A 161705-nucleotide genomic window follows, 5' to 3' on the forward strand; every position below is an offset into this window, starting at 1 on the left:
GCCACTTGACAGCTAACAGTAAACGATAAAAGGCAGCTAGAAAATTCTCGCCATCGTTTTTTGGTCACAATTTGATGTTGGTATCAAGTCATTCTCAATCAACTTTACAAGTTGTGGTAAATCAGTTAAGCCGGGTTTGCGAGTGAAACGACAGAAACTAATATTTTTAATAAGCTCGCCACACAAACGCATATGAGAATTCATAAATTCTGCATCTGTCATGACTTTCATGGCGCGAGTATGACGTACTAACTCAATAAAAGCTTCCTGAGGTTGTAGCTTGACGATTTCGTGAGATGTTCCTTTAGCAAGTACATAAATTCGCTCAAGCGGTAAGGGAGATGAGTAGAAACCACGAGCAAACTTATAAGATAATTTGGATGCATTTTGGAAAACCGGATGCAACCCCTTAGTATCGTGTCCTAAAGAAGTAAGTGCCTCGGGAAAAAGTTTGAACTGAGGATAAGCAGGAATAACAATCGGGTTGCCTGCCGCAAATTGAATAGCCATGGCATCATCTGTTAATATGTCGTACCCTTTACTATGAAATGCTGCTGCTAAAGTTGACTTACCCCACCCGGAACCACCCATAAACGCCACTGCTTTTTTGTCCATACGAATACAACTTGCATGTAGAACTAGTAGTCCCCTTTGACGCAGCAGTACGCATAATACAGGACCTAAAATTACAGTGCTTAGAAGAGTTTCGTCCACATGCGGTACGGGATTCATAACAATTTCCTGTCCGTCACGAATCAAAAACTCACCTACTTCTGGTATTCCTCCCACAACATTTTTGCTACCTTCTTGTTCCCTTGCAGTTGCACGATCTACTTTACCAAATCGTACAATTATATCAGGCTCATCCTCAGTTTCAATTAATTGAGCAAGTGGCAATTCTGACGCAATGCATAAGTTGTATGCTTTGTAGATTTTCATAATAAATCCGAGGTTAGATAAGTATTGCCTACCAAAAGTTTCGTAAGGTGGGCAATGCCCACCCTACTTTATCTTTCAAAAGTCCAATAGGATTCCTACATTTGCGCCTTTGCGTCTAACTTTATTCCAACTTTCCGCAATTAGCGTTAGATGGAGCAGGTCCTATACAAAGATCGCTTGAACCCGCGTCGGGGGAAGCCGCAGCACTGGAGTTAACATTGCCGTTGAAGAACAAAAAGTCATTGTTTGATGAGCTGCCAAGAATTTGGGTAATCTCAGCAACATTACCGTAAACAGTCAGCTTGGGAGCTGTGTATCTACTTTTCATGAATCTATCTCCTGATTTTGAGTATATAGTTAACGGAGTTATTTGTTGCAGATAGCACCAACCTGGACTTACAGCGTAGCTTTTTGATTAAAACCACAACCTGCCAAGCTCTCAGTCTGTGGTGATGCACCAGCTTAACTGGACTTACGGCGATCGCACTGTTATCTATACAGATTCACCACCTGCCAAGTTTACGTAATTAGGGTACTAATCCTTTAAATTCCAGCGATAATGCCAAAATCACTGCTTGCCAAACTGCTATACAATCACTGTCAGCGATTTGACTCCCTGGTGATAAGATTCGTTGATAAGCTGCTTGCAAAAAATCCAAATCAATATATTTTGCCATGCTTTCTATTTTGTGAGACATGACCTCATCTAGAAGTTGACGATCGCGGTTTAAAAACCCGTCATTGAAATTGGGTGTCAGATCCGCTTTTCCCCCACGCCATTGAACTTTCTCTGGCAAAATACCTGCCAAACCACGGCGCATAATCATCCGGCTCCAACCTTGGTACAACTTTTGCTCGGAAGGTAGTGCCAGACAGAATTCAACCAGTCTTTTATCCATAAATGGATGACGAGCTTCCAAGGAAAACATTGCCGCACACCGATCCATCTGCTCTAGGGTGTATGCTAATATACCCTGAGTTAGATTACGCCAATGCTCTTCTCTTACACTTAGGGGTTGGTTGGTGGAACTAACTAACTGCTGGATACGTTTATCCAAATCAATACTTTCTGCAAAGTCACGATTGACTAGAGAAGTTTGGGAAGTTGCTGAAGCTAGTGACCTCTTCTGCTTTCTCCGCCACTGGAAAAACTTCTGTAGTACTCTTGGAAGTAGAGGTTTAAGCCCGTGATGCAAAATTAACTGTTTGCGCGAACTACCAAAATGCTTGTGAATTAACTGCACGGCATTGGCAAATTCTATCCAACGCCACTGTTTTGCTAAATTCTTGAGGTAAGGCAGACCGTAACCCCGAAACATAGCACTAGGAGAGAAATTAAAGTGTTGCGAAACTTTTGTTACTTCCTGTATAAAGGTTTTCCACTTTCCTTGATATGCAAGTTCTGTAAGCCTGCTCATACCGTGACAAACTGTCGTGTCACCGTCAAAACCATCAAGGCAAATTCGCATCCCTAAATTCTTGATAGTGCGGTTCAAGTTCCAAGGATAAAAATAACTGGAACCAAGCAGGGCTTCATCTTCGTACTGAAAAATGCAATCGAGGTTAGATAGCGGACTCAGCTGGTCTCCATAAACATAATGAGGAATGCATCCTCCTTGGTCTAATACTGCATTAATATACGGACGTTCGTCACACTCGGTAATCTTATCAAAAATAGTTGAGATTGTATATAATTGATATTTTTCTGATTCAGTTAATAAGTTTCGAGCTACACAAGTTACAGCAGAAGAATCTAATCCACCACTCAAGTGGCTGATTATGGGAAAAGCGCTACGCAGACGGCAACGCACTGCTTCTGTAAAAATTTTTTTAAATTCCTCGGCGTAATCTTCATCAGACTCTAACTTAATTTCACGGTTAGGGTCGAGAGACCAGTAAGACCACAGGCGTAGTTCTGATTCATTGACAACCATACTGTGCGCTGGTGGAAGCCGTAGGATGTCTTTGTAGGTTGTGATGCCTTTGTCTTCCATCATCAAGGTCAAAAAGTCAGCAATTCTAACTTCATCAAGGCAATGAGGTACTTCTGCTAAACACAGCAATGCCTTGATCTCAGAGGCAAATAAAAAGCCTTGACGCGGTTGACAATAGTAATAAAAAGGCTTGACTCCAAAATGATCTCGCGCACAGAATAAACATTTCTTGTGCCTATCCCAAATCGCAAAGGCAAAGTCTCCCAAAAGATGCTCCGGACAAGATTCACCCCACTTCTTATAAGCAGCAAGGATAAATTCACTATCTGTAATTTTTTCTATTGGGCGATCGCAGAAATCTAGCTTAGAGATCAACTCCTCTCGATTATCAATACGAGCATCTGCGGTAATAGCTAAATCGCCTGTTTCATTAACGAGTGGTAGTTTCTCGAATATAGATTCTGGCGTCGTCCACAGCATTCGGTGTCCCAAACCTACAGACCCGCTAACCCAAATGTCTGCACCATCGGGTCCCCGGTGTACCAAGGTATCAGTCATTGACAGTAGCTCTTGATGCTCTACATAACGATTATCAAGGTAATATATCCCTACAATACCGCTCATAATTTGACTCCTTGTAAAGATGGCAGTGGAGTAAATCGAGAGAGGTCTATCAAATTACCAATCGCAACTCGTCCTTCATACTCAATCCAAGCATGAGCCTCTAACCTTCCTGCTGTGTCTTTGGCAACACCTATCCGTAGTTCGGACGAATACCCGTAACGGCTCATTAGCACCCAAGCAGTCAAAGCACGCGCCAAACACTTTACCCCATATGGCATATAACGGCTAGCTACGTTTACAGCCCAAATAATTTTGCTCACAGAAACAGAACTGCTAGGAGAAGTAAAAATCAGGAAATTCGATTGACCGATCTTGTTCAGAAGTTTAAGTAATACGCGAAACTCCAACAGCCATAACCCCATCCTGATAGTTCCCAACAGAATCACAGTTATTGCTAACAGAGAGCGATCGCTCCCTGAAAGTTTGAACAAGCTATGTAGCTGTCTCATCCCTTACCTCAACTAGCCCTGTAGTTTTTAAATTATTTAGCAGTTCTAATAAGTCACTCATGCAAACTTCTGCTTCAACTTCGTACTCTTGTAGAAGCACTTGTTTAATCTTCTCTACATGCTGAGGTTGCTGAATTAAATTCCAAATTTGTGTACCAACCTGATTCAATCCGTGATAAACCCCTGTCTTGAGATTCAAAATTACTGCTTCTCCACCCAGATCTGAAGAAATTTGCTCTCCAACAGCTACCACTACAGATGACTCTAACACTTTCCCATCTAGTGATTTTTGTGCCATAAGCTTGAGATTTTCCCTTTTTGATTCAATACTTTTTTTCAAAATTTTTACAAAAAACTCTGTTGCTATAAATTTTTAGCCAAAAATTATTTAGTAACAGATGATTCTCGAACCTTCCCATCTTTCATTGCAAAGGTTTTTTCATCCAGATATAGCAATCCTATTTGAAATCTAAACCAGGGAGACAAGGAGGACAAGGAAGACAAGGAAGAGGTGTTTGTAAATCATTTATGATTGCTATAGACTATTATTAATTCTGTTGCACGACCAACCTAACAATTTTATTGGCAGTGATTCTTGCAGCATAATAGCCTGACAACGAAACTTTATTGAAAAAAATTACGTTGTAACAATTTTTACATTCACATCTTTTTGAAGCAGCGTTTCCCCGATACCATAGTTTTCAAAGATTCAAGGCTTTACTACATTTCACTGTGTATAGTGGTAGATTCTCAACCCAAACACAAAACCCTATATTCCCAATTTGGAGATGCTTTTCAATTTCGTTCTCATTCTAGTATACGCTCAATGAGGTTTCTAAAACGATAAGTAAATTTATAAAAAAAACATATTAATTTTAAGAAATTGTAAATGAATATTTGATAATCCTAGTGAAATCTATTTTTTTGTCAAGAAAGGTTTCAATTCTCTTTTAAAATATGTTCCTCAATTGATATTGCTTAATTAACCAAACTTGGATAGAAACATTCTTGTAACTGAGTTTTACTGTGAATCAACCGTCACCTTTTGGAGTAAAGCCATCCACATATCTGGTGGCTCGGCATAATAATCAATTTCTGCAACCTGATATCGACATAAAATAGAACCATCCCGCAAAATTATGTAATCTCCTGGTTTGATACCTTTACCTTGTCCCGTCATATAACCTGTCGTTCCACCCTCTGCTACCTCAAATACATAATCGCAACCGCAAATATACTGAGTGTAATCATAAGTTTTGTTCTTCTGGCGTTTTAATTTATTCAGTAGAAAGTTCAGTATTAACAAACAAACGATATTGAAGTTGATGCCTGACCTGATAAAAAACATAAGTTTTTTGAAAATTTACAGAGAATTGGCATGAGAGATGCCCTGATGAGGGCTAGAAATCAAAACCTAAAATGAAAATGAATACCAAGTAAAAGCTAAACCTATAGATTGTTATTTTAAGTTATGTCAGCCTTAGATGGCGAATGTAAGCTAAAAAAGCTACTACCTAAAGGTAGAAGTTAAGAAAGCATCGGGTCGAAGAACATGACAAATCCGGTTGCCTAAAATTAATTGTCAAAGTACTTGACACTTCCCCTGGAGTTACTGCTATATTAATTAACGTGAATGTGATGGGGCGTAGCCAAGTGGTAAGGCAGCGGGTTTTGGTCCCGCCATCCCTAGGTTCGAATCCTAGCGCCCCAGTATTTAACAGGGTAGACATGAAAGAGTCTACCCTGTAATTTTATGCGATAATCCTCGCAATTGTTACTGAGTTGACAGGTAACTGGCAAATTTATGTTGCATAATGATACTGTATCTATAATTGTGCATCGCCTCAGTGTAACTTCTACTCTTCAAAACTTCAAACAGGGTGAATAAGTCGATCTCTCGTTTCTGATAAAGTTTGCATCTCCTGAAGATTGTCAGGAACACGCAATTAGCGCTTGAATTCATTGATCGAGTGTGTCAAACCACTTAGCAGTTCGACATACGTAAGTGTGTATCCACAATAGAGCTGCACTGTGCAACTACGTAAAACCACAAATTAGAAAATTTATACAAGGCTATGCTGAAGTCAGAACAATATCAACACCCGTCATCGCAAGCCTATGCCACTCAGTCAAATGAAGATGAAGGGGGGCTAAATTTAGGTCAAGTGGGAGCATCTCTCCGTCGCCGTGCATTGTTAATCGCTGGTGTAACAGGTGTAGTGGCTACAGCAGCAGTTTTAAAGGCAGAAACAGATCCTCCAGTCTATGAAGGAAAGTTTGAAATTTTAACCAAACCAGTGACTGGAGAAAGTCGCGCAGTCGCTAACGTTCCTCAAACCTTGGAGTCCCAAGGCAAAGGAATAGCACCTCCCGAACAAGCAGAACCCGTTGCCACAACAATTCAAGTTCTCAAAAGCCGTGGGATGCTAGATCCAGTCGTTAAAAGACTCCAAGTTAAATACCAAACTAAATATCCAAAATTGGATTACCAGAAAATTACAAAACTTTTAGAAATAGAATCACAACAACAAAATATTTTAGAAGTTAAATTTACTAGCCCAGACGAGGAGCTAGTCCGAGATACTTTAACTTTGCTGAAAGATGCTTACATTGCCTATAGTTTAAAAGAACGTCGAGGCGAAGTTCAGCAGGCAATTAATTTTGTGAGAGAACAAAAAACTCCTTTAGAGGCAAAAGTTAGAGCTTGGCAAAGAAAACTGCAAAAAATTCGACAAGAGCATAATTTGGTAGAGCCAGCACAGAAAGCTCAAGAAGTATCCGCTCAAATTGCTACTTTGACGCAACAGCAGGCAGAAAATCGCGTACAGCTAGAACAGATGATAGCGAGTTACCAGGACTTGCAAAGGGAGTTGGCGCAACAACCAGGGGATAGGGCTGGTAACTCAGTGCTGAGTGAAAATGTTCGCTATCAAAAGATATTAGATCAGCTGCAAACAGTGGAAATTGAAGTGAAAAAAGATGCAGCTAAATTCACAGATACAAATCCAAGTCTGCAATTCTTGCAGGAACAGCGAGCAAATTTACTCCCAATGCTAACGGCTGAAGAAAATCGCGTCAAAAGAGATTATCAAAGCCGCATCCGAGCACTCCAAGCTCGCGATCGCGCTTTGGGTGAAAAAATTAGCTACTTTAACACCTACCTGAGAAATTTAGCCAGTGTTATTCGTCAATACGATGATACTCAGAGGGACTTAAAGATTGTTACGGATGGTCTGGTTCAATTTACAGCCAAAGAACAAGCACTGAAAATCGAACAAGCTCAATCATTGCCATCATGGAAGTTACTTGACCCCCGGCTGGCAGAAGTGACAGAGCCTGAGGCTGTTAAAGACAGTACTAAACGGAATTTGGCTTTGGGAACGTTGTTAGGTTTACTACTTGGTACAGGCGCAGCTTTGGTGATAGATAAGCTGAGCAACGTTTTTTACACATCTAAAGACCTAAAAGAAGCGACTCGATTACCACTGTTGGGAGTCGTTCCTCTAAGAAAAGAGCTTGGCGCAATGGCTTGGCAAGAAGCAGCAAGTGAGGAGCAACAAGCAGCCCGTGCTTCCTTCTTTGAAGTTTTTCGCTCTCTGTACACTAACATTCTTCTTCTAAGTTCAGATGCTCCGATTCGTTCGCTAGTTATTAGTTCCCCAGGACAAGAAGATGGCAAGACAACCGTTGCAATACACTTAGCACTTGCAGCCGCAGCGATGGGGCATCGAGTTTTGCTAGTAGATGCCAATTTACGCAACCCTACCATACACAGTCGTGTTGGTCTAATGAACATTCAGGGACTAACCGATATTATTGCCCAAGACTTAGACTGGAATAATGTTATTGAGCGATCGCCCTTAGAGGATAACTTGTTTGTGTTGAGTGCTGGTCCAACGCCACCGGACTCCATTCGATTGCTTGCATCTCGTAAAATGCAGGATTTGATGAATGACTTACAATCCACGTTTGATTTAGTCATTTATGACACATCCCCTCTAGTTGGTTTTGCAGATGCTAACTTGCTAGCAGTTAACACAAATGGTCTTGTACTCGTTGCTGGGTTGGGCAAGCTCAAACGGACTATGTTCCAGCAAGCACTAGAAGAACTCCAGGTCTCGGGTACGCCAATTTTAGGAGTCATAGCCAACAAATCAAAGGATGCCACTACAACCTCTTACAGCTACTATCAGCAATATTACAAGAGTATGAGCGCTGAAAGAGTTGGACACAACGAAGTTTTAGACTCCATTAATTCTTAGTCTACTTCTTGTAGGAGAAAGAATGGAGAAAAACGTTAATGGGTAATAGTTTATGGTTGCGCTATGGCGCAACTATAAACTCAGTATTTTTCTAAATACAAGCACCCATTGACTCGTCACTTTTCAGGAGATTTCAAAGCCCGATCTAGAATTTGGCGAGCTTCTTCTGCTTTTGTTCTTGCTTCGTGATAGCGTAGATTAGCTTGAGCATAATTTTTGAGAACTTTAAAACCTTCTTTAAGACGAGCGATCTCCTCTTCTGTCACCGATTTATCTAAGAACAAAACATCAACTGCCTTGCGAATTTCCAGAGCTTCCGTGCGTGACTCTTGCACTTTTAGTTTGAGCGTAGCAAGATTGCTTAAAACTTGGACAGCTTGAGAAATAGCATCTTCATCACTATTTGTCTCAACTGGGGCTTCTTTCAGTTCAATCAGTTGTTGAGGACCAAAGCCATCTTCTAATTCTGTAGGAAGTTTACCTTCATCCATCAGTTTCATCAACTGATCCATTGCTTTCTCACGGGCTTTTGTGGAATCTTTTCCAGGAACGGTAAGAACAATTTCTGGGCTTTGAGCAAGAGTGTATTGAACCATGGTAGGGCAAAAATTTTGCTATTTATCAAGCCGGGGATAATAATTTTAACGCAAAACAAGCTAAAAAATCAGCAGCAGCAAAACCAGATAAAGTCACTAAACGATTTATTTTGGCATATGCAAATGATTTTTTAGCTTACCTAAATATAATCTAACCTGCGTTGGTTTGCGATCGCCTGTTGTCGTTTGCGAGCCTACTCCTGCTTCATACCTATTCTGGCTTTATTTGTAATATTTTGTCACACAAAACCGTTTTTGTGTTACATTTCCGGCAACGAGAGGTTTGTAAAATTCCTATAAATCGTCTCTAAAGTTTACTCTAGCAAGCATTTAGGTAATTAGCAGTTGATATGAGAAGGTAATTTTCTACTGAGCACAAAGTAAATTTTTTACCTTAACTGCCAAAACACTACCGAAAAAATAAAGATATGATATACTGCTGCAAGATGGAAACATAAGTGTAGTTGTTGTCAAGGTTAATACTAGTAATGACGCACAACCATCGAAAGAGTGACTTCGGGGGCTCTACCAGCTAATGTTACCCGAGGAATGACTCATGGCTATTATCAGCGTTACCAGTGCCGCAGACAGTGGAGCTGGTTCTTTAAGAGAGGCAGTCGCAAATGCTCAACCAGGAGACACGATTAAATTTGCCTCCAATCTTGCTAACGACAAGATAATTCTCACTAGTGGTGAAATTGGTATTCTCAAGCCTTTAACTTTTGATGGCTCAGATGCATCAAATTTAGCAATTAGTGGCAATCAACAGAGCCGTATTTTCAATATCGGCAACCAAGAGAACCGTATTAACGTGACTATCAAGGACTTGGCGTTCGTAGATGGTAGGGCAGTTGCTGGTACTACGAGTGACCAGGATTTTGCAGCAGGAGGTGCTATCCGGATTCATGACTTCAGCGATGTCGTGGTTGAAAATAGTCTCTTTAAGAATAATGTTGGTGAGCGGAGTGGAGCCATTCGCGTTGGCTTTGGTGGCTCCCTCACTGTTCGTAACAGTACGTTTGACGGCAATGATGGTTCGATCGCCAATGATGACCACAGTGCGGGAGCAATTTCCACCTATGGCTCCGGAGGTATACCTGACTTCGATCCGGGTAATGGCTTCGTCAAGATTGAAGGCAGTACTTTTACCAATAACAAGGGTAGTGAAGGTGGAGCTGTCTACAGCCTACTTGGTCCTCTGACTATTGAAGATTCCACTTTCAAGAATAATGAAAGTACTAGAGATGGGGGTGCTGTCTTCACTGATGGAGCTGACAAATCGGAAAAAGATGACCTAGGTGGTGAAATTACTATCCGTAGGAGTGTTTTTGAAAGCAACAAAGCTAAGGGTCTTGGCGGTGGGTTATCCCTATGGACGTATAACCCCGATAAAATTCTGATTGAGGACAGTTCAATCGTTGGCAATTCAGTAACCTATGGAGGAGGAGCTGAAAATAACTCCAAGGGTGGCGGTCTACGTGTTAACAGCGGTTACTTGACTATTCGCAATACAACCATTGCCAATAACACATCAGAGCACCAAGGTGGAGGAGCTTGGATCGATGGCACTTTAACAGTTAACATTGAAAACTCTACTTTCTCTGGTAACTCGGCGAGGGACGATATGGGTGGAGCTCTTACCTTAAATACGCCGGATAACACACCCGTAAATATTACAAATAATACTTTTGTCAACAACTCAGCAGGACGATACAGCGGAGCTATTTGGTCAAACGATCGCAACAGTGATGACATTACCCTGACCAATACTATCTTCGCTGGTAACACTGCATCTCCACAACAGATGCATACGAATTACCAGTTGAAAGATGGTGGCGGTAATTTCGTAGAAAAAACTGTAGGCGACCTAGGACCAAAAGTCACAGCAACTGCTACATACGTAGATGACCTTAAGCTTAGCGACACTCTCCAATTGGTGGGAAACCGTTTGATGTACGTGCTTGAGAGCGGTAGTCCAGCTATCAGTGGTGGAACTACAAATGGGGCTACTACAAAAGACCAACGTGGTGTTCTCCGAGACAGTCAACCTGACGCCGGTGCATTTGAATTTGTTCCCAACGGACAGATTCCAGTACCGAGCAGTGCGAGTAGCAACAAAGGCAACAACAAAACGGATGACTATCAAGTTATGACTCCTGTCGATAGCTTTATTGACTCCCAAAAGCTACTTATTGACCTGCGTTCGGTTGACCTCGATCGAGACGGTAAGGTCGATAGCAAAGTCTCCGTCACCCTCGACGACATTAAGAGTGACGCTTTCTACAATAACTCTGCAGGCTTTTATAAAATCGCTAGTGCAGATGGAGCAGTTCTCGATTCCATGACTAACAAACTGATTTATCCGGAAGATCCTGGCTATGCCCAAGCAGCACTGAAACAACGGGTATCTGGGGGAGAGATAAATCGGAATACAGGCAAGCTTATCAGCCAATTTGATGGTGGAGCTTTGTACGCACCTTATCTGATCGCTAATGGTACAGTAGAGCAGTTTCTCAACAATCCATTTGGTAATCTCCAAGCATTCTTTAGCCAAGGAGCGGCAAATCTTGACAAGACAAATCATGTTAAGCTGTTAGACAACAACCAGTTTGGGTTTGAAGACCTACTCAATGCACAAGATCCAGATTTCAATGACTTGACTTTTAAAGTGAAGATACAAAGTTCTTGACAAACAGCAGCGCTCGGAAAAAGCAATTCGCAAATATTTAAGTGTCATTGCAATTGCAAGCTTGTTATTAGCTAGCTGCTCGCAAATTCCTGTAAATGGGAACCTCCTATAACGTACCTACACCGTACTGAGTACCAGTCGGTGTAGGTACTTCATTGCTGCATACGTCAGAACTAACGCCATCGGCACTCAATGAAAACTCAAATTCTATACTAGAAACAGTAAGCTTATTTTTCATTGCGAGGGAAGAGCGATGGCTCCAAATCCCACCATAATGCGAACTGTAGAACAATTGGGTTATCGCGTCACCGTTGGAGACGTGGCAACTCAAGCTGGTTTAAATGTTGCAGAGGCAAATCAGGGTTTACTAGCCCTAGCTTCTGATGCTGGCGGACATCTACAAGTTTCAGAGACTGGTGATATTGTTTACCTATTTCCTAAAAACTTTCGAGATATTTTACGTAATAAATACTTTCAATTAAGATTGCAGGAATGGTGGCAAAAAATTTGGGGAATTATTTTTTACCTAATTCGTATTTCCTTTGGAATTTTCCTCATTGCTTCCATTGCTCTGATAACGCTCTCAATTATCTTAATTATCTCTGCCGCCAACTCGGACCGGGATGGGGATGACAGGGGTAGCAGTTTTAGTTTCTTTTATTTCCCCGATATCTTTTGGTATCTCAGCCCTGACTACGATACCCACCAACGACAAAGACGGCGAGAAAAAAGCCATCTCAATTTCTTTGAAGCCGTGTTTTCGTTTTTATTTGGTGATGGTAACCCCAATGCCAATTTAGAAGAACGCCGATGGCAAGAAATTGCTAGCGTCATTCGCAAGAATCGAGGTGCGATCGTTGCCGAACAGATTGCGCCTTATCTTGATGACATAGGAGAAGGTTCTGCAAAAGAGTACGAAGATTATATGTTGCCCGTTCTGACTCGTTTTAACGGACAACCTGCAGTCAGCCCCGAAGGAGAAATTGTCTATTATTTTCCAGAATTGCAAGTGAGTGCAGTACTACAGGGCGGTATCCCGTCGCAGGGATCTGCCAAATCCGTAAGGAGAAGTGATGCTCAACAGCATTATGACCCCCTATCAGACCATCTCATGGAATTTTCTTGGCGATTCAGTGCAGCAACATCAGGGCAAATTATGTTAAGTGCTGGGCTCGGAGTCGCAAATTTCGTCGGTGCGTTAGTGTTGGGAAGTTTGTTAAGAGATGGCGTAGTAGCAGCACAGCTAGGGGGATTGGTTGCCTTTGTTCAAGGAATTTACTGGCTGTTATTAGCTTATGGAACGGGTTTTCTTGCGATCCCCTTAATCCGATACTTTTGGATTCAATGGCGCAACAGCAAAATTAGCAGCCGCAACCGCGTTCGACAGGAGCGTGCTAGATTGTTAGCAGATCCAAATACGCAACTGGAGCAAAAAATTTCTTATGCCCGTCAATTTGCCACAGCAAAAGTCATCGGTACTGACGATTTAGCTTACTCTACTGAAACGGATTTGCTAGAACAAGAATTTAAGAAGAATGATGAATTATAAATTATGAATTATGAATTATGAATTATGAAATTTTTAATTCAGCATTCATAATTCATAATTCAATTTACCTTTGAACTGACTCATAAATAAGTCATAGTAGAATCCTTGTTTTTGCATCAGTTCGTCATGAGTACCAGTTTCAATAATTTCACCTGCCTTAAGCACCAGAATCCGATCCGCATTGCGAATTGTACTCAAACGGTGGGCAATCACAAAGCTAGTACGTCCTTGCATTAATCGATCTAAGGCTTGTTGAATCTTCTGTTCGGTTCTGGTGTCTATATTGCTAGTCGCTTCATCCAGAATAACCATGCGGGGATTTTGAACCATCATGCGGGCAATGGTTAGTAATTGCCGTTGTCCTTGGCTTAAATTACTGCCTCGTTCCGTCAGCATTGTATTGTAACCATCTGGCAGATGCAAAATGAATTCATGAGCATTGGCTTGTTTGGTCGCCTCAATACAGTCCTGCTCGGTGGCATCTAAACGGGCATAGCGCAGATTGTTCATAACTGTGTCAGAGAACAAAAATGCCTCCTGTAACACAATGCCAATTTGCCGCCGCAGACTGTCCTGTTGGAAGGTGGCAATGTTATGCCCATCAATCAAAATTTCGCCCCCATCGAGGTCGTAGTACCGAGTAATCAGGTTGATAATGGTGCTCTTCCCTGCTCCAGTCGGTCCGCACAAGCCAATTTTTTCGCCCGGTCTGGCTTCAAAGCTGTTGTGCTTCAGGATAGGTCTACCTTGAATATAGCTAAAGTTTACATCGCGAGCCAGTACGTGGCCCTGAATTGGTGGCATTTCTGGAGCATTGGGCTGGTCTACAATGGCTGGTCGTTCATCCAAAATGCTAAAAATGCGCTCGGCGGCGGCGCTTGCAGCTAGCAAAGTATCTAGGTTATTACCAAGACTCGCAATTGGAATCGAGAACTGACGAGTGTATTGTAAGAAAGTAGCAACAACCCCGATATTAGCCTCTCCTCGCAAGGTCAGTAGTCCCCCCACTAGTGCTACTAAAGCCACATCCAGGTTCGTCAAAACGAGGGTAACCGGACCGCTTACTAATGCTAGCAAGCGTGCCTTGACACCTGCTAAGCGAGCTAAATGACTGATATCCTCAAAGGTTGCGATCGCCTCTTCCTGCTGACCGTAAGCAATTACCACCTTCTGCCCGCTGACAGTTTCTTCCAATAAGCTGTTGAGTTCGCCAATCTGTGCTTGAAGATTGGCAAACACAGGTCCCGCAATCTGACTGATGAAGCCTAAAAACAGCACAATCAGTGGGGCAATTGTCAAAGCTGCGATCGCCAGTTTCCAGTTCAGCAGGAACATGGCTAAAACAAGGAAGACCAATTGCAACGTTTCGCTAACAACTAAATTCAAGCTGTTACGAAAAAATTGGGCAACTGCATCCGTATCATTGGTAACACGGCTCATTAAGTCACCAATCGGTTGGCGATCGAAGAAGTTCAGCGACAGGGTTTGCATCTGCTCAAACAAATCCTGCCGCAAACGATAAAGTGCCCGTTGTATTACGCGATTCAGCATCAGAGTTTGCCAGAGCATGACACCGGAACTGCAAATAGCTGCGATCGCTATCCCGATAGCCACTTGGGTAATGACCCTTAGATCGGGAGTGCTGCTTAGATTGTTCAGCCCTACCCCCAGCCAATAGGGAATAAGCAGGTTTAACACTGTACTCAACAACAATAACGCAATAACTCCGACAACCTCTAAGGCATACCGAGTGATGTAACCGAGCAATCGTCCCAACACCTTCAAACGTGGCTGGGTTGGGGGCGGGTCTCCTGCTTTAAACTTTACCTTTCGATGCAGCAAGGGCTTGTTCATGCGGTGACACCTCCCAATTGTGAACGGTAGATTTCCTGATACAGAGAACTGCTGTGAAGGAGTTGCTCGTGGTTTCCCCGGTCAACAATTTTTCCACCTTCTAGCAGGAAAATAGTGTCCGCAGTGATGACTGTACTGATTCGTTGAGCGACAAATAACATGGTGGTGTCTGCCATTAGGCGTTTCAACGCATCTTGCACCCGCGCCTCTGTAGCCATGTCCAGAGCACTGGTGCTATCATCTAGGATGAGAATTCTAGGTTTGACGGTTACCGCACGAGCGATCGAGAGGCGTTGCCGCTGTCCGCCTGAAAAGTTGGCTCCTCGCCGTGCCACTGTGGCATCATAGCCTTCGGGAATGGCTGACACAAACCCATCGGCATTTGCGGCCCTTGCTGCCTCAATCATTTCGTCTTCAGTCGCATTTGGTTTGCCGTAGCAAATGTTGTCCCGTACTTTGCCACTAAACAGTACCGACTCTTGGAGGGATACACCTACAATTTGGTGCAGGGTTTCCAGAGGAATGTCCCGCACGTCGATGCCATCAATGGTAATTCGTCCCCTTGTCACATCGTAAAAACGAGGAATCAGGTTCACCAAGGTGGATTTGCCGGAACCTGTCGTCCCCAAGAATGCCACCGTCTGTCCCGGTTCAATTGTCAAATTGATGTTTTGTAAAACGGGTTGCCCCACCCGCTCATTGTAACTGGGGTAACTGAAACTAACATCCTCAAATACAATCCGTCCTTTAACAGTCTCTGGGGTTAATTTGGTGGGAGTGGTAGGTTCGGGGATGGTGGGGATGGTATCGAGAACTTCAAACATCCGTTGGGCAGAGGCTTCTGCTGCTGTCAACTGAGGCGCGATCGCTGCCAGTATCACTAGAGGCACTAGAATAGTAGCGAGGTATTGGGTAAAGGCTAGCATTTCACCCACAGTCACAGTGCCCCGATCGAAACTATACCCTCCAACCCAAAGGACGGTTGCTGATGCTAAGTTGATGACCAAATACAAGCCCGGAGGCAGAAATGCCACATATTGCATCGGACGCAGGGTGGCTCGGCGTAAGTCTCGGTTGACGCGATCGTACCGACGATTCTCGAAGTCACTTTGCACAAAAGCTTTAACCACTCGCACCCCTGCCAGGTTTTCCTGCAACATATTGTTAAGAGCATCTAACTTCTGTTGCTGAATTTGAAAAAGTGGTCCTATTTTCACCACTAAGACAAAAAGGATCGCCACGATCGCGGGGATAACAACGAACAAAATCCACATCAAACTGGGACTGTTTAGATAAATCAGTGCCAATGCGCCGACAAACATGACTGGAACTTGGGCTACAGATAGGATTATCAGTTGAATAGTCGTTTTGATTGCATTGACATCGTTGGTCATTCGCACCATGAGATCGCTGGTGGGGAAACGATCTAGGTTGCCAAAGGAAAAAGTTTGAATTTTGCGGTACAGAAACATCCGCACAGCATGGGCTGTATTTTCGGCAAACGTAACGGCATAAAAAGAATTGGCGAGGGTAAAAACCGCCGCTAGCACGGCAAATAGAACCATCCAAAGCACGCTTTGCACTGTGGCTTCCCGATCGCCCTGGGATAAGCCCCGATCGATCAAGCTCTGAGTCATCAGGGGAATGAGCAGGGTAAAAATCGTTGCGATCGCCTGCAAAATTTGTGACAGCCAAAAAGACCACTCATAGCCCTTATAAATCGTGATAAATCGGCGGACATTTGGCAACATAAAGCATCCTCAATTGATAAAATGAGAGCCTCGTTCCGTACTTTGTTGAGATATGCTGCTGCAAGTGCGATCGTCAATTACCAATTGCCAATCCTATTTCACCTGAATTGGAGCGAGAGCGACACCCCGGTAATAGTAGTTTAAAATTTGCAAGTGATTGTATCCCCGTAGTGCTAGATTATACGCACCCCACTGACTCATGCCTATAGCATGACCGAAACCAAGCCCTCTTAACGTAAAGCTACCATTACCATTACTGACGGTAAAACGAGTGCTCTTGAGCTTGAGTGCTGTACGTACATCCTCACCTCTGAGCACTTTTTCACCTCGATCGCCTACAATTTTTAGAGCTTTCACACTGCCATAAGGTGAAGTGCTTTCGGGTACAATTTGCTTAACGTTGCCAACCTCAGGAATTTGAGCGCTAATTTCCGCCGGTGAAAAGGTTTTGACCCAATTGCATTCTCTGATATTTTGGTCAAAGTCAGGAACAGCACGCAGGTAGGGCTCATGGCTTCCCCAAACATTTTCAACATCCTCAGTATGACCGCCAGAACAAGCGTGAAACACGGAGAGAATAATTCTATTTTTGTGAGTCAGTACCTTACCTGATGTGGAATCTACAGCCGCGTAAGTAGTAGGCGATTCACTCACAACGCCTTTGTAAATTTGCCAGCGATCTGGTGTATCGCCGAGATCGTAAATGGGGTTGTTGCGCTGTCTTTCTCGTTCGTAAAGTGCATAAGTCCGGGCTGCGATCGCTTGTGCTTTCAGTGCTTCTATAGGCCATCGGGAGTCCATCTCCCCACCCAGAACGCTGTAAAGATATTCCTCCATATCCACCCAGTTAACCGCAGTTAAACCTTTTTGTGAAGGAACAACTAGAGTTCTACCCCGATACCAACGATCTCCGATATAGACATACCCTTTACCTATAGGCTCAATCCAGAATAAACTAGATTGCCATCTATCTAAAGCAACTCCCCCAGGAACAGCTTGAGCATAGTAAGAACTCAATTGAGGGAGTTGACCTAAAGTACGACCACTACCATCTTTTACAACAGCCGCCGTAGAACTACCGACTTTAACTTGATTAACATCCCTCTCAATGGCGACACGTAAAATCACTGATGCTTGAGCCGGAGCAACCATCGCTATCCATATCAGGATACCAAGCCACCAATGACGTACTTTCATCTGGGAAAATAAAAAAACTGGGAACAGTTGGAATTTCATGCTAACAACGGAATTTGCTTGAGTACGTTAGAGGACGCTTGATAAGTGCTTCAGTTTTCTCCCATAGGGATTCACTCAATCAAATATAGATGAACCGTTTAATACTAGCAACTGGGAAGGGGCTTTTTTTGGTTACGGGTCACTGGCTACTGTTAGCGGCTGTGTCACGAACTGACTTAAACCAATACTACTTAGCAAATCCTTCCAATCTTCTGCAAGCGTTGCATCGTTGGGATTTTTCTGCCGCAATAGTGCTAGGGTCGTTAGCGCGTCATGCCATATTCCATTATTGGCATAGATAGCAATTTGCTGTATTGGTTCTGCTTTTTGCAATTGCTCTTGTATGGCTTGCTTCAAATTGACGCGTTGCACCACACCCTCAACAAAAATGGGAGTTTCTTGCTGTTGGCGATCGCAGTAAACATTGAGGAACCAGCGATATTGTTTGCCAGCTGTCAAGGGAGGTAGAGGAACGCCAATGACTCCGGCTACATTTGGAAGGGAAATCTCTGTTTTATAAATTGGAGTTGACTGGTCATCAAGCAGCTCAAAATCAGCCGGATAGTTAGAACTTTTATTATAAGGCGTGTAGAACCACAGGATAGGGCGTTCTGCTGACGTCAAACCCCAAATATTTGTAACAGTCCCTTGTGACTCAGTGGCTGGAACTAAGGCAGTGAGTTGCAATGGTACGTCTTTTGGACACCCAGTTCGTCTAGCTCCACCATAACGACGACCACCAGGAGAGGATATGTCTTTAGGAAGTGGAGGTAAAATCAGTCGTATAGGTTGTCTGCGAGTTCTCGATTTAGACTCAGGCGGAGTGGGGTTAGGGCGTTCTGTCGCACCCGAGCGAGCAGGCTGGGCGGTCACCCAAGTTGAACTCCCCAGTAAACTGAAGCAGCCGAAGGCAACTGCCAAAATTAGTTTTATCAAACCTGATGTTCTTATCATAACTAATTACTTAAAATTTAATAAATCTAACTTTTACTCTTTAACCCCTACCCCCGACTTCTGAACCGACGTAGCAAGAACAGTCACAACTAAAGCCAAAGCAGAAGGCACAAATGGCACCCAGTATCCTTGTATTAACATACCAAAGCAAAGTATGTAGAGAGAGCCAGAAAAAACACCAATGACAAGCACCAATTTAGGAAACGAGCGAACTCGCCAAGCAAACACTCCTCCTAGGACAGACCACCCCAAAATCCATACGACTTCAACTAATGGAGATAAAACTTGCAGTTGATTTCGCTTATCCAAAACCGCACTGATAATTTGACTTACCATATGCGCTTGTACAAATACTCCTGGCATTTGCTCGTCTAACTTACTTCCATAAGGAGTCGCCCAATAATCTGGGTAATCACCTTTAGCAGCTACCCCAATTAAAACAATTTTGTCCTTAACTGCACTTGGATTAATAGGAGAAGACAGAATTTGTGTCAGTGTGACCTGCTTGGCAATATTTTTGGATGAACGATAATTCAGTAAAATTTGACCGCCATTGGTATCAATACTTTGATAACCGCCGGTGCGAGGTCGCAAACCGGGAAAAACTGTTTTGCCAAGTTGTAAATCTCCAGTTGGTGTAAACTTTGGTTGAATGCCGTAAGCCAGTAAATAGCGGAATGCTAGTTGTGTACTGAATGCAAAGGAAGCCGGACACAAGGATATAGCCTCAGGGTCCATGTAAAGCAAATGTCGGCGCACAACTCCATCAGGATCGTGAACAAAGTCACTAAATCCCAAGCGTTCTTCTGGAATTTCAGGTGGTGGTTCAATACCGTTTACAGATGAAACTCCATCACTCCCCTTACAAACCCCAACTAAATTTTCAGTTTGCTCGAAACGGGTAATCAAATTGGGGTCTTGAGCTTTAAAATCTCTGTAGAGATCCAAACCAATAGCACGGGGTTGATATTGCTCGAGTTTTTCCAATAGTTTGTTAAGAGAGGTATCTGAAAGAGATTTTCCATCTAAACGTTCGCCATTGCGCCGTTGTTCTGCAATATCAGCATCCTCAATAGTCACTACGAGCAAGCGATCGTCAGGTTTCTCATTCACAATAGCCGAACGTAAAGCGATCGTATTGTCAAAAGCATGCAGTTCAGCTCCTTGCAGCAATCCTAGAAACCTCAACCCGCACACTAAGGCAGTCACGACTACAGAAGATAAAAATGCTACAGTAATTTTAGGTGAAGGTGGCGGTGGCGGCAAAGGAAGTGGTTCTAAAGGCAGTAATTCCACGTTGCCAGTAATCTGTTCCCAAGAAGGAGGAGCTTCTGCTAAATTTTGACAAATTGCGGGTAGCCAGGTAGCACAAGGAAATTTATCTTCAAGACCTTGTAACCGTTCTCTTGCTTCCCGCACCGCCAGGTAGAACGGCTCGCCACTCGCAAACCCTTTTAAAAAATACTTTAAAAATTCCTGTGCTACCAAATCTGGAACAGGTTCGCGCATTACAATCATTTGGGGAATTTGCAAATCAGCTAAATCTCGCGCCAATCCCAATCCATCACAGGAGTTAAAAATTGCCAGTTGTAAACCACGTTCCACAGCTTTTCTCAAAGCATATCGGAGTTCGCCGATCGTGAGGCTATCAGTGGGATTTAAATATATCCGTCCGGTACAATCTTTCCCTTGACTGGAACTGTGACCTGCAAAGAAAAGAATATCCCAACTGTTACCCCAAAGTTGGTCAGTTAATTCTTTGCGCTGGGGTTCCACCAAAAAAGTGACATTTGCATCGTTAAGCTGTTGCAGGACATTCAGGTCAGCTTCAGTATCAATTCCCTGACTGTTCCCAACAATGGCTAAAATATTTACTCGATCGTTACGTGTTTTTTTGGAAGTGACTCGCTCGTAAGTTGGCGATGCTATAGCTAACTCAGCCTTTGGATAGCGCTCCAATACATCCCACAGATGCCAGGGCAAACGCTTTAATTGATAATCTTCTGTTTGTAAAATAACTCGTAGCTCATCCGTAGGCTGGAGTTTTTCCAACCATTTCTCCCGGACAGGACGAAACTCCTCAGATTTTAGCCAGGTGTTAAAACGCGATCGCAAAATATGTGCCGTGTTTTGACAATCCTGAGTCACAGACACATTTGTCACCTGTACTTTGTCAGCAGAGAGACGATAGCGACTGCCTAACTGTCGGTAACTAACCTGCCAGTGATTGTAATACAATGGCATTTCTGCCGCTGCAGGCAATCTTCCGGTAATTTCAGTTGAAGGACGCTCACCTTCTTCACCAATTTGAAGGGTAACGGAAAATCCTTGCTCAAAACTACCGTCAGCAAATTTTAATACGACTAATTTACACATAACACACAAGTATGAAGTATGAAGTATGAAGTAGAAGTATGAAGTCTTAAAACAAAAATCGGCTGAAAAAGATTTTCATCCTTTATCCTTCATCCTTTATCTTTTATCCTTCGTCCTTCACTCACTAAATCACAAAGTGTTCTGTGACACTAGCATCATTTAAGCCTAACTTAACGCTAAATTGTTCTCCCGGTTCACCCTGAAACTGTAACTGAATGTAATTATCTGCACTTCTAGCTTGAGATTCCAAAAAAACCGCTCCCGACCCATCAAGCACTGTCAATTGCAAACCGGGAATTAGGTAACTACTGTTACCAGTAGGATGCACTTGAAGGCGAACACTCGTTTGTGAGTTTATATCTGGTCGAATTTCCACTATTAACATGACGGGTTGATTGGCAATTTGGATTCCCAAATCGATCAATTTTCCACGTTTGGTAAGTGAATCGCTTTCTGGCATGCGGTCAACAATTTCACTGCTGCGAAAAGCATAACCCGGTCTCAATTCTGGCTGGTTCCATAACGATTCGAGAGTCTGCCAACCTGCATCAAAGACACCAGTTAACCATTGACTCAAATTTACCAGAGTCTTCGCTGGGGTTTTCTGCAATTCTCCCAAATGTTCGATCAAATTTTCCAAAGGTTGAAGCTGGTTTAATGGCAATCGTTCTGTAGAGATGCTGGGGACAAAGCCAAGTAAATTGGCGTCCTGAGAAGATTCATTGATTTGAACAACAATATATCCTATCCGTTCTTCCCAAGTTTCTGGAGGAATGTAACAAAATTGCTCAAAACGTTGTATGGGACGGCACTCCAAACGACCGATTCCAGGCATTTCCAAATCCGCAACGTCAGCACACAAACGTATCACTGGGTTCCAACTGTCACTTTTCTTTAAGTTAGTAGGAATACCCAAAAATTCCAAGTACTGATGCACCACCCATACACAAAGAGTATTCAGCCGGACTTGTGCAGCTTTTTCAGGAGTGGGTTGCTCGTTCGCAAACTTCTCCGCAGTTCTGCGAGCTGCTAACGTGATGGGCAAAGTCAATGGAATATCGTCTAGTTCATAGATGGTGCGCTTCATAGTGAAATCCCCAGTAAGAGTGCTGCTAAATACTTATCGCTCCAAGTTAAAGATTTTATGCAACGAAGTTGCTATTAGCCCTTCGGGTTCGCCCTTCGGGTTCGCCCTTCGGGTTCGCCCTTCGGGTTCGCCAGTCCCCTACGGCGGGAAACCCGCCTGCAGGGCTGGTCTCACCAGTCCCCTACGGCGGGAAACCCGCCTGCAGGGCTGGTCTCACCAGTCCCCTACGGCGGGAAACCCGCCTGCAGGGCTGGTCTCACCAGTCCCCTACGGCCGGAAACCCGCCTACAGGGCTGGTCTCACCATTAGCTATTACAGCCAATTCCCAATTAAAACATAAGCTGACCAAAAGCTGGGTGTGTTAAAGTTGGGATGCTTCAACATTTGCAGCTGGGCGCGGCGGAGAGCTTCGGCTTTTGAGATGTTGGGATTTTTGAGTTCCCGGTAAAAAGCACCAACAAATTGGGCTGTTGATTCATCATCTATTTGCCATAAAGAAGCGACTGTACTGCGTGCGCCTGCTTTGATAGCAGCCCCAGCAAGACCGAGTGCTGCTCGGTTGTCTCCGGCGGCTGTTTTACAAGCACTTAAAACTAGTAGTTGTACTGCTTCTGGTCTGATATCATCCCGACTGCGAAGGATACTACCAAAATGAGCAACGTCAATTGGTCCATCGGAAGCCAAAATAAAGGTTTTATCAGCCCGCGAACTAAACTCACCATGGGTAGCTAGATGCACGATATTGAATGGAACATTACTGACCTTTTTTTCTAAAGCTTTGCTAGTAAATTCTCGATCTAGCAAGCTAGTGGTTGATACACCAGCTTGGGTAATTAAGCTTAATTCTGTTTTGATAGCTGGCAAACGTGAAAACCGACCGGAATATTCTGGCGGTGGTTCGGTTAGTCCCGCTGTCAGAGCGTTTAGATGCTGTCGCACAAGTGGTTTGGGTTCAAAAAGTTGTAAACCCACGCTGAGGGCAACGGCGTACTTTTCAACTAAGTACTGCTTACCATCATAAAGAACTGTTGGTGGTATGTTTCGCAAAGCTCCGTCTAATACAAAGACTAGGGTATTGACTCCACTTGCTTGTAATTCTGACTCTATAGGTTTGATTAACCAATTATAAACCTGTTGTGACTTTGTTTTGAATGCTTTAATCGCAGATGGTTTGACCAGATTTTGCCGCAACTCACTTAATGTTTTTTCCACTTCTGGTTGGGAAATTTGCTGACCGTAGACTCGCAAGGGTTGTTTGGGAATTTTTACGATGACTTGGAGTTTGTTTTCCAAAATAATTGGATAGAGAATAGCTGCGGTTGGATTATCTTGGTCTACAACTTTATCAATAGGTACTCTCTGTCCTTGCAAACAAGCTTCCCGAAAGAAGTTATCTAGTTCTGCCAACTGTAGTGCTTCTATGCGCTGACGTGCTTTCTCTAGAATTTTTCCATCGGGTTGTCCTTGCTGAGATTGCAGGAGCAATTCTACTGATTGCCTGTAGACAGGTTCTACACTGTCTCGAAAAGTAAATTGCACGTTTTGGTTAACGGCTACAAGATCGCTGCGGAGTGACTGAAGAGTGTCTACCGCAGCATCATAAGCAGCGATCGCTCCTTTAGTATCTCCTTGTGCTTTGAGCAATCTTCCCAACTGCCATTGCCATCGGTAAGTAATCTCTGGTGCATTGCTTGTTTGTGCTAGGAACAATGCTTGCTGGGTCAGCTTTTGCGACTCCGACCACTGCTTGGTTTGTTCGTATAAACTACCCAAACTGCCCAAAGCATAGGCTTCTGCACGTTTGTCCCCTAAATCGCGGGCTTGTTGGACGGCGGTGGCGAGATTCTCGCCAATTTTGGATTTTGGATTTTGGGTTTTGGATTGAGACTCTTGATTAATTTTGGATTGAGACTGTTGGGAATTCAAACTTGAAAATCTAAAATCTAAAATCGAAAGGCTTTGAGCAAAGTTAATTCGGGCGTAGATGGCAGCACGGCTCGGAGGAAGTTGGTCGAGTTGCGATTGAATTGAAGGTATTAAATTTTGGGCATTTGCAATTTGTTTGTCTTCTACAAATAGGTCTAAAAGATTGAGTTGTGCTTGAATTTTTGTGAGTGGTGAAGGGGCGACTTCAACTGTTTTTTGGTAATAAGCGATTGCTTGTGGTTTTTGCGGCAAAGCACGGGCATTGTTTCCCAAACTAAAAAGACTTGCACTAATTTCTTTTGCAGATTTAATGCGTTGGGCAACTTCCAAGCTTTGTTGTAAGGCAACATTGGATTTATCTAAATCGCCAACCAGTTGGAGAACATCACCAAGCGATCGCAAACCGACTGCTTTTTCTAAGGAATCTGGTTGCGATCGCAATGTTTCGTTAACTTGCACGAGTAAAGCCTCTGCACGACGATAAAATCCTTGGGTTCTGAGTGCTTGAGCTTGATTAATGCGCGATCGCACAACGCCATTTTTATCATTGGCTTGGTGGTAAACTTTTTCTGCATTTTGCCAAGTTACCAAAGCTTCCTCTAGTTGTCCCATCCCCAACTGCATGCGTCCTTCAATATCCAAGGTTTGTGCAAGAATTGGTAAATTTTGGATTTGAGATTTTGGATTTTGGCTGATTTTGTTTTCCGAATCTTGCTGCGTGTAACCAAGGATATCTAAACTACTTGCGATCGCTTGTTTTGCCTCATTCCATGCACCAAGTTGTTGGTAAGCAAGGGAAAGATTGCTTAAAGTAGCCGCACGACTGATTGCATCCCCTTGCTGCTGGTATTGTTGTGCTGCTTGCTGCAAAACTTGCACTGCTTCAGAATAGCGTCCGCCATCGTATAGTACTTTCCCCTGTTGCAGTAAAGCAATCGGGGAGGCAAGAGAGTGGGGAAGTGGAGGGGATGGGGGGAGTTTTGCGAAGACTGGTGAACTAAAAATACATAATATAGCTGTCACAACAGCTAGAAGAGAATAACGAGTTAAATTTAATTTTTTCATATAAAACTCCTATTTGATTTTTGAAACACAAGTAGGGTGGGTATTGCCAACCCAAAAATTTATACGATTGCCTGCCCACTCTATGAGAAGAGAATAACGAGTTAAATTCAATTTTTTCATTATATTTTGTTTAAGAGGAAGAAAATCTTGGAGGCGGAACCAGTCATATTATGTCTGGTTAAAGACTTATGATTAGGGCACATGGGGGACTGGGGAACGGGTTTTGCACGGAACCTTTAATCATCACTAATCAACCGGGCTTAATAGGATTCATTAAAAGGGATTAGCAATAATGGAAAAATATAAACCGTTTTCTTGCCAAGTGTCCTTATTTCCAGAAATTGAAATTAACGGAATACCCCACTCTATGCGTGCTGTCAGCCAGTTTTCTAATTGCAAGCGCAGCCCAAATCCAACAGAGGCGAGTGTATTTTCTTCTAGTTCGGCATCTGGGCTGGGTCTACCGGAACGGTTCCAAACAGTACCTACATCAAAGAAAGGCGTCACTTGTAAAACGCTACCACGCCGCGAAAACCGTACAATGGGAATGCGGACTTCAGCAGAAGCAAAGAAGCCATTATCTGTAAGCAGCGCATCTTGGCGGTAACCTCTAACACTTTCCAAGCCACCCAAGCCAAATTGCTCAAATGGAACTAGGGGTCGATCTGCAAATTGCAAATCTCCTCGTAAGAGAAAGAGAGTATCGGGTGCTAGCAGCCGCACCCACTGTGCTTGTCCTCTCCAAGCAAAGAAACTATTGGAATCGAAAGCATCAAGTCCCAAACTGAACTGAGAACGCACGGCAAATACCTGTTGGCTGCTGCGTTGAGTCCATTCTTGGAAAAAACGTAAGGCGGTTACTCGAGTTTCGCCCTCTTCATTTGCACCAAACGCTGGAAAGGGGATTTCCCCTTGATTGTCCGGGTTTAAGGTAGCTTCACTTTCCCGGCGAGTTGCTGTTAAACCTACAGCAAGTTCGCGAGTTGGAGTTTGGATTACGGGTTGTCGTAGGGTTAATTCGTAATAACGGGAATTGGATTGAATGTCAAGGATATTAAAAGGTTCTTCTATGACGTTGCTATCAGAAATACCAAAATTGAACGAAATAGTTCCATTCCGAGCATTGATAGGAAAAGTATAACCAAAGTCAAAGGCATTACTGCCATCAGTATTGGTATAGATAGCGCTAATGCTATCACCAAATCCCAAAAGATTGGCTTCGCTGACTTGAATTTGACGGCGAAAACTACCAACAGCCGGAGAGCGTCCGTTATCTAAAACTAACTGAACGTTAAAGGTGTCTGCTTCCTTCACCCGTACTTCTAACAAACTCACTCCCGGACGCGAACCTGCTGATAATTCTGCTGACAAATTATCAATGAGAGGATTGAGTTGTAACAATTGTAGTGCTTGAAGCAAGCGATCGCGATTGAGGGGTTTTTTTGTAGCAATAGCAAGTCGGCTTCGCACGTAGCCCGGTCTCAATCTGCGGGTACCCGTTACTTTGATGTCTTCTAAGGAACCTTCTACGACCCGTATTTCTACGACCCCATCTTGAAGCTTTTGAGTGGGAATGTAAGCTCCTGATGTTATATAACCTTTTTTAACATAAAGTTCAGTAATCGCCGCACGTGCTTGGAAGAGTTCTGCTAGGGTTATGGGTCTATTTATATAGTCTTTGAGAACTTCTGCAAATTCTTTTTGACTAAAGACTGTGCTACCTGTTACTTTAAATTCTTTAACACTAATGGTTTGGGGAACATCTCCTGGAGTGGTGTCGGGAGTTCTCGGTGTGGTTTCCGGTGGGAGTAACTGTTCAGGGGGCGGTAGGCGGAAAGGTGGTTCTGGTGCTGGTTCTGGAGGTGGGGGTTCTGGTATAGGTTGAGTGGAAGGGGGTTCGATGTCTCGTGGGTCGATTGGTTGTACATTAATGGGTCTTTGAGGTTCTCGTGGAAGGGGAACTTGGGCAGAAACACTGGGAGTGAGATTTTGGGTTTGTGCTGAATTAGCAACCTGCGCTTGTACAGATTTTATTAACAAAGTGCAAGAAATTGCCACTGAACTTAAGCAACAGCAATACTGATAGATGCTTAATCTTTGGCGGAAGTTACGGGGCATGACACAATAGTGATAGGGGAACAGAAGATTCACGCGGTGGTGCTTGAGCAACAAGGATAACATTGCCGTTTTTATCGACAATCCACCCCTGTGCTTCGACAATTTTATGGGAATCAGAGTTTTTAAGAAAGGAATTGTGACGATTGTTGCTTGTTTGTAAAGATTCCTTTGAACTTAAGGGATTTCCCATAGCTGGGTCGAGAGCGATCCAGTTTGCGATCGTTGCTTCTTGTGTCAGTGGTTCTGTGGGGCTCGGCGCTACCCCTCCGCGTCCGATGGTAGTAAAAGAACTGCGTGCTTGTCTGTTTCCTGGGGTGCAACCTGTAGCAACTTTTTGAGATGCATCAACTAAGTTAACAGGTAGGGGAACTAACTCAAGGGGTTCTGTATCGGGTGTGTTAACACTTGTGTCACCGTTGAAATTTGGGTTTGTTTGGGAAATGGCGGTGATATCGTTTGTTGAAAGCAAATTGGGGTTAATTTCACTTGCGTTTTTGGGATTGAGTAGCTTAACCAAATCTTGGCGATTGCGCTGCACCATACCATACATACCCGCAGCGGTTATGTTGATTTTTCCCCCACTCCCGCTATAGGCATTGGCGGTGATGTCGCTATTTTCGCCAGGGACAGCTACAATAAAGCCATCTTTTGCATTGATATTAATATTGCCACCATCACCACCTTGTTCAGCAGTACCCGCACTTGTAGAGATTTGACTGCCATTACGCAGGAGTAGCAATTTTTGCACTTGCAGAACGATATCGCCACCATCACCGGATGCTGTTTCGGCGTTGAATTTACCTTGATTATCTAGAAAGATATTATTAGCTTGAATTTGGAGATTGCCCGCACCTTTAGCGTTGCTGGTAGGATTAAGACTGCTGACTGCCACTTGCGCCCCATCCCGAACCGTCAAATTGCCAGTTTGAATACTCACATTCCCTCCCTTACCAGTGGCTTCAGGAAATCCGACAAAGCCCGATCCGGTTACGCCTCCGGAAGCAGCAAGTATACTCGTAGGAAACAGTCCTCCCTTTGCAGTGCCAGTAACTTCTATGGAATCGGAAGCAAGAATAATCAGATTTCCTGCGTCACCTCTGCCTAAGGTAGAAGTTTGCACAATAGCACCATCTCGCAGGCTTAAACGCTGGGTTTCAATGGTTAAGTTTGCTGCATTGCCAGTTGAGTTGCGATCGGCACTAGCGAATAAACCACTGGGAATGACAGGATTTGTGTCAGTTGCAATGACTTGACCATCTCGAGTGAGGGCAATACCAGCCAATTCCACAGTGGAAGCTTTTGCCAACAGGTTTCCTGCCGAGCCACTATTAAATGAAATAGTGCTAATTTGGGCACCATTAAGGACACGCAATTGACCTGTCTCAAGCTTTAACTGTCCAGCAGTTCCGCCCCCATCTGTTTGAGTAAGTAATCCACTGCTCCTACCGCTGTTTTTGTTAATTCTAGAGGTACCTATTGCAGTTATAGAATCTGAAGCATTTATTGTTAAGTTACCTCCTTGACCAGACCCAGCAGTGGAGGAAAAGATTTGTCCTCCCTGTTGAAGAAGCAATTGCTGAGTGTTTATTATTACGCTGCCAGCATGACCAAGTCCCTGAGTTGCAGCCGATATACTACTAACAGCATCACGACGAGTACTGACAAAGCCGCTCACTTCTATGGTAGTGGCATTGACAGTTACGTTTCCACCTTGTCCCTGACCAAATGTGCTGGAAGATATCCGCGCGCCATCCCGAATAATTAACTGCTTGCTAGTAAGTGCCAAATTATTTCCAAATCCTCCAGAGTCTTCTGCAACCTCACTAAACAAGGCACTGGAAAAAGTACCGTCATCTGAAGTACCTATTAACTCTACAGCTTCTGTTGCAGTTACACTCAACATCCCTCCTTTGCCCTCGGCAAAAGCAACAGATACAATTTGCGACCCACCTTGAACCCTTAAGTTCTTAGACATGACTGCAACATCACCACCTTCATTACCACTCACATCTACTGTTGCCTCTTGAGCAAGACTGATATCTCCAAAGTTTTGTATTTTTTCATAACCCAAAGCAAAACTTGTAGCTGTTGGAGTGAAGCTAACTAAGCCAGAACTGGCAACACTCCCTAATTCGATACGACCATCAGGTGCTGTTAAGTAACCTCCTGGCAACTCTACCTCCCCACCCACAAGTGCTAATGTTTTCCCTGTCTGTACGACGAGACCAACAGGGACACCATTAGCATCCTCAGCCTGTGACTGATTGACAATAGAAGCTGGATTATTACCAAACTGTAAGCCAAAAGGCACGCTGACTGTTAGCAAAGGTAGAGCGTTTTCTGGGTTAACTGCACTGAACTCACTGCCATCTGTAAATTTGATGCTATTGGCTGTACTACTGACAAACGATCCACCAAGATTGAGCGACGCTTTGGGGCCAAAAATAATGCCATTGGGATTGAGAAGAAACAGGTTAGCAGAACTAGGATTACCATCCGTTTGTAAGACTTCAATTAAACCGTTGATGTTAGATACAGACGAGCCAGTTACACGAGAAATAATATTGGCAATCCCCGGAGCGTGACGAAAAGAAGCAGTGTTACCAGTAAGGATAGAAAACTGTTTAAAGCTGTGAAATAAATTGCTTCCTGCCTGTGTACCGCCCGTAATAATCTCGACTGTACCATTTTGTGTAACAACAGAGGAATTGGGCAGAGTTACATCCTCAACAACTTGTGCTTGTGTTCGGGATGTTGCTGCTAAGTAGAAGATACACAGACTGCTAGAAACGCAAAACACAAAACGAAAAAATATCATGGTTTTAGCTTGATACTTTGCCTTTGGGCAAGGGCGATGTCACGAATCTGTAGATTTACGGTGATGGTGAGCTAATGCATTTTTCAATTGCATAACATGGGCAGGGTACTCACCCCACAAGAGCTACATCTCAATGCAATATGCCAGTTCAATGAAGGGCAGCACAGTAGTCGATCGAGAGCCTGCTTTTAAAAGATAATGTCACTACTAGCAATGAAACTAGTCCCTGGTTTGAGAGAAGCAAACTGAATGGCCGCCACGCTATCAAAAGGAGAAGCATCAAAAGATAATGCTCCAGTGCTACTGTTGTAAATAAATTGATTAGTAGAGATAGCGCCGAAACCAGAGAAAATTTGTATTTTATCGCCCTCACTCCTATTGAAATCTTGAATGATATCAATACCTTCAAACTTGGAATTGAAGACGAACTTATCTGCACCAATTCCACCTGTTAGGGTGTTATTTCCTGCTCCTCCAATTAACGTATCATTACCACTTCCACCGTTCAGGGTATCGTTTCCTTCTAACCCTGTTAAGATGTTATCGCCTCCATTACCAGTAATAGTGTTATTCAGATTGTTGCCAGTACCATTGAGGTTGCTCTTGTCACTATCTGCAAAGCCATCAGCATATTGATTAAGATTTAGGTTATCTAGTCCCGACCCCAGTGTCCAAGAAATCTTTGCTTTGACAGTCTCTATTCCAGTACCTGGTGAGTCAATAATTTTGTCGTTCAGGTCGTCAACAATGTAGATATCATTACCTGTACCGCCCTCTAAGGTATCAGCACCCCATCCACCATCTAGTATGTCGTTACCGTCTCCTCCAACTAAAGTGTCATCACCACTACTGCCATCTAATTTGTCGTCTCCTTCTGCCCCATTCAAGTAATTGTTTTTATCATTCCCCTCAATTTTGTTATTGAGATTGTTACCAATCCCCTTGATAGCAGAGCCAATAAGATTTAGATTATCCAGCCCTGAACTTAGTGTCCAGTCAACAGAAGCTTGAACTGTCTCTATTCCAGTACCTGGTGAATCAATAATTTTGTCGCCTGTATTATCAACCACGTAAATATCATTACCTGTACCTCCCTGTAAGGTATCAGCGCCGAACCCGCCATCTAAATAATCATTTCCATCTCCACCAATTAGGTAATCGTTACCGGATTCGCCATATATTTTATCGTTGTCAGCTCCACCATCTAGAGTATCATTGCCATCACCGCCAAACAGCGCATCTTTGCCTTCCTGTCCTCGGATTATATCGTTGCCCTGTTGACCAAGGACGATATCGTCCCCTTGACCCGCATCTACAGTATCGTCTCCAGCTCCAGCATAAACCGTGTCATCACTGGTGTCGTTATTATTTACACCTTTTAAATTAATTGTGTTATTCTGACTATCTCCTTGTGTCTTCCGGCTTGGCTTCTCATCATCTAGAATGACAACGTAAGCGGTCTGAATTGAAGATTTTGTTGTTAGTCCTATCCCAAAACCTTTGTCATTGGATAATTGTGCCGATCCATCAGCAGATAAAGGAATTCCATCCGCTTCTTTAAATTCGTAGATTTCTTGGCTAAAACCAGAAGCAGGATTGGTTGGTTCATTAATTGTCAATAAAAAGATATTGTCCCCATCATTTTTTTGGTCGTTGTATATCTTGATAGGAACATTCGCGTTACCACTGCTATCGAGCTCAATATTGTCGGAATCAAAAGGAATTTCAAAATCTGCGGGAGCACCTGGTCCTGGATTCCCTTCCTTACCCCATATTTCATCCCTGTTTATTCTTGGCATAACTTCTCACTCCTTGAAGTATGTAAAAGAGATGTGTTTATGTATTCAATGTGAATTGACTTCTTTATTTACCGACAGTTGTTACAGACCTTTACTTACTAACAACACGGAAGTTGATTTCCAACCCACTATCATGATTTACATTAATATGTTTCTGCTCTTGCACAGCCTCTAAGAGGTTGTTTGAAAAGTGGTTCGCTGTGTTTTTAAGCACCTATCGCTCCCCCCCAGATCCCCTTTTAAAGGATATCCATTACCCGGATCTTTCTCAACATTTACCAGAGTAATCACTCTCGTTTTTTCTAACCCTGATTCGTTCGTTGTTCATTCTCAATAAAAATGTAATTTTTGCGAGAAGAATAAGTGCCATTTTGGCAAGCCCGGTGAAAATCTCAGCGTCCAGAATGGATTGTAGGCAGGGTTTTCAGGATTGTAAAGAAAGATGTGACTAATGCATAGCTTTTAAGGGAGGGGGAAAAGACCTCTTGAAGCCCCCAATTTATGGGGAGATTTAGGGGGATATAAACATTTTGCTACCAACAAGAGGCCTTTTAAAACATCCTCTAAGAGAGTTGGTATCCTTGCTTAATAGGTAGATACCATACATATAGAGAGTTTTGCTTTCAGAAGTGTAGTAGATGGCCATTTTGATTACCCTTAAAACTTTATCTGGCGTTAGGCTGAGGTTCAGTGTGAATGATGCAGTATGTTATTCTGCGCTCGACTATAGAGTTATCTGCGAGAGGTGAGGAAGTTACGCAAATTTTTACACTTCTTTACAAGAAAATTTGCTTACGATCGCAACAATTGACTTACGACTACTTACGATCGCACTCTGCGATCGCACTCTCTTATGACTCTGAGAAGATAAAAATACTATTCGTCGAAATCATTACCACAGGCGAGCGCACCAATTCAATGAAAAGGAAAATACTGCTCCTTGGGGAGAAACGCTATCATCAACTAACATGAAAGAATATCTTGCTGTTACCAGGCTTCGCAAGCAAATTTATTGCCGTTGGCGCAAGCGAAGCTATAGCGCTTGCTTAACGCTGGTTGATAGAAGCTTTGCATTTCTACTACACTTTGATAACACGGGAAGCGAGTAGCCCCGAAGTATGAGTATCAAGAAATTAATTTCTTGATACTCATACGGCATTCATGTCGGGGAGAGGCTCAAGTAGCCCACTATGGAATGAAACTGATAAAAAAACAGGTGGAAGATAATGCCCATCGCAGCTTAATCTTTCCACCTTATGATTACCGAACACAACTAAGCAGTTAAAATTAACGCTTCTCAGTTCCCTGATTGCCAGCACCTTCAGTAATTTGGTCGCTGTCTCCAGATTCAGGAACCGCAGAGGGCTTACCTTTGCTTTGCACATCCATACCAGTGTGGCGTGCTTCTTCATCAATAGGAGTTTGGTATCCACCAGAAGCTTCTGGTACTTGAGCGTCGTTTTTTACTTTTTCATTCTCTGGATTAGCCATAACGTGACTCCGATTTATTTAACGTTGGCACTATTCTATGAAGCTTGGCAGTGCAAATTCTTCTGTCTCAGATGTCATTTTTGTCGGTTATTTTATCTGTCTATGGGATTAATTTTAACTTGGCTGCGAGATTTTTCTCTAAAGCTTAGGCTGTCAACCGTATTTATACTAATGTGAAAAGTTAAATTATTAACATTATTGTAATTGCGATCGCAATCACCAGTGATTTATAGATACATATAAAAACATATATAGCAGTCCTAAATGAAATATAAGAATAAGAGTGAAGACTGCTAATAGCTCATAGCTAATAGCTAATAGCTAATTGCTTTTTGACCATTAGCAATTAGCTATTAGCAATCCAAATTTTTTACAAATGATTTAGGATTGCTATATATATAAAGTAAGTATTTTAAGAAAGACAGTTTTAGCAATGCGAATTTTACTAGTTGAAGATGATGAAGTTTTAGTAAATATTTTATTGCAGTGTCTAACAAAACAACTTTATGTAGTAGATACAGCAAAAGATGGAAGAATTGGTTGGGAGTACGCAGTCGGCGCAAATTATGACCTCATCTTAATGGATGTAGAATTACCAAAGCTAGACGGTATCTCTTTATGTCAGAAACTGCGTTCTCAAGGTTGTTTGACACCAATTTTGTTAATGACAGCGAGAGAAGCAAGCAGCGATCGCATTCGCGGATTAGACGCAGGTGCGGATGATTATCTCATCAAACCCTTAAATTTAGAGGAACTCCAAGCAAGAGTCAGAGCGCTATTACGTCGGGGAGAAGTTCCTCATACCCCAGTACTAGAAGTAGGAGTCTTACAGCTCAATCCAAGTAGTTGTCAGGTAACCTATGCTGGAAAAGAACTCGTACTCACACCTAAAGAATACAGCTTGCTAGAGCTATTTATGCGAAATCCTTCGCGAGTCTTCAGTCGGGGAAACATTATCGAACATCTCTGGACTTTTGACGATCCTCCACAAGAAGAAACCGTCAAATCCCATATCAAAGGTTTGCGACAAAAACTAAAAGTAGCTGGAGCAGTTGATTGGATTGAAAACGTTTACGGCTTGGGCTATCGCATCAATCCAAAGGTTGTGGGGGGGGTAGAGGGGATAGGGGAGATGGGGGAGACAAGGGAGACAGGGGAGACAGAGATTGCGGTTCCTTGCTCCTTATCTCCTTCCGTCGAACAGCAATTTAACGAAGCAATGGGCGGTTTGTGGAAGCAGTATGAAGGGCTGATGGTGGAAAGGATGGAAGTTTTGCAGAAAGCCGCAGTTGCTGTTGCAGGTGGAACGCTTACAGTTGAGTTACACCAGTCAGCACAACAACAAGCCCACAAGCTTGCAGGTGTTCTGGGAATGTTTGAGCTAGAAACTGGTACTCAAATCGCAAGGCAAATTGAGGAATTGTTGGCGGAAAATAGTGAGTTGCTTTCACCCCAAAAACATCAACTGCGATCGCTCATCCAGCAGTTAACAGACTTATTAAATCTCAACCAACAACCCATCTCTCCTGTCTCTTCAATCCCCAATTCCCAATCTCCAAATCGCCTTCTACTCATCGACCCCAATACAAAATTTGGTTTGGAGTTACAACAACTAGCACAATCTGTAGGGATGGGATGGCAACAAGTAACAACTCTTAAGGAAGCGAAAACTTGGTTGCAGACAACATCACCAGACTTAGTAGTTCTCAGTATTGAGGAAGTAGGATGGCGGGATGAGAGTTTGGCATTGTTGCTAGACTTGGCAAAGCGAACTCCTCCCATACCATTTGTTGTACTTGCGACAGTAGATGCTTTAGTGGATAGAGTGACAGCAGCGCGTTCTGGAGCGCGAGGATTTTTAGTAAAACCAGTGACAGCAGAGCGAGTTTGGGATATCTCGTATCAAATATTACAACAGCATCAGTCTCAGGGGACAAATCTACTGGTTGTTGATGACGATCCAGTCATTCTAGCAACACTGCGTTCCATGCTGGAACCTTGGGGTATTTGGATGACCGGGTTAGAGAACCCACTTGATTTTTGGGAAGTGTTGCAAGCAACAAACCCCGATCTCCTGATATTAGATGTAGAGATGCCACATTTAAATGGTATAGAACTTTGCCAAGCTGTTCGCACTGACCTGAATTGGCAAGGATTACCAATTTTATTTTTAACGGCTCATCGAGATTTAGAAACGGTGCAACAAGTGTTTGCGGCTGGAGCAGATGATTATGTGGTTAAACCTGTTGTGGGTGCAGAACTTATGGCTAGAATTACCAATCGCCTGGAACGCGCTCGCCTGCTTCAGTCTTTTTCAAGCAAAGATCCGCTGACCGGGCTGGCAAATCAATTTCAGTCTAGCCGCGATCTCAATAACCTGATCGATCGCGCAAGAGTTAATTGCCATCTTGTTTGTCTGGTGTTACTGAGTGTAACAGAATTACATCAAATTAATATCCAGTACGGTCATGAAGCCGGAAACCAGGTAATACAACGGTGGAGCCGCTATTTACAATCTGCATTTCGAGGTGGCGAAGCGATCGGTTATTGGGGTCATGGAGAATTTGTAGTGGGGATATCTGGAATGACAAAAGAAGAAGCTAGCGATCGCCTCTGTGACATTTTGACAGATCTTCGCCAGCAAATATTTATAACACCAGAGGGAATTCGCTACCAAGCTATCTGCCATTTTGCGGTTGTTGAGTATCCTAATGATGGATTGACAGTGCGATCGCTTTATCAAGTTGCTAGTTTGAAAATAGGGGTTAGGAGCTAGGAAAGACTTGGAAGTTGATGCTGAAAAATTAATTCAATTCATTGAGAAAATTCCTCACACCCATCTTGCTTTAAAAAAAGAATTAACACGGTTGTGCATAACTTCTATTTTGACAAAATTCTGAAACTAGCGGCAGAGGTCAATCAAAAATACTGTTTTACCACCAACTGCATTGTGTTGTAGTATACGGCAGAACCGTATTGGGAACTACATTTTTTTGACCTTTAAATTCCCTTCCGTAATAACCGTCATCAAAACCGCGTGCAAATTCACCCCCAGCAGTACGAGATTTATACGCATTGCCTTTTCTAGAACTTTGTTGTCCTTGGCGGTATCCATCAGCATAAGCTTGAGGATGATAAGCGGGATCTTCGTCTACTTGCCATTGAGTGACAGGGTAGCAGTAGCTGATTGATTCTCTGTACCTGGGATAGCGATGATAACGGTAATAGCGTCCGTGGTCTGCTTCAGCCGCTTCATTGTTCAGTAAAAATCCAGTTGTAGTGGCTAAAGTTAATAGACTGGCAATAATAATTTTTTTCATTCTGACCTCCGTTGGAAGCCCTACGAGCACCAAACACAAAGTAAAGGGAGGAGTTTACAACTTTAAAGAACTCTCCTTATTTTTAAGATAGCGCTTATAGTTGTTCTGTAACATCACCTAAAAGTGTGGCTGGTTGGGTTTTATAGTAGTGAAATCCCCCTAAAGTTAAGGGAAGGATTTGAGAGAGTTTAAGACTTGTGACAGTGTATTCCGCATAATAAGTAAGTTTAGGCTGATGGTATATTTATAAGACTGAGGAAACAACTATGCCTGGTGGTCATGCCAATCACAAAGGAAGTGCTGATAAACCTAACGTTAATGCAAACGGTCAAATTAACTTATCAGCAGCCGATAAATCATCAGATCCTGAAGATATTTTGCAAGAAGGCGTTTTAACAACTGAGACAATCAGAACTGACGAATTTGTTGATTATCCTCCTGCTCTTGAGCGCCCCGATCGGAAACCTCAAAAAGACGAAGAGTAAACGCGATCGTGTACTGGAACTGCAAGAGCCCCGGCTTCTTTTAGGAGAAGTCGGGGATTTGAGCAACCGGAACATCATAATTTGGAAAAAATATCGGGCGATTGGAAATCACGGCTATACAAACTAAGCCCATGTAGGTGAACTTAGTTTGTATAGCTTTAGAATAGAATTCTGGAGGCAAATTACTGCACCAAAGTTAACTTTATCTGATGGAAAAGTATCCTAACAGCAATTTTAAGCTACTTTATTACTGAGAATCCTTAGTTTGAGTAGGTCATTGGCTGTCATGCTGCCATAAACATAAAATGTGTCCATCAGGTGCTACAAATCAAGAAAAAAAGCAAGACCTTTTCCTAGTATGCGGGCTCAAAGGTTTAGGGCAACATTGTGTCGCAGTCCTCAAAAAGTATGATGTTAAAGTCAGCGCCATTGACGATATAGAGCCCGAACATTGGGAAGTCTCAGAACTATCCAGCTTGCTGGAAAACTTGATCGTAGGAGACTGTCGCCAGCCAAGTGTTTTAGAGCAGGCAGGTATACGTCAGTGCCGTTCTATACTTTTAGTAACAAGAGATGAGCGGATGAATATAGAAGCTGCGTTTGCAGCACGGCGTATCAATCCGCAAGTTCGCCTGATTGTACGTTCTGACAAACAAAATTTTAACGAGCTCTTGTATGAAAATTTAGGAAATTTTGTTGCCTTTGAGCCTACCCATCTTTCGGCTCATGCCTTCGCTCTGACAGCCCTTGGATCTGAAGCTATTGGATATTTTACGGTTGAAGGGCAACTGTTGCGAGTTATAGAACATCAAGTAAAACCACAGGATAGCTGGTGCAAGGGCAAACCAGTCTATAGACTTAATTTAACAACTCGCTGTATCTTGAGTCACACACCCGTTTCATCTCACCCACCGAAACAATTTTATGACTGGAATCCAGAAGCAGAAGTACAGGTAGGAGACACACTGGTTTATATTGATGTTGCAAGCGAACTGACTTTATTTGAGCAACATACAACAAGATCTCGCAACCTTTGGTGGCAGTGGCAACATTTTCTCCAAGGCATCACGGCGAAGAATCTCAGGCAGAAAATCGTGCGATTTTGGCAATCTTACTACCAAAGTCAAAATCAAATCCGGCGAATTGCGACAATCTATGCAATTACCGTATTAGTCTTGTGGCTTGTTGGCATAATTCTTTACTGCTTGTATTATCCTCACATCACCCTCCAAGAAGCGTTTTATGCAACAGCCGTCTTACTTTTAGGAGGATACGGAGATTTATTTGGCAGTGTTAAGTTTGTATCTCAATTACAGGAATCAGATTCTATACCTTGGTGGTTGCGGTTGTTCAGTTTGGGATTGACGCTAACAGGTCAAGCTTTCGTAGGAGTCCTGTATGCACTGCTGACTGATGCTCTTGTGACTTCAAGATTCCAGTTTTTTAATTCCGCTCCTCCCATCCCACAACGCAACCATGTAGTGCTCATTGGCTTAAATTGTCTGGGACAGAGAGTGGCTGCTCTTTTGCAAGAACTCAACCAGCCGCTAGTGGGGATTCATCCCATCGCCCACGACAAACATATTTTACCAAAAAACTGGGTTTAAAGCCCCGTCCTTCAAGGACGGCTTTACATTATTTTATCTAGCAATATAGCAGATAAAATATGTTATAATCAGGACATGATAGTAAGAGAAGCCAAGCTAAAAAACGGAACCAAAGAGCAATACTTAGCCCTTGATGAGGCTATCAGAACAACGCAGTTTATTAGAAATAAAGCTGTACGGTTTTGGATGGACAATAAAGGAGTTAGTAAAGCTATTTTGTACAACTTATGCAAAGATTTGGCAGCAGAGTTTCCTTTCGCAAAGAAGTTAAACTCTGCTGCTAGACAAGCTAGTGCTGAACGGGCTTGGGCTGCTATCTCTACGTTTTATTCACGATGCAAAAAAGGTTCGGGGAAGAAAGGCTATCCAAAATTCAAAAAACATTGCCGCTCGGTAGAGTACAAAGTTTCGGGATGGAAGTTATCAAGTGATTGTAAATCAATCACCTTCACTGACGGCTTTGAGGCTGGAACTTTTTCTATATTTTGCAACAATGAAACTCAAGAAGACTTGCACAGATTAAAGATTAATCGGGTGCGAGTAATTAGAAAAGCAGACGGTTATTATGCTCAGTTTTGCTTTGATGCTGACCGCAAGGAAACAGGAAAATATACGGGTAACGTTGTTGGGTTAGATTTGGGGTTAAAGTTTTTCACCAAAGATCAACACGATAATGCCGTGATATATCCACAATTCTTGCGTTCGTCAGAAAAGCGATTAAAGAAAGCCCAACGCCGTCTGAGTAAGAAATTCGTCAAGGGTGCTAAACCCCAATCAAAAAACTATCACAGACAAAGGAAAAGACTGGGTAAAATCCATCTAAAAATTCAGAGGCAGCGTCAAGACTGGGCAATTAAGCAAGCTCGGTGCGTAGTCCACTCTAACGATGTGGTTGTCTATGAAGATTTAAAGATTGCCAATATGGTAAAAAATCATCAATTGGCTAAGTCCATTTCTGATGCTGGTTGGTATCAATTCACTCAATGGCTAGACTATTATGGCAAGATTTGGGACAAAGCAGTTGTGGCGGTGTCACCTAACTACACATCACAAGATTGTTCTAATTGCGGTCATAGAGTGAAAAAATCTCTCAGTACCAGAACGCATTCCTGTCCTAAGTGCAAAATTGAACTATGCCGAGATACCAATGCGGCTCTGAACATTTTGCAAAAAGGAATGAAGATACTCGGTACTGAGTGGCAACTAAACGGTACTTCTGGGCAAGAAGAATCCGCCTCTTGCGAGGGAAAGCATGGGGAGAAGACCGCCTCTACTATTGAAGGGAAACTCGATATAGCAAGTGGACTTCTGTGAACCATGAACTAGAATCACCGTGGCTTCAGCCCGGTGAGTATGTCAACTGATATGCCTCTGGTTGTTGGTAATATTACCGAAGCACTGGCTAAGGTGAATCTCCCTCATGCCAAAAGCATCGTTTTAGTGGGGGACGATAATATGGAAAATCTGGAAATTGCTCTGGTGGCTCATGCAATGAACCCCACCAGTCGCTTGATTATCCGCACTCAAGATCGCCAATTTTGTGACAATATAGCTCCTCTATTTCCCTATGCCCAAGTTCTGTGTGGTGCGGTGTTCTCTGCGGAAGTCTTTGCTTGTGCTGCTTTTGGAGAAAACGTTCTCAGTTTCTTTCACTTGAATGCTCAAATAGTTATGGTGACAGAATACAACATCGAAGAAGGCGATACCCTCAATGGGTTGCTTCTTTCTGAAATAGCTCACGGCTACGGTGTTGTTCCAATTCTCTACCAAAAGTATCGGCAAGAAAATTACTCGTTAATGCCTTGGGATGACGTGACGCTTTATGCAGGCGATCGCTTGATTGTTTTAGCGACAAGCAGTGGTTTGCAGCGAATTGAATGGGGTGAAATGCTTCCTCGCCTTTGGCAAGTGCAGGTTGAACAAGCTCTGACTCAAAATGCTATTGCTAGGGGTGCAGAGAAAATCAGTTTGATTGCGGGATGCAGTTCTACTCATGCTAGGCAATGGATCGATAATTTGCCCGGAGTGTTGCCAACACCACTTTATAAATATCAAGCTCAACGTCTTGTACGCGAGCTTAGAAAAGTGCAGGTTGTGGCAAGTGCAATCTTCAATGAGCAGCCATGAAATCGCTAACTTTAGTATCGATCGCAACCTTTATGCTATTTAGAGTATGCGTTTTCACTTAGTTTAGTAAGAGCTAGCCTTGAGCAGAACACTTTAGACTGACAAAATCTGAAAATCTATTGCTAGTAAACTTTGCAGACGTTGGAACTGAGAGCTAGCTAAGTAAAGCAAATCCCCCTTCCCAAGTAAGCGAGCAGCATCCGTTTGTTTGCCACCCAAAATAATTGCTGAATCCGCCTCACTTGCTGTTCGGAGTGCAACCCGTCCCGGTAAATTAGAACGGATAATGGGAGTAACTACTCCAGCTTCTGGGCGTTGAGTAGCAATAATCAGATGAATTCCAGCAGCCCGCGCCATTGCACCCAACCTTTTAATGCTTTGTTCTAATGCTGCACGAGATTCTTTTTCTGCCATAAAGTCAGCGTATTCATCGAAAATGCAGACGATACGAGGTAAAAACTGACGAGAACGTTGATTGTAAGTTTTTAGATTGGCACACCCAGCTTTTTCAAATCGCTGGTAACGCGATTCCATTTCTGCCACCAATTCATTCATAAGTTCGATCGCACGTTCGCTATCTTTAACAATCGGTGAATGCAACCACCGCATCTCCTCAAACTCTGGGAAGGTGACTCTTTTAGGATCGACAAGGGCAATCTGTAGGTATTCTGGGGAATGACGAACAATAAGACTGAGAAGGAGCGATCGCAAAAACTCACTCTTACCACTTCCTGTGGTACCACCAACTAAGAAATGACAGGTATTTGGATCGGACAAATCTGCTTCTACGAGTTGTCCATCTAAATTAACTCCGATCGCAATTTTCACAGGTGCTGAGAGCGTCGGTACAGTAGTCACAACAGGAGCAAAAAACACGTTTTCTCTCTGCTGTAAAAGTCTCTGCTGTAAAAGTTGATATTTCGTTAATGTAGAGACTAGCATGGCTAGTCTTCACCAAAAAACTGACTACTATATGTTGGTGTAAGTATTTTTACTATCTTACCCCCTAGTTTTGACCATAATTTCAAGTTTTCAAGAATGGGATTTCTCTTGACGCTATGCGGTACTACTTTATTAAGTATAAAATTATACTTAATAATATTAGTGAAACTTGGGAGTTTAAAAAATATACTTATGCCATAATGAAACAAGTATTAAAGTTTTGATAATTATTCTATTTTATACGAGGTAAAATAGATTGGCTTTTAATCCTGAACTTTGCCGTAATGAAAGTGAAGTCGAAAGCAAACTTATAGTCCAGTACTTGCTACCACAGCTAGGATATACTCCTGATACCTGGCATCAAGAAGTTACTGTAGGCAGTATCCGGCTGGATTTTTTAGCATTTGCTGTACAAGTAATCCCCTTTGTACTAGATGCTAACTCTCCATTAAGTGTTGTGATGGAGGCAAAACACCCTCAGCAAAACCTGAATAATCATGTCCCTCGGCTCAAGCATTATTTAATAACGCTAAACGTTGCATATGGATTATTAACTAATGGTAAGGATGTGAGAATATATCAAAATCATCAAAATAATATTCAACTAGTATTTCAATGTACGGGTAAAGAAGTTGAAAAAAATCTAGATAAAATTTCCAATTTAATAGGCAGAGATAACTTGAAACTAAGACAGACTCTAAATAGGGACGTAAAAATAACTGAATATAATTATATTTCTGAAACTAAGAGGCAAAAAATCATGAAAACTATTGCAGTTTATCATAACAAAGGTGGAGTAGGCAAAACAACTATTGCAGTCAATTTAGCAGCAACATTTAGAAAAAAAGGCAAAAAAGTTCTTCTAATAGATATAGATTCTCAAGCCAATTCTACTTTTGCTACAGGTTTAATTAAATTTCAGTTTGAAGAAGATGACGATTTAAGAGATAAAAACGTATACCATTTAATAGAATCAGGTGATTTTAACTTTATTCCCGATATTGTGCGTCAGTCTCAGTATTTTAATAATCCAGAATTAGATGTAATTCCATCTCATATAACATTAATTGAAGCTCAGGAAACACTTAATAAAATACTTGCCAGTAGAAAAAGACTAATTGCTAAACTAAAACGGGTAGAGCAAAATTATGATATTGTAATCATTGATACACCACCCTCTAGAGATTTGTATGCTGAAGTCGCCTTAATTACTGCTGATTATTTGATAATTCCTTCAGATCTAAAACCATTTGCTAATCAGGGGTTACCAACAGTAAAGAATTTTGTTAATCAAATAAATGAAAATAGAGAAGTTATAGGAAAGCCACCTATTCAGATATTGGGAGTATTAGCCTCTAAAATATCAACTAATTCAAAATACTTACAATATACTTTTCCCAGACAACGGAGTGTAATTACAGAAAGATATCAACTACCTCTTATGGAAGCTGTCATATATGATAGAACAGTACTATCAGAATGTTTAAATCAAAGTATAACAGTTGGAGATTTAGAGTATCCCGACCCAAAATCTGTTATTAAATATGGAGAAGAAGTTAAAACAGAAGCTCAAAAATCTGCCATGGAATTTGAGGTTTTAGCGAAAGAAGTTCTCCAAAAAATGGGAGTTAAATAATGATTAATTTTTCACTTGTAGATGTAAAAAGTATATCTTCTGATGTACCTAGATCGAATTTCTCGGAGGCTAATTTAGATACTCTAGCAGACATTATTATCGAAAGCGGAGGATTGATTAGACCTTTAATTATTAAAGCAACGGGAGCAGAAAGTTATAGTGTAGTTGATGGACATCTTGAATATCACGCTGCTGTCAGAGCAAAAGAAAAAAATCCTCGTAAAGGGGAAATGGTGAATGCATTTGTAATTTCTCCAAAAATAGAGGATACAGTTGTCAAGCAAGCTGAAGTTCTCAGAGATGACGAATCATCTGGAAAAATAGTGAAACCACCTATAGAAGCAACAAACTTAGAACAACGTTTTTCAAATCTAGAATTACGGGTTGAAAAACAGATGAATGAGTTAAAGTCAGAACTAGCTAAAGAACGACAAAGCGTAGACGATAAGTTAAAAGAAATTCAAAATTTGATTCCTCTACGACTCGACCCGCTCAACTTATTAAACACTTTAAGTCAGGAAGAGTTATCTATGAAATTACAACGTTCTAGAATTCCCAGTGCTGAAAAACTTGCCAAAGCTATCTTTGATGCTCGAAATAGTAAAAAGGCAAAGCATGAATTTGAAGATTACCGTGATGTGGTAAAATCTGTTAAAGGATTGGGTGATAAAACAATCGTGACTATCATTGATGAGTGGTCAAGAAGTTAGTTACTAGTAAAATGAAAAGAGGGCAATGTCCACCGTTCAAGGTTTGTGAGCAATGTTCACCCTACACTCATAGGTAATCTTCTAGGGGAAGAAATTAAGTTTTCTTGCCCAACGTCATGAAGTATTACTGCAGCTAGTCGTGCAAGTTCTGAATCTGCCATAAAGATGGGGATCGCGTTGCTGTTCCCATTGTTCGTGCTTGTAAGAGCAGTTGGGATTGTTCAAGTGTAAGCCGTTTGTCTCTACTCATGACTTTCTTCTGCAAAAACAGCTCTTAAACAAGGTTAGACATTAAGGATTGCCAATAATAGAAGTGCCCCATAACTTTCTCCTGTAAAAACAGCGCTTAACCAAGGTTATACGTCAGGGATTCGAGTAAAGATTCAGTATGCATTAGAGCAGGACTCAGTTTAGCGATCGCTCTTGAAAAACCAACTCCACAGCTTCTTTTGCTGTTTTCGACTCGTTCAAAATAAATTCATTAGGTCGTTCATACTCATGGAATATGGTTCTTCCGCCATTTTTACGGCATTAATAATTTTCGATTACGCAGTCTATTAAACTGTGTGTAAGGATTTTAGCTTTTCCGTGCCTGTTGACCTTCATCACTCAACTACCGAAATATGTATAAAAAAATATATACTAATAAAGAATCAGAACAGCAACAAAATGTAGAATCTGCGACTTCTTCAGTAAAATCAGATATTAAGAAGTCTGACGCTTGGAAAGCTTACCAGGCTTCTAAGAAGGAGCGTTTTGAGGTTTATCGTCGTCTTGTAGAGCTAGCCTTGAGCAGAACACTTTAGATTGACAAAATCTGAAAATCTATTGCTAGTAAACTTTGCAGACGTTGGAACTGAGAGCTAGCTAAGTAAAGCAAATCCCCTTTCCCAAGTAAGCGAGCAGCATCCGTTTGTTTGCCGCCCAAAATAATTGCTGAATCCGCCTCACTCGCGCTTCGGAGTGCAACTCGTTCCGGTAAATTAGAACGGATAATGGGAGTAACATTATCTTATTGCAAAGTGCTTTGTCCAAAGCGCGTTACCAATTCCTCACGGGAAGAGGTGAGCAAAAGGTTGGCGACTTCATCATCCGGCAATTGTGTCAGTGGCTCAACGATTAATGAAAGCTCCTCGTTAAGAACACCAAACCGACTCTTGAGCAAGCTTTGAATTAAATTCTTTGCCTTTTCGTGTTGTCCTTCTTGTCGTCCTTCTTGTCGTCCTTCTTGTCGTCCAATGCGCTCGATGCTGCTAATGTAGGGCATTTGATTTTCCTCCTCGAATTGTCTCAGTTCGTCCCGAAAGGTAACTTCCAATGGTTCCGGCAGGCGCATCATGCTATCCAGTACCAGGAATATATTGATAATATCTTGTCGGCTATACCCGCGTCTGTAAAGACCTTTGATCAAGCGTAGTTTCCATTGCAACCGCTCTGGGGCGGCTTGGATCGTAGCTTGGGTTTTGCGATGCGCCATCACTACCACAGCGAACGGGTTACTGCTCGCCTCCAGCGTTTCCCAGGTATAGTCTAACAATTTAATGATGGGAAACCGCAGTTGCATAGAGCAGCCCCAGCGCCCGTAACCATATTCCTGGGGTCGCCAGTTGGGTTGTTCGTCGCCCAGCACGGCTAAACTTACCACTTCTCGACCATAGCGGTCAAAAATTTTATAGTTATAGGTAAAGATTCGTTTTGCAAAACCGCTGTCCGTTTGACTTTGTATTTCGATATGCAGGAGAAGCCACGCTTCAGAGCCGTCTCTGAGCCAGACCTTAAGAAGCTTATCAACGAAGCGCGTGCCAATTTCAGCATCCCGAACAATCTGGGTAAACTCTTTGTCGAGGAATTCGTATCCCCGCTCCCATGCGATTTCCCGATGTGCTTCTGGGAAGAAGAAGGCAACAAATGCCTCAAAATACTGTTCAATCGCTACTTTCCACGATTCGTCGTAATTTGCAGGAATGTTGGTTTCTGGTTCCGTCATGCCGTTAGAGTCAATACAGTCCTAAATGTTACTAGGACGTTTTACCACAAGACTTCGCCACCTTCAACAAATCCACGCTATATTGCGTAAGGAAACTTTTCTAAAGCACGGTTAAAACGTATCTATCGATAGATGGCAAGAAAATCAATGATGTAACTGCTTGCAATCAGCTTAACACCATCAATAATGTCAATGTCACAGCCACAAGGGGCGGAAATACATTTTTGAGATGAATTGCTATAGATGATGTGTTACCTGAAAACACGTAGCGATCGCGGAAAGGTCAAAGACGAGCACATTCGCGTTAAGTTAACCTACACTCAGTACTGGTTTTAGACTAGCTAACAATATGCCTATCAATAAACCTCCCGCACCTGAAAACAGAGAAATAATTCCTTTAGATATACTCACAGTTTAACTATATTTTTTGACTTTACGCCTCTGAATTCATAACACAAGTCCGGATTTATACCAATTTTCTATGAAGATGCATACAATTAGCCTGCGAAGGCAGGCTTTGTTTGTATAGCCCCACATTTCCAATGTGAGGGCAATAATGTGCAACTTCACATAGAATTGGTATTAGACATTAGGTATCTATTATTTGGTTATCCAAAGTAAAATCGTGAGGATTCTTGAGAGTAAAGGTATTATTTTCTTTAATTAAATCACCCCTGCAAAGAATAGGTAATCGATCTTGATAGGCTTTAAGAGCCAAAATATAACTATGGTCGTTTAATTTCGTTTTTATTTTTCTTAGTTTATTAATTACAACACCAAGAAGTATAATTTCACCGCTTAATTTGTCTACTAATGGCTGTTCAATTTGCATGATAATTCCCTGAATAAGGGTATTTGGCACAGTGGTGATAAGTTCATTAATAATCTCTAGCTGAGAGCGATTTTCTACTAACGCTAAAGTTTCTGTTGCTTCGCTAATTCTAGTTGCGTAGTCTCCCAAATTTTTTCTACTGGGTAGCAATATTTCAAATTCACCTCGTTCTAGTTCTTGTTTCAGCCAAATCGTGGCATTATTCATAAACGACCCATCTTCATGCCATCCATGCGTTTGTAGATAATTTCTGAGTTCTTCGGGTTCTATATTTTGAAAAATTTCAATATCCCGCACAGTAACTTTCATGGTTGTACTCCTTGACTAAGCCCTTGCATAATTAATTGAAGGGTGCTGACTGTGAATTGGTTACTTCTGGGTCAGGTAATGGTGAGTAGAGAATTTTCATTCTAGAAATATGCAATTCCTTGTCAGGTTAATGATTGGAGCATAATAAGACACAAGCTCTATATATCCGCGTAATTGTGAACAAGTAATGCTTATTTAAGTTTCATGTCTATAGTATGGCTTGTAACTCATTGTATATTGAATTTTTTTAAACTACTGAGAAAAGTGTATATAAAATAGTACAATTAGATGACTCATGGTGCTAGTATGACTGTTGATTCCGGTTCAACTCTGCAAGATATTTTTAAAGCGATCGCATTTGACAGTAGCGAATCCTATGTACAACAAAAGGTGGTAGTACCTCTTTTGCATAGCCTCCTTTTTTAAGAGGGTTGGGAGATCTGCAACGCGTGAAAAACCCAAAATACTCTTGAGATTGCGTAAGAATCTTGTAGACTCAACTTAAAGAAACCTGGTTGTTGGGATTACTTTATCGGCGTTATAGGTTGGGAACCCCGCCTGCTTTATTTGAACTCACTACTACACAAACGAAGTCCGCAAGACAAGGAGTAACGAAAAATCAAGGTTCTGAAACCCACGTAGGTGGGTTTTGCCTTTATAGCCGCGATTTTAATCGCTAAGGCAAGTATTAAAATAAGACTTCTTAGACATCCTCGAATTTCACTAAAATACATAACACTTTTTGTCATTCAGTTGATTGAACACACCAACTTATACTGAGTTTAGTAAAAACTTTATAAACTTTATGCGGAAAATAACTATATTTAAATGAATCACGATATATCAAATCATCAATATATCCAGTATTTTCCGTGGGGAAGGCTGTTATGGGGCAACAAGTTTCGTCATTGGCTCAAAAGTTAGTTGTCGGCATTTTGCTAGCGCTATGTTGGACAACAACCGTGCTGGCTGAAAAGAACCCCGAGCTAACCCGTGCGGAAATTGACAAGCTGTTGCGTATGGGGATTGCAGAGTTGTTACTGAAAAACCAGTCTCCACGACGAGCCGCATTGAAAGATGTCATCGTTCCTCAAGATGCAATCAAGACAGGAACAAATTCTGAAGCCCAACTTCTTTTCAATGAAAAGACTGTGGCTAGGGTCGATGAAAGTACCACCTTCCGGTTTGAACCTGGGTTGCGTCGCTTTCAGGTTCCAAATCGCATCGCCTTAAATGAAATGATCTTTAAGCTTGAGAATGGCACGGCATTAATTTTGAGTCCACCAGGTAGTGTTGGTACTGAAGTTGCAACACCTCAAAGCCAAATCAGCATCCTAGCAGCACGCCCCGCAACCACATCTTCCTCAACTTCAAATCTGCCAGTACCAGCACAGATTCTCAGTCTCGCCGCTAACAAAAGCATCAAATTAAGTCAAAATAACAACGACACTGTTAAACCGCCATCACCCACGCCCAATCTCTTTCTACCAGCACAGAAGGGGAGCGCAGTTATGGTCGTACACAACGCTACAGATAACACCACACAAGTTTTTGCTCTTACGGACGGGGACATCAAAATATCCGATCGCCAGTTGAAAAAAACCGTTTCTCTCCTTGGCGGTCAAACAGTCGCAGTCAAAAATGGATTGGTGGGAAATGTTCAGGAATTCGACTTGCAGGGGTTTTATAAAATCATTGCACTAACTGCCGGTCTTGGAGCAGGGCAAGAAAACCTTGTAGCACAAGAATCTCCTCCCGTGCAGCAGACACTGCAAGCAGTTCGGATTGAAACGTTGGCAGCACTCAAGAATCAAGCTAAAAGAATAAAGGGATTTACTAGCACATTCTTAAGAGATGCACTTGGTGGAACAGAAGGTGACTTAAATCCCCGCCAACCAGCAACAGTTAGGATTAGAAACCCACAAGTTATTACTGGTATTTTTAGAAGAACTGGCAACAATACTGCTGAATTTATACCTGATAATAATCCCAACTCTCCAATTCCCATTGGAGTCGATTTTGACAAGCAAACCATCAACATCAATGGTAGTACAGGTATATCAAATTCTGCTGGTTTAAGTGGAAACAACGCGAGTGGTACAGTGATTGAGCGTAACGGTCAAGCTAGGCGCATAGAAGTTTTTGGTGTCAACGGTGAAGAACCAGCTGTGGGCGCTCCTTTTCGTGGAAGTTTAACTACTGGAGCAATTCGCGATCGCTAATTTCTAATTTTTCCTAATTATATAAATATAAGGTGTGGGGGTACGATTGTGGTCAGAAAAGATTTATTACTCCTATCAGGAGTTTCTCTATTTTTTTTATCTACACCAGTTCTAGCAGCCAATACAACTGAAGACGTAGAAAACAATAACAAATTCATTCAGGAAAATTTGCCAAAGCCTGATTCTTTTTCACCACAGCAAAATATTGTTCAAAGCACTGAGCCAGAACAATTTGAACCGAATTTTTCATTTCCCATAACTTCCGAGGATAAGATAAAGAATTTCACTGAAGTCGCTCAAAGTGGAGAAGAATCTAAAGTTCCAGACACAAGTAGCATGGAACGATTAACATCAGTATCGCAATTGTCAGATGTACAACCTAACGACTGGGCTTTTGCTGCTTTGCAATCCTTAGTAGAACGATATGGTGTCATTGCTGGTTATTCTGATGGCACTTTCAAAGGTAACCGTACCTTAACTCGTTATGAGTTTGCTGCTGGATTGAATGCAGTATTGGATAAAGTCAATGAATTACTTGCTGCTGGGTTAACAGAAAAAGTCAACAAAGAAGATTTAGAAAAGATACAACAGTTGCAAGCAGAATTTGCACCAGAACTAGTCACTTTACGAAGTCGTATAGATACTCTTGAAGCTCATACTGCAAACATACAAGCACAACAATTTTCAACTACAGCCCGCTTGGGAGGACAAGTTATCTTTGGACTAGCAACGGGGTCTGGAGGTGACCCACCAGGGAAAGGAGAAGCAAATACAATTCTCAGTCACTTGACACAATTACAACTTGTTTCTTCTTTCACCGGAAAAGACCTATTTCGTGTGGGGTTGGTTGCAGGTAATACGGCTAATGATGGTTTTGGGAATCCTGATGCATTTAACACCAACATGGCTAGGCTATCTTGGCAAGCAGATTATAACAACGATGTATCCTTGGATTCTCTAGAATACCGATTTGCGGGACTGGGCGATCGCGTCGTTTTCACCTTCAAGCCTGTTGGCTTTAGTTTAAGTAGTGTTCTCACCCCCAACTCTTCACCTTACGCAGATGCTGGTTTGGGAGCGCTTTCCCTGTTTGCTAGTTCAACTCCCGTTTTTAAAATTGGGAGTCTTGATGCTGGTTTGGGCTTTGACTGGTTAGTTTCCGATCGAATGCGCCTGCAATTGGCTTACGGTACTAGAAATAGCAACAGTAGTAGAGACGGTGTGTTTGGTGCAGACCACAGTGCTTTAGGAGTACAACTTTTGTACAAACCAACAAGCTCATTCGTTGCTGGTTTAGCTTATGTGAACGCTTATTCTAGTGACGGTCAATTAGACACCGGTACGGGTAGCAGCAATGCTGATACCTCTGGGGGAATCAACGAACCCTCTCAGATTCACGCTATCAACACAAGCATAAGATGGCAATTAACAGATCGACTTATTCTTGGTGCTTGGGGCGGTTTAATGGTAACAAACTCTTTAAAGTCAGATGCTGTTGTATTAAGTAGTACTTATTTGCTGTCTTTAGGGCTGTACGACCCCTTTGGTAGAAGAGGCGATTTGTTTGGATTTTTAGTCGGTCTACCCCCAAAGTTAAATGCTGGTTATTTAATTGAACAAGCTGATACTGGAAATTCCACTCACTATGAAGTGTTCTACCGCTTTCTTGTCAGCGAAAACATCGCAATTACTCCTGGCTTTTTTATCGTCACCGATCCCGGACATATTTCTGGAAACAACGACATTTTTGTAGGAGCTATTCGTACAACTTTTAACTTCTAAGATCCCTGCAAGGGAAACGCTACTGAAAAATGTGTGAGAGGGATGGAGCGGGATACCTTCAGAAGGCGATCGCTTTCTTCAACTTGCTTGTCTTGTCTGCTTCTTCTATCTGCCCAATAGTCCACAAATGTTTTAGGTGCGTGCTACAAAACTCAGAACGATAAATTCCACAATTGTCCCGAGAAGTTACCACACCCAGCCATCCTAGGTTGATTGTTTATCCCATCATTAACGATATCCAAACATTTGTTATTGCCTGTAAATTGTGTTTTTAGACGATAAAAACCTGGAGTCGCTGTAGCTTCTATGTTCCACAATTGTCCTGAGAAATTCCCACAGTCAGCCATCCTAGGCTGGTTGTTTATCCCATCATTAACGATATCCAAACATTTGTTATTGCCTGTAAATTGTGTTTTCAAACGAAAATAACCGGAATACTCTGTCGGTTCTACACTCCACAATTGCCCGGAGAAATTCCCACAGTCAGCCATAATAGGTTGATTGTTGACACCATCGTTAATGATATCCAAACATTTGTTACTTCCCGTAAATTGCGTTTTTAAACGATAAGTTGATTGAGCGGTTACCTTTTGTACTAAGGGTAAAGTTACAGTCACAGAAGTTACTGTAGCCAACAAAGCAATTTTAGCCAAGTGGTTGCCGATCGTTGTGTTCATTGATTTTCGTTCGCCAATTAGTGTTGACACAAAAAGTTTCTGTATAACAGCAAGGGATATACAGAAAGCTCATATAACGTGCAGATTTAGGTATTATACAGAGTTTTATCCTATAAATAACAAAAAATTAATTTATTTTTAGCTTTATTAGCCCATTTTGAACGATTCCGGTCAATCGGGCTTATAATTAAAAATCCAATCTTGAAATTCTTCACGACTCATCTGTGACTGCTCCTGCATTTGCCGATCCGCAGTCTCTGTGTCGGTTGCATAGTACCGCATTTCACCCAATGCGCTACGGGTTTGGATGAGATGCATGCGGGGGATACGGCGTTGTTCGTAGGTAGCCAAAGCTTCTTGAATGCTAGATGCTTGTCCCAAGCACGACGCTAATTCATAAGCGTCTTCAAACGTGCAATTTGCCCCCTGTCCCAAAGCAGGTGCCATTGGATGAGCAGCATCACCTAACAAAACCACTCTTCCTTGACTCCACGAATTAAGTGGTAAGCGATCGCAAATTGGTGCTTCCAAAATTTGCTCGGCTGGAGTTGCTTCCACGAGAGCTCGCAGCGATTCTCCCCAATCCGCTAATCGAGCGAGAACCCTAGATTTGACCTCAGCTACATTTTGGGAAAGAGTAAAATCTGGTAATAGCCTGCGATACAGCCACGAAATATACCCATTACCAACATTCAGCAGATACATAAATTCTTGATTACCTTGAACAAATCCGAGTTCACCTGGATTAAGGGCTTCTTGTTTGTAATTGATAACAGTACGCCAAGACATACTTCCTAAATAGCGGGGTTTGCCGTCTCCAATTAAAGATTCTCTAATCGCTGAGTTGATACCATCGGCTCCAATGAGTAAATCTGCACTCACCCGTTTCCCATTCTCAAAATATATTGACACGCAGCGATCGTCTTGTTCAAAACCGATGCAGCGATGGTCAAGATGAATGCTCTCAGATGGCAGTTTAGATGCAAGAATTTGCTGCAAATGCCACCACCAAACGGTAATAAATGGCCGACCGTATTTATCCTGATATCTACTTGCTGGATTAGTACGGATTGTTTCACCTTGAGTATTCTTTAAAAGGGTTTTGCTAACCTCACAACCAGAATTTTTGATAGTTTCTACTATCCCTGGTTCAATAGCATCTAGAAAATTTAAACCATTTGGTAGCAATCCCAAGCCACCACCAATAGGACGAAAATCTTGTGCTTTTTCATACACTTGAACATCACACCCCAACTTTCGGAGTGCGACAGCAACAGCCAAACCTCCAAGTCCAGCACCAATAACAGCTACTTTTTCTATCAATGGTTTAGACAACTTCTTAAATTTGAGTTTTTTCCTATGCGATCGCATGATACTCCATAATTCACTTCATGCGATCGCTTTCACTTCCACACGACATGAAGTGCGATACGGATGGTGCTGTTCAGCCAATTGCATAAATCTCCAACCCACAACATATAAATTCATAACTCAATCAACTTCGCCCCACATTAGGTAACGGAGCAAAAGATAACTTTATGAAAAATACAACTTGGTTTTTAGCTTTAGCAGTCTTTGCGATCGGTTTTTTTACAGCATCCGGTTCGGCCAACTCATCTTTAGTTGTTAGGGAATGGTTCTTTGGATTTTGGGATTGCAATATCGACGGGCGTCCCGCCAAAATGCAGTGGTATACGGTTAACGATCCGCAAACCACCTGCGACGGTGATATCTGCTCGAGTACGAGCGGTGTAAAAGTTGTAGGGCGTTTTAGCGATAATGGCACTCCTTGGGTTCCTCTGGCAAAGAGATGGTCCAGAAATTCAGAGCTTGCTATTCGCTATTTGGGCAACGAACAAGACAATTGGTATCTCAACTACAACAGCAGTACGCGCTCTGCTAATGGCTGGACGACCTGGCGGGGTAAACGCTACTCCCTACAATGCCGGAAGATTAACCAGTAGTAGCCAAACAACCGAACGCAGACGCCTTCCCATACTTCGTTGTCACCGAATAGCGATGCGGCAAAGCCGCCGATAAAGCGATCGCTCTTCACGCACCGTCTGTCAAATCTGATATACAAAATACCCCCACGACTTACGTGAGGGTTATGAGACTTGTTCTCTAACAACTACAGCATTTTGACGAACTCGGGGTAAAAAGTCCGCAAGTTGCGATCGTTTAGGCTGCGGAACAAAGACAGGTTGTAAAGAACTTTATTAATTTCCGCCTTCTTGGGTGCAAAGACATCATTTAAAAACCTTACCGTTCCCTTCAAACACAAAGTTTTCATCAAGATAGTACTTGTACCAGAAGTGATAACCTTGATTCGATGACTGAATTCTTGAAGTGCATCTTGCACCCGGTCTGATAAACCCCGATACTGCCTGGTTTAATCTTACATAGAGCGAGAATATGAGTGATAGTACCCCAATGGGTGCTTGTTACTCTTAAAAAAGACGATTCGATCGCAACACCAAACGATAAGCGCTTCGATTGCGGAGGAAAGCCGTATAGATTCCTACAATTGTAGGAGCAGTCTCAAATACGTGACAAAAACGATCGGTAAGCTTTGATAGTGCGATAGCATAAGCGCTAACGGCTGAAGCCGTATCGCTTAGGGGGAAACTGAGCGAGCGTGCTTATTGCTGAAGCACTGGTAGAGATAGAGGAAACTAGCATGAATATTGAAATCATTGAAGCCCGTCCACAAGATCGGTCGATTTTGAGTCATTTGATAGAACTTTACTTTTATGATTTTAGTGAGTTCATGGGGTGGGATGTTGGGAATGATGGTCGGTTCGGGGACAACGCTCTTAAAGGTTGTTGGACTGAGCCGTGGCGGCATCCGTTTCTTGTCAAGGTAGATGGCTCGATCGCAGGGTTTGTAATTGCCGACGGGCGCAGCCATTTTTCAGGAGACGAACACACGATGGACATGGGTGAATTCTTCATCCTACGCAAATACCGCCGACAAGGTATTGGCTATCGGGTAGCGACCGACATTTTCGATTTGTTTCCCAGTCAGTGGGAGGTACGACAGCTAGACTTGAATGTAGATGCACAAACATTTTGGCGCAAGGTTATCAACCGATACACCAATAACCAATTCTATGAGATTTCTTGGAATGATGAGCGTTATTGTGGTGTGGCTCAATTATTTAACAACACCATTAAAACCCCCAAGCAACTCATGAGCGTTTAGATATTATCCCTTAATGCCTACAGCATTTTGACGAACTCGGGGTAAAAAGTCCGTAAGTTGCGATCGTTTGGGCTGCGGAACAAAGACAAGTTGTAAAGAACTTTATTAATTTCCGCCTTCTTGGGTGCAAAGACATCATTTAAAAACCTTACCGTTCCCATTGCCATGAGTCCTTCAGCACTAGGACCGACCCAAAATCCACCAATGGGTTTGGTCAGGGGACGAAATTTCTTGGCCTCGTAATCAAACGCACGCCACCTGTAAGATAGCGTCACAACATCCGGTGTTTCATCGCCCTCTTTACCTTGCCAGCTCAAGAAGTCGATAGAGTCTGACATCTTGCCTTCAAACACAAAGTTTTCATCAAGATAGTACTTGTACCAAGAGAACATACACTGTTACTCCAACCCCTTCCACTTCCATTGGGTCTTTTACTTTGATTCGATGACTGAGTTTTTGAAGTGCATCTCGCACCTGGTATGATAAACCCTGATACTGCCTGGTTTAATGCTACACAATGGAGAAATGCGAGTGATAGTACCCCGATGGGTGCCTGTTACTGTTACAAAAGACAATTCGAGCGGTAGCGAACGATGAAGGAGTTCTCAGCAAGCTATTTGTAATTCTCACTACACTAGTCTACTGGTAAGAGTTATGCGATCGCTCGCACTTTAATCAATTAACAAACGTTTTTTAAATCAAGTCACAATCAGCCAACTTTTGAGTGCAGGTTGTGCGATTCTCAATTTCTGCATCATCTCAAGTAAGTGAGACTGCATATTCCTCAGAAAGACACATATAAATCGATATTGGTTTAGTGCAATAAGTTTTTCTGAGGAAACATGAGATATAAATACTTAATTGCTTCAATAGTAGCTATAGGAATAATGGCTATATCTGCTTATCCTTCAAACAAATACAATTCATTTTCATATATACAAAACATAGATAAAACACCTAAAATTGTGAACTTGAAACAAATGCAAGCTCGAAGACCTCTAAATTGTGATTGTGGAATTCCAACACGTCGAGAAAGCGGCGCTACCCGTATGAGACAATCTATATTAGTTAATTATTATAGCTAAGCTTTGCAAATATATAGCGATCGATTCAAATTATTCAATACCTACAAAATTTTATTTTAATTTTTATAAAGCAAAAAATCCTAATTCCTACTCCCATGGTTTAAAGATAATGAAACCGTGGGATTCTTATTTTGCCTGAAGTTTGTGGTTGGCGATCGCTTCGTTACAGCATAAGTAAATCGAGAAAAAATCAAACCATGTAACGAAACTTAAATATTCTAGATCTGTAGCAAGCCTAGCGGCGAAGGTATGCACCGCCACTACATTATTATTTCCACTGACTTACTTAGCAACAAAGCACTACTTGTTAAGCTGTCGTGCATATAATTTGGAGATTCTTAGATTGGGGAAAAATGAGTCAAACTCTCCCCCATTCTCCCTTTCCCCTCCTCTCCCTCTCGGTCAACATGAGAAAATGAAAGGCAGCACAGCTTATCCTGCAACGGGACTAACAGTTCCCATACGCGTCTTGCAACTGGATTGAGAAAAAGACCAGCGGGCGAAAAGCTGGGTATGTCCCCAAATGGCACCAATGTCGAAAAAATTTCAAAAGTGCCTTGTCCGGGATGCATAAACAATAGGAACCAGACATAGAAACAAATGAAGGGGTTAAACCAAACCCAAACAAACTGTACTACAACAAATCCAGATAGAGTTTTATGATAAACCGCATTCGCACAGCAATTGTAGGTATGAGCATCCTTGCAACTGCGCTAGTCTCCACAACAGCAACAGCGATACAACCCCAAGCGGAAGTTGTATCTCAAAACTGTACTGATGCCGTTCGCTTCGCAAAATATACCTTAGCCAGTTCACGCCCAGCGCAGCCCAGTTCCAACTTACCTATTGCAGCGCCACAAGAGGGTCCAACAGAAAAGAAAACTTGTGAAACCACTAATTCTCCTGGCACCAATAAACAGGGAGAAAATGGTACTAACCGTTGTACAACTTGCACTTACTCTTCTAATGGTCATGTCACGGTCAATTGTATTTTTATCAAAACTAAAAATCCAGGTTCACCTCAAAACTAAAGATCCTGTAAGTCTGCGTAAATAAACATAACTTCTGTTAGGGCTGTTAGTGATTGGTAGTAAGTAGTTACTGGGCTTTAAGGCTCTTAACAGAAGTTAATATATAGCAGTCTTAAATGAAATATAAAAATAAGAGTGAAGACTGCTAATAGCTAATTGCTTTTTGACCATTAGCTATTAGCCCTTCGGGTTCGCCCTTCGGGTTCGCCAGTCCCCTACGGCGGGAAACCCGCCTGCAGGGCTGGTCTCACCAGTCCCCTACGGCGGGAAACCCGCCTACAGGGCTGGTCTCACCATTAGCTATTAGCCATGAGCCATTCAATTTTTTAATAAATATTTTCTGATTGATATATCAATTAAATTCAAACAGCAAAAACAATGAATAAAAATATAAAAAAAGCTTTGTTGCTGATTGTTTTTACATTTTTAATTAATTATTCTTTGATAATTTTTTATTTAGCAATAGGTGGCAAATGGGTTATACCTGGTTCATTTATTGTGACAGGAGTTTATATGTTCGTACCCATGCTTGTTGCTATTATTATTCAAAAATTATTTTACAAGCAATCTTTAAAATCATTAGGGTTATCTTGGAATTTAAATACGTGGTTTTTAGTAGCTTGGTTACTACCTTTAATTATTGTATTTGCAACATTAGGCATCAGCTTACTATTTCCCGGCGTTAAATACTCTCCCAACCCGATCGCAGCATTAGAGCAATTCAAATCTGTAATACCTTCAGAAGAATTGCAACAAATCGAAAGTGATTTAGCTGCCGTGCCAGACAATGCTTTGATCTTCACAAGCATAGTACAAGGTTTAATTGCAGGTGTAACAATTAATGCAGTTTTTGCTTTTGGTGAAGAATTAGGTTGGCGAGGACTTTTACAAACAGAGCTAAATTTTATAGGTTTCTGGAAGTCATCTGCAATTATTGGTCTCACTTGGGGGGTATGGCACGCTCCACTCATTCTACAAGGACATAATTATCCCCAGCATCCTCAAATTGGTGTTTTTATGATGGTCGTCTTGACTTTATTGTTATCCCCTATATTCAGTTACATTACAATGAAATCGAAATCAGTAATTGCTGCTGCTATTATGCATGGCACTTTAAATGCAATTGCTGGGCTCCCCGTCTTATTGACTGAGGGAGGAAATGATTTGACAGTTGGTATGAGTGGTTTTGCGGGATTTATTGCGATCGCCATCGTCGTCATATGTCTTTTTACCTATGATTATTTCTTAGCTAAAGAGCCTTTAATGTCAAAGTGAAGATCTGTAAGCTGTTCTTGCATATAATTTGCACATTCTAAGATTGTGGGAAAATCAGTCAAACCCTCCCCTCTCAGTCAGCATGAGAAAATTAAAAATGGTAGTGCAAAATTCTAACTACTTGTACTGTTAGCCATGCGAGAAGGTAAAAAGCCAGAATAGCTTTCCTCTCGATGTTTATTGCGCTGTTCGATCTGTTTTTCTACAACTTTCAGACGGTCTTGCAAACCTTTAAGAACCGCAATCGCTCGCGGATCGTAAAAACTATTGACACCGAAATCTGTAAATGCTTTTACATCAAGCTTGACACCAGTTCCCTCTATGACGCTAATTTGTGCGAAGGTTGGTTCTATGCCAGGAAGAAAACTGGTTAAATTTTTCTCCAATTCTATCGTCCCTTTAACCGTAGGAATAGGCTGATAAATCGCTCCAGGCATATTAGGAACAAAAGACATATACTGATATTGAATCCACGCAATGGCTGAGTGTTGCGGACCTGCTGTGAAAATAATTTGTGTCAGCAAGTTAATCAACTGGTCGCGATCGCTCAACTGCTGAGGTAAGGAAGCTACACCAAAGCCTCTATCACTTACGGGTTTCCGTAAAGCTGTTAACCAATTTTGCAACTCGAAATCCTCTTGAATATCTTGAGAAGATTTGTAGTAAATGTCTATATACCGATTGACATACTCAAACAGAGCATCCCAAACGAGCAAACCGTCATCTCGATAGGGAAAATTTTTTAATATAGAGCGATCGCCTACACCACGCAGACGTAAATTGTTTGGGAGTGCATAGTTGCTAAAGTTGTCAAACATCTCGGAGACACCAAGATTAGCCAGATGAAGCGAGCTTTCAAGAGTACTTCCTAAAAGGATATCTACGTATCCTCCTGGATTAATCAACACTCGATCCCCAAAGGCATTGATTGCCATTGTAAACTCAAAATGCGGTTTCAATAGCACGTGTACTGGATGAAGATCGGGGAGTTCGCGTACAGTTGCTAGTGCAATTGGTTCCAGAGCAAGATGGGTTTGACCTAAGTGACGTACCAATGCATGAACGGAAAAGTCAGCCATTTGAGCGATTAGCTTGGCTAAAGTCCAGTCCACTCCATCCATAGGAGTACAAAGCAAACTTTTTTGGGGTATTTGTCCCAGTTGAATGGCAATGGGGATTAAACGCCAACCAGCCCGGTTGCGATCGGCGTAATAGAGAGCGATGGGAGCGCACAGATATTGGTTTTCTTTTGCCGTAACGCCATTGGCATTAAGTATTGCATAGTCGGTTACAAACAAACTGCCATTTGTGGTAGCACTTTCGAGGGTTTCACTGGCGTATCCCGTTCCTCTAGCAGCACTGAGAACGGTTTGAAAAATATCATTCGTTATCCCAAGTTTTTCTTGGAGATTATACTTGAGTGCCAAAACGTTGGTAATTTCCATGGGATTGGGACCCCAAAGTCTTTGTCCTGCAAATGTAGCATCGCTGCGAAAGGTTTTGGCAATATCTGGTAGGGGTAAGACTTTAAAAACATTTGTGTAGTCTTCTAGTGTTAGAAAGGGTTTGGGGTTTTGTAAAAATGCTTGTTGATTCTCTGTAATTTTCTGGCTTATGCTTGCTTGATTCTTGCTATATTCATCATCAAAAACCTCCTGGGTTGGTAAAGTTGCTACGCGAATAGAGTTTGGTAGTCGAGATGTTAATTTATATTCAGAGCGTGCAATCTCAAGCTGCTGTTGGCGTTCTTTTTGGGCTGCTAACGAATTTTTTTGAGGTAAAGTTGGGATTTGAGAATTCTTGGGAAGTTTGGGTTGAGTTTTGCTTGCTAGGAAACGTTCCAAGCCAAGCGCACACGTGAAACCTAGGATCGCTAACACGGTTCGACGCGGGAGAACGTACTGCTTGATTAATTGTTGGAGTTGTTGTTGTCGGTTAGGCGATCCCATGATAGTGTTTCTCCCAAAAATTTGACTCCTTACATCTGGCACCAAAGTATGAATACTGAATTTTTATGTATTCAATAGACATATATTTTTATCAATAACACGAAAAATCGGAGTTTATAGCCTGCGTAGGCAGGCTTTGTTTGTATAGCCTCATCCTTTTAGGGTGTAGGTGCAAGATATAAGACTCCAGACTAACACCAATAAAACGTGGTTGGCGAGGCTAAATACGGGGACTGTAAACTTTGTAGATTTTTACCATCAATCAAAGCCCCCCGTCCTAAACAGAGGGCTTTTATTTTAGCTAGCTAGAATAACCAAAACTTTGATTTTAAGGAACGGGAGGTAAAGGGAAGTTAGTATCGGTATAAGTCACTGGAAGAGTGACAACAATGGTTTGCTTTTGTTGAGTATTTTGTCCGGAACATTGCCCCCAAACATCAATAGAATCAGTAAGAGTTGTCTGTACAGTTTTTGTTTTATTATTATGAGAGTTAGGTTGAGCCCAAGTACCACCTAGAGCTTTATTTCCAGCATCTTCCAATTCTTCTAGAGAAAAAGGTTGTATAACAACATTTTGCGAGTAGGAGATAGCGTTAGTTGGTTTGTCAATTAAAACCGTTAATTGCTGAGCTTTTGGTTGAAAGGAAAGATGAGCTACCTTTTGTCCGGGAGGACAACTCATCTTTACACTAAACTTCATATCTAAATTCCCTGACTTATTCGCTAGCACGTGTTGACCGCAGTCTAAACCACAGCTACCATGCTTCATAGGAACATTGGCTTTGGCATTACCAATCTGCACTATAGTTGGCTGATAACTGGACTGAGGTGCTTTGAAATCTTTTAAATCTTTTGCCTGGGGAATTAAAGAAAGTGCAGATGCATGAGTAGAAATTGAGGCTATAGTTAAAGCTGTTAGTGTTAGGGAAGCGATTGTCGATCTCATATTTATCTATCCTAATGAATCTTGTTAGAGAAGAAAGTTTTTCTTTCCCCTTCACTTTCCCCATATGTTCGCCTCTATTGTTTTATGCATGTCAACTTTAGAGCATTGGTAAATGACTTCCTTGGTACTCGAAAAGCTTAAGCGATCGCTGTAATACCCATCACCCAGAGCGATCGCTCAATCTAAACTAGCTCAATGCTTTACAAATCTTGCGATCGCTCTCACTCACGTTTGGATTATTTTCAAGGTAATTCTTGAGCTTTTTGCATCCCTGCTGCACGAGATCGTCTAAGTCTAAATTCCAAAGCATCATGCCAGCATTCCCACCACTGACCAACAGTTTACCATCCGGACTGAAGCTGATGCTATTCACTTCACCTCTGTATCCCGATAGTGTTTTTAGCAACGTACCATTCATGGTGTTCCATAGCTTGATAGTACCATCAGCGCTACCAGAAGCAAGTATCTGACCGTTTGAACTGAAACTCAAACTTTTTACACCGTTTGTATGTCCTGTTAGCGTACTTATTAACCCACCATCTGTAACTTTCCACAGTTTGATGGTGTTGTCCCAACTTGCTGAAGCTAAGATTTTGCCATCTGGACTGAAACTCAGGTGTGCGATCGCTAAACTATGACCTTTCAAAGTTTTCACCAAAGTGCCATCTACACGCCAAAGTTTCACAGTATTATCATAGCTACCAGAGGCTAACATCTTACCATCCGGGCTAAAATCCACACTAGTTACCTCATCATTATGCCCTAACAGTGTTTTTAATAACTTGCCATCAGCAAGACGCCACAGCTTAATTGTTTTATCTGCACTTCCAGAAGCGATGATTTGATTATCTGGGCTGAAACTGATACTATTGACTCTTTTTTCATGCCCCGTTAATCTTTGAATGAACTGGTTATTTATTAAATTCCAAATCTTAATACTTTTATTGTCACCTGCTGTTGCTAAAGTTTTGCCATCAGGACTAAAGACCGCATCATAAATAATATCTTGTTTGGTCTTAAAAACTTTAACTAAAGATGCATTTACAATTTGCTTTTGCTGCCATAATTTGACTTCTCCATTCCATCCAGCAGAGGCAAAAACTTTTCCATCCGGGCTAAAACTTACACTATAAATACCTTCTTCTTGCGATATTATACTATTGTTTAAGTTCCAAAATCGAATTGTTTTATCATCACTGGCAGAAGCAAGAATTTTACCATCAGGGCTAAAATTCACATCTCTAACTTGTTCATCATGCCCTTTAATAGTTGCTAACAAAGTACCATCTATACTCCAAAGCTTAATAGTACCGTCAGCAGCAGCAGAAGCAACAATCCGACCATCTGGGCTAAAACTAATACCGTTGACTGGCTGAGTATGACCCTTTTGACCCCCCAGAGTTTGCCATAATTGACCGTCGAGCTTCCATAGATTTATAGTTCGATCGCCACTAGCAGAGGCGATGGTTTTACCATCAGGGCTAAATTTGACACGGGTAACTCGGTCTGTATGTCCGGAAAAAGTTCTCATTAACTGACCATCTGCTACATTCCACAGTTTGACAATGTTATCTTCCCCACCAGAAACAAGAAACTTTCCATCCGGACTAAAGCTAACACTATTCACCCAACCGTTATGGGCATTCCATGTCTTAATTAGCTTGCCATTCATGCGCCAGAGTTTCACAGTTTTATCTCGGCTTGCAGATGCAATTATAAAATCTCCTCTTTGTTTTACCTTTTGAGATTGAGACACCAGAGAAGTCGTGACATTAGGGCTAAAACTAACACTTGTAACGATATCGCTGTGTCCTGTCAAAATTTCAACTAACTTGCCATCAATAGAGTATATTTTGATAGTTCGATCGGTACTTGCAGAGGCGAGAAACTTCCCATCCGGACTAAAAGCGATACTCGTCACTCTATCTTGCTGCGCTGGGAAAGTAGAGATTAATTTGCCCTCAGCACTCCATATCTTTATAGTAGAGTCATCGCTAGCAGAGGCGAGAAGTTTACCCCCCGGACTAAAACTTACGGCGTTCACTTGTTGGGCGTGACTTTGCAAGCGGTTAATCTCTTGAGTTTGGTAAACTGCTTGCTGGAGAGTCGCCACAGTTGCTAGCTCGACATCTCGTGCAGGTGCAAAAACTTGCTTAAACTGTTCCCCAGCTTTCACGCTTGCGATTAATGCTTCCATCTGGCGATTGGATAACAGTAGCGCTTCAGACGATGCATTCAAAGCAGCAACTTCCCCAACCTGGGCTGCTTGTTGTTTGAAGTAAGCCAATCCACCAAAACCCGTTGCAGTCACTCCAAGTACGCCGATCGCAGCAACAGCCCTTTGAGCTTGTCGCAATCGCTTTTTCTGCTCGAGTTGTTGTCGCTGTCTTTCTTCCAGACAAGCCGCAATATACTGTTGGACATCGTGAGACAATTCATCCGTGTATTTGACATAGATATCTTCCGCCTCAGCCAGACGCACGCCCCGCAATAAAAAATCAGATTGTTCGTTATTGTGCTTCCACAAAACAGCCGCTTGCTCGATTTGACGTTGCAACCGCAATTTACTGCGATTTTCCTCCAGCCACCAACGCAATGTTGACCAGTGACGAATGAGAATTTCATGAGCAACTTCTACAGTCACTGCATTTGTAGGTAGAGACAAACCAGGTAATATTTCCCCCTCATCCCCCTTGTCTCCCTTGTCCCCCCTATCCCCCCTATCCCCCTCTTCCAAATCCATCACTACTAACTTCGCCGCAGTTAAAGCTTGCAATGTTCTGTCTACCAAAGGAGCGGGATATTTTTTTACAACCAAATCCGATTTCAACACCCTTCGCTTGGTATCTTCCGTACCCTCTCCTAATTGAGTCAGCGACAGAAAAATCCAGCGAGCGCAATCCCGTGCAAGGCGATCTAAACCATCGTAAACTGCTTGTGCTTTGTGTTCTAGCGCACCTTTAATCCCCCCAAGATGCTGCTGATACGCTGCTAAAGTTAGCTCACCCTCCTGGCGGTATTCCCACAACTGTTGCAGTACAAATTCTAAAAGCGGTAAATTTCCTACAGAATCGTTTAACTCTTGTAAAAGAATTTCTACAAGTCCAGATTCGACTTTTAGACCCACTTGTTCGGCGGGGTTGACAATAACACGGTGGTAGTCATCGCGATCCAATCGGGGAGGAACCAGTACACTTGAGTGTTGCAAAAGCAAAGCCAGTTCTGGTACTTCCAAACAGGGGGCGATGAAGTCTGCTCGCAAAGTAATCACTAATTTAAACCTGTCAGAAGCATATGCGATCGCACCCAACACAAGTTCTAGAAATCGCTTTCTCTCTTCATAAGAAGCCAGAGTGAAAAGTTCCTCAAACTGATCTATCACCAAAACTACCATTGGTTCCGGTCGGCTGCGTACCCAGTAAACAAAACCCTCTATCCCCTGGTACAGCAATCCTTCTAATATAAGCTTGGGAGACGAAGAGGTCATTTCTCCCGCGATTTCCCCTCGTCCCCCTATCCCCTTGTCCTCTTGTCCCGAAGCAGCCAATCGGCGCGATAAAGCCTCTAGAGGTTGTGCGCCCGGTCTCAAACTTTTGATCCACCAATTTTCGCTACCCGGTAATTGTTTACCCGAACGCAATTGAGTCATCAATCCCGCTTGTACGACAGAAGATTTCCCACTCCCAGAAGCTCCTACCACAGCTAGGAATGAATTGCGTGCTAAGTCATTAATTAACTGTTGGGTTAAGGTTTCTCTACCGTAAAAATACTGAACATCTTCTTCCCCAAACGCTTCTAAACCTTTGTAAGGGCAAATTCCTAAGTCCAATGCTACAGCTTTGCGATCGCTGCGCGTATCGGTAAAAGCTGGTATAATTTCGATAATACCTTGCGTACCTGACAGCCAAATGTGGAGTGGAAAAGCTCCTGCTAGGTAGACTTGCAATTGAGTAATCCAACCCGCTATTGATAAGCCACTTGGTTTAGAAGCTGTTGTTAAAGTATTGACCAGAGCATCTGCAAATTGTTCTAAATTGTAACGGGGCGAATTGGCTGCAATAATACATTGCGCTTTTTCAGAACCGACTTGTAAATCTTCAATCCATTCGTGTGGGGTAAAGCGATCGCTCTCCCCCGCCAAAAAGTCTAAAATGATAATCTGTTGGGCTGCTTGAGAGCGACGCAACTGCTGTCTCAACCAAGCACGGCTCAACCAAACATCTTCAGACAGTACTAAAGCCACTTCTCCTGTCGGAGTCTCCTCCAGTCGTCCGCGCAAATATAACAATACTGTTGCTGGTTTTTCAGCTTTCTGTTGTTTTTGGTTTGGTAAATACAAAAATTCTTGAATTGCTTCTCGAACCTCTTTGGCAGTTGCTTTCCCCTGTCGGGGTAAATACTCCAACTCAAAGCCACCAGCACTACGCAAAACTTTACAAAAAGCCAGTGTTATTTGACTACCGCTCAATCCTTCAACGACAAGTGCTTGCCTTATGGGACGCGGTTCTTCAATCGCCCCAATGGAACCAATAATCAGTTCTCCAACGCCTTCTACAATTCGTTTGGGAGTTTGTAAGGGATATTCCCGAAACAACTGCGTGTCCCCTTTGCCGCGTTTTTGCTGATTGATCAGGCGCAGTTGTTGGTTCGTTTTATCTATATATTGTAGGGTTTGGTGATAAACATAGCGATAAAGACCATCAGCAGAAATTGCTCCTTGTAAATCTGCTGCTTCACCTTGCAATCCGCGCATCAAATAATAAGTAAATACTCCATGCCCTAGTTCTGGAAACTCCCAAGATTGCTGATCGGTATCGCAAGAAAGCAGGGCATAAAATCCCTTACTCATGGCAGCGACTTTCTGCAAAACTTCCACCAGTTGACGCGTAGCATTCAGTAAAGGTTCTGCTACAGTTGCGCCCCTAAGTGTCATACCGCCACTATGACATGCATCGAGCCATACAAGCTGATTTTGTGCATTACATTTCCCCAATAATTGCAAAAGTTCCTGTATGGCTAAACCCGTATTGAGTATGTCATCTTTTTGAGTATTTGCCAAACATAGGAATGTTTGATGAGTGTTTGGCACGAATATCCCATGACCGGAGAAATAAAAGAGAATTGTGTCTTGTGGGCGAGCCGCAGTAGAGATTTCTTGAAGGCTAGCACGGACAGTTTCTAAGTAAGGTAATTGTGGGGCAAAATCATGGTAAATTTTTATTTCTTTTTGCGGAAAATGCTCGGTTGCTCCCACCAAAGCTTTCGCTAACCCCTGACAATCCACTGCTGAGTAATTCAAATTTGGGAGTCGCTCATCTTGGTAGTGGTTGACTCCCACCAATAGCAGCCAAAGTTTGGCAGCACTTGTTTGTTGAGTGTAAGTTGAGCGACTCGTACCAACTGCACGCGGACACATTTTATTCTATAGGTCTCCTATTCTATACGTAGCTAAAACGACTAAAAGGGGCAAGACTCCGAGCTACAAGACAATTCTTAATGTATTGCAGCTTAACTGAGAACCGCTATATTTCGGAACAAATTATAAGCTCTTTGTAGTAAAGTTTTGGGGAAGCGTCTTTGCTCGACCCATTTGTTCTTTAGGTCAGCTTGCGTATTTTTATGCACCCTCGAAATAACCTTGTTGAAATCTTTTCGACTTTTTTAGTATTTGCCGACGATCGCTTCTGTCGTTGGGTAACGGATGCTAAGCTCCGTCGTAGTATAGCAAATGCACTACAGCAAACTCCACAAGAAACGGACGAAGACGTTTGGATTGGCTTTTTTTACGATCGATTACACAAATCTTCATCAGCAAGACTTGCCAAAGAACATACTATCGCTTACTTACAAGAACCCTGCTACTGGACATCTCAAAAAATAGTTGCTAGCTTTGCCACAACCCAGTACAAGCTATCGGACTGTTTTCAAATAGCAATTACCCAAGTTGATAAAATCCTCAAAGGTTTTAACCCCAATAGCGGTTCTAGGTTAAAAAACTATGCCAGTACAGTCTTTGGGGCTGCTATTCGTGAAACTTTCAGACAGCGTCATGAAATAGATATTTGTACGGATTGGGGACTCTTAAGAAAAATTAGTAAAAAGCGTTTGGAAGAATCATTGCAAGCCGAGAGCTTACCTAAAGACAAGATTGTTGCTTACATGAGTGTCTGGAACTGTTTCAAGTTGCTTTACGTACCGAGTCAAGCTCATAGCAGCCGTCAATTATCGAAACCAGATAATCAAACTTGGGAAGCGATCGCTAAAGCTTACAACTCACAAACCCATCAGCAAGTTAATCCCCAAATGTTAGAAGCTTGGCTGCTTGCTTGCGCCAAAGCTGTACGTAGGTACCTTTATCCCAATGTTGCTTCTTTCAATGCTCCCATTAATTCAGAAGATTCTGGTGAGTGGTTAGATAATATACCAGCCGATGAACTAGACTCGCCCCTCGCTTATACGATCGCCCAAGAAGAACAACAGTTAAGAGTCTCCCAACAATCTGAGATTCATAACGTATTGAGAGAAGCGCTGACCCAATTAGATCCGCAAGCTAGAGAAATTTTGCAACTCTACTACGCTCAAGGATTGACTCAACAACAGATTGCCAAACAACTCCAAGTTCAGCAATATACTGTTTCGCGCCGATTGACCAAAACTAGAGAAACCTTGCTGAAGTCTTTAGCGAATTGGAGCCAAGAACACCTGCATATTTCTATTACACCAGACATACTTAAAACTACGAGCGCTGTAATGGAGGAATGGCTGCAATTTTACTACACCCAAAATAAAAATCAAAAAGCTGTTTAACCTTTTCTTGCTCTGTAAAAACACTTAATCCCTAAAATAATCGCCATGACTGGAAACCCCACTGTTTTTACCTTTACTTCACCGACTCACCTGATTTTGGAAGTACCAGAAAACGTTCAGAATCAGATTTGGCAAGAAAACACGTCTTTTTCCAATCAAACTTCTCGCTATCAAGCGTATATCAATCAAATTTGCCTTTTTGCTGTCTTAGCCTGGTTGCAAGAAGACTTAGCACCGCACGCAAAGCCTTGGCTGGGTAGTGCTGCTTTACCCAGTTTCTGGGAATTTGTCAGTGGAACTGCGATCGCCATCAATGAAACTCGGTTGATTTTGGTTCCCAGTGAAGAAATGGATATGAGTGAATTGCGAATCGCACAAGAATGGGTAGATATACCAAGTTGGGCTGGGGATTATTATCTAGCAGTACAAGTCGAACCAGAGGATGAATACGTAAAAGTTTGGGGCTACTGTACTCACGAACAACTCAAAAGAAAGGGGAGTTATGACGCCAGCGATCGCACTTATTCTTTAGAAGCAACAGAGATTGTTGAGGACATCAGTACTTTAGCAGTCGCATATCAACTTTGCCCGCAAGAAGTGACACGGAGTACCATCCAACCATTACCGACTTTATCACAAGAGCAAGCACAGAACCTCATTTCTCGTTTGGCAACAAGCGAGATTGTTTCACCAAGGATGGAAATCCCTTTTCAACTTTGGGGTGGATTAATGGAGCATGGGGGATGGCGCAAAAGCTTATACCACCGACGCTTGGGACTGCAAGAAGAGTGGTCGCTTCTCGCTTGGCTGGAAAACGGTATTTCTCAAGTGGGGGAAGCCCTTGGATGGGAAAGGTTCAATTTACAACACAGTGCAGCCGGAGCCAGAAGTACGGAAGAAGAAAGACAATTAGATACCTTCTTCTCTCGTCAGTTGTCCATCGCAGGTCAATCTTACGAACTGAGGATATCACCAAAACAACAAGAAGAGGCGATTGTTTGGCGCTTTGAGTTGCGTAATGCTGTGGAAGAATTGGCTATTCCTGGTGGTTTTACACTCAGACTTTTGACCGAAGATTTGCAGCCATTTCCCAATAATGAAGATGTAGCGACAACTACGGTCAAACAACTGTTTGTGGAAGTCGCTCTAGAACCACAAGAAGGTATAGTTTGGGAAATAACACCTTTTCCTGAAAACTATGAGCGAGAAATTCTGAGATTTTAAAAATTTTTTGATTCCTAGTATTGAAAATTGCTTTCTATTGCTATTCTGTTTGGATTTTTTATGCAAAAGTTTAGTAAGATTTAGTGTATCATTGCAGATTTTTGAGAAAATTAAGAATTTTTAGAAAAATTCAGGTCAGAATTGGTCATCTTTAAGCGTGGGATGGGTGCGCTTGCGGTTGCAGCCGAAGAGCGATGGCATACACAGCGCCTAAAATGAAAAAAATGTGCGTCTTTCATACATTACTAGCGGCGATTTTTGCGGCTAGTCGGAGGCTCACATCTTGCACCAAAGTATTAATACTAGATTTTTGCATTTTTAATAAACATATATTTTTATCAATAACACGAAAAATTGGAATTTCTAGCCTGCGTAGGCAGGCTTCGTTTGTATAGCCTCACCCTTATAGGGTGTAGGTGCAAGATATCGGTTAGGGGGGAGCGAACATTTATTGGTGCGTCTATATAATTATTATGCCAGTCATCTTCACACCATTGCCACACATTCCCGTGCATATCGTACAAACCAAAAGCGTTAGGGGGAAAAGAACTTACATCTGTGGTTTGATCTCGCAACTTTCCCTTTGGTGCAGCACCTAATATATAGTGTGTTTGAACTCGCACATCTAGCAGCACTTCGCGATCGCGATCGCCAAACAACAACAATGATGTTCTTGACCGACTTAGCACATCGTTGTTTAGTTTTCCGTATATTCAAACAGGAGTTCCTGAGAATGCTTGATATATTAGGATTGAAAAAAGATTATACCTAAACTTTCCGTATAATAAATAGCTAGGCAGCGAGAAAAAGCCGAACATCTCGATCGCGGTTAAGCGTTCATGGACGGCACGACAACTGTTTCACAATCTGCTGGGGTGTTAGTACACTTGTCTTGCAAGGGAGCAGTAAGCACATGGAAAAGATCGTTATCGTGAAATGGAGAATTAAGGAGTCGGAAACGTCTCGGGTCCTGAAATTGCTACCGGAACTGGCCGAGAAGACCAGATCGGAGGAAGGCAACATTGCCTACACAATTTATCAGTCGGAAAACGATCCTTGCGAACTCATTCTTTGCGAACACTACACCGACACCGCTGCCGCAGAATCTCACAGGCAATCGGAACACTATAAAAGAATCGTTGCAGAAGAGATAATCCCCTATCTTGAAGACCGCGAGGTGATATCGGTGAAGAAGCTTGTTTAAAGCTCTGTCCTAAACCGAACCAAACAATAAGGAGAAACTATGTCAAAGAAGATTCTTATTATCGTATCGAACGCATACACCATCGGTCCGAACAACCGAAGGACGGGAAATTTCCTGCCGGAGGTCGCACATCCTTATGCTGAATTCGACAGAGCAAAATACCAAATTGATTTCGCAAGTCTCACCGGAGATACACCGTTTTTGGATGCGCTCAATCTTGCTGACGATCCTGACAACCTAGCCTTTTTGGTAGGAAAAGGGTGGGCCGCAATGCAGAAAGCGAAGAAGCTCTCAAACGTGGACGTTAGCCAGTACGATGCCATCTTTATACCTGGCGGTTTGGCACCGATGGTCGATATGCCTGAGCATCCGCTCCTCAAAAAGGTTGTGAAAGAGACATACGAGCGGGGTGCTGTTGTTGGGGCCGTTTGTCATGGTCCAGTTTCGTTGCTGAACGTCAAGTTGAGCAACGGCACTCTCCTGCTCGCTGGGAAGAATATCAGTTCATTTACAAACGACGAAGAAGAAAACTACGCAAAAGATGATGTGCCTTTCGAGTTGGAAACGGCGCTCACCAAACAAGGCGCACTTTTCCACAAGACGGCACCCTGGCAAGCATTCAGCATTGCCGATGGAAATCTCGTTACCGGACAGAATCCTGCTTCTGCCAAAGGTGTCGCAGAGAAGATGATCGCGCTCTTGGAGTCTGCTTGAGGCAGCATCGTTAAGACGGTGCTCGGTCGCTGCATAAGGGTGACCGCCGAGAGGTAGAGTTGAGGGGAGAAAGAAATATTTGATTGTTATCTAATGTGCGTTCATCGCACCTATTCCTAATAAGAACGTTAACTGTAGGTATCTTCAAACGCACAAAGCGCCCTCCTTTTAGGAGAGCGCCTTTTATCTAGTCTTGATGCTTTTTAGTCGCGTACTGCTATGATTAGCCGTTGATAGCAGGAGCGCTTTGAGCAACAGGTGCAGCTTCAGTTGCAGCTAAGTCGAGAGGGAAGTTGTGAGCGTTGCGCTCGTGCATCACTTCCATACCGAGGTTAGCGCGGTTGAGGATGTCTGCCCAGGTGCCGATGGCGCGACCTTGAGAGTCAATCACGGATTGGTTGAAGTTGAAGCCGTTGAGGTTGAACGCCATGGTGCTGATGCCCAGTGCGGTGAACCAGATGCCTACTACTGGCCATGCTGCCAAGAAGAAGTGCAAACTGCGGCTGTTGTTGAATGATGCGTATTGGAAGATCAAGCGACCGAAGTAGCCGTGTGCTGCGACGATGTTGTAGGTCTCTTCTTCTTGTCCGAACTTGTAACCGTAGTTCTGTGACTCGGTTTCGGTTGTTTCACGTACCAAGGAAGAGGTGACCAGAGAACCGTGCATTGCACTGAACAGAGAACCACCGAATACACCTGCTACACCTAACTGGTGGAAGGGGTGCATGAGGATGTTGTGCTCTGCTTGGAACACCAACATGAAGTTGAAGGTTCCAGAGATTCCTAAAGGCATACCGTCAGAGAAAGAACCTTGACCGATGGGGTAGATCAAGAACACTGCGGTAGCTGCTGCTACAGGTGCGCTGAACGCTACGCAGATCCAAGGACGCATACCCAAGCGGTAGGACAATTCCCACTCACGACCCAAGTAGCAGAATACACCAATCAGGAAGTGGAAAATCACTAACTGGTATGGACCACCATTGTAGAGCCACTCATCTAAGGAAGCGGCTTCCCAGATGGGGTAGAAGTGAAGACCAATTGCGTTAGAAGAAGGAACAACTGCACCTGAGATGATGTTGTTGCCGTAGAGCAAAGAACCTGCAACAGGTTCGCGGATACCATCGATATCTACAGGAGGTGCTGCGATGAAGGCGATGATGAAGCAGATTGCCGCCGAGAGCAGTGTAGGGATCATCAGTACGCCGAACCAGCCGACATAAAGGCGGTTTTCGGTGGAGGTGATCCAGTTACAGAACTGCTCCCATACGTTGGCGCTTTGGCGCTGCTGTAAGGTTGCTGTCATGGTTTTATGATTGCGGTTGTTTTATATGAATGAATCAGGCTTTTTGTGCGCCTGTATCTTTAATTTACATCTGTTTACACAACTTTACAATACTCTTCTCTTTATTAGAAGTGATATAAAGTATTAGCTTGAGTTATGATTCGCGATCGGGCGATACCCACGCTCGCGTGGATAGCCATCTTTAAGATGGCATCAACCTCCTTATAATGTTCAAATCCCAAGCGAACAGTAAAGCTATGCAAGCAAAACTTTTGGAGCAATTTTCCTCCTCTGATGCTGAAGTCATCTTGGAACGCTTACCCGAACGAATTCGAGCTGCCCTAATTGCCCGTGCTACTGAAATTGAGTATCCAGTTGAAGCAGTCATTGAGATGGCGATCGCCAGCTTCCTCGATACGGAGGCATTAGGTTTTGCAGATTGTAAAGTAAGCCCAACTTATGAGAGTGCCTAGAACGATCGCTAAAACCGCCAGCCGAACCAGGGCGGCTCGTGAGAGTAGTTGAATTGCAAACAGATGGTTTCTCTTTACCTTAGCCATCACACAATACCTTAGCCAAAAAAGGAGTATGAAGAGAGAGGGCTGTCATGCGATCGCACTTTCTCAGTAAGTAGCATACAGTGATGAATCATAACTCAAGCTAATACTTTATATCACTTCTTACTTTTAAAAACCAATACAAAATGAATGTTGTGGGTCATCACGTCATTTTTTACCAAACATTTAAAGTAACGTGAGTTTGAATAAGAACCCAAGGGTAAAAGTGGCGGGCGTGACACGAGCCGCGCCATAATCTTTGAAAGCCTTTTTACTGTAGGGTTATAAAAAAATTGCTTTAGTACCCGAAAATCGCATAAAAACCTTATTGTTACCATTTGTCACAAGTTGAGCCTGTAATAGCATTTCACCAAATAATTGCTGTATACGAGCCCCCCAAACCCTTATTAGTAGAGGGGTTGGGGGGCTCGCATTTGTCTCAAAGATTTCGGGAATGGGTATAAGTAATCGCCAAGAATAGTAAAAATGAAAAATTTCCAAACATCCTCTTACAAGCAACTTTCCAACCCTTAAGAAGAAAGGGTAAATTTTCACTCTTGGATGCTCAGAATTTTCTGCTCCAAATAATGCTGAAGCAAACGATCGCTCTTAATAAATTTCCGTATTTCACTTACTTGCTCGCTGCTAATTTCAGTCGCTCCAGGGACAAAACATATTCCCAAAATACATATTTGCGGTGGGAGATATTTCCCGGTTAGTTTATAATTTAGTGTTGCCATAAGTTCACCATTTCTGTTCAAATAATAGAAAGCTACTCGTCTTCGTCTTTTGGCAGTCGCTCATTTGACAGAACCGTATTCTGCAAACACAGTATTCAGACTTTTTTCTGTCACTTTATAAAAAAGATTGCCTATATAAACTGACATACAAGGTCTCCGAAATTATAAATGTGTGGAGACTTAAGTTTCGGAGAAAAGTTTGCCAATACCAAAAACAACAAAGCCTGTTAATACTAAAAACAAAAGCTGTTAACCGAATTAACTCTCATCTACTATCATGGCATAGTGAATAACTTTACACACAGGTAACGAGAAAAACGTTATATAAAATAATATAAACAATTAAGAGCTAAGTATACATCCAGATAGAAACTTTGATGCGGTACGACGATAACCGCTCGCGTGTACGGGGAGAAGATATGTTGGACACAATGCTTTAAAGAGGAGTGTCTGAGCCAATAGATAGCAGAGTTCATCCAGATTAAAGTGATGTGTCTGGTGCAAACTCCCTGGTTTGGTAATGGTGTTGGCATAAATTTCACATGGCGGTTGAGGACATAGGAGCAATTCAAGGACGCAAGCCCAAGATGAGGTGAGCTTCTGTAAAGTTGGGAGCCCACCGCTCCTTGTGGGGTCGTTCACGAACGCAATCCAACTAGTACGGGAAATATTGAAAAACTCGTTTGCGATCGCTCTTGCAAAACCAACTCTACCCCTTCTTTTGCTGTCTTCGACTCGTTCAAAATAAATTCACTGGGTCTTTGATATTCATGGAATATTTTTTCAATGACACAAATATCTATTGGCTCCATAAAATTCAACATCCTGTGTAGGGGTAACATTTCTGTTTTATCAATATAGTTTTTTATTTTAGAGGTTTTAGAAACATACTCATCAATACCTATATTGGGTATTCCAAGAAGATCGGCAAGCATGACAGAGTGAAGCCTATTTCCAAAGTGAAAATCCATTTGGCTGAGAAGTTCCACAAAATCTTGTGGCTGGCTCCATGAGTGGATCTTGCAATTTCTATCAGGTAAGTAGTTCTTCAGTAATTTATGAAATTTATTATCGTTTTTTTCCACACCCACTTGAGCAGGTAATAAATGAATCACTGCATTAAACTTTTCAATCAATGGAAGTAGCTGTTGTGAATAGAACTCAGCCCTTCCTTCACCCCACCAGAAATTGCCTGTAAATGAAATATTTTGTATTTGATTTGCGCGATCGCTTTTAATCCACTTTTCATATCTGTCCGGATTTAAAAATGCTAAATAACCTCCTAAATAGGCTTTAATAGAATCCATTTTAGAAACAGCCAAGTTATAGGAATTTTTATCTCTTAAATACAAGATATCTGCATTTTTCAAAACCTTTGCTTTCGTTGTCAATTCTTCGATACTAAAAGATTCTAAACCTACACCCAAATAACAGAAGCGCTTACCTACCAATTTAGCAAATTGTTGCATCATCAGCAATTTATTAGAACTGTCTTTTAAGTTATAAGTACTACCGCCCCAAATTAAATAATCGCTTTGAAAAAGTATAAAAATTTTTTGAAGGATTGATAATTTACGAGTATTGCAAAAGACAACTTTAGTGTTTGTGCTTTCATAAGATGTATCTTCACAAAACACAAATATATTTTTAATAATTTCTTGACTGGCGAAAATTTCAATCAGTTCTTGGATAGATAAATCGTCCCCAATATTCTTAAATCCATAATAACCCAATAAAAGAATATTCATATGTTTTCTATAGAGAATAAAGAACGGGAATTTTCCGTTCCTCGTTCCCTATTCCCTGTCTCCTTTCTGTGTAATTTCTTCCTTTTTAATTGATATTTAAAGTTAGTAACATCGGGAGGAGTACGGAAGTATATTGCAAAGATTGGCTCGTTGATGACAACTTAAAAACGAGTAGATTTTGTCAAGACTCAGCTTGGAAAAATTTACGTACACTTAAGTAATAATATTTAGATTGATGTCAGGATTCTCCCAAACCTTGGTCTTTTTGACTTTTTTTGTAAGGACACTGTTGGCGATCGCGCAACCCTAGCCCCTAACCCGTCTTAACAAACCAAATGCTTGAGGACGTAACTTGACAGGTAAAACTGACAAAGTTAATCCAATCCATGCTTTAGCTGTAGAAAAAGATTGACCAGCCAACACTAACTTGCGTCCTTTTTGTGTTTCCCCCTTTTCAATTAACCGCAAACCTAATAACAATTGGGTTTCTGCAAGACGCTGTTGCCTAATTTTTTCTAATTTTTCAGTCTCAAATTTATAACTCTGCAAATACCGGATTTTATCGCTGAGATATGGAATTGCGCGATCGATACCTTGCTGTTGTGGGTGGAAACGATATTCCATTAATAACTCTGGTAGATAATAACCCTTTTTTCCTGCCAAAGCCAGCCTGACAAACAAATCGTTATCCTCGCAATTCTGCCAATTGGGTTGCATAAATCCCAACTCCTGTAAGGTAGCACGTCGAAATAAAGTGGCTCCTATTTGAAAACTTTGGTTAACAAACACAACTTCTAATAAATTATCGATCGCACCCTCTGACAAACTCGCCCTACCCCAAGAGCGAGAATTTTCTTGAGTTCTGGTTTCATCCCGCAAATTATTAATATCAATAATCCAATGATCTGTACCAACAAAATCTATACTCAAATCTTTATCGAGAATAGCAGCAGTCCGTGACAGAAATTCTGGAGTTAAGCGATCGTCATCATCAAATTTAATAAAATAGTCACCCGTTGCTGCATCAAAGCCAGAACGCATATTATTGCTTTTACCAATATTTTGCGAATGACGAATATACTTGATACGGCTGTCTGTGTACTGGGACATGAGGTTAGGTGTACCGTCTTGAGAACCGTCATCACACACAATTAATTCAAAGTCTTGGTAAGTTTGCTTGAGTACACTTTCAATAGCATGTGGTAATAGATTCATTCGATTAAAGGTTGGTATACAAACACTAATTTTAGACATATATTATATTCCGATAAAAAATTAGATAATTGATCTTTTTACTTTACTGACAGCTTTTTTGATATACCAATAAGTTTTTGACCAAACGCCAGGAAGTTTTAATTTTAATGGTTTGAGTTCTGGCTGTTTGAGAAAGCGGTAATGCAAAAACTCATCTTTATAACAAATCTCAACATCTTCTCCTTTACACAATCTAGAAAAATCATTGGAGGAGTAACTCATATAGTGAAGGCGATGAATTGCTTTTAACTCCTCTTGATTGTAAAGAACATTATTAATATTGACAAACTCATCTGCATTAGCACAGTTACCGGTTCTATCTTGACTGTTAGCACTGAGGGTATAGTTAAACATGGAGTATTTACAATCAATAGTCATGTAATTAAATAAAGCCGAACTCGACCACCAAAACTTGCTTTTAATCCATTCAATTTCCCGTTTTTCAATCAGACGTTCTTTGAAATCATTTAATTGTGTACTATCAAAGAGCTTTTGATGGGAACCAAAAAAACTATTGCAGTGAATTCTAGATCGTAATTGGTCTTCTGTAAAATGAGTGACACTAGAAATATCCTCTAATTTGATATCTATAACTTTTTTTGGCTTAGCATGTTCCCAATCATCAAAGACTAAGTCGTAGCTGTTTAATTTGGCAAACACATCATTTAAATGTTTCATTGCTAAACTATCAGCATCATAAAAAACAAATTTTTCAAATTTTCCATCAAATGCAGCCAACTTTCTATGAACAAATCCTTTATACCAGCCCGGACGGTTTAATTTAGATTCTTTAGCTCTTGGATGAGCATCCCACACTTGGTTGACAAAATCGTCCCATCGCTGAAGGGCTTCAGGATCGTCAAAAATGGTTACATTTTTTCTAGATTGAATTTCTTGCTTGACAAGCTCTAGTTTGTCATCATAAGGAATAATACAAATAGGTATATCCGGGCTAACATTGACTTCAATACTATTAAGTAATGCTACAAGTTGGTCGTAAGTTTTGTCATTAGCTAGAGTATAAATACCGATATTATTCATAATAAGACTTCATATAAATATAATAGTGTTGTAACAAGATAAAGTCTCTACATAAAAACATTTGCATTATCATTTTAATTTATCCAAAAACTAGGGTGCTTTAATAACTGACTTGTCAATATTAACAAAACTGATTTAAAAATAGGGTGTGTTGTCCTCTTACTAGCGACCTTTATACAACCTAACACTCTATGAAAATTGTAATGGTATCTTCTACTTTTCCCTATCCGCCAACACGTGGTGGAACTCAAGTAAGAACATATAATTTACTGAAATACCTCTGTCAACAGCATAATATCACCCTAGTCACTCAAAGAGAACCTGACGTTACAGAGACGGAAATAAAAGAATTGCGAGAGAGTGTTTCTCATCTTGTTCTTTTTAATCGCCCGCAAGACGTAAGTACATCCGGAGGAATACTGAAGAAAGCTCAACGTTTTGCTACTTTCCTCTCTAAAGGTACGCCACCTAGTGTTTTAAACCGTTACTCTCCTGAAATGAGCAATTGGATTGAAAGTTTTGTACAAACAGGAAAATGTGATGTCGTAACGTGCGAACACAGCGTGAATGAAATTTATGTGCGTCCCTATTTTCAAAAACAGATTAAAACAGTAGTTAACATTCACAGCTCTGTCTATGGGACTTGTCGCAACCAACTAGAAACTGGTATCTCAGAAAATAAACTAAGAGATAAACTCTATCTACCTCTTTTACGTCGCTACGAGCAAGGCTACTGCTCTAAATTCTCAGACATTGTGGTTACGACGGAAGAAGATAGGGTGCAAATGCAGGAGTTCAAGCCGAATTGCGATATTGCAGTGATTCCCAATGGAGTTGATTTAGATTCATTTCCTCAACGGACTACCGATCCGGGCGGACATCGCTTAATTTTCATAGGGGCGATGGATAATCTAGCAAATATTGATGCTGTTTGTTTCTTCAGCAATGAAGTTTTGCCAGAACTGCGAAAGATTTACTCAGATACAACTTTCGATATCGTTGGTTCTCGTCCCGCACCAGAAGTTTTAGCACTTAGAGATAAACCCGGAGTTACCGTTACCGGACGCGTACCTTCAATGGTAGATTATTTACATCAAGCAACTGTCTGCGTTATTCCCATGCGGACGGGATTTGGTATCAAAAATAAAACCTTAGAAGCAATGGCTGCAGGTACACCGATTGTTGCAGGCGATCGCGGTTTAGAAGGACTTGCTGTGGATCGAGTCGGTGTACCACTCAGAGCATTACGAGCCAATCAACCAGCTGAGTATATTAATGCCATCAGCCAACTCTTTGAAAACCCGCAGTTACGCTCGGAATTATCACAGAACGGCAGACAGCTCGTAGAAACAGATTTTACTTGGGATACTGCTGGTAAAAGATACGAACAAGTTCTGTTGACAGTGACCGCGAAGAGTTGACCGCTTAATGCTTTTGCCTTCGTAGTTCTGGCTTTTTAATTTGCGAAGGCAACATTAGCTATCAAATAAACGTCTCATGATGCACATAAGTGTCTACCAGGCAGAAACCTATATGCTAACTCATGATTTTCTAATTGATTTTATTCAGTCACGAGAGTTTTTATATCATTGAGTCTATAAGAATCAGTGTAACTTTTTTTAGGGAAAGATCTTGCTATTTGGAGACAAATAGTATACTCTTTTCGCCTATAATCTACGTAAAACTCCCGTGTTGTGAGAAATACCACTACTATGTCTGCCAAGAAAACAGACCCTTTAAAAATTTGGTTGATAGCGCTCGCCGCGACGTTTAGTTTATCACCAATCCTCATTTGCTTAGCATTTACCAAAATGGAGGGCTTGTCAACAGAACAAAAAATAGAAACTAGAACACAAGCAATATCAACAACTGCCACTTTCTTTCTGGGATTGGTAGTGATGATGAATGCTTACTTTGCCGCAAAACGTGTAGAAGCAAGCAGAGCAGGAGCGATCGCAGCAGAAAAAAGCAATGAAATTGAGATACAAAACACTCAACTAGCCAAAGAAAAGCTGATTGCAGAAAAATTTATGACTGCAATTACTCAACTCGGTCATGAAAGTGTTGCCACAAGAACAGGTGCGATTTATACCTTAGAAAGAGTGGCTCAAGATTGTCCCAAAGAATATTGGACAATTATGGAAATACTCACTGCTTTTGTGCGAGAGAATTCCGTCGAGCAATATCAACATGCAAGTTTTGAGAAAAGATTAAACATTCGTACAGATATTCAAGCAGCGCTTACTGTTATTGGCAGGCGCGAAGCAGAGAGAGATTTACCCAACCAAAGAATTGATTTGCGGAATGCTGACATAAAGAGGGCTGACCTGCACAAAGCTAACTTGCAACAAGCAAACCTGCGGGGAGCCGATTTAAGTGAAGCAGACTTGCGCGGTGCGGATTTGTCCGAAGCAGATTTGGAGAATGCAAAACTCTGCGGATCTGTGTTGTACGAAGCCAACCTGCAATCAACAAATTTGGAGGAAGCCAATCTTTCCGGGGCAAATTTAAATCGTGCTTGGGTATGTGGGGCAAACCTACGCTCAGCCTGTCTTTCAGGAACCAGTTTGCGTGGAGCAAACCTACAAGGAGCAAATTTATATAAAGCGAATTTGTGCGGCTCCAATTTAAAAGTTGCGAATTTACAAGGAGCAAAGCTATTTCTTGCGAATTTACAAGGGGCAAAACTTGGAAAAGCCAACTTACAGGGAACGGGATTGATTGGTGCGAACCTGCAACAAGCAAACTTGAATGGAGCGAACCTGCAACAAGCAAATTTGAATGCAGCCAAACTACAGCACGCAGAAGTCTTTTTTGCCAACCTCTCGGAAGCTAGTCTTCGCGAAGTTGACCTCTATGGCGCGAACCTTATGGGGACAAACTTACAAATGGCAATTCTGGATGAAGCAAATCTTTGCGGGGCAAACCTTCTAGGAGCCAATCTCAGTATGACAAACTTAAGTGATGTCAAACTTGAAGGAGCCATCCTTACAGGCGTTAAAAATTTAGAACCGCATCAGATTACAGTCGCTTCCGGTGATGTGACAACCCGCTTACCAGAAAATGTCGATCTACCAAATCATTGGACGCAAATCAGCTAATTCACAGCAGGTTAATACTTAACAAGCTGTGTCAAAATTTATTTGCACGGTATGTGCAACAGGGTGCGTCCCTCATTTCATGAATTCAAGGTATTGAAATTTATCATTTACATAATCTCACGTTAAGGCAGAAATCAAACAAGTTAACTATTGGTTTAGATTCAAAGGTACACTGCCAAACAGAGCATTCATAAAACTCCACTGGCTAAAGAGAACTTGCAAGACAAGAGTGCAGAAAATGCCGATAACGATCGCAGGAGAATTTTGAATTGATATTGCCTGACTTTTGAGTTTGGCAGTAATAGTACTCCCTAAGTTACTGATACTTAATAAATGTATAATTCTACTAGCCATGAACATCTGGATTGCAATTGTCCGAGCTAGTGCAACTTGTCCTGTCTTCTGAAATATCCATTCATACATTCCAAAAAGCAGTATGCCGTTGAACGCAGACACAATCAAAATCTGCCAGAAAATCTGCTGGGATTGCAAAGGTTTGTGACAACGGCGTGCATCTGGAAACATCATCTGACGGGATTTAGGTTCAAACGCCAAAGGGATAGCCAAAGCGGTTGAGTTAACTATGTTCAGCCACAGGATTTGTAGAGGTAAGAGTGCGATTTCTCGTAACATGAGAGCGCTGAGTAAAACTGCTATTAACTCTCCACCATTCATAGGTAGGATAAATGCGATCGCACGACGCAGATTCTGGTAGATTGTTCGTCCTTCCTCAATGGCTGCTTCAATAGAGGCAAAATTGTCATCTCCTAGCAGTACATCAGCCGTTTCTTTAGCAAGATCCGTTCCCGCATCACCCATTGCAATGCCAATGTTCGCCTGTCTTAAGGACGCAGCATCATTCACCTTATCTCCTGCAATTGCCACAATCTCACCCTCAGACTGCAACGCTTCCACAAGACGTAGCTTTTGAACGGGAGTTACCCGAGCAAAAACGACTCCCGCTCGTGCAGCTTGTGCGAGTTCCCTTGCATTCATACGTGCTAGCTGTTGTCCCTCAAATGCTAACAATTGATTTTTGTTTTGCAGCCCCAGTTTTTTGGCAATTGCTACCGCCGTAACGATATGGTCTTTGGTAATCATCTTTACCTGAATTCCCGCAGAATGGAAAGATCGGACGGCGGTAAACACTTCCTTTCGCAGTGGGTCAAATATGCCTTGCAATCCTATAAAAATGAGATCTGATTCTAGATGTTCGCGAGCTAGGGAGTTACAGTTATCTCCCATCAACTTTTTGGCAAATCCCAGCACCCGCAATCCCTGCTTTGCGAGCGTTTCGACTTCAAGCTCCACAGATACGCGGTTGAAGGGAATGAGATTTCCGTCAGAATCCAACATTTGCCGACATCTGTTGAGAATGACTTCCACCGAACCTTTTACATAAATCCTTTTTTCTGAAGAATCGGAAATAAAGGATGATATGTTTTTACGCTTGTCATTGATTTTTGTTCCATGTAAAGTTGCCATAGATTGGAAGTTAGATTCAAAAGGAATCACATCCAGCTTGGGCATGACTTCTGTAAGGCTAGATTGACTTAAACCAGCTTTGCGGGCAACAATAATTAACGCGCCTTCAGTGCGATCGCCGACCACAACCCATTGATTTTGTTTGGGTTCTAGGTGAGAGTTATTGCACAGCAAACCAGCCATCAAGCATTCGCGTAGGGCAATGTTGATTTTAGGATTGTGCTGTTTGAAGTTAAGGTCGTTCCCTGACTCACTTGTTTTTCCCAAGCCAAAATTCAAAAATCGTCCGCCAAAATGAACGGGTTGACGATTTCCAGTTTCCCAGATTGTCCCATTTGAGCTGTAACCCAAACCATCTACTACATACCTTTGCTCACCAGCCCAAATAAGTTGTACAGTCATCTGGTTTTCTGTCAGCGTTTCCGTGTCAGAACAGATGACAGTAGTACCGCTCAGTTTTTCCACCACAGGAAGTTTGCAAATAAGGACATGACGACGCGCCATTCGCGCCACCCCAATGGCTAGAGTGATGGTTAGTACTGCAGATAATCCTTGAGGAATAGCACTCACTACCAGCGCCACGACCACTTCAAACATCTCACTCCAAGAGCGTCCTTGTCCCAACCCCAATACAAAGGTTAAGCTTGCCAGTACCAGCACCATATAGAGCAAAATTTGGCTGTAGTAGTTAAACTTCCACATGAAAGGTGTACTCAAGCGAGTTTGTTGCTTTACGCAACGAGATACTTTCCCCAATTCGGTACTGTTCCCTGTGGCTACAACAATCCCCTTTCCTTGTCCGGAAATGACAAAGCTTCCCGCATAAGCCATGTTACAGCACTTAGCCAAAGGCGTATTTTCATTGAGAGAAATAGTGCTTTTTTGAACGGGCTCTAATTCACCAGTGAGAGAAAACTCATTTATTTGCAAGTTGTGCGTACTCGCAAGCCGCAGGTCAGCCGGAACCAGATCGCCTGCGTTCAAGAGTACTAAGTCACCCGGTATTAATTCTTGAGCGGGGATGCGAACTTTTTTGCCATCACGTATTACATTTGCTTTTTTTGCTACTGCTTCTACAACAGCAGCAATTGACCTTTCCGCACTCGATTCCTGTAGATCCAAAATCACAGCATTGAGGATTGCCATACCCCAAAATGCGATCGCATATGTCCGGAAACCAAGTATAGCTTCGATGGCTCCCAAGAGTACTAAAATATACAAATTAGGCTGAGAAAATTGCATTTTTAAGCGCAACCAAATGCTTTTACCTTGTTTGTTGGTAAATTCATTCAGCCCAACTTCAGTTTGTCGGCGTTCAACTTCAGCAGACGCCAAACCCGTTTCTATATTTGTATCAAGCAAAAAAGCAACTTCTCTAAAATGAACGTGATGCCATTGAGTGCGAGAAGATTGATAAGTATTTATAACTGATTTGTCTAGAGATATTGCCATACTCACCTCTTTAACAGTAACCAGTAACTGGTAACAAAAATAAAAAAAGATTCTTGCATTAACACAAGAATCGAGTGTGATGTTAGAGGAGTTAATTCTATGTTGTTAGGTTATTCAAAAAAAGTTGAAAATGTAGGGAGAAATCGGGTAAAAATCGGGTAGAATCAAAGCTGCTTGAGACGGTAACCCAGCCCGTGAACTGTCTCAATAAAATCATCTGGCGCACCAACTTCCCTAAGTTTTTGCCGCAAACTTTTGATGTGGGACTTTACCGTTTCCTCACTGGGTGGATCTTCTAGCGACCAGACTCGTTCAATAATTCCCGGTCTACTTAAGACTCGACGACCGCTAGAAACCAGTAGCTCCAGAATCGCATACTCCTTTGGAGTCAAATTGACAAACCGATCTTCATAGGTAACTTCGTAGGTACTCGGACTGATGCACAAATTCCCCCAAAAAAGTTTGGCTCCGACTCTAGAACTTCCTCGACGCAAGAGCGCCCGCACGCGAGCCATAAGTTCCCCGAGGTCAAAGGGCTTGACCATGTAGTCATCTGCTCCAGCATCCAGCCCTGCAATTTTATCTGCTACGGTATCGCGAGCGGTAAGCATGAGGATGGGAATGGAAAAGTTACACCCATCATCTGCGATCGCTCTAGCACCATGACGCACTTGTTGACAGAACCCAATTCCATCTAGTTTCGGTAAAGTTATATCTAGCAGAATTAAGTCATAATTTAGAGTTTGAACATAGTTCAATGCTGTTTCGCCATCCTGTACCACGTCCACCACATACTGACGGTTGGTTAGAGCCTCCGCTAGCATATCAGCAATTTGGGCATCATCTTCAACTACCAAAATACGCATTATTGAGAATTTAAGATTTTGGATTTCGGATTTTAAATTTTAGCAGGCATAAAACATGATGAAGTGGTCTTTTGAGGGAAAGTGGATTGCAGGTGGGTTTGGTCTCGCAATGGCAGTTATGGCTGTCATAAGTGGTATTTCTTACCAAAATGCAACTAGTTTAGAAAAAAGCACAGACAAAGTCAAACAAAGTCATGAAGTGCTAGAAACTCTAATTGGCATTACTGCCACCTTAAATGATGCTGACTCAGGGCGACGCGGTTATATTCTTTTGGGAGATAAGTCAGAGTTAAAGCGTTACTATCAGGCAACTCAAACAATCGAACTAAAACTTAAAAAATTGCAAAAATTGTTAGAAAACAATATCAAAAGTGACGAACAGATAACAAAGCTAGAAGCCCTTCTACAACAAAGAATTGCTATTGCCCAAAAGTCTATTGAACTTTACCAAAAAGGTAATTATTTTACACCAGATCAGACCACTCTCGCCGCTTCTAGCAAGCGCAATTTAACCGAACTGCAACAAATTATTGACCAAATGCAGCTTGAGGAAAAACAGGCACTAGAAGTGTGGGTGCAAGAATTTCAGTTCATCATTCAGTCTAGAATGCTAATTGAAATATTAGGAACTTTTTTCACTTTTGCTATTCTATTTGGGGTTTACAGCCAACTCTATCGACAAATGAATAAGCGCCAGCAAGCAGAAAATCTTAAAAACAAGCTAGCTCAAGAAAAAGAACTAGGTGAACTCAAGCTTCAGTTTTTCTCCATGGCTTCTCATGAATTTCGTACTCCTTTAAGCGTGATTTTAGGTTCGGCACAACTTTTGGAAGAAAGCCTTCAGTTAATCGTTGAAAAGCAGAAACTCAAAAATCTTTATCGCATTCAATCTTCAGCTAAATTAATGACTCAACTGCTCTCAGATATTCTAACTTTAGCAAGAGCAGAAGCGGGAAAGGTGGAGTACAAACCCGAACTCGTGGAAATGCAAACTTTTTGTCTTAATTTAATTGAGGATATGCAAATTATGAGTCCCTCTCAGTCTGTTATTAGGTTTGACAAACAAGGAAACTGCACTCACGCTAGAGTCGATGAAAAGTTACTTTACTCTATTCTGAGTAACCTACTTTCCAACGCTATTAAGTATTCTCCTCAAAGTAAAGATGTTTATTTTACTTTGAAATGCGAACCTGAAGCAGTGACATTTCAAGTGAGAGACTTTGGCATTGGTATTCCAAAAGAAATTCAACAAGAATTATACGAGCCTTTCAAGCGAGGCAGTAATGTGAAAGGAATTCTCGGTACGGGATTGGGGTTAGCCCTGGTGAAAAAATGTCTGGATTTGCACCAGGGAGAAATTTTTGTTGAGAGTGAGGTGGGAGTGGGAACTCAATTTACTGTCGTCATTCCACAAAATCAAATCAAAGTGTAAGGTCTAATTTTCAAGCGAGTTTGCTCAGGACAAAAGCAGCCAGAAATCCAAAGACGACGATGAGTCCAGCAAAATCATGTGCTTGCTCGAAAGCTTCTGGAATCATAGTGTCTGTAATCATTGCCAAAATAGCACCTGCAGCTATAGCAGTCGTTGCAGCAATAACTTCTGCCGAAAAGTGACTGAACAAAGCATAACCCAGAAGCGCTGCTATACCAGAGATCATGGCGATACCTCCCCACACGCCAAAGATGTAAGCCGTTGAACGTCCTGCTTTTTTCATACCGGCGGCACTCGAAAGTCCTTCAGGAACATTAGACAGAAACACAGCCGCCACCGTAACCCAACTGACAACTCCTCCGCCAATCATGCTCACACCAATTACGATAGATTCAGGAATGCCATCTAGTAATGCGCCTACGGCGATCGCCAGTCCGCTGCCACTGTTTTCCTCTTCCGATGGCTGTTGTTTGCCCGATCTCTTGCGATGCTTCGCACCTTGATGGGATAGAAACCATGTGGCAGCCGTATACACAACTGCACCACTTACAAATCCGAACGCTGTTGAGTCAAAGCCACCACGCTTATAAGCTTCATCCATCAGTTCAAACGCCAGTGCCGAAATAAGCACGCCAGCACCAAAAGCCATAACTGCGGCGATCGCCCGTTGAGGAATTTTGGCATAGTAACCTATCGCAGAACCCAAAAGCAGCGCTGAACCACCAACCAAACCCCAAAACCCTGCTTGCAACCAAAGTGGAAACATGAGATATACTAATTCACTGCCCTCAATTATTGACCTTGACATTGTTAATTATTTCAAAGGTGCCATAGCACAATGAAACTAGCGTCAACCGAAAGCAGTAATATTTTTACTCTTGAAAAAAAATAGAAATATTATCTAAAAATCAATCTCAAAACTTGTAGTTAAATCCCCTCAAAAGGCATATTCCTTCATAGAGTGAGCTACCGCTAAAATTCTCTAAGAGGCGATCTCAATATTTTCCAGTCGCCAGATGAATAATGTCATTTACAGATCGACATCCTCTCAATTGGTTGTTGCAGCAGTTTCAACTCAAGCCAGGTAAGCCCAATATTTCTTCTGGATTGCGTAGTCTTTTTATACTGAGTGTCCCTGTTGCAGTTGGAATCATAACTAGTCATGCTGCTGCAAGTGCGATCGCCACCATGGCAGCTTGGTTCGTTGGTATGGTAAATGTTGATGGAACCTACCGCCAAAGAGCAACTGCAATGATAGCAGCTACGATTGGGACCACTGTAGTGTTTCTCATAGCGAGTCTGGTAAGCAGTCATCTTTGGTTAGCTGTCCCAACGACATTCCTTGTAATCTTTGTAACGGGCTTAGCGGGTTTGTATGGTAGCGTAGCTGCATCCGTAGGTTCGATCGTTTCGATCGCGTTTGTCGTCTCGCTTGCTCGATTCGCTTCATTTTCCAACTGGTCTACTCTCATTCAACACTGTGCTCTGTGTCTGGCTGGTGGAACATGGACAACCGTATTGTCATTAGGACTGTGGGCGGTGCTTCCTGATGTATCTCCAATGCAGAAAGTCGCTGACTGCTATCTCTCGTTAAGTAAATTTGCAGGCTTGGCAAGCGAGAGAGCATTGAACCCAAAGGATCTTCAGGAATGGGCACAGCGATTTTTGCAAGCTCAAGATACCGTCATTCAAGATATGACATCTGCTCGTAGCATTTGGACAACGATGTGGACTGTACAAAAAGGAGCGAACCTACGGGAAAATCACCTACTCTTGTTGATTGAGGATGTCAATAAAATTGTCAATTCTGTTGCAGCACTAAGCGAACTGTTAGCAATTGCATCTGAAGGTCAATTATTTTCTCAATTACAGAAGGAAATTCAGCAAGGAATAGAACAGTTGGCACTTGCTCTGCAAATGCTATCAAAAGCGATCGCCAAAGGAAAAAACTTCGTTGACTTGGGGGATTTGGATCGGACGATTGAAGCGCTGGAATACCAGTGGCAAGTTCTCCGCACTCAAATCCGCAATCAAATCATAAAAGTTCAAACGGAAGAATATTCCGAGGTCGTCAATTTGAGGAAGATAACCGTCAGTCTGACAAACCTAGCACAGCAAATTCACACTGATGCAGAGCTTGTGACAGATTTAAGACAGGGAAAACCACTCAGCATTGCTCAAGGGGATATTTCTCCCCCAGCCCAATCAGAACGGACTTCAATTATTGACATCCTGCGAAATAACTTTACTTTTGATTCAGTTCTGTTTCGTCATGCGTTGCGCTTGGCATTGATAACAACATTTGCCGAATTACTTGCCTCTCTCTTGCAACTACCTAGAGGTTATTGGATAACGCTCACAGCGTTAGTTGCACTTAAGCCTAACTTTGGTGGAACGTCTGAGACAACAGTACAAAGAGTCATTGGTACTATTTTGGGTGGCATTATTGGGATGGCTCTCGTTTTACTCATTAAGAATCCATTGGCAATCGCAGTCTGTTTCTTGGTGCTCGTATTTGCTGCTATGTCTGTGCGAGCATTGAGCTACAGCTTATTTATCACACTGCTCACTCCTGCGATCGTAGTGCTACTTAACGTTATTAGTGCAGGTGGCTGGAAGGTTGGAGTACTGCGAATCTTTGATAGCCTAGTTGGAGGTGTCTTAGCACTGCTTGGAAGCTATTTACTTTTCCCAAGTTGGGAACGACAGCAACTTCCCGTACAACTAGAGAAAACAATTCGAGCCAATCTTGCCTACTTTCAACAGGTCATTGCTAACTATCTTCATCTGGAACGGAATGGATCTGCTAACTCTATCAATACGCTACGCTATCAAGCAGCACTAGAGAACATCAACGCGACCGCCGCTGCTGAACGATTGTTTAGCGAACCCCGTCACGTTCGGGGAGAAATTGAGCCTGTCATGACACTGATGATATACATTCGTGGCTTTTTCAGTTCAGTGACAACTCTGGCAGAACATCTGCGGGAATTTAGCGGTGAATACCAATTTACCGAACTCAAACGACTTGCTGATACTATTGTTCGAGTTTTGGAAAACTTAGCAGATGCCCTTGTGCAGAGACAACGACCCCAAGAGTTACCCGCACTGGATATCTATCTTGAAGCAATTCACGACCAAATTGCACAGCTACATGCAGCTCGTTTATCAGAAATCGCCAAAAATTCCAACACTTTAACTCCTACATTACAAGCCGTTCGAGAACAAACTCCTCTATCCATAGAACTGGATCGAATTGTTAATGAAATCAAGGTTATGCATTGTGTCATTACCCGTCTGCAACAATAATTGGGAAGTCCTCTTTGTCTTCCTTGTCTCCCTTGTCCCCCTTATCTGATACCGTTGGCGAAATATTGCTTAACATAAAAACGGCAGATTTTCCGTGTAATACATGGAAATGACAGATCTATCTTCTATACCTAGCGATAGAAAGAAAAAGGTTATATCACATGGTATATCTAATAAGGCTGCATTCGACCGTTCGTGCGTTATGCCTGTAATCGACCAATCAGAGCTAGCAGATCTTGTGCGTGAAACCCGAAAACGCCTGGGACTCTCGCAGGTCAAGTTTGCTGCAACGTTAGGAGTTTCTTTTCAAAGCGTGAACCGCTGGGAAAACGGACGGACAAAGCCCTTACCGCTCGCGTTGAAGCAGATTGAGCACTTGCTGTATGAGATGGGTGATTCTGGCAAGGATCTCTTAGTCAAGTACTTTTCAGAGTGAAGACGGAGACTGTATGACAGACCGTTTCCAAAATCACTCTGTTTTTTCCGAAGAGGAGCTATCTCAAAATAGCAGTGGGGCGATCGCCGAAGCCGATGTTCTGATGACTGCGGTGCTGATGGAGCGTCCAACAAGACAACCCGATTTAGTGGCAGAAAACCAAGCTTTGCGGACGCTGTCTCAACAACTGATGGAAGAGCCGCAGTCCCTGCTCAGAACGCTAGTGCAGATTGCCAAGGATCTGTGCCAAGCCGATACAGCCGGAGTTAGTCTTCTAGAGACTGTACCGGGTGGTACTTCTGTCTTTCGCTGGGTGGCGATCGCTGGGTCATTGAAATCCTTAGAGCAAACGACCACACCAGCCAACTTTAGTCCTTGTGGCACAACGATCCGTTGCGGTTGTCCGCAGCTCTACGCGTATCCCGAACGCTATTTTACCTATTTGTATCATCCCCAATTACCCATCGTTGAGGGATTGCTGTTTCCACTGTACGTGAACAATCAACCGCTCGGCACCATCTGGATTGTTTCTCATCACGAGCAGCGACAGTTCGATCGTGAAGACCAACGGTTAATGACCAGTCTTACGGGATTTACTGCCGCTGCGTTGCAGAGTATTCATCTGCGGCAGACGGCACAGGAAGCATTGCGGCGAGAGCAGGAAATCCGCACGCAGCAAGAACAAGCAGAAACGTCGTTGCGCCAAAGTGAGGCATTCAATCAGCAGATCCTAAACAGCAGCGATGACTGCATCAAAATATTGGATTTGTCAGGGCGGCTCTTATATATGAATCAAAGGGGGCAAGCGTCGATCGGCATTCAGGAGATGGACCCGTTCCTGAACACTGCTTGGGTTGAGTTCTGGCAAAAGGCTGACGACAGACAAGCAGCGTTAGATGCTCTTGATATGGCAAAAGCAGGTGGAGTGGGCAATTTCCAGGGCTATTGCCCCACTCTGGCTGGCGAACCAAAGTGGTGGGATGTCAAGCTGACTCCGATTCGGGGGGCAGAGGGGCAAGTTGAACGGTTGTTGTGCGTCTCACGGGACATCACTGAACGCAGGCGAATTGAAGAGGAAGGTCACAAAAATCAGGAGCGCTTATCCGCAATTTTTTCACAAGCCGCAGTAGGACTGTGTGAAATCTCACTTGAGGGTTATTTCCAGCGGGTCAACGACGAGCTTTGTAAGATGCTGGGGCGCTCGCGTGAGGAGATGCTGAGTGCAAGCGTACCTGATGTTACCCACCCAGATGATGTACTCAAAAGCCTCCAGGCTCTTGAACAACTGATTGAAACGGGCCAGCCAGTCTCGTTCGACAAGCGCTACCTGCGTCCAGATGGAACGATTGTCTGGGCAAACAGCAGCCTCAAGAGCCTCGACAACGAGCAGGGTCGTCCACGCAGTGTACTGGCAGTCACCGTCGATCTAAGCGGTCGTAAACGGACAGAAGAAATTTTGCGACGAACTGCCGAATTGGATGCCTTCCGTATCTCTCTGGCTGATGCCCTCCGCCCGCTCACCGATGCTTCAGAAATTCAAGCGATCGCCGCTCGCATTTTGGGTGAATCTTTGCAGGCAACTCGTGTCATTTACACTGAGATAGTGTCAGATGGTGAGGAGGTCATCGTTCATCGCAACTACACCAATGGTGTAGCTCAGTTGAGTGGACGATACCGTTTGGAAGACTACCGACGTAACCTAACCGTCGATCATCAGGCTGGACACCCCCTGGTTGTAACCGACATCCCCAATAATCCGAGATATACGGATGCCCAGAAGGCGAGATACCGCGAACTTGATATTGCCGCGCACATTGATGTGCCACTGATTAAAAACGATCGATTCGTCGCTCTGCTTGCAGTTCATCAATCCACGCCGCGTCAGTGGACCGAAACCGAGGTCAAACTAGTTGAAGAAACCGCAGAGCGAACCTGGGCAGCCGTTGAACGTGCTCATGCCGAAGCCGCCTTGCGCGATAGCGAAAACCGCTTCCGGATGGCGATTGAATCTGCCCAATTAGGTACCTGGGACTGGAATCTCGTCACCAATCAACTAATTTGGGATGAAGGGTGCAAAGCTATGTTTGGTTTACCCCCCGAAGCTAAAAGCAGCATTGAGGTCTTTTTTGCTGGGCTGCATCCTGACGATCGCGATCGACTAGAACAAGTGGTGCAATGGACTTTGAACCCAGCCAGCAGCGGTAAATATGACGTAGAGTATCGCACGCTCGGGATTCAGGATGGAGTTGAACGGTGGATTGCGGCAAGAGGGCAGGCTTACTTTGATGTGACTGGTAAACCACAGCGCTTCGTCGGCACAGTCCTCAATATCACTGAGCAAAAACGTATTGAGGCAGAACGAGAACAACTCCTTGCCCGCGAGCAAGCCGCACGCGCAGAAGCCGATCGCGTCAACCGGATCAAAGATGAATTTCTGGCGGTGTTGTCCCATGAATTGCGATCGCCCCTCAATCCGATTCTGGGTTGGTCTACTTTACTCCTGGGTAAAAAACTAGATGAAGCCAAGACTGCCCAAGCGCTAGCAACGATTCAACGCAACGCCAAGCTGCAATCTGAACTGATTGAAGACCTTTTGGATGTATCCCGGATTCTGCGCGGTAAACTTAGCCTGAATGTGGCTGTAGTTAATCTTGTTTCCATTATTGAGGCGGCAATGGAAACAGTACGGCTAGCAGCCCAAGCCAAATTAATTCAAGTAGAAGCAAGCTTTGCACCGGATGTGGGTCTGGTTTTGGGTGATTCCACTCGGTTGCAACAAGTGATTTGGAATCTCCTCTCAAATGCGGTGAAGTTCACGCCCAACGGGGGTCGGGTAAACATTCGATTAGAAAGTCTTGACTCCTATGCCCAGATTACAGTGAGTGATAACGGGCAGGGAATTGAGCCTGACTTTCTGCCCTATGTGTTTGACCACTTCCGTCAAGCGAATGCTGCAACCACGCGTCAGTTCGGTGGACTGGGGTTAGGGCTGGCTATCGTGCGGCACTTAGTTGAATTGCACGGGGGCACAGTTGGGGTTGAAAGTTTAGGGGTGGGAATGGGTGCAACCTTTACCGTCAGGCTTCCACTCATGCCGACACAGGCAACCGCCAATCAGAACAGTCGCTCGTCAGAGTCATCTTTTGATTTGAACGGTATTCAAGTTTTGGTTGTGGACGATGAATCGGATTCACGGGAATTTGTTGCCTTTGTGTTAGAGCAAGCTGGAGCAGACGTGATAACAGCAACGACTGCCGATGAAGCATTGAAAATGTTAATGCAATCGCAGCCGGATGTACTGCTCAGTGACATTGGGATGCCAGACACCGATGGCTATATGCTGATACAACAAGTGAGAGCGTTGCCAAAAGAGCAGGGCGGACAAGTAACAGCGATCGCCCTTACTGCCTACGCTGGGGATTTTAACCAACAACAGGCACTCTCTGCTGGGTTTCAACAGCATGTGTCAAAACCAGTGGAACCAGAGGTGTTAGTCAGGGCGATCGCCAGTTTGCTCAGTCATACTAAGTGTTGAGCAGAAAGCTTTCCATTGTATGAGTGAGGCAAGCAATCTACTCTCAGATATTTAATACCACAAGCGCAAAACAGCCTGTTGGTTTGCCACCGACTTCAGAACTTGAAATTTTACGCGCTCGCGTTTTGTCCCAACTGAAATTAGGTTATCTTGCATCTGGGTATAAAACTGCTCAGAAGGTTCTCAATCATTTCATGACTAAACTAATCGGTTCAGTTTAGCTGTTTGGGGAATTCGCCAACGGTATCCTTATCTCCCTTGTCCCCCTTATCCCCCTTATCCCCCCTGTTCGGCTCTCAAATAGGATTGCTATATTAAATCTTAATCTCCTCGTCTTCTTGTCCTCTTCGATCTTCGTCGCCCAACATTTTTAATAATTTTCGAGCAGCTAAAACGCCCACAACTCCAGCACCAATGAATTCTACTGCTTGTACCACTTTTTTCCCTACATCATGAGGGTCAAGGTGACGGTGAAAAATCTCTTCATCGAGCCATTCAGTCGTGGCTTTGAAATCATGGATTGGCGTTGGTAGTAATGTTAAATAAGTGCCTTGACGGATTAAGTGCGCGGGTTCACCTGCCACTTCAAAAACATTAAACAAGTTAGCTGCTGCATCATTTATTCCTAATTTTAAGAGAGTTCCGCGAATATTAACCTTAGCAGGTTTAAGTTCTTCTCCTAATGCTAAAGCTTTCAAATTACTAGCAATATTAGCTCCTTGTTGATAAGCGACTTGCGCTGTAGGCGGTAATGAATTATCCCCAACTCCTACACAATCACCACCTGCAAAAACTTCTGGAAAGTCTAGCAGTTGCATAGTGGAAGTCACTAGGGGACGTCCGTGACGATCCTGATGTTCTTTAGGAATTGGTAAGTTTTGAATCAAGGGATGAATGGAAGTGCCGGCTGTCCAGATTGTAGTGCTTGCTGGCAGTGTCTTAACTTGATTGTTGCTTTTATATTCAATTGCGTTAGGTTGAACAGCAGTAGCTTCTGCTCCGGTAAGGATTTCAATTGATAAGCTACGGTTTTGTAATTCTTTCTCGGCAATTACGCGCAGGGGATCGTTAATATCGCCTCCAAGGATTTTTTCACCGTGATTGAGTAAGAGCACCCGGATTTCATCAGGATTTCCTCCTAAAGCGCTATACCAGTGCGGGAGAAAATCAGCTAAGGTAGCTGCCATTTCCACGCCGGAAGCACCACCACCAACCACGACTGTTGTTAACAATGTCCGACGTTGTTCGGGATCGTCAGTTTGAACTGCTGTTTGCAAACAATCGCGTAAATGACGCTCGAGAGCGATCGCATCAGCTTGTGTCCAGAAAGGAAATGCGTACTCTTTCGCACCTTCAACTCCGTGGTATCCAGTCACGCTACCTAAAGCTAACACCAAGTTGCTGTAGTTGTAGGTGTTTCCTGAAGCTAATTTGACTTCCTGTTGATGCAAATCTATTGATTGAACTGTATCTTGTACAAAAATGATGCCACTCCCTTTCAGTAATTCTGAAAAACGCGGTACCACTTGAAAAGTATCCATTTCACCATCGAAATACTCATAAAGTAATGGTTTAAAACAAAAGCGTTCGTTTTTATCGATCAGAATAACAGAGCGAGGATAATGTTCGCGAGCGAGGTGTAAAGCTGTAAATAACCCTGTAAAACCACCGCCGACTATCACAGTTTGATACACTGGGCTGTTCATAAAATCATCTCCAAGAGATCAATTCTCTTTTATTGAAATTCATATTTGTCTTTCTCTCCCAAAGAAGCAGAGAAAGACTTTATAGAAACTCTACAGCAACAAAAAGAAAGCAATTAAAATGATGCTGAGAAAAAAAGCAAATCCAATAGCGTATTCAACTCTGCGGCTAAAAAATCCGACAGCAGCAACAACAGTAATGACCAACCCGATAATAGCAACGTACTGCGTTTTTTGTAACCCGTGTGCAATGAGTGGATCTTTGTTAACATCGGGCGGTGGAGTTTCTTGAATTGCTTTTTGAGATTCTAATTTTTGTGCTAATACGTACATAAATTCACCTTGGTAAATAATTTGAAGCTCTGAATATTTTATGCCTGCCACAGGTAGAGAAGTGAAAATAAAAAGACCCAAATAATATCAACAAAGTGCCAAAATAAAGTGGTGGCGCTTACACCAAAGTGACCTTTATTGTAATTACCGCGTCTAAAGGAGCGAACAAGCATAGTTATCTGTAGAAGAACACCAGTAAGAACGTGCAGACTGTGGAAACCTGTCAGCAAGTAAAATGTTGAACCTACCAGCCCCGTACTTAAACCAAAGTCAAGGTTGCTCCATTCAATTCCTTGAGCAATTAAGAAATAGGTTCCCATGGCGATTGTTATTAGCCACAGCCAGCGAAATTTGTTTAGTTTCCGACGCTTGAGAGCATTTTCTGCTGGTTGGATAACGAAACTGCTAGAAAGTAACACTACCGTATTAGCGATGGCAAAGGTAGACAATTCCGGACCAGAAACCCCAGATGGGAGCCAACTGTTTGAGTGTGTCAATCGCAGGGTAACGTATGTGAAAATCAAACTCAAAAAAACGATGCTTTCTGACAACAAGAACACGGTAAACCCAAACATTCCTTTGCCGTGATGGTCTTCAGCATTTCCACCACCACTTGGTAAAAAACGCTTCAGCCAATTTGGTAGATATTGTCGCCACCGCTCAAAACGGATAGGACTTTCATCTATATGAATAACGCGACGGTTCATTGTTCTTTTTTTCCACTCAATTCCAACTGCCCAATCTTTAAGGTTCTGACTCAAGAACATCAGTGGGTTCCACGACAGAATATTTTGGATCGCCATAGTCGTAAGGAGGTCTTTTCACAACAGGAATCTCTTCAAAATTATCTGGTGGTGGTGGCGAGGTTGTTGTCCATTCCAAGCCCGTAGCGTGCCAGGGATTATTCGTTGCCTTCTGTCCGTAGAGCCAGGAACCAACCATATTGGCAATAAAGGGCAGTATGGAGACTCCCAGCAAGAATCCTCCAAGACTGGCAATCTCGTTCCATCCTTGATACTGGGGGTCATAAGAAGAAATGCGCCGCCGCATTCCCTGTAAACCCAGTGGAAGCATGGGGAAGAAAGTCAGGTTAGCACCAATGAACGTCAACAAAAAGTGCAGCTTACCCCAGCCTTCAGCATACATCCGTCCAGTCATCTTAGGAAACCAAAAGTAAATGGCAGCAAATATTGCCATCGTGATGGTGTTAAAGACAATGTAGTGGAAGTGCCCCACGACAAAGTAGGTATTGTGGACGTGAATATCAAATGGCGCAGCTGCAAGCATAACACCAGTGACACCGCCAAGAAGAAACATAGCTGCACCTCCCATCGCAAATAGCATGGGTGTCTCTAAGTGCAGCTTACTCTTCCAAACTGTAGCCGTCCAGCCAAATGCCTTTACACCAGTGGGCACAGCAACCAACATTGAAGTGACCATGAAGAACATTCTCATCCAGCTAGGGGTCGCACTTGTAAACATATGATGCACCCAAACAAAAATACTGACTCCAGCAATTCCCAGCGTGGCGATCGCCAACGAGCGGTAGCCAAATAAAGGGTTGCGGGAAAAGGCAGGCAAAACCTCTGCAAAAATACCGAAGGCTGGTAGTGCCATGATATAAACTGCTGGGTGGGAGTAGAACCAGAATAAATGTTGGTAAATAATAGGATCGCCGTTTTCTAAAGGCTTGAAAAAAAGCGTTCCGAAAGATAGGTCAAATAATAGTAGTATTAATGCACCCGTCAGGGCAGGCAAATTAACCAGCTGCAACAACTGGGCACTCAGAGCTGACCAAACAAAGACAGGCATCCGGAAAAAGGTCATCCCTGGCGCACGCATCCAAAAAATGGTTGTCACAAAGTTAACAGCTCCCATAATCGAAGAGATGCCAATAAGTACTAAGCTCACAATCCAAATAAATTCACCGTTGATTGGCTGACCGGGAGGAATTTGCAGACTCACTGGTGGATAGGACCACCAGCCGGATTGTGCGGTGCCATTAGGCAGTAAGAAACTAGATAGTAATAAAATACCCCCTGGTGGAATCATCCAAAAAGAGATGGCATTGAGCAACGGAAATGCCATATCCCGCGCTCCAATCATGAGAGGTACCAAGTAGTTAGAAATACCCGCATTAAATGGGATAATCCATAAAAAAATCATGATTGTCCCGTGCAAGGTGAACAAGCCGTTGAACAGGGGGCGATCGACTACATTTGATTCAGGCGTAATCAGTTCGGCACGGATAACCATCGCCAACAGTCCGCCCACTAAGAAAAAAATGAAACTGGTTACTACATACTGAATTCCGATTACCTTATGATCGGTGCTGAAACTGAAGTATCGTCGCCAGTTATTAAGTGACTCATCTTGAGATATTTCAGACTCTCTATCCTCAGTCATATTTCCAGTAGAATTATGTGTCATTCATTACTTTCCTTTCAGTTGCAATAGGAGGTTGAGTCGGTGCAACAGTGTACCAGCCGCTCCTAAAGAATGTTTTTGGTGGTTGGGTATGCTCGGCGATCGCCTGCTCGTTGATGGTTGTTGGTTCGTGTTCTGCTCGGGCAAGCCATCGGTTATATTGCTCGAGGGATTCAACGTGTACGTTAGTCTTCATCAAAGCAAAATAAGTACCGCTGAATAGAGAATCTTTTAAATGGTACGTGCCCGTGCGAGTAGGTGTTAGCACGATCTCAATGTTGCGTCCGGGGACAATATACTGCTGCAAGCGGAACTCAGGGACGTAAAAACTGTGGAGCACTTCTCGGGCATGCAAGTTTAGACGGGTGCGGCGATTAACCGGGAGGTGCAATTCATGACTGGTCACATTGTTAGGGTAGCGGAAAGACCAATCCCACTGCTTTGCGAAAACATCAATAGTTTCCACATTGGGTTTGGGTTTATCATCGCTAGAGATGGCATAAGCTGGTTCAGATTCTAGAGGCACATGCAAATGTACAATTTGCTCTAAACCCAGAATATTTAATTGCTGATAAATATTGAACCCTTGAAAAGCGATCCACAACACCAGCACAGTTGGAGTTGCCGTCCACAGAATCTCCAGCCTGATATCACCTCTAGATGGGTGTCCTTCGCTGTAGTCATGCTTGGATGCTCGGAAGAAAAGTACCGAGTACACCATCATCCCCACAAGCCCAAGAATAATAAATGCGCCAATTGAGACTAAGAAGCTAAATAGACTATCGACCTTTTGGGCTTCTACTGTTGCCTCAAGTGGCATCCACGAATATGCTTGCTGCCCAATCCAATGGCTGACGCCGAGCAACACTGCAATATAAACAACTATTAATAGATATTCCAGAAACCTAACCATAATACTTACAGTGTTTCTCGTTTAACTATTTAAGCACCAAGTTTGGGTTGATACCCTGTTGAAGTAACTTAGCAGCGGTCACGTGAATGCCAAATTCCTCTCCCAATTGTGCCCCTAAAGTTCCATGGACATATAAAATACCCAGTATCGCGATACCTACCACCAAGTAACTCCACTGCACTTGCCTCGAAGTTTCCTTCCGCCAGTAGTAGCGTTGCAAACCTCTCCATACAGCCATTCCCACGATGATTCCCAACAGTAAGACACCACCCAAACCATGCAAAAGCATCGTCCAAGAAGCACTTAATCCCCAAGCACTCTCTCGATCGATAGTTGGGTTGGCTAGCAGCAACTCAAAAAAACCTGCAGCAACAGTGAAAAATGTGATAGTGGCTGCTCCTGCAAGATTGTACCAGCCAACATCAAAGAAACCAGAACGGATGGCAGCCAGACCTAAAAATTTGAAGATTGGTCGTTCTATGGCAAAAAGCGCTCCTGCTATATCAAATAATATCGCAATAATAAATAAACCTAAGGTCAGATGCACTAGTTTTGGATGCATGGGAATTTCGTAAGGCAACCCGTTAGCACCCAACTTCAACCCCAAAGTATCTATAAGTTGTGAGTTCATGTCGAAATTCCCCGCTTCATGGCTTCAACGACAGGCTCTACGTGCAACCCATACACCCAAAATAGCTTGCTCCCCAAATAGACTTGCAAGAAAACAAGGCAAATTAAAAAGGTTGCAACACCAAGGTAAGCAGGCGGTACCTTCAAGGGATTGCGATTGCGAATCACAAAACGCCAAGCTGCAATAGCGGCAACAATCGCCCCAAGCGCCCAACCCATAAGCGTGTGAAAATTGAGTGTTGGCTGAACTGCTTCATAGACTTGTGCCAGACCCGCTTCAAACTGTCCAAAAATTATTGCTACAAAAATCGCGATCGCCGCGACAAACATATTCCAGAACCCTACCTCAAACAAACGCACGTTGTGGCTAAAATAACCTGCCACATCGCACAAGAAGGAAAACAACACCATTGCAATTACGAAATGGACAATGATGGGGTGTAGGGGATCGGGGTACGGGAGATTTTGGCTATTAAGTGGTAGAGCGGGCATCGCTTTCTCCTTAAGATATCCAGATTCTGCGATCGCTTAATTTTGCTAAAAAAACAAAATTAATTATGAGATTTTTCTTATATATTTGCTTTTAAAAGTGCTCTCCAAAAAACTCTCTCATTTAGAAAGATTGCCTAACTAATAGAACAAAAACACTATCTTAAGGTTGATTTAGAAGAAAAATTAAAATTTATTTTTTGTTGCTTGCATTACATAATTATTGGATTTTATAAAAATTCATCAATGGAACAGCGATCGTGAGATCGATTTTTTATTTGGAAAACAAGTGCTGCTAGCTTCATGTTTTTAAGATTTCATACAATTATGAAAATAACATGAAATTTTTCTAACCCTTTGGACAGAAGTTGCTATTCAAGCTGCTGATGGCATCATTAGGAATTGCCACACAGCAACACTGGTTAGTAGTCGCGGCTCTATTGATTGGCTGTGTCTGCCTCGTTGAAATTGTAAATATTTGTGCTCTCCGTCCCGATCGTGCATGAACCATGCATCAGTTTGTTCCAATGGGAACCAAGGTAAGCTTTGGTTCATTTACAGGTCCGGTGGAGTGGCAGATCGATACTCTAACTCATATACTGACCTGTCACATCACCCTCCGTGTTGGGGAACGATCGCTTTTACCCTAGCAACTCAAGATGAGTCAGCCGAATCTTATCCTGACCCCAACGAAGCATTGACATCCACAATCGCCGGAGCGATCGCTAAACCTAAACCCGAACCACCCTTCTTACGGGAGCGATCGACTCGATAAAAGCGAGCGAAAATTTGCTGTTGATTTTCTAGTGCAATACCAACTCCTGTATCTTGAACTTTGATAAGGGCGTAAAACTCATTTTCTTCCAAAAAAACAATAACTTTTCCTCCACTAGGTGTGGATTGAATTGCATTAACAATTCAGTTAGAAATTAAGAGAATTAAGCTGACATTAACTTTACCTTTGCAAGAAATTAATATTTAAATAGTAAGCTGAATTCGGCAAAGTGATAGGGAACACCTTGAAGCGGTAGGAAAGTCCGGAGGTTTTCGTGCTTGGCTCTGAATCATAGCTGAATCTTAGATGTTACCTAATCCTAATAACGTCTCAATTCTGGTATTGAATCGCTAAGTTATATACGATCCTCGGCTTTTTGAAGAAGTTAGAAATCTGAAGAGTGTCCACCAAGTTTTAAGGCGGTGGGCATTGCCCGCCCTAATACCACACTGTTTCCCTGCTTTCACGTTATAGTTGTTAGGAGCATGAGAGTGTTAAATCACAGAACTTTTGAGCGGTTTCTTAATAGTAAAGTCAACAGACGTAATTTAATCCTAGGGGCGGGAGCATTAACTGGGTTCGCGATCGCCAATCAATTCCAACAAAGAGTACTTGCCCAAGTCAAATTTTCGAGTTACCCTTTTACACTTGGCGTAGCGTCTGGAGAACCCTATCCAACCAGCGTGATTCTGTGGACGCGTCTAGCGCCCGAACCCTTAAATGGGGGTGGAATGCCACAAGTTAACGTCCCAATTCACTGGGAAGTGGCAACCGACTCCAATATGAGAAATATAGTAGCAAAAGGTACCGAAATTGCTATTCCAGAACTGGCTCACTCAGTGCGAGTTGAGGTTAATCAACTCAAACCAGAAACCTGGTACTGGTATCGGTTCACATCTGGCACTGAGGAAAGCCCTATCGGTCGTACTCGCACAGCCCCAAGAAGAGAAAGCAATGTCAGTAAATTAGCCTTTGCTCTTGCCAATTGTCAGCAGTATCAAACAGGATACTACACGGCATATAAATACATGGCGCAAGAAGACTTGGACTTGGTAGTGCATGTAGGTGACTACATTTATGAAGGAGCGATCGCACCAAATGCAATCAGAAATTATACTAGTACTGAGATTTTCACTCTAGAAGATTATCGCAATCGTCATGCTCTGTATAAGACTGATGAAAATTTGCAAGCAGCTCATGCCGCGTTTCCTTGGATTGTCACTTGGGATGACCACGAAGTAGAAAATAACTACGCCAACGATATCTCCGAAATCGACAACGAACCAGACCAAGATCCGGCTGTCTTCCTACAACGACGAGCGTTTGCTTATCAAGCATACTACGAGCATATGCCGCTACGACCCTTCTCAAGACCATCGGGACCAGATATGCAACTTTACCGTCGGCTTGAGTTTGGTAAGCTAGCAACCTTCCACGTGCTAGATACCCGTCAGTACCGCACAGATCAGCCTTGTGGAGATGGTACCAAAGAACGTTGTCCAGAGGTTTTTGACTCCAACGCCACAATTACCGGTCAGCGTCAAGAAAATTGGCTCTACCGTGGTTTAGACCGCTCCCAGGCTCAATGGAACGTAATTGCTCAGCAGGTTATGGTAGCTCAGAGAGACTTGACACCCGGACCCGGTCAAACGTTCAGCATGGATAAGTGGGATGGGTACTACGCTTCTCAAAGACGACTGATGAATTTCTTGGAACAGCGCAAACCCTCCAATCCCATCGTGTTGACAGGAGATGTGCATAACAACTGGGCGATCGATCTAAAAGCTGACTTTGATAACCCAGAATCAGCAACAGTCGGAAGCGAATTCGTTGGTACCTCGATTACCTCTGGTGGCGATGGCGCAGACTCAAACCCAACAGTTGAAGCTTACTTACCCGACAATCCCCACATTAAGTTCTTCAACAACCAAAGGGGTTATGTTCGTTTTACAATCACTCCTGAACTTTGGACATCAGATTATAAAGTCTTGTCAAACGTGACAACCCCATTTGGCACACTCAGCAACCGTGCAACCTTTGTAGTTGAAAACGGTCGTCCTGGTATACAGTCAGCTTGACACTCCCCCGCTAATTGCTAACGCAATGTAGCGGGAGATTCTTGTTTCTCGGAAACACGCACGGCAGTTGCTCCACTTGGGGAAACCCCAAGACCGCACTGCCTCTTTTTGGCACAAGTACCAAAGAGTCTTACTGCTTCTCCACAAGCTTGAATTTCGGTATGTCCTACCGTATTTGTTGACAATATTCTTATCCCCTCTGTTCTCAAGTTCCGTGAGGCATTTTCATCCCTATCATGGGTTGTTTGGCAACTTGGACAAATCCACTCACGGATACTTAAAGGGAGCAAATCATTTTTGTGACCACAACATGAACAAAGCTTTGTACTGGGAAAGAATCTGTCAACTTGGATGAAGTTACCTTCTGCTCTCTCTAGTTTGTAGCTTATGAAATTAAGCAGCATTCCAAAACCAGCATCATGTATTGACTTGGCTAATTTGGTACGCGCTAATCCTTTAATACAAAGGTTCTCAGCTACTATGACTTGGTTGTCGTCAACTAACTTTCGTGAGAGTTTATGGAGAAAATCTTGTCTTGTGTTTGATATTTTTTCGTGAACTTTAGCGACTACTTTGATTGCCTTACGCCTATTGTTAGACCCCTTTACCTTACGAGATAAAGCTTTCTGCCTAATTCGCAGTCGCTTGGAGTATTTTCTCGTGGGTTTGATTGGGTCAACTTTGTAACAGGTTTCACCATCAAAGACAGTTACTAGACTATTTAGCCCAAGGTCGATTCCTGATATCTTCCCCTGCTTTGCAGTAGCTAACCTATCAGTCTCGAACAGTATCGCCGCAAAATATTTATCTGTACTTGTCTTAGAAACAGTTACGGATTTGATTTTGCCATTGACGCTTTTAGAGAAACTGGCTTTTACTAATCCAAGTTTGGGGAGCTTTAAATTACCACTTTTAATTGAGCAACTTTCAGGAAATCGAATTGACTGTTTAGAATGTTTGCTCTTGAATCTTGGAAATCCAGTGCGTTTTGCAAAAAAGTTTTTAAACGCAGATTCTAAATTCTTGAGTGACTGTTGTAGGACGGCAGCAGTTGGTTCTTGCAACCATTCATGATTAGCCAGTTTCTTCAACTGGGTAAGATCTTTAGCCATCTGACAGTAAGTCATGCCCTTACCCGTTTCTTCATATTGAGTATTAGTTTTATTGAGGTAGAAATTCCAAACAAAGCGGGAACATCCAAAGCTTTTAGCCAAAGATATTTCTTGCTCTTTGTTTGGGTAAATTCTGACCTTCAGTACGTCTAACATCAATAGATTTTTGAGAAACTTCTGGGAATATACTACTTAGCGCTATCTCCTGTCAATAGATGTACAATCATGGTTTTAGGTCTGTTTACAGACTTAACGCTCATATCGTTTTAGTTGTGAAGTACCGCAGAAAAGCTATTAACGCAGAAATCCTAAACAGGTTGAAAGAAATAATTACGGATACCCTCCAAAAGTGGGACTGTACTTTGCTGGAGTTTAATGGCGAGGCAGATCATGTACACTTATTAATTGATTACAAACCTGACAAACCACTCTCAACCCTGATTGGCAACATCAAAACAGTGAGCAGTAGATTAATTCCCAAAGAGTTTCCTTGGTTGGCTAAAAAATACTTTGACAACAAGCCTTACTTCTGGACTGGTGCGTATTTTGTAGCTAGTTGTGGAGGTGTCACGGTTGAGCAATTAAAGAATTACGTTGAGAACCTTTGAACTTCCAAAACAATGATTCGCACGGCGAACATTTTATATTGGTCGCAATTCATCTCCCGTTACAGTCGCAGACTTAACGGGAGATGAATTGCTCCATTAAGATAGCAATATGTTAGTAGGGGCGTTAATGCGATGCTTATACTTCGGGGCTACCAGGCATCCCGCGTATTCTAGGTGTGCCGACGGAGGAGGCATACGGCCGCCCTTACAATTAGGTCTACCTCACAGTTCTCACCCAATAAAACTTGTTTTGCTCCTGCTTGCTCGTTTGCCTTGATGGCGGTTATTGGTTGTTATCAACCTCATAGAGAAACGGTGAAAGTTCTCGATTTAACCAACCCGAACGGACAAATTCAGCATAAGTGTTTGCTTCAACTGCCAGAATTTCCGTTTTTAATTGCTCGTTAGTGAAGCTTTGCAAATTGGGGTATTCATTGTGTAAAGAGTCAATTTCTGCTTCCAATCGCTTGATTTCTTCTTTAACTAAAGTTTCTTGATAGCGGTAAAACTCCGGTTCAATTCCCGGTCGGTTATTAACTTGAGCTAGATACTGGAGTACGCGATTTAGAGCAGTCTGACGGGATATTAACTCTATATAATGCTGACGCAAAGGTAAATCTCCCAAAAGATGTAATTTTTGCAACAAAGGTTTAGTCGTTAACCCTTGGAATAGCAGAGTAAACAACACAACCCCAAAGACCGTAGCAATAATTTTTTCCCGCTCTTGAATGATTGTGGGTACGCTCAATGCCAAAGCGATGGATACAGAACCGCGCAAGCCACCCCACCAAAGAACAGTCTGGTCTGGTAAGGGAATTTTTGGTGCTTGTAAAAGATTACTTAACTTGCTAAGCAACAAGATTGCAATTGCCCGCATCAAAATCATTGCTCCCAATGTCACGGCAATAATAGTTATGTTCTCCTTCAGACTTGCAAACCGCACCTGATCCCCAATTAAGAGAAAGACAATCGAGTTGACAAAAAACGCTATAAACTCCCAAAACTCTGAAACAATCAACCGTGTACGTGGATTCATGCCAATGCGAGAGCCAAAGTTACCCAAAATTAAGCCTGCGGTCACAACTCCAATCACCCCAGATCCACCCAAATCTTCAGTCATTAGGTAAGTACCGTAGGCAGCAACTAAAGTTAAGGACTGTTCCACGAGTGGTAAATCAAAGCGTTGAGTTGCATAGGAAATACCAAAACCAATTAATCCTCCCACTGCCACACCAATACCCACAACTGCAAACATCTGTACCAAAATAGGTTGGAGTCCCAATTCCGCATTTCCCAGAGAGAGCCCTACCAAAAAAGTAAAAGCTACAACCGCCATCCCATCATTGAACAAGCTTTCACCTTCCATGAGTGTTGTCAGACGGTTGGGAACACCCAATTCTCGAAATAAAGCAGTCACTGAGACTGGATCGGTCGCAGAGAGACTAGCACCGATGAGTAGAGCAGTACTTAATGATAACCCAGCAAATTGATTTAAACCTATTGCCACGCCTGCAATCGCAATGACTACCCCAACGACTGCGTACAGACAAATTGGTAGCAAATCCCGCTTTAAGTCTGACCATTTTAAATTCCATGCTGCTTCAAACAATAAAGGCGGTAGAAAAATCAACAAAATCAATTCAGGAGAAAGATTCACCAACCGGATATCGGCAAAAGCCAATCCCAACCCTACAATCACTAGCAGTAAGGTGTAAGGTATTTGACGAAACCAACTAAAGATTTGCGGTAACGTTGCTACGCTTAAAGAAACCGCAAGCACTAAAAGAAACTGTGTCAGATTTGCTCTTAACACTTCTTCGCTCATTGCAGACTCAGCTATCATAGGAACATTTGAGGAAAAACTACTGTTTGCGATCGCGATACTTAAATTTCGATAATATTAACTACAGGTCAGGCTGCAATCAACCAAATTATATGTTCTAGAGGTGAATTATCTGAATTTATCTATGTTTCCTGGTAGTTTTACACTTTAAAAACAAACTTTTACAGCAAGTCACAAGAATGACCTGACAGCAAATTCTGCATTCTGGAGAAAAACGCCTTGGCAAATAACATTCGGGATCGTTTCAGAGATTGGAAACAGAAAGAAGTTAAGGCTGTCCAACTCGAAGAGCTACAAAAGTCATTGTTAGACGAATCAACTTTAGATTTGTCTTTCCTGACTTTGATAGTGAGTTCCTGTGCCATTGCCACCTTTGGTCTACTCTCTAACAGTGTCGCTGTCATCATTGGAGCTATGATTATTGCACCTCTAATGCTACCAATCCGGGGGCTAGCCTTTGGTGCTTTGCAAGGTAACGTTATCCTCTTCCGCAAAGGAACGATCGCTGTTGTGGTAGGAACACTCATAGCAATGGTGATTGCCTGTTGTTTGGGTTTGATTGTGCGGATGCCTAGTTACGGTAGCGAGATACTAGCACGTTCTGAACCAACACTGCTAGATTTAGGTGTAGCTGTGGCAGCTGGCAGTATTAGTGGCTACGCAAAGATTCAACCAAAAATTTCTGGGAGTTTGGCGGGAACAGCTATTGCCGTTGCACTGATGCCACCAGTGTGCGTCATTGGCTTGGGAATAGCACAGGCTGACTGGTCCCTCAGTTGGGGAGCTACTTTGCTTTACCTTACCAACCTCTTGGGCATAGCTTTATCTTGCATGGTGACCTTTCTAGTAGCAGGTTATACCTCATTAGTACAGGCAAGAAAACCCCTTATGTGGACTTTAGCTTTGACTGCAATCCTACTGGTTCCCCTAGGTGTGAGCTTTGCCCGTCTTGTGCGACAAGGGCAATTAGAAAATAGCGTTCGGCGAGCGCTGTTGAATAAAACTGTTACATTTCAGCGCTTGCAGTTGCTTGGCAGTAATACTAACTGGCTAACCAATCCCCCCCAAGTACGTCTGAGCGTGCGAGCTAAGAACCCGGTTACGCCTCGACAAGTACAGTTGTTAGAAGAATTTATTGAGCGCGAAATGGGACAACCTTTTACCTTAATATTTGAAGTTGGTCAGGTGGAAGAAGTGCGACGAGAGTCTCAGACAGATTAATTATGTCATATTTAACACCCCTTAATGGCAACAAACCCGCTCAAATTCCAATACAGCGCATCTTAATAGTGGAAGACGATCCAGTGATGCAATTGGGCTTGACACAGTTTTTTGAAGAATATCCTCAATTTCAAATTGTAGGAATAGCAGCTGATGGTTACACAGGAGTTGAAGTTGCAATCAAACTCCAACCTCATTTGGCAATCGTGGATATTGGTCTTCCTCAGTTAGATGGAATTGCCGCGACAAAGCAAATCAAAGCTAATCTACCGAATGTACGGGTAGTTATCCTGACTTCCCATAGTGATGAAACAGAAATGATTGCTGCTTTAGCCAGTGGTGCTGATGCATGCTGTATCAAGGGTACGAGCTTAGAGCAACTTTCGGTAGCCATAAGTGCTGCTCAAACAGGGGCTACTTATCTAGACCCTTTGATTGCTCGCAGAGTCATTGAACATCTCAAACCCCCAGCTGCTGTCAGTAAGATTGGTCAACTTTCATCGCGGGAATTAGAAGTCTTACAACTCATAGTTGATGGTCGAAGTAACCCGGAAATTGCCGCTGAACTTTATATGAGCATGAGTACCGTCAAAACTCATATCCGAAGTATCATGAACAAACTTGCTGTGAATGACCGAGTTCAGGCAGCTGTAGTAGCATTACGAAATGGACTGGTATAAAAAAACAATATTTACGCCTCCCTATTGTCTATTCTTCTTTGCAAGGTAGCGTGAACCAAAAAGTTGACCCAGCCCCCAATTTGCTGGTAACGCCAATCTGTCCGCCATGAGCTGTAATAATTTGCTGACACACGTACAGCCCAATACCCAGACCGGGCATGAAACGGGCTCTCTCACCGCGTGTATACAGTTCAAACACTCTAGTACACTGCTTTTGGCTCATTCCCACACCGTTATCCTGTACGCAACACAGTATTTTCTTACCTTGAATGCTTGCGTTTACAGTCAGAGTAATCGAGTGGGGATTGTGTTTAAGTGCATTGGAAATCAGGTTGCAAAATACCCGCTCTAGTTGTGTAGCATCAGCATTCACTAATGGTAAATCAGCTTGTACCAGATTGTTCACAATCACACGATTTTCCTGCAATAAAGGTTCTATATCATCTAGAACCGACGCCACTACAGTAGAGAGTTGCACTGGCATGGTATGAAGTGTCACTCCACGCACTTCCAAAGTGTAGGCTTCTTGTAATGAGTTAAGTAGATTAATTTGACGCGAGTTTCCTTCCAACAGACACTCTAGTGCTCTTGCCACACTGATATTTACCTGTGCGTCCGACTTCTTCAACAAGTTTTGCAAGACGATCGCATTGCCCATGAGTGGCGTGCGTAAATCATGAGAAATAGCATATAAAAAAACTTGCAATTCCCGGCGTGATTCAAATTCAGCTTGTTGCAAACGTTCATACATATATACACCTAGGTTACAGATGAAACAGAACCAAAATATCATCAATAGCCATCCCGCACTTACAAGCCCGGTGACAAGCCGAGGGTTTTCGGTGTAAGGAGTCAAGCCAAGTGCTGAGTTGACACCCACATAGTAAGCCAGCACCCCTAACTGTGACACCAAATGCAGCTGAGGACGTACTGGTATAATAACTGCCTGAGCCATAAACACCAGACGCCACATATCATCATTTCCCAAAGCAAAACCGTTCAGGGTTGCAATGACTTCTTGTAAAACTGTAGCGAACCAGGAGAGGCACAGAAAAATCATGCCGGGATAGCGATGTCCCCACTTAGTTCTATGGAGTGCAAACAAGGTGAGTAATAACGGTGCTACAGCCAAATCATGCATTATTGAGGAATCAAGCTGCTTCGCGATTAAAGAGATGAGTTCCTTGGAAAAATTTGCTGGTGCTTGAAAGTAGAACTTAAAATAAAGCTCTAAAAGCACACTACAGCACCAGATGGGGATTGCCACCCATAACAACAAGCCAACACGCCGCCACAGAAACTGGTTTCGCCAGACTTTGTATTCAGCCGACTCTTTGGGAGTCAACAAAAGCTTCAATCTCTTCCTAATTAAGTGAATTAGCGAATTCAGAGTTGCTTTGCCTGTTAATAGTAATTTGTTGGCTTGAGATGCCATAAACGACAATCGATGGTAATTTTTCTTCAGTTTATTATTCACACACCACTGTAGATATGAATCTTAAAAGATGAGTTAGTAATAGCCTCAAAATTACCATCTATTGAAATCTGACACTATCGTCCGAACGGTCATTTTATGTTGTCCCCTAGGTTTAACCAACCGACCGATGTGTAGTGTCATGGCCCAGTTTTACATTGAAGCCAGTCTATTAGCCGCGAATGTGACATGTACCTAATTATGCAAACGCCTGAACCCCGCTCTTTTTTTGGCGATAAATCTCATACATTATTTCAGATTGGCAAATTCCTGTTTATTAGTACGGTTAGTGCGGGTTTAGTTTGGCTTCCTCAACCATCTGCAGCCAGAAATCCGGGCTGTAATGTTTTTGGTTGTTGGGAAAAAGGTGGGGGTTGCAATGTTAGTGGTTGTTGGGAAAAAGGTGGGGGTTGCAACGTTAGTGGTTGTTGGGAAAAAGGTGGGGGTTGCAATGTTAGTGGCTGTTGGGAAAAAGGTGGGGGTTGCAATGTTAGTGGTTGTTGGGATTCAGCCGATGGCTACCGTCGCAGCGACAATGACTACTGGGACAATCGGCGTCACCGATATCATCGACGTCATTGGCGTTATCGGCGTTATCGGCGTTATCGCCACTACGACGATCGCTAAATCACATGAAGGATGGTAGCCTCAAAGTTCAAACAAGCATTGATGGACAGCGATCGCTATCGTTTGAACGGTCAATTTATTTTGTCCTCTTGGTTGAACTGACCAACCGATGTGTAGTGTCACGGCTGAGTTGTACATTAATGCCAGTCCTAAAACACCAATTCAATATTCAGAACTTTGACAATAAAACCCAATTTCTTCTAGTTTAGCCAACAAAACATTAGCCTTTCTAAGGGCTATTTCGGGTTTTTGGCATGAGTGAATTGGTGTGCTAAAAACTTCTTACAGTTTGCAAGTTGTGTAAGTGACATTCGTCTGACTTAAATTTCAACAACTTATAGAAAATATGAAACTTCTGCAAACAACGACTACATCAGTCGCTTTGGCAACCGCTTTTATTATTGGGATAGTAGGGAGGGTAGATGGAGCAACACTAGCTGGAAACAGTAGTTCTACGCTATCCCCAAGTGCAATGGTAAGTAGTGCATATACAAACACTGTTTCATCCGACTTAGCCACTCAATTGCAAGCGATACTAGACAAGACTGTACGAGAAACTGGTATCCCTGGCGCAGTTGTAGGAATAGTCAGTCCTCAAGGGACATGGTATGGCGCGAGTGGTGTCTCTAACCGGGAAACTGGAAAGGCAATGCAGCTAAATAACCTTTTCCACACTGGCAGCATTAGAAAGGCATTCATAGCAGCAACTGTACTCAAAGTACAAGAACAGGGCAAGCTCAGCCTAGACGATACTCTTGACAAATGGGTGCCTGAGATTGCAAAAGAAATTCCTGATGGCAACACCATCACGATTCGCCAACTTCTCAATGGGACTTCTGGCATTAAACCTGTGGAAGAAGACTTCGAGCAAGATATCATCAAAGACCCGTCGATACTTTTAACCAAAGATTGGCAACCAGAAGATACGCTAACTTACGTTTATGGCAAACCGCGCTTCACAGGTCAAAAATGCACGTCCGTATGGTGCTACCCGACCACTGGCGTTACCATTGCCCAGCAGATTGTGGAAAAAGCGACGGGTTCAACATTTAGCAGCGTTTTTCGCGACCGGGTTGTTGAACCCTTGGGATTGAACCATACTTTTTTAGGTGGAGTAGACGAAATTCCCGCTCAATTGGTTCGAGGTTACACGGATCTTAACGGGGATGGCAATCTCACTGATGTCACCGATTATGATTTAGCGTTTTCCAAAGCCCTTGGTGGGGTTGTCACCACCAATGCACAGGACCTCATGCGGTTTACTCAAGGATTGTTTGGCGGCGAATTGCTCAAAGGCGAATCCCTCAGTGAGATGCTCACCTTTGTTGATACTGGTCTTACCTTTAATCCTTATGGAGAAGAATTTAGATATCAATTTGGATTGGGTGTAGATAACTTTCCCAGTCCTTGGGGAGCAACGCTAGGTAAAGGTGGCACTAATGTTGGGAATGAAGCTGAGATGAGGTACTTCGCCGATAGGGGTATTGCTGCTGTAGCTTTAATAAACGGAACAAATATCAAAGGAGTGTCTATAAGCGACATCTTATACACTCACGTCAATACTTTGCTTGCGAACTCACAGGGAAACAATTCACAGTCGGTACCAGAGTCTAGTGCTACAGGGGGATTAATAGCGCTAGGTGCTGTGGGACTGTTGTTCGTGCGGCAGCGGCGATGAAGCATACGAACAGTCAAATGTTCTTCAAAGCGAGCTTATTTTTATACAGCAACACCTTGTTGTAACTAATGCAATATTGCATGTTAGGAATTTTTCACCATGAACGATCGCTCTCCATGGCGCAAACGCTGGTCTTTTGCTGCCATCTTTACCCTGGCTTTAGTACTGACAATTGCATTTTCTTTCAGTACTTACACTTACCAGCAGACTTTAGCACAAAACCCAACCAGTTACCCCAGGAACCAGGCACTGTATGTCACCGCCTCTGACGGAACAAAAATCGCGCTTGATGTATGGCTGCCACAAGATTTATCTGTCGGCTCCACAATTCCCACCCTCATACGAAGCACGCCTTACTACCGTGCGATGGAATTAGTGGATAAAAGTAAACAAAACGACCCAAACGCCACTGAAATAGACCCGTATTATCTTAACCCAGGATATACAGACTACTTCAACAATGCTGGTTACGCAGTCGTGCTAGTTGATGTCCGGGGGACGGGTGCCTCCTTTGGTAAGTTTGTCCCCAATCCATCCACATCGAAGAATGAAATTCAAGATTACAACGCAGTTGTTAACTGGATAGTAGCACAACCTTGGTCAAATCAAAAAGTTGGTGCTTTTGGTACCTCAGCTGAGGGTAGCACTGCTGAATTTTTGACGGTCACTAACAACCCAGCTGTGAAAGCGATCGCTCCCCGGTCGATGGACTTCGATTTCTATGCCCAGCAATACTTTCCTGGAGGCGTTTTGGTGGAAAAAAAAGCAAAGGAAGTCGCTGATGCAGGCAAACCTAGAATCGGTGTTTGCAGTTTGCCAGAAAACGAGCAAGAACCAACTTGCCAAGAATTTTTCAAGCTAGGCTTCAAGGGACCAAAACCTGTAGACGAAGACAAAGACAAACAATTGCTCAGATCTGCACTGCAAGAACGAGCTAATAGTATTGACTTTTTCCAAGCATTTCAAAAAATCACCTATCGTGATGACAAAATTGACGGATTAGACGGAACTGTAGAAGACTTCAGCATCTACAAATTTAAGGAAGACATTGAACGCTCTGACGTAGCAATTTATCATGGGGCCAGTTGGTTCGATGGGGGAACAGCAGAAGGTGTGTTAAACCATTTCATGGCGTACAAAAATCCCCAAAAAGCAATTCTTGGTCCCTGGACTCACGGAGCCTATGGTAACGCCAATCCTTTCGTCCCCTCCGATACGCCTGTCAACCCATCACGTGAAGAACAACTTGCGGATATGGTTAACTTCTTCGACGCCTATCTTAAGGACGATAACAATAAACCGAAGTTGAAACGAGAAATTAAGTACTACACAATGGGCGAGGAAAAATGGAAAACTACGACCGTTTGGCCTCCCAGAGGTGTCACTCGCCAACGCTTGTTCTTTGCAGAAAACAACGGTTTAACCAACAAACCGCCAGCAAGTAAGAGTGGCGAAGATAAGTATACCGTCAGCTTTGAAGCAACCACTGGTCCGGATAGCCGCTGGAACCAGAGTTTTGAGAAAATGGTTTTTCCCAACCGTACAGAAGAAGACAAAAAACTGCTGACTTACACCAGCGAACCACTCAAAAATGATGTGGAAATCACCGGTCATCCAGTCGTAACCCTTTACGCGACTTCTACTGCTAGCGATGGAGCTTTCTTCGTTTACCTGGAAGACGTAGACGAAAACGGCAATGTTACGTATATTACAGAAGGGCAATTGCGACCCATCCACCGCAAGGTGTCCACAGAACATCCTCCCTATGCCGTCTTTGGTCCTTACCATTCTTTCAAACGTCAAGATAGCTTGCCTTTTGAAGCAGGACAGTTAACTGAACTTCAGTTTCATCTCTTACCAACCTCGGTGCTATTCAAACAAGGACATCAAATTCGGGTGGCGATCGCCGGACACGATAAAGACTTATTCGCCCGCTATCCCGCAGTTGGGACCCCAGAAATCAGCTTACAACGAAATGCTGTCAGTGCTTCCTACATTGATTTACCAGTGATGCGAGGTAGACGAAGCTAGTGGTCTGTCCCAAAAGTTTTGACTGGTAATGCATTTCCAGTAGGGTGGGCAGTGCCCACCCTATATATTTAGGTAATATAGCTGGGGTTCGGGAGTAATCAACTATATTTTGTGGGGTAGACGTCCTCGTCCGCTGCCACACAAATGGACGCTGTCAATTTACCATTGCTTATGGCGAACTAAAGAATTTTTCCACACAACGGACAAAAATTTCCACTCCCATTGCTAATGCAGTTTCATCAAAATCAAACCGAGGATGGTGATGGGGATATGCCAAACCCTTATCAGGATTTGCAGAACCCAAGAAGAAATAGCACCCAGGAACCTCCCTCAAGAAGAAAGACATATCTTCTCCGCCCATGGTTTGGCATTCTGGAACGATACCTGCAGGAGTTTCTATGACTTGTTCCGCAACCGATCGCACAAATTCTGCCATCCCAGCATCATTAATAGTTGGGGGATAGTGCGAGTAGTATTCCAAATCATAACTTGCCCCATGACTTTGACAAATACCTGCAATAATCTGCTCGATACGTTGTTTAAAGAAACCCTCAAATGCAGGATTAAAATACCTAACAGTACCGCTCATTTTTGCCGTATCAGCTATCACATTCCACCTGGTACCGGCATGAAGCTCACCCACAGTCACCACTGCAGAATCAATAGGATTGACATTGCGAGCCACTATAGTTTGTAAGGCATTGACAATCTGGGCAGCAACGACAACTGAATCCACAGTTTGATGGGGCATAGCACCATGTCCGCCCTTACCCAAAATGGTACATTGAAAAATTTCTGTTGCTGCCATCAACGCACCAGCCCGGACACCTACAGTTCCCAAAGGCAAGTTATTCCATAAGTGTAGACCGATAATCGCATCCACATCGGGGTTTTTCAAAACCCCTGCGTCTATCATCGGCTTTGCACCTCCGGGTGATTCTTCTGCAGGCTGGAATATCATTTTGACAGTACCAGCAAAAGAGTCTCGGTTTTTGTGGAGATAATAAGCTGTACCCAAGGCAATGGTTGTATGTCCATCATGTCCGCAGGCATGCATAACTCCATCGTGCTGGGAACGGTACGGCACTTCATTCAGTTCTTGAATGGGTAAGGCATCCATATCCGCTCGAATAGCCAGAACTTTAGGGCTTGAGGATTGGGAAGATTCGTTCCCAACAACCAGTCCCTTATCCTCAGTTCCTTGTCCCTCTATAATCGCAACAATGCCAGTTTGAGCAATACCAGTTTGATGCTCGATACCCCATTCCTGCAACTTTTGGGAGATAAACTCATTCGTCAGTTTTTCTTGAAAACCTAGTTCTGGTTTTTGGTGTAAATACCGCCGCCACTCAACCAGTTGGGGTTGCAGGGAACGAATTGACAAGCGAACGCGGGATAAATCAACAGAGGTGGAGTTTGGGAGTGTAGAAATCATTGTTTACATTTTCTGAGTTGAAATGAATGATGAATGCTGAAACCTTCCATTCATACTTCATACTTCATAATTCATCATTCTTTCTAAATCTAAATCTGATGCTAGCTGTGCAAGCTTGTCCAGATCCGCTAAGTTCTCTACATATGGCAAACAACCTAAAACAGGTATGTTTGTCAGCGCTTGAATCAATTCTACAGGCGTTAGGTCAGTAATTTCTGTTTCTGTTTGGGGTTGAATGCAGTTGAGAATAATTCCTTTAAGATTGATGTGTGAAAGTTTTGCCAATGCCACGTTTGCAACAGCTTGCGCGATCGCACCCAATCTCACTGGTACTACCAATACTGTAGGTAGTCGCCAGTCACCTGCTATATCCGCTACCGTCAGTTCATCAGTAACGGGTGTACCCAATCCTCCAACACCCTCAACCAAAAGGAACTCACGACGCTGTTGCAAAGCTGTAAAAGCTTGCCATACAGTTGCTAAATCTACTGTTCGATTTTCTTTAACTGCAGCAATGGGAGGAGCAAGAGGTGCTTTAAAGTACAAAGGTGTAATCACTTCAAGAGATTGCTCCAAAGAAAATATTTTTTCATACCACTCGCGATCTCCCTCTCCCGACTGCATCAGTTTCATAATTCCCAAACTGCGGTGCGAGCAATATTTTTGCCAGTAAGCTGCTAAAGCTGTTGTCACAATAGTTTTACCGGCGTTTGTGTCAGTTCCTGCAATCAGTAGTGCTTTTAACGGCTGATTAGTCATTGGTCTACTATAAGGATTGAGTATGAAGGATGAAGCCACTTATAAATTAATTTATCTCGCCCACCGACTTAACCGATTTTGACTTATTTTGCTATCCTTCATCCTTAATCTCTATCACCGCTCGGGTAAAGTGGGCGGATTTTCTGTAGGTACGGGATTGGGTGTAATTTCCGGGGGTATGGGAGTGGGTGGATTTTCTGTAGGTACGGGATTGGGTGGGTTTTCTGTAGGTACGGGATTGGGTGGGTTTTCTGTGGGTAATGGTGCTGGAGTGGATGATGGATCTACAGGCAAAGGAGTTGGGGTTGGTTGTACGGAACTTTCTAATGTTACATTTAAATTGTAATCACTTTGGTCAAGCCCTGGAACAGGGATAACACGTATAGTATATCTACCACTAATAGGTACTTTTCCTTGATAAAATGAGACATCCTTAGCAGAATTATCAATTGGTTGGCGATTGGGACCTAAGATTGTCAGTAACACACCACCTTCTTTCGCAAGGGTTACACTCAACTGTTGACCTTCTTTAGCCCGAAAAGCATAAAAGGCTGTTTCCTGGGCTGCAAGAATCCCCTCCACGTTTGCGGTATTGGATGCATCAAAACTTAACTGTCTCCTGTAAACACCGGGTGCTTCGGTTTGGATTGGTGTTGGTGTTAGTGTTGGTGTTAGTGTTGGTATTGTTGTTGGTGTTGGTGTTGGTGTTGGTGTTGGTGTTGGTGTTCCCCCAGGAATGACTGGTGAGGGAAAAGTTTGTGGGGCTGTGGTTTGCTCTGGTGATGGTTCGGGTCGATCGCGGAGAGACCGCACAAATGCCCAAGAACCAAATCCTGCCAAAACAATAACGATAATAGTCATTCCTGCTATTGCTACAGGATTATCTAGAAGTGAATTGTGAGCAGGTGGTGGCGGAATAACGGGATCGGGTTTGTCTGGTGCTGGGGAAGATGGAGCGGGACGTTGGACAACGGCTACTGTTTGAACATTAGATAGGTCTGGCGTAGGAGGACTTGGATTGCCAACAACTCGCAACGCTTGCATCACATCCGCAGCACTTTGATAGCGATCGCTGGGTTTTCGGCTCAACATCCGATTCAGCACTTGCGCCAACTGAGGATTCACCTTCACCCAGCGTTCCCAAGTCCAACTGAGTTGGTTATCATCAAAAAGTTCTTGAGGTTCTTTTCCTGTCAGCAAAACAAGTGCTGTCACGGCGAGCGCATAGAGATCGCTGCTAGGGTACGCTCTACCCGTTTGCATTTGTTCGCTAGGGGCGTAACCAAATTTACCTACGCTCGTTGCTCTTATTGTGTTATCTGGAGAATTTAATCGAGTGGCTAGTTCTTTGACGACTCCAAAATCAATTAAAACAGGTAAGCGATCGCTATCCCTTAAAATAATATTATCTGGAGCAATATCCCTGTGAATAATGCCCTGTCTGTGAATGTGATCTAAAACAGGCAGTAAAGATTGTATAAGTTGCAACGCTTCTTGCTCTGTAAAGACTTTACCAGTTTTTTTGCGTTCATCAAGCAAAGTGCTATACGTTTTTCCTGCAACATAGTCTTGCACTAAGAACAGGCGCTGGTCTTGTTCAAATCTCTCCCGAAATTGTGGTACTTGAGGGTGCTGAATTTGATACAAGATTGCTGCTTCTCGCTGAAACAGTTCTTTGGCTTTCTCCCATGCATATCCCCCCGTTACGACCGGAATCAATTCCTTAATTGCACAAAGTTCGTTAAAACGTCTTTGGTCTTCTGCTAGATAAGTTCTACCGAATCCCCCTTGACCTAGAGTTTTTATTATCCGGTAACGGTTTTGCAGGATAGTGCCAGATGTAATCGGTGGTTGCATCGTCTAAATTGTGTGTAATAGCAATCCAAGGAGGAGCAGCCAGTAAAACAGACTCGCTAAACTCTATTTTCACACCTGCTCTGTGTACATCAGCGTGAAAAAGCAAAGGATTGAATGAGTTAGTGCTATCGTTTTACAAAGCTGTATAGATTGTATCTATTCTTGACAAGCAAGATGAGTCCGTTTTCCTTTTGCCCTCTGCCCCAGGCACTTTTTTTTAACAGTTTCACTAATAATGGCTAAAGGTAGTATCATTGTATATCTAGTCAGACCACAAATGACTAATGTTAAGTATTTTTGCTTGTTAATGTAGAATTGAGTAAAAAGTTGAACTGTAAACATTGGGTTACAACCAAAAATAAGGATGTTAGAGGCAAGAATTGTGTGTGTATTGGGCTTTCGTGTTTTGGGTCTTGCTAGTCAATATACAAAACTAAACTCTAGGTATGGTTTACATGCTTGATGTCAGTTAAGCTATCAATTGTTTGTCTATAAAAAAGCTGGAGAAATAGAGATATGTAGTTTTACTGAGGTATGTTGAAAATTTTTATGAAAGCTTCCAAAAAGCACGCATATGATTTTTTCCGGCTATTTGCGGTTAAATTTTTCAAATCTCTGATGATAGGATTGCCATGAATGCACATCGAGGATCTGCTGTGCTGAGTTCTACTGCCTTAAAAGTACAGCCGACTGCTACAGGCGTGACTGAAAATAATCGCTTGCGGCTGTTCTCTGGCTCTGCCAATGTAGCACTGTCTCAAGAAGTTGCCCGTTACCTGGGAATGGATTTGGGACCAATGATTCGCAAACGATTTGCGGATGGAGAAATTTATATCCAAATTCAAGAATCCATTCGAGGCTGTGATGTTTATCTCATCCAGCCCAGTTGTCATCCCGTCAATGACAATTTGATGGAACTGTTAATTATGATCGATGCTTGTCGTCGCGCATCCGCCAGACAAGTGACTGCGGTTATTCCCTACTATGGCTATGCCCGTGCTGACAGGAAAACTGCAGGAAGAGAGTCAATTACTGCCAAGCTAGTTGCCAATCTCATAACAGAGGCAGGTGCTAACCGAATTTTAGCAATGGATTTGCACTCCGCTCAGATTCAAGGCTACTTCGATATTCCACTGGATCACGTTTACGGTTCACCAGTACTGCTGGATTATTTAGCAAGCAAGCAACTGCCAGACCTTGTTGTTGTTTCCCCAGACGTTGGTGGTGTAGCACGAGCCAGGGCATTCGCTAAAAAGCTAAATGATGCTCCATTGGCAATTATAGACAAACGCCGTCAGGCTCATAACGTAGCCGAAGTTTTAAACGTGATCGGCGACGTTAAAGGTAAAACAGCAGTTTTAGTGGATGACATGATTGATACTGGTGGGACTATCTCTGAAGGAGCAAAACTCCTGCGTCAGGAAGGAGCTCGTCAAGTTTATGCATGTGCAACTCACGCCGTCTTCTCTCCACCTGCAGTTGAGCGCTTGTCAAGTGGTTTGTTTGAGGAAGTGATTATCACGAACACCATTCCCGTACCAGAGAGCAATCGATTTCCTCAGTTAGTCATGCTGTCAGTAGCTAACCTGCTGGGAGAAACTATCTGGCGCATTCATGAAGATAGTTCTGTCAGTAGTATGTTCCGCTAGTTAAGAAAAATCTGTCTTCACCATTACAATTAGAAGATTTACCAGTTTTTAAGGATGAAGTTTGACAAATTTCAAACCTCATCCTTTATTTATTGTCACCCAGTAAACCATAACCTGTTACCGTCACAGCCATCTGAAAATGATTGCGTGCTGTTTGCAGACCCTTACTAGCAAAAGCTTTGAAATCGGGGTCTTTTCCAACTGTTCTTTCTCGCTGGAATGTAGCTATAGCATCAAGGTGACGGTTTACTCCCATCTCGTTGATGTATGGTTCGTCGAAACTAGTCCCAGAAAGCTGCTGTAAATGGGCGGCGATTGTTTCATACTTGAAACCCAGTGTTGTGGGAGGTGCAATTGCCCTGCTATTTAATAATTGCAAGAGTTTCTCATGCGTCTTTGTATGCTCTTCAATCATCTGTTGCGCGAACTCTTTTACTTTGGGATTTGTAGACTTCTGTAAAGCCTGTTTCCCAAGTTCTATTTCTGCTGTTCCTCCCTGAAAAGCGTCGATAACAAACAGCCAATCTAAATTGTCAATCTTACTGCTCGATTGTTGAGAAAATTGACTCTGTGTAGCGACTGGTTCATTTGACGGGGGGGTAGGTTTATTGACTTGAGTTACACTGCAAGCCTCAAGAAATATAATAATTACAATTACAATACAGCCAGCGATCGTTTGATATGCTTTGCGTCTGAATGAGGTACACCCCGAACTAACCCTTACCTTACCAAGGGGAGCGACTGTGTTACGGAGAGCAGCGCGTTGCAAAGAGCAGTGTGTCCCGGTGGTTCCCCTCTTTGAAGTAAGTGGTATGAGGGTACGCAATAGCGCAGGTAGGGTATTTCTGCACTTCACCACGCCGCCATGTACCATAAATTTAAAAATTTTTTTAAAATTTAACATAAATATTAAGTCAGTAAAGTTATCCAACCATAACTCTTGCAGAAGAGACAGTATCATTTAAGACAAGATTTAGCTTTTTAACATCAGAATAATTTCCGGCTTGCAATAAAATGCCTAAACCACCAAAATCTCGATCCGTACAAAATTCCCATATACCACTATGGACTTGAATTGACGAAACTCTGTTATGCCAGCCATCGTCTATCTGTGACAGTCGAGGTGTATCACTTTCAATAGATATTGAAGCGCCACCAAAATTGACATCCTCAAACAATGTGACTGCAGCCATGACTTTTCCCCTTTTAAGTTACAGGTTCAACAATTTTGTGTGTGGTAAGTTCTTCGCTTCACGGCTTTGGACTGATGGAACCATAATACTTTTGCGATCGCCCCTCCAGCCTACGTTGTTTTAGGAAAAGTTTTTTCCAATTTTGGAATACTCCCCGTGCAAAGTACATAGGACTTATGCATTGACAAAATCTGATTATGTGGTCGGACTTATCAACTGCCCTTCTTTCTTTAATTAGGTGCAAGCAAGATCGACTTATGCATAAGTGAGATAGAAATGGGAAATTCTTGCTCGATTTGAACTATTGCAGAACTGCACATTTGCCTTTTCCAGGAGTAGGTCATACCCGTGCAGAAAATTAGGGTTATGCTTCGGTAAAATTTCTACTCCCACAATCGCCGACCGGAAGCTCCATTTAATTTACTATGAGTATCTTTTAACAAAGCAGGAATATCTAAATTTTCCGGACACCTAGGCAAACACTCACCACATTCCGTACAGCGACTAGCTTTCATCCCAGGAAACCAATGACCGGCATTTTCAAACATTCGATAGCGGTATTGCCCGAAATCTTTCATATCATATGCTACGGCGAGATTGCGTAACCGAAGCACTTCTGGTATGTTAATGTTCTCAGGACAAGGCAAACATTTATAGCATTGGCTGCATCTATCTGTTCCTAAAGCAGATTTTTGGTACTCTTCTAAGCGTTGAAAAGTCTCTATTTCTTCTAGTGTTAGCGGTTCATCGCGATCGCTAACGAGCAACGGTTCCTCTAACTCCTTTGAGTTTGAAGGTCCCACGGTGAGGGTGGTAATTCGGGTGTCGCTTAGCAAAAATCTGTAGTTTAACTCCATCGGTGAAAAGGGATGACACAAATCTTTCAACAGTTGAGGTGGCGTATACAGGCGTCCTCCCTTATCTGTAGGGGAAATAATAAATATCCCCATGTCTTTTTTATAAGCCTTCTCAATGGCTAAAGCATTGCGTTGGAAAAAATAGTAGTAATGCAGATTGACAAATTCAAAAAAATCTGTATCTATTGTGTTTAAAATAATTTCTACGGGTGCGTGAGTAGAAAAGCCAATATGCCGTACTCTACCATCATCCTTGGCTTCCCGTATTGCCTCCATGCAGCCCCCCTTGGTTTTTATCCAGTCGAGATGTTCCCAAGTGTTCAAGCCGTGAATTCCAAGGCAATCAAGATAGTCGAGATTCAACTTTTTGAGGGATTCATCAATATACCGACGCATTGTCTCAGCATCTGGTGTAGGTGGTATTTTTGTAGTAATATACACCTGAGAACGAGGAACTGGCAAACCAAGAGCGATTGCACCACCAAGATATTCCTCACTCTTACCGTAACCTCTAGCCGTCTCTAAATGATTTATCCCCAAGGTTATAGCTTTTTGGATAGTTTGCCATGCATTTTCAGGCGCAGACAGATAGCGCATTGTCCCCAAAGAAAAGACAGACAAGCACAGATTTGTTTTTCCAAAGCGTCGGTACTTCATGTTAATCATTTGGATTTTAGATTTCAGATAGGATACTCAGGACTAGTAAGTAATTGTGCTCAATAGGCTAACACCTAATCCAAAATCCAAAATCGAAAATCTCAAATCGCTAGGTTTCGCTACTACCAAAACGTTTAATCAAATCCTCCGGTCTAAGATTGGAGACAAATTCTCGAAATGCTTGTTGCTCGGCTTCATCAGCATCTCTATCTACAGGGATGGAAGCATCAGCTATGACTTCTTCCATAACCCAAATCGGAGTATTTGTACGTAAAGCGATCGCGATCGCATCACTTGGGCGTGCGTCAATTTCTTTTTTCACCTCACCTTGTTTGATGATGAGAGCTGCATAGAATGTGTCTTTCTGCAACGAATGAATAATAACGCGATCTAAAGTCATATTCCATGTCTCTAAAATGTTCACAATTAGGTCATGGGTTAAGGGTCTTGGAGGCTTTTGATTCTCCAGTGCGCCCATAATTGCTCTTGCCTGCTCCTGACCGATATAAATTGGTAGTGCGCGGCGATCTGAAGAATCCTTCAGAAGTACAATTGGGCTGCGGGTTATGGCATCTAATGCTATGCCAGCGACTTTCATCTCAATCATTGGCTAAGCCTCTAAAATCCTTTGCGTGTGAGAGAGGTATGTAACAAATCGTACTTTTCTTTGGGCAATAATGGGACAAATTTAAACATAACAGTTTATTCTCTATAATTGCTTCTATTAAACTCCTAAATGAGTGTGAATACCAGAGTAAGACGACTGGATCTAGATCGACTATAATCTACTTTCCCAAGTATGCCTTGTGATGAATATGAATGTATTAATAACTTGATACATTTTTTTGTTTGAATTTATACACATATGTTCTCAATTTGTGTGAGAATTACCAGATGATTTCATGCAAAAACTTCGCTTAAATAGAGTTAATTTAGCAAAACAGCCGTGTTTACAGGATTAATCCAGTCGTTAGGAACAATAAAACCTCAGGGGGGGCATTCTTGGCAGATTACTTCTGTCAAGCAGTTATCTAATGCCATTATGCAAGATTTAGCGCTTGGTGACAGTATTGCAGTAGACGGCATCTGCCTAACGGTAGAAGAAATTCTGAAAGATGGATTTATTGCTACTGCTTCACCAGAAACCCTGCGCCGCACTACCTTAGGACAAGAGCAAACACAACAGAGGTACGTTAACTTAGAAGCGTCATTACGCGTGGGAAGTAAGGTAGGCGGTCATTTTGTGATGGGACACGTGGACGGAATGGGTCAATTGTTAGCTGCCGAACAAACAGGCACCTCTTGGGAAATGACGTTAACAGCACCACAAGCGATCGCCCGCTATATCGTTCCCAAAGGTAGTATAGCAGTCAATGGCATTAGCCTCACCGTTGCCGATTATCAGCCAGACACAACGCAATTCACAGTCGCCGTCATTCCCGTAACTTATGCCGAAACCAATCTCCGATACTTAAACCCAGGCAGTTGGGTAAATTTAGAAGGGGATATTTTAGGTAAATACGTCGAAAAATTTCTTTCTCTTGGCAATCAAGACGCGCAACCAACCACCGACAATAAACTTGATGGCATTACGCCCTCCTTCTTAGCAGAACACGGGTATATGTAATTATGAATTATGAATTATGAATTATGAATTGAAAATTCAAACATTCATAATTCAGCATTCATAATTCATAATTTTTAGCTCCCTGGTTGCTGTGTAGCTTGAGCCGTTTGTAAAGATTGAACCAATAGACCCAGGGCGTACTCTAATTGGGCACCTGGGTTAGTCGCAACCCATCCTTGTGGTGTTAGCTGACGCACCTCAAAATGCAAGTGAGGACCCGTAGAGTTACCAGTACTACCAACTCGTCCAATCACAGTTCCCTGTTCCACCTGTTGACCGGGTCGAACAAGAATTTGTGACATGTGACCGTACAAAGTTTGTTGGGCGTTGTCGTGATTGAGTACAACTGTTAAACCATAACCACCCATGTAGTCAGCAATCTCCACCAAGCCAGATTGTGCTGCTACAACAGGTGTTCCCATCGCTGCACCCAAGTCTGTACCCGCATGAAAACGACGATCTCCTGTAATTGGGTGAGTTCGCCAACCAAACAGAGAAGTAATTGGGGCGGGGATAGAAAGAGGGAACATCAAACCCGAACCGTTATAGGGAACCCGACCTGCAGCATACACGCCACTGTAAGCAATTTGTGGCAACGTTGTTGCTAGTGGAATGTCATAAACCACAGTGCTTTCCCGAGGGGAAACATTTTCTGCAGTCACGGGTGGAAGCAAGGTACCACCATTTGGAGTAACAGGCGTAGAACTAACCGTCGTGCTAGGAGTGAAATCATTAGGGATAAAACGATTGCGCCTAACGGTGCTTTGCGGCACACTAGCCGAAGCCATTCTAGAAGAATTACGTAAGAAGTGGTTGCTTACCACGCCAGAGGTTACTCTTGGAGCGTTACGTACAAAAGAGCGGTTTGCCCTAGTTGTACTCCGCTCAAGAGAAGGTACGGTTGCTAAAGTGGCTCTTTGACTTCTACTGAGCCAACTTGGTGTCCCAGTGCGCCCGTGTAAAGCATTGGCAACAGAGGCTTTATCAGCAGAACGTTCGGTTATCACCACAGAATCTGGTGCTTCATATCTTTCTGTAGCACCAGCACTGTAATCGGTAGGGTCAATATAAGTATTGTTGTAATCTTTATCAGTAGATTGAACTCTAGCCGCAGAAGAATAACTTTGCCGGGAAACCTCTGGTTGGGATTTTGCGTCTCCTGCAACAGATACCCGCGATCGGGAAGTTTCTACTTGAGGCTTTTCTTCTCTGGTAATAGCAGGAGCAATCCGTGGAGTTTTTAACCTTGTTCTGAGTTGTCTGGCTGTTTCTGAAGGTACAGAAATCTCGACCTCAGGTCTTGACCTTCTTACAGAGACTACAGGTTCGGAAACATTTTGAGGTTTGGATTGTCTGATAACAACTGCGGGGTTAGAAGATTTTGACCGAGATAATCTTTGTCTGAGTCTAGCTCTGCGTTGAGAAAATTCCGGTTGCTCTCGAGATGCTTCTGGTGCGGGCGCACTTGAATTTTCTCCAGATCTACTTCTTCGGACTGGATTTGGTGCTGCTTGCGGTGTTTCAATAGTGGGAACAAGATTATCCACTGCAGATTCAGTTTGGGCAAAAACCAAACCGCCACTGCTTAGCAAACTCAGGCTACCCAGCAAACTAATACTTTGTGCGGGGAGTGTGGACGCAAAACGTTTTTTCGACAAGGGTCGTTGTTCCGATTTATCCCAACGGTCAAGGGCAGAGTTATTGCGCTGCGTCATGTGTTCTTTGGAATTGTGTGGTTGAGCTTAAGGAAAATTATGTCAATTGCTAAATGCTAATAGCTATTAGCTAATTGTTAATAGTGCCATTAGTCATTAGCCCTATCTCAGGAGCGGAGATGCTAAGCGCAAAGCGCACGCTCCGCGTTGCGAAGCTATGCCCGTAAGGGCTATACGCTATCAGGGCTGGACTCACCATTAGCCATTAGTCATCAGCCATTAGCCATCAGCCATTAGCCATCAGCCATTAGCCATTAGCCCTTAAAATTGTCATAACCCAAACTGATTGTACCGGGCTGGAAGTAAATTTCTCGTGATTTTACTGTTACAAATTCACTTTCTTCCATGCATACCCGAAGAGCACCCTCATGTGTCACGCCTACTATAGTGCCTGCAATATCATTATGATGTACCCGATCGCCCATATTGGTCAGTAACTCTAGATAGCGAGATATTAATATATTGGCTCCTTCTGCCAACAAACAATGTATCCCAGATTCTATTCCAATGAGAACAGTAGCAGCGAGAATTTCAAGAGTTGGAATTGATTGGGAATCATTCAACCTCTGCCAAGTTTTTAAATTAATTCCAGTTTCCGGGACTGGGTTTGCCCAATTTATGCCAACTCCAATGACAGCTTGCTCGATTTGTCCTTGCTGTACTTTCGTTTCCGTTAAAATACCACCTAGTTTGCGACTGTTTAAAACTAAATCGTTAGGCCATTTGATTTGGGTGGGAATACCGCTCTGTTGCAATTGTTTGGCAATTCCCCAAGCCGTAGCCAGAGTAAGTTGGTAACCATTTGTAACATTCAGCTTGGGTGCGAGCGCAATTGAAAGATACAATCCTCCATCATCAGAGATCCACTGGCGACCCCATTGACCCCTACCTGCTGTCTGTTGGGTAGCAATGACCGTGCATCCCGGTTTAGCCCCTTGATTCAGCAAATTCCACAAGATTTGATTGGTTGAAGACACTGTTTCAACAAGGTGTAGCGAAAACGGTAGGTTTGTGCCTTTTCGCCCTGCTTGTAGAGCAATTTCTAGCTTATGTTTATCTAGTTTCATATATTTTTGTCATTTATCATTGGTCTCCCTTGTCTCCGTTATCCCCAATCCCCAGTTCCGAGTTTGCGTTAGTATGGATTGAGTGATTTCTAATTTGTTTCTAGGTATAGTTAACAATGCACGCTTGGAACTGGCACACATGGGAAGGGCTACCATACCTAACCTGTAGTTTATTAGAACCTTGGTATCACGGCTTTTTTACCAAGCAGTTTTCACCTAGTTCTCCTTTTGAAATCACAAAGGCATTGCATCCAGAAGCATCAGTTTACCGCTTAAAACAGGTACACGGTAACGTTATTTTTTCGCCGCCAGAAATCGAAGATTGGTTGGCAAAATCCATAATAAATGACGGTGAAGACGATTCTACTTTTGCATCGGGAGACGGTTTAATTAGTACCGAGCCTTCACAAGCTGTATGGGTAGCTACGGCGGACTGTACGCCTGTACTGATTGCTGATGAGAAAACAGGACAGGTTGCTGCGGTTCATGCTGGTTGGCGTGGGACTGCGCTCAAGATAGTACCCCAAGCCATTAGTCGGTTGCAAGCACAAGGTAGTAAATTAGAAAATTTACGAATTGCCATGGGACCTGCGATCGCGGGAGAGGTTTACCAAGTTTCCGAACAAGTGGCAGCAGAAGTAGGAGCTAGTATTATACCATATAATGACGAAAAAGCAATTCTAGATGCACTGCAAGAGATACCGCTATCTCCCGTACTTCCAGATTTAGAACCAGGGCGAGTGCGATTGGATGTACGGCGAGTCAATACTTTACAGATGGAAACGTTAGGCATTAGTTTGGAACAAATAGCGATCGCACCTTATTGCACTTACCAAACTCCAGAGTATTTCTTTTCATATCGGCGAGAACACCAGAAAAAAGTGCAGTGGTCGGGGATTGTTAGTAAAAAGTCGTGAATAATCTGATACTTTTAACCCTGACATTTTTGGACATTAGAGACATCATACTTAACAGGAAAGTGAGCAAACCATCTACCTTTGTTGTCGGTAAGTTCTGTAGCCCCGTCAGTAAGAACACAAAACTTTTGTCCTTTCAATTCAGGTTTAGGAAGATGTTTAGTTGTTGACACCATCCAACGTCCATTTTTGTAAGCCGTTGGGTCAAATTGAATCGTTATCTTTTGGTCCCGAACACTACGAAACTTAGCTATCTTTAACCCAGCTTGTGGATGTGGTTTCTTATTTTTCCCTTTGCCTATTGTTTTAGGATTCTTTGCCGTTTCAGACCACGCTTTATATGCTTCCATTGATGCGTTGTCCAATATCTTGGACACGTTCAAACCCAAACACCATTGCGGTATTAATCCAGAAGCTTTAAGCATAGTCCTGAAACCTTGCTGACCACCTTTATTCCCAATCTTTTCATAACCTTGGTGTTGATTTAGATAAGCAATTAAAATGTTATAAACTTTGCGGACAGATGCGACCAACTTCTTCCAACTTCCCGCAAGTTCTTTATTTGGATATACCCGGTAACTCACTGTCTTCAGTAATTTGTTTTTTGTATTTTCCCAATCCATACAATCTACAACTGAAGACTTGGACGATGGCAAGGATATCCTCAACCATCTCTCATTCTGGGCTAAAGATCTCTAGTATGTCTGGATATTTATTGTCCTAGTGAAAACTCCTCTCAATGCTTCTGATAATCTTTAGGAGTCATCCCTGTTATTTTGCGAAAGTGTTTGGTCAAGTGGCTTTGATTGGCGAAACCACACATGAGAGCAATATCACAGATTGCTATTTGTCCGTTCCGTAACAACTGCTTTGCTTGTTCCACTCTTTGCTGAAGTACATATTGGTAAGGAGTTATACCCAAAGAATTTTTAAACAGCTGACAAAAGTAATACTGGCTGATACCTGCTAAGCTTGCTAATTCAGCTAATTTGATCTCTGAATTCAAATGGCTGTGAATGTGCTCAAGAACTTGACGCAACTTATATTTTGGCAATCCATCCGAATATTTAACTATTTGAGTATTTTTAACACAATACTTTTTGAGAAGATGAATAACTAGCATTGTTTTTAATTGCTCCACATACAAACTATCTCCAGTTATTTTTGACTCTAGCTCGTCTTTCAGAGAAAATAGTATACCGAGAATAAGTGGATCTTGCTGAGTAGCAAAGTGAGGAATTAATTCAATATTTTCCAAGCTAGAGATTTCCATCCCCAATCTTTTAACAAGCAAGGGGTCAACTGACACAAACATAAATTCAATGTTTTCTTCCCACAAACAGCGGTGAATTATATCAACTGGAATAATGGCAATAGTTCCTTGCGTTTGTTTTTCGCTTTTTCTCTTTCCATCGAGCCATCTTTCTGATGATATATTATCTAAAGCAACACTGATAGTATGCATTGTCAGACAATGCTCGCAGGTATCGTTATTAGGTTGTTGATGATGCTCAAAATATATCCCATCCCAACCTGAATGGTAACTGGCAATTAGAGGCGGGTTAGAAAAGATTTGTTCGGTAGCTCTTTCCTGTTTAAAGTCAACAAGCAAAGGCTTTTCTTGTTGTAATTGCTGGCTGTTGCTCATGGTTAAGCTAATCAAAACGATCGTCTGAAATGCGAGAGATAGAGGACAGCGATGTGGTAGAAGAAGCTAACTAAAGTCTAAAGTTATGAAGTGTAGGGCTTCTATCTGATTTTGAAATATACCTAGAGCGGTAATGCCCATCAAAATCCTTCTAGGGTAAGCATTACCAACCCTACAGTACTATTATGTGCTAGAAAAAGCCTACTAAAGTATGAAATATGTAGTAATACCATAAGTAAATTGAAAGGTTGGAAATTCAGGATGCTTTTGTTTTATTGATTTGTACAAATAAATCTTGTTATACATTTATGGATTGTAAGCTATAGAGACTTCTCTATGATTTTTTGCACAAATAAATTTTGTTGCGTGTATCCATTGATGTTAAAGAGAACAATATATCTCTTCATCCTTTATCTTTCATACTTCATCCTTCTTTCAAACCAATGGGCATATTAAAGGGTTTGGTATAACAAGTGCAATGATTTAAATCAAGCCGCTGACGATTGCTGAAGTGTAATTTGCAGGCGGGTACGTGCGATTTTACCTTCCCGTTCCAATCGAGCCAATGCTCGTGATAGAGTTTCGGGTGTTAGACCCAAATCAGCAGCAATTTCTTTAAGGGGGCGGTCAAAGCTGACAATGCTTTGCTCCTCGGACGCTGCTAAATAACGAAGATAACGTAACAATCTCTTGTGAGCGGCTCGAATGTCTCGCAATTCTATACGCAATTTCAAATCTTGGATTTTCTGTACTAGCATTGCTATGAAATCTTCAGCTAACTCAGGATTGGCGCGGATTGCTGATAATATAAGCTCTTTGGGATATGCGATCGCTCGAGAAGCCACTTCTGCAACTGCACTACAGGGGTAGGTCTGAGAAAACAAAGCAATTTCACCCAAACTATTACCAGGTTCCGCAACTTGGAAAGTCACAACTTTATCGTCGCTTGTATAGCGAACAAGTTGGATACGCCCTGTTTCTACAGTAAAGAAAAACGATGCTGGCTCTCCTTGTCGGAATAGGGTTTCTCCTTTTGATAAGTCATAATGCATTACAGCATTGCGTAAATCTTCTGGCAAACTCTTCAATTTCAACAGATCCATACAAACTCCTCTATTATTTGCAATTCGTTATTTAATAAGTAAAACGCTCTGTCAAAAAATATTTAGCCAGCTAAATAAAGTTTCAAAAAAAAGAACTTTTAGCTGAGGTTGTTGTGAACCTGTAAAAGCAACCGTCGCAGCAGCAGTTGCTCCTCTAGCGTTAAATTAGCCAAAATGCGCTCTTCTAAAAGATTCCAAGCAGTTTGGACTGGTTTTTGGAGCGCTCTTCCTGCGTCCGTCAAGTAAATCCGGCAAATTCGTGCATCTTCTTCATCCCTACGTCGTTGTAATAAACCAACTATTTCCATACGATTGAGCATTTTCGTGAGAGTTGGAGCTTCTACTTGCATCTTAAAAGCCAAATCGGATTGAATTAATCCGTCGTTTTCCCACAAATGGATCAGCAAAATTTCTTGCCCAATATGCAGCCCCATGTCACTCAAAACTTTACAAGCTTCGTTGCGGTGAGCTTTGCAAACTTGTACTATCAGGTAGCAAAGGGTTTCCTGCGTTGGTTTTTCAGCCATAGCAAAGAGTAAATTTAGCCAGCTAAGTAAAATTTAAAGTTTTTTGCTTTAGAATTGCAAGTTATGGTTGGTGTTGAAAACCGCACAAAAGTTTGCAAAATAAGAAGATTTTGAGCGATAACAGACAAGAGTTGCAGATTAAAGTACTGTCCTGTGTATTGCCCGTGCTGTGAGAAACCACATTTTTACGGCGAGTGAGTGGAAGATGATATGGGTGATGTAGCAGCCTTCTTGGTGAATGAAGCGTCCCGGTGGATGACCAGACTACGTAATTGTTGCTAATGGTGGGGCCAGAATGTCACTAATTTATCATTTTCCTACATTACAAACTGCGTTTTTATTTTAAGGAAAAATAAAAAAAGACAGAAAAAGTCTGAAAAGGTGTGTTTGTTTGAGCATGTTCTCAAAAAAGCTTTACATGGTACAAGCTTAAGCGTTAATTTTCTTGTAATTGTTTTTTTCGGTAAATTTTCAGATCTCTGACTTCTTTAAGTTGGGGCTCTAGCAGCTCCTCACAATTGATGAAAAAGACTGCTAGCTACTATAAAACGGTTCATAATATGAGAAAGCTTGTCAAAAATGTTACGGGAGCGCTCGCTTGCTCTTACCTCATACTTTCCCAGAATGCCGGACTAGCCGAAACAATTCCAACCCAAAACGGTTTTGAATCAAAACGAGTTCGCAACACGACCAAACCGACAGCAAAACCCATTACTCAGATAAAGCCAGTTGTCAGCCAATTACCTCAACGGGGAGAACCCCCACGTTCTGGCGCTTCTAATCCAGCCGACCGAGTGAACTCAGTTAGCCAACTCAGGGACGTACAACCCACTGATTGGGCTTTTCAAGCACTCCAATCTTTAGTGGAGCGTTATGGAGTCATAGCAGGCTACCCCAATGGTACATTTCGGGGAAACCGTGCCATGACACGCTATGAATTTGCAGCTGGGTTAAATGCTGCCTTGGCAAGGATTGACGAACTAATTGCAGCAAGTACAGCAGATTTAGTTTCCCGTGATGACCTAGCAACTTTGCAAAGACTCCAACAAGAGTTTTCTGCGGAATTAGCAACATTGCGGGGACGAGTCGATGCGTTGGAAGCAAAGACGGCGGAAATAGAGGCTAATCAATTCTCCACAACCACAAAATTAACCGGTCAAATCGTCGTAGGAGTGAACGCAGGTGGATTTGATGGAGACCGCATTATCGATGCCACAGGCCAAGTCCTTGCTACTGAAAATCCAAACCCCACAATATCATATCGAGCCGGTATAGATTTCAGTACAAGTTTTTTTGGTAATGACTTGTTACTTGTTCGTATTGACACGGGTAGTGGCACAACTATCAACACGGGTAGCGGTCCAGTTAGAGGCATTGACGATGCTGCAGGGTTTTTAGAGCCAACCTTTGGTAGCGTCCTTGACTTTTCTGTTGAACCACCCACTGACGCTGACATTGGAATCGCAAGAGTATCTTACACTTTTCAACCGTTCAAAGACCTTAGAGTTTCTATCGGACCCGATATTCGCACAACTGACTATGTCGATCGCAACAGCTACGCTTACCTGAGTTTCCGCGACTTTAGCACTCAAGCATTCACAAATAATTATCTTCTCTTCCCTATTAGCGGTCCCTCATCGGGTGCAGCAATTGATTGGAAACCCGGTGGCGGAGCAATCTCAGTCAGAGCATTGTACGCAGCTGCTGGTGCATCCCAACCAGGCAATTTGAACATACAGAACGTTGGTGATGTTCTCAGAGGGACAGCATCCTTTATTCCCCTACTGTATCCGGTTAATCCCAATCGTAACTTTGGGGATGCTGGCATATTTGGTGACACATATCAAGGTACAGTTGAACTAGAATATGCTCCTTCCAGAAAATTTGCTTTACGCCTTCAGTACAGTGGTGGTGAAGTCTTAGATAACCGCTACGACGTGTTCGGAGCTAATTTTGAGTTAGCACTTTCATCAAAATTTGCCATATTTGGTCGTTATGGCTATGGAAACTACGACGACACCTTCGTTGGCGATATCAAACCCAACTACTGGATGGCTGGAGTTGCTTTTCCAGACTTATTTACTAGGGGTGCTTTAGCTGGTATCGCTGCAGGACAACCGTTCATTGCTAATGAGATTGGCGATTCCACTCAAACCAACTTTGAAGCGTTTTATAACTTTCCCATCAGTTACAACATCCAAGTGACGCCTTTGATTCAAGTGATTACCAATCCTTCAAACCAAGAGTCAAACGGTACGATCGTCACGGGGACGTTGCGAACGGTTCTTTCTTTTTAGAAATGCGATCGAGAGCGTACTGCTTGTTCAAAGTGCATAAACAGAACAAACTTGCTCCTATATATAACTAAGCCCTCGGGCCACAACCATATAATACCGTTATACCCCCAAGCCTGGGGGTTTTATTTTGACCTTCCACAGAAGCATAAAGTGCAAAGCACCACCTATTTTCTATTTCTCGAGCATTGGGCGAGAGTTATTCTCCCTTATCCCCCTTGTCTGTCTACCCTCTAAATTTTTAAGTCACTCCCCAAGCATAAAAACATCTTGAAAAACTTGCTTATTCATACTCGTAATGACTACAATTAGATTAAACGTATTCGTTATGAGTACGAGTTATCAAAATTGCCCCGACTGCGGCAGTCCGTAAGTTAATAATTAAGAGAAGAGAAACAATGGACTTATCCAACTCTAACACCGCAAAGAATTTAGCCGACGCTTTTGCTGGAGAATCAATGGCGAATCGGAAATATCTCTTTTTTGCAGAAGTGACCCGTCAGTTAGGAATGACGGAATTGTCAAAACTGTTTCGAGAAACAGCAAATCAAGAGACAGAACACGCTTTTGCTCATTTCAGGTTAATGCATCCAGAACTAGTGGTGAATGATATCGCTTCCTTAACTGAAGAGGAGAAAAAAGCAATCGCCGCCCGTTGTTTGGAACTAGCGATCGAAGGTGAAACCTACGAATATACAATTATGTATCCGGGCTTCACAGAAGCAGCACGTGCAGATCGAGACACGAAAGCTGCAGTCGAATTTGAAGCGCAGCAGGTAGAGTCTCGCGAACACGCTCAAATATTCCGTAAAGCAGCACACAACTTTGGATTGCTGACACCCATTGAACAGCATCATGCCCGTCAGTATACAGAAGCATTGCAATCTTTAGATGGAGTTGCACCCGCACAGAAAGCAACCAGTGGCGAGCCAGCTACCCAGAAATGGATTTGCCGTCAGTGTTCAATGATTTACGATCCTGTAGTCGGCGATCCTGATTCAGGAATTGCACCCGGTACACCTTTTGAGGCAATTGCTGAAGATTGGGTTTGTCCAATTTGTGGCGCTACAAAGAAAACCTTCGTTCCCTATGAAGAAGTTGTTGCAGCTTAAATTCCCTGAAGAAAGGCACAGGGCATAGGGGAATTAGTAAAATGAAAAACCGGGGAACAACTTCACAATAAGTTGTTCCCTTCTGATTGAACGCACCCCAACCAAATTTTACGATTATGGTTGAGGAATCTTGCGCTGTGCAATTCTCGAATTACATAACTTTACCAGAAAAGCTGGCGTCCTCAGCCTGTCGTGGGAACTTTTGCCATCTACAAGGCTGCCTTCTTCACAGTATTTGTAGGTGGGGACTGCGCGAAACCTTTTTGTTCAAACGCCGTTATTCCACAAGCAGAGGAAACAAGCTATACCATGAAGAAGAAGTATTAACTTCTTAACTTCTACTGCTGATATAGCCGTACATGGACTGGAAAGAAATATCTGGTAACTGGGTTCTCATTCCGCGAAATCCTATTGGCATCGTTCACTTCCTTGGCGGTGCATTTGTCGCGACAGCACCTCACATTACCTATCGCTGGTTACTAGAACAACTGGCCACTAAAGGCTATGCTGTTATTGCTACGCCGTTTGTTAACACTTTGGATCATTATGCGATCGCAAAGTCTGTACTGCTAAATTTTGAACGCGCCTTAGAACGCTTACAAGATTCGTCAGCGATTCGCAAGCGCTACCTTCCCATTTATGGGATAGGACATAGCATGGGGTGTAAACTCCACTTGCTAATTGGCAGCCTCTTTGCTGTAGAACGTGCTGGTAATATCCTAATATCCTATAACAACTATGCCGCTAGAGATGCCATTCCCCTAGTCGAACAGTTCAACGCCATTCCCCTAGTCGAACAGTTCAACTTAGCTGCTGCTGTCGAGTTTACTCCTTCGCCTTTAGAAACAAATCAACTCGTACAAGAGCGATATGCAGTCCGTCGAAACCTGCTGGTAAAATTTAGCAACGATACCCTCGACCAATCGGCGGCTTTAACTGAACTCCTAAAACAGCGCTTTTCAGATATGGTGACAGTACAAACACTTACAGGAACTCACACGACCCCATTAGGGCAAGATATTAAATGGCAAACAGGTGAATCATTTTCGCCTTTTGATGCATTGGGACAGTGGTTTAGGCAAGAAGTATACCGTGACCTTCAAGCGTTGCAACGTACTGTCCTTTTGTGGCTAAATCCCCTATCACCTCCATAAACAGCAAATGGCGATCCGTAACCAGCGACCAATGACCAATGACTAATGTGTTTCAAATCTTAGTAGTTGATGATGACCCTGCAGTACAAATACTTCTGAAAAGAATGCTAGAAAGACAGGGTTACAGGGTGATAGTAGCCAACGACGGAGAGGAAGGAATTGTCAAGGCAGTTTCTTGCTGTCCTGCGCTTATTATTTGTGATTGGATAATGCCCGGTTTAAATGGAATTGAGGTTTGCAAACAAGTTAAGGCAAATCCCAAATTATCCACCACCTTTTTTATCTTACTAACTTCTTTAGATTCAGTGGCTGACCGTGTTAAGGGGTTAGATGCAGGTGCGGATGACTTTATCACAAAACCTATAGAACAAAATGAATTACAAGCCCGAGTTAGAGCAGGGTTGCGCTTGCATCAAGTCAGCCGGGATTTACAAATTCAAAAGCAAATTCTGGAGTCAGAATTGTCAGAGGCGGCAGAATACGTAAAATCTCTTCTGCCGCCTCCAATGATGCAACCCTTAAAAATAAATTTTCGGTTTATTCCCTCACGACAACTTGGAGGGGATTGCCTCGATTATTATTGGTTGGACCCTGATTATCTGGCAATTTATCTATTAGACACTGCAGGACATGGATTGCGAGCAGCTCTTCCCTCAATTTCCGTACTCAATTTATTGCGATCGCACGCCCTAAAAGGACTGAATTATTACCAACCTAGCGATGTATTGAGGGCATTGAATGACACCTTTCAAATGAACTATCAAAATGACAAGTACTTTACCATTTGGTATGGAGTTTACAACCGCGTTAAGCGACAGTTAACCTATGCTAGTGCCGGTCATCCACCTGCTGTTTTGATATCCAAAGACTCTTCAAAAACTAATGCAGTTAAAAGATTGAGAACTCCCGGTATGCCCGTTGGCATGTTTCCTCACGTAAAGTACGTTGATGGCATCTGTCAGATAGAAGAATCTAGTTGCCTTTACATTTTTAGTGATGGTGCTTATGAAATTACTCAATCTGATGGTACTGTTTGGACTTTAGATGCTTTTATTCAATTTCTTATCGACTTAGAGCACCGCTTTGATAATAACCTTGATTCTATACTCAATTACATCAATACTTTAAACTCCAAAGACGCTATTGATGATGACTTATCTATAATCCAAATTCAGTTTGATTAACTTCTAGACATAACAGCTTTATTAAATTCCTCTTCATTGGGGAATATTTCAAACACCTTATCCATACCAGTCAATTCAAATAAGATTCTAACTTGTTCGTTAATGGCACAGATAATCAATTTTTTATCGGCTGCACGCAGCGCTTTAAAGGCTAACACCAAAGCACCCAAACCAGAGCTATCCATAAATGTTACATTTTGGAAATCAAGCAATACGATTCTTGTGTTATTGTCTTGTTCCAAAACTTCGTTAATTACTTGTCTAAACTCTTGCCCTTGAGTAGAATCTAAAATTCCATTGGGTCGAATCACTTTCACAACTGGATTTGCCATAATATCTTGGATTTTGTAGTTATACTAATGATGTTTTGAGTTGGTCAGCACATTTCAATAGTAATTCATTTGAAAAATGACTGCCATAGAGAAAATGTAAGATATAAGTTATAAATGTAAATTAATCATGAATTGTTCGTTTTAATTTTTTATTCATATCCGGGTAAACTCTTGTTTTACCATACAAAGGAATTTTCAAATTAAAAAATATCTAACTTTTTCTTATCGGATGTTGCTCGCAGCCCGTTCTATCAATAGCGGGCGAAGATGCTCCCGATTTGCTTCAATGGAGGGCGTTGGAGCCCTCTCTAGGTATTAGCGAGATCCCCGCAATACAATCCCATCTATCCCACACGATGGATAATTTATATTTCTTGAAAATTCCTAATGACTCTATTATTGACCAAGCCGAAGCATAAGGGTACGCAGGAGTAGTACCCCTTAGTAAGGAAAAATACTCCATAACAACACCCTGTTTGTGCGTAAAAATCTGGTAGCTCATAGAAAGCTCCATAGCAGTAACTTTGCCAATTCCCTTAGCTGTAAACAAAGCATCGAAAAGTCGCTGTTGTATGTCTTTTGAAATTACCGAGTTATTATCAATAATCAAAATTTTTACATAATTTTCCTGAAAAAGTTCAGTAAAAATACGAATTTTGGGTATTGAGCATTGAAAATGAGGAATTGAGAGGGAAATCATTTTCCCGTACTCGATCGATCATCGATCGCTATTAAGCGGGCTAACCTTTGCTCTGTAAAACAGCTTCTCACCTTGACGATAACCTGTATATCGTACTTTGACTATTTCACCTGGTTGTGCGCTGCCTTCCATTAACTGATGCAATTGCGGATCGTAAGGTAATTCTACTCCCACAGGCGCGATCGCCTCCACACCCCATTGCTGTAAAAGTCTTTCCAAAGGCTTCTGTATCAGTGGCAATATATTAACCGCAGGTAATTGAGTATTTTCTCTAGCTTTGTGTGCAGCCGTAGGAAATTGCACTAATAAAGATTCGAGCAGTTGCAAACTCGACTGCTGGAATTCTTGTATCAAAACTTGCCGTTGCTGTTGAAGTTGCTCTTGTAGGCGCTCGTACTCTTTTCTTATCTCTGTGATTTGTTTTAATAATTCTTGACTTGGTGGATCTGCATCTTTCACCAAATCCACTTGAGAAAAAATTCTAATAAACTCATTTAAAGAAACTTTTAGCGCTTGTGACAACTTGAGCAACACATCCACCCGCATCTGCTCAACTCCCAACTGTCGCAAGCGCAAAATTTGCCGCTCTGAGACACCAGCAGTGCGACTCAGAGCTTTAAAGCTAGAAATGTCCACCCGTTGCATTAAGTCTTGCAACTTTTTAGTGCGATCGTTATCAGGCATTTTGGCTAATGGCTAATGGCTAATTGCTAATAGTTAATATCACCATTAGCTCTGTGTCTTTTATGCTTTGCCAATGGGTCGATCCTACTCTCCTAGGGAGATACTACGCATTGCCGCAGGCTTGTACCCTTTGGACTATACGCTAATTGCTATAAGTTCGGGCTAACCCTCCTATAACAATGAGCTTACCACGCACGCGGTTCAGTGGATTCACCAGTCTTCCATTAGCCATTAGCAATTAGCCATTAGCCATTAGCCATTAGCTATTAGCAATTAGCCATTAGCCATTAGCTATTAGCAATTAGCAATTAGCCATTAGCCATTAGCCATTAGCCATTAGCTAAGCCAAATGCATCTTGAGAACGCTTTTTGGGGCTTTGCGAACTCTGGCGATGATAGTTTCTTTACCCAAACGCTGGCATGCTTCATAGCGATGGCATCCAGAAAATCCGTAATATTTTCCCTCAACTTCTAAAACGTCTATCGGTTCTTGCTGTCCAATCTCTGCGATCGATTCCATCAAAGCTAAAACTTTCTCTGGATCGTTCTTTCTGGGTAGGGGTCGCTGTATTTGATTTAACGGAATTTCTTGAACTCTGACCATAATAAGTTTTGTTAGTAAATTTTCTTGCTTTTAAATAAATCATAGTCGTTATGACTTTAATTTGCAATGAATTGTTTCGATGAGAGCGGTAGTAGTATCATCAAAAAATTTGTGGTACAAACACGACTTTGTTGAAGAAATCTTATGGTATTGCAGAAGTGACATGAGGAACACTGGTGGTGAAATAGCAGTCTCCATGTAGAAAATACTAATTTTTCATCTTGACCTACGGATTTTGTAGGTACAGAATTAAGTATTTATTCTTATAATAAATGCAGCAAATAAGCCAATCGTTTGGGTAACAAAATCTATGGTATTGCCACAGTTTGGTACCAATGAAGTGTATTCTTTGTTTATCCGGAATAATCTTGCACGTTATTGTAAGATGTGCAAAGGAGGTGATAAATGTGGCAACCGGAATACCCAAGTGGTAATAACCTTTTTCCCAACTAATAATAGTTGCCAAGCAATCGCCCTTATCTGTTGTTTAACTACATAGTAGGTTCTTTAACAAACCTACCCCCTACCTGAAAAAATAGGGTAGTGACCGAACAAAATAAAACTTCCCAATTTTAAACGACGTAAGCTGACCAGCAACAATCCATCATTCATACTCAAACACAAATACCTCTAGATAGATCTGGCGGCAATACTAAAATTCATGAAAATTATCTTGCGTATTTCTTATACCGTACTTCCCTTGTTTTGTTTGCTGGGTTTAACAGGTGCATCAGGACCTGCGGGCAAAACAAAGGATGTAGAACTCAGGATAGGTATAGTGCAGCGCTTTGGTGATGAACCCACAGAAAAGCTGCTACTCGAACCTACCAAAGGCGATAGTCTGAAGCTAAAATTTCAGGACGGCAACAAACAGCAAATCGTTGTCACTAACAAACCGGTAAACCTAGAAGTCAAAATGCAACTCTTACCGGAAGCAGCAGTAGAGGAAAGAGTTGTGTTGGGAGTATACCGTACTTATGAGACTGCTGAAGATAGTGCTAGAAAGTGGCGAGAACGAGGCATAGAAGTGGAAATTGCCCAGCCGGATCGCTGGCAAGTTTGGGCAAAACGGTCTGTATACAACACGCCTTTACTCAGACGCTTGCTCCTACAAAATATACTGGCTGATGGTTATAAGACGGCATTTGTCGATACCCAAATTTTGCGGCAAATGCCTCTGTTAAGCTTGCAAGCAAATGGCAAAAGCTACACTCAGAAGAATATACAGATTACCAGCAACCAGAATTTAATTCGAGTTCGTGAAAGCCAAAAACCGGAGAATGCAAGGCTGTATGCTGGCAGGATGGAAGTTCAGTCTAATGCATACGGAAGTTATACGTTGGTTAACGAAGTGCCTTTAGAAACTTACTTGCGGGGAGTGGTACCCTACGAAATCGGTGCTTCATCACCAACCGCCGCTTTAGAAGCACAAGCAGTTATTGCGCGGACTTATGCCTTAAGAAACGTACACAGATTTGCAATAGATGGATATCAATTGTGCGCGGATACTCACTGTCAAGTTTATTATGGTTTGGATGGAGTCACAGCAAATACAGATCGAGCGATCGCAACAACACGAGGTATGGTACTTACCTATCAAAATCAGCTGGTCGATGCCCTCTATTCTTCCACAACTGGTGGCGTAACAGCATCTTTTAGTGATGTTTGGAATGGTGATGACCGTCCTTACCTGCAACCCGTGGTAGATGCTCCTAAGAGCAACCTATGGAATTTATCGGGGCAGAGTTTAGCTAATGAAAATAATTTCCAACAGTTTATCAATCTCAAGCAAGGATTTAACGAGAGTCAGAGGGACTTATTCCGATGGCAAAGGGAAACTAAACTAGAAGATATTGCCAAAGATTTGCAGAAATTTTTAAAAGTAAAGAAAAGCCCCTATGCAAAATTTAAAACTATTAAAGAGATGCAAGTCACAGAAAGAAGCAAGAGTGGGCGCATTCTTAAATTAGAAGTTGATACAAATATAGGCGCTTTTACACTACATAAAGACGAAGTGCGAAGTGCTTTTGCTGCGCCAGTCAGTACGTTTTTCTATCTCAAACCTCTTAACAAAGGACAACCGGGTCTTTGGGGATATGCTTTTATTGGTGGTGGGTTGGGACACGGAGTAGGGTTAAGCCAAACGGGGGCTCAAAATTTAGCCCGCCTCGGCTGGTCAAGCCCAAAAATTCTCCAGTTTTATTATCCTGGAACCAAAATGGAAGTTTTCAGCAATGCGATCGCACAAAACAACAAACCACCAGGATGATTGTACCAGGAAGGAGAACTTATTCCCAATCCCAATCTCCACGCCTCAAGTACTATGTGTCACACTAGTATTAGGTCAATAAAGCAGGAAGACAGTTAGCGCTGCGTTCCTGCTATGCAACGTAAATTTAGACTGATTGCCAAAGTAGGTGTATAAAGCAGACACAGCAAAGACAAAAAATTTTGTCTTTGCTGCTTTTTTCTTATGCTGCCTTTATAACACTCATCTAAAATTCACTCATTCAAAATGGTATGAAGAGGAGTCATCTCTAATAAATTTCTTCTTCTTGGTGAGTTAGGATTGTGACATCAGAGGTTGGGTAAGCAACACAAGTCAGTACGTATCCTGCTTCAATTTGGTCATCATCCAAGAATGATTGGTCAGACTGGTCAACAGTACCGGAAACAACTTTACCTGCACAAGTAGAGCAAGCACCAGCACGACAAGAGTAGGGCAAATCAAGACCTTTCTCTTCAGCCGCGTCGAGAATGTACTCGTCATCTGGTACATCAATAGTTGTGTTTAAACCTTCGGCTTCGTTGATAAGTGTCACTTTGTAAGTAGGCATTTGGTAATCCTCTCTTTTGTCAATGGCAGTATAAGTTATCCTAAAGCAAACAGCACGGCTAATCTTTACAGTTACCCACTATTACAAATTTGCTTCACTTTTGATACTAAGAGAAAACTAAGAGGATACAACTGGAATTTCAGCCCGATTAGTAATGAAATTTAGTTACCCGATTGCGATTAGTTTTACTTATATTTAATGGCAGTAGCTTACTAGCTAATTGGATGTGGGGAGAGCCAATGCCCAATGCCCACGCCCTAATTGTTATATGTCACACTAGTATTAGGTCAATAAAGCAGGAAGACAGTTAGCGCTGCGTTCCTGCTGTGCGACCTAAATTCAGATTGATTGCCAAAGTAGGTGTATGAAGCAGACACAGCAAAGACAAAAATCTTTTGTCTGTGCTGCTTTTTTATTATGCTGTCTTGACGACACTCATATAAAATCCACTCCTCCAAAACTGTATGAAGAGGAGTGACTTCTAGTAAAGTTCTTCTTCTTGATGAGTTTGGATGGTGACATCCGAGGTTGGGTAAGCAACGCAGGTGAGTACGTATCCTGCTTCAATCTGGTCATCATCTAAGAATGATTGGTCAGACTGGTCAACAGTACCGGTAACAAGTTTACCTGCACAAGTAGAGCAAGCACCAGCACGACAGGAGTAAGGCAGTTCAATACCTTGCTCTTCAGCAGCGTCGAGAATGTACTCGTCATCTTTTACATCAATAGTTGTGTTTATACCTTCGCCTTCGTTGACAAGTGTGACTTTGTAGGTAGGCATTTGGTAATCCTCTCTTTTGTAACGGCAGTATAAGTTATCTTAAAGCAAATAGAACGGCTTATCTTTACAGAGCAGCCGCTGTTACAAATTTGCTTCACTTTTGATACTACGAGAAAACTAAGAGGATGCAACTGGAATTTTAGCCCGATTAGTAATGAAATTTAGTTACCCGATCGTGATTAGTTTTACTTATATTAAGGAGCAGCAAATTGCTAGATAATTAGATAATTTTATGACTGCAAAAAAAATTGTAAATCCAAGTAAATTTCAGATTTGCGATCGCATTGTATTATACAATTACCTAGTTAAGGAAAAAATCTACAATGACAAATCAATTATTTCCTTAATTATACTGAGAAGGAAGATGAGTTAGTCATGTAAGTAAAATTAGAGCAAACCTCAGGATACTTTAGGTAGCCTCTAGCCATACCTAAGTATATTTTGGAAATAAACTGGAATTCTTCACAGCCAATTTATAAGAAAAATGGCTCAAAAGCTTGTGACTAAAGCTCGGTAAGTATCAATTAAGTAAAGTTATAATTTTTAGACAAAACTGGGAGTAGAAAAACGTACTTTGGGGAAAAATATAGGTGTAAGTACGATAGGGTAGATAGATTGGTGACTCCAATGTACAGTAACTCAGCATTTTTACAAGACAGTCCTGTACGAGTAGGTTTAGTTGGGACTGGGGCTGCGGCAAAGCTCAGGGCTGAGGCATTTTTACAAGATGAGCGTTCCCATTTAGTTGCCGTAGCTGGCAATACACCAGAAAAGACAGAAGCCTTTGCCAGAAACTATCAAGCACAAATGGTCAATTCTTGGCAACATCTCGTGCAGCAAGAAGATATAGACTTGGTGGTTATTTGTAGTGTTAATCGGGATCACGGAGCAGTTGTACGAGAAGCGTTAAAGAATGGCAAACACGTGGTAGTAGAATATCCACTGTCTTTTGATGTGGTAGAAGCTGAAGAATTAATTGCACTCTCAAAAACACAAAACAGGCTTTTACACGTCGAACACATTGAAATGTTAGGTGGGATACATCAAGCAGTAAAGCAATACTTACCAAAAATTGGTCAAGTATTTTTTGTCCGTTACAACACTATCAAACCCGAACATCCCGCACCTCGGAAATGGACGTACAATCACAACCTTTTTGGGTTTCCGTTGATAGGTGCTTTGTCCCGATTGCACCGTCTTATAGATTTATTTGGTGAAGTGGTGTCAGTCAATTGCCACAACCGATTTTGGGCAGTGGAAACAGATTATTATCAAAGCTGTTTCTGTGAAGCTCAACTTTCCTTTACAAGTGGATTGTTGGCTCACGTTATTTATGGTAAGGGTGAAACGCTATGGCAACCGGAACGCAAGTTTGAAGTTCATGGCGAAAATGGAGGACTTTTGTTTAATGAAGATACGGGCGTTCTGGTACAAGTAGGGGAAAGAAAACCTATAGAGGTTGGAACTCGACGGGGTTTGTTTGCTAAAGATACAACAATGGTTTTGGATCGTTTAATCAACGGTACTCCCTTGTATCTCACGCCAGAAGAAAGTTTATACACTCTCAAAGTTGCAGATGCAGCAAGGCGTTCTACCGAACAAGGAGTAACACAAATAATTCGTAATTAAAAAATTCCTAATTCGTAATTAAGAAATTCTTAATTACGAGTTAATAATGAATTACAACAGTTTTCATATAAATGAACCATACCCTCTGTAAAGGCGCAAGACTATCGCGCCCCTACTCTCTTTCTTGCTAGGATTTCCTATCTAAAACAATAGCCTGCTTCAGAGCCAATTTTTCTCTAGCTCGACGAGCTAATGGTTGTAGTTTAGTCAAGTTCCAGCCTGTAATTAAACTCATATCTTCTAAATTCATTCCCTTCATCAACATATCCACACACCACGTTTGTTGAGCTTGCTCAATAACGGGTTGTTGCCCTTCAGGGGTCAATAAACCTGCGGTTAAAATTTCCCAGCGATCGTGTATTTCTCTCTCGGAGATCGGTGCATTGCGATCGCTAAGAAATAATGCCAAGCAATCGTCTTTGCGGCTCTTAAGCCATAAAGTTAATGGATTGCGCGTGTAAGAACCATATCGCTTGCCTAAAATCCATTGATTAATTGGCACTTGTCGAATGGAGCCTTGAGTTATTTGTAAAAAGTGCTGCTTGACATCCGTGATTTGGTGGGAACGCTCTAAGTTGACAATTTCGACTGGAGATAAACCAGCCCCAAATAAAACGTACATGAGAGCATAATCTCGAAGACCGGATTTCTTTGCCTTTTGCAAAATACTGTGAACTAAATGAGTCGGTAAATCTACAACCTTCTCTGTTGGTAAAGAATCACAATTGGTTGAACTTGTAGAATTTGTAATTTGGTTTAAAAACAGCGTTACTAAATTTTCTAAAAATTCATCTCTATTATGCCAAAGTTGGTGAGATTCACTTGTAAATTCAACTACGGCATATCCTATTAACATACTGTTCAGTAAACTGGCTAGCTTTTCAGCAGGTAGGTGAGTGGACAACTTTTCCCGTTCCATTACTGTAGCTAAGTATTCAGCAACGTGGTGGTTGGCTTGAGTTAAGCCTTTTCCAATCGCCTCACGGTTTTCAACTGAGTAATGTCCAGCCTCACCAACTACAGAACGCACTAATTGTGGGACTTTGTCCAGAGTCTGCAACCGCTCTTCACAATAATCTCTCAGAGCTTGATAAACACTCGTCGTTTGGTTGGCTTGTATTTTTAACGATTCACCTAGCTGTTGAAACACTGGCGATTCGGTTAGGACTGCTAAAAGCAACCCATATTTGTTACCAAAATGCCGAAATAGTGTCACTTCGTTGACTTCCGCTAATTCTGCAACTGCTTTTGTTGTCGTTTCTGTGATTCCTTGAGTTGCAAACAAGAATCTAGCTGCATCGATCAGTCGCTGTCGGGTTGAAATAATTTGACCACTCATAGATGAAGAATGCAAGTGCTACTTGCATTTAAATTTTTTCTTTGCTAAGCTTGGAGATGTAAGTGGCACTTGCATCCTCTACTCCTACTTTAGCTCTCTCCCCTAGTTTTTACTGTACTTATATCAAAGGAACAATTCATGACTACAAACTCAGATGTGGCTGTCGATAAGCAGTCACTGGCTCTGAGCTGGACTAACGTGGCATTTTTCGGTACGATTCATGCCCTGGCAATGCTCGCTCCCTGGTATTTTTCTTGGTCTGCTTTAGCAATCACAATATTCTTGCACTGGTTATTTGGCAGTATTGGAATTTGCCTGGGCTATCACCGACTTTTGAGCCACCGCAGTTTTTCTGTACCAAAATGGTTGGAATATGCGATCGCCACATTGGGAGCTCTTGCCATGCAAGGAGGACCAACCTTTTGGATAGCAGGACATCGGCTGCACCACGCCCATACAGAGAACACAGACAAAGATCCTTACTCTTCCCGACGTGGTTTTTGGTGGAGCCACATGCTCTGGATATTGTATCCGCGATCCGAGTTTTTTGACCCCGAACATTACAAAAGATTCGCCCCAGAAATACAGCGCGATCCATATTATCGTTGGTTAGATCGTTACTTCTTACTGCTGCAAATACCTCTTGGTATCTTACTGTACGCTTTAGGAGGTTGGAGTTTTATTATTTTCGGAGTTTTTCTCAGAGCTGTTGTGCTTTGGCACACCACCTGGCTCATTAATTCTGCAACCCACATCAGAGGTTACCGCAATTTCCAATTAGATGACAATTCTCGAAATCTTTGGTGGGCAGCAATTTTAACTTATGGAGAAGGTTGGCATAACAATCATCACGCTCACCCAAATGTTGCAAAAGCTGGCTTGCATTGGTGGGAAATAGATATGACTTGGTGGGCAATTAAAGTTCTGCAAAATTTGGGATTAGCTACGAAAGTCAACCTATTTCCAAGATCCAAAGCAGGAATTTAGTCATTTAAGTTCCGATAATACAACCTCTACTCTTCTCTTCGTGCTCTTTGCGTCTTCTTGGTTAAAAAATGTTTTTGAACCGCAAAGACGCGAAGAAAGCAAAGGTTAGATGTCGAAGCTCGGGCAGAATTTTCCTAATTTTTGAGCCACCTTGACAGAGCTAGTACACGAAGGCAGAAGTACGATGGCAGAGGGCAGAAGGCGCAAAAGCTTTAACTGTAAGCTTTTTCTGTGTCACTAATGGTTGCTTTATTTACGCCGTGCTGTACTAGGTAGGGCTAAAGCCTACCATCTCACTTTAAACGTAGCCCATTATTCTAATGTTGGTGAGTAAGATTAGAAACGACGGTAAGGCGATCGCCATCTGTAATAGTGTGGATATGATGGGCGATCGTTAACAATTACAGGATTAATCACCGTTGAGTTTCTAATTTGAGGATTGACTAAAACAGGGTTAACAATCGTGGAGTCAATAATCTTGTGTCCTCCATAAGAGTATGGGTAATAACCCTGTGGGTATACGTTACTGTTGTATTTCGGTGGTAAACCTGTGGCGGGATTTACAGGTATAGGAGTTGAAATAGGGCTACCGTAAATATAATTACCAACAGTGGGGGCTTGAGGAACTACGTAAGTGTTACCACCATTGATGTCTACCCAATTTGCTGAAGCAGGAGCCGTTGTGAGTGCTACTACGGCTGCGATCGAGCCCAACCCAAGTAAACTTCGTTGCCAATACATAATTCTTAAGTGTTTTTTCTTAAATAAGAATATTTAATTAAGTATATCATTTTTTGACAATATTGATAATGATACGTAGTTTGTCAGTCCTGAATGCGTTCTTCTCGTATTTCATCAATGAAGGTTCTGCTGAACACTCAAGTCTGGTCTGCCAATAGCGATCGCCATATCGCCGCTCACCTTGTATACCCATTTGTCCGTGACTACCCGATATTTTGGTAACAATTTGGGAATCAAGTCTTTAGCTAGCGCCGCTATCAAGTGGTTGTGGAAATCTGACCAGTAATCTGATTGTTCGAGATAAGGGTTCATCCCAGGAAATGGGTTAGGCATATTTCAACTCACCGATCGCTGGTCACTATTTAAGATGCTAGCAAAACCTACATTGATATAGCTGATATAGCTATTGGCTGAAGAGCATCCCAGTCAGTAAAAAAATATGACTCCCAATGGTCGCCACTGTTGGCAAAATAAAGACAGTGCCGATTTTTTGTGTGCAAAGTGAGTTCTGAAAGTTTAGAAATAGCTAAAATTAGGTATCAAGCTGGGAGAATTGCTTTTGAAAAAGGGCAATATCGGGAAGCTGTCGAACAACTCTCAAAAGCAAGCGACCTTCTAGCCCCCAATTCTCGTCTTGCTGGGGAGGTGAAACTTTGGCTTGTCACGGCTTATGAAGCAGCTGGGCGCTCCGAAGAAGCACTTGACCTTTGCGAACAACTCAAGCGCCATCCCCACCTGGAAACCAGCAAGCAAGCGAAAGAATTACACTACATTCTCAAAGCGCCTAGGTTACAACGTCCGAAAGAATGGATGACTGAAATTCCCGATCTGGGTGCAATCGCTGATAATGAAACCAACACTCGATTCGCTGTCAAGCCTAGTTCTTCCCAAAGACAGATGCGTCCCGAGCCAGAATTTGTAGATCTCAGTCAGGTAAATACTAAAGACAATCGATTTATTTGGGTAGCTTTAATTGCGATCGGTTTAATCTTAGGTGGGCTGCTTTGGATGGGTTTGTCAGGTTAACTCGCAGGCAATTGAACGCTTCATCTCTGGGTAATATGCAGATTCTAGTGGCTTATATCACCGCTTCAGCTATGCCCCCATATATAGCTAAGGAGCGATGTATATACTATCAATCTTAAAGTTTGCTCGAGATTTGAGAGTAGAAAAGAGAAAGATTTTAAAATGGTCTTATGCCTTACAATTAAGTAAGGCGCATTTGTAAGGCTTATTCCTATGTCCATTGCGACAGTCACAATTAAAGGACAAGTTACTATTCCCAAGGAAATCCGAGATTACCTGAAACTAGATACTGGCAGCAAAATTGAATTTGTAGTCGATGAAAATGGTGATGTCAAGATTGTGCCACTGAATGTCCCAATTGAAGCGTTGTCTGGATTTTTGCATCGTCCTGGTATGACGGCTGCAACAATAGAGGACATGGAAGCAGCGATCGCGGAGGGTGCGCGTGATTGGACTTGATACGAATGTTCTAGTTCGCTATCTTACCAAAGATGACGTTAACCAATGGGAACAAGCGTCTCAAATCATTCAGGAAAATCAACCTTGTTTTATTGGCAATGTTGTCTTAAGCGAACTCGTGTGGGTTTTAAGAGGACGACCTTATCAATTTGGTAAAGATGAAATCATTACTACGTTAGAGATGATATTGCAAAGCTCGGGCTTTGAATTTGAAAACCGTTCCATAGTGTATCAAGCATTACAACGAACCAAACAGGGACGAGCTGATTTTTCGGACTATCTAATTGGAGCGATCGCTCAACATATGAGTTGTACTGAAACGGTAACTTTCGATCGAAAATTGCGAGGAGATAAAGGATTTCGTTGCCTAACCTAACTTATTGATTTTTGGAGAGCTTTATATTATGAGATGGTCTATATTTCAAAATTATAACCGCAGATGCACGGCAAAGCACGCAGGAAAAGGAGACAATTATCGGCGTTCATCAACGTTTACCGTCGGTTCAAAATCATTCATTGTATGGGCTGTGCTGTTGATATCCTTATTTCTCTCAGGGTGTGTGAAGTACGATCTAGGTGTTAACTTTGACAATTCAAATCATGGCGAATTGGTGCAGCACATAAAATTAGAAGAACGGCTGCTCAGTTTCAGTGGCGATTCTGTCTACGAATGGTTAAATAGCATAGAACGTCGCGCTCGGAAATTAGAAGGTAAAATACGACGGCTTTCCAAAGAGGAAATTTTTGTTTCCATCCCTTTCAGTAACGGTCAAGAATTACAAACCAAATTTAACGAATTTTTCCACCCTAATGGAACTCAAAAACCCGAAACAGGAACCAATGAGGCTAACGCAGAACTGCCAAAAATTGAATCAAATATACTTCTGTTTCAAAACAATTTCTTACTCTTAGTAAGGAATCGGTTGATTTACGATTTGGATTTGCGATCGCTAGGTTTAATTTCCAGCAAAGGAGCTGTGCTATCTAATCCCGGTTCCATTCTCGACTTAGAATTTGGCTTAAACACTCCTTGGGGTGCAAGGACTGTAGAAAAGACAGAGAATGCGATCGTTCCAGAAAAGAACGGCAATCAACTTGTGTGGAGACTTAAGCCTGGAGAATTAAACCATATAGAAGTCGTGTTTTGGCTTCCAAGCCCTCTTGGTTTTGGGACACTATTCATTATTGTATTCGTACTGGCAGGGGTTTACCTGAGATACAGTTTTATGCCCGACCCTAGAGTTCAGTTTGCTTCAAAAGGTTAATGGCTAATGGCTAATGGCTAATTGCTAATTGCTAATGGTGAGTTTAGTCCTGTAGGCGGTGAGACCATTGCTGTAGGCGGGTTTCCCGCCGCGCCCTGGCAACTGGCGTATAGCCCTTGCGGGCATAGCCTTCGGCATCGCGTAGCGTCTCCGTAAGGAGATACCCGGAGGGGTTTCCCGCGACCACCGGGACTGGCGTATAGCCCTTACGGGCATAGCCTGCGGCAACGCGGAGCATGCGCTTTGCGCTTAGCGTCTGTGCTCCTGAGATAGGGCTATCAGCTAATAGCTATTAGCTATTAGCTATTAGCTGATAGCACTCTATGGCGACAACCGTTCGATCTTCCAACTGCTATCATCTAAACGGGTATAGCGCAGGCGATCGTGCAGTCGATTGGGGCGTCCCTGCCAAAATTCAATTTCTACGGGGATTGCTCGAAAGCCACCCCAATGTTGGGGGCGGGGAACTTCTTGGTTTTGATATTTGGTTTGAAGTTCCTCTATTCGTTGTTCGAGGACTGCTCGATTTTCTATCACCTCACTTTGATTGGAAGCCCATGCACCCAAGCGACTGTTGAGAGGACGGCTGTAAAAATATTCATCTGACTCTTTGTCTGAAATTTTTTCCACACTTCCAGATATGCGGACTTGGCGTTCTAGTTCTGCCCACCAAAAAACAAGAGACGCTTGGGGATTTTCTGCTAGTTCCTGCCCTTTTTGGCTGTTGTAGTTTGTAAAGAATACAAAACCCCGATCGTCAAAACCTTTGAGCAATACCATTCTTGCAGATGGCTTCCCCTCTTGTGTCGTAGTTGCAAGAGTGACGGCATTTGGTTCTACAAGTTGGGCTGCTAATGTCTGGTCGAACCATCGTTTAAATTGTATAAAAGGATTGGGGTCAACTTCAGTCTCGCTCAAACCTTGCAAGGTATAATCCTTCCTAAGGTCAGCAATATTTCTATCCATTGTCATCTTCCTGTATTAAACGGTCGGGAATGGGAGTTAACAGTGAGAAGCGATCCGTTAACCAAAGTAAAAATAAGATGCGCCGTTCAGCCTCACTTCAACGTCTTTTAATATATGGTCTGAGCGGTCCAATTATCGCTCTCAATCTCTGGTTGTTGTATTTAATTTTTCGTTTATTTCAGCATCCCATCACTATTGTGAGCGTTGCAGCAATTTTGGCTTTTCTCCTGAACTATGCAGTCAAGTTCTTTGAACGTGCTGTCAACCGTCCTCAAGCGGTGACGATTGTGTTGCTGCTGACACTCACGCTTTTGATTGTTTTAGGTGTTACGCTCGTGCCAATAGTGATAGATCAAACTATTCAACTTTTAGATAGAATTCCAAATTGGTTGGCGACGAGTCAAGCCAATTTAGAGTCTTTTGAAGCTATAGCCAAAAAGCGACGTTTACCTTTAGATCTGAGAGTTGTTAGCAATCAAATCAATGCCAATATTCAAAGTATGGTTCAACAGCTTGCTTCTGCTGCTGTGGGATTCGCCGGGACAGTCTTGTCAGGATTGCTCGATGTGATATTGGTGGTTGTCTTGGCGTTCTATATGCTTCTGTATGGGGAACGCGTGTGGTTTGGCTTATTTAACCTTTTACCGGCTAATGTTCGAGTTCCATTAAGAACCTCTTTACAGCGTAACTTTCACTACTTTTTCCTCAGCCAACTTTTACTGGCAGTTTTTATGGGGGTCATTATGACTCCAATTTTCCTCATTCTCAAGGTTCCTTTTGCGCTGTTATTCGCTATAGTGATTGGCATATCGCAACTCATACCTTTTATTGGGGCAACATTGGGTATTGGTTTGGTCACGTTTTTAGTTTTGTTACAAAACTGGTGGTTGGCAGTGCAAGTGGCTGTTGCTGCGATCGTTGTACAGCAAATCAAAGATAATTTACTCAGTCCCAAGCTACTTGGTGATTTTATCGGAGTCAATCCTATATGGATTTTTGTTGCTATTTTAATGGGTTTTGAAATTGCTGGTTTGTTAGGAACACTTGTTGCAGTCCCCATTGCCGGAACTATCAAAGGAACTTTTGATGCCATTGTCAACAGTACACCAGTGACCGATAACCAGTGACAACAAGTCGTTTATTTTGGGCTCGTAAGGGGTATAAAAAAATAGTAGTATACTGGATTCCCAAAATGTTCTAACTATTAAACTCAAATCTAAACGAAGTATTCTCACAGCGTTTTACTCTCTATGTACGGCACTAACCTTTTTGACATCGTTTAGATGATAATTTATACGGTAACTCAACTGCCAAAATGGTATGTGTAATAATTTTCAGGGAAGCATCAAGCGATCGCAAAGGTAAAATTTGTTAATAATTTAGTGGTTAGTCGTTAGTAGTTGTAACCACTAACCGCTAACCCCCAACCACCAACCACCAATCATTCAATGGACGCTGCTGAGCTATTAGAAACAATTACGTTGCTCATTTACCAAGCTGAACAAGGGGAAATAGACCCTTGGGATGTCAAGGTGATTGAAGTGATCGATAGTTACTTAGAGCTCATGGCACCGGAAACTGCAACAAGAGGGTATGAAACTGATTTATCACAATCGGGTCAAGCTTTTTTGTCGGCATCAAAACTGGTCTTGTTCAAGGCAAATACTTTGATGCAGTTGCAAGCAGCAGTAGAGGAACAAGAAGCGACTGAAGAAGCTCTCTTGGAAAGCGAAGATGGAGCCACTTCTCACCACCAACGCTTGCCATTGGAACGTCATTTACGCCGTCGCCCTGCAGCTATGCCTCCACCGAAACGCCGTGTGACCTTGCAAGAACTTATAGAACAGTTGCAAGTTATGGCAAAACAGTTGCAGCTAGTGGAAAAAGCGAACAAGCCTGCTCGTACTCGACGCCAACCCAGCCTTCAATCCATGAAAGCTGCTTTAGAATTGGCTCACCAGGAAAATCTGACAGAAGTGGCTTCGGAACTCGAGCAAGTTTTACGCCTGAGGACTCCAGAATTAAATTTAGAGAAAAATTGGTTGAATTTAGAACAACTTGTGGAGTTATGGACCCTAGCAAAGCAACCGCAACAGAAGAATATCACAGAGCATTCCCACGAAAACCATATGGTTAGTGTTTTTTGGGCATTACTACTGCTTTGTGCTCAGTCTAAAGTGGAGCTTGTTCAGGAAGAATTTTACCAAGACCTGAAAATCAGGTTGCTCACTGATTCATCAAGCACTATGGATATACCTTTAAATTAAGGACATACAACATTGTCATATGAGGGTTCGCTATGATGTCTTCAGCAAACCTTAAAATCCAATTAAATTGGAAAAGTGACCAATGCAAATTATAAAGGATGAAGGATAAGGTCTGAAAGATGAAAAAATGTATAAAGTATCGAAGGTCTTAGCCGAGGTATAAAATTTTCATACTTGGCACCTTGGATTTTATGCTTTTTTTATACTTCATACTTTACACTTCATATTTGTTTCCCATGTCTATAATGCTCTGAGGTACTGCAGTTGCACTCAGTGCTTTTAGGAATGACAAAAAAGCGGAAATACACTGATGATGAAGTATCAAATGATAACAGTAAATCGGCTTGTGGTTGAGGAATAAGATATATGAAAGCGATGATTCTCGCAGCAGGTAAAGGTACTCGTGTCCGTCCGATTACCTACACAATTCCCAAACCAATGATTCCTATCTTGCAAAAGCCAGTGATGGAATTCTTGCTGGAACTTTTACGCCAGCATGGGTTTGACCAAATTATGGTTAATGTCAGCCATTTAGCAGATGAAATAGAAAGTTATTTCCGCGATGGTCAACGGTTTGGCGTACAAATTGCCTATTCTTTTGAAGGTCGCATTGTTGACGGTACTCTTGTAGGAGAAGCCGTTGGATCTGCTGGAGGAATGCGGAAAATTCAGGATTTCTACCCATTTTTCGACGATACCTTTGTCGTATTATGCGGTGATGCTTTGATTGACCTAGACTTAACAGCAGCCGTAAAGTGGCACAGAGAAAAGGGATCTATCGCCACCATCATTATGAAATCGGTTCCACAAGAAGAAGTTTCTAGCTATGGTGTCGTAGTTACAGATGAAGAAGGTCGGGTCAAGGCTTTCCAAGAAAAACCTAAGGTAGAAGAAGCTCTAAGCACGAATATTAACACGGGTATCTACATTTTTGAGCCAGAGATCTTTAATTATATTCCCTCGGGAGTAGAATATGACATTGGTAGCCAGCTCTTCCCAAAATTAGTTGAAGTGGGAGCTCCTTTCTACGCTATTCCAATGAACTTTGAATGGGTAGATATTGGTAAAGTTCCAGATTACTGGCGAGCCGTTCGCGGTGTACTGTCTGGAGAAATCAAAAATGTCCAAATTCCGGGGCATCAAGTCGCTCCTGGCATTTACACTGGCATGAATGTTGCTGTCAACTGGGATAAAGTGGATATCACGGGTCCAGTCTATATTGGCGGTATGACTCGAATTGAAGATGGTGCAAAAATCGTTGGTCCTACAATGATAGGTCCTAATTGCTGGGTGTGCAGTGGCGCAACAGTGGAAAATAGCGTCATCTTTGACTGGTCTCGATTGGGTCCGGGAGTCAGACTCGTTGATAAATTGGTATACGGTCGTTACTGTGTGGACAAGACTGGAGCTACGATAGACGTGCAAGCAGCAGCTTTAGATTGGCTGATTACTGATGCGCGTCAAGAGCCACCATCCCATACTCCAGCAGAACGACAAGCGATCGCTGAATTGTTAGGAACGAACGCTCCTGTAACTTGAATTGTTAGTGGTTAGTGGTCAGTGGTTAGTTATGTGTAAACCACTAACCACTAACCACTAATTCGCCAAGTAAGTATATCTTCGTAAACTCTGTTCGTAAGTTTGTAACAATTTTTGAGACTCTGCGAGAGTAATCCGATTTTCTATCAAAGCGTGCTCGCATCTCTGACGGATATTTTCCAGCATATCCTCAGAGTCATACTGTACGTAACTTACAACCTCGCTCATGGTGTCGCCTTTTACAACATGTTGGATTTGGTATCCCTTGGGTGTCAATTGAATGTGAACTGCGTTGGTATCACCAAAGAGGTTGTGTAAATTCCCCATAATTTCTTGGTAGGCTCCATTCAGGAACATACCCAAGTAGTATGAGTCTCCAGCCTTGAACTTGTGCAACTCCAAAACCGATTTGACATCTCGCAAGTCAATAAAACGATCTATTTTGCCATCGCTATCGCAGGTAAGGTCTGCGAGGATACCCCTTTGCGTTGGTTCTTCACCCAAGCGATGTATGGGCATAATTGGGAATAATTGGTCGATTGCCCAGCAATCTGGTGCGGATTGAAACACGGAAAGATTGACGTAGTAAATGGAAGCCATAATTTTTTCGAGGTCTTCCAACTCGTCGGGTACGTATTCCTGCTTGCGGGTGATCCCCAGAATTTTTTGACAGCAAGCCCAGTAGAGACGTTCTGCTTTGGCACGTTCTCTAAGACTTAAAATACCTAATTTAAAGCGGCTGATTGCTTCTTCTTTAAATTGGGTGGCATCGTGGTAAAACTCTTGATAGTTCTCTTCGTTTAACGATTGATAGGTTTCCCACATGTAGCTGATGATAGGCGACTCTCCTTCTTGGGGAGGCTCTGGTAGGTCACCGGGGACTTCGCTGGTACTGAGAACGTCAAAAATCAAAACAGATTGATGAGATGCGATCGCACGTCCGCTTTCACTAATCAGTGTTGGTACGGAAAGATTTTTCTCCGCACAGGTATCTTTTAATTCAGCAACTATGTCATTTGCATAATTCTGCATGTTATAGTTTTTTGAGGCGTAGAAGTTGGTTTGAGAACCGTCATAATCTACGCCCAAACCACCACCGACATCCAGGTATTTCATGTTTGCCCCTTGAGTAGCCAACTCTACGTAGATACGGCTGGCTTCTTGGATGGCATCTTTAATCACATGAATAGCAGAAATTTGCGAACCAATATGGAAATGAAGTAACTGCAAGGATTGCAACAAGTTAGCATCGCGTAACTTATCAACAGCTTGCATGATTTCTGGAATGGTCAGACCAAATTTAGCGCGATCTCCAGTGGAAGTTCCCCACCGTCCCATTCCTTGGGTGCTCAGTTTAGCTCTCACACCAACAATAGGTTCGATCCCCAACTGCTGGCTGACCTCAATAACGAGATCCACCTCTTCAACTTGTTCTAAAACGATGATCGGCGTTTGTCCGAGCCTTTGAGCCAGCATTGCCGTTTCGATGTATTCTCGGTCTTTGTAGCCATTGCAAACCAACAGTGCGCCTGGGGTATCCAATAGAGCCAAAGCAATCATTAACTCTGGCTTGGAACCGGCTTCTAAACCAAACTGATGGGGTTTACCAAACCGCACTAAATCTTCAATTAAATGCCGTTGCTGGTTGCACTTGACAGGAAATACACCACGGTAAACTCCAGGATAGTTATAACGAGCAATAGCTTTGGCGAAACAAGCGTTTAACCGTTCGATCCTGTCTTCCAAAATATCGGAAAACCGGATCAACAGGGGAAGCCCTAAATTACGCTGCTTGAGAGCATTAACCAGTTCGTATAAGTCCAGAGAACCACCGCGATCGCCCTTGGGGGAAACAGTGATGTGACCTGCAGCATTGATGGAAAAGTAGGGTTCACCCCAACCTTCTATCCGATAAAGTGCTTCGCTATCCTCTATTTTCCAGATGCGGGTTCCATCGGGATTGGTAGCCGTAGGTAGCAGTTTTTGTTGTTTTTGTGCTTTTATTTCGGCTTTGGTTGCATTAGAGGGAGGTTTCACCACCTCGTCTGATGTAGTCGTTAAATCACCACGCATTTCTTTCCTGACCTTTTTGTTTCACCCACGAGAATACAATGTATCGCATTCATCTCGAAGCGCACATGCATTTGGAGATACTTTCTGCGATAATTTCAGATTGTCCTTTGTCATTGGTCGAGTGTCATTTATTCTTGACTCAGTAAGAAGGTCAAATGACACTTGACTCATGACCCATAACCAATTTACTTAATTTGAGGAGATAGCTTTGGAACGCACATTCTTAGCAATTAAGCCCGATGGCGTGCAGCGCGGACTCATTGGTGAAATCATCCGTCGCTTTGAGACTAAAGGCTTTACCCTCGTTGGTTTAAAGTTTGTAAAACCTTCCCGAGAATTAGCCGAACAACATTACGACGTTCACAAAGAAAGACCTTTCTTTGGCAGCCTGGTGGAGTTTATCACTTCAGGCCCGGTTGTGGCGATGGTTTGGGAAGGAGAGGGCGTTGTCGCCGCAGCTAGAAAGGTGATTGGTGCAACAAATCCCTTAACAGCAGAACCAGGAACAATCCGAGGTGACTTCGGCATTAATATTGGTCGCAACCTCATCCACGGTTCCGATGCTATTGAAACAGCACAACGGGAAATTTCCCTGTGGTTTAAGGAAGAAGAATTGGTTGCTTGGCAACCTCATTTGACACCTTGGTTGCACGAGTAACCCTCGTTCCCAGGCTCCGCCTGGGAATGCATTCTACGAGGCTCCGCCTCACGTAAGCCATCACCCCCAACTCCTATAGGGATAGGGGGCTTGTTGAGCTTACAAGACAGATAATTGATTTTTTGGAAATCTCTTGTTTGTACAACTCAATAAACTGTCAGCCAATCCTTGAGTTTCATAGATAACGTAAAGTTTTCTACTCGTGCAGAATTTACCATTCTCTATGGTTATTGTTGCACTTCAGTCTTTTCTGGTTCCTTGACTGTAGTTTCAGTTTCAGCATCTAAAACTTTACGTTTGGAAAATCCCCAAGCCAAAATCAGGGCAATAGAAGTAATCATCACCCATTGTGGGGGTACAAAGGAGTCGTTCACAACTTTCAAAAACAAGCGCAAGCCCACCAAGGCTACTGTGATGTAACCAGCATCTTCCAAGTAGACGTATTCATTCAACCAACGAATAAACAGACCTGCCATAAAGCGTAGAGTCACAACACCGATGGTAGTTCCTGTGAGCACCAACCAAGTTTCATTAGATACAGCGATCGCGGTGGTTACGCTATCAAGAGAAAATGCCAAATCTGTCAGGGCAATAACGGGGATCGCTTGCCATAAGGAATTGAACCGAGGACCGTGGTGTTGGTTATCTTCGCCTTCTTCAGAAGTAAAATGTTGGAATACCAGCCACAGTAGATAGGCTGCTCCCAACAATTCAAACTGCCAGAACTGTTGTACCCAGGTAGCAGTTAGCAATAACGTAATTCGCAAAACATAAGCAACAACTAAGCCAATGTTCAGCGCCTGACGTTCGAGTTTCTGGTTCCCCAGTCCTTGAGCGATCGCTGCAAGAGCGATCGCGTTGTCTGCAGAGAGTACTGCCTCTAAAAAGATGAGGAGCAGCAACACTATAGATGCTTCTAAGCTAGGATGAAAGTTGAGATAGTCAAATATTTGGTCTAGCATTCCTGTTTTCTCAAGCAGCAAAAATTAAAAGTTAACAGCAAAAGAGGACTTAATATACAAAACGTAACAAAAAGCTACTCTCTCCAGCTTAACCTGTAGTTGGTGAATTCCGGTCAACTTGTACCGACATTATTCTATACTTTGAGTTGGATGGCAACTCAGTTCAAGTATTATTTAATACAGACTTTGCTCCAATTGCCCTCAGAATGGAATTCTGGGGCTACACAAACGAAGCCCGCCTGCGCGGGCTATTCTGTTTCTGCTGTCAATTATGATAGCGATCGCATTGCTGAATGTCTCTTTGCTACAAAGTAGATAGGCAGAAATAAACACGTTATATTACAAAATGTAAAGACACTTGAAACTTTAACCAATGACAAATGACAACCCTAACTAGTTAACTTTAATTGTAACGACCTACTTAGTTCAAGCTTATATTTAGGCACAACATTACTTAAAAATAACCAATGAAAGCAATTAAAATAATGGCAACTATTGATGAACACGGACAACTTACTTTAGATCGCCCCTTAGTAAGTGATAAAAACAGTCGCGTTGAAGTTATTGTCCTGATTCCAGAAGAAGTAGAAATCGAGGAAAATGATAAATCTAAGGAAGAGATTTTAGAAGATTTCCGTCAAGCTTGGCATGAGGCAATGACTGGACAAATAATTCCTGTTGCTCAACTTTGGGAAGGACTCGAGGATGTCTGAGCAATCCTTTATTCAAGTTGAAGCTGCGCCAATCTTCAACCGAAATCTACGTTCTCTCGCTAAGAAATATCGCAGCAGATGAAATTAGAAATATCATTACTGAGTACGAACAACGTACAATGGCAGAAGATAAAGAACCATAAACAACTGTTGAAAATTGCCAAACCAAGAGAAAAAGAACCTGGAGCCTGCTTTTTTTGAATCGCGATCGCTTTCTCTAAAGATTGACGCAACGCCAGTTTCTCAAACCCACGTAGGTGGGTTTCGCCTGTACAGCCGCGAATTCTATTCGCTAGCGAGATCTATTACTCTCTCAACTTTTTCAACTCTTCTGTTGTAAAGGGATTTTTACCTGCAATTAAGGTATTAATCCAACGTTGACGCTGTGATTTGTACTTGGAATTATCAGTCCACTTGATAAAGGCTTGGAAATCTGCAACAGATCCTTTGCTATTACCAGTGAGCGCTCTAGCTAGCCCTCGGCTATCAAGAATACCTCCATCTTTTGGTGAAAGGGCAACTGCTTTTTCACAAGCAAACATGACATCTTTAGCAAACCCCCGCAAGCTACCATCCCAACAAAGAGAATTCCATTCCTTGGCAGAAATAGTTAAAGCAGGATCGAGTGTTTGAGCATCTTTGTAAAAAGCGAGCGCTTCTTTGAATTTATCCTGCTTTACCAGCGCTTCTCCTCGTATAAGAAAAATCACTGCTTTTGGATTCTTTTCTATAGCTTTTGTTTTTGGATTCAGATCGAGATTAGGAGACAGTTTCTGTGCTTTTGTTAACTGAACTAATGCTGCCTCAATGTCACCTTCTTGGGCAAGTTCTCTGCCCTGAGAAACCATAATAATTGGTACCGCTTTTTCCTCTGAATCAAACGTTAATTTGGAATTCCACGCTTTAGCTTTATTAAACTTAGCCACTGCATCCTCAAAATTTCCCTCAGTTGCTAATGCCTCACCTTGTTCTACTAAAGTCGATGCGGCGGCAATCCGGAGAGGCTTTGTTTGACATACATGGAGTTCTGCCAATGTCTCAGGATACCGAGGTAAATAATATTTGAGCCAATCGCACCCCAACACAAGTAAATTTTCCAGATCCAAGTTCCACAATTTCACCGTCTTGTCCCAACTTGCAGAAGCAATCGTCTTGCCGTCGGGGCTGAAGCTGACGCTCACAACTGGAGCGGAATGCCCTTTGAAGGTTGTGAGTTCTCTGCCTGTGGTCTCCCAGAGTTTAACGGTGTTGTCCTTGCTTGCAGAAGCAATCGTCTTGCCGTCCGGGCTGAAGTTAACGCTTGAAATCCAACCTGAATGTCCTTTGAGGGTTTTGAGTTCTCTACCTGTGATATCCCAAAGTTTGATGGTGTTGTCCCAACTTGCAGAAGCAATCGTCTTGCCGTCGGGGCTGAAACTGACGCTATAAACTGGAGCGGAATGCCCTTTGAGGGTTTTGAGTTCTTTGCCTGTGGTATCCCACAATTTCACCGTCTTGTCCAAACTTGCAGAAGCAATCGTCTTGCCATCGGGGCTGAAACTGACGCTATAAACTGGAGCGGAATGCCCTTTGAGGGTTTTGAGTTCTTTGCCTGTGGTATCCCAGAGTTTGATGGTGTTGTCCTCACTTGCAGAAGCGATGGTCTTGCCATCGGGGCTGAAGCTGACGCTCACAATTGGAGCGGAATGCCCTTTGAGGGTCTTGAGTTCTCTACCTGTGGTATCCCAGAGTTTGACGGTGTTGTCCCTACTTGCAGAAGCAATCGTCTTGCCATCGGGGCTGAAGCTGACGCTATAAACTGGAGCGGAATGCCCTTTGAGGGTTTTGAGTTCTCTGCCTGCGGTATCCCAGAGTTTGACGGTATTGTCCCTACTTGTAGAAGCAATCGTCTTGCCATCGGGGCTGAAGCTGACGCTATAAACTGGAGCGGAA

131 protein-coding genes, 1 tRNA gene and 5 pseudogenes are annotated in these 161705 nt (G+C 42.6%); 59 read left to right on the forward strand and 78 right to left on the reverse strand.

Annotated features, from left to right (window positions below):
• Positions 1 to 36: 36 nt before the first annotated feature.
• The 6 genes from AB0756_RS32250 to AB0756_RS32275 all read right to left on the reverse strand — a co-directional run bounded on the left by AB0756_RS32250 (position 37) and on the right by AB0756_RS32275 (position 5294).
• Positions 37 to 939: a hypothetical protein gene (locus AB0756_RS32250; protein ID WP_038092574.1), complete on the reverse strand. Its 903-nt coding sequence runs from the start codon at positions 937 to 939 to the stop codon at positions 37 to 39.
• A 121-nt stretch (positions 940 to 1060) separates the two neighbouring features.
• Positions 1061 to 1267, reverse strand: coding sequence for a lasso peptide (locus AB0756_RS32255; protein WP_038092572.1), 207 nt, complete (start codon positions 1265 to 1267; stop codon positions 1061 to 1063).
• A 199-nt stretch (positions 1268 to 1466) separates the two neighbouring features.
• Entirely contained in the window at positions 1467 to 3497 is a 2031-nt protein-coding gene (locus tag AB0756_RS32260) for a lasso peptide isopeptide bond-forming cyclase (protein ID WP_038092570.1), read from the reverse strand.
• Complete coding sequence (locus AB0756_RS32265) at positions 3494 to 3946, reverse strand: lasso peptide biosynthesis B2 protein (protein WP_050045875.1); 453 nt, start codon at positions 3944 to 3946, stop codon at positions 3494 to 3496. The genes AB0756_RS32260 and AB0756_RS32265 overlap by 4 nt, the downstream gene beginning before the upstream one ends.
• Positions 3930 to 4244: a PqqD family peptide modification chaperone gene (locus AB0756_RS32270; RefSeq protein WP_038092567.1), complete on the reverse strand. Its 315-nt coding sequence runs from the start codon at positions 4242 to 4244 to the stop codon at positions 3930 to 3932. Before AB0756_RS32270 ends, AB0756_RS32265 begins: the two co-directional genes overlap by 17 nt.
• 723 nt (positions 4245 to 4967) lie before the next feature.
• Positions 4968 to 5294, reverse strand: a complete 327-nt coding sequence (locus AB0756_RS32275) for a hypothetical protein (protein ID WP_038092564.1) — start codon at positions 5292 to 5294, stop codon at positions 4968 to 4970.
• 291 nt (positions 5295 to 5585) lie between these two features.
• Between AB0756_RS32275 and AB0756_RS32280 the strand changes: the two genes are divergently transcribed.
• A tRNA-Gln gene (locus tag AB0756_RS32280) sits at positions 5586 to 5657 on the forward strand.
• Between the two features lie 364 nt (positions 5658 to 6021).
• A complete protein-coding gene (locus AB0756_RS32285) occupies positions 6022 to 8208 on the forward strand; it encodes a GumC family protein (protein WP_038092561.1) in 2187 nt (728 codons plus the stop codon).
• A 116-nt stretch (positions 8209 to 8324) separates the two neighbouring features.
• Here AB0756_RS32285 and AB0756_RS32290 read toward each other — a convergent pair whose 3' ends face one another.
• Positions 8325 to 8804 (reverse strand): hypothetical protein, encoded by a 480-nt coding sequence (locus AB0756_RS32290; RefSeq protein ID WP_038092557.1) that lies wholly within the window; start codon positions 8802 to 8804, stop codon positions 8325 to 8327.
• Between the two features lie 556 nt (positions 8805 to 9360).
• Between AB0756_RS32290 and AB0756_RS32295 the strand changes: the two genes are divergently transcribed.
• Positions 9361 to 11493: a DUF4114 domain-containing protein gene (locus tag AB0756_RS32295; protein WP_050045876.1), complete on the forward strand. Its 2133-nt coding sequence runs from the start codon at positions 9361 to 9363 to the stop codon at positions 11491 to 11493.
• A 106-nt stretch (positions 11494 to 11599) separates the two neighbouring features.
• On the opposite strand, the gene AB0756_RS32300 is transcribed toward AB0756_RS32295, so the two are convergent.
• Entirely contained in the window at positions 11600 to 11731 is a 132-nt protein-coding gene (locus AB0756_RS32300) for a hypothetical protein (protein WP_272899747.1), read from the reverse strand.
• Between the two features lie 15 nt (positions 11732 to 11746).
• Here AB0756_RS32300 and AB0756_RS32305 point away from each other — a divergent pair, with 15 nt between their 5' ends.
• Positions 11747 to 13042 carry a hypothetical protein gene (locus AB0756_RS32305; RefSeq protein ID WP_038092554.1) on the forward strand — a complete coding sequence of 432 codons (1296 nt, stop codon included), beginning with the start codon at positions 11747 to 11749 and terminating at the stop codon, positions 13040 to 13042.
• 45 nt (positions 13043 to 13087) lie between these two features.
• Here the strand turns inward: AB0756_RS32305 and AB0756_RS32310 are convergent, their stop codons facing one another.
• The 10 genes from AB0756_RS32310 to AB0756_RS32355 all read right to left on the reverse strand — a co-directional run bounded on the left by AB0756_RS32310 (position 13088) and on the right by AB0756_RS32355 (position 32026).
• Complete coding sequence (locus AB0756_RS32310; protein ID WP_050045877.1) at positions 13088 to 14896, reverse strand: ABC transporter ATP-binding protein; 1809 nt, start codon at positions 14894 to 14896, stop codon at positions 13088 to 13090.
• Positions 14893 to 16647 (reverse strand): ABC transporter ATP-binding protein, encoded by a 1755-nt coding sequence (locus tag AB0756_RS32315; protein WP_038092551.1) that lies wholly within the window; start codon positions 16645 to 16647, stop codon positions 14893 to 14895. The genes AB0756_RS32310 and AB0756_RS32315 overlap by 4 nt, the downstream gene beginning before the upstream one ends.
• A gap of 93 nt (positions 16648 to 16740) precedes the next feature.
• Positions 16741 to 17883, reverse strand: coding sequence for a SpoIID/LytB domain-containing protein (locus tag AB0756_RS32320; protein WP_038092548.1), 1143 nt, complete (start codon positions 17881 to 17883; stop codon positions 16741 to 16743).
• A gap of 132 nt (positions 17884 to 18015) precedes the next feature.
• Complete coding sequence (locus AB0756_RS32325; protein ID WP_038092545.1) at positions 18016 to 18837, reverse strand: DUF928 domain-containing protein; 822 nt, start codon at positions 18835 to 18837, stop codon at positions 18016 to 18018.
• Between the two features lie 33 nt (positions 18838 to 18870).
• Complete coding sequence (locus AB0756_RS32330; protein ID WP_038092540.1) at positions 18871 to 21213, reverse strand: CHASE2 domain-containing protein; 2343 nt, start codon at positions 21211 to 21213, stop codon at positions 18871 to 18873.
• A gap of 124 nt (positions 21214 to 21337) precedes the next feature.
• Positions 21338 to 22300, reverse strand: a complete 963-nt coding sequence (locus tag AB0756_RS32335; RefSeq protein WP_038092537.1) for a DUF1822 family protein — start codon at positions 22298 to 22300, stop codon at positions 21338 to 21340.
• A gap of 312 nt (positions 22301 to 22612) precedes the next feature.
• Entirely contained in the window at positions 22613 to 25291 is a 2679-nt protein-coding gene (locus AB0756_RS32340; protein ID WP_202048625.1) for a CHAT domain-containing protein, read from the reverse strand.
• 273 nt (positions 25292 to 25564) lie between these two features.
• Entirely contained in the window at positions 25565 to 27409 is a 1845-nt protein-coding gene (locus AB0756_RS32345; RefSeq protein WP_038092534.1) for a ShlB/FhaC/HecB family hemolysin secretion/activation protein, read from the reverse strand.
• Entirely contained in the window at positions 27399 to 30227 is a 2829-nt protein-coding gene (locus tag AB0756_RS32350) for a two-partner secretion domain-containing protein (RefSeq protein WP_038092531.1), read from the reverse strand. Before AB0756_RS32350 ends, AB0756_RS32345 begins: the two co-directional genes overlap by 11 nt.
• A gap of 188 nt (positions 30228 to 30415) precedes the next feature.
• Positions 30416 to 32026, reverse strand: a complete 1611-nt coding sequence (locus tag AB0756_RS32355; RefSeq protein WP_050045879.1) for a calcium-binding protein — start codon at positions 32024 to 32026, stop codon at positions 30416 to 30418.
• 696 nt (positions 32027 to 32722) lie between these two features.
• Here AB0756_RS32355 and AB0756_RS32360 point away from each other — a divergent pair.
• On the forward strand, positions 32723 to 32998 hold the full coding sequence (locus AB0756_RS32360) for a hypothetical protein (RefSeq protein WP_038092527.1): 276 nt from the start codon (positions 32723 to 32725) through the stop codon (positions 32996 to 32998).
• A gap of 315 nt (positions 32999 to 33313) precedes the next feature.
• On the opposite strand, the gene AB0756_RS32365 is transcribed toward AB0756_RS32360, so the two are convergent.
• A complete protein-coding gene (locus tag AB0756_RS32365; RefSeq protein ID WP_038092524.1) occupies positions 33314 to 33517 on the reverse strand; it encodes a hypothetical protein in 204 nt (67 codons plus the stop codon).
• Positions 33518 to 33950: 433 nt separating this feature from the next.
• On the opposite strand from AB0756_RS32365, the gene AB0756_RS32370 reads away from it, so the two are divergent.
• A complete protein-coding gene (locus tag AB0756_RS32370; protein ID WP_038092521.1) occupies positions 33951 to 36293 on the forward strand; it encodes a response regulator in 2343 nt (780 codons plus the stop codon).
• Between the two features lie 157 nt (positions 36294 to 36450).
• Here the strand turns inward: AB0756_RS32370 and AB0756_RS32375 are convergent, their stop codons facing one another.
• Positions 36451 to 36837, reverse strand: a complete 387-nt coding sequence (locus AB0756_RS32375) for a hypothetical protein (RefSeq protein WP_038092517.1) — start codon at positions 36835 to 36837, stop codon at positions 36451 to 36453.
• Between the two features lie 266 nt (positions 36838 to 37103).
• On the opposite strand from AB0756_RS32375, the gene AB0756_RS32380 reads away from it, so the two are divergent.
• The 4 genes from AB0756_RS32380 to AB0756_RS32395 all read left to right on the forward strand — a co-directional run bounded on the left by AB0756_RS32380 (position 37104) and on the right by AB0756_RS32395 (position 41056).
• On the forward strand, positions 37104 to 37322 hold the full coding sequence (locus AB0756_RS32380) for a hypothetical protein (protein WP_038092512.1): 219 nt from the start codon (positions 37104 to 37106) through the stop codon (positions 37320 to 37322).
• A 305-nt stretch (positions 37323 to 37627) separates the two neighbouring features.
• Positions 37628 to 38929: an NAD(P)-binding protein gene (locus tag AB0756_RS32385; RefSeq protein WP_237265894.1), complete on the forward strand. Its 1302-nt coding sequence runs from the start codon at positions 37628 to 37630 to the stop codon at positions 38927 to 38929.
• A 75-nt stretch (positions 38930 to 39004) separates the two neighbouring features.
• Positions 39005 to 40243, forward strand: a complete 1239-nt coding sequence (locus AB0756_RS32390) for an RNA-guided endonuclease InsQ/TnpB family protein (RefSeq protein ID WP_050045131.1) — start codon at positions 39005 to 39007, stop codon at positions 40241 to 40243.
• Positions 40244 to 40282: 39 nt separating this feature from the next.
• On the forward strand, positions 40283 to 41056 hold the full coding sequence (locus AB0756_RS32395) for a TrkA C-terminal domain-containing protein (RefSeq protein WP_237265895.1): 774 nt from the start codon (positions 40283 to 40285) through the stop codon (positions 41054 to 41056).
• Positions 41057 to 41149: 93 nt separating this feature from the next.
• Here AB0756_RS32395 and AB0756_RS32400 read toward each other — a convergent pair.
• Positions 41150 to 41893 (reverse strand): annotated as a pseudogene (locus AB0756_RS32400) (FtsK/SpoIIIE domain-containing protein); the annotation flags it as partial.
• 361 nt (positions 41894 to 42254) lie between these two features.
• Between AB0756_RS32400 and AB0756_RS32405 the strand changes: the two are divergent.
• The 3 genes from AB0756_RS32405 to AB0756_RS32415 all read left to right on the forward strand — a co-directional run bounded on the left by AB0756_RS32405 (position 42255) and on the right by AB0756_RS32415 (position 45150).
• On the forward strand, positions 42255 to 43634 hold the full coding sequence (locus AB0756_RS32405) for an AAA family ATPase (protein WP_038072745.1): 1380 nt from the start codon (positions 42255 to 42257) through the stop codon (positions 43632 to 43634).
• The gene (locus AB0756_RS32410; RefSeq protein ID WP_038072747.1) at positions 43634 to 44344 is read left to right on the forward strand and encodes a ParB/Srx family N-terminal domain-containing protein; all 711 of its coding nucleotides are present in this window, start codon (positions 43634 to 43636) and stop codon (positions 44342 to 44344) included. The genes AB0756_RS32405 and AB0756_RS32410 overlap by 1 nt, the downstream gene beginning before the upstream one ends.
• Before the next feature lie 623 nt (positions 44345 to 44967).
• Positions 44968 to 45150: a hypothetical protein gene (locus tag AB0756_RS32415; protein WP_050045880.1), complete on the forward strand. Its 183-nt coding sequence runs from the start codon at positions 44968 to 44970 to the stop codon at positions 45148 to 45150.
• Here AB0756_RS32415 and AB0756_RS32420 read toward each other — a convergent pair.
• The 3 genes and pseudogenes from AB0756_RS32420 to AB0756_RS32430 form a co-directional block, all read right to left on the reverse strand.
• Positions 45147 to 45350 (reverse strand): annotated as a pseudogene (locus tag AB0756_RS32420) (hypothetical protein); the annotation flags it as partial. The gene AB0756_RS32415 and the pseudogene AB0756_RS32420 sit on opposite strands and share 4 nt — an antisense overlap.
• Positions 45351 to 45356: 6 nt before the next feature.
• On the reverse strand, positions 45357 to 46331 hold the full coding sequence (locus AB0756_RS32425; RefSeq protein WP_050045881.1) for an RpnC/YadD family protein: 975 nt from the start codon (positions 46329 to 46331) through the stop codon (positions 45357 to 45359).
• Between the two features lie 589 nt (positions 46332 to 46920).
• Entirely contained in the window at positions 46921 to 47472 is a 552-nt protein-coding gene (locus tag AB0756_RS32430) for a hypothetical protein (RefSeq protein ID WP_038072749.1), read from the reverse strand.
• An 887-nt stretch (positions 47473 to 48359) separates the two neighbouring features.
• Here AB0756_RS32430 and AB0756_RS32435 point away from each other — a divergent pair.
• Positions 48360 to 49694, forward strand: a complete 1335-nt coding sequence (locus AB0756_RS32435) for a hypothetical protein (RefSeq protein ID WP_038072754.1) — start codon at positions 48360 to 48362, stop codon at positions 49692 to 49694.
• Between the two features lie 48 nt (positions 49695 to 49742).
• Positions 49743 to 51476 carry an iron uptake porin gene (locus AB0756_RS32440; RefSeq protein ID WP_336604373.1) on the forward strand — a complete coding sequence of 578 codons (1734 nt, stop codon included), beginning with the start codon at positions 49743 to 49745 and terminating at the stop codon, positions 51474 to 51476.
• Positions 51477 to 51628: 152 nt separating this feature from the next.
• On the opposite strand, the gene AB0756_RS32445 is transcribed toward AB0756_RS32440, so the two are convergent.
• Together AB0756_RS32445 and AB0756_RS32450 are read right to left on the reverse strand one after the other, a co-directional pair.
• A complete protein-coding gene (locus tag AB0756_RS32445; protein WP_237265896.1) occupies positions 51629 to 52183 on the reverse strand; it encodes an RICIN domain-containing protein in 555 nt (184 codons plus the stop codon).
• Positions 52184 to 52324: 141 nt separating this feature from the next.
• Positions 52325 to 53488 (reverse strand): FAD-dependent oxidoreductase, encoded by a 1164-nt coding sequence (locus AB0756_RS32450; protein ID WP_336604374.1) that lies wholly within the window; start codon positions 53486 to 53488, stop codon positions 52325 to 52327.
• 203 nt (positions 53489 to 53691) lie between these two features.
• Between AB0756_RS32450 and AB0756_RS32455 the strand changes: the two genes are divergently transcribed.
• Complete coding sequence (locus tag AB0756_RS32455) at positions 53692 to 54117, forward strand: DUF6006 family protein (RefSeq protein ID WP_038072759.1); 426 nt, start codon at positions 53692 to 53694, stop codon at positions 54115 to 54117.
• A 167-nt stretch (positions 54118 to 54284) separates the two neighbouring features.
• Here the strand turns inward: AB0756_RS32455 and AB0756_RS32460 are convergent, their stop codons facing one another.
• Positions 54285 to 54515, reverse strand: coding sequence for a hypothetical protein (locus tag AB0756_RS32460; RefSeq protein WP_038072760.1), 231 nt, complete (start codon positions 54513 to 54515; stop codon positions 54285 to 54287).
• 318 nt (positions 54516 to 54833) lie between these two features.
• Between AB0756_RS32460 and AB0756_RS32465 the strand changes: the two genes are divergently transcribed.
• Positions 54834 to 55358: a GNAT family N-acetyltransferase gene (locus AB0756_RS32465; protein ID WP_038072770.1), complete on the forward strand. Its 525-nt coding sequence runs from the start codon at positions 54834 to 54836 to the stop codon at positions 55356 to 55358.
• A 17-nt stretch (positions 55359 to 55375) separates the two neighbouring features.
• Here AB0756_RS32465 and AB0756_RS32470 read toward each other — a convergent pair whose 3' ends face one another.
• Positions 55376 to 55750: a hypothetical protein gene (locus AB0756_RS32470; RefSeq protein WP_038072761.1), complete on the reverse strand. Its 375-nt coding sequence runs from the start codon at positions 55748 to 55750 to the stop codon at positions 55376 to 55378.
• A 1352-nt stretch (positions 55751 to 57102) separates the two neighbouring features.
• Here AB0756_RS32470 and AB0756_RS32475 point away from each other — a divergent pair.
• Together AB0756_RS32475 and AB0756_RS32480 are read left to right on the forward strand one after the other, a co-directional pair.
• Positions 57103 to 57474 (forward strand): hypothetical protein, encoded by a 372-nt coding sequence (locus AB0756_RS32475; RefSeq protein WP_038124525.1) that lies wholly within the window; start codon positions 57103 to 57105, stop codon positions 57472 to 57474.
• A gap of 378 nt (positions 57475 to 57852) precedes the next feature.
• Positions 57853 to 58749, forward strand: a complete 897-nt coding sequence (locus tag AB0756_RS32480) for a CPBP family intramembrane glutamic endopeptidase (protein WP_038106226.1) — start codon at positions 57853 to 57855, stop codon at positions 58747 to 58749.
• Between the two features lie 113 nt (positions 58750 to 58862).
• Here AB0756_RS32480 and AB0756_RS32485 read toward each other — a convergent pair whose 3' ends face one another.
• The 3 genes from AB0756_RS32485 to AB0756_RS32495 form a co-directional block, all read right to left on the reverse strand.
• Positions 58863 to 60698, reverse strand: coding sequence for a lipoxygenase family protein (locus AB0756_RS32485; protein WP_038106225.1), 1836 nt, complete (start codon positions 60696 to 60698; stop codon positions 58863 to 58865).
• 328 nt (positions 60699 to 61026) lie between these two features.
• Positions 61027 to 61644 carry a hypothetical protein gene (locus tag AB0756_RS32490; RefSeq protein WP_038106224.1) on the reverse strand — a complete coding sequence of 206 codons (618 nt, stop codon included), beginning with the start codon at positions 61642 to 61644 and terminating at the stop codon, positions 61027 to 61029.
• 187 nt (positions 61645 to 61831) lie between these two features.
• On the reverse strand, positions 61832 to 67060 hold the full coding sequence (locus tag AB0756_RS32495) for an nSTAND1 domain-containing NTPase (protein WP_167844701.1): 5229 nt from the start codon (positions 67058 to 67060) through the stop codon (positions 61832 to 61834).
• 203 nt (positions 67061 to 67263) lie between these two features.
• Between AB0756_RS32495 and AB0756_RS32500 the strand changes: the two genes are divergently transcribed.
• The gene (locus AB0756_RS32500) at positions 67264 to 68451 is read left to right on the forward strand and encodes a sigma-70 family RNA polymerase sigma factor (RefSeq protein ID WP_038082854.1); all 1188 of its coding nucleotides are present in this window, start codon (positions 67264 to 67266) and stop codon (positions 68449 to 68451) included.
• Between the two features lie 45 nt (positions 68452 to 68496).
• Complete coding sequence (locus AB0756_RS32505) at positions 68497 to 69675, forward strand: DUF1822 family protein (RefSeq protein ID WP_038082852.1); 1179 nt, start codon at positions 68497 to 68499, stop codon at positions 69673 to 69675.
• A 446-nt stretch (positions 69676 to 70121) separates the two neighbouring features.
• Here the strand turns inward: AB0756_RS32505 and AB0756_RS40065 are convergent.
• Positions 70122 to 70280, reverse strand: a pseudogene (locus tag AB0756_RS40065) (formylglycine-generating enzyme family protein); the annotation flags it as partial.
• 308 nt (positions 70281 to 70588) lie between these two features.
• Between AB0756_RS40065 and AB0756_RS32515 the strand changes: the two are divergent.
• Together AB0756_RS32515 and AB0756_RS32520 are read left to right on the forward strand one after the other, a co-directional pair.
• Positions 70589 to 70879: a putative quinol monooxygenase gene (locus tag AB0756_RS32515; RefSeq protein ID WP_038082848.1), complete on the forward strand. Its 291-nt coding sequence runs from the start codon at positions 70589 to 70591 to the stop codon at positions 70877 to 70879.
• Positions 70880 to 70918: 39 nt separating this feature from the next.
• Complete coding sequence (locus AB0756_RS32520; RefSeq protein ID WP_038082846.1) at positions 70919 to 71593, forward strand: type 1 glutamine amidotransferase domain-containing protein; 675 nt, start codon at positions 70919 to 70921, stop codon at positions 71591 to 71593.
• Between the two features lie 223 nt (positions 71594 to 71816).
• Here the strand turns inward: AB0756_RS32520 and psbA are convergent, their stop codons facing one another.
• Entirely contained in the window at positions 71817 to 72899 is a 1083-nt protein-coding gene (gene psbA / locus AB0756_RS32525; RefSeq protein WP_038082844.1) for a photosystem II q(b) protein, read from the reverse strand.
• Between the two features lie 236 nt (positions 72900 to 73135).
• Here psbA and AB0756_RS32530 point away from each other — a divergent pair, with 236 nt between their 5' ends.
• On the forward strand, positions 73136 to 73351 hold the full coding sequence (locus AB0756_RS32530; protein ID WP_038082867.1) for a hypothetical protein: 216 nt from the start codon (positions 73136 to 73138) through the stop codon (positions 73349 to 73351).
• A gap of 635 nt (positions 73352 to 73986) precedes the next feature.
• Here the strand turns inward: AB0756_RS32530 and AB0756_RS32535 are convergent.
• The 5 genes and pseudogenes from AB0756_RS32535 to AB0756_RS32555 form a co-directional block, all read right to left on the reverse strand.
• Complete coding sequence (locus tag AB0756_RS32535) at positions 73987 to 74175, reverse strand: hypothetical protein (protein WP_038082865.1); 189 nt, start codon at positions 74173 to 74175, stop codon at positions 73987 to 73989.
• A gap of 63 nt (positions 74176 to 74238) precedes the next feature.
• Positions 74239 to 74322, reverse strand: a pseudogene (locus AB0756_RS32540) (RNA-binding protein); the annotation flags it as partial.
• A 491-nt stretch (positions 74323 to 74813) separates the two neighbouring features.
• Positions 74814 to 75923 carry a polysaccharide pyruvyl transferase family protein gene (locus tag AB0756_RS32545; protein ID WP_038082839.1) on the reverse strand — a complete coding sequence of 370 codons (1110 nt, stop codon included), beginning with the start codon at positions 75921 to 75923 and terminating at the stop codon, positions 74814 to 74816.
• Between the two features lie 306 nt (positions 75924 to 76229).
• Positions 76230 to 77177 carry a glycosyltransferase family 2 protein gene (locus AB0756_RS32550; RefSeq protein ID WP_038082837.1) on the reverse strand — a complete coding sequence of 316 codons (948 nt, stop codon included), beginning with the start codon at positions 77175 to 77177 and terminating at the stop codon, positions 76230 to 76232.
• Between the two features lie 21 nt (positions 77178 to 77198).
• Complete coding sequence (locus tag AB0756_RS32555; protein WP_038082835.1) at positions 77199 to 78218, reverse strand: Npun_R2821/Npun_R2822 family protein; 1020 nt, start codon at positions 78216 to 78218, stop codon at positions 77199 to 77201.
• Between the two features lie 191 nt (positions 78219 to 78409).
• Between AB0756_RS32555 and AB0756_RS32560 the strand changes: the two genes are divergently transcribed.
• Positions 78410 to 79639, forward strand: coding sequence for a glycosyltransferase family 4 protein (locus tag AB0756_RS32560; RefSeq protein ID WP_038082833.1), 1230 nt, complete (start codon positions 78410 to 78412; stop codon positions 79637 to 79639).
• A gap of 291 nt (positions 79640 to 79930) precedes the next feature.
• The gene (locus AB0756_RS32565) at positions 79931 to 81319 is read left to right on the forward strand and encodes a pentapeptide repeat-containing protein (protein ID WP_038082831.1); all 1389 of its coding nucleotides are present in this window, start codon (positions 79931 to 79933) and stop codon (positions 81317 to 81319) included.
• A 147-nt stretch (positions 81320 to 81466) separates the two neighbouring features.
• Here AB0756_RS32565 and AB0756_RS32570 read toward each other — a convergent pair whose 3' ends face one another.
• Both AB0756_RS32570 and AB0756_RS32575 read right to left on the reverse strand, forming a co-directional pair.
• Positions 81467 to 84256, reverse strand: a complete 2790-nt coding sequence (locus AB0756_RS32570) for a cation-translocating P-type ATPase (protein ID WP_082051717.1) — start codon at positions 84254 to 84256, stop codon at positions 81467 to 81469.
• A 164-nt stretch (positions 84257 to 84420) separates the two neighbouring features.
• Positions 84421 to 85122 (reverse strand): response regulator transcription factor, encoded by a 702-nt coding sequence (locus AB0756_RS32575; protein WP_038082829.1) that lies wholly within the window; start codon positions 85120 to 85122, stop codon positions 84421 to 84423.
• Between the two features lie 55 nt (positions 85123 to 85177).
• On the opposite strand from AB0756_RS32575, the gene AB0756_RS32580 reads away from it, so the two are divergent.
• On the forward strand, positions 85178 to 86554 hold the full coding sequence (locus AB0756_RS32580) for a sensor histidine kinase (protein ID WP_336604375.1): 1377 nt from the start codon (positions 85178 to 85180) through the stop codon (positions 86552 to 86554).
• A 10-nt stretch (positions 86555 to 86564) separates the two neighbouring features.
• Here AB0756_RS32580 and AB0756_RS32585 read toward each other — a convergent pair whose 3' ends face one another.
• Complete coding sequence (locus tag AB0756_RS32585; protein WP_237265897.1) at positions 86565 to 87362, reverse strand: ZIP family metal transporter; 798 nt, start codon at positions 87360 to 87362, stop codon at positions 86565 to 86567.
• Positions 87363 to 87577: 215 nt separating this feature from the next.
• Between AB0756_RS32585 and AB0756_RS32590 the strand changes: the two genes are divergently transcribed.
• From AB0756_RS32590 to AB0756_RS32600, 3 genes are all read left to right on the forward strand, one after another.
• On the forward strand, positions 87578 to 89863 hold the full coding sequence (locus AB0756_RS32590; RefSeq protein WP_038082826.1) for an FUSC family protein: 2286 nt from the start codon (positions 87578 to 87580) through the stop codon (positions 89861 to 89863).
• A gap of 202 nt (positions 89864 to 90065) precedes the next feature.
• Positions 90066 to 90299 (forward strand): helix-turn-helix domain-containing protein, encoded by a 234-nt coding sequence (locus AB0756_RS32595; RefSeq protein ID WP_038082860.1) that lies wholly within the window; start codon positions 90066 to 90068, stop codon positions 90297 to 90299.
• 13 nt (positions 90300 to 90312) lie between these two features.
• The gene (locus tag AB0756_RS32600; protein ID WP_050045889.1) at positions 90313 to 93834 is read left to right on the forward strand and encodes a PAS domain S-box protein; all 3522 of its coding nucleotides are present in this window, start codon (positions 90313 to 90315) and stop codon (positions 93832 to 93834) included.
• Between the two features lie 314 nt (positions 93835 to 94148).
• On the opposite strand, the gene AB0756_RS32605 is transcribed toward AB0756_RS32600, so the two are convergent.
• The 7 genes from AB0756_RS32605 to AB0756_RS32635 all read right to left on the reverse strand — a co-directional run bounded on the left by AB0756_RS32605 (position 94149) and on the right by AB0756_RS32635 (position 100332).
• Positions 94149 to 95540, reverse strand: coding sequence for an NAD(P)/FAD-dependent oxidoreductase (locus tag AB0756_RS32605; protein WP_038082824.1), 1392 nt, complete (start codon positions 95538 to 95540; stop codon positions 94149 to 94151).
• Between the two features lie 90 nt (positions 95541 to 95630).
• Positions 95631 to 95870 carry a hypothetical protein gene (locus AB0756_RS32610; RefSeq protein WP_038082822.1) on the reverse strand — a complete coding sequence of 80 codons (240 nt, stop codon included), beginning with the start codon at positions 95868 to 95870 and terminating at the stop codon, positions 95631 to 95633.
• Positions 95871 to 95908: 38 nt separating this feature from the next.
• Positions 95909 to 96577: a cytochrome c oxidase subunit 3 gene (locus tag AB0756_RS32615; RefSeq protein WP_038082856.1), complete on the reverse strand. Its 669-nt coding sequence runs from the start codon at positions 96575 to 96577 to the stop codon at positions 95909 to 95911.
• Positions 96578 to 96614: 37 nt separating this feature from the next.
• Positions 96615 to 98276 carry a cytochrome c oxidase subunit I gene (locus AB0756_RS32620; protein ID WP_408019833.1) on the reverse strand — a complete coding sequence of 554 codons (1662 nt, stop codon included), beginning with the start codon at positions 98274 to 98276 and terminating at the stop codon, positions 96615 to 96617.
• Between the two features lie 13 nt (positions 98277 to 98289).
• Positions 98290 to 99210 carry a cytochrome c oxidase subunit II gene (locus AB0756_RS32625; protein WP_050045891.1) on the reverse strand — a complete coding sequence of 307 codons (921 nt, stop codon included), beginning with the start codon at positions 99208 to 99210 and terminating at the stop codon, positions 98290 to 98292.
• Between the two features lie 25 nt (positions 99211 to 99235).
• Positions 99236 to 99841 (reverse strand): DUF2231 domain-containing protein, encoded by a 606-nt coding sequence (locus AB0756_RS32630; protein WP_038083943.1) that lies wholly within the window; start codon positions 99839 to 99841, stop codon positions 99236 to 99238.
• A complete protein-coding gene (locus AB0756_RS32635; protein ID WP_038083941.1) occupies positions 99838 to 100332 on the reverse strand; it encodes a DUF2231 domain-containing protein in 495 nt (164 codons plus the stop codon). Before AB0756_RS32635 ends, AB0756_RS32630 begins: the two co-directional genes overlap by 4 nt.
• Before the next feature lie 506 nt (positions 100333 to 100838).
• Between AB0756_RS32635 and AB0756_RS32640 the strand changes: the two genes are divergently transcribed.
• A complete protein-coding gene (locus AB0756_RS32640; protein ID WP_153021470.1) occupies positions 100839 to 100979 on the forward strand; it encodes a hypothetical protein in 141 nt (46 codons plus the stop codon).
• A 25-nt stretch (positions 100980 to 101004) separates the two neighbouring features.
• On the opposite strand, the gene AB0756_RS32645 is transcribed toward AB0756_RS32640, so the two are convergent.
• A complete protein-coding gene (locus AB0756_RS32645) occupies positions 101005 to 101247 on the reverse strand; it encodes an ATP-binding protein (RefSeq protein WP_408019834.1) in 243 nt (80 codons plus the stop codon).
• Between the two features lie 342 nt (positions 101248 to 101589).
• On the opposite strand from AB0756_RS32645, the gene AB0756_RS32650 reads away from it, so the two are divergent.
• A complete protein-coding gene (locus AB0756_RS32650) occupies positions 101590 to 103182 on the forward strand; it encodes an alkaline phosphatase D family protein (RefSeq protein WP_038083991.1) in 1593 nt (530 codons plus the stop codon).
• Between the two features lie 17 nt (positions 103183 to 103199).
• Here AB0756_RS32650 and AB0756_RS32655 read toward each other — a convergent pair whose 3' ends face one another.
• Positions 103200 to 104450, reverse strand: coding sequence for an RNA-guided endonuclease InsQ/TnpB family protein (locus AB0756_RS32655; protein WP_038083939.1), 1251 nt, complete (start codon positions 104448 to 104450; stop codon positions 103200 to 103202).
• Positions 104451 to 104509: 59 nt separating this feature from the next.
• Here AB0756_RS32655 and tnpA point away from each other — a divergent pair, with 59 nt between their 5' ends.
• Positions 104510 to 104902, forward strand: coding sequence for an IS200/IS605 family transposase (tnpA, locus tag AB0756_RS32660; RefSeq protein WP_038083937.1), 393 nt, complete (start codon positions 104510 to 104512; stop codon positions 104900 to 104902).
• Positions 104903 to 105185: 283 nt separating this feature from the next.
• Here the strand turns inward: tnpA and AB0756_RS32665 are convergent, their stop codons facing one another.
• Positions 105186 to 106745 carry a cation:proton antiporter gene (locus AB0756_RS32665; protein WP_038083934.1) on the reverse strand — a complete coding sequence of 520 codons (1560 nt, stop codon included), beginning with the start codon at positions 106743 to 106745 and terminating at the stop codon, positions 105186 to 105188.
• Between the two features lie 219 nt (positions 106746 to 106964).
• Between AB0756_RS32665 and AB0756_RS32670 the strand changes: the two genes are divergently transcribed.
• Together AB0756_RS32670 and AB0756_RS32675 are read left to right on the forward strand one after the other, a co-directional pair.
• On the forward strand, positions 106965 to 107966 hold the full coding sequence (locus AB0756_RS32670) for a DUF389 domain-containing protein (protein ID WP_038083932.1): 1002 nt from the start codon (positions 106965 to 106967) through the stop codon (positions 107964 to 107966).
• A 2-nt stretch (positions 107967 to 107968) separates the two neighbouring features.
• Positions 107969 to 108646 (forward strand): response regulator, encoded by a 678-nt coding sequence (locus tag AB0756_RS32675; protein WP_038083929.1) that lies wholly within the window; start codon positions 107969 to 107971, stop codon positions 108644 to 108646.
• Between the two features lie 28 nt (positions 108647 to 108674).
• Here the strand turns inward: AB0756_RS32675 and AB0756_RS32680 are convergent, their stop codons facing one another.
• Positions 108675 to 110123 (reverse strand): sensor histidine kinase, encoded by a 1449-nt coding sequence (locus AB0756_RS32680; protein WP_137986310.1) that lies wholly within the window; start codon positions 110121 to 110123, stop codon positions 108675 to 108677.
• Positions 110124 to 110321: 198 nt separating this feature from the next.
• Between AB0756_RS32680 and AB0756_RS32685 the strand changes: the two genes are divergently transcribed.
• The 3 genes from AB0756_RS32685 (at position 110322) to AB0756_RS32695 (ending at position 114456) form a co-directional block, all read left to right on the forward strand.
• Positions 110322 to 110747 (forward strand): hypothetical protein, encoded by a 426-nt coding sequence (locus AB0756_RS32685; protein WP_137986311.1) that lies wholly within the window; start codon positions 110322 to 110324, stop codon positions 110745 to 110747.
• 346 nt (positions 110748 to 111093) lie between these two features.
• Positions 111094 to 112425, forward strand: coding sequence for a serine hydrolase domain-containing protein (locus tag AB0756_RS32690; protein ID WP_050045894.1), 1332 nt, complete (start codon positions 111094 to 111096; stop codon positions 112423 to 112425).
• Between the two features lie 99 nt (positions 112426 to 112524).
• Positions 112525 to 114456 (forward strand): CocE/NonD family hydrolase, encoded by a 1932-nt coding sequence (locus tag AB0756_RS32695; protein WP_038083921.1) that lies wholly within the window; start codon positions 112525 to 112527, stop codon positions 114454 to 114456.
• A gap of 169 nt (positions 114457 to 114625) precedes the next feature.
• Here AB0756_RS32695 and AB0756_RS32700 read toward each other — a convergent pair whose 3' ends face one another.
• The 3 genes from AB0756_RS32700 to AB0756_RS32710 form a co-directional block, all read right to left on the reverse strand.
• Positions 114626 to 115891, reverse strand: a complete 1266-nt coding sequence (locus tag AB0756_RS32700) for a M20 family metallopeptidase (protein ID WP_038083919.1) — start codon at positions 115889 to 115891, stop codon at positions 114626 to 114628.
• Between the two features lie 57 nt (positions 115892 to 115948).
• On the reverse strand, positions 115949 to 116650 hold the full coding sequence (gene bioD, locus AB0756_RS32705; protein ID WP_038083916.1) for a dethiobiotin synthase: 702 nt from the start codon (positions 116648 to 116650) through the stop codon (positions 115949 to 115951).
• A gap of 114 nt (positions 116651 to 116764) precedes the next feature.
• Positions 116765 to 118507: a serine/threonine-protein kinase gene (locus AB0756_RS32710; protein WP_038083913.1), complete on the reverse strand. Its 1743-nt coding sequence runs from the start codon at positions 118505 to 118507 to the stop codon at positions 116765 to 116767.
• Positions 118508 to 119139: 632 nt separating this feature from the next.
• Here AB0756_RS32710 and AB0756_RS32715 point away from each other — a divergent pair.
• The gene (locus AB0756_RS32715; protein WP_038083909.1) at positions 119140 to 120156 is read left to right on the forward strand and encodes a ribose-phosphate pyrophosphokinase; all 1017 of its coding nucleotides are present in this window, start codon (positions 119140 to 119142) and stop codon (positions 120154 to 120156) included.
• An 85-nt stretch (positions 120157 to 120241) separates the two neighbouring features.
• Here AB0756_RS32715 and AB0756_RS32720 read toward each other — a convergent pair whose 3' ends face one another.
• The 4 genes from AB0756_RS32720 to AB0756_RS32735 form a co-directional block, all read right to left on the reverse strand.
• Positions 120242 to 121060 carry a DUF4142 domain-containing protein gene (locus AB0756_RS32720; protein ID WP_050045896.1) on the reverse strand — a complete coding sequence of 273 codons (819 nt, stop codon included), beginning with the start codon at positions 121058 to 121060 and terminating at the stop codon, positions 120242 to 120244.
• A gap of 19 nt (positions 121061 to 121079) precedes the next feature.
• Positions 121080 to 121349 carry a beta/gamma crystallin-related protein gene (locus AB0756_RS32725; protein ID WP_050045897.1) on the reverse strand — a complete coding sequence of 90 codons (270 nt, stop codon included), beginning with the start codon at positions 121347 to 121349 and terminating at the stop codon, positions 121080 to 121082.
• A gap of 383 nt (positions 121350 to 121732) precedes the next feature.
• Positions 121733 to 122863: an aldo/keto reductase gene (locus AB0756_RS32730; protein WP_038083985.1), complete on the reverse strand. Its 1131-nt coding sequence runs from the start codon at positions 122861 to 122863 to the stop codon at positions 121733 to 121735.
• 109 nt (positions 122864 to 122972) lie between these two features.
• Positions 122973 to 123470, reverse strand: coding sequence for a bifunctional nuclease family protein (locus AB0756_RS32735; RefSeq protein ID WP_038083907.1), 498 nt, complete (start codon positions 123468 to 123470; stop codon positions 122973 to 122975).
• Between the two features lie 339 nt (positions 123471 to 123809).
• On the opposite strand from AB0756_RS32735, the gene AB0756_RS32740 reads away from it, so the two are divergent.
• Positions 123810 to 124490, forward strand: coding sequence for a riboflavin synthase (locus AB0756_RS32740; protein WP_038083904.1), 681 nt, complete (start codon positions 123810 to 123812; stop codon positions 124488 to 124490).
• Between the two features lie 74 nt (positions 124491 to 124564).
• Here AB0756_RS32740 and AB0756_RS32745 read toward each other — a convergent pair whose 3' ends face one another.
• Together AB0756_RS32745 and AB0756_RS32750 are read right to left on the reverse strand one after the other, a co-directional pair.
• Positions 124565 to 126205: a M23 family metallopeptidase gene (locus AB0756_RS32745; RefSeq protein ID WP_038083901.1), complete on the reverse strand. Its 1641-nt coding sequence runs from the start codon at positions 126203 to 126205 to the stop codon at positions 124565 to 124567.
• Positions 126206 to 126459: 254 nt separating this feature from the next.
• Positions 126460 to 127272: a biotin--[acetyl-CoA-carboxylase] ligase gene (locus AB0756_RS32750; RefSeq protein WP_038083899.1), complete on the reverse strand. Its 813-nt coding sequence runs from the start codon at positions 127270 to 127272 to the stop codon at positions 126460 to 126462.
• A gap of 116 nt (positions 127273 to 127388) precedes the next feature.
• Between AB0756_RS32750 and pgeF the strand changes: the two genes are divergently transcribed.
• Positions 127389 to 128189: a peptidoglycan editing factor PgeF gene (gene pgeF / locus AB0756_RS32755; RefSeq protein ID WP_038083897.1), complete on the forward strand. Its 801-nt coding sequence runs from the start codon at positions 127389 to 127391 to the stop codon at positions 128187 to 128189.
• A gap of 558 nt (positions 128190 to 128747) precedes the next feature.
• Here pgeF and AB0756_RS32760 read toward each other — a convergent pair.
• The 4 genes and pseudogenes from AB0756_RS32760 to AB0756_RS32775 all read right to left on the reverse strand — a co-directional run.
• Positions 128748 to 128864 (reverse strand): annotated as a pseudogene (locus tag AB0756_RS32760) (IS607 family transposase); the annotation flags it as partial.
• Between the two features lie 61 nt (positions 128865 to 128925).
• On the reverse strand, positions 128926 to 129837 hold the full coding sequence (locus AB0756_RS32765) for a helix-turn-helix transcriptional regulator (protein ID WP_038083894.1): 912 nt from the start codon (positions 129835 to 129837) through the stop codon (positions 128926 to 128928).
• A 488-nt stretch (positions 129838 to 130325) separates the two neighbouring features.
• Entirely contained in the window at positions 130326 to 130940 is a 615-nt protein-coding gene (locus AB0756_RS32770; RefSeq protein WP_038083892.1) for a Crp/Fnr family transcriptional regulator, read from the reverse strand.
• A 98-nt stretch (positions 130941 to 131038) separates the two neighbouring features.
• Positions 131039 to 131467, reverse strand: coding sequence for a MarR family winged helix-turn-helix transcriptional regulator (locus tag AB0756_RS32775; protein ID WP_038083889.1), 429 nt, complete (start codon positions 131465 to 131467; stop codon positions 131039 to 131041).
• Positions 131468 to 132027: 560 nt separating this feature from the next.
• Between AB0756_RS32775 and AB0756_RS32780 the strand changes: the two genes are divergently transcribed.
• The 4 genes from AB0756_RS32780 to AB0756_RS32795 all read left to right on the forward strand — a co-directional run bounded on the left by AB0756_RS32780 (position 132028) and on the right by AB0756_RS32795 (position 137211).
• Positions 132028 to 133764, forward strand: a complete 1737-nt coding sequence (locus AB0756_RS32780) for an iron uptake porin (RefSeq protein WP_038083887.1) — start codon at positions 132028 to 132030, stop codon at positions 133762 to 133764.
• Between the two features lie 395 nt (positions 133765 to 134159).
• On the forward strand, positions 134160 to 134873 hold the full coding sequence (locus AB0756_RS32785; protein WP_038083884.1) for a rubrerythrin family protein: 714 nt from the start codon (positions 134160 to 134162) through the stop codon (positions 134871 to 134873).
• Positions 134874 to 135232: 359 nt separating this feature from the next.
• Positions 135233 to 136027, forward strand: coding sequence for a DUF1350 family protein (locus AB0756_RS32790; protein WP_038083882.1), 795 nt, complete (start codon positions 135233 to 135235; stop codon positions 136025 to 136027).
• 47 nt (positions 136028 to 136074) lie between these two features.
• Positions 136075 to 137211, forward strand: a complete 1137-nt coding sequence (locus AB0756_RS32795; RefSeq protein WP_038083980.1) for a SpoIIE family protein phosphatase — start codon at positions 136075 to 136077, stop codon at positions 137209 to 137211.
• Here the strand turns inward: AB0756_RS32795 and AB0756_RS32800 are convergent.
• From AB0756_RS32800 to AB0756_RS32815, 4 genes are all read right to left on the reverse strand, one after another.
• A complete protein-coding gene (locus tag AB0756_RS32800; RefSeq protein ID WP_038083879.1) occupies positions 137208 to 137543 on the reverse strand; it encodes an STAS domain-containing protein in 336 nt (111 codons plus the stop codon). The two genes, AB0756_RS32795 and AB0756_RS32800, sit on opposite strands and share 4 nt — an antisense overlap.
• A 283-nt stretch (positions 137544 to 137826) precedes the next feature.
• Entirely contained in the window at positions 137827 to 138243 is a 417-nt protein-coding gene (locus AB0756_RS32805; RefSeq protein ID WP_038083877.1) for a hypothetical protein, read from the reverse strand.
• Positions 138244 to 138261: 18 nt separating this feature from the next.
• Positions 138262 to 138927 carry a nucleotide exchange factor GrpE gene (gene grpE / locus AB0756_RS32810; protein WP_038083875.1) on the reverse strand — a complete coding sequence of 222 codons (666 nt, stop codon included), beginning with the start codon at positions 138925 to 138927 and terminating at the stop codon, positions 138262 to 138264.
• 340 nt (positions 138928 to 139267) lie between these two features.
• Entirely contained in the window at positions 139268 to 139531 is a 264-nt protein-coding gene (locus tag AB0756_RS32815; protein ID WP_017747164.1) for a ParB N-terminal domain-containing protein, read from the reverse strand.
• Between the two features lie 661 nt (positions 139532 to 140192).
• Between AB0756_RS32815 and AB0756_RS32820 the strand changes: the two genes are divergently transcribed.
• Complete coding sequence (locus tag AB0756_RS32820) at positions 140193 to 141800, forward strand: SpoIID/LytB domain-containing protein (protein ID WP_038083873.1); 1608 nt, start codon at positions 140193 to 140195, stop codon at positions 141798 to 141800.
• A 268-nt stretch (positions 141801 to 142068) separates the two neighbouring features.
• Here the strand turns inward: AB0756_RS32820 and AB0756_RS32825 are convergent, their stop codons facing one another.
• Together AB0756_RS32825 and AB0756_RS32830 are read right to left on the reverse strand one after the other, a co-directional pair.
• A complete protein-coding gene (locus AB0756_RS32825; protein WP_038083871.1) occupies positions 142069 to 142368 on the reverse strand; it encodes a ferredoxin in 300 nt (99 codons plus the stop codon).
• 481 nt (positions 142369 to 142849) lie between these two features.
• A complete protein-coding gene (locus AB0756_RS32830) occupies positions 142850 to 143149 on the reverse strand; it encodes a ferredoxin (protein ID WP_038083869.1) in 300 nt (99 codons plus the stop codon).
• Between the two features lie 627 nt (positions 143150 to 143776).
• Between AB0756_RS32830 and AB0756_RS32835 the strand changes: the two genes are divergently transcribed.
• Positions 143777 to 144778 carry a Gfo/Idh/MocA family protein gene (locus tag AB0756_RS32835; RefSeq protein ID WP_038083978.1) on the forward strand — a complete coding sequence of 334 codons (1002 nt, stop codon included), beginning with the start codon at positions 143777 to 143779 and terminating at the stop codon, positions 144776 to 144778.
• Positions 144779 to 144905: 127 nt separating this feature from the next.
• Here AB0756_RS32835 and AB0756_RS32840 read toward each other — a convergent pair whose 3' ends face one another.
• Positions 144906 to 146117 carry a TetR family transcriptional regulator gene (locus AB0756_RS32840; RefSeq protein WP_038083866.1) on the reverse strand — a complete coding sequence of 404 codons (1212 nt, stop codon included), beginning with the start codon at positions 146115 to 146117 and terminating at the stop codon, positions 144906 to 144908.
• Positions 146118 to 146255: 138 nt separating this feature from the next.
• Between AB0756_RS32840 and AB0756_RS32845 the strand changes: the two genes are divergently transcribed.
• Complete coding sequence (locus tag AB0756_RS32845; protein ID WP_038083863.1) at positions 146256 to 147104, forward strand: acyl-CoA desaturase; 849 nt, start codon at positions 146256 to 146258, stop codon at positions 147102 to 147104.
• Positions 147105 to 147440: 336 nt separating this feature from the next.
• Here AB0756_RS32845 and AB0756_RS32850 read toward each other — a convergent pair whose 3' ends face one another.
• Positions 147441 to 147845 carry a hypothetical protein gene (locus tag AB0756_RS32850; protein ID WP_050045898.1) on the reverse strand — a complete coding sequence of 135 codons (405 nt, stop codon included), beginning with the start codon at positions 147843 to 147845 and terminating at the stop codon, positions 147441 to 147443.
• Positions 147846 to 147959: 114 nt separating this feature from the next.
• Entirely contained in the window at positions 147960 to 148178 is a 219-nt protein-coding gene (locus AB0756_RS32855) for a DUF4058 family protein (RefSeq protein WP_050045899.1), read from the reverse strand.
• A 168-nt stretch (positions 148179 to 148346) separates the two neighbouring features.
• Between AB0756_RS32855 and AB0756_RS32860 the strand changes: the two genes are divergently transcribed.
• The 4 genes from AB0756_RS32860 to AB0756_RS32875 all read left to right on the forward strand — a co-directional run bounded on the left by AB0756_RS32860 (position 148347) and on the right by AB0756_RS32875 (position 150595).
• On the forward strand, positions 148347 to 148871 hold the full coding sequence (locus AB0756_RS32860) for an outer membrane protein assembly factor BamD (RefSeq protein ID WP_038083856.1): 525 nt from the start codon (positions 148347 to 148349) through the stop codon (positions 148869 to 148871).
• A gap of 213 nt (positions 148872 to 149084) precedes the next feature.
• Positions 149085 to 149330 (forward strand): AbrB/MazE/SpoVT family DNA-binding domain-containing protein, encoded by a 246-nt coding sequence (locus tag AB0756_RS32865; protein ID WP_038083852.1) that lies wholly within the window; start codon positions 149085 to 149087, stop codon positions 149328 to 149330.
• The gene (locus tag AB0756_RS32870; RefSeq protein WP_202048626.1) at positions 149317 to 149706 is read left to right on the forward strand and encodes a PIN domain-containing protein; all 390 of its coding nucleotides are present in this window, start codon (positions 149317 to 149319) and stop codon (positions 149704 to 149706) included. The genes AB0756_RS32865 and AB0756_RS32870 overlap by 14 nt, the downstream gene beginning before the upstream one ends.
• Before the next feature lie 28 nt (positions 149707 to 149734).
• Positions 149735 to 150595 carry a DUF3153 domain-containing protein gene (locus AB0756_RS32875; protein WP_082051719.1) on the forward strand — a complete coding sequence of 287 codons (861 nt, stop codon included), beginning with the start codon at positions 149735 to 149737 and terminating at the stop codon, positions 150593 to 150595.
• A gap of 321 nt (positions 150596 to 150916) precedes the next feature.
• On the opposite strand, the gene pdxH is transcribed toward AB0756_RS32875, so the two are convergent.
• Positions 150917 to 151561 carry a pyridoxamine 5'-phosphate oxidase gene (gene pdxH, locus AB0756_RS32880; protein ID WP_038083843.1) on the reverse strand — a complete coding sequence of 215 codons (645 nt, stop codon included), beginning with the start codon at positions 151559 to 151561 and terminating at the stop codon, positions 150917 to 150919.
• 77 nt (positions 151562 to 151638) lie between these two features.
• On the opposite strand from pdxH, the gene AB0756_RS32885 reads away from it, so the two are divergent.
• The 3 genes from AB0756_RS32885 to AB0756_RS32895 all read left to right on the forward strand — a co-directional run bounded on the left by AB0756_RS32885 (position 151639) and on the right by AB0756_RS32895 (position 155367).
• Positions 151639 to 152688, forward strand: a complete 1050-nt coding sequence (locus AB0756_RS32885; RefSeq protein ID WP_038083970.1) for an AI-2E family transporter — start codon at positions 151639 to 151641, stop codon at positions 152686 to 152688.
• 321 nt (positions 152689 to 153009) lie between these two features.
• Complete coding sequence (locus AB0756_RS32890; protein WP_038083839.1) at positions 153010 to 153828, forward strand: segregation/condensation protein A; 819 nt, start codon at positions 153010 to 153012, stop codon at positions 153826 to 153828.
• Between the two features lie 366 nt (positions 153829 to 154194).
• Positions 154195 to 155367: a sugar phosphate nucleotidyltransferase gene (locus tag AB0756_RS32895; protein ID WP_038083836.1), complete on the forward strand. Its 1173-nt coding sequence runs from the start codon at positions 154195 to 154197 to the stop codon at positions 155365 to 155367.
• Positions 155368 to 155424: 57 nt separating this feature from the next.
• Here the strand turns inward: AB0756_RS32895 and speA are convergent, their stop codons facing one another.
• Positions 155425 to 157440 carry a biosynthetic arginine decarboxylase gene (gene speA / locus AB0756_RS32900; protein WP_038083834.1) on the reverse strand — a complete coding sequence of 672 codons (2016 nt, stop codon included), beginning with the start codon at positions 157438 to 157440 and terminating at the stop codon, positions 155425 to 155427.
• 208 nt (positions 157441 to 157648) lie between these two features.
• Here speA and ndk point away from each other — a divergent pair, with 208 nt between their 5' ends.
• Positions 157649 to 158098, forward strand: a complete 450-nt coding sequence (gene ndk / locus AB0756_RS32905; protein ID WP_038083832.1) for a nucleoside-diphosphate kinase — start codon at positions 157649 to 157651, stop codon at positions 158096 to 158098.
• Positions 158099 to 158325: 227 nt separating this feature from the next.
• Here ndk and AB0756_RS32910 read toward each other — a convergent pair whose 3' ends face one another.
• Entirely contained in the window at positions 158326 to 159060 is a 735-nt protein-coding gene (locus tag AB0756_RS32910; protein WP_038083829.1) for a TerC family protein, read from the reverse strand.
• 102 nt (positions 159061 to 159162) lie between these two features.
• On the opposite strand from AB0756_RS32910, the gene AB0756_RS32915 reads away from it, so the two are divergent.
• From AB0756_RS32915 to AB0756_RS32925, 3 genes are all read left to right on the forward strand, one after another.
• On the forward strand, positions 159163 to 159375 hold the full coding sequence (locus tag AB0756_RS32915) for a hypothetical protein (RefSeq protein WP_050045900.1): 213 nt from the start codon (positions 159163 to 159165) through the stop codon (positions 159373 to 159375).
• 152 nt (positions 159376 to 159527) lie between these two features.
• The gene (locus tag AB0756_RS32920) at positions 159528 to 159773 is read left to right on the forward strand and encodes a type II toxin-antitoxin system RelN family antitoxin (protein WP_038083828.1); all 246 of its coding nucleotides are present in this window, start codon (positions 159528 to 159530) and stop codon (positions 159771 to 159773) included.
• A 17-nt stretch (positions 159774 to 159790) separates the two neighbouring features.
• Positions 159791 to 159916, forward strand: coding sequence for a hypothetical protein (locus AB0756_RS32925; RefSeq protein WP_272899748.1), 126 nt, complete (start codon positions 159791 to 159793; stop codon positions 159914 to 159916).
• A 162-nt stretch (positions 159917 to 160078) separates the two neighbouring features.
• On the opposite strand, the gene AB0756_RS32930 is transcribed toward AB0756_RS32925, so the two are convergent.
• The coding region (locus tag AB0756_RS32930; protein WP_408019823.1) for a WD40 repeat domain-containing protein at positions 160079 to 161705 on the reverse strand (1627 nt) is incomplete at its 5' end.

The organism is Tolypothrix campylonemoides VB511288_2 (genome assembly GCF_045999855.1).
In the GTDB taxonomy this organism is placed as follows: Bacteria; Cyanobacteriota; Cyanobacteriia; order Cyanobacteriales; family Nostocaceae; genus Scytonema; species Scytonema bouteillei_A.

Bases quoted from the DNA above. Each gene is read 5' to 3' on its own strand.
- AB0756_RS32250 (WP_038092574.1), bottom strand. From the start codon at position 939: ATGAAAATCTACAAAGCATACAACTTATGCATTGCGTCAGAATTGCCA.
- AB0756_RS32255 (WP_038092572.1), bottom strand. From the start codon at position 1,267: ATGAAAAGTAGATACACAGCTCCCAAGCTGACTGTTTACGGTAATGTT.
- AB0756_RS32260 (WP_038092570.1), bottom strand. From the start codon at position 3,497: ATGAGCGGTATTGTAGGGATATATTACCTTGATAATCGTTATGTAGAG.
- AB0756_RS32265 (WP_050045875.1), bottom strand. From the start codon at position 3,946: ATGAGACAGCTACATAGCTTGTTCAAACTTTCAGGGAGCGATCGCTCT.
- AB0756_RS32270 (WP_038092567.1), bottom strand. From the start codon at position 4,244: ATGGCACAAAAATCACTAGATGGGAAAGTGTTAGAGTCATCTGTAGTG.
- AB0756_RS32275 (WP_038092564.1), bottom strand. From the start codon at position 5,294: ATGTTTTTTATCAGGTCAGGCATCAACTTCAATATCGTTTGTTTGTTA.
- AB0756_RS32285 (WP_038092561.1), top strand. From the start codon at position 6,022: ATGCTGAAGTCAGAACAATATCAACACCCGTCATCGCAAGCCTATGCC.
- AB0756_RS32290 (WP_038092557.1), bottom strand. From the start codon at position 8,804: ATGGTTCAATACACTCTTGCTCAAAGCCCAGAAATTGTTCTTACCGTT.
- AB0756_RS32295 (WP_050045876.1), top strand. From the start codon at position 9,361: ATGGCTATTATCAGCGTTACCAGTGCCGCAGACAGTGGAGCTGGTTCT.
- AB0756_RS32300 (WP_272899747.1), bottom strand. From the start codon at position 11,731: ATGAAAAATAAGCTTACTGTTTCTAGTATAGAATTTGAGTTTTCATTG.
- AB0756_RS32305 (WP_038092554.1), top strand. From the start codon at position 11,747: ATGGCTCCAAATCCCACCATAATGCGAACTGTAGAACAATTGGGTTAT.
- AB0756_RS32310 (WP_050045877.1), bottom strand. From the start codon at position 14,896: ATGAACAAGCCCTTGCTGCATCGAAAGGTAAAGTTTAAAGCAGGAGAC.
- AB0756_RS32315 (WP_038092551.1), bottom strand. From the start codon at position 16,647: ATGTTGCCAAATGTCCGCCGATTTATCACGATTTATAAGGGCTATGAG.
- AB0756_RS32320 (WP_038092548.1), bottom strand. From the start codon at position 17,883: ATGAAATTCCAACTGTTCCCAGTTTTTTTATTTTCCCAGATGAAAGTA.
- AB0756_RS32325 (WP_038092545.1), bottom strand. From the start codon at position 18,837: ATGATAAGAACATCAGGTTTGATAAAACTAATTTTGGCAGTTGCCTTC.
- AB0756_RS32330 (WP_038092540.1), bottom strand. From the start codon at position 21,213: ATGTGTAAATTAGTCGTATTAAAATTTGCTGACGGTAGTTTTGAGCAA.
- AB0756_RS32335 (WP_038092537.1), bottom strand. From the start codon at position 22,300: ATGAAGCGCACCATCTATGAACTAGACGATATTCCATTGACTTTGCCC.
- AB0756_RS32340 (WP_202048625.1), bottom strand. From the start codon at position 25,291: ATGAAAAAATTAAATTTAACTCGTTATTCTCTTCTAGCTGTTGTGACA.
- AB0756_RS32345 (WP_038092534.1), bottom strand. From the start codon at position 27,409: ATGCCCCGTAACTTCCGCCAAAGATTAAGCATCTATCAGTATTGCTGT.
- AB0756_RS32350 (WP_038092531.1), bottom strand. From the start codon at position 30,227: ATGATATTTTTTCGTTTTGTGTTTTGCGTTTCTAGCAGTCTGTGTATC.
- AB0756_RS32355 (WP_050045879.1), bottom strand. From the start codon at position 32,026: ATGCCAAGAATAAACAGGGATGAAATATGGGGTAAGGAAGGGAATCCA.
- AB0756_RS32360 (WP_038092527.1), top strand. From the start codon at position 32,723: ATGATGCAGTATGTTATTCTGCGCTCGACTATAGAGTTATCTGCGAGA.
- AB0756_RS32365 (WP_038092524.1), bottom strand. From the start codon at position 33,517: ATGGCTAATCCAGAGAATGAAAAAGTAAAAAACGACGCTCAAGTACCA.
- AB0756_RS32370 (WP_038092521.1), top strand. From the start codon at position 33,951: ATGCGAATTTTACTAGTTGAAGATGATGAAGTTTTAGTAAATATTTTA.
- AB0756_RS32375 (WP_038092517.1), bottom strand. From the start codon at position 36,837: ATGAAAAAAATTATTATTGCCAGTCTATTAACTTTAGCCACTACAACT.
- AB0756_RS32380 (WP_038092512.1), top strand. From the start codon at position 37,104: ATGCCTGGTGGTCATGCCAATCACAAAGGAAGTGCTGATAAACCTAAC.
- AB0756_RS32385 (WP_237265894.1), top strand. From the start codon at position 37,628: ATGTGTCCATCAGGTGCTACAAATCAAGAAAAAAAGCAAGACCTTTTC.
- AB0756_RS32390 (WP_050045131.1), top strand. From the start codon at position 39,005: ATGATAGTAAGAGAAGCCAAGCTAAAAAACGGAACCAAAGAGCAATAC.
- AB0756_RS32395 (WP_237265895.1), top strand. From the start codon at position 40,283: ATGTCAACTGATATGCCTCTGGTTGTTGGTAATATTACCGAAGCACTG.
- AB0756_RS32410 (WP_038072747.1), top strand. From the start codon at position 43,634: ATGATTAATTTTTCACTTGTAGATGTAAAAAGTATATCTTCTGATGTA.
- AB0756_RS32415 (WP_050045880.1), top strand. From the start codon at position 44,968: ATGTATAAAAAAATATATACTAATAAAGAATCAGAACAGCAACAAAAT.
- AB0756_RS32425 (WP_050045881.1), bottom strand. From the start codon at position 46,331: ATGACGGAACCAGAAACCAACATTCCTGCAAATTACGACGAATCGTGG.
- AB0756_RS32430 (WP_038072749.1), bottom strand. From the start codon at position 47,472: ATGAAAGTTACTGTGCGGGATATTGAAATTTTTCAAAATATAGAACCC.
- AB0756_RS32435 (WP_038072754.1), top strand. From the start codon at position 48,360: ATGGGGCAACAAGTTTCGTCATTGGCTCAAAAGTTAGTTGTCGGCATT.
- AB0756_RS32455 (WP_038072759.1), top strand. From the start codon at position 53,692: ATGAAAAATACAACTTGGTTTTTAGCTTTAGCAGTCTTTGCGATCGGT.
- AB0756_RS32465 (WP_038072770.1), top strand. From the start codon at position 54,834: ATGAATATTGAAATCATTGAAGCCCGTCCACAAGATCGGTCGATTTTG.
- AB0756_RS32470 (WP_038072761.1), bottom strand. From the start codon at position 55,750: ATGTTCTCTTGGTACAAGTACTATCTTGATGAAAACTTTGTGTTTGAA.
- AB0756_RS32475 (WP_038124525.1), top strand. From the start codon at position 57,103: ATGATAAACCGCATTCGCACAGCAATTGTAGGTATGAGCATCCTTGCA.
- AB0756_RS32480 (WP_038106226.1), top strand. From the start codon at position 57,853: ATGAATAAAAATATAAAAAAAGCTTTGTTGCTGATTGTTTTTACATTT.
- AB0756_RS32485 (WP_038106225.1), bottom strand. From the start codon at position 60,698: ATGGGATCGCCTAACCGACAACAACAACTCCAACAATTAATCAAGCAG.
- AB0756_RS32490 (WP_038106224.1), bottom strand. From the start codon at position 61,644: ATGAGATCGACAATCGCTTCCCTAACACTAACAGCTTTAACTATAGCC.
- AB0756_RS32495 (WP_167844701.1), bottom strand. From the start codon at position 67,060: ATGTGTCCGCGTGCAGTTGGTACGAGTCGCTCAACTTACACTCAACAA.
- AB0756_RS32500 (WP_038082854.1), top strand. From the start codon at position 67,264: ATGCACCCTCGAAATAACCTTGTTGAAATCTTTTCGACTTTTTTAGTA.
- AB0756_RS32505 (WP_038082852.1), top strand. From the start codon at position 68,497: ATGACTGGAAACCCCACTGTTTTTACCTTTACTTCACCGACTCACCTG.
- AB0756_RS32515 (WP_038082848.1), top strand. From the start codon at position 70,589: ATGGAAAAGATCGTTATCGTGAAATGGAGAATTAAGGAGTCGGAAACG.
- AB0756_RS32520 (WP_038082846.1), top strand. From the start codon at position 70,919: ATGTCAAAGAAGATTCTTATTATCGTATCGAACGCATACACCATCGGT.
- psbA (WP_038082844.1), bottom strand. From the start codon at position 72,899: ATGACAGCAACCTTACAGCAGCGCCAAAGCGCCAACGTATGGGAGCAG.
- AB0756_RS32530 (WP_038082867.1), top strand. From the start codon at position 73,136: ATGCAAGCAAAACTTTTGGAGCAATTTTCCTCCTCTGATGCTGAAGTC.
- AB0756_RS32535 (WP_038082865.1), bottom strand. From the start codon at position 74,175: ATGGCAACACTAAATTATAAACTAACCGGGAAATATCTCCCACCGCAA.
- AB0756_RS32545 (WP_038082839.1), bottom strand. From the start codon at position 75,923: ATGAATATTCTTTTATTGGGTTATTATGGATTTAAGAATATTGGGGAC.
- AB0756_RS32550 (WP_038082837.1), bottom strand. From the start codon at position 77,177: ATGTCTAAAATTAGTGTTTGTATACCAACCTTTAATCGAATGAATCTA.
- AB0756_RS32555 (WP_038082835.1), bottom strand. From the start codon at position 78,218: ATGAATAATATCGGTATTTATACTCTAGCTAATGACAAAACTTACGAC.
- AB0756_RS32560 (WP_038082833.1), top strand. From the start codon at position 78,410: ATGAAAATTGTAATGGTATCTTCTACTTTTCCCTATCCGCCAACACGT.
- AB0756_RS32565 (WP_038082831.1), top strand. From the start codon at position 79,931: ATGTCTGCCAAGAAAACAGACCCTTTAAAAATTTGGTTGATAGCGCTC.
- AB0756_RS32570 (WP_082051717.1), bottom strand. From the start codon at position 84,256: ATGGCAATATCTCTAGACAAATCAGTTATAAATACTTATCAATCTTCT.
- AB0756_RS32575 (WP_038082829.1), bottom strand. From the start codon at position 85,122: ATGCGTATTTTGGTAGTTGAAGATGATGCCCAAATTGCTGATATGCTA.
- AB0756_RS32580 (WP_336604375.1), top strand. From the start codon at position 85,178: ATGATGAAGTGGTCTTTTGAGGGAAAGTGGATTGCAGGTGGGTTTGGT.
- AB0756_RS32585 (WP_237265897.1), bottom strand. From the start codon at position 87,362: ATGTCAAGGTCAATAATTGAGGGCAGTGAATTAGTATATCTCATGTTT.
- AB0756_RS32590 (WP_038082826.1), top strand. From the start codon at position 87,578: ATGTCATTTACAGATCGACATCCTCTCAATTGGTTGTTGCAGCAGTTT.
- AB0756_RS32595 (WP_038082860.1), top strand. From the start codon at position 90,066: ATGCCTGTAATCGACCAATCAGAGCTAGCAGATCTTGTGCGTGAAACC.
- AB0756_RS32600 (WP_050045889.1), top strand. From the start codon at position 90,313: ATGACAGACCGTTTCCAAAATCACTCTGTTTTTTCCGAAGAGGAGCTA.
- AB0756_RS32605 (WP_038082824.1), bottom strand. From the start codon at position 95,540: ATGAACAGCCCAGTGTATCAAACTGTGATAGTCGGCGGTGGTTTTACA.
- AB0756_RS32610 (WP_038082822.1), bottom strand. From the start codon at position 95,870: ATGTACGTATTAGCACAAAAATTAGAATCTCAAAAAGCAATTCAAGAA.
- AB0756_RS32615 (WP_038082856.1), bottom strand. From the start codon at position 96,577: ATGAACCGTCGCGTTATTCATATAGATGAAAGTCCTATCCGTTTTGAG.
- AB0756_RS32620 (WP_408019833.1), bottom strand. From the start codon at position 98,276: ATGACTGAGGATAGAGAGTCTGAAATATCTCAAGATGAGTCACTTAAT.
- AB0756_RS32625 (WP_050045891.1), bottom strand. From the start codon at position 99,210: ATGGTTAGGTTTCTGGAATATCTATTAATAGTTGTTTATATTGCAGTG.
- AB0756_RS32630 (WP_038083943.1), bottom strand. From the start codon at position 99,841: ATGAACTCACAACTTATAGATACTTTGGGGTTGAAGTTGGGTGCTAAC.
- AB0756_RS32635 (WP_038083941.1), bottom strand. From the start codon at position 100,332: ATGCCCGCTCTACCACTTAATAGCCAAAATCTCCCGTACCCCGATCCC.
- AB0756_RS32640 (WP_153021470.1), top strand. From the start codon at position 100,839: ATGCATCAGTTTGTTCCAATGGGAACCAAGGTAAGCTTTGGTTCATTT.
- AB0756_RS32650 (WP_038083991.1), top strand. From the start codon at position 101,590: ATGAGAGTGTTAAATCACAGAACTTTTGAGCGGTTTCTTAATAGTAAA.
- AB0756_RS32655 (WP_038083939.1), bottom strand. From the start codon at position 104,450: ATGTTAGACGTACTGAAGGTCAGAATTTACCCAAACAAAGAGCAAGAA.
- tnpA (WP_038083937.1), top strand. From the start codon at position 104,510: ATGTACAATCATGGTTTTAGGTCTGTTTACAGACTTAACGCTCATATC.
- AB0756_RS32665 (WP_038083934.1), bottom strand. From the start codon at position 106,745: ATGATAGCTGAGTCTGCAATGAGCGAAGAAGTGTTAAGAGCAAATCTG.
- AB0756_RS32675 (WP_038083929.1), top strand. From the start codon at position 107,969: ATGTCATATTTAACACCCCTTAATGGCAACAAACCCGCTCAAATTCCA.
- AB0756_RS32685 (WP_137986311.1), top strand. From the start codon at position 110,322: ATGCAAACGCCTGAACCCCGCTCTTTTTTTGGCGATAAATCTCATACA.
- AB0756_RS32690 (WP_050045894.1), top strand. From the start codon at position 111,094: ATGAAACTTCTGCAAACAACGACTACATCAGTCGCTTTGGCAACCGCT.
- AB0756_RS32695 (WP_038083921.1), top strand. From the start codon at position 112,525: ATGAACGATCGCTCTCCATGGCGCAAACGCTGGTCTTTTGCTGCCATC.
- AB0756_RS32700 (WP_038083919.1), bottom strand. From the start codon at position 115,891: ATGATTTCTACACTCCCAAACTCCACCTCTGTTGATTTATCCCGCGTT.
- bioD (WP_038083916.1), bottom strand. From the start codon at position 116,650: ATGACTAATCAGCCGTTAAAAGCACTACTGATTGCAGGAACTGACACA.
- AB0756_RS32710 (WP_038083913.1), bottom strand. From the start codon at position 118,507: ATGCAACCACCGATTACATCTGGCACTATCCTGCAAAACCGTTACCGG.
- AB0756_RS32715 (WP_038083909.1), top strand. From the start codon at position 119,140: ATGAATGCACATCGAGGATCTGCTGTGCTGAGTTCTACTGCCTTAAAA.
- AB0756_RS32720 (WP_050045896.1), bottom strand. From the start codon at position 121,060: ATGTTAAATTTTAAAAAAATTTTTAAATTTATGGTACATGGCGGCGTG.
- AB0756_RS32725 (WP_050045897.1), bottom strand. From the start codon at position 121,349: ATGGCTGCAGTCACATTGTTTGAGGATGTCAATTTTGGTGGCGCTTCA.
- AB0756_RS32730 (WP_038083985.1), bottom strand. From the start codon at position 122,863: ATGAAGTACCGACGCTTTGGAAAAACAAATCTGTGCTTGTCTGTCTTT.
- AB0756_RS32735 (WP_038083907.1), bottom strand. From the start codon at position 123,470: ATGATTGAGATGAAAGTCGCTGGCATAGCATTAGATGCCATAACCCGC.
- AB0756_RS32745 (WP_038083901.1), bottom strand. From the start codon at position 126,205: ATGACGCAGCGCAATAACTCTGCCCTTGACCGTTGGGATAAATCGGAA.
- AB0756_RS32750 (WP_038083899.1), bottom strand. From the start codon at position 127,272: ATGAAACTAGATAAACATAAGCTAGAAATTGCTCTACAAGCAGGGCGA.
- pgeF (WP_038083897.1), top strand. From the start codon at position 127,389: ATGCACGCTTGGAACTGGCACACATGGGAAGGGCTACCATACCTAACC.
- AB0756_RS32765 (WP_038083894.1), bottom strand. From the start codon at position 129,837: ATGAGCAACAGCCAGCAATTACAACAAGAAAAGCCTTTGCTTGTTGAC.
- AB0756_RS32770 (WP_038083892.1), bottom strand. From the start codon at position 130,940: ATGGATCTGTTGAAATTGAAGAGTTTGCCAGAAGATTTACGCAATGCT.
- AB0756_RS32775 (WP_038083889.1), bottom strand. From the start codon at position 131,467: ATGGCTGAAAAACCAACGCAGGAAACCCTTTGCTACCTGATAGTACAA.
- AB0756_RS32780 (WP_038083887.1), top strand. From the start codon at position 132,028: ATGAGAAAGCTTGTCAAAAATGTTACGGGAGCGCTCGCTTGCTCTTAC.
- AB0756_RS32785 (WP_038083884.1), top strand. From the start codon at position 134,160: ATGGACTTATCCAACTCTAACACCGCAAAGAATTTAGCCGACGCTTTT.
- AB0756_RS32790 (WP_038083882.1), top strand. From the start codon at position 135,233: ATGGACTGGAAAGAAATATCTGGTAACTGGGTTCTCATTCCGCGAAAT.
- AB0756_RS32800 (WP_038083879.1), bottom strand. From the start codon at position 137,543: ATGGCAAATCCAGTTGTGAAAGTGATTCGACCCAATGGAATTTTAGAT.
- AB0756_RS32805 (WP_038083877.1), bottom strand. From the start codon at position 138,243: ATGATTTCCCTCTCAATTCCTCATTTTCAATGCTCAATACCCAAAATT.
- grpE (WP_038083875.1), bottom strand. From the start codon at position 138,927: ATGCCTGATAACGATCGCACTAAAAAGTTGCAAGACTTAATGCAACGG.
- AB0756_RS32815 (WP_017747164.1), bottom strand. From the start codon at position 139,531: ATGGTCAGAGTTCAAGAAATTCCGTTAAATCAAATACAGCGACCCCTA.
- AB0756_RS32820 (WP_038083873.1), top strand. From the start codon at position 140,193: ATGAAAATTATCTTGCGTATTTCTTATACCGTACTTCCCTTGTTTTGT.
- AB0756_RS32825 (WP_038083871.1), bottom strand. From the start codon at position 142,368: ATGCCTACTTACAAAGTGACACTTATCAACGAAGCCGAAGGTTTAAAC.
- AB0756_RS32830 (WP_038083869.1), bottom strand. From the start codon at position 143,149: ATGCCTACCTACAAAGTCACACTTGTCAACGAAGGCGAAGGTATAAAC.
- AB0756_RS32835 (WP_038083978.1), top strand. From the start codon at position 143,777: ATGTACAGTAACTCAGCATTTTTACAAGACAGTCCTGTACGAGTAGGT.
- AB0756_RS32840 (WP_038083866.1), bottom strand. From the start codon at position 146,117: ATGAGTGGTCAAATTATTTCAACCCGACAGCGACTGATCGATGCAGCT.
- AB0756_RS32845 (WP_038083863.1), top strand. From the start codon at position 146,256: ATGACTACAAACTCAGATGTGGCTGTCGATAAGCAGTCACTGGCTCTG.
- AB0756_RS32850 (WP_050045898.1), bottom strand. From the start codon at position 147,845: ATGTATTGGCAACGAAGTTTACTTGGGTTGGGCTCGATCGCAGCCGTA.
- AB0756_RS32855 (WP_050045899.1), bottom strand. From the start codon at position 148,178: ATGCCTAACCCATTTCCTGGGATGAACCCTTATCTCGAACAATCAGAT.
- AB0756_RS32865 (WP_038083852.1), top strand. From the start codon at position 149,085: ATGTCCATTGCGACAGTCACAATTAAAGGACAAGTTACTATTCCCAAG.
- AB0756_RS32875 (WP_082051719.1), top strand. From the start codon at position 149,735: ATGAGATGGTCTATATTTCAAAATTATAACCGCAGATGCACGGCAAAG.
- pdxH (WP_038083843.1), bottom strand. From the start codon at position 151,561: ATGGATAGAAATATTGCTGACCTTAGGAAGGATTATACCTTGCAAGGT.
- AB0756_RS32885 (WP_038083970.1), top strand. From the start codon at position 151,639: ATGCGCCGTTCAGCCTCACTTCAACGTCTTTTAATATATGGTCTGAGC.
- AB0756_RS32890 (WP_038083839.1), top strand. From the start codon at position 153,010: ATGGACGCTGCTGAGCTATTAGAAACAATTACGTTGCTCATTTACCAA.
- AB0756_RS32895 (WP_038083836.1), top strand. From the start codon at position 154,195: ATGAAAGCGATGATTCTCGCAGCAGGTAAAGGTACTCGTGTCCGTCCG.
- speA (WP_038083834.1), bottom strand. From the start codon at position 157,440: ATGCGTGGTGATTTAACGACTACATCAGACGAGGTGGTGAAACCTCCC.
- AB0756_RS32910 (WP_038083829.1), bottom strand. From the start codon at position 159,060: ATGCTAGACCAAATATTTGACTATCTCAACTTTCATCCTAGCTTAGAA.
- AB0756_RS32920 (WP_038083828.1), top strand. From the start codon at position 159,528: ATGAAAGCAATTAAAATAATGGCAACTATTGATGAACACGGACAACTT.